The sequence below is a fragment of the Pseudomonas sp. OE 28.3 genome (assembly GCF_014268205.2).
GTDB classification, from domain to species: domain Bacteria; phylum Pseudomonadota; class Gammaproteobacteria; order Pseudomonadales; family Pseudomonadaceae; genus Aquipseudomonas; species Aquipseudomonas edaphica.
Window position 1 is genome coordinate 4,518,952 of record NZ_CP077082.1, and the last position, 230,686, is coordinate 4,749,637.

Annotated in this window: 197 protein-coding genes, 9 tRNA genes, 3 pseudogenes and 1 riboswitch (2 of these 210 running past the window's edge); of the genes and pseudogenes, 69 read left to right on the top strand and 140 right to left on the bottom strand. The window is 59.6% G+C overall.

Annotated features, from left to right (window positions below):
- The 5 genes in view from rbsK to HU759_RS20225 are tightly spaced (at most 57 nt apart) and all read right to left on the bottom strand, a layout consistent with a single transcriptional unit that may run on beyond the window.
- Positions 1–639 carry the 5' portion of a ribokinase gene (gene rbsK, locus HU759_RS20205; RefSeq protein ID WP_170040741.1) on the bottom strand. The gene continues 279 nt to the left of window position 1, outside the view, so only the first 639 of its 918 coding nucleotides appear in the window; its start codon is at positions 637–639; its stop codon lies off the left edge, out of view.
- Positions 640–662: 23 nt separating this feature from the next.
- Complete coding sequence (locus HU759_RS20210) at positions 663–1,685, bottom strand: LacI family DNA-binding transcriptional regulator (protein WP_099549915.1); 1,023 nt, start codon at positions 1,683–1,685, stop codon at positions 663–665.
- Between the two features lie 3 nt (positions 1,686–1,688).
- A complete protein-coding gene (locus tag HU759_RS20215; protein WP_099549914.1) occupies positions 1,689–2,666 on the bottom strand; it encodes an ABC transporter permease in 978 nt (325 codons plus the stop codon).
- Positions 2,663–4,216, bottom strand: a complete 1,554-nt coding sequence (locus tag HU759_RS20220) for a sugar ABC transporter ATP-binding protein (protein WP_017138768.1) — start codon at positions 4,214–4,216, stop codon at positions 2,663–2,665. Before HU759_RS20220 ends, HU759_RS20215 begins: the two co-directional genes overlap by 4 nt.
- A gap of 57 nt (positions 4,217–4,273) precedes the next feature.
- Entirely contained in the window at positions 4,274–5,233 is a 960-nt protein-coding gene (locus HU759_RS20225; protein WP_017138767.1) for a sugar ABC transporter substrate-binding protein, read from the bottom strand.
- A gap of 494 nt (positions 5,234–5,727) precedes the next feature.
- On the opposite strand from HU759_RS20225, the gene HU759_RS20230 reads away from it, so the two are divergent.
- The 3 genes from HU759_RS20230 (at position 5,728) to HU759_RS20240 (ending at position 7,946) form a co-directional block, all read left to right on the top strand.
- Positions 5,728–6,816: an asparaginase gene (locus tag HU759_RS20230; protein ID WP_017138766.1), complete on the top strand. Its 1,089-nt coding sequence runs from the start codon at positions 5,728–5,730 to the stop codon at positions 6,814–6,816.
- 187 nt (positions 6,817–7,003) lie between these two features.
- Positions 7,004–7,252, top strand: a complete 249-nt coding sequence (locus HU759_RS20235) for a DUF1654 domain-containing protein (RefSeq protein WP_017138765.1) — start codon at positions 7,004–7,006, stop codon at positions 7,250–7,252.
- A 4-nt stretch (positions 7,253–7,256) separates the two neighbouring features.
- Positions 7,257–7,946 carry an endonuclease I family protein gene (locus tag HU759_RS20240; RefSeq protein ID WP_056861270.1) on the top strand — a complete coding sequence of 230 codons (690 nt, stop codon included), beginning with the start codon at positions 7,257–7,259 and terminating at the stop codon, positions 7,944–7,946.
- Positions 7,947–7,977: 31 nt separating this feature from the next.
- On the opposite strand, the gene HU759_RS20245 is transcribed toward HU759_RS20240, so the two are convergent.
- Positions 7,978–8,358, bottom strand: a complete 381-nt coding sequence (locus HU759_RS20245; RefSeq protein ID WP_026013817.1) for a hypothetical protein — start codon at positions 8,356–8,358, stop codon at positions 7,978–7,980.
- 247 nt (positions 8,359–8,605) lie between these two features.
- Here HU759_RS20245 and csrA (HU759_RS20250) point away from each other — a divergent pair, with 247 nt between their 5' ends.
- The 3 genes from csrA (HU759_RS20250) to HU759_RS20260 all read left to right on the top strand — a co-directional run bounded on the left by csrA (HU759_RS20250) (position 8,606) and on the right by HU759_RS20260 (position 9,664).
- On the top strand, positions 8,606–8,800 hold the full coding sequence (gene csrA, locus HU759_RS20250; RefSeq protein ID WP_003192511.1) for a carbon storage regulator CsrA: 195 nt from the start codon (positions 8,606–8,608) through the stop codon (positions 8,798–8,800).
- 209 nt (positions 8,801–9,009) lie between these two features.
- The gene (locus HU759_RS20255; RefSeq protein ID WP_017138763.1) at positions 9,010–9,273 is read left to right on the top strand and encodes a hypothetical protein; all 264 of its coding nucleotides are present in this window, start codon (positions 9,010–9,012) and stop codon (positions 9,271–9,273) included.
- 94 nt (positions 9,274–9,367) lie between these two features.
- Complete coding sequence (locus HU759_RS20260) at positions 9,368–9,664, top strand: hypothetical protein (protein WP_017138762.1); 297 nt, start codon at positions 9,368–9,370, stop codon at positions 9,662–9,664.
- Positions 9,665–9,683: 19 nt separating this feature from the next.
- Here the strand turns inward: HU759_RS20260 and HU759_RS20265 are convergent, their stop codons facing one another.
- Positions 9,684–10,361, bottom strand: a complete 678-nt coding sequence (locus tag HU759_RS20265; protein WP_186617569.1) for an HAD-IA family hydrolase — start codon at positions 10,359–10,361, stop codon at positions 9,684–9,686.
- 221 nt (positions 10,362–10,582) lie between these two features.
- Here HU759_RS20265 and HU759_RS20270 point away from each other — a divergent pair, with 221 nt between their 5' ends.
- The 4 genes from HU759_RS20270 to HU759_RS20285 all read left to right on the top strand — a co-directional run bounded on the left by HU759_RS20270 (position 10,583) and on the right by HU759_RS20285 (position 13,835).
- Entirely contained in the window at positions 10,583–11,353 is a 771-nt protein-coding gene (locus HU759_RS20270) for an alpha/beta hydrolase (RefSeq protein ID WP_169988577.1), read from the top strand.
- A 110-nt stretch (positions 11,354–11,463) separates the two neighbouring features.
- Positions 11,464–11,724, top strand: a complete 261-nt coding sequence (locus tag HU759_RS20275; RefSeq protein WP_058419832.1) for a DUF2790 domain-containing protein — start codon at positions 11,464–11,466, stop codon at positions 11,722–11,724.
- Positions 11,725–11,766: 42 nt separating this feature from the next.
- Positions 11,767–12,438, top strand: a complete 672-nt coding sequence (locus tag HU759_RS20280; RefSeq protein WP_056861264.1) for a heavy metal response regulator transcription factor — start codon at positions 11,767–11,769, stop codon at positions 12,436–12,438.
- Positions 12,435–13,835, top strand: coding sequence for a heavy metal sensor histidine kinase (locus tag HU759_RS20285; protein ID WP_170037997.1), 1,401 nt, complete (start codon positions 12,435–12,437; stop codon positions 13,833–13,835). The genes HU759_RS20280 and HU759_RS20285 overlap by 4 nt, the downstream gene beginning before the upstream one ends.
- A 15-nt stretch (positions 13,836–13,850) precedes the next feature.
- Here the strand turns inward: HU759_RS20285 and pcp are convergent, their stop codons facing one another.
- The 5 genes from pcp to HU759_RS20310 form a co-directional block, all read right to left on the bottom strand.
- On the bottom strand, positions 13,851–14,492 hold the full coding sequence (gene pcp / locus HU759_RS20290; RefSeq protein ID WP_170037995.1) for a pyroglutamyl-peptidase I: 642 nt from the start codon (positions 14,490–14,492) through the stop codon (positions 13,851–13,853).
- A gap of 7 nt (positions 14,493–14,499) precedes the next feature.
- Entirely contained in the window at positions 14,500–15,450 is a 951-nt protein-coding gene (locus HU759_RS20295; RefSeq protein WP_169988581.1) for a DUF979 domain-containing protein, read from the bottom strand.
- Positions 15,447–16,163, bottom strand: a complete 717-nt coding sequence (locus HU759_RS20300; protein ID WP_169988583.1) for a DUF969 domain-containing protein — start codon at positions 16,161–16,163, stop codon at positions 15,447–15,449. The genes HU759_RS20295 and HU759_RS20300 overlap by 4 nt, the downstream gene beginning before the upstream one ends.
- A gap of 242 nt (positions 16,164–16,405) precedes the next feature.
- Entirely contained in the window at positions 16,406–16,831 is a 426-nt protein-coding gene (locus tag HU759_RS20305; protein WP_170037993.1) for a GNAT family N-acetyltransferase, read from the bottom strand.
- A 444-nt stretch (positions 16,832–17,275) separates the two neighbouring features.
- Positions 17,276–18,397 (bottom strand): NADH:flavin oxidoreductase, encoded by a 1,122-nt coding sequence (locus HU759_RS20310; RefSeq protein WP_017138751.1) that lies wholly within the window; start codon positions 18,395–18,397, stop codon positions 17,276–17,278.
- 99 nt (positions 18,398–18,496) lie between these two features.
- Here HU759_RS20310 and HU759_RS20315 point away from each other — a divergent pair, with 99 nt between their 5' ends.
- Positions 18,497–18,922, top strand: coding sequence for a helix-turn-helix domain-containing protein (locus tag HU759_RS20315; protein WP_170037991.1), 426 nt, complete (start codon positions 18,497–18,499; stop codon positions 18,920–18,922).
- A gap of 108 nt (positions 18,923–19,030) precedes the next feature.
- Here the strand turns inward: HU759_RS20315 and HU759_RS20320 are convergent.
- Positions 19,031–19,107: transfer RNA gene (locus tag HU759_RS20320), tRNA-Val, on the bottom strand.
- A 184-nt stretch (positions 19,108–19,291) separates the two neighbouring features.
- Between HU759_RS20320 and HU759_RS20325 the strand changes: the two genes are divergently transcribed.
- On the top strand, positions 19,292–20,575 hold the full coding sequence (locus HU759_RS20325) for an FAD-binding oxidoreductase (RefSeq protein WP_099549905.1): 1,284 nt from the start codon (positions 19,292–19,294) through the stop codon (positions 20,573–20,575).
- A 230-nt stretch (positions 20,576–20,805) separates the two neighbouring features.
- On the opposite strand, the gene HU759_RS20330 is transcribed toward HU759_RS20325, so the two are convergent.
- The 19 genes from HU759_RS20330 to leuC form a co-directional block, all read right to left on the bottom strand.
- A tRNA-Asp gene (locus HU759_RS20330) sits at positions 20,806–20,882 on the bottom strand.
- 105 nt (positions 20,883–20,987) lie between these two features.
- Positions 20,988–21,064, bottom strand: a tRNA-Asp gene (locus tag HU759_RS20335).
- A 55-nt stretch (positions 21,065–21,119) separates the two neighbouring features.
- Positions 21,120–21,195: transfer RNA gene (locus HU759_RS20340), tRNA-Val, on the bottom strand.
- A 107-nt stretch (positions 21,196–21,302) separates the two neighbouring features.
- A complete protein-coding gene (locus tag HU759_RS20345; RefSeq protein ID WP_020372699.1) occupies positions 21,303–22,067 on the bottom strand; it encodes an SDR family oxidoreductase in 765 nt (254 codons plus the stop codon).
- 11 nt (positions 22,068–22,078) lie between these two features.
- Positions 22,079–23,290 (bottom strand): O-succinylhomoserine sulfhydrylase, encoded by a 1,212-nt coding sequence (locus HU759_RS20350; protein WP_017138747.1) that lies wholly within the window; start codon positions 23,288–23,290, stop codon positions 22,079–22,081.
- A gap of 65 nt (positions 23,291–23,355) precedes the next feature.
- Positions 23,356–24,861, bottom strand: coding sequence for an amidophosphoribosyltransferase (gene purF, locus HU759_RS20355; RefSeq protein WP_017138746.1), 1,506 nt, complete (start codon positions 24,859–24,861; stop codon positions 23,356–23,358).
- Between the two features lie 41 nt (positions 24,862–24,902).
- Positions 24,903–25,460 (bottom strand): CvpA family protein, encoded by a 558-nt coding sequence (locus HU759_RS20360; RefSeq protein WP_003212681.1) that lies wholly within the window; start codon positions 25,458–25,460, stop codon positions 24,903–24,905.
- A gap of 234 nt (positions 25,461–25,694) precedes the next feature.
- On the bottom strand, positions 25,695–26,369 hold the full coding sequence (locus tag HU759_RS20365) for an SPOR domain-containing protein (protein WP_170037950.1): 675 nt from the start codon (positions 26,367–26,369) through the stop codon (positions 25,695–25,697).
- Complete coding sequence (folC, locus tag HU759_RS20370; RefSeq protein WP_099548305.1) at positions 26,353–27,660, bottom strand: bifunctional tetrahydrofolate synthase/dihydrofolate synthase; 1,308 nt, start codon at positions 27,658–27,660, stop codon at positions 26,353–26,355. Before folC ends, HU759_RS20365 begins: the two co-directional genes overlap by 17 nt.
- A complete protein-coding gene (gene accD / locus HU759_RS20375) occupies positions 27,657–28,577 on the bottom strand; it encodes an acetyl-CoA carboxylase, carboxyltransferase subunit beta (RefSeq protein WP_003234319.1) in 921 nt (306 codons plus the stop codon). The genes folC and accD overlap by 4 nt, the downstream gene beginning before the upstream one ends.
- Before the next feature lie 245 nt (positions 28,578–28,822).
- Positions 28,823–29,455, bottom strand: coding sequence for a phosphoribosylanthranilate isomerase (locus HU759_RS20380; protein WP_186617567.1), 633 nt, complete (start codon positions 29,453–29,455; stop codon positions 28,823–28,825).
- Between the two features lie 64 nt (positions 29,456–29,519).
- Complete coding sequence (truA, locus tag HU759_RS20385) at positions 29,520–30,344, bottom strand: tRNA pseudouridine(38-40) synthase TruA (protein WP_026013815.1); 825 nt, start codon at positions 30,342–30,344, stop codon at positions 29,520–29,522.
- A 225-nt stretch (positions 30,345–30,569) separates the two neighbouring features.
- A complete protein-coding gene (locus HU759_RS20390; protein ID WP_186617565.1) occupies positions 30,570–33,137 on the bottom strand; it encodes a FimV family protein in 2,568 nt (855 codons plus the stop codon).
- Between the two features lie 161 nt (positions 33,138–33,298).
- Complete coding sequence (locus tag HU759_RS20395; RefSeq protein WP_170037946.1) at positions 33,299–34,309, bottom strand: aspartate-semialdehyde dehydrogenase; 1,011 nt, start codon at positions 34,307–34,309, stop codon at positions 33,299–33,301.
- A 239-nt stretch (positions 34,310–34,548) separates the two neighbouring features.
- Positions 34,549–35,661 (bottom strand): aspartate-semialdehyde dehydrogenase, encoded by a 1,113-nt coding sequence (gene asd / locus HU759_RS20400; protein ID WP_017138739.1) that lies wholly within the window; start codon positions 35,659–35,661, stop codon positions 34,549–34,551.
- Between the two features lie 64 nt (positions 35,662–35,725).
- Positions 35,726–36,808: a 3-isopropylmalate dehydrogenase gene (gene leuB / locus HU759_RS20405; protein ID WP_021491199.1), complete on the bottom strand. Its 1,083-nt coding sequence runs from the start codon at positions 36,806–36,808 to the stop codon at positions 35,726–35,728.
- 53 nt (positions 36,809–36,861) lie between these two features.
- A complete protein-coding gene (locus tag HU759_RS20410) occupies positions 36,862–37,626 on the bottom strand; it encodes a class I SAM-dependent methyltransferase (protein ID WP_186617562.1) in 765 nt (254 codons plus the stop codon).
- A gap of 128 nt (positions 37,627–37,754) precedes the next feature.
- The gene (gene leuD, locus HU759_RS20415; RefSeq protein ID WP_003234333.1) at positions 37,755–38,399 is read right to left on the bottom strand and encodes a 3-isopropylmalate dehydratase small subunit; all 645 of its coding nucleotides are present in this window, start codon (positions 38,397–38,399) and stop codon (positions 37,755–37,757) included.
- Between the two features lie 10 nt (positions 38,400–38,409).
- The gene (leuC, locus tag HU759_RS20420) at positions 38,410–39,828 is read right to left on the bottom strand and encodes a 3-isopropylmalate dehydratase large subunit (RefSeq protein ID WP_169988590.1); all 1,419 of its coding nucleotides are present in this window, start codon (positions 39,826–39,828) and stop codon (positions 38,410–38,412) included.
- A 140-nt stretch (positions 39,829–39,968) separates the two neighbouring features.
- On the opposite strand from leuC, the gene HU759_RS20425 reads away from it, so the two are divergent.
- On the top strand, positions 39,969–40,859 hold the full coding sequence (locus HU759_RS20425; protein ID WP_017138736.1) for a LysR family transcriptional regulator: 891 nt from the start codon (positions 39,969–39,971) through the stop codon (positions 40,857–40,859).
- A gap of 67 nt (positions 40,860–40,926) precedes the next feature.
- Positions 40,927–44,235, top strand: coding sequence for an EAL domain-containing protein (locus HU759_RS20430; protein ID WP_017138735.1), 3,309 nt, complete (start codon positions 40,927–40,929; stop codon positions 44,233–44,235).
- On the opposite strand, the gene HU759_RS20435 is transcribed toward HU759_RS20430, so the two are convergent.
- From HU759_RS20435 to uvrB, 13 genes are all read right to left on the bottom strand, one after another.
- Complete coding sequence (locus HU759_RS20435; protein WP_225933002.1) at positions 44,221–46,134, bottom strand: hypothetical protein; 1,914 nt, start codon at positions 46,132–46,134, stop codon at positions 44,221–44,223. The genes HU759_RS20430 and HU759_RS20435 overlap by 15 nt on opposite strands.
- 177 nt (positions 46,135–46,311) lie before the next feature.
- Positions 46,312–47,346, bottom strand: coding sequence for a hypothetical protein (locus HU759_RS20440; RefSeq protein WP_346274609.1), 1,035 nt, complete (start codon positions 47,344–47,346; stop codon positions 46,312–46,314).
- A 78-nt stretch (positions 47,347–47,424) separates the two neighbouring features.
- Positions 47,425–48,402: a hypothetical protein gene (locus HU759_RS20445; RefSeq protein ID WP_170037938.1), complete on the bottom strand. Its 978-nt coding sequence runs from the start codon at positions 48,400–48,402 to the stop codon at positions 47,425–47,427.
- A gap of 572 nt (positions 48,403–48,974) precedes the next feature.
- A complete protein-coding gene (locus HU759_RS20450; RefSeq protein ID WP_186617560.1) occupies positions 48,975–49,934 on the bottom strand; it encodes a tRNA-dihydrouridine synthase in 960 nt (319 codons plus the stop codon).
- 55 nt (positions 49,935–49,989) lie between these two features.
- The gene (locus HU759_RS20455) at positions 49,990–50,424 is read right to left on the bottom strand and encodes a thioesterase family protein (RefSeq protein ID WP_186617559.1); all 435 of its coding nucleotides are present in this window, start codon (positions 50,422–50,424) and stop codon (positions 49,990–49,992) included.
- A gap of 37 nt (positions 50,425–50,461) precedes the next feature.
- On the bottom strand, positions 50,462–51,295 hold the full coding sequence (locus HU759_RS20460; protein WP_017138729.1) for an alpha/beta fold hydrolase: 834 nt from the start codon (positions 51,293–51,295) through the stop codon (positions 50,462–50,464).
- A gap of 14 nt (positions 51,296–51,309) precedes the next feature.
- A complete protein-coding gene (locus HU759_RS20465; RefSeq protein ID WP_017138728.1) occupies positions 51,310–51,849 on the bottom strand; it encodes a TetR/AcrR family transcriptional regulator in 540 nt (179 codons plus the stop codon).
- Between the two features lie 183 nt (positions 51,850–52,032).
- A tRNA-Glu gene (locus tag HU759_RS20470) sits at positions 52,033–52,108 on the bottom strand.
- A 79-nt stretch (positions 52,109–52,187) separates the two neighbouring features.
- Positions 52,188–52,263: transfer RNA gene (locus HU759_RS20475), tRNA-Ala, on the bottom strand.
- 50 nt (positions 52,264–52,313) lie between these two features.
- Positions 52,314–52,389, bottom strand: a tRNA-Glu gene (locus HU759_RS20480).
- Positions 52,390–52,467: 78 nt separating this feature from the next.
- Positions 52,468–52,543, bottom strand: a tRNA-Ala gene (locus HU759_RS20485).
- Between the two features lie 147 nt (positions 52,544–52,690).
- Positions 52,691–54,172, bottom strand: coding sequence for a glutamate--tRNA ligase (gene gltX / locus HU759_RS20490; RefSeq protein ID WP_017138727.1), 1,482 nt, complete (start codon positions 54,170–54,172; stop codon positions 52,691–52,693).
- 190 nt (positions 54,173–54,362) lie between these two features.
- Complete coding sequence (gene uvrB, locus HU759_RS20495; protein WP_099548995.1) at positions 54,363–56,378, bottom strand: excinuclease ABC subunit UvrB; 2,016 nt, start codon at positions 56,376–56,378, stop codon at positions 54,363–54,365.
- 343 nt (positions 56,379–56,721) lie between these two features.
- Here uvrB and HU759_RS20500 point away from each other — a divergent pair, with 343 nt between their 5' ends.
- Both HU759_RS20500 and HU759_RS20505 read left to right on the top strand, forming a co-directional pair.
- Positions 56,722–57,918: an amino acid aminotransferase gene (locus HU759_RS20500; RefSeq protein WP_058420170.1), complete on the top strand. Its 1,197-nt coding sequence runs from the start codon at positions 56,722–56,724 to the stop codon at positions 57,916–57,918.
- A gap of 101 nt (positions 57,919–58,019) precedes the next feature.
- Positions 58,020–58,229: a hypothetical protein gene (locus HU759_RS20505; protein WP_049712317.1), complete on the top strand. Its 210-nt coding sequence runs from the start codon at positions 58,020–58,022 to the stop codon at positions 58,227–58,229.
- A 48-nt stretch (positions 58,230–58,277) separates the two neighbouring features.
- Here HU759_RS20505 and HU759_RS20510 read toward each other — a convergent pair whose 3' ends face one another.
- Positions 58,278–59,150 carry a LysR family transcriptional regulator gene (locus HU759_RS20510; protein ID WP_176991845.1) on the bottom strand — a complete coding sequence of 291 codons (873 nt, stop codon included), beginning with the start codon at positions 59,148–59,150 and terminating at the stop codon, positions 58,278–58,280.
- Between the two features lie 190 nt (positions 59,151–59,340).
- Between HU759_RS20510 and HU759_RS20515 the strand changes: the two genes are divergently transcribed.
- From HU759_RS20515 to HU759_RS20540, 6 genes and pseudogenes are all read left to right on the top strand, one after another.
- A complete protein-coding gene (locus HU759_RS20515) occupies positions 59,341–60,732 on the top strand; it encodes an aldehyde dehydrogenase family protein (protein WP_186617558.1) in 1,392 nt (463 codons plus the stop codon).
- Between the two features lie 495 nt (positions 60,733–61,227).
- Positions 61,228–61,422, top strand: a riboswitch (cobalamin riboswitch).
- Positions 61,423–61,536: 114 nt separating this feature from the next.
- Positions 61,537–62,547: an ABC transporter substrate-binding protein gene (locus tag HU759_RS20520; RefSeq protein WP_186617557.1), complete on the top strand. Its 1,011-nt coding sequence runs from the start codon at positions 61,537–61,539 to the stop codon at positions 62,545–62,547.
- A complete protein-coding gene (locus tag HU759_RS20525; protein WP_017138720.1) occupies positions 62,544–63,548 on the top strand; it encodes an iron ABC transporter permease in 1,005 nt (334 codons plus the stop codon). The genes HU759_RS20520 and HU759_RS20525 overlap by 4 nt, the downstream gene beginning before the upstream one ends.
- Entirely contained in the window at positions 63,545–64,309 is a 765-nt protein-coding gene (locus HU759_RS20530; protein ID WP_169988604.1) for an ABC transporter ATP-binding protein, read from the top strand. Before HU759_RS20525 ends, HU759_RS20530 begins: the two co-directional genes overlap by 4 nt.
- Before the next feature lie 379 nt (positions 64,310–64,688).
- Positions 64,689–64,874, top strand: a pseudogene (locus tag HU759_RS20535) (histidinol phosphatase); the annotation flags it as partial.
- A 380-nt stretch (positions 64,875–65,254) separates the two neighbouring features.
- Positions 65,255–65,440: pseudogene (locus HU759_RS20540) on the top strand (histidinol phosphatase); the annotation flags it as partial.
- Between the two features lie 334 nt (positions 65,441–65,774).
- Here HU759_RS20540 and HU759_RS20545 read toward each other — a convergent pair.
- The 4 genes from HU759_RS20545 to HU759_RS20560 form a co-directional block, all read right to left on the bottom strand.
- Positions 65,775–66,272, bottom strand: a complete 498-nt coding sequence (locus tag HU759_RS20545) for a GNAT family N-acetyltransferase (RefSeq protein ID WP_217858126.1) — start codon at positions 66,270–66,272, stop codon at positions 65,775–65,777.
- A 20-nt stretch (positions 66,273–66,292) separates the two neighbouring features.
- A complete protein-coding gene (locus tag HU759_RS20550; RefSeq protein WP_186617554.1) occupies positions 66,293–66,832 on the bottom strand; it encodes a hypothetical protein in 540 nt (179 codons plus the stop codon).
- A 65-nt stretch (positions 66,833–66,897) separates the two neighbouring features.
- Complete coding sequence (locus HU759_RS20555) at positions 66,898–67,842, bottom strand: alpha/beta hydrolase (protein ID WP_186617552.1); 945 nt, start codon at positions 67,840–67,842, stop codon at positions 66,898–66,900.
- A complete protein-coding gene (locus tag HU759_RS20560; RefSeq protein ID WP_017136899.1) occupies positions 67,842–68,282 on the bottom strand; it encodes a TspO/MBR family protein in 441 nt (146 codons plus the stop codon). The genes HU759_RS20555 and HU759_RS20560 overlap by 1 nt, the downstream gene beginning before the upstream one ends.
- A 195-nt stretch (positions 68,283–68,477) precedes the next feature.
- On the opposite strand from HU759_RS20560, the gene chrA reads away from it, so the two are divergent.
- Positions 68,478–69,689, top strand: coding sequence for a chromate efflux transporter (gene chrA / locus HU759_RS20565; RefSeq protein WP_186617549.1), 1,212 nt, complete (start codon positions 68,478–68,480; stop codon positions 69,687–69,689).
- Here the strand turns inward: chrA and HU759_RS20570 are convergent.
- Positions 69,670–70,251: a nucleotidyltransferase family protein gene (locus tag HU759_RS20570; RefSeq protein WP_177034793.1), complete on the bottom strand. Its 582-nt coding sequence runs from the start codon at positions 70,249–70,251 to the stop codon at positions 69,670–69,672. The two genes, chrA and HU759_RS20570, sit on opposite strands and share 20 nt — an antisense overlap.
- A gap of 124 nt (positions 70,252–70,375) precedes the next feature.
- Between HU759_RS20570 and HU759_RS20575 the strand changes: the two genes are divergently transcribed.
- Positions 70,376–70,981, top strand: a complete 606-nt coding sequence (locus tag HU759_RS20575) for a hypothetical protein (protein ID WP_186617547.1) — start codon at positions 70,376–70,378, stop codon at positions 70,979–70,981.
- A 524-nt stretch (positions 70,982–71,505) separates the two neighbouring features.
- On the top strand, positions 71,506–71,745 hold the full coding sequence (locus HU759_RS20580) for a DUF6124 family protein (RefSeq protein WP_017136895.1): 240 nt from the start codon (positions 71,506–71,508) through the stop codon (positions 71,743–71,745).
- Positions 71,746–71,800: 55 nt separating this feature from the next.
- On the opposite strand, the gene HU759_RS20585 is transcribed toward HU759_RS20580, so the two are convergent.
- The 5 genes from HU759_RS20585 to HU759_RS20605 form a co-directional block, all read right to left on the bottom strand.
- Positions 71,801–72,082 (bottom strand): hypothetical protein, encoded by a 282-nt coding sequence (locus tag HU759_RS20585; protein WP_186618487.1) that lies wholly within the window; start codon positions 72,080–72,082, stop codon positions 71,801–71,803.
- 77 nt (positions 72,083–72,159) lie between these two features.
- Positions 72,160–72,393: a hypothetical protein gene (locus HU759_RS20590; protein WP_186618489.1), complete on the bottom strand. Its 234-nt coding sequence runs from the start codon at positions 72,391–72,393 to the stop codon at positions 72,160–72,162.
- Between the two features lie 210 nt (positions 72,394–72,603).
- Entirely contained in the window at positions 72,604–74,757 is a 2,154-nt protein-coding gene (locus HU759_RS20595; protein WP_186618490.1) for a hypothetical protein, read from the bottom strand.
- Positions 74,754–75,944, bottom strand: a complete 1,191-nt coding sequence (locus HU759_RS20600; protein WP_186618491.1) for a hypothetical protein — start codon at positions 75,942–75,944, stop codon at positions 74,754–74,756. The genes HU759_RS20595 and HU759_RS20600 overlap by 4 nt, the downstream gene beginning before the upstream one ends.
- Before the next feature lie 427 nt (positions 75,945–76,371).
- On the bottom strand, positions 76,372–77,112 hold the full coding sequence (locus HU759_RS20605; RefSeq protein ID WP_186618492.1) for a BPL-N domain-containing protein: 741 nt from the start codon (positions 77,110–77,112) through the stop codon (positions 76,372–76,374).
- Between the two features lie 125 nt (positions 77,113–77,237).
- Here HU759_RS20605 and HU759_RS20610 point away from each other — a divergent pair, with 125 nt between their 5' ends.
- From HU759_RS20610 to solA, 5 genes are all read left to right on the top strand, one after another.
- Positions 77,238–77,693: a VOC family protein gene (locus HU759_RS20610; RefSeq protein ID WP_099548977.1), complete on the top strand. Its 456-nt coding sequence runs from the start codon at positions 77,238–77,240 to the stop codon at positions 77,691–77,693.
- Positions 77,694–77,760: 67 nt separating this feature from the next.
- Positions 77,761–78,387, top strand: a complete 627-nt coding sequence (locus tag HU759_RS20615) for a LysE family translocator (protein ID WP_099548976.1) — start codon at positions 77,761–77,763, stop codon at positions 78,385–78,387.
- 9 nt (positions 78,388–78,396) lie between these two features.
- Complete coding sequence (locus HU759_RS20620) at positions 78,397–78,807, top strand: hypothetical protein (protein WP_169984707.1); 411 nt, start codon at positions 78,397–78,399, stop codon at positions 78,805–78,807.
- Between the two features lie 92 nt (positions 78,808–78,899).
- On the top strand, positions 78,900–79,250 hold the full coding sequence (locus HU759_RS20625) for a hypothetical protein (RefSeq protein ID WP_217858128.1): 351 nt from the start codon (positions 78,900–78,902) through the stop codon (positions 79,248–79,250).
- Between the two features lie 1,426 nt (positions 79,251–80,676).
- Complete coding sequence (solA, locus tag HU759_RS20630) at positions 80,677–81,846, top strand: N-methyl-L-tryptophan oxidase (protein ID WP_099548973.1); 1,170 nt, start codon at positions 80,677–80,679, stop codon at positions 81,844–81,846.
- A gap of 76 nt (positions 81,847–81,922) precedes the next feature.
- On the opposite strand, the gene HU759_RS20635 is transcribed toward solA, so the two are convergent.
- The 7 genes from HU759_RS20635 to HU759_RS20665 form a co-directional block, all read right to left on the bottom strand.
- Complete coding sequence (locus tag HU759_RS20635) at positions 81,923–82,549, bottom strand: glutathione S-transferase (RefSeq protein WP_017136952.1); 627 nt, start codon at positions 82,547–82,549, stop codon at positions 81,923–81,925.
- A gap of 118 nt (positions 82,550–82,667) precedes the next feature.
- A complete protein-coding gene (locus HU759_RS20640; protein ID WP_186617804.1) occupies positions 82,668–88,622 on the bottom strand; it encodes a membrane-targeted effector domain-containing toxin in 5,955 nt (1,984 codons plus the stop codon).
- A gap of 90 nt (positions 88,623–88,712) precedes the next feature.
- Positions 88,713–90,770, bottom strand: a complete 2,058-nt coding sequence (locus tag HU759_RS20645) for a methyl-accepting chemotaxis protein (RefSeq protein ID WP_017136955.1) — start codon at positions 90,768–90,770, stop codon at positions 88,713–88,715.
- A 261-nt stretch (positions 90,771–91,031) separates the two neighbouring features.
- Entirely contained in the window at positions 91,032–91,331 is a 300-nt protein-coding gene (locus HU759_RS20650; RefSeq protein ID WP_017136956.1) for a DUF3144 domain-containing protein, read from the bottom strand.
- Positions 91,332–91,424: 93 nt separating this feature from the next.
- Entirely contained in the window at positions 91,425–91,970 is a 546-nt protein-coding gene (locus tag HU759_RS20655; RefSeq protein ID WP_026013702.1) for an ATP phosphoribosyltransferase regulatory subunit, read from the bottom strand.
- Positions 91,971–92,262: 292 nt separating this feature from the next.
- Positions 92,263–92,958: a tRNA (adenine(22)-N(1))-methyltransferase TrmK gene (locus HU759_RS20660; protein WP_017136958.1), complete on the bottom strand. Its 696-nt coding sequence runs from the start codon at positions 92,956–92,958 to the stop codon at positions 92,263–92,265.
- Positions 92,959–92,971: 13 nt separating this feature from the next.
- The gene (locus tag HU759_RS20665) at positions 92,972–93,682 is read right to left on the bottom strand and encodes a FadR/GntR family transcriptional regulator (RefSeq protein WP_099548970.1); all 711 of its coding nucleotides are present in this window, start codon (positions 93,680–93,682) and stop codon (positions 92,972–92,974) included.
- A 350-nt stretch (positions 93,683–94,032) separates the two neighbouring features.
- Here HU759_RS20665 and HU759_RS20670 point away from each other — a divergent pair, with 350 nt between their 5' ends.
- Together HU759_RS20670 and gudD are read left to right on the top strand one after the other, a co-directional pair.
- The gene (locus HU759_RS20670) at positions 94,033–95,394 is read left to right on the top strand and encodes an MFS transporter (protein ID WP_138451480.1); all 1,362 of its coding nucleotides are present in this window, start codon (positions 94,033–94,035) and stop codon (positions 95,392–95,394) included.
- 18 nt (positions 95,395–95,412) lie between these two features.
- Complete coding sequence (gene gudD, locus HU759_RS20675; RefSeq protein ID WP_138451478.1) at positions 95,413–96,738, top strand: glucarate dehydratase; 1,326 nt, start codon at positions 95,413–95,415, stop codon at positions 96,736–96,738.
- Here gudD and HU759_RS20680 read toward each other — a convergent pair.
- The 4 genes from HU759_RS20680 to HU759_RS20695 form a co-directional block, all read right to left on the bottom strand.
- Entirely contained in the window at positions 96,707–97,657 is a 951-nt protein-coding gene (locus HU759_RS20680) for a DHH family phosphoesterase (RefSeq protein ID WP_186617802.1), read from the bottom strand. The two genes, gudD and HU759_RS20680, sit on opposite strands and share 32 nt — an antisense overlap.
- Before the next feature lie 134 nt (positions 97,658–97,791).
- Positions 97,792–98,166: an addiction module antidote protein gene (locus tag HU759_RS20685; RefSeq protein ID WP_099548968.1), complete on the bottom strand. Its 375-nt coding sequence runs from the start codon at positions 98,164–98,166 to the stop codon at positions 97,792–97,794.
- Position 98,167: 1 nt separating this feature from the next.
- A complete protein-coding gene (locus HU759_RS20690; RefSeq protein ID WP_099548967.1) occupies positions 98,168–98,470 on the bottom strand; it encodes a type II toxin-antitoxin system RelE/ParE family toxin in 303 nt (100 codons plus the stop codon).
- Between the two features lie 139 nt (positions 98,471–98,609).
- Positions 98,610–99,533 (bottom strand): ABC transporter substrate-binding protein, encoded by a 924-nt coding sequence (locus HU759_RS20695; protein WP_170037906.1) that lies wholly within the window; start codon positions 99,531–99,533, stop codon positions 98,610–98,612.
- 272 nt (positions 99,534–99,805) lie between these two features.
- Between HU759_RS20695 and HU759_RS20700 the strand changes: the two genes are divergently transcribed.
- Positions 99,806–101,047, top strand: coding sequence for an acyl-CoA dehydrogenase family protein (locus tag HU759_RS20700; RefSeq protein WP_170037904.1), 1,242 nt, complete (start codon positions 99,806–99,808; stop codon positions 101,045–101,047).
- 518 nt (positions 101,048–101,565) lie between these two features.
- Entirely contained in the window at positions 101,566–101,889 is a 324-nt protein-coding gene (locus HU759_RS20705; protein ID WP_138451181.1) for a DUF6124 family protein, read from the top strand.
- A gap of 134 nt (positions 101,890–102,023) precedes the next feature.
- Here the strand turns inward: HU759_RS20705 and msrA are convergent, their stop codons facing one another.
- Positions 102,024–102,530, bottom strand: coding sequence for a peptide-methionine (S)-S-oxide reductase MsrA (gene msrA / locus HU759_RS20710; protein WP_099548962.1), 507 nt, complete (start codon positions 102,528–102,530; stop codon positions 102,024–102,026).
- A gap of 208 nt (positions 102,531–102,738) precedes the next feature.
- Between msrA and HU759_RS20715 the strand changes: the two genes are divergently transcribed.
- Positions 102,739–103,779 carry an alpha/beta fold hydrolase gene (locus HU759_RS20715; protein WP_186617801.1) on the top strand — a complete coding sequence of 347 codons (1,041 nt, stop codon included), beginning with the start codon at positions 102,739–102,741 and terminating at the stop codon, positions 103,777–103,779.
- A 179-nt stretch (positions 103,780–103,958) separates the two neighbouring features.
- Here HU759_RS20715 and HU759_RS20720 read toward each other — a convergent pair whose 3' ends face one another.
- The 4 genes from HU759_RS20720 to HU759_RS20735 all read right to left on the bottom strand — a co-directional run bounded on the left by HU759_RS20720 (position 103,959) and on the right by HU759_RS20735 (position 107,917).
- A complete protein-coding gene (locus HU759_RS20720) occupies positions 103,959–105,266 on the bottom strand; it encodes a hypothetical protein (protein ID WP_186617800.1) in 1,308 nt (435 codons plus the stop codon).
- Positions 105,267–105,482: 216 nt separating this feature from the next.
- Positions 105,483–106,706: an amidohydrolase family protein gene (locus HU759_RS20725; protein ID WP_186617799.1), complete on the bottom strand. Its 1,224-nt coding sequence runs from the start codon at positions 106,704–106,706 to the stop codon at positions 105,483–105,485.
- 67 nt (positions 106,707–106,773) lie between these two features.
- Positions 106,774–107,244: a cyanase gene (cynS, locus tag HU759_RS20730; protein ID WP_138451189.1), complete on the bottom strand. Its 471-nt coding sequence runs from the start codon at positions 107,242–107,244 to the stop codon at positions 106,774–106,776.
- 31 nt (positions 107,245–107,275) lie between these two features.
- Positions 107,276–107,917 carry a carbonic anhydrase gene (locus tag HU759_RS20735; RefSeq protein WP_017136973.1) on the bottom strand — a complete coding sequence of 214 codons (642 nt, stop codon included), beginning with the start codon at positions 107,915–107,917 and terminating at the stop codon, positions 107,276–107,278.
- Positions 107,918–108,028: 111 nt separating this feature from the next.
- On the opposite strand from HU759_RS20735, the gene cynR reads away from it, so the two are divergent.
- Entirely contained in the window at positions 108,029–108,922 is an 894-nt protein-coding gene (cynR, locus tag HU759_RS20740; RefSeq protein ID WP_186617810.1) for a transcriptional regulator CynR, read from the top strand.
- A gap of 265 nt (positions 108,923–109,187) precedes the next feature.
- Here cynR and HU759_RS20745 read toward each other — a convergent pair whose 3' ends face one another.
- A complete protein-coding gene (locus tag HU759_RS20745; protein ID WP_170037896.1) occupies positions 109,188–109,376 on the bottom strand; it encodes a DUF1737 domain-containing protein in 189 nt (62 codons plus the stop codon).
- Positions 109,377–109,456: 80 nt separating this feature from the next.
- On the bottom strand, positions 109,457–110,086 hold the full coding sequence (locus HU759_RS20750) for a metalloregulator ArsR/SmtB family transcription factor (protein WP_202884318.1): 630 nt from the start codon (positions 110,084–110,086) through the stop codon (positions 109,457–109,459).
- 95 nt (positions 110,087–110,181) lie between these two features.
- Between HU759_RS20750 and HU759_RS20755 the strand changes: the two genes are divergently transcribed.
- Positions 110,182–111,609 carry an MFS transporter gene (locus HU759_RS20755; protein ID WP_170037892.1) on the top strand — a complete coding sequence of 476 codons (1,428 nt, stop codon included), beginning with the start codon at positions 110,182–110,184 and terminating at the stop codon, positions 111,607–111,609.
- Between the two features lie 7 nt (positions 111,610–111,616).
- Here HU759_RS20755 and HU759_RS20760 read toward each other — a convergent pair whose 3' ends face one another.
- Both HU759_RS20760 and HU759_RS20765 read right to left on the bottom strand, forming a co-directional pair.
- Positions 111,617–112,849, bottom strand: coding sequence for an NADH:flavin oxidoreductase/NADH oxidase family protein (locus HU759_RS20760; protein ID WP_170037890.1), 1,233 nt, complete (start codon positions 112,847–112,849; stop codon positions 111,617–111,619).
- A 72-nt stretch (positions 112,850–112,921) separates the two neighbouring features.
- Positions 112,922–113,344 carry a MerR family transcriptional regulator gene (locus HU759_RS20765; RefSeq protein WP_017136978.1) on the bottom strand — a complete coding sequence of 141 codons (423 nt, stop codon included), beginning with the start codon at positions 113,342–113,344 and terminating at the stop codon, positions 112,922–112,924.
- 159 nt (positions 113,345–113,503) lie between these two features.
- On the opposite strand from HU759_RS20765, the gene HU759_RS20770 reads away from it, so the two are divergent.
- On the top strand, positions 113,504–114,334 hold the full coding sequence (locus HU759_RS20770) for an alpha/beta hydrolase (RefSeq protein ID WP_017136979.1): 831 nt from the start codon (positions 113,504–113,506) through the stop codon (positions 114,332–114,334).
- 706 nt (positions 114,335–115,040) lie between these two features.
- Here HU759_RS20770 and HU759_RS20775 read toward each other — a convergent pair.
- From HU759_RS20775 to HU759_RS20785, 3 genes are read right to left on the bottom strand one after another with little or no spacing between them, the layout of a single operon-like run.
- Positions 115,041–115,556 carry a flavin reductase family protein gene (locus tag HU759_RS20775; RefSeq protein WP_017136981.1) on the bottom strand — a complete coding sequence of 172 codons (516 nt, stop codon included), beginning with the start codon at positions 115,554–115,556 and terminating at the stop codon, positions 115,041–115,043.
- A gap of 51 nt (positions 115,557–115,607) precedes the next feature.
- Positions 115,608–116,642 carry a methionine synthase gene (locus tag HU759_RS20780; RefSeq protein ID WP_017136982.1) on the bottom strand — a complete coding sequence of 345 codons (1,035 nt, stop codon included), beginning with the start codon at positions 116,640–116,642 and terminating at the stop codon, positions 115,608–115,610.
- Positions 116,643–116,671: 29 nt separating this feature from the next.
- A complete protein-coding gene (locus HU759_RS20785) occupies positions 116,672–117,655 on the bottom strand; it encodes a DUF1852 domain-containing protein (protein WP_186617798.1) in 984 nt (327 codons plus the stop codon).
- A gap of 299 nt (positions 117,656–117,954) precedes the next feature.
- Here HU759_RS20785 and HU759_RS20790 point away from each other — a divergent pair, with 299 nt between their 5' ends.
- Positions 117,955–119,331 (top strand): PLP-dependent aminotransferase family protein, encoded by a 1,377-nt coding sequence (locus HU759_RS20790; RefSeq protein ID WP_186617797.1) that lies wholly within the window; start codon positions 117,955–117,957, stop codon positions 119,329–119,331.
- Here the strand turns inward: HU759_RS20790 and panB are convergent.
- The gene (gene panB, locus HU759_RS20795; protein ID WP_186617796.1) at positions 119,319–120,134 is read right to left on the bottom strand and encodes a 3-methyl-2-oxobutanoate hydroxymethyltransferase; all 816 of its coding nucleotides are present in this window, start codon (positions 120,132–120,134) and stop codon (positions 119,319–119,321) included. The genes HU759_RS20790 and panB overlap by 13 nt on opposite strands.
- A 140-nt stretch (positions 120,135–120,274) precedes the next feature.
- Between panB and HU759_RS20800 the strand changes: the two genes are divergently transcribed.
- Positions 120,275–120,442 carry a DUF2986 domain-containing protein gene (locus HU759_RS20800; protein WP_017136986.1) on the top strand — a complete coding sequence of 56 codons (168 nt, stop codon included), beginning with the start codon at positions 120,275–120,277 and terminating at the stop codon, positions 120,440–120,442.
- On the opposite strand, the gene HU759_RS20805 is transcribed toward HU759_RS20800, so the two are convergent.
- From HU759_RS20805 to HU759_RS20825, 5 genes are all read right to left on the bottom strand, one after another.
- Positions 120,413–121,396, bottom strand: coding sequence for a helix-turn-helix domain-containing protein (locus tag HU759_RS20805; RefSeq protein ID WP_017136987.1), 984 nt, complete (start codon positions 121,394–121,396; stop codon positions 120,413–120,415). The two genes, HU759_RS20800 and HU759_RS20805, sit on opposite strands and share 30 nt — an antisense overlap.
- A 4-nt stretch (positions 121,397–121,400) precedes the next feature.
- Positions 121,401–121,943: an isochorismatase family protein gene (locus tag HU759_RS20810; protein WP_170037882.1), complete on the bottom strand. Its 543-nt coding sequence runs from the start codon at positions 121,941–121,943 to the stop codon at positions 121,401–121,403.
- A gap of 158 nt (positions 121,944–122,101) precedes the next feature.
- Complete coding sequence (locus HU759_RS20815) at positions 122,102–122,527, bottom strand: VOC family protein (RefSeq protein ID WP_026013706.1); 426 nt, start codon at positions 122,525–122,527, stop codon at positions 122,102–122,104.
- A gap of 111 nt (positions 122,528–122,638) precedes the next feature.
- Positions 122,639–123,514, bottom strand: a complete 876-nt coding sequence (locus HU759_RS20820) for a LysR family transcriptional regulator (protein ID WP_169984752.1) — start codon at positions 123,512–123,514, stop codon at positions 122,639–122,641.
- A gap of 26 nt (positions 123,515–123,540) precedes the next feature.
- Positions 123,541–124,752 (bottom strand): YeeE/YedE family protein, encoded by a 1,212-nt coding sequence (locus tag HU759_RS20825; RefSeq protein WP_170037877.1) that lies wholly within the window; start codon positions 124,750–124,752, stop codon positions 123,541–123,543.
- A gap of 240 nt (positions 124,753–124,992) precedes the next feature.
- On the opposite strand from HU759_RS20825, the gene HU759_RS20830 reads away from it, so the two are divergent.
- Genes HU759_RS20830 through HU759_RS20850 form a run of 5 tightly spaced genes read left to right on the top strand, consistent with a single transcriptional unit; the run spans position 124,993 to position 129,977 of the window.
- The gene (locus tag HU759_RS20830) at positions 124,993–125,541 is read left to right on the top strand and encodes a hypothetical protein (protein ID WP_017136993.1); all 549 of its coding nucleotides are present in this window, start codon (positions 124,993–124,995) and stop codon (positions 125,539–125,541) included.
- On the top strand, positions 125,528–126,733 hold the full coding sequence (locus tag HU759_RS20835) for a DUF6421 family protein (protein WP_186617795.1): 1,206 nt from the start codon (positions 125,528–125,530) through the stop codon (positions 126,731–126,733). Before HU759_RS20830 ends, HU759_RS20835 begins: the two co-directional genes overlap by 14 nt.
- On the top strand, positions 126,730–127,677 hold the full coding sequence (locus HU759_RS20840) for a DMT family transporter (protein WP_170037873.1): 948 nt from the start codon (positions 126,730–126,732) through the stop codon (positions 127,675–127,677). Before HU759_RS20835 ends, HU759_RS20840 begins: the two co-directional genes overlap by 4 nt.
- Entirely contained in the window at positions 127,674–128,924 is a 1,251-nt protein-coding gene (locus HU759_RS20845) for an ATP-grasp domain-containing protein (RefSeq protein WP_186617793.1), read from the top strand. The genes HU759_RS20840 and HU759_RS20845 overlap by 4 nt, the downstream gene beginning before the upstream one ends.
- A 33-nt stretch (positions 128,925–128,957) precedes the next feature.
- Positions 128,958–129,977: a branched-chain amino acid aminotransferase gene (locus tag HU759_RS20850; protein ID WP_017136997.1), complete on the top strand. Its 1,020-nt coding sequence runs from the start codon at positions 128,958–128,960 to the stop codon at positions 129,975–129,977.
- 85 nt (positions 129,978–130,062) lie between these two features.
- On the opposite strand, the gene HU759_RS20855 is transcribed toward HU759_RS20850, so the two are convergent.
- Complete coding sequence (locus tag HU759_RS20855) at positions 130,063–130,929, bottom strand: DNA/RNA non-specific endonuclease (protein ID WP_017136998.1); 867 nt, start codon at positions 130,927–130,929, stop codon at positions 130,063–130,065.
- A 204-nt stretch (positions 130,930–131,133) separates the two neighbouring features.
- Entirely contained in the window at positions 131,134–132,351 is a 1,218-nt protein-coding gene (locus HU759_RS20860) for an MFS transporter (protein ID WP_186617791.1), read from the bottom strand.
- 121 nt (positions 132,352–132,472) lie between these two features.
- Between HU759_RS20860 and HU759_RS20865 the strand changes: the two genes are divergently transcribed.
- From HU759_RS20865 to phnX, 5 genes are all read left to right on the top strand, one after another.
- Positions 132,473–133,117, top strand: coding sequence for a TetR/AcrR family transcriptional regulator (locus HU759_RS20865; protein ID WP_170037867.1), 645 nt, complete (start codon positions 132,473–132,475; stop codon positions 133,115–133,117).
- Between the two features lie 112 nt (positions 133,118–133,229).
- A complete protein-coding gene (gene psrA, locus HU759_RS20870; RefSeq protein WP_026013707.1) occupies positions 133,230–134,321 on the top strand; it encodes an iron-containing alcohol dehydrogenase PsrA in 1,092 nt (363 codons plus the stop codon).
- A gap of 103 nt (positions 134,322–134,424) precedes the next feature.
- Positions 134,425–135,720, top strand: coding sequence for an MFS transporter (locus tag HU759_RS20875; RefSeq protein ID WP_017137002.1), 1,296 nt, complete (start codon positions 134,425–134,427; stop codon positions 135,718–135,720).
- 20 nt (positions 135,721–135,740) lie between these two features.
- Entirely contained in the window at positions 135,741–136,613 is an 873-nt protein-coding gene (locus HU759_RS20880; protein ID WP_017137003.1) for a LysR substrate-binding domain-containing protein, read from the top strand.
- Positions 136,614–136,702: 89 nt separating this feature from the next.
- Positions 136,703–137,530 carry a phosphonoacetaldehyde hydrolase gene (phnX, locus tag HU759_RS20885; protein WP_017137004.1) on the top strand — a complete coding sequence of 276 codons (828 nt, stop codon included), beginning with the start codon at positions 136,703–136,705 and terminating at the stop codon, positions 137,528–137,530.
- Positions 137,531–137,552: 22 nt separating this feature from the next.
- On the opposite strand, the gene HU759_RS20890 is transcribed toward phnX, so the two are convergent.
- Entirely contained in the window at positions 137,553–138,476 is a 924-nt protein-coding gene (locus HU759_RS20890; protein WP_170037863.1) for a LysR family transcriptional regulator, read from the bottom strand.
- Between the two features lie 108 nt (positions 138,477–138,584).
- The gene (locus HU759_RS20895; RefSeq protein ID WP_186617789.1) at positions 138,585–139,640 is read right to left on the bottom strand and encodes an NAD(P)-dependent oxidoreductase; all 1,056 of its coding nucleotides are present in this window, start codon (positions 139,638–139,640) and stop codon (positions 138,585–138,587) included.
- Positions 139,641–139,823: 183 nt separating this feature from the next.
- On the opposite strand from HU759_RS20895, the pseudogene HU759_RS20900 reads away from it, so the two are divergent.
- A pseudogene (locus HU759_RS20900) lies at positions 139,824–139,976 on the top strand (hypothetical protein); the annotation flags it as partial.
- Between the two features lie 129 nt (positions 139,977–140,105).
- On the opposite strand, the gene HU759_RS20905 reads toward HU759_RS20900, so the two are convergent.
- From HU759_RS20905 to HU759_RS20970, 14 genes are all read right to left on the bottom strand, one after another.
- Positions 140,106–142,940, bottom strand: coding sequence for a TonB-dependent receptor (locus HU759_RS20905; protein WP_186617787.1), 2,835 nt, complete (start codon positions 142,938–142,940; stop codon positions 140,106–140,108).
- Positions 142,941–143,036: 96 nt separating this feature from the next.
- Positions 143,037–144,002: a FecR domain-containing protein gene (locus HU759_RS20910; RefSeq protein ID WP_186617786.1), complete on the bottom strand. Its 966-nt coding sequence runs from the start codon at positions 144,000–144,002 to the stop codon at positions 143,037–143,039.
- Positions 143,999–144,505, bottom strand: a complete 507-nt coding sequence (locus tag HU759_RS20915; protein ID WP_017137010.1) for a sigma-70 family RNA polymerase sigma factor — start codon at positions 144,503–144,505, stop codon at positions 143,999–144,001. Before HU759_RS20915 ends, HU759_RS20910 begins: the two co-directional genes overlap by 4 nt.
- 294 nt (positions 144,506–144,799) lie before the next feature.
- A complete protein-coding gene (locus HU759_RS20920; protein WP_017137011.1) occupies positions 144,800–145,033 on the bottom strand; it encodes a hypothetical protein in 234 nt (77 codons plus the stop codon).
- Positions 145,034–146,125: 1,092 nt separating this feature from the next.
- Positions 146,126–146,707 carry a tetratricopeptide repeat protein gene (locus tag HU759_RS20925; protein WP_186617785.1) on the bottom strand — a complete coding sequence of 194 codons (582 nt, stop codon included), beginning with the start codon at positions 146,705–146,707 and terminating at the stop codon, positions 146,126–146,128.
- A 220-nt stretch (positions 146,708–146,927) separates the two neighbouring features.
- Positions 146,928–147,917 (bottom strand): hypothetical protein, encoded by a 990-nt coding sequence (locus tag HU759_RS20930; RefSeq protein WP_225933005.1) that lies wholly within the window; start codon positions 147,915–147,917, stop codon positions 146,928–146,930.
- Entirely contained in the window at positions 147,902–148,273 is a 372-nt protein-coding gene (locus HU759_RS20935) for a hypothetical protein (protein WP_186617784.1), read from the bottom strand. Before HU759_RS20935 ends, HU759_RS20930 begins: the two co-directional genes overlap by 16 nt.
- 144 nt (positions 148,274–148,417) lie before the next feature.
- The gene (locus tag HU759_RS20940; RefSeq protein ID WP_186617806.1) at positions 148,418–149,113 is read right to left on the bottom strand and encodes a hypothetical protein; all 696 of its coding nucleotides are present in this window, start codon (positions 149,111–149,113) and stop codon (positions 148,418–148,420) included.
- 278 nt (positions 149,114–149,391) lie between these two features.
- Positions 149,392–149,781 carry a hypothetical protein gene (locus HU759_RS20945; protein WP_225933007.1) on the bottom strand — a complete coding sequence of 130 codons (390 nt, stop codon included), beginning with the start codon at positions 149,779–149,781 and terminating at the stop codon, positions 149,392–149,394.
- Between the two features lie 157 nt (positions 149,782–149,938).
- The gene (locus HU759_RS20950) at positions 149,939–150,667 is read right to left on the bottom strand and encodes a hypothetical protein (protein WP_170037838.1); all 729 of its coding nucleotides are present in this window, start codon (positions 150,665–150,667) and stop codon (positions 149,939–149,941) included.
- Between the two features lie 11 nt (positions 150,668–150,678).
- Positions 150,679–167,565, bottom strand: a complete 16,887-nt coding sequence (locus tag HU759_RS20955) for a hemagglutinin repeat-containing protein (RefSeq protein WP_186617782.1) — start codon at positions 167,563–167,565, stop codon at positions 150,679–150,681.
- Positions 167,566–167,598: 33 nt separating this feature from the next.
- Positions 167,599–169,320 (bottom strand): ShlB/FhaC/HecB family hemolysin secretion/activation protein, encoded by a 1,722-nt coding sequence (locus HU759_RS20960; protein ID WP_186617781.1) that lies wholly within the window; start codon positions 169,318–169,320, stop codon positions 167,599–167,601.
- A gap of 214 nt (positions 169,321–169,534) precedes the next feature.
- A tRNA-Asn gene (locus tag HU759_RS20965) sits at positions 169,535–169,610 on the bottom strand.
- A gap of 86 nt (positions 169,611–169,696) precedes the next feature.
- Complete coding sequence (locus tag HU759_RS20970) at positions 169,697–170,581, bottom strand: LysR family transcriptional regulator (protein WP_099548938.1); 885 nt, start codon at positions 170,579–170,581, stop codon at positions 169,697–169,699.
- Between the two features lie 101 nt (positions 170,582–170,682).
- On the opposite strand from HU759_RS20970, the gene lldD reads away from it, so the two are divergent.
- Both lldD and HU759_RS20980 read left to right on the top strand, forming a co-directional pair.
- The gene (lldD, locus tag HU759_RS20975) at positions 170,683–171,825 is read left to right on the top strand and encodes an FMN-dependent L-lactate dehydrogenase LldD (protein ID WP_017137790.1); all 1,143 of its coding nucleotides are present in this window, start codon (positions 170,683–170,685) and stop codon (positions 171,823–171,825) included.
- Between the two features lie 282 nt (positions 171,826–172,107).
- Positions 172,108–173,034: a GGDEF domain-containing protein gene (locus HU759_RS20980; RefSeq protein WP_017137791.1), complete on the top strand. Its 927-nt coding sequence runs from the start codon at positions 172,108–172,110 to the stop codon at positions 173,032–173,034.
- Between the two features lie 21 nt (positions 173,035–173,055).
- Here HU759_RS20980 and HU759_RS20985 read toward each other — a convergent pair whose 3' ends face one another.
- The 7 genes from HU759_RS20985 to HU759_RS21015 all read right to left on the bottom strand — a co-directional run bounded on the left by HU759_RS20985 (position 173,056) and on the right by HU759_RS21015 (position 180,918).
- Positions 173,056–173,862: an iron-containing redox enzyme family protein gene (locus tag HU759_RS20985; RefSeq protein WP_017137792.1), complete on the bottom strand. Its 807-nt coding sequence runs from the start codon at positions 173,860–173,862 to the stop codon at positions 173,056–173,058.
- A gap of 45 nt (positions 173,863–173,907) precedes the next feature.
- Positions 173,908–176,382, bottom strand: coding sequence for an EAL domain-containing protein (locus HU759_RS20990; protein WP_186617780.1), 2,475 nt, complete (start codon positions 176,380–176,382; stop codon positions 173,908–173,910).
- A 65-nt stretch (positions 176,383–176,447) separates the two neighbouring features.
- The gene (locus HU759_RS20995; RefSeq protein ID WP_017137794.1) at positions 176,448–178,250 is read right to left on the bottom strand and encodes an ABC transporter ATP-binding protein; all 1,803 of its coding nucleotides are present in this window, start codon (positions 178,248–178,250) and stop codon (positions 176,448–176,450) included.
- Positions 178,240–178,878 carry a DsbA family protein gene (locus HU759_RS21000; protein ID WP_017137795.1) on the bottom strand — a complete coding sequence of 213 codons (639 nt, stop codon included), beginning with the start codon at positions 178,876–178,878 and terminating at the stop codon, positions 178,240–178,242. Before HU759_RS21000 ends, HU759_RS20995 begins: the two co-directional genes overlap by 11 nt.
- Positions 178,879–178,881: 3 nt before the next feature.
- Positions 178,882–179,823: a rhodanese-related sulfurtransferase gene (locus tag HU759_RS21005; RefSeq protein WP_017137796.1), complete on the bottom strand. Its 942-nt coding sequence runs from the start codon at positions 179,821–179,823 to the stop codon at positions 178,882–178,884.
- 276 nt (positions 179,824–180,099) lie between these two features.
- Entirely contained in the window at positions 180,100–180,393 is a 294-nt protein-coding gene (locus HU759_RS21010; RefSeq protein ID WP_099548936.1) for a BolA family protein, read from the bottom strand.
- A gap of 6 nt (positions 180,394–180,399) precedes the next feature.
- Positions 180,400–180,918 (bottom strand): DUF2059 domain-containing protein, encoded by a 519-nt coding sequence (locus HU759_RS21015; protein ID WP_170037828.1) that lies wholly within the window; start codon positions 180,916–180,918, stop codon positions 180,400–180,402.
- Positions 180,919–181,238: 320 nt separating this feature from the next.
- Here HU759_RS21015 and HU759_RS21020 point away from each other — a divergent pair, with 320 nt between their 5' ends.
- Positions 181,239–182,627, top strand: coding sequence for a class II fumarate hydratase (locus tag HU759_RS21020; protein WP_017137799.1), 1,389 nt, complete (start codon positions 181,239–181,241; stop codon positions 182,625–182,627).
- 108 nt (positions 182,628–182,735) lie between these two features.
- On the opposite strand, the gene HU759_RS21025 is transcribed toward HU759_RS21020, so the two are convergent.
- From HU759_RS21025 to HU759_RS21085, 13 genes are all read right to left on the bottom strand, one after another.
- On the bottom strand, positions 182,736–183,692 hold the full coding sequence (locus tag HU759_RS21025; protein ID WP_169984776.1) for a DMT family transporter: 957 nt from the start codon (positions 183,690–183,692) through the stop codon (positions 182,736–182,738).
- Positions 183,693–183,772: 80 nt separating this feature from the next.
- On the bottom strand, positions 183,773–184,729 hold the full coding sequence (locus HU759_RS21030) for a fimbrial protein (protein WP_138450433.1): 957 nt from the start codon (positions 184,727–184,729) through the stop codon (positions 183,773–183,775).
- A gap of 66 nt (positions 184,730–184,795) precedes the next feature.
- Positions 184,796–185,332 (bottom strand): fimbrial protein, encoded by a 537-nt coding sequence (locus HU759_RS21035; RefSeq protein ID WP_138450431.1) that lies wholly within the window; start codon positions 185,330–185,332, stop codon positions 184,796–184,798.
- An 11-nt stretch (positions 185,333–185,343) separates the two neighbouring features.
- Entirely contained in the window at positions 185,344–185,823 is a 480-nt protein-coding gene (locus tag HU759_RS21040) for a fimbrial protein (RefSeq protein WP_186617778.1), read from the bottom strand.
- Between the two features lie 38 nt (positions 185,824–185,861).
- Positions 185,862–186,356, bottom strand: coding sequence for a fimbrial protein (locus tag HU759_RS21045; RefSeq protein ID WP_138450427.1), 495 nt, complete (start codon positions 186,354–186,356; stop codon positions 185,862–185,864).
- 10 nt (positions 186,357–186,366) lie between these two features.
- On the bottom strand, positions 186,367–186,951 hold the full coding sequence (locus tag HU759_RS21050) for a fimbrial protein (protein WP_026013763.1): 585 nt from the start codon (positions 186,949–186,951) through the stop codon (positions 186,367–186,369).
- Between the two features lie 21 nt (positions 186,952–186,972).
- The gene (locus HU759_RS21055; RefSeq protein ID WP_099548932.1) at positions 186,973–187,731 is read right to left on the bottom strand and encodes a fimbria/pilus periplasmic chaperone; all 759 of its coding nucleotides are present in this window, start codon (positions 187,729–187,731) and stop codon (positions 186,973–186,975) included.
- The gene (locus HU759_RS21060) at positions 187,728–190,331 is read right to left on the bottom strand and encodes an outer membrane usher protein (RefSeq protein WP_186617776.1); all 2,604 of its coding nucleotides are present in this window, start codon (positions 190,329–190,331) and stop codon (positions 187,728–187,730) included. Before HU759_RS21060 ends, HU759_RS21055 begins: the two co-directional genes overlap by 4 nt.
- A 20-nt stretch (positions 190,332–190,351) precedes the next feature.
- Positions 190,352–190,912 carry a fimbrial protein gene (locus HU759_RS21065; protein ID WP_017137809.1) on the bottom strand — a complete coding sequence of 187 codons (561 nt, stop codon included), beginning with the start codon at positions 190,910–190,912 and terminating at the stop codon, positions 190,352–190,354.
- A 52-nt stretch (positions 190,913–190,964) separates the two neighbouring features.
- A complete protein-coding gene (locus HU759_RS21070) occupies positions 190,965–191,486 on the bottom strand; it encodes a fimbrial protein (RefSeq protein WP_099548931.1) in 522 nt (173 codons plus the stop codon).
- A gap of 492 nt (positions 191,487–191,978) precedes the next feature.
- Positions 191,979–193,163 carry a thiolase family protein gene (locus HU759_RS21075; RefSeq protein ID WP_186617774.1) on the bottom strand — a complete coding sequence of 395 codons (1,185 nt, stop codon included), beginning with the start codon at positions 193,161–193,163 and terminating at the stop codon, positions 191,979–191,981.
- Between the two features lie 794 nt (positions 193,164–193,957).
- The gene (pap, locus tag HU759_RS21080) at positions 193,958–195,472 is read right to left on the bottom strand and encodes a polyphosphate:AMP phosphotransferase (RefSeq protein ID WP_017137812.1); all 1,515 of its coding nucleotides are present in this window, start codon (positions 195,470–195,472) and stop codon (positions 193,958–193,960) included.
- A 102-nt stretch (positions 195,473–195,574) separates the two neighbouring features.
- On the bottom strand, positions 195,575–200,419 hold the full coding sequence (locus HU759_RS21085) for an NEL-type E3 ubiquitin ligase domain-containing protein (RefSeq protein ID WP_186617772.1): 4,845 nt from the start codon (positions 200,417–200,419) through the stop codon (positions 195,575–195,577).
- A 210-nt stretch (positions 200,420–200,629) separates the two neighbouring features.
- On the opposite strand from HU759_RS21085, the gene mnmC reads away from it, so the two are divergent.
- The 5 genes from mnmC (at position 200,630) to HU759_RS21110 (ending at position 207,972) form a co-directional block, all read left to right on the top strand.
- A complete protein-coding gene (gene mnmC / locus HU759_RS21090; protein ID WP_099548927.1) occupies positions 200,630–202,618 on the top strand; it encodes a bifunctional tRNA (5-methylaminomethyl-2-thiouridine)(34)-methyltransferase MnmD/FAD-dependent 5-carboxymethylaminomethyl-2-thiouridine(34) oxidoreductase MnmC in 1,989 nt (662 codons plus the stop codon).
- Positions 202,619–202,782: 164 nt separating this feature from the next.
- Complete coding sequence (locus HU759_RS21095; protein ID WP_186617770.1) at positions 202,783–204,555, top strand: N-acetylglutaminylglutamine amidotransferase; 1,773 nt, start codon at positions 202,783–202,785, stop codon at positions 204,553–204,555.
- A gap of 3 nt (positions 204,556–204,558) precedes the next feature.
- Entirely contained in the window at positions 204,559–206,304 is a 1,746-nt protein-coding gene (gene ngg / locus HU759_RS21100; RefSeq protein WP_186617768.1) for an N-acetylglutaminylglutamine synthetase, read from the top strand.
- Positions 206,305–206,469: 165 nt separating this feature from the next.
- On the top strand, positions 206,470–207,654 hold the full coding sequence (locus HU759_RS21105) for an osmoprotectant NAGGN system M42 family peptidase (protein WP_017137817.1): 1,185 nt from the start codon (positions 206,470–206,472) through the stop codon (positions 207,652–207,654).
- A 90-nt stretch (positions 207,655–207,744) separates the two neighbouring features.
- Entirely contained in the window at positions 207,745–207,972 is a 228-nt protein-coding gene (locus HU759_RS21110) for a YheU family protein (RefSeq protein WP_003192759.1), read from the top strand.
- 7 nt (positions 207,973–207,979) lie between these two features.
- Here the strand turns inward: HU759_RS21110 and csrA (HU759_RS21115) are convergent, their stop codons facing one another.
- Together csrA (HU759_RS21115) and HU759_RS21120 are read right to left on the bottom strand one after the other, a co-directional pair.
- On the bottom strand, positions 207,980–208,177 hold the full coding sequence (gene csrA / locus HU759_RS21115) for a carbon storage regulator CsrA (RefSeq protein WP_017137818.1): 198 nt from the start codon (positions 208,175–208,177) through the stop codon (positions 207,980–207,982).
- Between the two features lie 249 nt (positions 208,178–208,426).
- On the bottom strand, positions 208,427–209,242 hold the full coding sequence (locus HU759_RS21120) for an SDR family oxidoreductase (RefSeq protein ID WP_017137819.1): 816 nt from the start codon (positions 209,240–209,242) through the stop codon (positions 208,427–208,429).
- A gap of 329 nt (positions 209,243–209,571) precedes the next feature.
- Between HU759_RS21120 and HU759_RS21125 the strand changes: the two genes are divergently transcribed.
- Entirely contained in the window at positions 209,572–209,724 is a 153-nt protein-coding gene (locus HU759_RS21125; RefSeq protein WP_015885095.1) for a DUF3309 family protein, read from the top strand.
- A 55-nt stretch (positions 209,725–209,779) separates the two neighbouring features.
- Here HU759_RS21125 and HU759_RS21130 read toward each other — a convergent pair whose 3' ends face one another.
- The 5 genes from HU759_RS21130 to HU759_RS21150 all read right to left on the bottom strand — a co-directional run bounded on the left by HU759_RS21130 (position 209,780) and on the right by HU759_RS21150 (position 215,552).
- Positions 209,780–211,867 carry an LTA synthase family protein gene (locus tag HU759_RS21130; RefSeq protein WP_017137820.1) on the bottom strand — a complete coding sequence of 696 codons (2,088 nt, stop codon included), beginning with the start codon at positions 211,865–211,867 and terminating at the stop codon, positions 209,780–209,782.
- Positions 211,868–212,279: 412 nt separating this feature from the next.
- The gene (locus HU759_RS21135; RefSeq protein ID WP_003172956.1) at positions 212,280–212,471 is read right to left on the bottom strand and encodes a PLDc N-terminal domain-containing protein; all 192 of its coding nucleotides are present in this window, start codon (positions 212,469–212,471) and stop codon (positions 212,280–212,282) included.
- A gap of 67 nt (positions 212,472–212,538) precedes the next feature.
- A complete protein-coding gene (locus HU759_RS21140; RefSeq protein WP_186617766.1) occupies positions 212,539–213,069 on the bottom strand; it encodes a hypothetical protein in 531 nt (176 codons plus the stop codon).
- A gap of 41 nt (positions 213,070–213,110) precedes the next feature.
- Positions 213,111–213,626 (bottom strand): ankyrin repeat domain-containing protein, encoded by a 516-nt coding sequence (locus HU759_RS21145; RefSeq protein WP_017137822.1) that lies wholly within the window; start codon positions 213,624–213,626, stop codon positions 213,111–213,113.
- Between the two features lie 99 nt (positions 213,627–213,725).
- A complete protein-coding gene (locus HU759_RS21150; protein ID WP_186617764.1) occupies positions 213,726–215,552 on the bottom strand; it encodes a long-chain-acyl-CoA synthetase in 1,827 nt (608 codons plus the stop codon).
- Between the two features lie 393 nt (positions 215,553–215,945).
- Between HU759_RS21150 and HU759_RS21155 the strand changes: the two genes are divergently transcribed.
- Positions 215,946–216,224 (top strand): DUF3509 domain-containing protein, encoded by a 279-nt coding sequence (locus tag HU759_RS21155; protein WP_016970113.1) that lies wholly within the window; start codon positions 215,946–215,948, stop codon positions 216,222–216,224.
- A 62-nt stretch (positions 216,225–216,286) separates the two neighbouring features.
- Here HU759_RS21155 and HU759_RS21160 read toward each other — a convergent pair whose 3' ends face one another.
- From HU759_RS21160 to aroC, 4 genes are all read right to left on the bottom strand, one after another.
- On the bottom strand, positions 216,287–216,556 hold the full coding sequence (locus HU759_RS21160) for a helix-turn-helix transcriptional regulator (RefSeq protein ID WP_017137824.1): 270 nt from the start codon (positions 216,554–216,556) through the stop codon (positions 216,287–216,289).
- Between the two features lie 208 nt (positions 216,557–216,764).
- Entirely contained in the window at positions 216,765–217,295 is a 531-nt protein-coding gene (locus tag HU759_RS21165) for an acireductone dioxygenase (protein ID WP_017137825.1), read from the bottom strand.
- The gene (locus HU759_RS21170; RefSeq protein WP_017137826.1) at positions 217,292–218,455 is read right to left on the bottom strand and encodes an MFS transporter; all 1,164 of its coding nucleotides are present in this window, start codon (positions 218,453–218,455) and stop codon (positions 217,292–217,294) included. The genes HU759_RS21165 and HU759_RS21170 overlap by 4 nt, the downstream gene beginning before the upstream one ends.
- 73 nt (positions 218,456–218,528) lie before the next feature.
- Positions 218,529–219,620, bottom strand: coding sequence for a chorismate synthase (gene aroC / locus HU759_RS21175; protein WP_099548922.1), 1,092 nt, complete (start codon positions 219,618–219,620; stop codon positions 218,529–218,531).
- A gap of 143 nt (positions 219,621–219,763) precedes the next feature.
- On the opposite strand from aroC, the gene HU759_RS21180 reads away from it, so the two are divergent.
- Positions 219,764–220,726, top strand: coding sequence for an alpha/beta fold hydrolase (locus HU759_RS21180; protein ID WP_099548921.1), 963 nt, complete (start codon positions 219,764–219,766; stop codon positions 220,724–220,726).
- A gap of 99 nt (positions 220,727–220,825) precedes the next feature.
- Positions 220,826–221,632: a hypothetical protein gene (locus HU759_RS21185; protein ID WP_138452752.1), complete on the top strand. Its 807-nt coding sequence runs from the start codon at positions 220,826–220,828 to the stop codon at positions 221,630–221,632.
- A gap of 77 nt (positions 221,633–221,709) precedes the next feature.
- Here the strand turns inward: HU759_RS21185 and prmB are convergent, their stop codons facing one another.
- The gene (gene prmB, locus HU759_RS21190; protein WP_017137830.1) at positions 221,710–222,618 is read right to left on the bottom strand and encodes a 50S ribosomal protein L3 N(5)-glutamine methyltransferase; all 909 of its coding nucleotides are present in this window, start codon (positions 222,616–222,618) and stop codon (positions 221,710–221,712) included.
- 239 nt (positions 222,619–222,857) lie between these two features.
- On the opposite strand from prmB, the gene HU759_RS21195 reads away from it, so the two are divergent.
- The 5 genes from HU759_RS21195 (at position 222,858) to HU759_RS21215 (ending at position 225,636) form a co-directional block, all read left to right on the top strand.
- Entirely contained in the window at positions 222,858–223,448 is a 591-nt protein-coding gene (locus tag HU759_RS21195; RefSeq protein ID WP_017137831.1) for a cysteine hydrolase family protein, read from the top strand.
- A 136-nt stretch (positions 223,449–223,584) separates the two neighbouring features.
- Positions 223,585–223,905, top strand: coding sequence for a hypothetical protein (locus HU759_RS21200; protein WP_056861118.1), 321 nt, complete (start codon positions 223,585–223,587; stop codon positions 223,903–223,905).
- A gap of 75 nt (positions 223,906–223,980) precedes the next feature.
- Positions 223,981–224,538, top strand: coding sequence for a Smr/MutS family protein (locus HU759_RS21205; protein WP_017137833.1), 558 nt, complete (start codon positions 223,981–223,983; stop codon positions 224,536–224,538).
- A 78-nt stretch (positions 224,539–224,616) separates the two neighbouring features.
- Positions 224,617–225,162: a GTP cyclohydrolase I FolE gene (gene folE / locus HU759_RS21210; protein WP_003442011.1), complete on the top strand. Its 546-nt coding sequence runs from the start codon at positions 224,617–224,619 to the stop codon at positions 225,160–225,162.
- Between the two features lie 102 nt (positions 225,163–225,264).
- Positions 225,265–225,636 (top strand): glutathione S-transferase N-terminal domain-containing protein, encoded by a 372-nt coding sequence (locus tag HU759_RS21215; protein ID WP_017137834.1) that lies wholly within the window; start codon positions 225,265–225,267, stop codon positions 225,634–225,636.
- Between the two features lie 170 nt (positions 225,637–225,806).
- Here HU759_RS21215 and HU759_RS21220 read toward each other — a convergent pair whose 3' ends face one another.
- The 3 genes from HU759_RS21220 to HU759_RS21230 are packed head-to-tail and all read right to left on the bottom strand — an operon-like array spanning position 225,807 to position 228,734.
- Entirely contained in the window at positions 225,807–226,121 is a 315-nt protein-coding gene (locus HU759_RS21220) for a hypothetical protein (protein WP_017137835.1), read from the bottom strand.
- Positions 226,118–227,440 carry an acyclic terpene utilization AtuA family protein gene (locus HU759_RS21225; protein WP_170037788.1) on the bottom strand — a complete coding sequence of 441 codons (1,323 nt, stop codon included), beginning with the start codon at positions 227,438–227,440 and terminating at the stop codon, positions 226,118–226,120. Before HU759_RS21225 ends, HU759_RS21220 begins: the two co-directional genes overlap by 4 nt.
- A 1-nt stretch (position 227,441) precedes the next feature.
- Complete coding sequence (locus HU759_RS21230; protein WP_099548917.1) at positions 227,442–228,734, bottom strand: citrate:proton symporter; 1,293 nt, start codon at positions 228,732–228,734, stop codon at positions 227,442–227,444.
- Positions 228,735–228,845: 111 nt separating this feature from the next.
- Here HU759_RS21230 and HU759_RS21235 point away from each other — a divergent pair, with 111 nt between their 5' ends.
- The gene (locus HU759_RS21235; RefSeq protein WP_099548916.1) at positions 228,846–229,742 is read left to right on the top strand and encodes a LysR family transcriptional regulator; all 897 of its coding nucleotides are present in this window, start codon (positions 228,846–228,848) and stop codon (positions 229,740–229,742) included.
- Positions 229,743–229,894: 152 nt separating this feature from the next.
- Here the strand turns inward: HU759_RS21235 and HU759_RS21240 are convergent, their stop codons facing one another.
- Positions 229,895–230,497: a glutathione S-transferase family protein gene (locus HU759_RS21240; RefSeq protein ID WP_017137839.1), complete on the bottom strand. Its 603-nt coding sequence runs from the start codon at positions 230,495–230,497 to the stop codon at positions 229,895–229,897.
- 10 nt (positions 230,498–230,507) lie between these two features.
- Positions 230,508–230,686 carry the end of a PLP-dependent aminotransferase family protein gene (locus HU759_RS21245; protein ID WP_099548915.1) on the bottom strand. 988 nt of this gene lie beyond the right edge of the window, so 179 of the gene's 1,167 nt are visible here — the last part of the coding sequence; its start codon lies off the right edge, out of view; the stop codon is at positions 230,508–230,510.

The following is a 230,686-nucleotide window of genomic DNA, read 5'->3' on the forward strand; positions in this document are numbered from 1 at the left end:
CGCCTTGAGCAGCAGCGTTGCGGCAGCCTTGGCGCCGTCGAGTGAATCGACCGTCACACCACTCAAGGCGCTGGCCTCGCTTTCGTTGGGGATCAAATAATCGATCGAGGCATACCATTCCTCTGGCAGCGGGCCACTGGCCGGTGCCGGATTGAGGATCACGGTCTTGCCCAATTCACGACCGCGCTTGAGCGCCTGGCCAACCGTGCTCATCGGCACTTCCAACTGGCAGACGATGACATCTGCTGCCTGCAGTACCGCGTCAGCCGCCTGCAACGACGCGGGCGTGAGCTCACCGTTGCTGCCAGCCACGATCACAATCGCGTTCTGGCTGCTGTCATCCACCACAATCAACGCCACGCCGCTGGAGCCATCCACCGTGCTGACGGCCTGGCAATCGATGCCCTCCACCAGCAGCGCATCACGCAATTGCGCGCCGTAGGCATCCGTGCCCACACAGCCGATCATCGCCACCTCAGCGCCAAGGCGCGCAGAGGCCACCGCCTGATTGGCGCCCTTGCCGCCCGGCACGGTGGAAAACGTCTGGCCGATCAGGGTTTCACCGGCGCGCGGCAAGCGACTGGCGCGGGTGACCAGGTCCATGTTCAAGCTGCCTATTACCACTACTTTTGCTGGCATACATCAGTACTCATCAATTCGGTTCAGCGGTATTGGGCGAACACACCGGCAAACGGCGCCGTCGACTCACGCAAAACAATGCTCGGCGTCACGATGCGCTGATCGATCGGCAGTTGGGGTGTTGCAATTCGTCGCAGTAAAAGCTCGGCCGCCGTCTCGCCCAGTTGCACGATCGACTGCCCGACCGTCGTCAGCGCCGGGTACACGTAGCGACCCATTTGAATATCGTCAAAACCAATCACCGACAGCTCGCCAGGCACACGGATATTGCGTTCGGCGGCTGCACGCAACACGCCGAAACCAATCATATCGTTACTGGCGAAAATCGCGCTGGGCGGGTTTTCCGACAGTAGCTGTACCGCTGCGGCATAACCACCGGTGCTGGTGAAATCGCTTTCCTGGGTGCGATTGGCTGGCACTTCCACGCCCGCCTCACGCAGCGCGCGGTGATAGCCGGCAAGACGCATTTGCGCCACGCGGGTATGACTGGGGCCGCCAATGCAGGCGATGTCGCGGTGACCAAGCTCCAGCAAATGCCGGGTTGCCAGGTAGGCACCCTGCTCATGATCGATGCGCACCAGGTCGACATCAATGCCGTCCAGTGCTCGGTCGACAATTACCATGGGGGTGCGCACCGCGCTCAAGCCTGCGGCAAGGCCACTGTCGTCGCCGCCCACCGAGGTCACGATCAGGCCGTCGATGCGCTTTTCCAGCAACACGCGCAGATAGCTGCGCTGCTTTTCGGCGTTATCGTCGGAGTTGCAGAGGATCACGCAATAGCCATTACGCTCGCAGTAATCCTCGATACCCCGCGCCAGCTCGGCAAAATACGGGTTAAGGCTGTTGGGCACCAGCAGGCCGATGGTCGCAGTGGTCTTGGCCTTGAGCGAGCGCGCGACGGCACTCGGCACGTAGTCCAGTTGCTTGATCGCCGCTTCCACCTTGATGCGCACAGGCTCGCTGACCGGCCGCGTCTTGTTCACCACATGGGACACAGTGGTGTAGGAAATACCTGCAAGCGCGGCCACATCCTTGATCGTTGCCATGGTTCAGCCCCGCCGACTGGCGCGCTGGCTGCGGTAGGTGTCGAGGACCACGGCAATCACGATTACGGCGCCGGTAATGATGCGTTTGGTTGGCTCTGTCGCACCGATCTGCGCAAGGCCGGCGGCCAGTACCGAAATAATCAACACGCCAAAAAAGGTGCTGATAACCGAACCACGCCCGCCCATCAGGCTGGTGCCGCCGATCACCACGGCGGCGATCACTTGCAGCTCCAGGCCGGAGCCGGCATTCGGGTCCGCCGCTTCCAGGCGGGAAATCTGGAACAATGCCGCCACCCCGGCCAGCAGGCCCATCAGGCTGAACACCAGGATCTTGTAAGGCTTGGGGTTGATGCCGGCCAGGCGCACGGCTTCTTCGTTGGTGCCGATGCCGATCAGGTAGCGACCGAATACAGTACGGGTCAACACCAACTGAGCGGCGATGATCACCAACAGGGCAATGATGAACGACGGCGAAATCCCGAAAGCCACCGGGTTCGACAGCCAGGCATAGGAGTCACCGATATAGGCGGTGCGCGAGCCGGTCATCTGGTAGGCCACGCCACGCGCCATTTCCAGCACGCCAAGGGACACGATAAACGACGGAATGCGCCATGCCACGGTAATCGAACCCGTAATGGTGCCCGCCAACGCAGCGCAGCCCATGCCCAGCAATGCGGCTGGCAACACGCTCCAGCCCCAGCCCAGAATCGCCACACTGACCGCCGAAGCGGCCAGTGCCAGCACCGAGCCCACCGACAGATCAATGCCGCCGATGATCAGGATGAACGTCATGCCCACCGCCAGCACCATCAGGTCCGGGATCTGGTTGGCCAGGGTGCTGAAGGTGTCATAGGACAGGAAGTGGTCGCTGAGCACCGAGAACAGCGCAATCATCGCGAGCAAGGCGCCGGCCAGCCCCAGGTAGGTGCCCAGGCCGTAGAAGTTGCCGCCGGTTTTGCCCGGGGAAGAAGTGATTTTCATGGTGTTTCCCTAAGCACTGCGTCGTTGAGCAGCGCGTCACGTTTTTGATAGCCGGCAAAGGCGGCGGCGAGCAATTCGTCCTGGGTCCAGCTGTCGCGCTCGAAGGTCTCGATCAAGCGCCCGGCAGACAGCACACCGATGCGATCGCAGATCAGCATCAGTTCGCGCAGGTCACTCGATACCACCACCAGCGCTTTGCCCTGGCGCGTCAATTCGCCGAGCAAGGCATAAATGTCGAACTTGGCGCCGACGTCGATACCGCGAGTCGGCTCATCGAACAGCATTACCGCGCAGTCGCGCTCCAGCCAACGGCCAATCACGACCTTCTGCTGGTTGCCGCCCGACAACTCGGACACCAACTGCGCCGGGCTGGAGCTGCGGATGCGCATGGCATCGATCTGGCGCTTGGCCAAGGCAGTTTCGTCGCGGCTGTTGACCACGCCGCCACCGGAGATTTCCGGCATGTTGCCCAAGGCAATGTTGGCGCTGATGGATTGGGTCAGCAGCAGGCCTTCGCCCTTGCGGTCTTCGGTGATCAGCGCGATGCCATGGCCCACTGCGTCCACCGGCGAGCGAATGCTCACCACCTGGGCTGGCGAACCCAGGGCCACGGTGCCGCTGTCGGCCAAGTCGGCACCGAAGATAAGACGCAGCAATTCAGTGCGGCCGGCGCCGATCAGGCCTGAAATGCCATAGATCTCACCGGCACGCACTTCAAAGGACACATCGCGAACCTTGTCCGAGCGGGTCAAGCCTTTGACCGTCAGCGCCGGGCCGCCAATGGTGCGTGGCCCCAGGTCGATCTGCTCACCCAGCTCGCGGCCGACCATCAAGGTCACCAACTGCTCACTGTTGTAATTGGCCATCGGCTCGACGCAGACCAGCTTGCCGTCACGCAGTACTGCAATGCGCTGGGCAACACGGGCGAGCTCTTCAAGCCGGTGTGAAATATAAATGATCGCCACGCCCCGAGCCTGCAGGCGGGTGATTTGTTCAAAGAGCATCTCGACTTCACGGGCCGTGAGCATGGCCGTCGGTTCGTCGAGGATCAGTACATGGCAGTCGCCGATCAGGTTGCGGGCGATCTCGACCATCTGCTGATGGCCAATGCCCAGCGTCCCCACCAGGGTGTCCGGGTCGATCGCATCCAGGCCGACCTGGGCCATGGCTTCGATCGCAGCTTTACGCAGTTGCTTGCGGTTGATCCAGCCACAGTTGCGGGGCAGGTTGTCCAGGAACAGGTTTTCGGCCACGGTCAGGGTCGGCAGCAGGTTGAGTTCCTGCATGACCATGCGCACGCCCAGCTCTTCAGCCTGGGTGCGGCTGCCGGGACGGTAATCCTGGCCATTGAACTGCATGTGCCCGGTGGTCGGCGTGACCAGCCCGCCGATGATTTTCGACAAGGTGCTTTTACCTGCGCCATTCTCACCGGTCAGCGCCAGCACTTCCCCGCGATTGAGCGTCAGGGTGATGTCGGACAGTACCGGTTGGGCATAGGTCTTGCCGATACCGCTGACCGAGAGGACAGCGTTCGGGGCGGAAGATGACATAGGAAAATCTCCAGGCGCCCGCTCAGGACGAGCGGGCGCTGTTGGGTGCTGCCAGGATTACTTCTTGAGGACGAGTTCGACCGGGGTTTCGATCACGCCGTCTTTGGCATCGACTTTTTCACCCTTGACCAGCTTGAGCGCGTTCTGGATACCGAACACCGCTTGCTGGGCCGCGGCCTGGTCGGCGGTCGCGAGTACGCGGCCGTCTTGCAACATAGGCTTGATGGCTTCGATATTGTCGTAGCCAACCACCAATACCTTGCCGGCCTTGCCTGCCGCACGTACGGCGGAGACAGCGCCCAGGGCCATGTTGTCGTTACCCGCCAACAGCGCCTTGAGGTCCGGGTATTCGCTCAGCATGGCGGACGCCACTTTCTGGCCCTGGTCGATTTCCCAGTTACCCGATTGGGTGGAAACAATCTTCATGCCTGCCGCGTCCATCGCATCCTTGTAGCCTGCGGTGCGCTGCTGGGCATTGGTGGTGGTCGGCACGCCTTCGATGATGCCGACTTTGTCACCTGCCTTGAGTTGCTTGGCCAGGTAGTCACCCACCAGCTTGGAGCCTTTGCGGTTGTCCGGACCTACGAACGGGATATCGAGGTTTTTGCTTTTGAGCACGTCCGGGTCAAGGCGGTTGTCGATGTTGACGACCTTGATGCCGGCATCGGAGGCTTTCTTCAACACGGTGACCAGTGCCTTGGAGTCAGCCGGCGCGATCACGATGGCGTTTACTTTGGCGAGGATCATCTGGTTGACGATATCGATCTGCGCGCTGGTGTCGGTTTCGTTCTTGATCCCGTTGGTGATCATGTCGAAATCGGCGGCGTGTTCTTTCTGATAAGCCTTGGCGCCGTCCTGCATGGTCACGAAAAATTCGTTGGCGAGGGACTTCATCACCAGGCCGACCTTGGGTTTGGCGGCGGCGTCATCGGCAAAAGCAGAGGAAAGGGGCAGAGCAGCGGATGCGGCAGCAAGCACAGCGACAGCAAGAAGACGTCCAGCAAATGGCAGCTTCATGGGTTCACTCCGATCTTATGATTATTGTGAGCAACGCTTGCACTGCGAAACATCTCGCAAACGTTTGCGTTGTTCAAACTATGAGAACCTTGTCGAGATTTGTCAACGGGTGAAAAGCGTCTTTCATCCAGGCGCTCGGTTACCTTCCCCTACACCCTGCGGGTCGCAGGATTGAACCTCAGCTTCTCCCGGTCGTTGTCTAAAACGACAGGCTATGGCGCCCAAGTCCCACACCCACCGTTGATATTCCATCATGGTTTTCGGACAACCGAACGCAATACCACCCTGCTGTTCGGAATGCCGGACGAGCACGCTGCCCACTCATCTTAAAATTCAATATAAGTTGTTTTAAATCAACACGTTAATTTATGACCGCGAACATCATGGGCTTGGTACAAATCCTGCTCTTTCCAAGCACCTCGCGGCATTCAGAACGGCCCGGGTGTTCTCGATGAACCTGCTACAGCACTCATCAAAAACCAGAGAGAAAAATAATGAAATCTGCACTGAAGACTTTTGTTCCGGGCGCCCTCGCCCTCCTGCTGCTGTTCCCCGTTGCCGCCCAGGCAAAGGAAGTTGAAACCAAGACCAAACTGTCCAACGTCGTGATCCTCGCCACCGGCGGCACCATTGCTGGCGCCGGCGCCAGTGCGGCCAACAGTGCCACGTACCAGGCGGCCAAAGTCGGCATCGAACAACTGATCGCCGGCGTTCCTGAGCTTAGTCAGATCGCCAACGTACGCGGCGAACAAGTGATGCAAATTGCGTCCGAAAGCATCAACAACGAAAACCTGCTGCAACTGGGCCGTCGTGTTGCCGAACTGGCCGACAGCAAGGACGTGGACGGTATCGTGATCACCCACGGCACCGACACCCTGGAAGAAACCGCTTACTTCCTCAATCTGGTGGAAAAAACCGACAAGCCAATCGTGGTGGTCGGCTCCATGCGCCCAGGCACCGCCATGTCGGCGGACGGCATGCTCAACCTGTACAACGCCGTGGCCGTTGCCGGCAGCAAAGACGCGCGCGGCAAGGGCGTACTGGTGACCATGAACGACGAGATCCAATCGGGTCGCGACGTCAGCAAAATGATCAACATCAAGACTGAAGCGTTCAAGAGCCCATGGGGCCCGCTGGGCATGGTGGTTGAAGGCAAATCCTACTGGTTCCGCTTGCCTGCCAAGCGTCACACCATGGATTCCGAATTCGACATCAAGACCATCAAGAGCCTGCCGGACGTTGAAATCGCCTACGGCTACGGCAACGTGAGCGACACGGCTGTCAAAGCCCTGGCCCAGGCCGGCGCCAAAGCCATCATCCATGCCGGTACCGGTAACGGTTCGGTGTCTTCCAAGGTGGTGCCTGCCCTGCAGGAACTGCGCAAGCAAGGTGTGCAGATCATTCGTTCTTCCCACGTGAATGCCGGTGGTTTCGTTCTGCGCAATGCCGAACAGCCTGACGACAAGTACGACTGGGTCGTCGCACATGACCTGAACCCACAAAAAGCCCGGATTCTGGCGATGGTTGCCCTGACCAAGACCCAGGACAGCAAAGAGCTGCAACGGATGTTCTGGGAATACTGATCCCCCGGTAACACGCGTAGAGGCGGGTTTGCCCGCCTCTACCTCTCCTCTTACACCTGGATACAACTCCCCGCGCTGCATAACCCCGCTCGAATCGCCGCCACATAAACCTTCTGAATTTTAAGCAGTTGCGAAAATCGTAACAGTTAAATACTGTATGCCCGTACAGCACACTAAGGAATACTCCGTGGCAACGTCCTCTTCTGCAGCGCCAACCCCTGACGCCTACGCACGCCTTGCCGTTCGCGTGCAAAAAATCATCAATTCGACCAACGCCCAGAAAGCCAAGGCGGCCTTGATCTTCCGCTTGCCGGATGAGCCTGAGGAGGAATGGGCGCGCTTGCTGGAGGAGATTGCGGAGAACGACAACGTCACCCTCGCCTACCGGGATGACGGTGGCGTGCAGATTTTCTGGGTTGTGCCGAAGGAAGATTGATTCAATGAGTGGCCGTTTTATTGCTGTTTTTTGCCTGTTTTTTGCCGTTACAGCCCACGCACAGGCGCCTCGAACCTTCAGCGAGGCCAAGAAAGTCGCCTGGAAGCTCTACGCCCCGCAATCCACGGAGTTCTACTGTGGCTGCAAATACACCGGCAACCGGGTCGATTTGAAAGCCTGCGGTTACGTACCGCGCAAAAATGCCAACCGTGCCGCACGCATCGAATGGGAACATATCGTCCCGGCCTGGCAGATCGGGCATCAGCGCCAGTGCTGGCAAGCCGGCGGGCGCAAAAACTGTACGCGTCACGATGATGTGTTCAAGCGCGCCGAGGCGGACCTGCACAACCTGGTGCCGAGCATCGGCGAGGTCAATGGCGACCGTAACAACTTCAGTTTTGGCTGGCTGCCGGCGCAACGCGGGCAGTACGGCTCATGCCTGACCCAGGTCGATTTCAAGGCCAAAAAAGTCATGCCCCGCCCGTCTATTCGCGGAATGATCGCCCGAACGTATTTTTACATGAGCAAACAATACGGCTTGCGCCTGTCAAAACAGGACCGCCAGCTGTATGAAGCCTGGAACAAGACCTATCCGGTGCAACCCTGGGAGCGCCAGCGCAACCAGACTGTGGCGTGTGTGATGGGGCGCGGTAACGAGTTCGTCGGCCCGGTAAACCTGAAGACCTGCGGTTGAGCGTGGGCGGAGTTGCCGCCCACCCTGCCGGTTATTGCGCGACCTTGTGCTCGATAACCTCTGATTCGGTATCGTTTTTCTTGGCCCGTGCGAGCTTTTCGGTCAGCAGCGCCTGCTTGGCTTCAGCCTCGGCCTTGCTCGCGAACGGGCCTAGATACACCTCGTCCTTGCCGTCTGTTTTGACGATATAGAAGTTGAAACCATGTTCGAGCAACCAGGCAGTCAGGTCGGTGATTGCTTGCAGCTTATGGTCCGGCGGGCCTACCCACACATCCCATTCCTGAGCGGCAATCGCCCCGGTTTGTGGCTGGCTCTCGGTCACGGCAGGCTTGGCCTTGGGGGCGTCAACCGGTTTACCTTCACCGCAACCGGCCAACGCCAACACCGCAATTGCCATCGCTACTTTACGCACTGCCCTGCTCCTTTAAGGATAAAGAGGCAACTTTATCATTCACTGTCTATTCTGGCCGTCATAAACGTTGGCTTAAACAATGCGAATGATGTATCGCAGACCTGTATGATGCCGCCATGGGAATTAATGTCGCCTCTATGCGTCCTAAAAGAGGCAGTCACAGGGAAGCGCTTAGCAGTAAGCTACACACATCCGACACCTGCCCTGTCTGAAACATGTGTCCTTAAAAGTAATCAAGGAGAAGTCCATGCTGATACTCACCCGCAAAGTTGGTGAAAGCATAAACATCGGTGATGACATCACGATCACCATCCTGGGCGTCAGCGGCCAGCAAGTACGAATCGGCATCAACGCACCCAAGGACGTTGCCGTGCATCGCGAGGAGATCTACCAGCGCATTCAGGCTGGCCTGACAGCTCCGGACAAAAACCAGACTCCTTGACTCCTCACTCAGTAGCCAGCCTTTTCGTTCATTGTGATGGCTGGCGAAAACCCTTCCGCCCACTCGCGCTTCCTGCATGATCGGCGTGCTTTATGCTTTCAGCTACGCTGCAAGATAAAACTGTCTTGGCGACTGGAACTTGTTGCGTAATTCGCGGCCGAATCCACTGACTATAACCCTACCATCAGTGTGCGTTCAGGAGCACGTCGATGAGACCGATTGCAAAACAACCGCTTGCCTCCAAGTCTTGGGGGATCGCCCTGCTGATAGGGCTGGCCTTCGTGGTGCTGGGATATGGCGTGAAGTTCGAGATCGAAACAGTCAGTGACCCCGGCAAGCGTTCGTCGATGGAACTTACACTCTTCTTGTGCGGCTACCTGTTCGTGTTCTGCCTGCAGCCTATCCAGAAAGCCATTTTGCGCAAATTATGCCAGCGCGCCGCGCAACGTGAGCACCCGAAAACCGCACGTTGATGGCGGCTAATCTGCTATTAGATCGCCGGTATTTACAGGTCGGCGGCAGGATCTATGCTTGGGCTTGCACGGTTTCTGAAAGGCATTGACGCAGATGGATACCCTCAGCAAATCTCAAATCGAAGCGGCCCTGGCGGCGCGTTTGCCCAGCTATGCGATCACCTGTACGTTACACGCTGACGGCACCCTTTCCGCCATCCTTAGTGGTCCGGAAACCGACCATTTCGCGATTACCGGCATCGTGCGCGCGCACTACCATGGCCCCGAGGCGATTGCCCGGCTTGCCAATGAAATCCTCAGGGAAATGGTGCTTTCGCGCCAAGGCATCAAGAGCAGCCGACTGCAGGCGCCACCCGACTCGCCTTCCTGCGCACAAAGCCGAGACCAATAACGGGCTCGGCTTTTTCGTTTCAGTCTTCCAGGCGCTGCAAGCGTAACGTGCCCTCTGCATCGCGCAGAACCTGCAGCGGCTGATAGTCGTTAATGCAGGCATGCGCCGTGACGATCGGCGTCAGGTGTGTATTGGTTACAACCAGCACATCCGCGCCAGCCGCCTCCCCGGCGCGAATCCCCACCGAAGCGTCTTCGAACACCAGGCAATCCTGCACCGGCACACCCAGACGCTGGGCGCCCAGCACGTAACAGGCGGGATCGGGCTTGCCGCTGGCAACGTCCTCGGCCGTCACCAGCACGGCCGGGGGCGTAATACCGGCCGCAGCCAGGCGTCGTAGCGCGAGCGCCTTGGGCGCAGACGTGACCAGTGCCCATTGATCGCCAGGCACGCTATTCAGAAACCCGACAGCACCGGGAATCGCCACCACGCCTTCGACGTCGTTGATTTCGGCCTCGGTAATCCACTGTGCTTCAACTTCGGGGTCCACGCCTGGCAGTGCCTGGCGAGTAATAGTGTCAATGGCGCGTGCGCCATGAATGGTGGCCAGGAACGCCGCCACCTCCAGACCGTGGCGTTCAGCCCAGATGCTCCACACGCGCTCGGCGGCGGCAATGGAGTTGAGCAGGGTGCCATCCATATCAAACAGGAAGGCGCGGTAACGTTGGGTGAATACGGCTGGACCTCGAATGGACACTGCGTGGCTTCCTCATAGGCGGTAACAAATAATCGGCCCGATGCAATCTACGGGTCACCTCCTCGCTTGTAAACGCCAGCGGTATCTGGCGGCCCCTGCGATTGAATGACAGGTTTGTAATGAGCCTGTAAGGCTTGTCAGCACCCTCGCTTCATACAGTGGCGTCGTCAGTCACCCACACCGGGTGGCACAACTTCCCACTGATGATGAAGGGCCGCACGATGAAACCTGCCAGCAAACTCTGCCTGATCGCCGCCAGCCTGTTGATGCTGGGCACCGGCACCGCCATGGCCGGCACTGTCGCGCCGGTCAAGGCCAACAATGTGGTGCTGGTGCACGGGTCCTGGGCTGACGGCTCGAGCTGGTCCGAGGTGATCACGCGCCTGCAGGCCGCCGGGCTGCATGTGACCGCCGTACAAAACCCACTGACTTCGGTGGCCGATGACGTCGCTGCCACCAACCGCGTGCTGGACCAACAGGACGGCCCTACCGTGCTGGTCGGTCACTCCTACGCCGGCACCGTGGTCAGCGACGCCGGGGCGAACCCCAAGGTCAGCTCACTGGTGTACGTGGCCGCCCGTGCACCGGACGCCAACGAAGACTTCGTCGCTCTGTCTGCCAAATACCCCAGCACGCCGGTGCGCGCCGGTGTCGTCGAGCACGACGGTTACCTGACGCTGAACCAGGACGCCTTCCTCAAGTACTTCGCCGCTGACGTGCCGCGCGCCAAAGCCCTGCAGCTGTACGCGGTACAGCAGCCTATCGCCAAGACCCTGTTCAACGGCCGCACGGTGAATGCCGCCTGGCACACCAAGCCGTCCTGGTACGCAGTGTCGAGCAATGACCAGACCATCAACCCGGACCTGGAGCGTTTTCTGGCCAAGCGCATGAACGCGACCACCATCGAACTGCCGTCGAGCCACTTGTCGCTGGTGTCCCACGCCAAGGCAATCACCGACCTGATCCTCGAAGCGTCCGGCCGCCAGCCTTAAACCACGCATTACAAACTTGTCATGATCCTGTTGGCTGGCTGTTTGGGGTGCCTGGTTACTGTGAACTCACTGCCAGCCCCGGCAGCCAACCCTTAAAGAGAGCTACTGCCATGAAACTGTTTATCCTGGGCTTTGCCGCTTTGCTTGCTACCGGCTCTGCGTTCGCTGCCGACACCGCCCCTGACGCTAACGTGATCCACGACAAAACCGGCTTCTTCGTGCACCTGGACGTGGCCAAAGTGCTGTCGAGCACCGACACCTACGGCCAATGCGGGATCGTCCCGGCACAACTCAAATACCTCGACTCCCAAGACCGTGAACACGTGCTGGACTACCAGGTGCAAGGCATCGGTTGCCCCAGTGACAATTGATCCGGCTACACTTGCGCAACGCAGCGAACCAGGGCACTTCCCATGAACATCCTCGTAGTCGAAGACGAACCCAAGGCCGGCAATTACCTGCTCAATGGCCTGCAGGAACTGGGTTACTCGGTGAGCCTTGCCCGCGACGGCGTAGACGGCTTGCACCAGGCACTGGAAACGCCCTTCGACGTCATCGTGCTGGATGTGATGATGCCGAAAATGGACGGCTGGGAAGTGCTGCGCCGCCTGCGCAAAGAGGCTGACACGCCGGTGCTGTTCCTCACTGCCCGCGATGACATCGCCGACCGCATCAAGGGCCTGGAACTGGGCGCCGACGACTACCTGATCAAGCCCTTCTCCTTCGCCGAACTGGTCGCGCGCTTGCGTACCCTGACGCGTCGCGGCCCGAGTCGCGAAGAAGAGCAACTGCACATCGCCGACCTGCAGATCGACGTGCTCAAGCGCCGCGTCACCCGCAACGGCACGCGCATAACGCTGACCAACAAGGAGTTCGCCCTGTTGCACCTGTTCGCCACCCACCAGGACCAGGTGTTATCACGCTCGATGATTGCTTCGCGGGTCTGGGACATGAACTTTGACAGCGACACCAATGTGGTCGACGTCGCCGTGCGGCGCCTGCGCCTGAAAATCGACGACCCATTCCAGCTCAAATTGATCCACAGCGTGCGGGGCATCGGCTACCGCTTCGACACCCAGCCATGAACCCTCGCCGCCATTATTCGCTGACCCTGCGCCTGGCGCTGATCTTCGCCCTGCTCGCCTTCGCCCTGCTCGCCACCTTGGGCGTTGCGTTGTACCGCGAGCTTGAGCGTGAACTGATCAAGCGTGACGACGCCGCACTGATTTATCGCGCCGACCAGTTGCGCAACCTGCTCAAGGACAGCAATACCCTGGACCTGATCAAGACCAAGCCGGAGCTGTTCCAGAACATGCTGGGCAACAGCGAGTCGGTGCTGAGCATCGCGGCGCCGGGTCAAAAGCCGTTGCTGCTGGTAAACCCGGGCAACATTGCAATGCCAGATGTGCCGCCCGTGCCCACCAACCGTGAACTGGGCTTTGCCGACGTGCACCATTTACCCGGTATCAATGGCGTGCCTTTCGCCACCGTGGCCGCGTCCATCGACTCGGGCGACCTGGGCAGCCTGCAAGTCACCACCGGGCGCCTGATGACCGAACGCACGGCGATGCTCGCCAGCTATCGCTTGAGCGTGTTTATCCTCGCCAGCATCGCCGCGGTCATTCTCGCCATCGTCAGCTACCTGCTGGTGCACCGCGGGCTGGTGCCACTGCGGCGCCTGGCCGTGCACACCCAAGGTATCGGCGTGGGCAACCTGGCCGAACGCCTCGACAGCCACGGCGCGCCCAAAGAGCTGCTGCCAATGATCGACGCCTTCAATACCATGCTTGAACGGTTGGCCAAGGGCTTTGTACAACTGAGCCAGGTATCCACCGACATGGCCCACGAGCTGCGCACGCCGATCAACAACTTGCTGGGGGAAACCCAGGTAGCCCTGCAACAGAGCCGTAACATTGAGAGCTACCAGCAACTGCTGGCGTCCAATGTCGAAGAACTCGAACGCCTGGCACGAATGCTCGACAACATGCTGTTCCTCGCCCGTACCGACCCGGCCAGCGCACTGCGCCAACGCCAGGAACTGAGTGCGGCGGATGAAGTGGAGCGTATAGCCGACTACTTCGAAGGGTTGGCGAGCGATGTGGATATTCACATTCAGGCCGAGGGCGAAGGCCTGATCTGGGCCGAACCGATGCTGTTGCGCCGCGCCTTGGCAAATTTGTGTGCAAACGCCATCAAGTACGGCGCACCCAGTTCGCAGTTGCTGATTCAGGCCATTCCAGACGCCGAGGGCATCAACTTGCGCGTCAGCAACCAGGGGCAGACCATTCCCGCCGAGCATTTGCCGCGCCTGTTCGAGCGTTTTTACCGGGTGGATGAGTCACGGGAACGCTCGGCCCAGTCCAATGGGCTGGGGCTGTCGATTGTGGCGACCATCATGCAGCTGCATAACGGCCGCTACCGGGTCACCAGTGAGGCCGGAGTGACCTGTTTTGAGTTGTTTTTCCCCAGGCGCGAAGCCTGAACACCGCGAGCCGGGTCAACTGACCTGGCCACCGGCCTGCACCACATCAACCTGTGTGTTCCATGCCACCTGCACCGCCAGGCGCAAGCCTTCTAAGGTTGTCACCAATGGCATCGATGCCAGCCCAGTCCCCACCACCTGCTCCGGCAAGTTCGGCACATGGATGAACCCACTGCGAACGTCCGTGCCGGCCAGCGCGTGCTGCAACAGATAAAACACCTGATTACACACAAACGTACCCGCCGTCTGCGAAACCGCCGCAGGCACCCCGGCCTCGCGCAACGCCTTGACCATGGCCTTGATCGGCAATGTGCTGAAGTACGCCACCGGCCCGTCGATCACCACGGGCGTATCGACAGGTTGCTCACCCAGGTTGTCCGGGATGCGCGCATCGTTAACGTTGATCGCCACCCGCTCCATGGAAATGCTGTCGCGCCCAGGCCCAAGCCCCGTGGCGATCACCATCGCCGGGCGCAATTGCGTGATCCACTCAGCCAGGCACTCCCCCACCAGGCTAAATGCACAGGGCAGTCGGCGCGCAACAATCTGCACATCCTCGTCCAATAGCATCCCATCCAACTGGCGTACAGCCTCCCAGGACGGGTTGACCGGGTCTTGATCAAAAGGCTCGAAGCCCATCAACAGTAACGTTTGCATCCTGGCCTCACATCAACAAGTAAAGCAGCACAATATTGACCACCAGCATCATCAATGCCGTGGGCAATTGCGCCTTGATGACCGCGTTCTTGTCCGGCAACTCCAGCAAGGCTGCCGGAACTATATTGAAGTTGGCCGCCATCGGCGTCATCAACGTGCCGCAATAGCCGGAGAACATGCCAATCGCCGCCATTACCGCCGGGTTGCCGCCGTAGATGCCCACCAGCACCGGCACGCCGACACCGCCGGTCATCACCGGGAACGCCGCAAAACCATTGCCCATGATCACGGTAAACAGCGCCATGCCCAATACATACACCATCACCGCCACCAGCTTGAAATCCAGGTTGATATAGGTGGTGGTGACATGGGCAACCGCGGTGCCGACCCCGGCTTCATTGAACAGCAAGCCGAGCATGGCGAGCATTTGCGGCAGCACCATGGCCCAGCCCAAGGCTTCGGTCAGGCGTCGGGATTCACGCAAGGCTTGCACCGGTGTGTCGCGGGTCAACCAACAGGCCAGGCCGAGGGCGATCAGGCAGCCGATGCCCAGGGAGACAAAAGTGGTGTTTTTCGGGTCCAGCAATGGCACGCCGCCGATTTCGGTGTGCTTGAGCAATACCGAGCCAATCACGGTGGTCAGCGGAATGGCCAACGCCGGGATAAACAGCTTGTGGCCAAGCCGACCGGCACTGGCGCGGGCAGACTTGTCATGCAACTGGGCATGCACACCGCGCCCCACGCCACCCAAACCTGCGATCAACGCCATCACCACCACGCCAACGCCGATAACCACCGGCGGCAAACGCTCCCCGACCAGGAACGGAATGGCAAACAGCAACCAGAATACCGCGCTGGACCAGCGCTTGGGATGGGTACGATCCAGCAGGATCATGCCTGCGGTAATCAACAGCAGAATGCCAGCAAGCCAGTACAGGTACTCAATCGAGATAATCATTGCGCAGCCTCCACCGGCGTGGCGACGGGCGTCATCTCGCGAGTAAGCCTTCGGTCGAACCGGTGCAGGCGAATCGCGTGGATGATAAACGCACAAATCGCCGTCGGAATGCCCCACACCGCAATGTGCAACGGCTCCACATCAATCCCCGAACCGAGCAGGAAGGTGTGCATCAGCGCAATCGCACCAAAGGCAACAAAGATGTCTTCACCGAAAAACAGCCCGACGTTATCGGTCGCCGCACACATGGCCAACACCTTGTGGCGCAGTTTGTCCGGCAGTTTGCCGTAGCGTTTTTCCGCTGCGCCTTCGGCCATCGGCGCCAACAACGGCCGCACCATCTGCGGATGCCCGCCCAGGCTGGTGAGGCCCATGGCTGCGGTGGACTCACGCACGAACAGGTAGATGATCAACAAGCGCCCGACGGTGGCGCGCTCGAAGCGAGCGATCCAGTTCTGCGCATGCAGGCGCAGGCCATGGCGCTCCAGCAGGCCAATAACGGCCAGGGGCAGCAACAGGATCAATTGCAGGGCGCGGGTCTGAAGGAAGCCTTCGCCCATGCTGGCGAGGATTTTTTCCAGCGGGAAGTGGGCGGCAAGCCCGGTGGCAATGGCTGCGGCGGTCACCACCAGCAACGGATTGAAGCGCAGGACAAAGCCAACCACGATGACAAGTACGCCGATCAACGGCCATAGGTTCACAACAGTTTGCATGACGATTAAGTCCTAGAATGCGCGCTGCGGCGCCATGACGGCAGGATGTGAACAAAGGGTTCACAGCATGAAAGTGGCGTGCAGCCCGACGTGGTTTTTTATTGTTGACCTGGGAGGTCGAGCGTCAGTGGCGGCAACTGTGCTGCTTGGGGGCGGGAGGTGTCCAACAAGAAAAATTGTTGCTGCAAACCAATAAATTTTGTCGGTGATGGGCGCCGGGTGGCCCGGCGCTTTGAGGGAGTTCAGCTCAAGCGCTTGTGGAAAAAATGGCGTTTATGGCCCGGCGGGAAATCAGCAATGTGGCCAAATTCAGTGAAGCCCTGTTTGCGATAAAACCCGGGCGCCTGGAAGCTGAAAGTGTCCAGCCAGATGCCCTCGCAACTGCGTTCACGGGCCAGGTCTTCAGCCGCACGCATCAATCGCGTCCCCGTGCCTTGGGTGCGCATCTGGTCGGGAATGCTCAACAGTTCAATGAACAACCACCCGAAGGAAATCTCCCCGTAAAGACCGCCCACTACTTCTTGAGAAGCGGGATCACGCAGCAAAATACCGACCGTTTCGGACGGCATCTGGCCGGTGTGGCTGCGGTTGAAAGCCCGCAGCGGCTTGAGAATGGCCTCGCGCTCCTGCGCCGTCACGTCGAACGATACTTCCATTGCCAATTCCATTACGGACTCCATGGGTTGAATTCAATCGCTCCTCAGTATGCCTTGGGCGCACCAAACCTGAGTGGATCTGCGCCAGTTTCATTAACCCAGCGGCGCTCAATCACCTTAAGTCGTCTCGACAGCATGGATCTCGTTCCAGGCCTATACTCAATACAGTGTTGCGCGGTCCTGCGCAGCGCTCAGCGCAGTATTGCCGATGGAGGCAGCCGCTATGTACGCCGGACAAACGAGTATGGCGACAACAAATGGTGAGATACGGTGCCAGATGTTTGCACAGATTATCTGCCTGTTATCGGTGGCTACGCTGTTCTGCTAGCAGTTCTCAGCGCAGTAACCCGCAAAGCGGTATGGGCAGGTATTGGCAAAATTCCAGCTAAAAAAAGAGCCCACCTTTCGGTGAGCCCTTCAACACTCAAGGTTTTGCACGTGTCAGAAGTGTGAGACTCAGGCCAGCTCGGCCAAATCTTTTACGTCAAAAGGCTTCAAGTCGGCCGAATTGCCCGTTCGAATTTTCCTCACCCACTGCGCGTCACTCAGCAGTGCTCGCCCAACAGCGATCAAGTCGAACTCCTCTTTCTCCAATCGCTGCACCAAATTGTCGATCGCTGCCGGTTGGGAGCTTTCGCCGCTGAAGGCGCCGAGGAAGTCGCCGGACAACCCCACAGAGCCGACACTGATAGTCGCAGCGCCTGTCAGCTTTTTGGCCCAGCCGGCAAAGTTCAGACCCTGCTCGCCGTCCAGTTCCGGGAACTCGGCTTCCCAGAAGCGCCGTTGAGAGCAATGCAAAACGTCCACGCCGGCCTCCACCAGTGGCACCAGCCAATCGGACATGCTTTCAGGCGTCGTAGCCAATCGGGCGCTGTAATCCTGCTGCTTCCACTGACTCAGACGCAGAATGACCGGGAAATCCGGCCCTACGGCTGCGCGTATGGCCTTGACCACTTCCGCCGCGAACCGTGAACGCTCCTTGATCGTTGCACCGTTGAAGTGGTCGGAGCGTTCATTCGTACCTGTCCAGAAAAACTGGTCCAGCAGGTATCCGTGGGCACCGTGTATTTCGACGGTATCAAACCCCAGCCGCTTGGCGTCAGCAGCGGCCTTGGCGAACGCCGCAATGGTGTCGGCAATCGCCTCATCATTCATGGCCTGCCCCAGTGGTTTTTGAGGACCGGCAAGCCCCGACGGGCTCTCAAACCCACCGGCGGGCGCCCAGTCTTCCTGGAAACTGGGCGCGGCCCCGACGTGCCAGATCTGCGGCCCCATTTTGCCACCGGCACGATGAACACCATCGATTACTGCTTTCCAGCCTGCGAGTGATTCATCGCCATGGAAAAACGGAATCCGCGACATATTACGAGCGCCCGGACGATCCACCACAGTCCCCTCAGACAGAATTAACCCGACCTGGTTTTCCGCACGCTTGCGGTAATAAGCGGCGATTTGTTCGTCAGGCACACCGCCCTTGGCGAAAGCGCGCGTCATAGGCGCCATTACAATTCGATTCTTCAGGGTCAAAGACTTGATCGTGAACGGCTGAAATAGAGAGTCGAGATTCGTAGAACTCATTGAGAGATGCTCCGAGCAAAAGGAAACTCCATGGTATAAGGTGTATACCTAATATCAATAAGGCACTTAAAAGTGCTCAGGTATACCCGAGGAAACTACATGCAGGAAAAAGCTATTCAGGCGTTGGGGCAAAACGAGAACCCTCCAGTCGTCTACGCCGCTGATTGCACCAGCCGGATACTGCTCGATCAGATCGCGGACAAATGGTCCGTATTGATACTGGCAACGCTCTGTAAAAGCCCGCTGCGCTTCAATGAAATCAAACGTCGACTCGACGGCATTACGCAAAAAGCGCTCACGCAAAGCCTGCGTCGCCTGGAGCGCAACGGCATTTTGTCGCGCCGCGTCATTCCCTCTTCTCAAGTCGCCGTCGAGTACAGCGTTACCGACCTGGGGCATACGCTGGAAGAGCCATTTCGTGCGTTATATAGGTGGACGCTCCAACATTCTGAAGCTGTGATGAACGCCCAGGCGGCATTCGATAATGCTTGCAGAAGAGCAGCAGCACGACGGGTAAAAGCATAACGATGGCGGCGGGAGTGTTGATAAGGAAGTTTTACAAATCGCAGGCAACAAAAAAGGGCCCACCTTTCGGTGAGCCCTTCCAGACCGCCCAGCAGAGCGGATTTTGTTTGGTAGGCGCGATTGGACTCGAACCAACGACCCCCACCATGTCAAGGTGGTGCTCTAACCAACTGAGCTACGTGCCTGCTGTGAGGCGGCATTCTACGGAATTCCGAAGGGGTGTCAACATCTTTTTTGCAGCTAACCCTATGAATATGCGAATTTTTTATTTGTGAAAGGCATGCCCGGGGTTTTCGGGTGGCTGGCAGGCAATTTTCAACTCAGGTAGGATCGGCGCACTCGTAAAAAATATAAAACAGAGGTTCCAGGATGGCGAACACCCCCTACCCCCAGTCGTATTACGCCGCGTCCGCGAATGCGGTTCCGCCACGCCCGGTGCTGCAAGGTGAAGTCGAAACCGATGTCTGCGTGATTGGCGCCGGTTATACCGGCCTGTCCAGCGCGCTGTTTCTGCTGGAGAACGGTTTTCGCGTGACGGTACTGGAAGCCGCCAAGGTCGGCTTTGGCGCCTCGGGCCGCAATGGTGGGCAGATCGTCAACAGCTATAGCCGCGACATCGACGTGATCGAACGCAGCGTTGGCCCCAAGCAGGCGCAGTTGCTGGGGCAGATGGCGTTTGAGGGCGGCAGGATCATTCGTGAGCGCGTGGCCAAGTACCAGATCCAGTGCGACTTGAAGGACGGCGGTGTGTTCGCTGCACTCAACAGCAAGCACATGGGCCACCTGGAGTCGCAGCAGCGCCTGTGGGAGCGCTACGGCCATACGCAGCTTGAGTTGCTGGATGAGCGCCGTATCCGCGAAGTGGTGGCCTGTGACAACTATGTCGGCGGCCTGCTGGACATGAGCGGCGGCCATATTCACCCGCTCAACCTGGCACTGGGCGAAGCAGCGGCGGTGGAGTCCCTGGGCGGCACGATTTACGAGCAGTCTGCGGCGGTGCGCATCGAGCGCGGCGCCAACCCTGTGGTACACACCGCCGAGGGCAAGGTCAGGGCCAAGTTCATCATCGTCGCGGGCAATGCCTACCTGGGCAACCTGGTGCCGGAGCTGGCGGCCAAGTCGATGCCGTGCGGCACCCAGGTCATCACCACCGCGCCGCTGGGCGATGAACTGGCCAAGACCTTGCTGCCGCAGGACTACTGCGTCGAGGACTGCAACTACTTGCTGGACTACTACCGCCTCACCAGTGACAAGCGCCTGATCTTCGGCGGTGGCGTGGTGTATGGCGCGCGCGACCCGGCCAACATCGAAGCGATCATCCGCCCGAAGATGCTCAAGGCCTTCCCGCAGCTCAAGGATGTGAAGATAGATTACGCCTGGACCGGCAATTTCCTGCTGACCCTGTCGCGCCTGCCACAGGTGGGTCGCCTGGGCGACAACATCTATTACTCCCAGGGCTGCAGTGGCCACGGCGTGACGTACACGCACCTGGCGGGCAAGGTGCTGGCAGAAGCGTTGAGAGGCCAGGCAGAGCGTTTTGATGCGTTTGCCGACCTGCCGCACTACCCGTTCCCGGGCGGGCAACTGTTGCGCACACCGTTTGCGGCGATGGGTGCCTGGTATTACGGGCTGCGGGATAAGCTGGGGTTCTGATTGCGATAGCTGGCTGCCGACGATGGCCATACCTTGGACCGAGGTGTAGCTATCGCAGGCAAGCCAGCTCCCACATTGACCAGTGGCAGCTTCAGAAGAAGCTCAACCCAAAATATCAAATCGCAGACACAAAAAACCCCGGTCTTTCGACCAGGGTCTTTGCTATCGGATCAAAGCAGCTTAACACTTGCTTTGTGCTCCAAGGCGTTCAGTGGGCCTTGGGGCAGATATGGCGCAGCGGACGGGACTCGAACCCGCGACCCCCGGCGTGACAGGCCGGTATTCTAACCGACTGAACTACCGCTGCGTATCGCTTGACCAGTTGAACCTAAACCCTCAACTGTCTTTAAACGTCTGACTGATCAGCCAAAGCCTTTCAATCTCAAACCCGATAAATCGGACCTGGAAAATATGGCGCAGCGGACGGGACTCGAACCCGCGACCCCCGGCGTGACAGGCCGGTATTCTAACCGACTGAACTACCGCTGCGCGTCGGTGCAACCTTTAACGTTGCGTCTTGCCCGAAGGCAAAACTCTCAAGAAGTGGTGGGTGATGACGGGATCGAACCGCCGACCCTCTGCTTGTAAGGCAGATGCTCTCCCAGCTGAGCTAATCACCCTTTGCTTCGTTGAGGCCGCGAAATTTACGCAGGTAGCAGACCTAAGTCAATAGCCTGCTTGAAGTTTTTCTGAAAAAGACAAAATTGCTTCAAGGCGGCTACCCGCCCTACTCGCTGTAAATCATCTTCTTGCTCATGCCGCCGTCGACCACAAACTCTTGGCCAGTGACAAACCCTGCCTGACGCGACAGAAGCCACGCCACCATCGCCGCCACGTCCTCAACCGTGCCCACCCTGCCCGCCGGATGCTGGGCATGATCGGCATCGGTCAAAGGCTCGGCACGCCGCGCCGCTGGATCACGCGCATCGATCCAGCCAGGGCTGACGGCATTGACCCGCACCTCTGGCCCAAGACTTATGGCCAGCGCGTGAGTCAGGGCCAACAGCCCGCCCTTGCTCGCCGCGTAGGCCTCGGTGTCGGGCTCCGATTGACGCGCGCGGGTCGAGGCCAGGTTGACGATCGCGCCGCCATGGGCACGCAGGTACGGTGCACAGTGCTTGGCCAGCAGCATCGGCCCGCTGAGGTTCACCGCCAGCACGCGGTTCCAGTACGCCAGGTCGAGGCTTTCGAGGGTGATATTGCGCGGGTCGGCCACGGCGGCGTTGCACACCAACGCGTCCAGGCGACCGAACTGACCGAGCACTTCGGCAACGCCCTGGGCGACCTGCTTCTCGTCGGCCACGTCCATGCTGATAAACCAGGCGTTGTCACCCAGCACCTTGGACACCTTGGAGCCGCGCTCGCGGTCCAGGTCGGTCAACACCACCTGCCAGCCTTCGCTGATCAGCCATGCCGCGATGCCGAGGCCAATGCCTCGGGCGGCGCCCGTCACCAGCGCAACACGGCCGTTACCGGCCGCTGCTGTTTCCATGGACCACTCGATCACAAGGCAGCCAGCCCGCGAGCCAGGTCAGCTTGCAGGTCGGCTACGTCTTCCAGGCCCACTGCAATGCGGATCAGGCTGTCACGGATGCCGGCCGCTTCACGCTCCTGTGGCGCCAGGCGCCCGTGGGAGGTGGTGCTGGGGTGGGTGATGGTGGTCTTGCTGTCACCCAGGTTGGCCGTGATGGAGATCAGGCGCGTTGCGTCGATAAAGCGCCAGGCGCCGTCTTTGCCGCCTTTTACTTCAAAGCTCACCACCGCGCCGAAACCACGCTGCTGACGCTGGGCCAGCGCGTGTTGCGGGTGGCTCTTGAGACCGGCGTAATGGACTTTCTCAATCCCGTCCTGTTGCTCCAGCCACTCGGCCAGGGCCTGGGCATTGGCGCAATGGGCCTTCATCCGCAGGCTGAGGGTCTCCAGGCCTTTGAGGAAGATCCACGCATTGAACGGGCTCAGAGTCGGCCCGGCGGTGCGCAAGAAACCCACCACTTCCTTCATCTGCTCGCTGCGGCCGGCGACTACGCCGCCCATGCAACGGCCCTGGCCGTCGATGAACTTGGTGGCAGAGTGCACAACAATGTCCGCGCCCAGCTTCAACGGCTGTTGCAGCGCCGGCGTACAGAAGCAGTTGTCGACCACCAGCATCGCGCCCTTGGCGTGGGCCACTTCGGACAACGCGGCGATATCTACCAACTCGGCCAGCGGATTGGACGGCGACTCGACGAACAGCAGCTTGGTGTTGGCCTTGATCGCCGCATCCCAGCCGGACAGATCCGCCAGGGGCACGTAATCCACTTCGATGCCGAAGCGCTTGAAGTACTTCTCGAACAGGCTGATGGTGGAGCCGAACACACTGCGCGACACCAGCACATGGTCGCCAGCACTGCACAGGCTCATCACCACTGCCAGGATCGCAGCCATACCGGTCGCCGTGGCCACCGCCTGCTCAGCGCCTTCCAGGGCCGCGATACGCTCTTCGAACGCACGCACGGTCGGGTTGGTGTAACGCGAGTAAACGTTGCCCGGCACTTCACCGGCAAAGCGCGCAGCCGCGTCGGCTGCGGTGCGGAACACATAGCTGGAGGTGAAGAACATCGGGTCACCGTGCTCACCTTCCGGGGTGCGGTGCTGACCGGCGCGCACAGCCAGGGTATCGAAAGCTACGCCATCGAGGTCGCTGTCCAACCGACCGGCATCCCATTCCTGACTCATGCTGCGACTCCTTACTCAATACTCTATTTAAGATACAAAACCGGCCCCTCAGGGCCGGTGTTTACTCAGTTGTTGTACAGATCGATGATCGCACTGACCGCCTGGGTCTTGATCTTCGACGAGTCGTTACGCGCCTGCTCGATCTTGTTCAGGTAGGCCTCGTCGACATCACCGGTCACGTACTTGCCGTCGAACACAGCGCAGTCAAACTCGGCGATCTTGATCTTGCCACCACCGACCGCCTCGATCAGGTCTGGCAGGTCCTGATAGATCAACCAGTCGGCACCGATCAGGTCGGCTACATCCTGGGTCGAACGGTTGTGGGCGATCAGCTCGTGGGCGCTCGGCATGTCGATACCGTACACGTTCGGGTAACGCACGGCAGGCGCGGCGGAGCAGAAGTACACGTTCTTCGCACCGGCTTCGCGGGCCATCTGGATGATCTGCTTGCAGGTGGTGCCGCGCACGATGGAGTCGTCGACCAGCATCACGTTCTTGCCGCGGAATTCCAGCTCAATGGCGTTGAGCTTCTGGCGCACCGACTTCTTGCGCGCCGCCTGGCCAGGCATGATGAAGGTACGGCCGATATAACGGTTCTTGACGAAACCTTCGCGGAACTTGACGCCCAAGTGGTTGGCCAGCTCCAGCGCAGCGGTACGGCTGGTGTCCGGGATCGGGATCACCACGTCGATATCGTGCTCAGGACGCTCGCGCAGGATTTTCTCGGCCAGCTTCTCGCCCATGCGCAGGCGCGCCTTGTACACCGAAACACCGTCGATGATCGAGTCCGGACGCGCCAGGTAGACGTGTTCGAAGATGCACGGAGTGAGTTTCGGCGCAATCGCGCACTGACGGGTGTGCAGCTTGCCGTCTTCGGTGATGTATACGGCTTCGCCCGGCGCGAGGTCGCGGATCAGGGTGAAGCCGAGCACGTCCAGGGACACGCTTTCGGACGCGATCATGTACTCGACGCCTTCGTCGGTGTGACGCTGGCCGAACACGATCGGGCGAATGCCGTGCGGGTCACGGAAACCGACGATGCCATAACCGGTGATCATTGCGACGACGGCATAACCACCAACACAACGGTTGTGCACGTCGGTCACGGCAGCGAATACATCTTCTTCGGTCGGCTGCAACTTGCCGCGCTGGGCCAGCTCATGTGCGAACACGTTGAGCAGCACTTCCGAGTCGGAGTTGGTGTTGACGTGGCGCAGGTCAGATTCGTAAATCTCCTTGGCCAGCTGTTCAACGTTGGTCAGGTTACCGTTGTGCGCCAGGGTGATGCCGTAAGGCGAGTTGACGTAAAACGGTTGAGCTTCGGCCGAGGTCGAGCTACCGGCAGTCGGGTAACGCACATGGCCAATGCCCATGTGCCCGACGAGGCGCTGCATGTGACGCTGATGGAACACGTCACGCACCAGGCCATTGTCCTTGCGCAGGAATAACCGGCCGTCGTGGCTGGTCACAATACCGGCAGCGTCCTGGCCGCGGTGCTGGAGGACGGTTAGCGCGTCATACAGCGCCTGATTGACGTTCGACTTACCGACGATACCGACGATGCCACACATGCGACGCAACCCCTACTTAATGAATCTTGACTGAACACTACTTACTGAGGCGTTTTGGCCGGCAAGAGGTGTTCCTTGAACGGAAGATCAGCGGGTACGCTGATTCCGCTGGCCAGCCACTGACTGCTCCACCCCAATATGAGGTTCTTGGACCAATCTGCAACCAATAGAAATTTTGGCACGAGTACCGACTCCTGCCACCACGAATCCTGCTGTACCGGCCCCAGGCTCAACAGCCCGACCGCCACAACCACCAGCAAGCCGCCACGTGCGGCGCCGAAGGCCATGCCGAGAAATCGATCGGTCCCGGAGAGGCCGGTGACACGTATCAACTCGCCAATAAGATAATTGACCATTGCCCCCACCAACAGCGTGGCGATGAACATGATGGCGCAGCCCGCAATCACGCGAGCCGAAGGTGTTTCGATATACCCGGCCAGGTAAACCGACAGTGAACCACCGAACATCCAGGCTACAACTCCTGCGATGATCCAGGTCAGCAACGACAGTGCTTCTTTTACGAAGCCGCGGCTTAGACTGATCAAAGCGGAGATGGCGACGATTGCTACGATCGCCCAATCAACCCAGGTAAATGGCACAGTGCAGCCTACGTACGGATAAGGCGGCGCATTTTAGCAGAGCGCTGGGCTATCGGTAAGCTGTGATTGTGGGTGCTTTGCAAATCAATGGGTTGAGCAATCTCAAGACCACCCAAAAACAATGTGGGAGCTGGCTTGCCTGCGATGCAGGCGCCTCGGTCTTTAAGCTGGACCGCGGTGATGCTATCGCAGGCAAGCCAGCTCCCACATTTGGCCTGCATTCCAACCCTTTACTCAGCCGCGCTCAGGCTGGAACCGCACCACAAACCCATTCAGGTTCTGCTGTCGCCCCAGCAGGTCACGCAGGCGGTCCGCTTCGGCGCGCTCGATCAGCGGCCCGATAAATACGCGATTTTTGCCGTCGGCACTGCGGATATAGGCGTTATACCCCTGGGCACGCAACTTTTTCTGCAAGGCATCGGCGCTTTCACGGTTAGCCAGGCTGGCGAGCTGGATCGACCAACTGATCGGCAGACCATTCGGGTCGATACGGCTTTGACCGACATCCGGCTTGCCCGGCGCGGCAGGTTGTGGCGCTACCGGCTTGGGCGCAGGGGCTGGCGCAGCAGGTTTGGCAGCCACCACCGGGGCCGCTGGAGCGGGCGCCGGCTTGACCACCGGCACACTCTGTTGCACCGGCACTGCTGGCGCCGCTGGAGCCGTTTGCGCAGCCACCTCATCATCGCTCGGCACCGGTTCTTCAGGCAGCGTCTGCGGCTCAGGCACCACCACCGGCTCCACCTGAACTTGCGGCATCGATGGGGCCTGTGGCGCTGCCGGTGCCTCGACCACGACCTGGCGCTGTTCGTCCTGGCGCGAAAACAGCATCGGCAGGAAAATCACCGCCAACGCCACCAATACCAGGGCTCCGACCATTCGCTGCTTGTATGCGCTATCCAGTAATGCCATGTGCAGCTTCCTCCGTGGAGCGCCGGGCCAACCACTCAAGCGCCTCGGCAACACAATAAAATGATCCGAACAACAGAATCTCGTCCTCGGCCGTCGCCACCGCACATTGCGCCTCAAGCGCTGCAGTGACGCTTGCATACGACGCCGCCGACGCACCAAGGTTCTGCAATGCCACTTGCAGTTCGGCAGCCGGGCGACTGCGCGGCGTGTCCAGCGGCGCTACCGCCCAAGCCTGGACATTGCCGAGTAACGGCGCAACCACACCGTCCAGATCCTTGTCAGCCAACAGCCCGAACACCGCCAGGCGACGACCGGCAGGTGGCGTGCGTGACAGACGTTGCGCCAGGTACTCGGCGGCGTGCGGGTTGTGCCCCACATCCAGCAGCAGGTTCAAACGCTTGCCTTCCCACTCGAATGTGCGGCGATCCAGGCGCCCCACCACACGAGTAGCCAGCAACGTGGCAGCAATCTGCTCGGGATTCCACGGCAGATCCATCAACAGGTACGCTTGCAGCGCCAGCGCGGCGTTTTCCATCGGCAGGTTCAGCAGCGGCAAATCCCGCAGCTCTACCACCTGGGCACGCGCATCACACCCGCGCCACTGCCAATGCTGGTCGCCAACTTCGAGATTGAATTCGCGGCCCCGCAGGTAAAATGGGCAATCCAGCTCGCGCACCTTGTCCAGCAAAGGCTGGGGCGGGTTCAGGTCACCACACAGCGCCGGCTTGCCTTGGCGGAAGATCCCGGCCTTTTCATAAGACACCGACTCGCGAGTGTTGCCCAGATAGTCCGCATGGTCGACACCAATGCTGGTTACCAGCGCGATATCGGCGTCCACCACGTTAACGGTATCCAGACGCCCGCCAAGCCCGACTTCCAGCACGACCACATCCAACTGCGCACGCTCGAACAGCCAGAAAGCCGCCAAGGTGCCCATTTCAAAGTAAGTCAGGGAAATTTCGCCACGGCCGGCATCCAGTGCAGCGAAGGCTTCGCAAAGCTGCGCGTCAGTCGCTTCGATGCCATTGAGCTGCACCCGCTCGTTATAACGCAGCAGGTGCGGAGAATTGTAGACGCCTACTTTAAGCCCTTGGGCTTGCAGCAGCGCCGCGACAAAGGCACAGGTAGAGCCTTTGCCGTTGGTGCCGGTCACCGTGATTACACGCGGCGCCGGGCGGCCCAACCCGAGGCGGGCCGCTACCTGTTGCGAGCGCTCCAGGCCCATGTCGATGGCTGACGGATGCAACTGCTCAAGGTAAGCGAGCCATTCGCCCAGGGTACGTTGGGTCATAGGTTTGCTGGCACCGGCGGAACAACGATAGGTTCGATTTTAGGTGCGACGTACACAGGCGTCGGCAAGCCCATCATTTGCGCCAGCAGGTTACCCAGGCGTGGGCGCAGTTCACCGCGCGGGATGATCAGGTCGATCGCACCGTGCTCCAGCAGGAACTCGCTGCGCTGGAAGCCTTCCGGCAGCTTTTCACGTACGGTCTGCTCGATCACGCGCGGGCCGGCAAAGCCGATCAGTGCTTTGGGCTCACCGACGATCACGTCACCCAGCATCGCCAGGCTGGCGGAAACACCGCCGTAAACCGGGTCAGTCAGTACCGAGATGAACGGGATGCCTTCTTCACGCAGACGCGCCAGTACCGCAGAGGTCTTGGCCATTTGCATCAAGGAGATCAGCGCTTCCTGCATGCGCGCACCACCAGAGGCAGCGAAGCAGATCATCGGGCAACGATTTTCCAGCGCGTAGTTGGCGGCACGTACAAAACGCTCGCCGACGATGGCACCCATGGAACCGCCCATGAAGGAAAATTCGAACGCGGACACTACCACCGGCATACCCAGCAGCTTGCCGCTGACCGAAATCAGCGCGTCTTTTTCGCCGGTCTGCTTCTGCGCTGCGGTCAAGCGGTCCTTGTACTTCTTGCCGTCGCGGAACTTGAGACGGTCAACCGGCTCCAGGTCTGCGCCCAGCTCGTTACGGCCGTCGGCATCAAGGAAGATGTCGATGCGCGCGCGGGCGCCGATACGCATGTGGTGGTTGCACTTGGGGCAAACGTCCAGGGTCTTTTCCAGCTCCGGGCGGTACAGCACCGCGTCGCAGGATGGGCACTTGTGCCACAGACCTTCAGGAACCGAGCTTTTCTTCACCTCGGAACGCATGATCGAAGGGATCAGTTTGTCTACTAACCAGTTGCTCATGCTTTCTTTCTCCAGTACCGGTGGCTTGAACACAGCCCCGCGTATGCCCTTGAGCTAAATTCATATATGGCGATGACACAGGCTGGACGGGGTCAGACGTTCGACCGGCCATTTCCCGCCTGTATCCTCAGCCTTCCAGACAACCTGCCAACGCAGGGTTGCCACTTCATTTCCGGGCCTCCCGCAGGCGGCGCCGGTGCTGTTCTACACAGTGGTAGTTATGGACGGCGGCAGACTGCCAGCCGTCACATCGCGCCACTGCTGTTGCGCACGGCCTGCATGAATGCGCGAATCTTGTGGTGATCCTTGATGCCCTTGCCCTGCTCCACTCCGCCGCTGACGTCCACCGCATAAGGCCGGACCTGCTCGATGGCCGCCGCGACATTCGCGGGATTGAGCCCTCCAGCGAGGATGATCGGCTTGCTCAAGTCTTCGGGAATCAGCGTCCAGTCGAACGCCTCACCCGTGCCGCCGGGCACGCCTTCGACATAGGTATCCAGCAAAATGCCGCGAGCGCCAGTATAGGCGGCGCACGCAGCAGCAATGTCATCTCCGGCCTTGACGCGCAGCGCCTTGATGTACGGGCGCTGGTAGCTTTCGCATTCATCGGGGCTTTCGTCACCGTGAAATTGCAGCATATCCAACGGCACGGCATCCAGGGTTTCGTTGAGTTCGCAACGGCTGGCGTTGACGAACAGCCCCACGGTGGTCACAAATGGCGGCAGCGCAGCGATAATCGCCCGCGCCTGCAACACATTCACCGCGCGCGGGCTCTTGGCATAAAACACGAAACCGATGGCATCCGCCCCCGCTTCGACTGCCGCCAGCGCGTCTTCTATGCGGGTAATCCCGCAAATCTTGCTGCGAACGGCTGGCATGTCGTGGAAACCTCAGGGGTTGGGCCGAGAAAGTCCCGGATGGTAACAAAAGCGCTTGCAGGCGTCAGCCGTCAAGTTCGCTGAAACCTGTGAGGAAATGTGGACCGATAAAGCGCTGCGGCAATTCAAACTCGTCGCGGTACTCCACATCCACCAGGTACAAGCCGAACGGGTGCGCCGTGACACCGCCGGTGCGGCGAACGCGGCTCTCCAGCACTTCCCGCGCCCACTCCACCGGGCGCTCGCCAGTGCCGATGGTCATCAGCACACCGGCAATATTGCGCACCATGTGGTGCAGGAAAGCACCGGCGCGGATATCCAGCACGATCATCTTGCCGTGACGGGTCACGCGCAGGTGATGGACTTCCTTGATCGGCGATTTAGCCTGGCATTGCCCCGCACGGAAGGCGCTGAAATCATGCACGCCGACCAGATGCTGGGCGGCCTCGGCCATACGTTCGGCATCCAGCGGGCGGTGGTTCCAGGTGATTTCTTGATTCAGGTGCGCCGGGCGGATCTGATCGTTGTAGATCACATAGCGGTAGCGCCGGGCAATGGCCTTGAAGCGCGCATGAAAATGCGCAGGCATGACCTTGGCCCAGGTCACGCTGACGTCATGGGGCAAATTGATATTAGCGCCCATCACCCAGGCTTTCAGCGTGCGCTCGGCCTGGGTGTCAAAGTGCACCACCTGGCCACAGGCATGCACACCGGCATCGGTACGCCCGGCACACATCAGCGAGACCGGCGAATCCGCCACCTTCGACAACGCGTTTTCGAGGGTTTCCTGCACAGTCAGCACACCTGAAGCCTGGCGCTGCCAGCCGCGATAGCGCGAACCTTTATATTCCACGCCCAAGGCGATGCGGTTAAAGCCTGCGGCCGCCATTTCGGCAGCCGCGTTATCTATATTTGCCAAGAACTGAGAGCCCGATGAGTTGCGCGAAGGCGGGCATTATAAAGGCGCTGGAGCTATGCGGGGCGCTTTTGTTGTGTGGGAGCTGGCTTGCCTGCGATACAGGCACCTCGGTCTACAGTTGAGACCCGGTTGACGCCATCGCAGGCAAGCCAGCTCCCGCACAAACCAGCTCCCACAGGGGGTTTGTATCAATTGTTAGATTTTGCCGAGCATTTCCTTGGCTTCACCGCGCTGCTCTTCACTGCCCTCGGTCAGCACTTCATTGAGGATGTCCTTTGCGCCATCCGCATCGCCCATGTCGATGTAAGCCTGGGCCAAGTCCAGCTTGGTGGCGACCTCGTCGGTGCCGGAAAGGAAGTCAAACTCCGGCTCATCAGCGCCCAACGCCGCGTCTTCAGCGGTGAAGGAAGGCTCGATCGGCGGATGCTCGAGGCTCGAAGACAGGCGATCGAGTTCTGCGTTGACGTCATCGAGCTCCGAGGCGAATGCATCAGGCTTGGCAACGGCCGGGGCTTGCGGCTCGTCCGCCAGGGACAGGTCGAAGTCCTCCGGCAGGTCAAAATCGTCCAGCGCAGCCGGCTTGAGGGTCGGCGGCTCAACAGCCGGCACGTCCTTCATTTGATCTTCCAGGCCCGACAGGAAGTCGTCATCGGCCTGCGAAGACGGAGCCTCAAGCTGCAAGTCCAGGTCGAAGTCCGACAGGTCATCAGGGCTGGCCTTGGCTTCGGTCTGCTGTTGCAGCACCGACTCGAAGCTCGGCGCGTCTTTCGGGCTGACTACGGTGGGTGACGCCGCTTCCAGGTCATCCAGACTCAGGTCGAAATCGGTGTCGAACGCCTCAGGCTCCGGGGCAGGCGCGGCGGGCTTGTCTTCGAGCAAGTCCTTGACGTATTGAGCATCCAGGGCCGCCGCTGCCACCGCAGCACTGACGCCCGCCGCCAACACGGCCATGGCCGGGAAGCGGTTTTTGAGCTGCTCGACCTGGGCATGGTTTTCACCATTGGCCACCAGTTGACGCTCCTGGGTGACGAAACCGTCCTTGTCGCCTTGCAGGCCATAGACTTCCATCAACTTCAGGCGCAGGTCGCTGCGCTTGGGTTCGCGCTTGATCGCCTGCTCCAGCACATCGGCGGCCTGGTTCAGGTGGCCACGGTCGATATGGGATTGCGCTTGCGCCAGTGCATCACTGGAGTTTTCCGGGGCGACGGCGACGGCCAATGGCGCCAGCACGGAGGCGACCGATGGCACCACCACAGGCTCAGCAACCGCCGCCGGCGCTGGAGCAGCAGCCAATTTAACGTTCGGCGCTGCCACCTCAAGGCCTTCGAAGCTGTCCGCAGGCAGATCGTGATCCACATTTGGCGTAAATGCCGGTTCTTCGGCCAGCGCGCGTGCCATGCGCAGGTGCTTTTCCTCTTCGAGGCGCGCATTGCGATGGCGCGCCCACAGCAGCAGAAGCAACAACACCAGCAAGCCAGCCGCGCCACCGATTACACCAAGGACGATCGGATTGGTCAGCAGCTCGTTGAACTTGCCTTCGTTGGTGGCAGGCGTGTCCTGCGCCTTGATTGGCTCAGGCGCGGGTGCTGCGGCAACGGGCGCCGCCTCAGCGGGTGCAGGCGTTGGCGTAGCTTCAGTTGCCAATTGAGCCGGCATCGCCGCTGTCGCCTGCGCCGCCGGCTCAGGGTTACCGGCCTGCAACCTGGCGAGTTGATCGTTTTTCAGTTGAATCAGTTTTTGCAGCTTGTCCAGTTGGCTTTGCAGGTCGGCCGCACGGCTTTTGAGCTCCTCATTGTCGCGACGGGTGGTGTCCAGTTGCTCCTGGGTCATCGCCAGTTTATCGCTCACCGCTCGGCTATCACCGGCCTTGCCCTTTGCGCCTTTTTTGGCCGACTCCGCCGAGACCAGGCTCAAGTTGTCCTTGGCCGTGGTGCTCGACGGCGCATTGCCCGCCTGGGTGCGCTTGGTCGCGTCCAGCTGTTGCTTGCCCGCCACCGGGTTACTGGCTGCGCGACGACCCGCGCGCCAGGCAGCATTTTGCGCAGTCACTTCGGCAATCGCCTCGGGCTGCGGCAAGCTGGTGGCTTGCTGGCGGTCCGGCAGGCGCAGGACCTGGCCGGTTTTCAGGCGATTGATGTTGCCGTCGACAAAGGCATCAGGATTAAGCGCCTGGATGGCCAGCATGGTTTGCTGCACCGACGCACCGTTGCGATTCTTTTCGGCAATTTCCCACAAGGTGTCGTGAGAGGTCGTGGTGTGTTGAGCGGATTTGCTGGCGGTCTTCGCCGGGCTGGCGGCCGCAGTGCTGGCCGGTGCGCTCAAGCGCGGCGCGGGCGCGTTGGCGGTCGGCGCCGGCTGCTCGAACTTGGCCGGGTCGAGCAACACACTGTAGTCGCGCATCAAGCGGCCATTGGGCCACTGCACCTGCAGCAGGAAACGTACGTAGGAATCGGGCAGCGGCTTGCTGGAGGTGACGCGCACCACACTGCGGCCGCTGGGGTTGACCACCGGGGTAAACGTCAGGTCATTGAGAAACGCCTGGCGGTCAACGCCTGCATCTACAAACGCCTGGTCGGAGGCCAGGCTCGGGGTGATCTCGGCAGCCGTGAGGCCGCCCACGTCGAGCAATTCGATTTCCACCGACAACGGCTGGTTCAGCTTCGATTTGAGGGTCATCTCCCCAAGTTGCAGCGCCTGCGCCATACCGGAGGACAGCGCCGAGGCGGCCGCTATTGCTAACACCAGTTTGCGAACTTGAACCATAGCCTCATCCTTTGTCTGAACACTCCCCGGCCTGCGAGAAGGTTGGTAACCGCTGCCATAAGGCATGGCGAGCCGATAGGTTACCGACGCGCTTCTTTACCGCTTGGGGCCAAGCATAGCGCCTGGCTAGAATCAATCTACAAATTGCCGCCAAGTATCTTTTACACAAGGCCTTTTATCAACAACTGCGCCAGCTGTACGGCGTTGAGTGCCGCGCCCTTGCGTACGTTATCTGACGTCAGCCACAGATTTAGTTCCGCCGGGTCATCCACACCTGCACGCACACGGCCGACGTAGACCACATCCTGGCCGACCGCATCGCCCACAGCCGTGGGGTAATCGCCCTCTTCAACCAGTTCGATGCCAGGCGCCGCTTCCAATGCACGGTTCACCGCTGCCAGATCGACCGGCGCGCCCAATTGCAACGACACCGTCAGGCTATCGCCAAAAAACACCGGGGCTTGAACGCAGGTTGCAGAAATCTTCAGCAATGGAGTTTCCAGCACCGCGCGCAGTTCGTGTACGAGACGTTTCTCCAGGGCTGTATGACCTTTCGCATCTGGCGTGCCGACTTGTGCCAAAAGGTTGAAGGCCATTTGCCGATCAAAGAACTTGGGCTCCAGCGGGCGCACGTTCAACAGTTCGGCGGTCTGTCGTGCCAGCTCGCTGACGGCTTCACGGCCCTGGGCGGATACCGCCAGGTTGGCGGTGACGCTGACACGCTGGATCTCCAACAATTCACGCAACGGCGCCAGCACCACGGCCAGGTTGGTCGCCGATGGGCTTGGGCTGCTCAGCTGGAAGGGCTTTTTCAAACTGTCCAGTACATGGGCATTGGCTTCTGGCACCACGTGAGGCGCCTGTTCAGCAGGCAAGGCGCCAGACAGGTCGATCACCGCGCAACCGGCAGCGGTGGCGCGCGGGGCAAAGCTCAAGGTAACGGCCGGGCCGGCCGCAAAGAAGGCAAGCTGCGCTTTTTTGAAATCGAACTCATCGACTTCCTTGACCCGCACGTTCTTGCCGCGAAACGGCACGGAGGCGCCGGCCGAATTGCTGCCGGCCAGCAGATAGAGGGTGCCCACCGGAAAATCCAGTTCTTCGAGAATCTGCACCAGGGTTTCACCGACGGTGCCAGTGGCGCCGATCACGGCGATTTCAAAGGTCTGGGTCATGGAGGCTGCCTCGGGCATTGCGGGGGGAGCGGCACTTTACCGGGTGGCTCGGGGTGAGGCAATTAAGCTGGCCTTTGTGGTGAGGCTGATGGCCTCATCGCAGGCAAGCCAGCTCCCACCCTTGAATGTGTTTACAAAACACAATGTGGGAGCTGGCTTGCCTGCGATGGCGGCCTCAAGGGCAACAAAAAACCCGCGCCTGTCACCAGTACGCGGGTTTCTCTTACGGCTTCAAGCGATCAACGCTCAAGCAAGATCCGCAGCATGCGACGCAGCGGCTCGGCAGCGCCCCACAGCAGTTGGTCGCCGACCGTGAACGCGCCGAGGAACTGGCTGCCCATGTTCAGCTTGCGCAGACGGCCCACCGGTACATTCAGGGTGCCGGTGACCTTGGTCGGGCTCAGCTCCTGCATGCTGATGTCGCGGTTGTTCGGCACCAGCTTGACCCACGGGTTGTGCTGGCTGATCAGCCCTTCGATATCGGCGATCGGCACGTCTTTGTTCAGCTTGATGGTCAGCGCCTGGCTGTGGCAGCGCATGGCGCCGATGCGCACGCAGATGCCGTCGACCGGGATCGGGCTCTTGAAGCGACCCAAAATCTTGTTGGTCTCGGCCTGGGCCTTCCACTCTTCGCGGCTCTGGCCGTTTGGCAGTTCCTTGTCGATCCACGGGATCAGGCTGCCGGCCAATGGCACACCGAAGTTCTCGGTCGGGTAAGCGTCGCTACGCATGGCTTCGGCCACGCGGCGGTCGATGTCGAGGATCGCGCTGGCAGGGTCGGCCAGTTGATCGGCAACAGCGGCGTGGGTCGCGCCCATCTGCTTGATCAGTTCACGCATGTTCTGCGCACCGGCGCCGGACGCCGCCTGATAAGTCATGGCGCTCATCCACTCAACCAGGCCGGCTTCGAACAAGCCGCCCAGGCCCATCAGCATCAGGCTGACGGTGCAATTGCCGCCGACGTAGTTCTTGGTGCCGGCATCCAGTTGCTGGTCGATGACCTTGCGGTTCACCGGGTCGAGGATGATCACCGCGTCGTCCTGCATGCGCAGGCTGGAGGCGGCGTCGATCCAATAACCCTGCCAGCCGGCTTCGCGCAGCTTGGGGAAGACTTCGCTGGTGTAGTCGCCACCCTGGCAGGTCAGGATCACATCGAGGGTTTTCAGCTCTTCAATGCTGTAGGCGTCCTTGAGCGGGGCGATATCCTTGCCCACGGACGGCCCTTGGCCACCTACGTTCGAAGTGGTGAAAAACACCGGCTCAATAAGATCGAAATCCTGCTCTTCCAGCATCCGCTGCATGAGCACGGAACCGACCATACCGCGCCAACCGATCAGACCTACACGTTTCATCGCAACTACACCTTGTTAAAAAGTGGGCCGCCTTGCAGCAACAACTGCAAGCGGGCCGGAGAGATTACAGATTCCGCAGCGCGGCGACTACTGCGTCGCCCATTTCTTGCGTGCCGACTTTGGTGCAACCCTGTGACCAAATGTCACCGGTGCGCAAACCTTGATCCAGCACCAGGCTTACGGCCTTCTCGATGGCATCCGCCGCTTCGCTCAGGTTGAAGCTGTAACGCAGCATCATCGAGACCGACAAAATCGTCGCCAGCGGGTTGGCAATGCCCTGGCCCGCGATGTCCGGCGCCGAACCGTGGCAAGGCTCGTACATGCCCTTGTTGTTGGTGTCCAGGGACGCCGACGGCAGCATGCCGATGGAGCCGGTGAGCATCGAGGCCTGGTCCGACAGGATGTCGCCAAACAGGTTATCGGTGACGATCACGTCAAACTGCTTGGGCGCACGCACCAGTTGCATGGCAGCGTTGTCGACGTACATGTGGCTCAGCTCGACGTCCGGGTAGTCCTTGGCGACTTCCTCGACGATTTCGCGCCACAGTTGGCTGGAGGCCAGTACGTTGGCTTTATCGACCGAGCAGACCTTTTTGCCGCGCACACGGGCCATGTCGAAACCGACACGGGCGATACGGCGGATTTCACTCTCGCTGTACGGCAGCGTGTCGTAGGCCTGGCGTTCGCCATTCTCCAACTCGCGCACGCCGCGTGGCGAGCCAAAATAGATACCGCCGGTCAGTTCACGCACGATCAGGATATCCAGGCCCGCGACCACTTCCGGTTTGAGGCTCGACGCGTCGGCCAACTGCGGGTAGAGGATGGCCGGGCGCAGGTTGCCGAACAGGCCCAGTTGCGCGCGGATTTTCAGCAGGCCGCGCTCAGGGCGGATGTCACGCTCGATCTTGTCCCATTTCGGGCCACCCACGGCGCCGAGCAGCACGGCATCGGCCGCACGGGCGCGGTCCAGGGTTTCGTCAGCCAGCGGCACGCCGTGCTTGTCGATGGCCGCGCCACCGATCACGTCGTGGCTCAGCTCAAAGCCCAGGCTGTACTTGCTGTTGGCGAGTTCCAGGACCTTGACCGCTTCGGCCATGATTTCCGGACCAATACCGTCGCCAGGGAGAATCAGAATCTGCTTGCTCATGCGTTCCTCATTTCATCAAGCGACCCGCCCGTGGGCAGGTCGGGAAAAATCAATCAGCGTTCAGCGAAAACCACCAGCACGTCGGTGCTGAAGGTGCCGTCGGCTTGAATCTCGTAGTAATCGCGCACTTCCTGGCCCATTGCCTGTTGCAGCGCAAGGATCGCCGCGCGCAATACCTCTGGCGTGCGCATGCGCTCGACCCACGAGGTGTATTCCAGGCGCAGGCGTTGACGGCTGCTGGTGCGCACATGCAAGCCGGATTCGCTGAGCTGTTGCATCCATTCGGCGGCGCAATAATCGCGCACGTGGCTGGTGTCACGCAGCACTTCGACGGTTTGCAGGTAAGTGTCCAACAGTGGGCTGCCCGGTGACAAGACGTCGACGAAGGCTGCCACGCCACCGGGCTTGAGCACCCGGCGCACTTCGCGCAGCGCCAGGCCCAGGTCGCTCCAGTGGTGGGCCGAGTAGCGGCTGAACACGAAGTCGAACTCGCCGTCGGCGAATGGCAGGCGCTCGGCGGCGCCGTGTACGGTGCGGATGTTGGCCAGGTTGCGGTCTATAGCAGCTGCGGCAACCACGTCGAGCATCTGTTGGGACAGGTCGTAGGCCACCACTTCTTTAACCAGTGGCGCCACCTGAAAACTCACATGCCCGGCGCCGCAACCCAGATCCAGCAGCCGTGCAGCGCCCTGCCCGGCCAGTTCGGCCTGGAGCAGCGCGAATTCGGTGCCTTGGGCGTGCACGGCACTGCTCAGGTAGGCGGAGGCTTGCTCGCCGAATTGTTTTTGCACGACTTGGGTGTGGACGGTGGTGGTCATGGTGGCTTTCCTTGGGTGTTGGGGTGGTTGTACGGGCGCTATCGCAGGCAAGCCAGCTCCCACAGTGGAATGCATTCCAGGGTGGGAGTCGGGCTTGCCCGCGATGGGGCCCGCACGGTTACCGCCAATCAGGCATCGCGAAACAGCCAGGGCTGGCTCGCCCGGTGTTTGGCTTCAAACGCGGCAATCGCATCGCCGTCCTGCAGGGTCAGGCCGATATCATCCAGGCCATTGATCAGGCAATGCTTGCGGAACGCATCCACCTCGAAGTGATACACCTTGCCGTCCGGACGGGTCACGGTTTGCGCGGCCAGGTCAACGGTCAGTTGGTAGCCCACATCAGCCTCCACCTGCTTGAACAGCTCATCCACTTCAGCGTCGCTCAAGATGATCGGCAGCAAGCCGTTCTTGAAGCTGTTGTTGAAGAAGATGTCGGCGTAGCTTGGCGCGATGATGCTGCGAAAGCCATATTCTTCCAGCGCCCACGGCGCGTGTTCACGGCTGGAGCCGCAGCCGAAGTTTTCCCGCGCCAGTAATACGCTGGCGCCCTGGTAGCGCTCGGCGTTGAGTACGAAGTCTTTGTTCAGCGGGCGCTTGGAGTTGTCCTGGTAGGCGTAGCCCACGTCCAGGTAGCGCCACTCGTCGAACAGGTTAGGGCCGAAACCGGTGCGCTTGATCGACTTCAAGAACTGCTTGGGGATGATCTGGTCGGTGTCGACGTTGGCGCGATCCAAAGGGGCGACAAGGCCGGTGTGTTGGGTAAAAGCTCTCATCGGGTATTCCTCAGATCAATTCGCGAACGTCGATGAAACGACCGTTGACGGCAGCCGCAGCGGCCATGGCCGGGCTGACCAGGTGAGTACGCCCACCGGCGCCCTGACGCCCTTCGAAGTTTCGGTTGGAAGTGGACGCGCAATGCTCGCCCGATTCCAAACGGTCCGGGTTCATCGCCAGGCACATCGAGCAGCCCGGCTCACGCCATTCAAAACCGGCTTCGAGGAAGATCTTGTCCAGGCCTTCGGCTTCAGCTTGGGCTTTGACCAGGCCGGAACCCGGCACCACGATGGCTTGCTTGATGGTCGAAGCCACTTTGCGGCCCTTGGCGATCACCGCCGCAGCGCGCAGGTCTTCGATCCGCGAGTTGGTGCAGGAACCGATAAACACGCGATCCAACTGAATGTCGGTAATCGCCTGGTTGGCTTTCAAACCCATGTATTTCAGGGCGCGCTCGATGGAACCGCGCTTGACCAAGTCGGTTTCTTTAGCCGGGTCCGGCACGTTCTGGTCAACCGCCAGGACCATTTCCGGCGAGGTACCCCAGCTCACTTGCGGCTTGATCTGGGCAGCGTCGAGCTCGACCACGGTGTCGAACACCGCGTCGGTGTCGGAGACCAGGTCTTTCCAGGCTTCAACGGCGGCATCCCAATCGGCGCCCGCCGGTGCGAATGGGCGACCTTTGACGTATTCAACGGTTTTTTCGTCCGCCGCCACCATGCCCACGCGGGCACCGGCTTCGATGGACATGTTGCAGATGGTCATGCGGCCTTCGATGGACAGGTCGCGAATCGCGCTGCCGGCGAACTCGATGGCGTGGCCGTTACCGCCGGCGGTGCCGATCTTGCCGATCACGGCCAGCACGATGTCTTTGGCGGTCACGCCGAAAGGCAAGGTGCCTTCGACTTTGACCAACATATTCTTCATCTTTTTAGCGACCAGGCACTGGGTGGCGAACACATGTTCCACCTCGGAGGTGCCGATGCCGTGCGCCAGGGCGCCGAACGCGCCGTGGGTGGACGTGTGGGAGTCGCCGCAGACCACCGTCATGCCCGGCAAGGTGGCGCCCTGCTCCGGGCCGATCACGTGGACGATGCCTTGACGCACATCATTCATCTTGAATTCGGTGATGCCATATTCGTCGCAGTAGTCGTCGAGGGTCTGCACCTGAAGGCGCGACACGGTGTCGACGATGGCGTCGATCCCGCCCTTGCGTTCCGGAGTGGTCGGCACGTTGTGGTCCGGGGTGGCGATGATCGAGTCGACGCGCCAAGGCTTGCGCCCGGCCAGTCGCAGGCCTTCGAACGCTTGGGGCGAGGTCACTTCATGGATGATGTGACGGTCGATATAGATCAGCGACGAGCCATCGTCGCGCCGTTTCACTTCATGGGAATCCCAAAGCTTGTCGTAAAGCGTTTTGCCGGCCATCAGTCGGTCCTCATCACAGGTGCATCTATACGCCGGGCTTTTCAATAACCCTTTGGCTTGTGAGGCTGATGGTATGGCGCTACATTAAATAACTCAAATTCATATTTTTTATGCTTTGGATTACCAACTGGAATACCACCATGGACCTGGCCAACCTCAACGCCTTTATCGCTATCGCCGAGACCGGCAGCTTTTCCGGCGCCGGTGATCGCCTGCACCTGACCCAGCCTGCGATCAGCAAACGCATCGCCGGGCTGGAACAACAATTAAAGGTGCGCCTGTTCGATCGCCTGGGCCGTGAAGTCGGCCTGACCGAAGCCGGGCGCGCCCTGCTGCCACGCGCTTATCAGATTTTGAATGTGCTGGACGATACACGCCGGGCGCTCACCAACCTGACCGGCGAAGTCAGCGGCCGGCTGACATTGGCCACCAGCCATCACATCGGCCTGCACCGCCTGCCGCCCATTCTGCGCACCTTTACCCGGCAATATCCCAATGTGGCACTGGATATTCAGTTCCTTGATTCGGAAGTGGCCTACGAAGAAATCCTCCATGGCCGTGCCGAAGTGGCGGTCATCACCCTGGCACCTGAACCGCACAATCTGGTGCGCGCCACGCCGGTGTGGGACGACCCGCTGGACTTCGTGGTGGCACCGGAACACAGCTTGACCGGCAATGGTATGGTCAGCCTTGCCGACATTGCCAAACACCCGGCGGTCTTTCCCGGCGGCAACACCTTTACCCACCATATCGTCAGACGGCTGTTCGAGGCCCAGGGCCTCACGCCCAACATCGCCATGAGCACCAACTACCTGGAAACCATCAAGATGATGGTCTCCATCGGCCTGGCCTGGAGCGTTTTGCCGCGCACCATGCTCGATGATCAGGTGGCAAGTATCGCTTTGCCGGGCATACAGCTCAGTCGCCAGCTAGGCTATATCGTGCACACCGAAAGGACGCTGTCGAACGCTGCGCGGGCTTTCATGAGCCTATTGGATGCACAGGTCGATCTGCCAGGGATACCGGCATGAAGCTGTGCGGCCCATAAAGCCTGAATAATCCCGCGCCGAACGCCCATTGAGCCAAGGCCCATTGATAATGCGCAACCCCGTCGATTCCGTACCGCCCCTGCCGCGCATTTACGCCTTGGACCCTCAAGAGGCGGAACAAAGCTGGGAAAGTGCTCCACAATTGCTGGCGGCCCTCAATGCTGCCCGCCTTGGCGCGTGGTGCTGGGAAATCGATACGGGCAGGATCAGTTGGTCACGCGGCACCCAGGCGTTGTTTGGCTACGACCCTCGGCAACCCTTGCCCAAAGACCTCGACTACCTGGACCTGCTGGCGCCGCAGGACCGCGCCCGGGTGGTGCGCGCGTTCCATGCGGTGCTGGCGGGCGAGCCGTTCGAGCAGGCCATGCACCACCACATCCAATGGCCGGATGGCAGCCATCACTGGCTGGAAATCAACGGCAGCCTGGCGCCGGACAAAACCGGCCGGCGCCGCATGATCGGGGTAATTCGCGAAACCACTCGCCAACGCGAGCGCGAACACGCCCTCATGCAATCGGAAAAACGCTTCGCCACGCTGTTTCACCTGTGCCCCAACATGGTGTTGCTCACCCGCCAGTCCGACGGCCGCATCAGCGAAGCCAACCAGTACTTCGAGATTCACTTTGGCTGGCCCGTGGCCGAGGCCATCGGCCGCACCACCCTGGAGCTGGGCCTGTGGCGCCACCCCGAGGAGCGCGCGCTGCTGGTCAAGGCCACCCAGCGCAAGGGCGAGCCGATCACCATGGACGTGCAGTTCTGCGCCAGCAACGGCCAGATTCACGATGGCACCCTCAGCGCGCAAAAGGTCGAGCTTGAGGGCGAGGCTTACCTGATCAGCACCTTTCTTGACACCACCGACCGCAAGAACGCCGAGCAGGCCCTCAAGGACAGCCAGGAGCGCCTCGACCTGGCCCTGGATTCGGCGCAACTGGGCACCTGGGACTGGCATATCCCCACCGGCATGCTCTACGGCTCGGCCCGCGCTGCCCAGTTGCACGGCCTGCCGCCCGAACCGTTCCACGAAGCCTTCGATGCGTTTTTTGAAGGCATGTCCGATGCCGACCGCGAGGGCATGCGCAACGCCTACCGCAGCCTGCGCGAAGGCCCGGACGGCAACTATCAGTTGACCTACCGCGTGGAAATGGAAGATGGCAGCCCGCGCTATCTGGAAAGCCGTGCACGCCTGTATCGCGATGACGCCGGCAAGCCGCTGCGCATGGCCGGCACCTTGCTCGATATCACCGACCAGGTTGAACGCGAACAACGCCTGACCGCCTCCGAGGAAAAATTCGCCAGCCTGTTCCAGGCCAGCCCCGACCCAATCTGCGTAACCTGCCTGGACAGCGGCGTGTTTATCGAGATCAACCCGGCCTTTACCCAGACCTTCGGCTGGACCGCTGCCGACGTCATCGGCAACAGCGCCGAGCAGATCGGCCTGTGGGACGATTCGAGCCAGCGCCTGCAACGCATTGAGCAGGTGATCCGCGAACAATCGTTGAGCAATGTGGCCCTGGTGGTGCATCACCAGAACGGCCACAGCCTGACCTGCGTGATTTCCAGCCGGTTGATCAAGGTCGGTGACCAACCCTGCATTGTCACGACGTTGCGCGATATCACCCAGCAACAGCGCTCGGAAGCCGCGCTCAAGGCCAGTGAAGAGAAGTTCGCCAAGGCCTTTCACTCCAGCCCTGACGCGATTTCCATTACCGAGCGCGACACCGGCCGTTATGTCGAGGTCAACGACGGCTTCTGCCGCCTGACCGGCTACCGCGCCGAAGAAGCCATCGGCCTCACGCTCTACCAGATCGGCATCTGGGCCGATGAAAACCAGCGCGCGGCATTGTTGGCCGAACTGCAGATCAAGGGCCGCATTCATCACCTGGAAATGCTCTGGCACAACAAGCGCGGTGAAGTGTTGGCGGTGGAAGTCTCGGTCGAACCCATCACCCTCAATGAAACCCCGTGCCTGCTGTTGACCGCGCGGGATGTGAGCCTGCTGAAAAACGCCCAGGCGCAGATTCGTCACCTGGCCTACCACGACCCTCTGACCAACCTGCCCAACCGCGCGCTGCTGATGGACCGTCTCAGTCAGCAGATCGCCCTGCTCAAACGCCATAACCTGCGCGGCGCGTTATTGTTCCTCGACCTTGACCACTTCAAGCACATCAATGATTCCCTCGGTCACCCGGTGGGCGACACCGTGCTGAAAATAGTCACTGCACGGCTGGAAGCCAGCGTGCGCCTGGAAGACACCGTGGCGCGCCTGGGCGGTGATGAGTTCGTGGTGTTGCTCAGTGGCCTGGAAGGCACACGTACAGCGGTCAGCGGCCAAGTACAAGTATTGGCCGACACGCTGCGCGAACTGCTGTCGGAGCCGATGTTCCTGGATGGCCACCGCTTGCAGGTCACACCGAGCATCGGCGTGGCGCTTATACCCGATCATGGCTCCACACCGGCCGACCTGCTCAAGCGCGCCGATATTGCGCTGTATCGCGCCAAGGACTCGGGGCGCAACACCACGCAAATGTTCCACAACAGCATGCAGAAAACCGCCAGTGAGCGTCTGCGCATGGAGACCGACCTGCGCCTGGCGCTGTCACGCGGTGAGTTCAGCGTGCATTACCAACCCCAGGTGGATGCACGCGGCAACAAAATTGTCGGCGCCGAGGCGCTGGTGCGCTGGCAGCACCCACAATTGGGCGCGCAGTCACCCACCGAATTTATCAAGGTACTGGAAGACAGCGGCCTGATCCTGGAGGTCGGCACCTGGATTCTCGATGAGGCCTGCGGCGCCTTTGCGCAGCTGATTGCCGAGGGCCTGGTAGACCCGCTTAATTTCAGCCTGTGCGTGAATATCAGCCCCCGGCAGTTTCGCCAGAACGACTTTGTGGAGCGGGTAGAACACAGCCTCAAACAGCATCATCTGCCCTGCAGCCTGTTAAAGCTGGAGATCACCGAAGGCATCGTCATCCAGAACCTGGACGACACCGTGGCCAAGATGCGCCGCCTGAAAAAGCTCGGCGTGAGCTTTGCCATGGATGACTTCGGCACCGGCTATTCGTCGCTGACTTATCTCAAACGCCTGCCGGTGGATGCGCTGAAGATCGACCAGTCCTTCGTGCGCGATGCCACCCATGACCCCAACGACGCGGAAATCATCCGCGCCATCGTGGCCATGGCCCGCAGCCTCAACCTTGATGTAATTGCCGAGGGCGTGGAAACGCCGGAGCAACTGGCGTTCCTGCAAAAGCTGGGGTGCCATTTGTTCCAAGGGTATTTGCACAGCCGGCCGTTGCCGATCAAGGCGTTCAGGCAGTTACTGGTCCAACCGCCCTCACCCGGTCTACACCAGTTTTAACGCGTGAGCGCCTTTCTCCCAGTCCGAACCGGCCAATTTTATTGTTGACCCATAAAAATCGATAATTCCGTCAAAAACGCCTACGGAGTGGCCATGATTGGCAAGAGTGCCCGCAACGCCACTGGCCAATTGCTCGGCAGTGCTGCTACGCGTGAAGGCATACAAGCCAAGGCGCCGAAGTGCTTCGCCAGGGGTTTCTCTATCATTGAGCGTCCCCATGGCGGCCTCAAAACTCGCTTCAGCCCGAAACTCGTGATTTTCCATTTGCGCGCGCTTTGCGCTCACCGCGAACATGAAAATCGCATCGTGCAAAAGACCTTTATCTTCACCGAAGAAGTGCGAACCTTTTTGCGCTTTTTTCAACTCATCGTGGGTCAGGTGTACCGTGCATGAGTCACGCATGGTCACGGTATAACCCTCGGGTGTCTCAATAATGCGTTTATAAATGCCCTGGGGATTTTGACCGTACTTCATCATCGCGGCCTTGATCGCAGAGACGGTGACGCAGTTGAGTTCTGAACCTTGATAGAACCCACTCCAGATATTGTCAGGCTTGACGCCCACCTGACGATTGGAGAGGTTTGAAATGTTCCCGCCCGGTTGCGCCGACGAAGTGCTCGGCGGCTGCATGGCGAGCATATAGCCATAGTCTTTGACAACAGGCTGTTGTTTTCCCGACGAGTATTTGATGCCATCCAGTACAAACTCACCAGCGTAATTATCCAAGACAGCAACGGCGCCTTTTTTCAACATTTTTTCGGGTTCGACAATGCGCAGGAAACCGATCATCCCCATCCCTTTTAATGCCCGGTACACCGTATCATTAAGCATGACCGCGGATAACGCGCGCTCGAAGTTCCTCTGTTTATCAGGGTCCGTACTGGACAGTTGCACACGTTTTACATAGGCCGCCAAGATGAAATTGGCATCCATCACAATACCGCTGTCACCGCCGGTAAACCGCGAGACCCCGGCCGTGCGACTCCATTCTTCTTTGGACAGATGTAAAGAAAAACCGTCCTTCATGGTGATGTCATAGCCCTCTGCGGCCGCCGCGACCTTGTCGAACACATCCTGCGGACTTTGACCAAACCTCATCATCATCATTTTGATCACGGACGCATGCCGACGCGTATCGCCCTCACCGAACCGTCGTTCAGCGACGTCAAAACTTCTTACTCTATCGACAGGTTTCTGCCCCACTGCTCGAGTGGGGATGTCGGAAGACGAATCGCTCATTGGCGGCACGCCGGGGTCGGAGGGGCTCTGAGGCTGAGCGCTGGCACTCAAACCAGAGGCATTACCCTGCACCTCAACGGACGTATTGTGATTAACCAGCACGTAGACATAGGGACGCTCGACAGGTCGCTGGCCCCCATATTCATGGCTCACGCCCCCATAGACCAGGGCACCGCCAAATGTATGGGTTTGCATGACGCCGACCCCGCTGCCTGCCAACTGCGCCGACGGTACTTGGCGTAAAAAACCGGCCATGCCCAGGCCCTTGAGCACATTATAAGTCGTCTCACCACGCAACGAATTTGATAATGCAGTCTTAAACCCCTGACTATTACCTGCCTGAACGCCCATTAGTTGTTTACGTTTAACAAACACAGCCAATGCAAAGTTCGCATCACTGATCGCCGCCGGGTCATGTCCAACAATTCTTGAGCCGGCGGCTGTTTGCCGTAACTCGAGATCGGACACTTGAACTTTGTTGCCATCTCTAAGCGTGACCTCATACCCCTGCTCGGCACGTTTGACCTGCGTAAACAAGTCCGAAGGGCGTTGACCAAAAGTAACCATCATCATTTTGATAACCGCTAAGTGAGCACTGGCGTCATAGTCCTCACCAAAGCGTCTTTGAGGGGCATTGAATGCGTTGACAACGTCCAGCAATTTAACGTCTGTGGAGTGTGAGATCGGCCCTGTAAAAGGCAGGGAATGTACGGGTGTTGAACGAGTAGAGAGGTTAAGCCTGGCTACGTCCACAAAAATGACTCCTGCAGTCTGTCAATCAATACACGTTGAGAAGAAGAGTTAAATCAATGAGTTGCGATAAGTAGAAAGTTACGGTCAACGCTTATCTTTTATTACCTGATCATTCGCGCCCAGCGAGGCCAGGCCTTGACAGCAAGGAGTGCGCTTGAGTGCCACAGCCTCCCCTCGCCGAGGCTCAGCCCCGGGCCGCCCCCAAATCTCTTCAAGGCCATTGATGACTGCTACCGAGTGCCCCCGCCGATTACTCACGCCCACGTGACCTTCGGCAAGCTCACGCACGCTGACGTTTTTCATATAGTGAATTAGCCCTAACCGCAGGAAGCCCTCGCCAGGCTTTTCCTCATCCTCACCATCATTCAAACTCTCCACACCCGCGTCAAAGCTCTCACCCGCCGTTGTGTCGTTGTTCTCCTCATGTGCACGCTTGGCACTGACGGCAAACAAAAAGTGCGCATCCTTGAGCATGCCTTTATCGGGGCCGATGAACTGCGAAGCGCGCGAGGCGACTGCCAACTCTCGGTCGGTCAATGTGAGCGTGTAATTGTCGCGCATCGTTACCCGATAACCACCGTCCAGCCGCCTGACTTCGCGGTAGATGTCTGTCGGGCTTTGACCGAATGTGTGCATGGCAGCCTTGATCGTCGCTACCGTGGCACAGTTACCGCCTGGCCCCTGACGGAACCCACTCCAAATATTCAATGGCTTTGCGCCATTACGCTTATCGGACAAACCCGGGATATCGCCTCCATGCGCCTGCGCAGGCACGCAAGTCAGCACGGGCGCCGAGTCAGCTGGCGCGGCACGCCTCACCGCCTGGGGATTCACTTGGGGTTGTGGGGGCACATCGGGAAAGACCTTAGCCTTTGGCTGCGAGGGACCACTGGCCACTTGCGCTAAAAATGCGGCAACCCTGTCCACCAGGCTTTGAGCCCTTTGTTGCCCAGGCCTATCACTGGGCACCGGCACCGAGTTCCACCGCGAACCGGCATGTCTTGGCGCGTAAAAGGACGCGCGCTCATTGGGTGCGCCATGCAAATCCATGCTTGGCAGCTGACGCACATCTGGGTAAGCGATGTTATCAATTCGGTAATACACCATGACTTGCTCCACGTTTTTCAAACGGTTCCCCGAACCTTGGGCCCGGGGAAACGCGGCGTTATCGGCGAAGTAAAAACACCCTGGCGGGTGTCAGTTCCTCAGCCGGGAGCGGCTGGAGAAGCCCTGGTCCCAACGATCATTCTCATTTTCAGCAGGGCCTGGGCTCGTGACGCCAACCTTGGGCTTAGTGAGTACCTCCAAGTCTTCCTGCGGGGTCTTCCTGGGCGAGCCTGGCACCTCACTATGGATGTGGCGCGGTTTGCTATGGCTGTCGTGGTCGTGGTCGTGGTCGTCAATCGGTGCCGGCGCTACAGGCGTGATAGGCGAAACCGTCTTGAGCGTCTCGCCAACAGTGGGGTGCGGCTCGGCAGGGCTGTCAGGCTTAAGGTTTATCCGCGTCCGAGGGCGGTGATCAACCGGTACACTTACACCGGTTGTTATTCCATCGCGCTCAACCAAGGTCTCGGGACAGTGGCAATGGTTGATATTGACCTCCACCTTGACCTGCGGTTTTGCCTGATTGGTTACGCTCACACCGGATTCGCGCATCGGATGTGAAACACGGCTCCCGAAGACTGGTATCGCTGCTGGATGCGAATCCTCATCCGACTTCTCTTTTAGTTGATCCGCAACGTCCGAAATAACCTTGGACAGCGAGCCTGTTTGCAGCTTGCCTTTCAATTGAGACGCGGCAGCCGCAGCGTCCTTCAGCAGAGGTTGGGTGTGCACAGCCACGTCGTTCTGAGGGTATATACCTTGCGTGGTATTGGCTGTTGTATCGGTGTGAGGCATTAGGGCAACTGTTTCGGCCTTGCCCGAAAACATCTCACGCAGGGCGCTGACAAGTTGTTCAAACATATCAAACAGTTTCGTGAGCATGTTGGCATTATTCAACCCGTCACGCTGCAGAGCCGTGGAAAACTCAGTTCGGGGGGCGGGTGGAGTGTGCACCAAACCAGCCCCGTGCAGGCCAACAGGCTTACCGACATTGGGTTCTTTCGAGACTGTCAGGTCAAGGGGCAACGTATCAGAGTTGATAGAGGGCGAATGGTTGATCGAAAAAGACATTAGCAATTTCCTAATTAAGCGCAGCCTGGGCAATTAAAACCCAGAACAGCGACAGTCATTATAAGTGCTGCAAGCAACAGCGCTGCTTCACAGACCCTACTTTTGTGAAGCGCGAGATTATTGAGTTCCAGAAATCGCGCTTCATATAAGGAAACCAAATCAACCTTTAGGACTTTTCCCCGTTGTTATTCACGAAAAACCGAGACGTCGCTCACCCCTACCCGCATAACAGCGGACACATGCACTTATAAACTGCCAAGGCTGCAATTAAGCGACATGATTAACTAACCAACAAAACGACAACGTGTGATACTCCGCACTCAATGAAACACCTGTCGCAACATTTATTACTTGATTAGAAAACGACTGACTATTTAGAACAACTCTGTATCAATTTCCAAACCCGGTTTGGCAGCGACTGTTGCTTTCCAGCACTAAAAAAGCTTCCGACAGCGAAAAAACGCCACCTCTCAAGCTTGGCGAGCCTCCGCGGCAATACCTTTAAATGCAAAAATGCTCCGTATCTTTCAATACGGAGCATTTTTGAAACAAAGGCGGCTGTGATCGCTTCACTACGCCGGGTCGGGATGCTTCATACCCAGCAAGCGGCTAACCTGCTCCAACCCGGTTTCGCGGCGCAGCGCGGTAAACAACTCGACTGCCTCGGGGTAGTTGCGCGTGAGCATCGCCAGCCACTGCTTCAAACGGCCCGGCGCCTGCTTTTCGGTCAGTTGCGCCACCGATTGGCGCCAGAACTCCTGGAGCATCGGCTGCATGCCTGCCCACGCCATCTCTACCACCTCTTCGCCTGCCTTCGCCGCCACAATCTGCCGCGCCAGGTCCGGGCGGGCCACCAGGCCACGGCCAAGCATGATGTCTTCGGCGCCGCTGACTTCGCGGCAACGCTTCCAGTCTTCGACGCTCCAGATATCGCCATTGGCAAACACCGGCACCTTGACCACGTCTTGCACCCGCGGAATCCACTCCCAATGGGCCGGCGGCTTGTAGCCATCGGTCTTGGTGCGCGCATGCACCACGATGTGCGCCGCGCCGCCTTCAGCCAGGGCCGTGGCGCACACCAACGCACCGTCGGGGCTGTCGAAGCCCAGGCGCATTTTCGCGGTGACCGGGATATGCGCCGGCACGGCGCGGCGCACGTGCTCGACGATCTGGTTGAGCAGCTCGGGCTCCTTGAGCAATACCGCACCGCCACGGGATTTGTTGACGGTCTTGGCCGGGCAGCCGAAGTTCAGGTCGATCACCTCGGAACCCAATTCGCACGCCAACGCAGCGTTTTCCGCCAGGCACACCGGGTCCGAGCCCAACAACTGCACGCGCAACGGCACGCCCGCTGCGGTGTGGGCACCGTGCAGCAGTTCGGGGGCGAGCTTGTGGAAATAGGCCGGGGTGAGCAGGCGGTCGTTGACGCGAATGAACTCGGTCACGCACCAGTCAATACCGCCCACGCGGGTCAACACGTCCCGCAGGATGTTGTCGACCAACCCCTCCATGGGCGCCAAAGCAATTTGCATGGGAAACACTCAACAAAAATCGTGGCGCAGTTTACTGGGTTTCCCACAGCAACCGTTAACCCCCTTTCAGGGCCGGGCCATAGCCATCGAGAAACTCGGCGGGCATGCGCTTGGGTTTGCCGCTGGACAGCTCGATGCAAACAAAGGTGGTTTGCGCACGCAGCAGGGTCGCACCATCGCTGGGGCGTACCAACTGGAAGCGCCGAGTCATCTTCAGCCGCTGGTCCCAGTCAACGATCCAGGTAGCCAGTTGCAACTCGTCACCTTCGTAGCCGGCCGCCAGATAGTCGATCTCATGGCGCACCACGGCCATGGCGCGGTCCAGCCGGCGATACTCGGCGAGGTCCAGCCCCAGACGCTGGGAGTGACGCCACGCACAACGCTCCAGCCAGGACACGTACACCGCATTATTGGCGTGCCCAAGGCCATCGATGTCTTCAGCGGCGACCTGCAGGTCGATGATAAACGGCGCTGCCAGATCCCAGCCCATGCCTTGCTCCAGTCGATGAATGTCGCCGGGCAGTGTATCAGGCGGTTTGCCGCTCCTGTAAACGACTGCCGGCCAACAGGGCCAACACACCCTCGATCACCCGTGGATCGGCCAGCACCCGCTGATGACCGCCCTGCTCCAGGCGCAGCAGGCGGCTGTCGAACCAAGCCTCATGAATGGCTTGCGAGGCTTTGACCGGGACGAACGTGTCGTCTTCAGCGTGCACGATCAACCCCGGCAGGTTCATCTGGTAGTGGGCCACATCCAGGTGCTTGAGCGGCATGCCGAAAGTCTGTTCGACCTCCTGGATAAACGCCGAGCGCGCACGCGGCGGCAAGCCCACCATGCGGGTAAAGCCACGCAGCACATCCAGGAAGCGCGAGGGCGCGGCAATGCTCACCAGCGCTTCAGTGCGCAACCCCAATTGCACCGCCAGCATCGCACTGGCGCCGCCCATGGAATGCCCGACCACCGCATGCAGCGGCGGCAACTCAGCGGCAGCATCGAGCATGGCGCGGGCAAACAGCAACACATGCGCTTCACGCCCCGGCGAGCGACCATGGGCCGGGCCATCCAGGGCTATTACCGAATAACCATTGTCCACCAACGCGGTGATCAAGCTGGCGAACTGCGTGGGGCGCCCTTCCCAACCGTGCATCAGCAATACTGCTGGGCCTTGGCCCCAGCACAACGCTGACAAGCCGAAACGCAAGGTGATGCGCTCCGATTGCGCCAGCAGCGGCAGCTCCCAATCTCGCGGCGGCAAGTTGCGCGGTGTCATGAAGGTGCGGCGCAATTTGCTGGCCACCGTTCGCGGCGCCAAACGGCCAACGGTGCCATGGAAACCACGAATCCAGGTTAATGCGCCCATCATGCGACTCCTCTTTAACGCACTGCCGACTTGGCGGCGCGCAACACGCGGTCGGACAATTCACCTGGGCCAAGCGCACGAGCCAGCGCCAGGCCGCCGATCATCAAGGCCATGTCGGCCAGGGCCTTGTCGGTGTCTTCGGGGCTGGCGGCCAGTTGGGCGGCCATCAATTCGGTGTGCTCGTTGAGCGCCAGGCGGAACTCGTCCGGCAGGCGGCTCATCTCGCCCACGGTGGCGGGGATCGGGCAGGCGTGGTCGGTGGAGTCGCGGTGCTTGCGCGACAGGTAGAACGCCGCCACCAGGCTTCTGCGCTCCTCACCGGTCAGTTGCGCGTCCATGTCGTCGATCGACGCACGCCGCCGAGCCAGCAACTGGGTGAAGGCCTCCAGCATCAGCGCGTCCTTGCTTTCAAAGTGCGCGTAGAAACCGCCGACCGTGAGCCCGGCTGCGCCCATGACTTCGCCGACACTCGGCTCAGCCGGGCCGCGCTGGATCAACGCCGCGCTGGCAGCCTGCAAAATGCGTTCGCGGGTTTGCGCTTTTTTATCGCTCATCAGTGCCTCCGTCTCTCATGGGTTGAATATTATTACCATAATAATATTTAGCAAGCGACAGGCGTGACCGCTGGTCAGGACAGAATAAGGGGCACTGAGGAGAGAATTGGCCAAACGCCAGACAAACAAAAGGGCCATTCAATAATTGAATGACCCTTAAAAATCCCGCAGAGCGGGTAATCGTGGCGTCCCCTAGGGGACTCGAACCCCTGTTACCGCCGTGAAAGGGCGGTGTCCTAGGCCACTAGACGAAGGGGACACAAACCTTCTATACACTGATCAGCGCTGAGAACTGATCGATTCAAGGACGGTGTGGCCAGAACCTTGAACCTGTAAATTGGTGGAGCTAAACGGGATCGAACCGTTGACCTCTTGCATGCCATGCAAGCGCTCTCCCAGCTGAGCTATAGCCCCGGATTTTTCGTCTCGCGACGCAGCAGACCTTTCGAGCTGCTTGTTGAAACTGGCGTCCCCTAGGGGACTCGAACCCCTGTTACCGCCGTGAAAGGGCGGTGTCCTAGGCCACTAGACGAAGGGGACAAAACCTTCTGTACAACCGATCAGAGCTGAGTTCTGATCAATTCAAGGACGGTGTGGCCAGACCTTGAACCTGTAAATTGGTGGAGCTAAACGGGATCGAACCGTTGACCTCTTGCATGCCATGCAAGCGCTCTCCCAGCTGAGCTATAGCCCCTCATCGGTGAGGACGGGGCGAATCTTAATGGCGGTTTGGAAGTGTGTCAAATTTATTTTCAACAATTTCCAAACTTTTTTGCCGGGATAACAATCACTTACCGGCGAAACCCCGGAAAACCGGGGTTTCGTCGTAACAACAGCCTGCTTAAGCGATAGCGCCCAGCAGCTTTTCCCACTCTTTGTTTTCTTTCTTCGACACACCCCCAAGCAAATCAAGGGCTTGGCGCAGACGGAAACGCGTAAGGTCCGGGCCGAGAATTTCCATCGCATCGAGCACCGACACCGAACTGGCCTGCCCGGTGATCGCGGCAAACATCAGCGGCATGGCATCGCGCAATTTCAATTCCAACGATTCCACCACTGCCTGGATTGTCGCGGTGATGGCATCTTTCTCCCACTGGCGCAGGCTTTCGAGCTTCCACAGGATCAACTGCATCAACTGGCGAACCTGATCACCGGAGAGCTTCTTGGACTCAAACAGCTTGGCGTCCGGGTTCACGCCACCGGCGAAGAAGAAGCTGGCCAATGGTGCGACCTGACTGAACGTCTCTACCCTGCCCTGCACCAGCGGCGCGATCTTCATCATGTACTCGGGGTTCAGCGCCCACTGCTGCACACGGCTGGCAAACTCTTCCACCGGCAAATCACGCAGCCACTGGCCGTTGAGCCACGACAGCTTCTCGATATCGAAGATCGGCCCGCCGAGGGAAACGCGCGACAGGTCGAAGTGGTCGACCATTTCCTGCAGCGAGAACTTCTCGCGCTCGTCCGGCATCGACCAGCCCATGCGGCCCAGGTAGTTGAGCATCGCCTCAGGCATAAAGCCCATGCGCTCATAGAACGTGACGGAGGTCGGGTTCTTGCGCTTGGACAACTTGCTCTTGTCCGGGTTACGCAACAGCGGCATGTAGCACAGCTGCGGTTGCTCCCAACCGAAGTACTCGTACAGCAGAATCAGTTTAGGCGCCGACGGCAGCCATTCTTCGCCGCGCAGCACGTGGGTGATGCCCATCAGGTGGTCGTCGACCACGTTGGCCAGGAAGTACGTCGGCAGGCCGTCGGTCTTCATCAGCACTTGCATGTCCATGCGGTCCCACGGGATCTCGACGTCACCGCGCAGCATGTCCGGCACCACGCACACGCCTTCGCTCGGCACTTTCATGCGGATCACGTGCGGCTCGCCGGCGGCCAGGCGCCGGGCCACTTCTTCCTTGGACAGCAGCAGCGCGCGGCCGTCGTAACGCGGGGTTTCACCACGGGCCTGTTGCTCGGCACGCATCTGGTCGAGTTCTTCGGCGGTGCAGAAGCACGGGAAGGCGTGGCCCATGTCGACCAGTTGCTGGGTGTACTGCTTGTAGATGTCGCTGCGCTCGCTCTGACGATACGGGCCGTGCGGGCCGCCGACGTCCGGGCCTTCGGCCCAGGTAATCCCCAACCAGCGCAAGGCATCGAAAATCTGCTGCTCCGACTCACGGGTGGAGCGCACCTGGTCGGTGTCTTCGATCCGCAGGATGAATTCACCGCCGTGCTGCTTGGCAAAGCAGTAGTTGAACAGGGCGATGTAGGCAGTACCGACGTGGGGATCCCCAGTAGGCGATGGCGCAATGCGCGTGCGGACGGTGGTCATGGCAGGTCTCGAATGGGCGATAAAACTGAAAATTGAAACAAGGGGCGAATGGTAACACCAGCGCGGGGGGTTCTGGCAGACCGCGGTGTCGCTATCGCAGGCAAGCCAGCTCCCACATTTTGACTGTGTTCACACATCAACTGTGGGAGCCGGGCTTGCCCGCGATGAGGCCAGACCGGCCAGCGAAAAATCAAACAGCCAACAACCGCTCCCGCAACTTGCCGATCTCATCGCGCGTCTGCGCCGCCGCCTCAAACTCAAGATCGCGCGCCAACTGGTACATCTTCTCTTCCAACTGCCGAATCCGCTTGGTGATCTCACTCGGCGAGCGCAGTTCGTTCTCGTACTTGGCGCTCTCCTCGGCCGCCTTGGCCATGCCCTTGCGCTTCTTGCTGCGCGAGCCCGGCACGGTGGCGCCTTCCATGATGTCGGCGACGTCCTTGAACACGCCCTTCGGGGTAATGCCATGCTCCAGGTTGAAAGCGATCTGCTTGTCCCGACGGCGCTCGGTTTCGCCAATCGCCCGCTCCATGGAGCCGGTGATGCGGTCGGCATACAGAATCGCGCGACCATTGAGGTTACGCGCGGCACGGCCAATGGTCTGGATCAACGAGCGCTCGGAACGCAGGAAGCCTTCCTTGTCCGCATCCAGAATCGCCACCAGCGAAACCTCCGGCATGTCCAGGCCTTCGCGCAGCAAGTTAATGCCCACCAGCACGTCAAACACACCCAGGCGCAAGTCGCGGATGATCTCCACGCGCTCCACGGTGTCGATGTCCGAGTGCAAATAACGCACACGCACGCCGTGGTCGGCCAGGTAATCGGTCAAGTCTTCGGACATGCGTTTGGTCAGCGTGGTGACCAGTACGCGCTCTTCCAGGGCCACGCGCTTGGTGATTTCCGAGAGCAAATCATCGACCTGGGTCAGCGCCGGGCGGATTTCAATCTGCGGGTCCACCAGCCCGGTCGGCCGCACCAACTGCTCAATCACACGGCCGGCATGTTCGGCTTCATAGTTGCCTGGGGTTGCAGACACGAAGATGGTCTGCGGGCTGATGGCCTCCCACTCGTCAAAACGCATCGGCCGGTTATCCAGTGCCGATGGCAGACGGAAGCCGTATTCCACCAACGTCTCTTTACGCGAACGGTCGCCCTTATACATGGCGCCGACCTGCGGCACGCTGACGTGGGATTCGTCGATCACCAGCAGCGCGTCGTCGGGCAAATAATCATAGAGCGTCGGCGGCGCGGCGCCGGCTTCGCGCCCCGACAGGTAGCGCGAGTAGTTTTCGATGCCGTTGCAGTAGCCCAGCTCCAGGATCATCTCCAAATCGAAGCGGGTGCGCTGCTCCAGGCGCTGGGCTTCCACCAGCTTGTTGTTGGCGCGCAGGTATTCCAGACGCTCTACCAGTTCGGCCTTGATGCCTTCGATCGCCCCCATCAGGGTTTCCCGCGGCGTCACGTAGTGGCTTTTCGGATAGAAGGTGAAGCGCGGCAGTTTGCGGATCACCTCGCCGGTCAACGGGTCGAAGGCCGACAGGCTCTCGACTTCATCGTCGAACAGCTCAATGCGGATCGCTTCCAGGTCGGATTCGGCCGGGTAAATGTCGATCACATCGCCACGCACACGGAAGGTGGCACGGGCAAAATCCATGTCGTTGCGGGTGTACTGAAGGCTTGTCAGGCGGCGCAGCAGTTCGCGCTGGTCGAGTTTGTCGCCGCGATCGACGTGCAGCACCATTTTCAAATAGGTTTCCGGGCTGCCCAGGCCGTAGATGCACGACACCGTGGTGACGATGATTGCGTCCTTGCGCTCCAGCAACGCCTTGGTCGCCGACAACCGCATCTGCTCGATATGGTCGTTGATCGACGCATCCTTCTCGATAAAGGTGTCGGACGACGGCACATAGGCTTCGGGCTGGTAGTAGTCGTAGTAGGAGACGAAGTACTCCACCGCGTTGTTCGGGAAGAACGCCTTGAACTCACCGTACAACTGCGCGGCCAGGGTTTTGTTCGGCGCCAGCACCAGAGTCGGGCGGTTGATCTGCGCGATCACGTTGGCGATGCTGAAGGTCTTGCCTGAACCGGTCACCCCGAGCAGCGTCTGGTGCGCCAGGCCGGCTTCGATGCCTTCGACCATCTGGCGAATGGCTTCGGGTTGGTCGCCGGCGGGTTCAAAACGGGTGACGAGCTGGAAATCCGACATAACGTACCTCGTGAAGTCACCCCAGACTCGAAACCGCCAGGGACGAAATAGCTCAGCAACCCGCGAATAGTCTTCGCAGGTTGCAGGAAAAAACCATGATAGCTGTAGAAGTGGTGGCGAATGTGACGGGTTTCAAGGCAATCGTCCTACCTGCCGTCGCTGATCAATATTGCAATAAGACTAACGGTGGGCAAATAAACCGAAAAACTTGGCTTAAAAGCCGTTTCGGTTGTCGCCCTGAGCCTGGATGGCCTCTATACTAGCTCCCCGTTTGTGCACCGCTCTAGTGCATTCGGCTGGAGCGCGACACGTCCCTCCATTCCCCCATAGAGCTGCCGCAAAAATGAGCCTGTTCTCCGCTGTCGAAATGGCACCACGCGATCCAATCCTGGGCCTCAACGAAGCATTTAACGCCGATACACGAACCACCAAGGTCAACCTTGGCGTGGGCGTTTACTGCAACGAGGAGGGGAAGATTCCACTCTTGCGTGCCGTTGCCGAAGCGGAAGCCATTCGCGTGGCGCAACACGCCGCCCGTGGCTACCTGCCGATCGACGGTATCGTGGCGTACGACCAGGCCGTGCAAAAGCTGCTGTTCGGCGCTGAGTCGCCACTGCTGAGCGCCGGCCGTGTGATCACCGCCCAAGCGGTCGGCGGCACCGGCGCGCTTAAAATCGGCGCGGACTTCCTCAAGCAACTGCTGCCCAACGCCGTCGTCGCTATCAGCGACCCGAGCTGGGAAAACCACCAGGCCCTGTTCGAAAAAGCCGGCTTCCCGGTGCAGACCTACCGCTACTACGACGCCGCCACCCATGACGTCAACCGTGCCGGCCTGCTCGAAGACCTCAACGCCCTGCCGCCACAGTCCATCGTGGTGCTGCACGCCTGCTGCCACAACCCGACCGGCGTTGACCTGAGCCCGGCCGACTGGCAAAACGTGCTGGAGGTCATCAAGGCCAAGAACCTGGTGCCGTTCCTCGACATGGCCTACCAGGGCTTTGGCGACGGCATCCACGAAGACGCCGCTGCTGTGCGCCTGTTTGCTGAATCGGGCCTGACCTTCTTTGTCTCCAGCTCGTTCTCCAAGTCGTTCTCGCTGTACGGCGAACGCGTGGGCGCGCTGTCGATCGTCAGCGAATCCAAGGAAGAAAGCGCGCGCATCCTGTCCCAGGTCAAACGCGTTATCCGCACCAACTACTCCAACCCGCCGACCCACGGCGCGGCGATCGTGGCTGCGGTGCTGAACAACCCTGAGCTGCGTGCCCAGTGGGAAGCCGAACTGGCCGAGATGCGCCTGCGCATCCGCGGCATGCGCGAGCAGATGGTCGCCGAACTGGCCAAGGCTGCACCGGGCCACGACTTCAGCTTCGTCGGCCGCCAGCGTGGGATGTTCTCCTACTCCGGCCTGACCGTTGAGCAAGTCACCCGCCTGCGCACCGAGTTTGGTATCTACGCGCTCGACACCGGCCGCATCTGCGTGGCCGCGCTGAACCAGTCGAACATTGGTGCGGTCACTAAAGCGATTGTTCAGGTTCTATAAACCTGCCAGCGTCGTACGAAGGGGGAAGCCGATGGCTTCCCCCTTTTTATTGGCGAACCCACTAGACTGAACCCTGATCGCCCCTTTGCTGTGAGAGCCCTATGAGAAACGACGACCTGGACCTGCGCGCCGACCGCGACGAACTGCATGACTACACCCCGCGCGCGCCGCAAGCCAAGCGCCAGAAAAGTCTGGTGCTGCAAGTGGCGCTGGGTGTGTTTCTGGGTGGGTTGGCCTTGTGGCTGGTGCAGCTGGGCGCCACGGCACTGATGGCCAAGCTGGCCATGGGCACCCTGCAATTTGGCGGTTAAAAACACGATCAAAATGTGGGAGCTGGCTTGCCTGCTCCCACACTGGCTCTACTTCGCCTGCAGACCGCGTTCCTCCAGCAACTTCACAAAGCTGTTCAAACTCTGCGACACCGTACCCCGGCGCCAGATCAGCCAGGTATTGAGCAGGCGAAACGCGTCGGTCAACGGCCACACACTCACCGTCGTAAACCCCGGCATGCTCTCCAGCATGCTGCGCGGCATCAGCGCCAGGCCGGCCCCGGCGCTGACGCAGGCGAGCATGCCGTGGTACGACTCCATTTCGAAAATCTTGCCCGGCACCGCGCCATCCTGTGAAAACCAGCGCTCGAAGTGATGGCGATAGGAGCAATTGGAGCGAAAGGTGTAGATGCTCTCCCCGGCCACATCCTGGCCCCGCGTGATCGGCGCATGGTGCAGCGGCGCAATCACCACCATCTCCTCTTCAAACACCGCCACGCCTTCCAGCGTGGCATGCAGCACTGGCCCATCGACAAACGCCGCCGCCAGGCGCCCCGACAGCACACCCTCGATCATCGTGCCCGACGGCCCGGTGCTCAGGTCCAGCTCGACCTTGGTGTGTTTCTGGTTATACGCCGCCAATAGCGCCGGAATGCGTACAGCCGCCGTACTCTCCAGCGAGCCAAGCGCAAACGCGCCCTGAGGCTCCTCCCCGGCCACGGTTGCGCGGGCCTCCTGCACCAAATCAAGAATGCGCCGCGCATAACCGAGGAAATTCCAGCCGGCTGGTGACAGGCGCAGGCGGCTTTTCTCACGGATAAACAACTCCACGCCCAAATCCTGCTCCAGTTGCTTGATGCGTGTGGTCAGGTTCGACGGCACGCGATGAATCAACTGCGCGGCGGCGCTGATGCTGCCTTGCTCGGCAACGGCCTTGAAGATTTCCAGCTGCACCAGATCCAAGTCATTCTCCAATCGTGAACGTATGTGAGCGTTCCCACGCTCTGCGTGGGAATGCCGCCAAGGACGCTCCGCGTCCAAAATCCAACATCCATTCTCAATTCGAGAACGTATCACTTAATATTATTCAGTTTCCAGAAAACATGCATCCCCGTAGGCTGACCCCATTCCACTCATTCAGCCGGACGGTGCCATGAACGCTATTACTCACCAGACCCACGCCTTGTCGATCAACCCCGCCAATGGCGAAATGGTCGCCAACTACCCCTACGAAACCGCGGCGCAACTGGACGCCGCCCTAGACCGCGCCACTGACGCTTTCCGCAGCTGGCGCCGCCAGCCGGTGAGCCAACGCGCTGAACTGCTGCTGGCCCTGGCCGGTGCATTGCGCGAGCAAGCCGAAGACATGGCCCAGATGATCACCCTGGAAATGGGCAAACCCATCGCCCAGGCCCGCGCCGAAATCGAAAAATGTGCACAGCTCAGCGAGTGGTACGCCGCCCAAGGCCCAGCCATGCTCGCACCGGAACCGACCCTGGTGGACAACGGCAGCGCGCAGATCGAATATCGTCCGCTGGGCCTGATCTTCGCCGTCATGCCGTGGAACTTCCCGGTGTGGCAAGTACTGCGCGGCGCCGTGCCGACCTTGCTGGCCGGTAACACCTACGTGCTCAAACACGCGCCGAATGTGATGGGCAGCGCCTACCTGATCCAGCAGGCGTTCCAGAAAGCCGGTTTTGCCGAAGGTATTTTTGAAGTGGTCAACGTGACCAACGACGGCGTATCCAAGGCCATCGCCGACCCACGCATCGCCGCCGTCACCCTCACTGGCAGCGTGCGCGCCGGTATCGCCATCGGCTCCCAAGCCGGTGCAGCGCTGAAAAAATGCGTGCTGGAATTGGGCGGCTCCGACCCGTTTATCGTGCTTAACGACGCCGACCTTGATGCCGCCGTGCAGGCCGCCGTGATCGGGCGCTTCCAGAACAGCGGCCAGGTCTGCGCCGCCGCCAAGCGCCTGATCATCGAAGCAGGTGTGGTGGAAGCTTTCACAGCCAAATTCCTTCAGGCCAGCCGCGCGCTGGTAATGGGCGACCCGACCTCGACCCACACTTACGTCGGCCCGATGGCCCGTTTCGACCTGCGCGACGAGCTGCATGGCCAAGTCCAAGCCACCCTGGAAGAAGGCGCGACCCTGCTGCTGGGCGGCAATAAAGTGCCCGGCGCCGGCAACTACTATGAGCCGACCGTACTGGCCAACGTCACCGACCAGATGACCTCGTTCAAACAGGAACTGTTCGGCCCCGTGGCCTCGATCATCACCGCCCGCGATGCTGACCACGCCGTGGCCCTGGCCAACGACAGCGAGTTCGGCTTGACCGCCAGTATCTTCACCACCGACTCGGCGAAGGCACGGGATATCACCAACCAACTGGAAACCGGCGCAGTATTCGTCAACTCGTTCAGCGTGTCAGACCCACGCGTGGCGTTTGGCGGCGTGAAAAAGAGTGGGTTTGGCCGCGAACTGTCGCACTTTGGTGTGCGTGAATTCTGCAACGCACAGACCGTGTGGCTGGATCGCAAATAAAACCGGCAACACCCTTCAACTGTGGGAGCTGGCTTGCCTGCGATAACCATAGGTAACTACACAACCGGTTAGTGGCCAGTGGGCTGTTGTGGCGAGCAGGCTTGTCCTGCGTTGGGCCGCGAAGCGGCCCCAAACCCAGACACCACAGGAGAAATAGGCTGCTTTAAAAAGTTGTTTAGATACCTATGCTGCGATAGCGGTGCATCAGTGACAACTCCTTGGCTGACCCACTGCCATCGCAGGCAAGCCAGCTCCCACCTTTGATCTGCGGTGCTTATCGATTAGTCGACCGTCACGTTCCCCACTGCTTTTGCAGCTTGCCTTTACTCGCTTCCAGCACTTGCTCGCGCGTTACTCGGTTGGTAGGCATGGTCACCTTCTCCAGGCCTTCAAAAGCGCAGGCGTCCCCAACTGAACCGGCGAGCAGTAGGCAGGCCCAAGGCATAGCTCTTATTCTTCGCAGGAATGGCGCCAATTCCCCCCGCACCCCGCAATCGACTACCATACCGCGCCGGTTCCCAAACGGGACTAATAGGGAATTCGAAGCGCGGCCCATCGCGCCAATCGAAACTGCCCCCGCAACTGTAGGTGCCGAGCCTGCTCCCCATTGCCACTGGACCACGTCCGGGAAGGCCGGAGCGAGGCGACGACGCATCAGTCAGGAGACCTGCCGGCCCAGCGTTATCACTCACCGGCGGGGTGTCCGGGAAGGACATCCGCGCCCTGCAAACCTGCAGCGTTCAAAGGTGTGTTTCCGAGCCGTACCTGCCCTGTTTCCCGTACGGTTCACTCGGAGATTGCCCCATGCTGCTACGCGTTTGCGCCCTGATCACCGGCCTGGGCTTTTGTGCCCTGGCCCACGCCACGCCGACTCACTACCCGCTCACGGTGGAAAACTGCGGCAGCAGCGTCACCTTCCAACAAGCCCCGGCACGCAGCGTGACCATCGGCCAGGCCGCCACCGAGATGCTTTACGCTCTGGGCGTAGCGGACAAAGTGGTCGGCACTTCGCTGTGGTTCAACAGCGTATTACCGCAGTTCAAAGCGCAAAACGACAAGATCGAGCGCCTGGCCGACAACGAGCCGAGCTTCGAAGCTGTGATCGCCAAACGCCCACAACTGGTGGCAGCCGAGCTGGAATGGGTGGTCGGCCCGCAAGGCGTGGTCGGTACCCGCGAGCAATTCCACGAACTGAAGATTCCCACCTACGTGCTGCCCTCCGACTGCGAAGGCAAGGACAACCTGGTGGGCGCCGATGGCACGCGGCTGGAGCCGTTTCGCATCGACACGATTTATAAAAGCATCAGCCAGTTGGCTGAGATTTTCGACGTGCAAGCGCGCGGCCAACAGTTGAATGACGAACTCAAGGCCCGCCTGGCCAAGTCCGTCGCCACCGCGCAAGGCAAAGGCCTCGAGCACGCCAGCGCACTGGTGTGGTTTTCCAGCAGCGAAATGGCCGCCGACCCGTATGTGGCCGGCCACAAGGGCATTCCCGAATTGATGCTGCAAACCCTCGGCCTGCACAACGTGGTGCAGTCCGACGAAGAATGGCCCGCCGTCGGTTGGGAGACCATCGCCAAGGCCAACCCGACCTTCCTGGTGATCGCGCGCATGGACCGCCGTCGCTACCCGGCCGACGACCATGAAAAGAAACTTGCCTTCCTGCGCAGCGACCCGGTGACCCGCAACATGGACGCGGTGAAAAACAACCGCATCCTCATTATTGATGCCCTGGCGTTGCAGGCCAGCCTGCGCATGTTCGATGGCCTGGAACAACTGGCCGGTGCCATCGACGGCTACGACCTGTCGAAATGATGCGCACCCTACTCGCCCTCGCCGTGTTGCTGATGGCCGTGCTCGCCGGCACCGCCATCGGCGAAACCGCCATCGAACCGCAAGTGGTCTTGCAGGTGCTGGCCAACAAACTCTGGGCCGCCGGTTACGTGCTCGACCCGATCGATGAAGGCGTGGTGTGGAACTACCGCCTGACACGGGCGCTGGTTGCCGCCGCGTGTGGCGCCGGGCTGGCCACCTGCGGGGTGATCCTGCAGTCGCTGTTGCGCAACCCGTTGGCCGATCCGTACCTGCTGGGCATCAGCGCGGGCGCCTCGACCGGTGCAGTGTTGGTGGCATTGATGGGTGTGGGCGGTGGGCTGATTTCGCTGTCGGCGGGCGCGTTTGTCGGCGCGATGGCGGCGTTTGCGTTGGTGATATTGCTGGCACGGGCCAGCGGCTCAGTCAGCGGCACCGGCCAGATCATCCTCGCCGGCATCGCCGGTTCGCAGCTGTTCAATGCCCTCACCGCGTTCCTAATCACCAAGTCCGCCAGTTCCGAACAGGCGCGCGGCATCATGTTCTGGCTGCTGGGCAACCTCAGCGGCGTGCGCTGGCCGTCGGTGTGGCTGGCGGTGCCGGTGGCGGTCGCAGGCCTGGCGGTGTGCTTGTGGCATCGGCGTGCGCTGGATGCGTTTACCTTTGGCACCGACTCGGCGGCTTCGTTGGGTATTCCAGTGCGCCGTGTGCAATTTGTGCTTGTCGGTTGCGCGGCGCTGGTGACGGCGGTGATGGTGTCGATTGTCGGCTCCATCGGTTTTGTCGGGCTGGTGATTCCCCACGCCGTGCGCCTGCTGCTGGGCACCGGGCATTCGCGGTTGCTGCCCGCCAGTGCGCTGGGTGGCGCGTTGTTTCTGATCGCTGCTGATGTGCTGTCGCGCACCTTGATCAAAGGCCAGGTGATTCCCGTCGGTGTGGTCACTGCCTTGGTCGGCGCGCCAGTCTTTGCATTGATCCTGATTGGCCGGAGGAATGCGCGATGACGGTACTCAGTTGCACCGGCCTGGGCTTCAAGGTGCGTGAAGCGCATTTGCTGCGCGACATTGATCTTGAAGTTCAGCCAGGTGAAACCTTGGGCATTGTCGGGCCGAACGGCTCGGGCAAATCCACCCTGCTTAAATTGCTCGCCGGTTTGCGTGTGCCTGCGTCCGGCGAGGTGTTACTGGGCGGCCAGCGCCTGACCAAACTGCCCCGTCGCCTTGTTGCGCAACACCTGGCGGTGGTGGAGCAGCAGGCTGATACCGACGATGCCATCCGCGTGTTCGATGCCGTGGCGCTGGGCCGCACGCCCTGGCTGTCGGCGCTGAGCCCGTGGTCTGCCGAAGACGATGCCATCGTGCGCCAGGCGCTGCACGACGTCGATGCCACCCACCTGAGCCAACGCGCCTGGCGCAGCCTCTCTGGCGGCGAGCGCCAACGCGTGCACATCGCCCGCGCATTGGCGCAACGACCGCAGATCTTGTTGCTGGATGAGCCGACCAATCACCTGGATATCCAACATCAACTGGCGATTTTGAAAGGTGTGCAGGCGCTGCCGGTGACCACGCTGATTGCGCTGCATGACCTGAACCAGGCGCTGACCTGTGATCGCTTGGCGGTACTGGATCGCGGCTGCCTGGTGGCATTGGGCACGCCGCTGGAGGTGCTGACGCCGCAGCGGCTACAGGAAACATTCGGGGTGCAGGCGCATTACCTCACGGACCCGTTCGACGGCGCGCAAATCCTGCGGTTACGCCCCATTTAATGGACTGCACACCGCGCAAAGGTGGGAGCTGGCTTGCCTGCGATGCCGGCGGATCAGTGCCATAGCTGGGGCTGACACACCGCTATCGCAGCATAGGTATCTACACAACTTTTAGAGGCATCCCATTTCTCCTGTGGCGAGCAGGCTTGTCCTGCGTTGGGCTGCGAAGCAGCCCCAGTAAAGGCACTGCAATTTTCCTGAAAGTACTCAGCGTCTGGGTTTGGGGCCGCTTCGCAGCCCAACGCAGGACAAGCCTGCTCGCCACAACAGCCCACTTGCGACAGACTTCTAACCGTTGTGTAGACACCTATGGCTATCGCAGGCAAGCCAGCTCCCACCTTGATCTATAGAGCCCGCTGCATATGTGTCGTCTGCCACGCATGACCTGAACCAGGCGCTGACCTGTGACCGTTTGGCGGTGCTGGATCACGGCTGCCTGGTGGCATTGGGCAAACCGCTGGAGGTGCTGACGCCGCAGCGGCTACAGGAAACATTCGGGGTGCAGGCGCATTACCTGACGGACCCGTTCGACGGCGCGCAAATCCTGCGGTTACGCCCCATTTAATGGACTGCACACCGCGCAAAGGTGGGAGCTGGCTTGTCTGCGATGCCGGCGGATCAGTGCCATAGCTGGGGCTGACACACCGCTATCGCAGCATAGCTACCTACACAACTTTTAAAGGCATCCCATTTCTCCTGTGGCGAGCAGGCTTGTCCTGCGTTGGGCTGCGAAGCAGCCCCAGTAAAGGCACTGCAATTTTCCTGAAAGTACTCAGCGTCTGGGTTTGGGGCCGCTTCGCAGCCCAACGCAGGGCAAGCCTGCTCGCCACAACAGCCCACTTGCGACAGACTTCTAACCGGTTGTGTAGACACCTATGGCTATCGCCGGCAAGCCAGCTCCCACCTTGATCTATAGAGCCCGCTGCATATGTGTCGTCTGCCACGCATGACCTGAACCAGGCGCTGACCTGTGATCGTTTGGCGATACTGGATCGCGGCTGCCTGGTGGCATTGGGCACGCCGTTGGAGGTGCTGACGCCGCAGCGGCTACAGGAAACATTCGGGGTGCAGGCGCATTACCTCACGGACCCGTTCGACGGCGCGCAAATCCTGCGGTTACGCCCCATTTAATGGACTGCACACCGCGCAAAGGTGGGAGCTGGCTTGCCTGCGATGCCGGCGGATCAGTGCCATAGCTGGGGCTGACACACCGCTATCGCAGCATAGGTATCTACACAACTTTTAGAGGCATCCCATTTCTCCTGTGGCGAGCAGGCTTGTCCTGCGTTGGGCTGCGAAGCAGCCCCAGTAAAGGCACTGCAATTTTCCTGAAAGTACTCAGCGTCTGGGTTTGGGGCCGCTTCGCAGCCCAACGCAGGGCAAGCCTGCTCGCCACAACAGCCCACTTGCGACAGACTTCTAACCGTTCTATGGCTATCGCAGGCAAGCCAGCTCCCACCTTGATCTATAAATACCGCTGCATATGCGTGGTCTGCCACACCGGGTCGGCTTCGACGTCGATCACCTCAAACCCCTGCCGCCGCCAAAAATCAATCGCACCCGGCAAAAACGGATGGGTGTGCAGGTAAACCACCTCCACCCCATCCGCCTGTGCCTTCATCTCCAATGCGCGATACAACTCCCCTGCCAAACCAAAACGGCGAAACGCCGGCAGCACGAACAGGCGCACCACTTCGACGACCTTGCGGCCCTGGTAACTCAACTGCGGGAAGCGCCCGTCATACGGCAGATAGCCGACGGCAGCCACGATTTGACCTTCAACACAGGCCAGCAGAAACTGGCCGTCACCCTTTAGGTAAACGGCCTCAAATCGCGCCAAGTCATCCGGCAGGCCCGTGGCGCTGAGCTTGGGGAAAAGCTCGGCACGGGCCTGCAGAACAAAGGCCAGCACCTGCGGAAGGTCGGCGGCCGTCACCGTCCGAATGGTCGGGCTTTGTGCCATACAATCTCGATCGCTCCGTGTCACTTGGTATGCACGTAGCACAAAGCAGAGCCCTTCACGCCCGACGCATGGACGCTGACATGCCGCGTGGAAAAGCCTGGCTTCTCGACGAACTGCTTCTCTTGCCAACTCGCGTAGATGCCGTACTGATAACCGATGGCGCCATTGGCATACCACGACACGGCCATCTTATACACGCCCTTCTCATCCGGGGCCTCCCACAGCGTCTTGTCGAGGACCGGCTTCGCCTGGTTGAACGTGCGCAGGTGGAACGTGCGCGGCCCGCCGTTGGGCTCGGTCGAACTGGACAGAAACAGCGTGTCGTCTTCGGCATCGTCTTCGGCAGCCGCCAGAATCACTGCCGGCACCCACTTCTCGCCCCGGTACTCTTTTTCGATGAACACCGTGCAGCTCAACGTGCCGTCACCTGGGGTCTTCATTTTGAATTGCCGCTCGTACTGCCCGTAGGGCACATCAAACGAGAAGTTGTATTCGGCGGCTTGAGCACCTGCCACCAGCAAAAATGCCGATAGCCCTGCAACTGCATGGGAAATGGTCACGTGTGCGTCCTTGCGAGAATCTGGAAACCAGGGTGTCAGAGGTTACGCGGGGTGCAGGTGAATGGCTAACCACTACAAGCGAGTACCGACTGGATCCTCGCCGATATCCACCGCCGACTGTAAGCAAGTACGCCATCCGCCATCGCCACCGGAAAATGAATAAACCCATGGGCAGATTCCGGCAACAGGTGCGCCTCAACCTGCGCGGCCATGCCCCAGCGCTCGGCCATCTGCAGCGTGTCGTCCAGCAACGGGTCCAGTTCGCCGACAAACATCAACGCCGGCGGCAAGCCGGTCAGGTCGCCATACAACGGTGACAACGGCGGCTGCCGACGTTGCTCATCACTCAAGCCCGGCGTGAGCATGCGCAGCGCTTCGACCATACCTGGTCCGTCCAGCAACAACGTCTGCGGCCCCGCCGTGCGCACGCTCGGTGTGCCGGTCAAGTCGTATACGCCGTAGTACAGCACCGCACCGCTCACCCGCTTGAGCAATTCAGGCCATTGCTTAAGCGCCAACAAGGTTGCCGCCGCCAGATGCCCACCGGCCGACTCACCCACAACGAACACTGGCAAGCCTGCAAACTCATCACTGCTGAGCAACCAGCGCGCGGCATTCAGGCAGTCCTCCATCAACCCCTCAACCGGCGTGTCCACCGCCAGCCGGTAATCCACCGACACCACCGCCACACCACACGCCTGCACCATGCCCAGGTTGAGGTCGTCATCCATCTGTGCATTGCCGATCACCCAACCGCCGCCGTGGATATCCAGCACCACGCCGTTGGTTTTCCCCTCGGGCCGCAGGATACGCACGGGCACACCGGCCACTCGGCGGGTTTCAGCCGCAGGCGCTTTCTTGACCTTTTGACTGACTCGCAGCAACGCCTGGATCAAACGCGGCGTGACGCGATTGCGGATTTTAAAACGCGGCAGCCAGGCCAGCTTTTTATTGAACTGGCGCATCTGGACTAATTCAGCCTCGCTCGCGGGCCAGCGTTTATGAGCCATCAGCGGTTATTACGCAAAATCGAGAAATTCAACGCCGCCGCTACGCTCAGCCACGCCAGGTAAGGGAACAGGATCAAGCCGGTGATCAAGTCCAACCGCAACGCCATCACCACCAACGCCGCCACCACCAGCCACAGCAGCACAATCACCACCATCCCGGCCACGATGTTATGCGCGCCGAAAAACACCGGCGTCCACAGCGTGTTCAGCGCAATCTGCGCCGCCCACAGGCCGAGGGCCAATTGGCTGCCGGGAATCATCGTCAGGCGATAACCCGCCCAGGCGAGCAGCAGGTAGATGACGGTCCAGGCCACCGGAAACAGCCAATTGGGTGGAGTGAAGCCGGGCTTGACCAGGGTTTCGTACCACTGGCCAGGCTTGAAAATGATGCCGGTACTGGCGGCGGCGCCGCAGGCGATGAGGAAAATAAGGAAGATCATGGGCTGTCCTGGGCTGAAATCAGCGGTGATGGGTGGGAGGCCTTGTTCCCTGCCATTTCAATGACTCAAACACACGGGCATAAATTCCATCCAGCGCGGCAATTTGCACAAACCAGCGCCTCTTCTTCGCGTCATCAAAATCGACTAGGGTGCCTCTACGCCTTAATCCGTTTGCCGTCATTGGGATGCTGCGCCTTGAACCTCTCCACTGTTGACCACCGCGCCAGCCCCTGGTCGGTATTCCTGATTTTCCTGCGCCTTGGGCTCACGTCATTCGGTGGTCCGGTGGCGCATCTGGGTTACTTTCGCGACGAGTTCGTCACCCGGCGGCGCTGGCTGAGTGAGCGCACTTATGCGGACCTTGTAGCAATGTGCCAATTCCTCCCCGGCCCGGCCAGCAGCCAGGTGGGCATTGCGCTGGGTCTGTCACGGGCGGGCTACGGCGGCGCGCTGGCGGCGTGGCTGGGGTTTACCCTGCCGTCGGCCGTGGTGCTGATCCTGTTTGCAATGGGTATTGCCCAACACAGCGCGGCCATCCCGTCCGGCGTGCTGCACGGCCTTAAAGTCGTGGCGGTCGCCGTCGTCGCGCAAGCCGTGTGGGGCATGGCGCGCAACCTGTGCACCGACGCAACGCGCATCACTGTGATGCTGATCGCCGCCTGCATAGCCCTGCTGCAAACCTCGGCCTGGGGCCAGGTGGGTGTTATAGCCGCAGCGGCACTGGCCGGCCTGCTCTGGCTCAATACCCCGCCGCCGACCACCCACGACGCGCTGCCCATCACCCTCAGCCGTCGAACCGGGGCAATGTGGCTGGCGTTGTTCCTGATATTACTGGCGGGCCTGCCGCTGCTGGCGCAGTTCACAACCCGCCAAGACGTGGCCATGATCGACGCGTTCTACCGCACCGGTGCACTCGTGTTCGGTGGCGGCCACGTGGTACTGCCGCTATTGCAAGCGGAGGTCGTGCCGACACTCTGGGTGAGCAACGACGTATTCCTGGCCGGCTACGGGGCGGCGCAAGCCATGCCCGGTCCCCTGTTCACCTTCGCCGCATTCCTTGGCGCGTCGATGCAACAGCCCCCCACCGGTTGGCCTGGCGGTTTGCTCTGCCTGCTGGCGATCTTTGCGCCCTCGTTTTTGCTGGTGATGGGCGCAATGCCCTTCTGGGAAAGCCTGCGCCGCAGCCCGCGCACCCAAGCGGCTCTCGCGGGCGTGAATGCTGCGGTGGTTGGCCTGTTGCTGGCAGCGCTGTACCAACCGGTGTGGACCAGCGCTATCTTCAGCGCCCGGGACTTCGGTCTGGCCCTGATTGCCCTGGTGGCGTTGATGGTGTGGAAATTACCCCCGTGGCTGGTGGTGCTGGGCAGCGCCGGGCTCGGATGGCTGCTCAGCCTCGGCCCGGCATAACCTCAGGCGCCACGATCGTGAGCCAAGGCCAGCGCGCCTGATAACTCCGGGCCTTGGCGGCGAACAACTCAGGCTCGCGGTGCAGCGGGTTAATGCGCAACACGCCCTGCTCCACATCCGCTAACCCATAGGGCGCATACACCTCGCCCGTGTCGATCTCCAGCCCGATGCAGGTGCCGGCCACCAGGTAACGGTCCACGCCCTGTTTAGCCGAGTGCAACTGTGGGTAGGGCCGACCAAAGCGCTCGCTGTACCAAAGGTGCACCCGCGCCTGGTTCTTGACCTCGACATTGACGCCCAAATCCTCAAATAACCTTTCGGCGGTGCGGATCACTTTGTCCTCCGCTTCGTAGGACAGATCCGTGTCGAAGTAAAAGACGTCGTAGTCCTTTACGCCCTGAGCCGCAGGCAAGTTTGACTGATGGTTCCAGACGGCCTGGAACAGGCAGCCCGCCGTGAGCATGCACTGCTCCACACCAAGGTCGGGCAGGCGCGCGGTGATTTCGGCGTTGATGGGGTTGGCCATGGCCAGTTCGAGCAGGGTGTTGACGGTCAATGTCATGTTTAATCCTTGTGTGTTCAAGGTGGCTCAAGTCACCGAACCTACACGACGGCGGGGAGGGTTTCGTGACAGCAATGTTTCTATACACTTTGCCCGCCCGCCACCAATCGTCAAGGATAAAACGATGCGAACCAGAGAAATGGCCCTCATCACCGCCGCCGCTTTGCTGCTCACCGCCTGCAGCGACAGCCCGTCGGACACCGACATTCAAGCCGCGCTGCAACCCAGGCTCGAAGGCGCGTCCTGCGTGAAGGCGGCGATGTTCAACCGCTTCCCGGTGACCTTGAGTGACAGCGTCATGAGCGGCACCTCCAGCGCCAACCAGCCGGCCTTCGATGCGCTGACCGACGCCGGCCTGCTGACCAAAAGCGCCAACACCTACAGCCTCACCGACAACGGCCGCGCCGCCTATGTGCAGCAAGAGTCCGGGTTCTGCTACGCCCAGGGCTATGAAATCGCCAAGATCCAGAACATCGCCGCCAACCCCAACCCGATGGGCGCCGCCGTGGATAAATCCTGGGTAGTGACCGTCGACATCCGCCAGAAGACCATCGCCGACTGGGCCAACACCCCGGCGATTGAAAAACTGGCCCGTAACCCGGAAAACCTCTCCGAAGTGCCCAAGACCTACACCGTGGTGGTGGGCCGCTTGAAGGGTGAGCAAACGCTGAAGCTGATCGACCCAAGGTTTTCGATCATGCGTGGGGTTGGGGTGAACCAGGCGTTCTAAGTGGTGAGCAGTACTGTTGTGGAAAGCGGGTTCGTTGTGGCGAGCAGGCTTGTTGTGGCGAGCAGGCTTGCCCTGCGCTGGAGTGCGCAGCGCTCCCAACCCAGCCACCGCGGTCCAAGAGGGAAACCCGACCGCCGCTTTTGGGGCCGCTTCGCAGCCCAACGCAGGGCAAGCCTGCTCGCCACAAGGGAGTGTGCAAACCACAGGGAATGGTGAACAAGCCCGCACCACCTTGCTCCATTGCCTACGCGTGCGTCAGAATCCGCCGGCTTGTGTGCTGAGGTGGCCGTCTCTAAGGTGGCTCGGTCGCTGAATGTTCAGTGATCGGGTTTAGTAGCCTGAGTTGGGTATTGAAAAGTGCATGAGCTTCATCAATCAGACATTGCGTCTGTGCTTGATGGTGGCTGTGCGTAGGGCGTCCTCGGGCGCGCCGGCTTTGATATCCACCGGTCTACTAACCTGCGCACAGCTGCCACCTTTTCGTTTAGTAGCGAAAAGATGGCGGCCAAAACCAGGATATCGTTATGACTCAAGCAAAAACTGACTCAACCACCCTCTTCACCGTCGTCCCCGACGCCAACACCGAAACCCTCATCACCAACAGCTACGAAACCTTCACCAGCGTCAGCACATTACTGCTCGACCTGTCCGAAGACCTGTGCGGCAAACACCGCGACGTCGCTCTGGCCATCCACCAACTGAGCGAACTGGGCGTGCTGCTCACGGCCAAATTGCTCGACCGTGAAGCACCTTGCCCTGGCTGATAAACAGCCCAAGGCAGCGCCGCAAAGGGCGCTGCCTTCAATTAACGTCAGGGTATTAATCCACGTACTGAATAGTGAAATCCGGGTAGTGATCAACAATCTGAATCTTGTAGTCGGGGTAGTGATCCACCGTTTTCCACTTGCCGGCTGAATCAGGGTAGTGATCCACCTTCTGCACCTTGAGGTCCGGGTAGTGATCGACCACCTGAACCTTGTAGTCCGGGTAGTGATCGACGAACTGAATGTTGCCGTAAATCTTCGACACATCAACGCTCGTGCCCGCTTGAGCGCCGAAGGCACAGGTCAGCAGCAGTGACGCAACAGCAACTTTAAACATGACAGCCTCATCCTGAGAAATAAAAGGCGCCCAGTCTAACGCCCTGCGCGCGCGCAACTTCCTGTAGTGCCGGGTTCTTAACCCTTCAACTCACCCGCACGGTTACTCGCCGCATCGTCATAAGCCACATACAAGGATTCGGCGATCTGGCTTTTGATGGCTTTGGTGGATTCCAGGCCCAACACAAATCCTTCGGCCTTGCCGCCAGCGCGGTTGAGTTCTTCGTGGGTCGCGGCGCCAGTGATGGCGTCCAGGAGCTTGGTGGCGTGAGGGCCGACGCCTTTTGGGAGGGAGATTTGGTCGATGGACATGGCGATACCTTGATAAAAAAATGATCGGGAGCGCATGGACCACTGCCGGGGGTGTCATGGTAGACCGGTTGGCTTGGAAAGGGGCTGGTTTCGGCCAATAGCTGTCCTTCGCTGGTGGGCAGAAATCGGCCAGAAGCGATCATTCTGTGTCTAGGAAAACTGGGGCGATTCAGTAGCAACACTACAACGTATTGCTACCGAAGCTAATTTTTAACCCTTAGATAGTTTATTGAGCAGAAAGTCTAGGTCTGCTGACCCTGATCCGGCACTAAACCTTTGGCATAGTTTTTTAGTGTCTTCCCCCGTCAGGCGCATCGCTCCGATCCACATAGCCATTAAGAACTCCAATGCTGCTTCACCCTGTTCGAACGTATGATTTTCTACTATGGAAATAATCACACCTAACATTTTGTTACTGAAATCATCGCTAACTGAGTAATCAAGCTCAGTAGGATTTGCTGAACGAAGCAAAGCAGCTTGGATCACACCGTCGTTGTAACGATCAAAACAGGCTGGACTGATAACCGTTGCATGATAAAAGTTATCGAGACCATCTTTTCCGACTCTACATCTCAAGTCGTGAATCAATGCCTGGATAGTCCAGTAGACATCAGCCTGAGTTGCTCGATCTGTATCCAGTTCTAACTCGTGCCAAAACGCAAATGATGGGCGAAGCGCTAGAGATTTCCCGCTAGTGGTAGGAAGAAATAAGTTGTCATTCGTAACACCATAGGAGTTTAATCTCTGTGCCAGAATCTCAGGTAACGACTCAGAGTCTCCAAGTGGATCGTCGCCTCCCACAACCATCAGATTATCAAGCTCAATATCCCAAGAATTCTTACTACTCTCTGTCACCCGAGGCATGGGAACTTTCTGCAGCACAACTAGTTCATGCCCACCCTGCTCTAAATCTTTTCTGACTTGCTCGAGCGATACAGAGTTAGATATTTTTGAAAAACCTACAAAATATAAGATTGACGCGGCAGGCTGCATTTTTCTAAGGCGCCTTGACATATCCAGCAACTTCCCGCCGGACGTTATCGCACCTGCGACTACAACTACTGAGCCAACATTTACTAGTTGGTTAGGCTGAAGTTCGGATACAGAGCACCAACTAATATTTCCGGCAGCGGCCCCAACCTGAGATCTTATCGCATCAGAAAATGCCTTTGAACCTGAATCATCTAATGACACAACAAGCTCAACATCAATTGCAAAGCTTTTCCTAACCTTTCGCTCAAAAATCTTACGAAACTCAGGAGACGGCTCGCTTAAAACACGCTCAATATCGATGTAATATAGTTCTCTAAAATCAGATAAGGGGCTAGACGACTGAGACCAACAAAGGATATTTTTTGTCGCAAACTCTTTGAAAAAACTTGCGCGATCCTTGTTGAAGTCCGCCCTTTTGATAATTAGCTGCTCATGTGTAGGAGTTTCCGGTAGAAACTGATCTCCCACTATTCTAATTAAGCGAGAACCTCTTTTGCAAAGTGGGCAGTCGTTAGCGCGATATGAGTCTTCGTGACCAGTTAACGCACCTGCAATATTGTAGACCCCACTTATCCCCGACGGAAGGTGACTATAAAAGATATTTCTTACGGAGTCAGCTACAAACCCGTTATTTTTAACTAGCCTCTGCGCCAGACCTCCGCTGGTGGTAGCGGAAATTAGAACAAGACTTTCAGCGTCGGTTATAAAATCATAATCTCTATTAAAAGCGGCATAGGATTCAAAGCTATCGATCAACGGAAGTGTTGCTCCAAACTTCCCCGACATACTCAGCGCCTGGCCCACCAAGTAGGATATTGAAGAAGTATCAACGTATATTCTTTTTAGTTCTATAGCAAAAAAAGGCAGCAAGCCAATAGCCAAAAATGATACTTCAACACTTGAAACCAATAGATTGGACGCGCGTATAAATGCGTTGCAGTGGTCTCCTGACGGTTTTAGAAAGTGATAATTCGACTGTGATGCAATCACTCCGCACCGACGTTGAAAAATATCAATGACACCAGATTGGATTATCTCTTTCTCAAGGTTGGCTGGTACTGGCCGAGAGTCCTCATTGAAAAAGAGTTTCCCATCAGGAGAAAAAAATACACATATCAGTTTTTCTTTTATATTACCTACAAAAGATTCTACTTCTTCTCGCAGGGTAATGTCTGCACTCAATTCAGAAAGTGATTGCCGCTGACCTTTTGATGTCAACACATAAACATCTGCGGGTACAAGATTTTTTTCGACATCTGCTTTTAAAACTTTGGCAATAGAATCGCTTGAAACCTCTCCAGAGAAAAACAAAAGAAGACTTTTTCGGGCACCACTCGATTTTTCGAACCGAAAAGAAAAGCATCCGTTCATTCACTCATCTCCAAGGGGATTAGAAAGGTAACTGCCACACCTGATACCGGAGCCATCTCAGTTCTCGCGCCCCTTTCTTGTGTTTCCCAGTCTTCAAACTCACAAAGGTCGTCGCTTTGAAATGGGTTATTAACAAAATCCCTAAATAGCGATAGTCGTCCGCTACGAACCCTCATGAACGCTTTAAGCTTAGTGAGACGTTCCATCACTACTGGCAAGCCATGGCCCTTTGAGCTTTTTCCTGAAGAGGTTTGTCGAAATGTGAAACATTTTTTGAAAATCTCGTACTCTGCATCCAAGCGCGACATCCCTGATTCAGGCTCTATTTGCGGCTGATCGGCACGCCATCTGCCTTCGTATCCCAGTCCTGAATCTACAATGCTTATCTCAATGAATTTCCTTCGCTCTAATGGGAGCTCATCAATAGAGGAAAAATAATTGCTCATTGCTAGGCTTGCAGCTGCCCTAGTATCCACGCTTGATGCAGTGAGATTGACTCCATTCGTGTAGATTATTCGCATGCCAGGCTTAAGCCATACATCCTTTTTGATACTTCGACTTCCATGTTCATGAGTATTTAGGAATAACTCATAGAACGCCCTGCCTAAGTACCCACTTTCCTCATCATTCAGGGGCTCCGCACCACCAACGAGGTTAGTCGACTTACCGACCATCGCTGACATTACTGATCGAAATTGGAGCTGATCCCTAATAGTTGGTTTTTTGTCATAACTATGAAGATAAAAGTTTCTATCAAACCCCTTGGTACTATGGTCCACTAACGCAAACCAGCACAATCCTCCGCGCTGCTGACCGAATCTTGAGTTCCCTTGCTGCTCTATCGCGTCGCGAGCGCCAAGATTAACTGACGGCCGAAGATCTTCCAGACTCCCTTCGATGTATATGTTTTTAGCAAGCATCGAAAGACAAAACTTATGCGGCCTACTCAAAAGCTCGCTAACTCTCTCCGGAATTTCTGCTTCGGTAGCTCTTATGTAGACATTCCGACTACTGCTGCGACGAGCCCAAGTATTAATCGCTTGAATGGCTGCCGCATAACTGCCAAAGGCAATATTCTTAGTGCCTTCCGGTATCAAAATATCACCGACGGAATCCGCGCTTGCGAGTTTAGCCAAAAAAGACTCACAGCTTTCTATAGATAAGTTTGTCGGAAATTCAAAATTCATTTACCCCTCCATCAGTTTAAATGCCTAACTCCTGGAACTTTCAAATTCACTCCGCCCTCAACCAAGAAACCGGGAGGCGATTCAATAGAACGCTTACCTCCTCAACGTGACGAGCAGTCCTGCGCGCGCGTTGTGGTAGTCGAAAGATAGCATTCTTGATCCATTTATCCTCTATAGGATATTAACCTAGGCCTCAAGAGATGTTCGAATGATATTTAGCCAAACGGGCAGATGCGTTTTAAGATCCACTAACCTACGATTGCCTTAATCCAAGACTGGTAGCCGTACGCCAAATCTGATTGGATTGAGTGTCTGCTATTGGCCCAGAGCGTGTAAAAACGCACTGATGCACTGTCGGCGCGCAGCGCTGACGGTTGTTAGCTGCCCGTCCCAACAACCCGCTACCAAACAAACGCAGACACATACATCATCCCCCAACCCGCCCCACCAACACCCCAAACAACTCCCCCCGCGGCATCTCACTCACCGCAATCCCCGCATTCTCAAACCACTCCTTCCCCGCCTCCGGATGCGGCCCGCTCAGCACCACCACACCTTTCTCATACCGATACCGCGCCGCCGCCACATCGCCATTGCGATAAGTCGCGATCACCGTATACGGCGCGTGCCCCTTAACCTTGGGAAAGTACGGCCCATCCTGATAGAACACACTGTCCGGCTTGCCATCCCACACCACTCGCACCGCCGCGTCTTCAATCCCGCGCACTTCAAACCCCGGTCGCCCGGCTTCGGAGTCGAGGTCCTGGGGTATCAACCCGAAGTTGCTGTTATCGGCAAGATAAGCGCCCATGCACAACCCCAGGTAGCGCCCGCCCTTGGCCACGTACTCTCGAATGGCGTCCACGCGTGCATCACCGAAGCTGTCGAGCGCGGCCGGAATATCCTGCCCGCCGCCCGGCTGAACATAGAGGTCATAGCGTGCAAGGTTTTGCGGGGTGATGTCGATGGCTTCATCCGCGCCTACAAAGTCGATCTGGTAGTTGGGGCTGAGCCGCAGCAAGGCGTTTTTGACGTTCTCGGAACAGTCATCACAGCCCGCCGGGCCTCGGTAGATGGCGACGTGGGTGATGGGCGTTGCGGCCTGTGCCCAGGGTGATTGCAGGGTGGCGAGTACAAAAAATGCGGCAGCGATGGCGGGCAATTTCATGGTTGAGGGCTCGGCGAACAGGGGTTAGGACTGTTCGAAGCCTATATCGAACGCGACTTTCAATTCGTTAACAGTTGTAAATCGGCTACTGTCGCCTGAATCCACACCCGCCAAGAGGGCCTGTAATGGAGCTGAAGTTCAGCCACGTCGACGTACTGGTCGAGAACCTTGAAGAAACCTGCGCTTATTACGCCAAAATCCTCAAGGCCAAAATCTCCAACACCCAGGTGTGGGAACGCGGCGGGCTGCATGTGCGATATGCGGTGGCGTTGATGGGCCTGGAGCGTTTTATGCTGGTGCAGCCGGTGGCGGGCAACTTGCGCGAGCTGTTGGACGCGCACGGTGAGGGCATGATTTATCGGCATTGCTACACCACGCCGGATATCGAGGTGGCCTATGCCGAGTTGATGGCCGAGGGTGTGCAGCCGCAGGATGAAAACGGCCGGCCCTTGAGCCTGGCGGATCTACAATCGCCGTCCGGCACACGGATCATTTGGTTGCCTAAGCGCTTCGGGCATTTCTCTATCGAGATTCTGGAGGAGAAAGGCTTGGAGGCGTTTATGGTCGCCGCGTTTGCTTGATCGGCGTTGCATTGGCTGCCTACATGAGGATTACTGTAGGCCGCGCCCATCTGCGAGATAACCCGCCATGTTTGAATTCACTGCCCTCGTCACCTACATCGCCGTGGTGCTCGGCCTTTTCCTGATCCCCGGCCCTTCCGTGCTGCTGGTGCTCACCCGCACAATTCAAGGCGGGCGCAAGGTCGGTGTTACGACCGGGCTGGGTGTGGCGTGCGGCGATTTGATTCACACCCTGTGCGCGGCGTTGGGGCTGTCGGCGATTTTGATGACTTCGGCGGCGGCGTTTAACGCGGTGAAGTGGGCTGGCGCGGCGTATCTGATCTACCTGGGCGTGCGCGCGTTCATGGCCAAAACCGGCACGCATGCGCGATTGGAGCTACCGGCGGTGACGCCGCGCCAGGCGTTTTTCCAGGCGATTGGGGCTGAGGTGTTGAACCCGAAAACGGCGATCTTCTTCCTGGCGTTCCTGCCGCAATTTGTACACCCGGAATCGGGTTCGTCGTTGGTGCAGTTTGCCGTGCTGGGCTTGATTTTTTCGGGGCTCAGCGCGGTTTATACGAGTTTGCTGGCACTCTCGATTCGCCCGTTAAGTCGCGGGCTCAAGGGGCTATCCAAGCTGCGTCGGTGGGAAGGCAAGATCATCGGCACGCTGTTTATGGGGCTGGGGCTGAAAGTAGCGTTTCAGCAGCGATAGGCAGGCGCGATGAAATTCCATGGTTTTGCACTCGGGCATATAGAGGTTGAGGTCGAAGGACGCGCCTGTGACCTGCACAATTTCTATGTCGCCAGCGACATCCATTACGCGCTGTCTGAGCGCACGCTGTCGCTCAGGTTTACACGGCGGACCGGGGACTGGGTGCCGCCCGAAGAGCCTCGGGAGATCACCGTCACGTTCCATGGCGTGAGTTTTTTTTCGGCCGAAGGGCGCCATGACAGCCCGATTGAAGACGACACGGTGCTTCACGCCATCGGCATTGTGGCGGCCGATGCCGAGACAGAAACGTTCTACCTCTGCGATACCTTCCCCGCCGACCATCACGTGGTGGTGTGCTTCGCATCGGGTCTGACTTTGCGGCTGCACGCTGTTGAGGCGCGGTGTGACATACAGGTCTAAGGAGTTTCACTTCGAACCGATGGGAACAACTGGCTAATCCGTGAATACGAGCCGGATGATGTGATGACTTTTATTGAATCTCAGGACCTTTGATGCCCCCAACCAAACGCGACACCGCCCGCCTCGAACGCCGCCTGGTCGCCACGTTGACCGAAGCCTGCGAAACCGCCAAGGCTGAAATCCCGGGCTTCGAGTGGCTGACTCACACGGTTGATTACGCTGCGTTCCCGCAAAGCCTGCGGGTGATTTGGGTGTTCGATACGCGGGCCAATAAGGAGCTGGCCCTGGCAAACGGCGCGGACCAACGTATGCGCGAACTGACGGCTGTTGCGCTGCACGACGCCGAAGTGGCCTCGGTGAAAATCGAGCGCTGCGTGCGCTTTGATTGCGAAGAAGCCTGCAACCTCCAGCATGGCGGCGATTGGCGGGCACGCCTGGCCTGACGCGGCGCTAATGTGGGAGCTGGCTTGCCTGCGATAGCTATGGGTATCGACACAACGTTTGAAGGCAGCCAATTTCTCCTGTGGCGAGCAGGCTTGCCCTGCGTTGGGCTGCAAAGCAGCCCCAAACCCAGACGCTGAGTTCTTTCAGGAAAATTGCAGTGCCTTTACTGGGGCTGCTTCGCAGCCCAACGCAGGGCAAGCCTGCTCGCCACAACAGCCCACCTGCCTACGCTGCGTTCCTGCAAAGCCTGCGGGTGATTTGGGTGTTCGATACGCGGGCCAATAAGGAGCTGGCCCTTGCAAACGGCGCGAACTGACGGCTGCGGCGCTACAAGACGCCGAGGTGGCCTCGGCGACTAGCGGGCACGCCTGGCCTGACGCGGCGCTAATGTGGGAGCTGGCTTGCCTGCGATAGCTATGGGTATCTACACAACGTTTGAAGGCAGCCAATTTCTCCTGTGGCGAGCAGGCTTGTCCTGCGTTGGGCTGCGAAGCGGCCCCAAATCCAGACGCTGAGTTCTTTCAGGAAAATTGCAGTGCCTTTACTGGGGCTGCTTCGCAGCCCAACGCAGGGCAAGCCTGCTCGCCACAACAGCCCACCTGCCTACGCTGCGTTCCCGCAAAGCCTGCGGGTGATTTGGGTGTTCGATACGCGGGCCAATAAGGAACTGGCCCTGGCAAACGGCGCGAACTGACGGCTGCGGCGCTACAAGACGCCGAGGTGGCCTCGGCGACCAGCGGGCACGCCTGGCCTGACGCGGCGCTAATGTAGGAGCTGGCTTGCCTGCGATAGCTATGGGTATCTACACAACGTTTGAAGGCAGCCAATTTCTCCTGTGGCGAGCAGGCTTGTCCTGCGTTGGGCTGCGAAGCGGCCCCAAACCCAGACGCTGAGTTCTTTCAGGAAAATTGCAGTGCCTTTACTGGGGCTGCTTCGCAGCCCAATGCAGGGCAAGCCTGCTCGCCACAACAGCCCACCTCCCTACGCTGCGTTCCCGCAAAGCCTGTGGGTGATTTGGGTGTTCGATACGCGGGCCAATAAGGAGCTGGCCCTGGCAAACGGCGCGAACTGACGGCTGCGGCGCTACAAGACGCCGAGGTGGCCTCGGCGACTAGCGGGCACGCCTGGCCTGACGCGGCGCTAATGTGGGAGCTTGCTTGCCTGCGATAGCTATGGGTATCTACACAACGTTTGAAGGCAGCCAATTTCTCCTGTGGCAAGCCTGCTCGCCACAACAGCCCACCTGCCACAGACTTCGTGTTAACCGGCTATCGCAGTTCAAGCCAGCTCCCACAGGGAATTGCGGGGCGACGAAGATCAACTGTGGGTTTCCTGAACGGGGTACAGGCTACCGCCTTATCCCCCATTGTTTTTTCCCACGCCTTAGCCTCAACTACGCCCTCACCTCACACACGAGTACCAACCTTGGAACGCTATGAATCGCTGGTCATCGGCCTGGGCGCCATGGGTGCCGCCACGGTGTATCAACTGGCAAAAGCCGGTGTGAAAGTCGCCGGCATCGACCGCCACCACCCGCCCCACAGTTTTGGCTCCAGCCATGGCGATACGCGTATTACGCGGCTGTCGGTGGGCGAAGGCGCGCAGTACGTGCCCATTGTGCGGCGTTCGCACGCTATCTGGCGCGAGCTTGAGGCGTTGTCGGGGCAGGCGCTGTTTGAGCAGTCGGGGTTGCTGGTGCTCACCTCTCGTGATGACTTTGACCCCAGCGATGCAACCGACTTCACCCTGCGCACCATTGGCCTGGCGCAAACCTACGGCATTGAACATGAGCGGCTGGACGCTGCGCAGATTCGCCAGCGTTTCCCGCAATTTGCCCAGGTGGCGGACAGCGCCATCGGCTACTACGAGCCTGGCGGCGGCTTTGTGCGCCCTGAGCGCTGCATTGATGTGCAACTCACCTTGGCCGAGCAACACGGCGCCACGCTGTACAAGGGCGAGACGGTGACCCACATCAGTTCGGATGTTCATGGCGTGACGGTGACCACCGACCAGCGCACGCTACAGGCCGATAAGCTGGTGGTGAGTGCGGGCAACTGGGCCGGCGAATTACTCGGCGCGCCGTTTGACCGGTTGCTGAGTGTTTATCGGCAACAGCTGTTCTGGTTCGCGCTGGAGCCTGGGGCCGACCTGGTGGGCAAATCCCCCACCTATATCCTCACGCACGAACAAGGTCAGACCCACTATGGGTTCCCGGCGTTGCCCGGCGAAGGCAGCATGAAGCTGGCTACGGCGCAGTACCACACCACGGCCACGCCTGAAACGCTGGACCGCACGGTCTCGGCGGCGCAAGCCCAGGAGATGTACGAACAGCAGGTAAAGGGCCGTATAACCGGCGTGTCGGCCAAAGTGCTCAAGGCGGCGGTGTGTGCCTACACCGTGACGCCGGACCACGATTTCATTATCGACGAACACCCCACGTTGCAGCACACCCTGGTGGTGTCGCCGTGCTCGGGGCATGGCTTCAAGCATTCGGCGGCGCTGGGTGAGGCATTTGCGCAGTGGTGCATGCGAGGGTCGAGTGACCTGGACCTGTCGGCGTTTTCGTTAAAGCGTTTCGAGGGCAATAGCGTTTAAGAATGGGGGACACAGCCCCGTGGCGAGCGGGCTGGCCCCCCTCGCCACAAGGGGCAATTGTGCCTTCTGGCCTGACCTATTTGGCGAACGCGTATTCCCCGCCCTGCTCCACCGCCTTGCGGTACGCAGGTCGCGCCTGGAAGCGTTGCACCCAGGCCGCCAGGTTTGGATAGGCCTGCAACTTGCCCTGGGCCTTGGCGATTTCACCGATAAAGCTCATCTGAATGTCCGCGCCGCTCAGTTCGTCACCGACCAGATACGGCGTATCCGCCAGCACGTCATTCAGATAGCCCAGGTAGTTGGCCACTTCCGACTCGATACGCGGGTGCAACGGCGCACCGGCTTCACCCAGACGACCGACGTAGAGGTTGAGCATCAGCGGCAGCATGGCCGAGCCTTCGGCAAAATGCAGCCATTGCACATATTTGTCGTAGGTCGCAGAGGCAGGATCAGGTTGCAGGCGGCCTTGACCATGGCGGCGGATCAGGTAGTCGATGATGGCGGCGGATTCGATCAACACCAGGCTGCCATCTTCGATAACCGGGGATTTCCCCAGTGGGTTGATGGCCTTGAGCTCCGGGGGCGCCAGGTTGGTTTTCGGGTCGCGCTGGTAGCGCTTGATCTCGTAAGGCAGGCCGAGCTCCTCAAGTAGCCAGAGGATGCGCTGTGAGCGCGAGTTGTTGAGGTGGTGGACGATGATCATGGGAAGCTCCGCAGGATAAGCGTGGGTGTCTGGCCATGAGACTACGCCAGCCCAGTGGAGTGCCCACGATTTATTGTGGCAGCCCCTTCACGAGAGGCTGCCCCTCAAGAGGCGGTGATCAGGCGACGGCGGTCAAACGCACTTCTTTTTTGAGCGCATCCACCAAGCCTTCTATCGTTGCGTACCGCTTGCCTTGCAACAGCGGCCAGCGCTCGATAGACAACTGCCCCAGCTCGTCACTTTTTATTGGGGTGGTAATAATCTCTCCAGTCCTGGAACGGTGAAGCAGACTGGCTTGTGTGGATGAAGCGTACTCGACCAGGAAGTCACCGATGTTTTTCAGGCGCACGCTCGGCAGGGTCGAAGCGGAAACGGCCGTCAACTGCACATCCGTCTTGAGTGCATGAATCAAAAAATCCAGACTTGGGTAACGCTTTGCTTGCAACTGTGGCCACCGCTCAATAAAGAACTGCCCCTTATCGTCAATTTGAACAGGCGTGGAAATGATATCTCCAGTGTTAGAACGATGGAGCACATTGGCTTGGGTCATTGAAGGCCGCTCGATCAGGAAATCGCCGACACTTCTGATCCATGTACGATCCGCTGCAACCATCGGGGGCGGCGCCGGCGTACCGGCCACACCGACATGCACCTTGAAGTCACTGCGCATGGCCGTGCCCGCGGGCGTCTTGACCCCGCGCTCGAGGATTTCCCAGCCTCCACGGTGCAGAGGCAGCGCATGGTCGGGCGCGACATCGCGTACCGTCAAGCTGACCGCATCCTGCAATTGCGCAATGCCTGGCACGCCCTGATAGATGTCGGCGTGGGAGGTGCCCATGAGTGCGACCCACTTATGCGGCCCCAGTGCCGCCTGATCAGCCTTGATCACCTCATTGGCAAAGTAACTGAACACGCTCTGGCGGGCGTTCAAGTCGTGCATGCCTTTGACGTGGTAACTGGCGGTGCAGTCGAGAGCCCGGACGCGGATGCCCGCCTTGTTCGCCGCTTTGACGACGTTGGTGTAGGTGTTTTTTCCCGTGTAACCGCTCCCCATATGGCCGAGGTCCTGCGCCCTCAGATAGCGCTTGAGATTTTCCGGCATTTTCAGCGTGTTATAAAAAACGTCCAGTTCAAGCTGGTGCAGATCGGTAAGCAGGTGTTCCAGATACAAGGTTTTTACACCCTGCTCTTTCAATAGCTTCATGTATTTAATCAGGAACTGTTTACTCGCCTTATCCGCATGCGCTTCAGCAACAATCAGTCCGCGCTTGAGTTTGTACAGTAGCTTGACGAACGCCTCTTCGCTGGCAACCGTACCCAGCTCGACGAAGGTGGACCGTGCCGGGGGCGTGTAAGTGGCAAAGGCGGCTTTGGCGGCCTTCTCCAAACGACTACGGGTGTTCTTGAACCCCTTGAACGCCGCCTCATACAGGTGCCCAATCCCAAAGCCGTAGCGAGTATCCAAGTCACGATGCGAGTGCACCATTTCATCCAGGTGCGCTTTAAACGACGCGGGCAGATCGAACTCACTGTAATGGGACGGTGCAGCGGGCGCCGGCACCGCCCTTGAAGGACCCGCGGTCGGCAGCGCTTGCGATGCCGGCGCCATGGTCATCCGGTAATCACCCCGGGACAACGCGGCGGAGGCAGTATCAGGCGAGATGCCCACCGCCTGGCCCGGGGTAACATCCTCCACACGCAGGGCGATGACATTCTGCAAATCGGCCAGCCCCGGCACTTCGTCCGTGCTCCCTATGCGGGTGTGATCAACCAGGGCGATCCAACCATCATCGGGGTCGTTTTGTGAAAGGGCTTTGTGGGAATAGAAGTTCCTGAGTTTGCTGTTGCGAGGGATAAACCGCTCTTGTTCAGACAGCGCCAGCACATGCTCCATATGATAAGAACTCGAGGCGTCCACGCCGTCGATCGCGACCTTGTGCTTGTGGGCTTCAAGCATCAGTTTACGGTAGGTAAAAGGCGCGTCCGCGTCCCAGCCCAAGCCTGAGTCTACCCGCGCCAGATGGTCCTCGACCTGTTTCAAGGCATACGCCACGTCACCCTGGGTTTCGCCGTTGATAATTTTGAGTTTGGTCCGGAAAACATCGGCCGGCAGGTTTTCAACGTACACGCGCTTGAGCCCTTGCGCTTTCAAGGCTTGCAGGTTTTCGATGAGTAATTGCTTACTGGCAACGCTGGTATTGGATGCGCCAATGATCAGCCGCTTCTTGAGTGGAAACAGGGTGGCAAGCGCAGTAGATGGGCTGGAATCCGGTGCCAGCACCGGCAAGCCGCTACGGTCCGGGCGCGCTGGAGGCGAGGCATAAAACGCGTCCGAGTCTTGAGTCAGGTGTTTCATCTGATCGAGATAGCTGTCGCGTAGAGGCTTCAACTGAAGATAGGCCCCGTCACTTATGCCCTGTGCAATGGCGTCGTCCGGAGGGCTGGTAACGATGCGCACATATTCAAGGTCGAGCGCGCGCCTGAAGTACTTCCCTTGCTCGGGTGCAATCTCGTAGGGCACCAGTAACTCGTCGACCTCTTCGCGCAGTAGCGTATGGCGCCCGCCTCCCGGAGTCGTGAAGCGCACCCAATGGCCATCGCTGTTCTGGTTGACCACACGTGTGGTTGACTGCATTTGCCCGGTGACTGGGTCACGGCGAAACAGCAGATGCCGCCCCAGGGAGTCCGGTGTGTTTTTGATCCAGAACTGCTCGGAATTGAACATCACAGGTTTCATTCCGGCAGCAATGCCTGGGTCTATATCGTTGATCAGCGTGGCCTGCTTCAGCGCCTTGGTCACCGGCCGCACGCGCAGTGCTTTAAGGGCCGGGCGAAAGTCAAACAGCACAGCGCCGCCCACATTGGCCAGGTAGCCAATGTAGTGTTTCAAGGCTTCGCCCGTGTCACCCTGTTGGTAGGCACTGATAGCGAGCATCGCGTCCTTGAACGCCAGCAAACCACCCAGGCCCAGGCTCAATACGGGAAAAGGGATAGTGGCGATGGCAGTGACCAATTCGACGCACGTCCAAAGAATCCCCGTGATCATCTCCGTGCGATTGACCGTGGTGGCAACTACATCGTCTATTTTGCGCTGCAACACCATGTTGTAAAAATCATTGCGCGGGTCGCTCACGGTGGTGTCCGGGGTTATCCGGTCATAGCGCGCCGGGCTTGGGGTCGTACGGTCAATCGTTTCGGGTAAGCCATTGCGGGCAGTCTTCAGAAACGCTCCGATCCGTACCTGAGATGGGACCGGCACCCGACCCTGCAGGTAGTCCGACACACCGTCGACCTTTTTCAGCCAGTAGTTGAATAGCTTCGCTTCACGAAAACCGATGCCATCGGGTGCGTTGGGGGTGTAGAGCAAAACCGGGTTGCTTGCATGGCTGAACAGGTAGCTGCCTATCACCCAATCGCCGTCAATGCTCAGGCGATGTACCTGATAAGTCGAGCGGGTCGCCGCCGCTGTGTCGCCAAGGCTGTCGATCGCACGCTCCAACCAGGTCAAGTCGACTCGGGCGATATGACCGCGCAGGCAGCCATCGAGTGCGGCGTACTTCATCTGCAGTTGTGTGATCGTCAAGGTGGCGTCGCGCCGTTTGGCGTAACCGGGACTGCTCGCGCTTTGCAAGTTGGCGCGCACTTCGTCGGTGTAGCGTTGCCCGATCCATACACCCGTCACCGCCCTTGATACGTTCTGCGGGGTCAAACGGCTCAGGTCCACGCCCACCGGCCCGCTGAACGTGGCCGAAGTGGAGAATTTCGGGTCGATGAACCCGACGTTATCCGTGTAACCGTCCCTGTACAGCCGGGTATAGGAAATGGGCTTCGGCGCACCGCCCAGCAACGGCCAGGGCGCCGACACAAACACGCTATCCGGGTCGATATCATTCTGACGGCGACCAAGCAGCGTGTTCAGGCTGAGTTTGGCTTTATCGTGCAGATAGGCATTGAAGGTAATGAAGTTCGCTTCTGAATCGGGCATGGCGTTATAGACGCGCAAGGCACCTGCGGCATCTTCGGCAAGGCTGGTCAACCGGGTTCGGTCCGCCGCCTGGGCTGAGCGATACCACAGCGGGGTGCTGTATTCGTAGTCGTCCTGCGCTGCGCTTTGCCCATGCATGACCATGGCGTCCAGGCATATCGTGTGGGAGCACACAGGGCCAAATGTCACTTCCTCATGTTCCTTTGCGTCGGGCCTGAAGCCCAAGCCTTTGAGGAACGTGTGCATCTTCGGCCGAAAACGCAGCGGGCATTGCTCCAACAGGTAGTCGCTCATGGTGCGACCCTTTAACCGGGTGTTGTCATCGGCCCAACCGATGATATGCGCCTGGCATTCGAGCTCGGTGGTGAACGCCAGGAACTGTCGCTCACGTGGCGAATCGGGGGTGCACAACAGCAAGCGTCGGATTTGGCCGTTGGCATCTTCCTCGCGCAATAACCACAGGTCTTTGAGTTGCGCGCCATGCAGCAGCACGGTGCGTGCGCACAGGAGCGGGTTCGTACCGGCCCGCAACGCTTCGAACAACCTGTGGTCTGCCGGGCTCAGGTCGCCTCGCAACCGGGCGACAAAGGCAAGCAACACCAGGCGATGATCAAACAGGTCGCGAGTAGCCTGCTTGTAGCCAGTTTCGGCCTGCATTTTTTTTTGCAGCGCGGCATAGTCCAGGCGCGGTTGCAGGCCAGGTTCGCGGAGGATGTGGAGCAGGCTTTGCGCACTCAGAACGGCATGGTCACCTTGCAGTGGCGCGTCGGCATAGGTCAGGGCGGTCGTGGTCAAAAAATCAGAGCCGGGCAACTCGTCGTCGGTATGCAGCCCGTCATAGCTTAATTGCACCAGATTGCGGGTCTGCTCATAGGTGCCGACATTGGCGACGTTGCGTCGGGTGGTGATGTTCAGGTGACGCGGGTCCAGGTCGTAGATTTCCAGCGCTTCGTCCAGATACTCGGTCAACTGGAAACTTGCCAGGGCTTGAGGCGACGCAACAGGCCCCAGCAGCTCGATATAGGTAGCCCGGGCCTGATTGTAATCCTGCATGCAACGACTCAGGGTTTGCTGGTCCGTCGCAGCCGCGTTGCGATACCAATCCGGCAGGCTGTTATAGACGCTGCGCTCGAGTAGCTGTTGGCGCCTGAACGCCAAGCGTGACGACAAGTCTGGCAGCGCTGCTGCCACCGCGTTGTCCAATGCTGACTTGAGCTGCGTTGCCTCGTGCAATGGGTTGTCCAGCAGGCTCAATGCCAGTTCGATGTCCTGGCTGCGCTTGTCGATCATCGCGTTGTAGGTGTGTTCGAACAGTGGCTCGCCGTCAATGGGCAGCAATTGCAAGGGCCAGATATCGACGACATCCAGCGTTTGATAACGTACAGGCAAGTGTCGGCAGAACTCCGCTCGCCCCGCCGGTAGCGCCAAAGTCGCCTTGAGGCTCTGGTCGAGCTGCACCAGAGAGTCGAAGGCCTCCAGCCCCCTGTTTGGCGTGAACAACAAGACCTGGCCGAGGTTTTCTACCGACGTCAGGTTGTCCACGACTGGGCTGGACTTTCTCGTAAGAACGAAGGCCCCGGCAAATTCCACAGTTTTGTCCTGGTAGCTGAAATGAAGCGAGTACATGCCAGGACGAAAGGTCGGGCCTCGGGAGCAGTCTTCAACCATGCGTTGTTCGGCAGGGCTTAGCAGGTAATCACGCACATCCAGTTTGGCTTGCTGCTCCAACGCGCCAAGACCGGCCGCCTGGGTGAGGTAGCTCTTGCGGCCTTGAATGCCTACCGTGCTGACTTCGTCAAGGCCCAGCAGGTGCTTGTCCAAGTCGGTTTTGAGTTGGGCAAGCAACGTCTTGCCGGCCGCTTGGGTGAGATCTGCCTCCGTCAATGCCTCGAACAAGCTGCGTGACCTCGCCAACAGGACGTTGTTGGCGCTGATCAGGGTGGTGTTCAGTTGTTCCAGCGCATGCAGTTCGGCAGGTAATACGACAGGCTCCTGGGTTTGCGTGCGCAGGCCCGGGTCGATCTCAAGCAGGTGTGTACGAATTTCCTGAAACGTCGGTGACGCGGATGTAGGGCTCGGCGTGCTCATGGGCACGGTCCTCATACTGATGGAATGAACCCTCAGCATGAGACGCAGCCCGAGCGTATCTGCGGTAGATATTGTTGACCTGCCCGCGCCTCAGCCCAATCGAAAGCGCGCCGTGTTATCACTCAGCGCCAGGCTGCCCTTGCGCAAGGTATCGGCCGCCTGATTCACCGCCCGTGCGCCGTCCAGCAAGCGCCCCGCCGCCTGGTCGACCTGCTGGATATTGCCGCTGACCTCATCGGCCGTTGCAGCCTGTTCTTCCACCGCAGCCGCGATCTGCGCCAGGGTGTCGGTGACGTGTTGCACCGCACCGGCAATTTCGCCCAGGCGGGTGCCCAGGCCGGTGACGGATTCGGCGTCGGTCAGTGCCTGGTCGCACGCCGCGCCCATCAGGCTGACCGCCTGGCTGACAGTCGCGCGCAAACTGTCCACGGTGCCGGCGATCTGTGCGGTGGACGCCTGGGTGCGTTGCGACAGGCTGCGCACTTCATCGGCCACCACGGCAAACCCACGGCCCTGCTCGCCCGCACGCGCAGCCTCGATGGCCGCGTTGAGCGCCAGCAGGTTGGTCTGTTCGGCGATGCCGCGAATGGTGTCGACCACCGACTGAATCTGCTGGCCCTGCTGGCTGACCTGTTCCAGGGCGTTGGCGGTGTCGGTCAGGCGCTGGTTGAGCTGTTGGATGCTTGCCGTGGTGCGCTGGCTGTCGCGGCTGCTGTCTTCGGCGATGCGCCTTGTGTGCTGCGCGCTGCCCGAGGCCTGTTCGCAACTCTTGGCCACGCCCATGGAGGTGGCGGCCAATTGGGTCGCGGCGGCCGCAATCTGGCTGATTTGGTGTTGCTGGTCTTCCACCTCGGTGAGGGTGCTGCCTGACTGCGCGTTAAGTGTGAGTACGGCAGAACCGAGTTGCTGGGTTTCGTGATTGACGCCCAGCAGGCTGGTGCGCAATTGCACCACGGCAACGTTGAGCGCCCGGCTGATGGCCGCCAGTTCGTCACGGCCTTCCACCGCCACCTCCACGCACAGGTTACCGTCGCGCAACGACTCGGCCAGTGTGGTGATGCCACTGGCGCTGCGGCGAATCGAGGCTTGCAGACAGGTAAACAAGTACAACGCGGCCAGGGCCAGCAGGCTGAACGTCGCCGCCACCGGAATAAAGTGCTGGAGCGAGCGCTCGCGGTAGTCACTCAGGCGCGTATCCAGTGAGTTAAGCGACTGGCTGCGCAACGCCCCCAACGCGCCCAACATGCTGTCGACGCTGCGGTCGAAGGCGGCGGTGTCCAATTTGATGGTGCCGCCAAACACGCCTTCATCCAAGGTTTTTAGTTCGTTATCCAGAAGCAGCAGGCTGCTGTCATATTGCGCCGTCCACGGCTCGATCCCAGGATATTGCTTGGCTTTGAGCGAAGCGGCGGCCTTGGCCAATTGGTCACGTGCATCGCCAATACGGCCGCGCAGGTCGCGCATCTGCAAGCGGCTTTGCAAGGTGAACTGCCCCGAAGCGATGGACGACTGGCCGACGCTGGCCGTGCGACCGATGCGCTCGATCAGGTCCGGGGTGTGCTGGGTGGAGATCTGCATCAGCAGGTAGGTTTCCAGCCACGGATCGAGGATCAGGCCAGTATCCAGAGTGATTTGCTCGCGCAAGGTTTGCAGCGCCGTCAACGCAGCAGTGAAACGGTCGTAGCCGTCCGGCCACCAGCCCACGGTGCGCAGGGACTGGGTGTCCATGCCCTTGACCGCCGCCTGCAATGCCTCAAACCGCGCAAGCGTGTCGGCGCTGGCGTTGCGGGCTTTGAGTGCTTCACCCAAGCCTTGCAGGCTTTGCATAATCATCGGGTTGCCTGCATCCACTTTGTCCATTGCAGCCTGGGCGGCAGGGGTTGGGGTGTGGAGGATATCCAATGCTTTCCAGCGCGCGGCCAGGTTGCGCTGCGCAGTCAATTGGCCATCGAGCGTGTCCAGGGCCAACAGTTGGTGCACGCCGGACTGCTCGCTGGTAATCACGTTCAATTTGCCGCGATAGTCCGAGCCAATCATCCAGAGGCTCCCGGCCAGGGGCAGCATGAACAGGAAAAACAGCACCTGGAATTTGCGCGCAAAACCGAGACGGCCGAGCAAATGGATACCGGGTGATAAAAGAGTGTGCATGGCCGACCGCTCCCAAAAACAAGCTGGAAATGACTAGAAGCAAAATGCCATGTCATTGATTAGCTTGGTTCTAGCAAGATACGGGCCGTTGCAGGAGGGGCCGGAGATAGGCGGTGCGGCAATCAAAAAGTGCGCGGGCGTGCGCAAAAATGGGGCAAAAACACTCAATGACGAGAGTGAAACGGTAACTGTGGGCGCCAGCTTGCCTGCGATGGCATCCGCTGGGGCTGCCAAGCTCACAGCCCCTCCCCCACCACCCTCTTAATCCGCCACTTTCACCCGCATGTACTGACTGAAATTATTGATGTGATCATCCAGGTTATCCTCAAGCATCATCCTGTACTGATCACAGAAATACTTCAGCATCGCCTCACGGGCCTCGGCCATCTCGGCGCCGGACTTAAAGTTGCGGGCGCTGGCCCAGGCATTGAAGCGCGTGGTGCCGAACATCATCGAGGCGCTGACCTCACCGAGGTTTTCACAGGTCTTGAGCTGCTCGTTCGACAGTTCGATATGCGCATCTGCGCGGTCGTAGAAGGCTTGGTCGGTGGTCTCGGCCATGGCAGGGTTCCTGGGTCAGCAAAAGAAGGCGGCTATTGGAGCATATTCGAGGCCAGCAAAGCAGGCGCCTCCCACTGGGAGACGCCTGGTGCTTCACGCCAACGCCAGCACCAACCGCTCAAGCCCGATACCGAAGCCCGCGCCTTCACGGTAAGCCCCGCCGCCCACGACTTGCTGTTGCGCACCCAATGTCGGGCAGCGCACCTCAAAGCCGTTGCCCTCCAGGTAGTAACTCAGCCCACGTTTCACGGCCAGGTTCAGCGCATAGTCGAGCCCCAGCGTGTCCAGAAACCCAGTACACAGGGCCTGGCTGCGCTGCAACGCCAACCCAGGGTCAGGGCTTAGAATCTCCAGCCCCAGTTGAGTGAACTCACGATAACGGCCGGCTTGCGGCCGCTCATAGCGATAACACCGCGCCACGTAAAAAAACATCGCCGCCGCGCGCCCCTCGAGCAAGTCGGCGTTGCGCTCCTGGAACAGCGCAGTGGCTTCCGGGATCAGGCAGCACTTGCGGCCCGCCTTGTCATCGAAGGCCCACATCTGCCCGATGATTTCACTGCCGCCGGTTTTTTCGATAAACGTGTCCTGGCCCCAAAGAGCCGGCACGATGACTTCTTCAGCGCCCGCTTCGATGAAGATAGCTCCGGAAACGGCCCTCTACTTCACGCATCGTTGCGGCTTCTTTGCCGGTGACCATTCGGGTTCCACGTAGCATTGTCATGGGTTGAATCTCCAGTGTTTGCAGGCAATAAAAAAGGCGCCATAGGCGCCTTGGGTGGGGTTCATTGAGTGATCAGTGGGTCTGGTCAATCAGTGAGCGCAAGCAACCACGGCACCTGAAGGAAGGTCCGTGGGGATGATGGCGGTTGCTTTGCGAAAATTGAGTCATGGGCAGATCCTTGCACATGCGTAGGAAAAGTTACAAGTCACTTCACGCCAGCAGCTCGGTAATCCACCGCGCCTGCCGGGCAATTTCTTGCAGTTTTTGCTCCGGCACCGCCTGGCGTGCCTGCTCAAAACTGGCCAGGGTCTTGTGCTTCTGGCGCAGCATCCGCTGCCACTTGGCCAGGAACTCCGGGCTGCGGGCTTGCATTTGCAACGGGCCAAAGTACAGCTGCTGATCGGTATAGGTCACGGCGCCTGTGCGCTCGGCCACGATGATCTCGTAGTAAAAGCGGTTTTCCCGCAGCAACTCTTCGCTGAGGATGCGATAGCCGTTGTCCATCAGCCATTGGCGCAAGGGTTGCTCGCCACCATTGGGTTGCAGGACCAGGCGTTCCTGGCCGCTGAGGTGCACCTTGCCGTTGTCGAGGATGTCGCGGATCGTCTCGCCGCCCATGCCACAGACGCTGATCGCGGTGATCCCATCGCCCGGTTCAATCGCTGCCAAGCCATCGGCCAGGCGCACGCTGATGTGTTGCTCCAGGCCATTGTCGCGCACGGTGCGTTGGGCTGCGTAAAAGGGTGTGGTCGCCACTTCCCCCGCCACCGCTGCCGTGATCACGCCACGGCGCATCAAGGCCACCGGCAGGTAGCCGTGGTCCGAGCCGATGTCGGCCAGGCGCGCGCCAGCGGGCACGTTGGCGGCCACGCGCTCCAGGCGCATGGACAATGTGTGTTCGTTCAACGGTGGTTCCTTGTCATTCCCCGGAAAACCGGTCCCGGCTGTTGGTCAGGTGCAGCACCATGGCGGCCCGCGCCGCGTCCGGGTCCTGGCGCTTGATGGCATTGAAGATCGCCTCATGCTCAAGGTTCGCCAACTGCCCCAGCTTGGCGAAGTCGGCCCCGCCGCGTTCGACGCCCTTGACCTGGGTGCGCGGGATCATCGCACTGCCCAGGTGCAGCATGATTTCGGTAAAAAAGGTATTGCCGGTGGCCTCGGCGATCAGTTGATGAAAGCGCTTGTCCTCCTCCACACAGCTGTCGTTGCTGGCCAGCGAGGCCTGGTAATCGTCCAGCGCCTGGCGCATGTGTGCGAGCTGTTCGTCGCTCCTGCGCAGCGCGGCCAAAGCCACGGCTTGCACCTCCAGGCCCAGGCGCAGCTCGAGCATGTTACGCACGCTGGCGACCGTGTCCACATGCAAACGCAAACCTTGCTGGGCGTGCTGCACCAACACAAAGGTGCCGATGCCGTGACGCGTCTCCACCAGCCCCGACGCCTGCAGCTTGGAGATCGCCTCGCGCACCACTGTGCGGCTCACGCCATGCTCCAGCACGATGCTGGACTCGGACGGCAATTTTTCACCGGGTTTGAGCTGGCCCAGCAGGATGCGCTGGGTCAGCGCCTCGACCACACCTTGGGCGAGGTTATTGGAACGTTTACGCACAGGGTTTGCGCTTTCAATGGGCATCACTATGGGTCCACGGGGTTGGCTGAGGGGAGCTTAACACCCTGCCCCGAGTAGGCGCTGGCTTGATTCATAAAGCTCACAACTTGTATGACAACCAACCAAAATGACGCAATGCTCGCTGGCCCTTGCGGGCCGTGCGTGAAGGTAAAGATCGCGATAACTACATCGCCGATCGATCTATACACCCAACAAACGCTAGACAAATAACCAAAACACACAACCAATCAGCAGCCTTATAAGAACAAAAACAGTTGCAGGTGCATTGCGAACTCAAGAAAACCACTTGTATGATGTCTGGCAACAAAACACGCAAACCCGCATAAAAATAAATCAGGGGGAGTTTTTTAATTGTGAACAATTCAAACCACGCATCTGCCGCTCCAGAAAGTGATTCGGTCCTCACGCGCGCCGTGAGCAAAGTGAAGGGCCACGTGCTCCCACTGTTCGTGATCATGTTTATTCTCAACTACATCGACCGGGTCAATATCGGCTTCGTGCGCACACACATGGAGCATGACCTGGGTATCGGCGCGGCCGCCTACGGCTTGGGCGCCGGGTTGTTTTTCATCGGCTACGCGCTCTTTGAAGTGCCCTCCAACATGCTGCTGCAAAAGGTCGGTGCGCGCATCTGGCTGACCCGCATCATGTTCACCTGGGGCATCGTCGCCACGCTGATGGCGTTCATCCAGAACGAAACCCAGTTCTACGTCCTGCGCTTTCTGCTGGGCGTGGCCGAGGCGGGGTTTTTCCCTGGGGTGATTTACTATTTCACGCGCTGGCTGCCCGGCGTGGAGCGCGGTAAAGCCATCGCCATTTTCCTCAGTGGCTCGGCGGTTGCGTCGCTGATCTCCGGCCCGCTGTCGGGAGCACTTCTGCAGATAGAAGGGTTCGGGTTTCACGGCTGGCAATGGATGTTTGCCATCGAAGGCCTGGCTTCAGTGGCGCTGGGCTTTTTTGTGTGGTTCTGGCTCGACTCCAAACCCCACGACGCCCAATGGCTGACCCGCGAAGAACAGGACGCGTTAGTTGGCGCCATCGACCAGGAACAGCGCGAGCGTGAGGCGCTGACCACCATCAAACCGACCATTGCCAAGCTGCTCAAGGACCGCCAGATCCTGCTGTTCTGCGCCTTGTACTTCTGCATCCAGCTGACGATCTACGCCGCGACCTTCTGGCTGCCGAGCATCATCAAGAAGATGGGCGATCTGAGCGACGTGCAGGTCGGCTTCTTCAACTCGATCCCGTGGCTGATCTCGATCATCGCCATGTACGCCTTCGCCGCGCTGTCGGGCAAGTTCAAGTTCCAGCAAGCCTGGGTCGCCGCCGCGCTGTTGATTGCCGCCGCCGGCATGTTCATGTCCACCACCGGCGGGCCGATCTTCGCCTTTGTCGCGATCTGCTTTGCGGCCATCGGGTTCAAGTCCGCGTCCTCGCTGTTCTGGCCAATCCCACAGGGTTACCTGGATGTGCGCATCGCCGCTGCCGTGATCGCGCTGATCAACTCCATCGGCAACCTGGGCGGCTTCGTGGCGCCTACGACCTTCGGCTTTCTGGAGCAGACCACCGGCTCGATCCAGGGCGGCCTGTATGGCCTGGCCGGCACCTCGGTGCTGGCGGCCATCCTGGTGTTTTTTGCCAAGACTTCGCCTTCTGCCGTGCTGGCGCCGCCGAGCGTTGCAGCAACAGGCACCGCTATCAGCAAACCTCTTTAAGCTTATTAGGATCCTGCCATGACCACGCCCGTCGTCACCCATTTCCAAGTCGTTCCCGTCGCCGGCCACGACAGCATGCTGCTGAACCTGAGCGGCGCCCATGGGCCATTTTTTACCCGCAATATCGTGATCCTCAAGGACAGTTCGGGCAACACCGGTGTCGGTGAAGTGCCCGGTGGCGAGCGCATCCGCGAAACCCTGGAGGACGCCCGCAGCCTGGTGATCGGCCAACCCATCGGCCAGTACCAGCGCATCCTCAACCAGATGCGCACCACCTTTGCCTCAAGGGACGCCGCCGGCCGTGGCCTGCAAACCTTCGACCTGCGCATCACCATCCACGCCGTCACCGCCATGGAGGCCGCCCTGCTCGACCTGCTCGGTCAATTCCTCGAAGTGCCCATAGCCGCCCTGCTGGGCGAAGGCCAACAGCGTGACGCAGTAAAAATGCTCGGCTACCTGTTCTATGTCGGTGATCGCACGGCCACCGACCTGGCCTACCGCAACGAGGCGGACGCCGATGACGAATGGTTCCGCCTGCGCCATGAAAAAGCCCTGACCAGCGAGGCCGTGGTGCGCCTGGCCGAAGCCGCCAAAGCCAAATACGGCTTCAACGACTTCAAGCTCAAAGGCGGCGTATTGAGTGGCGATGAAGAAATCGAAGCGGTGACGGCCTTGGCCGAGCGCTTCCCGGACGCACGCATCACCCTCGACCCGAACGGCGCATGGTCACTGAAAGAAGCGATCCGCCTATGCCGCGATCAACACCACGTGCTGGCCTACGCCGAAGACCCCTGTGGCGCAGAAAACGGCTACTCGGGCCGCGAAGTCATGGCCGAATTCCGCCGTGCCACCGGGCTTAAAACCGCGACCAACATGATCGCCACCGACTGGCGTGAAATGGGCCACGCGATCCAGCTGCAGTCGGTGGATATTCCCCTGGCCGACCCGCACTTCTGGACGATGCAAGGCTCGGTGCGCGTGGCGCAGATGTGCAATGAGTGGGGCCTGACCTGGGGCTCGCACTCCAATAACCACTTTGATATTTCCCTGGCGATGTTCACCCAGGTGGCCGCCGCCGCGCCGGGCGACATCACTGCGATCGACACCCACTGGATCTGGCAGGACGGCCAACGCCTGACCCGGGAACCGCTGAAAATCGAGGGTGGCTACGTCAAGGTGCCGAGCAAACCGGGCCTGGGCGTGGAGATCGATATGGATGCCGTGGCCAAGGCCCACGAACTGTACAAAGGCATGGGCCTTGGGGCGCGGGACGACAGCGTGGCGATGCAGTTTTTGATACCGGGCTGGGCCTTCAACAACAAACGGCCTTGCCTCGTACGCTGAGGTCTTCGCGTGCGGCAGCCAGGGCCAGCTTCACCAGCTCCTTGCGCTGCATCGCACGCCCAAGCACGGCCTGTGTACCTTGCCAATCGAGCGACAGCAGCAGGCTCAGCTTCGGCTGGCTGAGAGAAGGCTCGGCCAACCAATAGCTCTTGCGCTCGCGGATGCTGATAGCGTTCAACAGCCAGTCCTCACCTTGCGCCGCCAGCCATTGTTCAATGGCTGCGTGATGCCGCTGGAGCACCCACTGCGCATCCCACACCGTCATTTGCGCAATGAGCTGCGGCAGGTTGCGCGTGGCCGTCATGTGTTTCATATCAGCCGCCATGGCGGCCTCAAGGTCGGCTTCGATCGCAGCCTGGCATTCGCTGAAATAACGCTGCGGCCAATCCGCCGTCAGCCCCGCCCGCCGCGCCAGCACCTCGTAGGCCCAGATATCCAGGGATGCGGTCATTTTTCCGGTGAAGTTCAGGGTATTGTCCAGAATCGCCGTGGCCAATAACGCAGCGCTGTGCCGGCTGATCTCCGGCAGCAGGCCGGACCTTTCCCAACGCTGGAAAACCAGCGTTGCCGCGGCACCGATTGGCCGGATATCAGCATCCGCACCCAGCTTCTGCGCCCAGTGGATTTCAAAGCCTGGATGATGGTCAATCACTTCGCACACCTGATCGAGTACCACGACCGGGTCAAAATGATGGTAGTCGGAGACATCCACCAACACGAACTCATCGTCGGCGCCGGGTTGGTAATCGTCCAGCGCGGCCTTCCAACCGAGCACACTGGCGCAAACGCTGAAATTGAGCGGCGCGCTGCTGACCGCACGCGCTTGAACACCTTGGTGATTCAGCAGTTCAGCGTAGGCTATGCAACAAGCGTAAGCGTCTATATCCAGATATGCAGAGCCTGAGGTCACGACCCTCATGATTAAATCTCCTTGAAGTACAACTCAGGCGGGGTCCGGTGCCGTGTGTTTTTTGGCTAGGGAACGTTCGCATCAGCGTGTGACAAGACCATGACTTCAAGGGGAAAGATACTGTGAAAACTGACAGTTGCTGATTATTGTCCGTTGTGCCGCGGCATTTTTTTGCTCGCGCCAGCTGCAACGGGCTGCACAGTCAGCTCAACGCCTAACGCCAGCATCAGCTTCTTGATCGTTTCAAAACGTGTTTTAGAGCCGCCCTTCAGGGTTTTATACAGACTCTCGCGATTGACCCCCGCCGCCTCGGCCACCTTGTTCACACCCTGGGCCTTGGCGACTTCAGCCAGCGCCTTCATGAGGATCTGCGGGTCCTGGGACTTCATGCTTTGTGCCAGATAAGCACTGATGATTTCCGGGCTGTCGAGGAAGCGCGAAGCTTCGTAGACGCTGGTGCCGGATGTATCAAGATCGAGGATCGGCATGTCCTCGGGTTTGAATGTCGCGTTGCTCATTTCATTTACCTCTCAGGGCAACAAGAATCTCTTTTGCCCGCTGTATGCCTCTTTTTTGGTCGGTTTTATCACTGCCCCACAGCATCAGGTAGGCCGTGATGCCTGTGCGTACAAAATAAATCCTGTAGCCAGGCCCGACGAATACACGCATTTCACTCAGGCCGTCACCGGCCGGCTCGCAATCGCCAAAATTGTTTTCTTCGGCGCGGTCCAGGCGAGTCAGCACCGCCGTTTTGCCCCATAAATCCTTCATACCGTCGAGCCATGTATCAAACTCCGGCGTCCTGCCGATTGAATTGGTCAAGGTCTCACCTGTAGCCTACTGGCTACTCCATACTGATGCTAGTGAATTTATTGTTCCGGCGCCAACCGGAACCAAAAACCCTAGCTCAGCCCCCGTATCAACAGGCGCCCGAGACTATTAGCGCGTGTTTCGTCCGCGTTTAAAGGGCCTGATCAAACAAGGGCGTCACGTCATAAGGCTGTTTGAGCATCTGCGCATCGACCAGGAAATCCGCCGTGGCCTGGGCTTCGCCGACAATGGTCGGGGAGATCGGCAGCACCTTGATCGCATCACGCTTGAACCACACCTTGGCAATCTCCGGTGCAGATTGGTTGGCCTTCGACCACGCCTGGGCATACTCATCAACGTGGCTGCTGCTCCACACCCGCGCACGGGTGAGACGCGCCACAAAATCTTTGATAATCGCGCGTTTCTGCGCCAGCGCCGGCTCATACGCAACGATGTAGGTCGGCGCGCTCATCAGGCCTTTGGCATTGCGGATCAGGGTGTTGCCCTCTTTTTCCTGCAACGAGACGTAGGGCTCCCAGGTGCCGAAGGCATCGATATCGCTCTGGCTCAGTGCGAGGCTGGCTTCGGCCGGCAGCAGGTATTTGAAGGTCACGCTGGTGCGCGGCACACCGGCCTCATCCAGGGCCTTGTAGGCCAGTTGCTGACTCCACGAACCGTTCCAGATCGCCACCGTTTTGCCCTTTAGCTCGGCCACCGAATGAATCCCTTTGCGCGCCACAATGCCCACGCCATCAAGGCTGGTCTGGGTGCTGGCGACCACTTTCACCGGCGCGCCATTGGCGGCGAGGCTGATCACCGGCGTATCGCCGACAATGCCCACGTCCAGCGCGCCACTGGCGACCGCCGAGGCCACCGGGGAGCCGGTATTGAAGCGTTTGAAGTCGATTTGATACGGCAGGTCTTTCAGCTCGCCGGACAGCTCCAGGACGATGCGATTGGAGAAGAACTGGTCACCCACCGTCAGGGTCTGCGGCGCTGCCGCCCACACCGATGGGCCGTGCAGTGTCAGCGAGGCCAGGCCCAGCACGGCAAGCAAATTACGACGATTGATCATAGGAGGAATCCACACAGTTAATGGCTGACTCAACCATCTGTGGGCGTGCAGTCTGGCAATGAGAGAAGGGTTTTGGCAGTCGCCGAGCGTGGCGCCCGTAGAAGCTAACGCAATAAAAGCGCCGGGTTTAATACTGTTGTGCACTATCGATAGAACCGCCGAACAGTGGGTTAGCTATTTTTCGTATTAAAAGTTTGCTGCCCACTGAGTTAGGGTGACGCCACCAGACCACTGGACCCCGCGCCTGAAACCCTTTCTGCAAGGTCCATTGCATGTCGACTCCCGTATTGAATATCTGGGGCACTGCGCCCTCCGCCCGTTACGAACAACTGGCCGCTCCGTTTCGCCCGCTGTTTGCGCAGATCCTGGCACACGCTGCCGAGGCGGATCAGACACGCGCCAGCCTGGCGACAGTGATCCAACAGCTCAACGCTCTGGGTTTGCCACGCTGGCGATTGCCAGTCAGTTACGGCGGGCAAGGCGCGACCTTCGCTGAACTGCTTGCGCTGCTGACAGAACTGTCCGCCGCCGACTCCAACATCACCCAGGCACTGCGTGGGCATTTTGGCTTTTGCGAAGACGTGCTATGCGCCAAAGACCGCGACTGGCGCGCCCAATGGCTCGACCGCCTCGGCCAAGGCGCCCTGCTTTCCCCCGGCAGCACCGAAGTCGGCAACCAGGCCCGTGGCGATTTCGGCACCCGCCTGCACCGCCACACCGATGGCACACTGCGCATCAGCGGCAAAAAGTTCTACACCACCGGCGCGCTCTACAGTGACCTGATCAACACCGTGGCCACCGGCGAAGACGGTGTGGTGTACAGCCTGGTGGTCGACCTCAAGGCGCCCGGTGTGCAGATCATCGACGACTGGAATGGCTTCGGCCAACGCCTCACCGCCAGCGGCACCTGCCTCTTCGACAACGCACCGGTGGTGGATGACGATGTGCGCCCCACCACCCAACGCTTCGCCTATGGCCAGTCGTTCTACCAGATCTACCACCTTGCCACCCTGGCCGGCATCGCCCGCCGCGCCGCACTCAGCGGCGCCGCCGAACTCAGCCAGCGCGCCCGCACCTTCACCACCGGCAACGCCGACACCGCCGCCCAGGATGTGCAGTTGCTGCAAGTGATTGGCGAAGTCGCCAGCCAAGCCTACGCCGCCCAGGCCATCACCCAGCACGCGGCGCAGCGCCTGGATCAGACAGCGCAGTATGTGATTGCGCGAGACCGGCCGCTGCAGGATGACGACTCGCAGGTTGCGTTGGCGGAATTGGAGGTGTGCCTGGCGGTCAATCCCGTGGTGGATGCAACACTGGCGGCGACCACCGGGTTGTTCGATGCATTGGGCGCCAGCGCCACGGCCAGCAATAAGGCGCTGGATCGGCTGTGGCGCAATGCGCGCACGTTGGCGAACCATAACCCGCGGGTGTACAAGTCGCGGATCGTCGGTAATTACCTGGTGAATGGGCTGCTGCCGCCCGCGCAGTGGCGAGTGGGCGTAGCCAAAGCCTGATCAACCACCCAACACAGTACCCGCATGATCGTTCCCACGCTCCGCGTGGGAACGATCAACCCTGTGGGAGCGGGCTTGCCCGCGATGGCGGAGGATCAGTTAACTAATTTATTGACTGACACACCGTAATCGCAGGCAAGCCAGCTCCCACATTTTGTTCGGCGTAAGGCTCATGTCCTACAACGAAGCCTGAAACAGGAAAGTCCGAAGCCACAGCGCCTTGCTCCATTGCCTACGCTTGCGTCAGAATCCGCCGGCTTGTGCGCTGTGGTGGGCGTCTCTAAGGTTGCTCGGTCGCTGACAACTCAGTGATCGGGTTTAGTAGCCCTGGGGTCAATTACACTTGGTGCATGAGCTTCATCTATCAGACGTTCCTGTCTGTGCCTGATGGTGGCTGTGCGTAGGGCGTCTTCGGGCGCGCCGGCTTTGTGTAATTCCCCGGTCTACTAACCTGCGTACAGCTGCCACCCTCTTTGTGTAGTAGCGAAAGGGTGTCGGCTCCATTCAGGAATTACATGATGTTTAAAATAACGCCGAACCCTCCCAGCGAACCGGACCTGAAACTCAATCAGGCCGCGCATCGCGCAATTGATCACTACCTCAATCCAAAAGCCGACCCGGCATTGTCACCACCTTCGCTGTTCAACGTCGCGGCCGATGCCAGCAACGAAACCCTGATCACCAACAGCTACGAAACCTTTTCCTCGGTCACTGCCTTGTTGCTCGACCTGTCAGAAGATTTGACGGGAAAACAGCGCGACGTGGCGCTGGCGATTCACCAGTTGAGTGAGTTGGGGGTGTTGCTGATGGACAGGCTGCTGGAGCGCGAGGCCGCCGGCTAACGATCAAACACAAAACCCTGTGGGAGCGGGCTTGCCCGCGATGGCGGAGGATCAGTTAACTAATTTATTGACTGACACACTGTAATCGCAGGCAAGCCAGCTCCCACATTTTGCAACGATCATCTCGGCGGCCCTCAAGCCCGCTTCGGCAGCTTCCAGTTCGGCCGAATAAAGTGGCAGGTATACCCATTCGGTATCCGCTCCAGATAATCCTGATGCTCAGGCTCCGCCTCCCAGAACGGCCCTGCCGGCTCAATCTCGGTGACCACTCGACCAGGCCACAGCTTCGACGCATCCACGTCGGCCGCCGTATCTTCGGCAATATCGCGCTGTTGTTCACTCAAGTAATAAATCGCCGAGCGATAGCTTGGCCCCGTGTCATTGCCCTGGCGGTTAGGCGTGCTCGGGTCATGGATCTGGAAAAAGAACTCCAGAATCTGCCGATAACTGATCACCGCCGGGTCAAACACAATCTCGATGGCTTCGGCATGGTTGCCGTGGTTGCGGTACGTGGCATTCGGCACATCGCCGCCGGTGTAGCCGACACGCGTGCTGAGTACACCGGGGTAGCGCCGCAACAGGTCTTGCATGCCCCAAAAGCAGCCGCCGGCGAGGATGGCGGTTTCGGTTGGGTTGGTCATGGTCTGCGCCCTCAGTGGATACGAGGGTAGTTATGGGGCTGGGTTGGCCAATACCAAGGTGGCACAGGCGATTAATCTCAAACACTGACAGACGAACGGGCTAGCGAAACGATCCCCAACGGGGCGGGTATTAACTGCAAACAGGGGATGTGCAGACCACAGGGTTTCAGGTGATGATTCGCTACCTAAATCAAGGACGATAACAACAATGAAAACCGCTCTACGCGCGCTGTTCCTGCTTTGCCTCACCACTCCCGCTTTCGCCGATGAAAACCCGGTCGGTTTCAAAACCACCACCCTGCCCGATGCGCACAACAACCGCCCACTGGAGCTGGTGGTGTGGTACCCCGCTACCACCACGGCCAAACCCACGCTGATCGCCGACAACGCGGTCTTCATCGGCGCCCTCGCCGTGCCCGACGCGCCGCCGGCTGCGGGCGAGCATCCGCTGGTGGTGCTGTCCCACGGTTACGGCGGCAACTGGGGCAAACAGGTGTGGCTGGGCAGCGCATTGGCGCACAAAGGTTACATCGTTGCGGCGGTGAACCACCCCGGCACCACCACCAAGGACCGCAACCCGCAAGCCGCCGCACAGCTATGGCAACGCCCGGCCGACCTGAGCCGCGCCATCGACGCCGTACTGGCTCAACCCAAGCAATTTGGCGCGGTGGCGAACCAACAGATTGCCGCCGTCGGCCATTCCCTCGGCGGCTGGACCGTGCTGGAAATCGCCGGCGCGCGCTTCGATCCTGACCTGTTCACCCGCGACTGCGCCGCCCACCCGAAGCTGGGCGGTTGCATCGGCTACCATGAGATGAACCCCGCCGCGACACCCGACGGCAAAGCGCGTCTGGCTGCGGACTTGAGCGACAAGCGCGTCACCGCCATCGTGTCTCTGGACCTGGGCCTGTCACGCGGCATGACCGACGCCAGCCTGGCGGCATTCAAGGTGTCCACATTGGTCATCGCGGGAGGCGTGCCAACCGAGGATATGGACCCCAACCTGGAGTCCGCCAACCTGGTCAAGCGCCTGCCAAAAGCCTCGACGCAGTACGTGGAAATCAGCGACGCCACGCACTTCAGTTTTATGTCGATCTGCAAACCGGGCGCAATCGCGTTGATTGAAGAAAGCTCGCCGGGCGATGGCATGATTTGCCGTGATGGCGAGGGTGGGCGGCCACGGGCGGTGATTCAGCAACAGGTGGTGGGGTTGATTACGGGGTTTCTGGGGCAGACAGCTCGCCATTAAAGGACAGGCTATCCAATGAATTGCTCGCCAAGGTGCACAACGGCATGAACCGCGCGATGGAGGGGAGTTTTCGGATTACCGAAGCTCCCCTCCATCTTTCGGAGCAGTAGGAACTAAAATGAGGGGTAGAAAACGCATTGCACCGGGGTAACGGGCATTAACTGCCGACTGCAATATTCTTACGCACCCAATTCACGCTGATAAATATTGAGAAGTTTAGCGTGCATCTCACCCATCCTCTCAAAGGTATTAAACACAACGGCGAGATAGCTTGACTCAATAACGGCGTGCAAGGCCGAAATAAACTGAGCCAGATTCAACTCCATTTCGTACCCACTAAAGTCAATGCGACCGTCTAATAGCGCGTCACGAATGCGACCTTCAACCATACTCCCATCATTATCCGTGGCGTCCATTATCGCCTGCTGTTTGTAGTCCGGACTCTCTATAATCTTCTGCACCAAGCGTTCCTGGTGTTGATTGGCAAATGCCAAAGCGTCAGTAACGTTATGGTGCTCTATAACGCTCTTGAGTTCGTCGATAAACTCGGAAAATGCTTCACCTTCAGCCAGCGGCATTTCCTTTGAGTAGATAGACCTAAGAACAGGGAGCACCTGATCCTTTTCCGGTAAAGACGCCTCATTGACCGACTCTATAGTTCGGGATATCTCAAACACGTCATCCGTAAATTCCTCATCCAACAGAAAGTCACCTACGTCAGCATAGAGAACTTCAAACAACTCATCGACATGATCTTCCGTCACCACTTTAGCTGCATAAATGCGCTGAACCAACGAAACCAAACATCGATTTTCTACAGCTCCCGGAACAAAAACCAGGCGTTTCTCTATTAATTCAGCCTTACCGAGAAATGTCTCCAAGGCGTTAGCAAGCTCCATATTTCTCTTATGAACCTCGTAGCTGAACCCCTTAAGTAAATGCTCAACTATATCAGTGGCAATACTTTTTCTAGATAGCTTTATATGCAGGCTGGGGTCGCATAAAACTTCATTAAAAATCGCCCGCGCGCAGGTCAAATCAGCGTCTTGAAATTCAACTTGCACCTCATGGTGTCTTGAGATCGGCGACGCCTGCGCATCCAAATACGGCAATGACGTCGACGAAATATTCTGTGAGCCCAACACTGTCACGGAACCGTAACTGAGCATTTTCACGTGGCACGCAGCATGAACATACAGCTCGACATGCGCGGGCAGGTACTTTATAAACTTTGTTAGCTGGTATTCGAACTTGGCACGGTCCAAGTCAAAGCCAAGCCCCCCAATACCGACAATTACTCTGGGTGCTTTGGACTTTCCGATAAAATTAACATTCAAAAAATACCCGGCACCCTGCAACTGTTTGTAGTGGGTATAGGTAACGATATGCGTCTGGTCGAGGGACTTTGCCCCATGTGCGCTCACATAGGCGTTATCAGCGTAGTGCTTGTGGAAAATATCGGCAGAAACCGACGCTAACTTTTTCATGGAAACATCCTTGTTCGTCAGAGCGTTATCGATTTGCAGGCTCCGCATACCCAGGCTGTGCTACAGGCATGGGAGACCGCTGTGGGGAACCGAGAGAGTCGCGATACTGCCGCTATTGCTGACAGGCTTTGCGTTGACGGCATCATAGCTCTTTATACTGCGGGGGGATTCACACTATAGCCGCCATGCAGCACTTCCTCTGACGTTGAACAGCGCTCAGAAAACCACCGATCGCTGACACACCGACGTCGCCACAATCTTCCCGCGCTTAAGCACCATCAGACGCGCGGGCAGATCAAGAATCACATCCCCCACCGCTTGCGTATCCAACAACACCAGATCCGCCGCCTTGCCCGGTGCTAACCCAAAGTGCTTAAGCCCCAAGGCTTTAGCCGGGTTGCTCGTGAGCATCGGCAACACCGTGGCCTGATCATCCGCTCCGCCCAGGTGGCAGGCGGGAATGGCCAACTGCGCAATATTGAGCAAGTCGCCGGTGCCAAACGGGGTGAATGCGTTGCGGATATTGTTGGTGGCCAGGCACACATTCACGCCGCCATCACGCAGGGCTCGCACCGGCGCCAGGGTGCGGCGCACGTTGTGACCATCGTTGCGTGCGCCAAGGTGCAGGTCGGTGGCGGGCAGGCACATTACGCTGATGCCGGCCTCGCGGATCAGCGCGATGATTTCGTGCTGTTTGTGCACAGGTACGGCGCCCAGGCTGGTCAGGTGCCCGACACACACACGGCCTTGATAGCCGTGTTCAATGGTCTTGCGAGCCAGGTATTCAATGCTCATGTGCTCGGCGTTGTCGGCAAAATCCTGGTGGAAGTCGATATCCTTGCCGTAACGCTGGGCCAGGCTGAACACATAGTCGATGTGTGCGTGCGCCGAGCTGTCGTTGTACGGAATGCCACCCACCACGTCGGCGCCCTTCTCCATGGCCTCGACCATCATGGCCTGCATGCCCGGTAGCTTCAGAATGCCTTCCTGTGGAAAGGCGACCACCTGGATATCGATCACGTCGCGTAGTTTGTCGCGCAACTCCAGCACCACATCAAAGCCGGTAAACCCTTGCTCGGGGTCGAACTCGGCGTGGGCGCGCACGTGGGTAGTGCCGGCTTGCACCAGGTCGCGCAGTACTTGAGTGGAGCGATCGAGGATGTCGTCGCGGGTCAAGGTGGGTTTGAGTTCGGCCGTGACGGCAATCGCCTCTTTCAGCGTGCCCGAACGGTTGGCCTTGCGGTGCATGACATGGGCTTTTTCCAGGTGCAGGTGCCCTTCGACAAAACCCGGTATCAGCACGTTGCCGTGGCCCTGGATTTCCTGCCGGGCGTGGGCTGAAATGTTCGGCGCGGTCTCGATGATCTTGCCGTTATTGACTGCCACATCCATCAGCGGCCGTGCGTCGTCGATGCGTACATGACGAAAGATCAAATCCATAACTGCGACCCTCAATATCGCTGCCGTGGCCCGAGCGCCTTGCAGCGCCGGGCCGTTACTCAGCTGATCAGAACGGTTTGGTCGGCAGGTACTTGCCATCCAGGGTGATCACGGCGCGGGAGCCACCGTCCGGGTCTTCAACCTTTTTGACGTCCAGCTTGAAGTTGATCGCGCTGATGATGCCGTCGCCAAACTTCTCGTGGACCAGCGCCTTGAGCGTGGTGCCATAGACCTGGATCATTTCGTAGAAGCGGTAGATGGTCGGGTCGGTCGGGATGCCGTTGCCGATGCTGCCGCGCACCGGGATGGTTTGCAGCAGGAGCACGGCATCCGCATCCAGGCCCAGGGTGTCGGCAACGGCTTGAGCGGCGCTGGCGGGCAGTGGGTGCTGGCCGAGCAAGGCGGCGGTCACGAAGGCTTCGTGCAGGCCGGTGCCTTCGGCGATCTGGGCGAACGACAGGTCTTTGCGGGCTTTAGCCAAGAGGATGACGTCGGTCAGGGCAAGGCGAGTGGTCTGGCTGATTTGCGACTGGATCATGGGGTTATCTCAGTGGGTAAAAAGGAAGGTGTTAGTAGGAAACGGCGCGCGCAGTCGGGTTGTCGGCAAGGGCGACGAACTGGCCGGTACGGCCATCGAAGGCCTGGATGCAGCCACTTTCGATGTCGTAGACCCAGCCGTGCAGCGTTACGCGTTTTTCTTCGAGGGCCAGGCGCACTGAAGGGTGCGTCTGGATATTGGCCAATTGCGCGATGACGTTTTCGCGCACCATGGAGGCGACTTTGGCGTGCTGGTCGACATGCTGGCGGGCCTCGTTGACCACCCGGCCGGAGTCAGCGTAGCGCAACCAGCCGGCCACGGCGGGCATGTGGTCCAGGCATTTGCAGGTGGCGATGGCGGTCATGGCGCCGCAATCGGAATGCCCGCAAATCACGATGTCGCTGACTTGCAGGGCGGCGACGGCGTACTCCACCGAGGCCGACACACCGCCCGGCTCGGGGCCGTAGGACGGCACGATATTGCCGGCGTTGCGGATCACGAACAGGTCGCCCGGCTCGCGCTGCGTGACCAACTCTGGCACCAGGCGGCTGTCGGAGCAGGAGATGAACAGCGCCCGCGGGCTCTGCTGGTTGGCCAGGTCTTTGAACAGGCCGGCACGCTCGGGGAAGGCGTTACGTTGAAACTTCAGGAAACCGTCGATGATGTCTTGCATGGGTGACTCCTTTGGTTCGCGATGCGATGAAGCAAAGGTTACGCAGCCACTTAAATAAGGTAAAAGTCTCATATATGATCAAGATCATCAGATAATCTTATGAGTACAAGCATGCTGGCGCGCCATATCCATTACTTCCTTGCTGTCGCCGAGCATCAGGGCTTTACCAAGGCAGCGACGGCCCTGCATGTCTCGCAGCCGGCGCTGTCGCAGCAAGTGCGGCAGTTGGAAGAAAACCTCGGCGCGCAGTTGTTTGACCGCTCAGGGCGCAAGACCCGTCTGACCGATGCCGGTGAGGTGTACCTGCGCTATGCGCTACGGGCAGCGCAGGAACTGCAGGAAGGCCAGCGTGCAATCCATGACGTGGGTGATTTGAGCCGTGGAACGCTGAGGATTGCAGTCACGCCCACCTTCACCACTTACCTCGTAGGGCCGCTGGTGGAAACCTTTCACCGCCGCTATCCGAACATCACGCTGAACGTGCGCGAGGTCGCCCAGGAGCAGATGGAGAACCAGTTGCTGGCTGACGAGCTGGATGTGGGCATCGCCTTTGATCAAGTGCACGCGCCCGACATCGACAGCTATCCCCTGCTGGTGGAAACCCTGGCGTTGGTGGTCGGCAACCAACACCCGCTGGCAGGCGAGGCAGCCATCGGGTTGCAGGCGCTGAACGGCGAATCGCTGATCTTGCTCAGCAAGGCGTTCGCCACCCGCGAGCAGATCGACCGCTACTGCAACCAGCATGGCATCCGCCCGCGCGTGGTGATGGAGGCCAATGTGATCGGCGCACTGATCGAGGTGGTGCGCCGGACCACGCTGTCGACGCTATTGCCGGCCGCGATTGCACGGGCGCATCCCGAGTTGGTCGCGATTGAACTGGGGCCGCAGCGGCTGCAGCGCACAGCGGTGTTGATGCAGCGCAAAGGGGTGTACCAGAGTGCGGCGGCGCGGGCGTTTATCGAGGTGGCCAAAGAGGTAGCGGTAGCACTGGGAGAAGGGAGCTGACGTGCCGAATCGTCGCACCGCTGCGATGCTACAGGCTGAACGGGCTGTTGTGGCGAGCGGGCTTGCCCCGAGTTGGGCTGCGCAGCGGCCCCAGTAATGCCACCGCGCTCTTTCTGAAAAAAAGCAGCGCCTGATTTCAGGGCTGCTTCGCAGCCCAACGCGGGGCAAGCCCGCTCGCCACAAAGGTAGGCTCAACACTGCCCGGTGCTACGCTAACCACGCTCTGCACCATGCTGTTTGACCGGCGCTTTGTCTATCGCAAAACCTACTTCCCAGTCCCCCAAACTATCGCTTGGGCAACCACCACATACTCACCATTGAACGTGGCCGCAGGTGAACCATACAGCTGGTAACCCAGCGCAAGCGCTTCAGAGACTCGATGACAAAACGTGGCGTCATCTTTGCCGGTTAACAGCCGGTAAACCGGTAAGCCATCGGGAGGAGTGGTTTGCATGGACGTAACTTCCTGGTTCGACATGATTCATGTCGACTCTAGCACTCATCATTCCCTGCAAAAAACACCGACGACCCGATTCAAACCTGAGCAATCCGATAAGCACACCGCCGCGCGCCCAGTTGGATGTGCTCCACGCGCTCGACCTTGGCACGCAACACCTGCTCGAACACCTGCAATTCTGCGCGGCAAAACCCTTGGCACGCAGTAGCCGCCGCGCAGATCGGGCAGTGGTTCTCCACCAGGATCAGGGCACCGTCCGGCTGCTCGCTGCACTGGGCCATATAACCTTCACGCGTGCGCAGTGCCGCAAGCTTTTCGACCCGCGCTTTAAGGCCGCTGACGCCCTGCATCTCACGTTCATACAACGCCAGGGTCTGGCGCTCGCGCACGTCAATCAAACGCTCAATAGCCTCTTCACCAAAGGTCTCGCGTACGGTCTGCAACAGTTGCACGGTGAGTTCGGAATGGGTATCCGGAAAGCGCGCGTGCCCCGTCGCCGTGAGCTGCCAAACCTGGGTCGGGCGCCCTACCCCGCGTACCTCGGAGCGCGCCTCGACCAACCCACTGGCCGCCAGCTTCACCAACTGCTGGCGTGCCGCTTCACCGGTGGTGCCGAGGAACTCGCCAGCATCACTGGCCAATTGTGGCCCACGGGTCTTGAGCAGGTGCAGCAAACGCTCCGCCGGCGACACCGGCGAATATTCCAAGTCGTTTCTTGACAAAATAAACAGCCTCGTCGCAATATTCAAAGCAATTACTTGGCAAATTAACCCAAGCCTGCCAGCGGCACAAGGAATCGTCGATGCACACCCAAGACAGCAGCTGGAGCGAGTTGCTCCGGGGCAAGAATGCCACCCGTTCCATCGCCCTCTCCGGCGGCATTGCGCTGTATGCCACCAACACCTATATCGCCACGACCATTCTACCGTCGGTGGTCGCCGAAATCGGCGGTCTGGCCCTGTATGCGTGGAGCACCACCCTGTACGTGGTGGCCTCGATCATCGGCTCAGCCCTCACCTCCAAGCTGCTGCAACGCACCGGGCCGCGGCTGGCGTATACCGTCGCCACGTTGATCTTTATGGTCGGTGTGCTGATCTGCGCCTTGGCGCCAAACATGCCGGTGATGCTGGTCGGGCGTTTGATTCAGGGGTTGGGCGGCGGCATGTTGCTGGCCCTGTGTTACTCGATGATCCAACTGGTGTTCGAAGAGCGCTTATGGCCGCGGGCGATGGCGCTGGTATCGGGCATGTGGGGCGTGGCTACCTTGGTCGGCCCGGCGGTCGGTGGCGTGTTCGCCGAGATGGATGCCTGGCGTTTCGCCTTCGGCGCCATGGTGCCGATAAGCCTTGCTTATATGGTACTCACCCACCGTGCGCTGCCGCCCCGCGATCCCACGGCGAGCACGGCCAGCCGCTTGCCGGTGCCGCAACTGGTGCTGTTGGCCGCCGCCGTGCTGGCCGTGTGCGCAGGCAGCGTTTCGGCGCTGCCGAGCTGGAACCTGCTGGGCATCGCAGTGTGCGCCGTGCTGGTCTATGCACTGGTCCGCCACGAATCCACCGCGACCATACGCCTGCTGCCCAAGGACGCACTGAAGTTCGACGCCCCGCTGTGCGCGCTGTATGCAACCACTTGCCTGCTGGTGATCGGCATGAGCAGCGAGATTTTCATGCCGTATTTTCTGCAACACCTGCATGGTCAATCACCGCTGGTTGCCGGGTACATGGCGGCGCTGATGGCGGCCGGCTGGACCGTGTCGGAAATCCTCAGTTCCAGCTGGAGCGGCCGCAGCGCACAGCGCGCCATCCTCGCGGGGCCGCTGTTTATCGTGGCCGGGCTGGTGCTGCTAGCCATCACCACGCCGGTGGAAAGCCTGGGTGAATGGGCGCGGTTGGCGCCGATCTGCCTCGGGCTGTTCCTGGTCGGTTTCGGCATCGGCCTGGGCTGGCCGCACCTGCTGACGCGCATCCTGCAAGTGGCGTCGGAGCAGGACAAGGACACGGCCGCCGCGTCGATCACCACCTTGCAGCTGTTCGCCATGGCCCTGGGCGCGGCATTGGCGGGAGTGATTTCCAACGTGGCGGGTATCAACGACGCCACCGGCAATGCCGGCATCGCCAACGCGGCACAGTGGTTGTTTGCCCTGTTTACCCTGGCGCCGGTGCTGGCCTGGGTGATGGCGCGGCGCGCGACGCGGGTGAAGGTTGCGGCGGCGCAACTGACCCCGTCCTGACCACCGCCTACGCGCTACGCTTGGCGATCCAGCGGCGATACTGCCGCGTGCGCAAAGCGTTGCCCAGTTGCTGCTCGATCAATGCGCGTAACGGTGATACGCCGGGATCAGGCTGCTTGCGCTGGCTGAGTTTGCGCAGCTGGAACTTGACCAGCGCCATATTGGCCAAGGAGGCGAAGGCTTTGTTTTTCCAAGTGATCGGCGGCAGTTCGGGCGCTGTGTCTTTGCCTTCAAGCCACGCACGCGGCAGTTGCGGATCAATCGCCAACGCGGTGCCGATGCCCACCATATCCACGCCGCTGTGCACCACGCTTTCAGCCACCGGGCGTCGACGGATACCGCCGGTGACCATCACCGGCATCTTGGCGACCGTCTGGATGTCGTGGGCAAACTCAACAAAATAAGCCTCACGCGCCAGGGTTCGGCCGTCACGCGCGTCCCCCTGCATGGCGGGCGCTTCGTAACTGCCACCGGACAATTCCACCAGGTCCACGCCCAAGTCGTTGAGCCACTCAACCACCTGCTTGGCGTCATCGGCGGTAAACCCGCCGCGCTGGAAATCCGCGGAGTTGAGTTTGACCGCCACCGCGAATTCCCTGCTAACCACCGCCCGTACCGCCTTGACGATATCGAGCAACAGCCGCGCGCGGTTTTCCAGGGAGCCGCCCCACGCGTCTGTGCGTTGATTGCTCAACGGTGAGAGGAACTGACTCAACAAATAACCATGCGCCGCATGAATTTCCACGCCAGTAAAACCGGCTTGTTCGCCCAGGCGTGCGGTGCGCGCAAAACGCTGGATAACCTCGGCAATCACCTCGGCGGTCATCGCCTGGGGTCGGCTGAAGTGTTTGGATAACGTGCCCAGGTCCATGGCAACCGCCGAGGGTGCCCAGGTCTGTTGCCCCAGATTGGCCTGCATCTGGCGGCCGGGATGGTTGATCTGCAACCAGAATTGCGCGCCACCTGCGCGCCCCACTTGCGCCCAGCGCTTGAACTTGGCCAGTTGCTGATCATCCTGCAACACCACGCCACCGGGGCCGGTCATGGCGCGGCCGTCGACCATCACGTTACCGGTGATGATCAGGCCGGCACCACCATCGGCCCAGGCCTGGTAGAGACGCAGCAAATCGGCGGAAGGCGCCTGGTCGGCGTCTGCCATATTCTCTTCCATGGCGGCTTTGGCGATGCGGTTGTTGATGGTCGAACCGTTGGGTAATAACAGGGGATCGAACAGATTCATGGAGCAGTCCTCAGTTGGCGTGGGACCACCATAAGATTAAAGCCAACTTTAAGGTCAATGGCTTTTTTCAGGTCAGTGCACGGCTTTCTCGCGCTCATCCTGCAGGCGGTTGAGCAACAACTGCGCATTGTCCGCACACGCCACGCCCTCAGGCTTGCCTTCGATGCCGTCAATCACCCGCAGCAACTGGGCCTTATTCTGCGCCAGGCGTTGCTGCAACACCTCGATTTCCTCGACCTTGCGCTTGAGCCCTCCGAGCAACGCCTCATGCTGCCAGCCGCCAGCGTTCATCGGCAGCAATTGGCGGATTTCTTCCAGGGAAAACCCTGCCGCCTGTGCGCCCGTGATCAGTTGCAACATCCCCGCTGCCTCCGGCGCATAGTCCCGATAACCGTTGGCCTTGCGCGTGACCGACTTGATCAGGCCGCTCGCTTCGTAGAAACGGATGCGCGATGGCGCCAAGCCGCTGAGTTTCGCCAGTTCGCCTATTCTCATGTTCCACTCCGCGCGCACATTGACCTTGAGGCGGACTGTAAACCTCAAGTGATCAGGCAGCCAAGCGTGGCCGCCCATCGGTTGAGCCGCACTTTGTTCAACCGGTCACGATCAACACGTTGCTGTTGATGGCCGATCAATCACTTTGGAGAGATGAACATGGGGTATGTCACTACGCAGGACGGCGTTGAGATCTTTTACAAAGACTGGGGCCCACGCGATGCCCCGGTGGTCTTCTTCCACCACGGCTGGCCACTGAGCGCCGATGACTGGGATGCGCAGATGCTGTTCTTCCTGGCTAACGGTTACCGCGTCGTCGCCCACGACCGCCGCGGCCATGGCCGCTCCAGCCAGGTCTGGGACGGCCACGACATGGACCACTACGCCGACGACGTCGCCGCCGTGGTCAACCACCTTGGTGTACAGGGCGCCGCCCATGTGGGCCACTCCACCGGCGGTGGCGAAGTCATTCACTACATTGCCCGCCACGGCGAAGACCGCGTATCCAAAGCCGCCATCATCAGCGCCGTGCCACCGTTGATGCTGCAAACACCGAGCAATCCAGGCGGCTTGCCCAAGTCGGTGTTCGACGACATGCAGGCGCAGCTCAAAGCCAACCGTGCGCAGTTCTATCGCGACGTACCATCGGGGCCTTTTTATGGCTACAACCGGCCGGGTGCCAAACCGTCGGAAGGCGTGATCCAGAACTGGTGGCGACAAGGCATGATGGGTTGCGCAATCGCCCACTACGACGGGATTGTGGCGTTTTCGCAAACGGACTTTACTGAGGCTTTGCGGCGCATCACGATCCCCGTGCTGGTGATGCACGGCGATGATGACCAGATTGTGCCGTATGAAGATTCCGGGCCGTTGTCGGCAAAACTGTTGAAGAATGGCACGTTGAAGACCTATGCAGGGTTTCCCCATGGGATGCCGACGACGAATGCGGATGTCATCAACGCGGATTTGCTTGAGTTTTTACGAAGCTAAGTCACTCGTTGCTGCGGCGCCGCACAGAGAAGTAGTGGGCGTCGTCGCGCCCGGTTAGATGGTATTTTGCTTGAGTGGATTGATCGGTTGAACACACCGGTGTTCACTCAACGCTACCCAGCCGACCAACGAACCGAGCAAAAAAAACAATGAAACACCCCTCACTCGGGAGACAATTCAAAAGAATAGCGGCGTTGATATTAGTGCTTCTCGTCCTTGGGGCATGGATGTTTTACATGGGCTGGGCCTCTCGGGTTGCCAGGCAAACCATCTTGATGGCATGGATTCCTGAATGGACGACCTATGTGGTATTCGGCGTTGTGACAGGCCTCTATTGTGCGTTCAGGCCCGAACGCAATCGCCCGCCCAACAGCACTAATATGTCTTCGACTAACAAGTTTTTAGGGGGCTTCAGCCTTGGATTCGTTTTCCTCCTGAATAGTTATGCCGTGTGCGTCTACCTGCTGCCTGGCGAAGTAATCCACTATAAATCCGTCTATGAAATCAGGTTTCCGGGACCGGCTTATGGGAAATATAGTCGTTGCGAGGCGGGCTTATGGATCAAGGATCTACACACTGAGCGCGATATCGAACTGTGCACAACCCGATCAGAACTTGACGATCAAATAAAACGCGGTATGACCGTTGCCTGGGTGACAGCGCGTACGAACACGCTAGGCACTTACATTATTAACCACACCTTTACCTACCCGTGAACCACGCCCTGTGCGGCGATGTTGCAATACTGCCCCTTGAAATACAGCAAGGGCTTCGCCGCAGCCGCTGCTCGCAGACTTAACGCCTTTACTTCACCAATCACGATCAGGTGGTCACCGGCGGCGTGTTCGGCGTGAATTTCGCAATCCAGCCAGTGCAGGCTGCCGGCAATGATCGGATTACCCAAAGGCGAGTGCTGCCATTGCACGCCGTGCCATTTGTCTGTGCCGCGGCGGGCGAATTGGTTGGAAATCCCGGCCTGCTCACCCGACAGGATATTGACCACGAATCGACCGGCCTGGCGAATCTTGGGGTAGCTGGCCGAATTGGACATTACGCTGAATGACACCAGCGGTGGGCTCATCGACACGCTGTAGAACGACTGACACGTGAAGCCGACCGGCTCGTCATCCAGGTGCGAGGTAATCACCGTAATACCGGACGCGTAGTGCCCGAGCGCTTCGCGAAAGCTCAGTGGCTCGACCGTCGTAGTGGGAAATGACATGGTAAATCCTGAACAGGGAGTGCAACTTGGTACACCCCTTCCAATGGTGGCTCAACGCGCGTTATTGAGCTCTCTTCGAACGATCTCTGCGCCAGCACTCAACGCATTCAACTTGCCCCTTGCCACGCGGCGAGGCAAGGGCGCCATGCCACAGTTGGTGCACGGATAAAGCTTGTCGGCATCGACAAACTGAAGGGCTTTGCGCAGGGTATTGGCCACTTCTTCGGGCGTTTCAATGGTGTGGTTTGCCACATCAATGGCCCCAACCATGACTTTTTTGCCACGAATGAGCTCAATCAGGTCCATGGGGACATGGGAGTTGTGACATTCCAGCGAAATGATATCGATGCTGGATTTCTGTAGCTTGGGGAAGGCTTCTTCATATTGCCGCCACTCCGACCCCAGGGTCTTTTTCCAATCGGTGTTGGCCTTGATGCCATAGCCATAACAGATATGCACCGCCGTTTCGCATTTAAGGCCTTCAATGGCCCGTTCCAGGGTGGCGACGCCCCAGTCATTCACCTCGTCAAAGAACACGTTAAAGGCCGGTTCATCAAACTGAATAATGTCGACGCCCGCCGCTTCCAGTTCCCGGGCTTCTTCGTTGAGGATCTTGGCGAATTCCCACGCGAGTTTTTCGCGGCTTTTATAGTGGTTGTCATACAGCGTATCGATCATGGTCATGGGGCCTGGCAGCGCCCATTTGATCGGCTGGTTGGTTTGCTGGCGCAAGAACCTGGCGTCTTCGACAAACACCGGCTTTGGGCGCGCAACGGCGCCTACAACCGTCGGCACGCTCGCGTCATAGCGATCACGAATCCTGACGGTTTCACGCTTCTCGAAATCAACACCGCTCAGGTGTTCGATAAACGTGGTGACAAAGTGTTGGCGGGTTTGCTCGCCATCACTGACGATATCAATCCCGGCGTCTTGCTGCTCTTGCAATGCCAAGCGCAAGGCATCTTGCTTGCCTTCAATTAATTCGTCACCTTGCAACTTCCAGGGTGACCACAGCGTCTCGGGCTCAGCAAGCCAGGCCGGTTTTGGCAAGCTGCCAGCTGTAGAAGTGGGTAATAACTTTTTCATGACAGGCACAACCTTGTAAGTTTGATGAGTCAAGCGGCGTATTGCGCGGACCACTGTTCAAGCACAGCGTGATAGGGCTTGATGAAATTTTCCTCAACAAACCTGCCCTGCTCAATCGCCAGCCGACCACGTTCCTCTCGATCATAAACAATGCGTGTTAATGAATAATCCTGATGCTTCAAACTGGGTTGGTAGCGTTTTCCGGCGACAGAATTGGCATTGTAAATTTCAGGCCGGTAAATCTTTTGAAAGGTGTCCATCGTGCTAATGGTGCTGATAAGTTCAAGCGTCGTGTAATCACTCAGCACGTCACCGAAAAAATAAAATGCCAAGGGTGCAACACTGTTGGGCGGCATAAAATAGCGCACCTTCAAGCCCATCTTCTTGAAGTACTCATCGGTCAGCGAATACTCATCCTGCTGGTACTCAACGCCCAATACCGGGTGCTGGTTTTCAGTCCGGTGATAGGTCTTGGTATTCGAAACGCTCAAGCAGATGACAGGCAACTTCTTAAAGTGCTGCCTGTACGCCGCTGAATTCACAAAGCACTTGAACAGCTTGCCATGCAGGTCGCCAAAATTATCGGGCGTGCTGAATTCAGCCTGGCCTCTGTTGTGGCCCAACAACACCACGCTAAAGTCATAGTCGCGTACATATGAAGAAAAATTATTGCCGACGATGCCCTCAAGGCGCTCATTGGTTTTGCGGTCCACAATCGTGGTTTTCAACACTTCAATCAGCGGAATGGCCTGCCCATTGCCTTCAACACCGATCTGCATTTGAGCCGAAACAATCTCGAGTTCGAGCGCATACCGATCACCGCCAGCGTTATCCCAATGCGCCAAGGCATTGAAGCGGTTATTAATCATCGTCAAGGTATTGCGCAGGTTTTCCTGACGACGCTCGCCCCTGGCCAAATTAGCAAAGTTAGTGGTGGTGCGCGTGTTTTCGGAGGGGCGATAGTGCTCGTCAAAACAAACACTCTTAATCGTAAATTCAAACGCGTTATCCATGACCACCTGACACCTTAAAAGTTGAGACAGACTTGAGTTCACTGCTTGCCTTTTAGCAACACGCCGACGTTGGGCCCAAGTCTTTACAGTTTCAATAATTAAGGTGGAGTTTATGCTGGCTATAGAGCAAGAGATAATGAAACGATTTCACTAAACCTTTAGCCCTGTTCATGATGGGTTGCCTCAAATCCAATGGGCCGAGCCATGGGCTGTTCAGCCCGAGACGCGCGCAAATAAGATCGCCTTGAGTGATACTGCCAGGCTCTCTTCCCACTCTGTTTTGCGCAGCTCAAAGGACCATGGATAAACCCAAAGACGCCGGCTTTGCCTATCAGACGGTCTACCGTTACCTCGTCGAGTTGATCGACGCCAGCCCGTCGTCAGGCGAACGCAAACTGCCGTCCCTGCGCCAATTGGCCGAGCGCCTTGGCGTATCGGTGTCGACCACCAAGTACGCCTACGCCTTGCTTGAGGATGAAGGGCGGATCTACGCGCGGCCCAAACAGGGTTATTTCACGAGGGCCATGCCTGCACGGGTAACAACTGAAACCAACCTGCTCGACCAGGTGTTTGCCAATGCCCGCCAGCCGGGAATGCTTGCCTTGAGCAGCGATGCACCGGCGATGCTGTTGTCGCTGGAAAACCCGCTGCTGATGCTTGAGCGTGAACTGACCCGCCAGCACCCACGCTCGCTGGCGCCGCTTTACTTACCCTTCGGTGAGCCCGAGTTGCGCACCGCATTGGCCGAGCGCTACACCCAATCCGCCGACCGCTACTGGCAGGCCGACCAGGTGTATATCGGCGCGGACTTGCACAGCGTGCTGGATGCGGCACTTAATGCCCTGGACCTGTGCGGCACCGTGGCGCTGGTGGAGTCACCGTGTTCGTGGGCGATTTTGCGCCAGTTGCAAGCGGCGAAGATTCGCGTGATCGAAATGCCCCTCGACGCCCACGGGCGTTTCGACCTGGCGGCGCTGGAAGGCGTGCTGATGCGTGAGCCGATTCGCCTGGCGGTGCTGTCGTCGACGGTGAATATTCCCCAGGGCGGCGTGATGCCGGCACAGGACAAGCAGCAGATCTGCGGCTGGCTGGCGGCGCGGGATATCTGGCTGTTCGAAAACGACACTTACGGCGAGTTGTATTTCGAAGCGCCGCCGCCGCGTTATCGCGACTTCGCCGACCTGCAGAAGCTGCTGGTGTTTTCGACCTTCGATAAAGTCATCGGCTCGGAAGCGCCGTATGGTTATGTGGTGTGCCACGGGCACGCGCCGCAATTGCAGCGGGTGTTTCTGGAGCGTGGGTTTCGCCTGTCACCGATCCGGCAAAAGGCGATCGCCAAGCTGCTCACCTCCAAGCGTATCGACGCGCATTTAAAAGCGCTGCGGGCGCTGCTGCTGGAGCGCATGACCGGCATGAAAGCCTTGCTGGAGGAGCATTGGCAGGTGATCGCGCCCCAAGGCGGCGCCAGCTTCTGGCTGCAAGCACCGCATGCGGTGGATATGCGTCAGGTATTTGAGCGCCTGCTGGCCCAACGCATCGTCATCGCCCCTGGCGAGCTGTTCAGCCAGCATGGCGCCTGGCCGCAACACCTGCGCCTGAGCTACACCCTCGACTGGAGCAAGGATATCGCCCAGGCCGTGAAGCGATTGGCCGAGGCGATCGATCAAAGCCCGTAGCAATGCCGCGCTTCAGGGAAACGGCCATGGCGCACATCGTCGGCAAACCGCTCGCAGGCATCGCGAATCACCGCGCCTACATCTGCGTACTGTTTGACGAAGCGCGGCAGGTGTTCGCCGCCCAGGCCCAACAGGTCTTCGGTCACCAACACTTGGCCATCGCAGGCCGGTGAAGCGCCAATGCCGATGGTGGGCATCTTTGAATCCAGGGTGATCTGCCGCGCGACGCCTTCGGCCACACCTTCGAGCAACAGGCTGAAGGCGCCCGCCTCCAGATTGGCACGGGCATCCGCGGCAATCACTGCAGCAGTTTCGGCGGTAAGCCCTTGGGCCTTGAAGCCGCCCATCACGTTGACGAACTGCGGCATCAGCCCCACATGGGCCATCACCGGAATGCCGCGCGCCACCAGAAACTCGACGGTGCCCGCCAACGCCACGTTGGCCTCCAGCTTCAGCGCATCGCAACCAGTGCGCGCCAGCACTTGGGCGCAGTTGCGAAACGCTTGCTCGTTGGATTCCTGATAACTGCCAAAGGGCATGTCGGCAATAACGCAGGCCAGGCGCGTGCTGTCGACCACGGCGCGGGTGTGGCCGATGATTTCTTCCAACTGCATGCTCAAGGTCGAGGCCCGGCCGTAGCCGACCATCGCCGTGGAATCACCCACCAGAATGAAGTCGACCAGCGGGTCGATCAGCTTGGCGATGGCGCTGGAGTACGCGGTGAGGGAGACGATTTTCTGCTGGCCCTTCATGGCGACCAGTTGCGGGACGGTGAGGCGTTTGGTGCGGGTGTGGAGGCTCATCGGTGTTTTCCGTTTGTGCTGAATTCACGGCCCGATTATTGGTAAAACCCCAGGGTGTTCAATGCACAGATTGACGCTAAAAAGCGACCCAGGTTTTTAACCTGATATCATCCGGGCCTTCACCCATCAGGCACCGACACATGAACCGCCAGAAAAAACTCAAGCAGCTCTTCAAGGCTAAAGCCAAGAAGGCCAGCGCCAAACTGGCGCCGAAAAGCAAAGACAAGTACATCAGCAAGGCAGACCGCGCCAAACTCGAAGCCGAGGCCGATCAAGCCTCAACCAGCGGCGCCGACACGCCCGCTTGAAGGCGTCCCCACCTCATATTTGCTCCAGATACGCCGCAGGTGCCGGGCTGACCCAAAGCCTGCGCGCTCGGCGACGGTTTCCATGTCCAGGCTCGACGCCATGAGCAGTTCACGGGCCACGGTGATACGCAGCGTGTGCAGGTAGTCCAACGGGCTGATGCCGACGTGTTCGTGGAACAGCCGCGCCAGGTGTCGGCTGCTGGTGCACGCCAGTTCGGCCATGCGTGTGACGGTCCAGGCTTCACAGGGCGCCGCGGTGATGGCGTCCTGCACTCGGTGCACGGCCGGGTGCAGGTGGTTGCGACCGGTGATCCAGGCTGAGAGCTGCGGGTCGGCGCCGCTGCGACGCATGTACACCACCATGTCGCGCGCCACACTGCAGGCCAGGCGTGGCCCGGCCAACTCGGCGAGCAGGTGCAGCATCAGGTCGATGCCCGCCGTGACACCGGCGCTGCAACTGACCGGGCCGTCCGTGACATACAGCCGGTTTTCCAGCACGCGGGCCTTGGGCGCCAGGGCCTGCAATGCCTCGCACAGCGCGTGGTGGGTGGTGCACTGGCGGCCATCGAGCAACCCCGCGCGGGCGGCACTTAATGCGCCGGCGCACACGCAAACAAGCCGCTGGCCCGACGCTGCAAACACGCTTTGCAGCCATTGGGTCAAGGTGTCGCTGGCCGACTCGAACGCCTGTTGCTGCGCCTTGCTCACCTTTGACGTGGAGCCGACCAACACCACCAGCGTGCCGGGCGCCAGGCTTGGCGGCAGAGGCGCCAAGCCGGCCAGCGGCAAGCCAATCGAGGTTTGCAGGGACGGCACCGGGCTGACGTACTGCAAGTCGAAGTCGAGAGCCGCAGGGTCCTCGCTCTGCGCGGCCAGGCGCAGCACCTCGGCGGGGCCGGCCAAGTCCAGCATCAGCACATTGGGCAACAGCACGAACAGCACCGGCACGCTCACGGGTTCAACGCTCCAGCGCCTGGGCGACGGTGACGATGCGCGCAAAGCGCTCTTCCAGCACCAGTTCGGTACGCTCACGAATCTCGGCGGCGCTGTATTCGCGGCCACTGCGTGCGTGGGTCATCGGGAAGGTCAGGGTCGCCTCGCTGACAAAATCCACCGCAAAACCGCTGTCCGACGCCTGCCGGGTGGTGGTTTCGCAGCACTGTTCGGTGCGGATGCCACTGATGATCAGCGCGCTCACGCCCATCTCCGTAAGCCGTGCAGCCAACGGCGTGCCGGCAAAGGCGCTGTGAAAGCGCTTGTGAATGATCAGGTCGGGGTTGATCGACAACTCACTCAAGGTTTTGACATTGCCCGATGCCATCGAAAAGTGCCCTTGGTCTTCAACATGGAAGACTTGTATCACCGGGATGCCCTGTTGAACACACCCATCGATCAGCGCTTGCTGTTTTTCCAGGAACAACGGCAGGTCATTTTCGGACCAGTAAGCAGAATGACGGAACGAATGCTGCACATCGATAACAATAAGGGCTTTATGGTTCATGACAGGTCCTCGTGGCTTGCATCACAGTGGTTGATGCAAGCCATGGTAAGCACCCGCGCCGATGAGCGACAGGCAGGTGCCGGACCACTTCAGGACCGATTCAGACATACCGGCTCAGCGGCGCAAATCACCCTGGGACGTTTGCGCACGGTGAGCAATTACTTGGCGAACAGCTGGCCCATGTCCTTGAACGCCTTGAACTCCAGGGCGTTGCCGCACGGGTCGAACAGGAACATGGTGGCCTGCTCGCCTACCTCACCCTTGAAGCGGATGTAGGGTTCGATCACAAACTGGGTTTCCCGCGCGCGCAGCCGATCGGCCAAGGCTTCCCACTGGTCCCATTGCAGGATGACGCCGAAATGCGGCACCGGCACAGCGTGGCCGTCCACGGGGTTGGAGTGCACCGATTCCTGGGATTGCGTCTTGGGGTGCTCGTGAATCACCAGTTGGTGGCCGTAGAAATCGAAGTCGACCCATTGCGCACTGGAGCGACCTTCCGAAAGGCCAAACACATCGCCGTAGAAGTGACGCGCGGCGGCCAGGTCGTAGACGGGAATCGCTAGGTGAAAGGGAGAAAGGCTCACGGTGGCTACCTGCAGGTTCTGTTTGGTTAGAACCCGATTCTTCACCAGAAAGCCCCACGGATAAAGCGGATATCCTTCGCCCTGAGCCTCTATAATTTCGATGCTCGCGCCCTACTTCGGCGCATCCAGCACTTCGATGACGCACGCCCTGAATAATTCGAAGAGCGGCAATTGGCGCTGGGTGTACTTGGTCAGCAGCACGATTTCACGGTAGAACGTGAGCTTGTCCAATCGCAAAACCCGCACGTCACTGCCGTGTTCCAGCCACAGGCCGGCCAGGGGCACCAGCGACACGCCGAGGCCGCTGCGTACCATCTTGACGATGGCGTCCAGCTCGTCGAGTTCCAGCGCTTGCCGGGTCTGGATCTTGTGTTCCTTGAGAAACTGCGTGACCTGGCGCCCGCCGAACGAGCCACGGTCATACCGCACGAAGGGTTGCTCGCGCAGGATCTGCAGCGGGTCGTCGCCCTGCACGTCCTTGGCGGTAATCAGCACAAAGGGTTCGCGGGCGATCACTTCGATATTCAGGTCTTTGGGCAGGTTGAACGGCGGGTGGATCATGATCGCCAGGTCCAGCTCACCGGCATCCACCTGGCTGAGCAGGTTGAGCGAAACCCCCGGCACCAGGCTGACCTCGATAAACGGCGCGCGGCGTTTAAGCGCGACCAGCGCCTGGGGCAGGAGGCCGGTTTGCACACTGCCGATGGCGCCGATGCGCAGCGAGCCGTGAAAGTTGTTGGCGCTGTCGGGCGCGCCCATGCGCGAGAAAATATCGAGGATCTCCTCCGCCAGCGGCACCGCGCGCTGCCCGGCCGCATTGAGCGTGGCGGAGCGACCGGTGCGGTCGAACAGCTTGACGCCCAGGGCGTCCTCGAGGTGTTTGATCTGCGCACTCACCGCCGATTGCGTCAGCCCCACCTGCTGCCCGGCGGCGGCGAAAGTGCCACGGCGGGCGGCGCTTACGAAGGTTCTCAGTTCTCTGATCATGGGCCTGCCTTATAGGTCGTTGGGGTTCAGCAACCGCTCAAGGCCACCTGCGGTCGCTCGCCTGCGAAGAAGAACGGCCGCAGGCGCACACCGACGCTGTTACCGATAAACGCTGCCACCAACCACACCCAGCCATGCAGGCTGCCGGAGGCGATGCCGCTGAAGTACGCGCCGATGTTGCAGCCGTAAGCCAGGCGCGAGCCATAGCCCAGCAGCAAACCACCGATCACTGCGGCCACCAGCGAGCGTGCCGGGATTTTCAGGTTTGGGGCAAAACGCCCGGCCAGGCCCGCAGCCAACAGCGCGCCGAGGACGATGCCGATGTCCATCACGCTGGTGATGTCTTCCCACACGGGCGCTGCCAGGGCTTTGGCATTGCCCGGCATTTGCCAGAACGCCCAACTGGCCACGTCCACACCCAAGCCGCTGGCCACTTTGGCGCCCCACAGCGCGAACGCCGAGGTAATGCCCCATGGCCGCCCGGCCAGCGCCAGCGTCGCATAGTTAAGCAGCGCCAAACCGATTGCCCCCCACACCAATGGCCAAGGCCCGCGCAGGAAGCGGCGCAGGCCGATGTGCTCGCTGCTCACGCCGGGTTCAAGCTGGCCGTGACGGCCCTTCTCCAAACGCACGGTGACCAGCGCGATGACCGCGAACACGGCAAGGCTCAGAATCATGGCCGGCAACACGCCGAAGCTCTTGACGATGGACACCGCCGGGAACGCCGGCAACGCGAACCACCAATCCACATGGTGCGTGGCAATCAGCGAACCGCAGATAAAAAACAGCAGCGTCACCAGCATGCGCGCATTGCCGCCGCCGACGGTGAACAGCGTGCCGGACGCACAACCGCCGCCCAACTGCATGCCGATACCAAAGATAAACGCCCCGAACACCACCGATACGCCAGCCGGTGCCACCAGCCCGACCACCGGCTGCCCGAACAACGTGCCCGCTCCCAGCGCCGGGAAGAACAGCAACACCGCCACTGCCAGCATGACCATCTGTGCGCGCAAACCGGCGCCGCGCCGATCATTGATAAATACGCGCCAGGCCGACGTGAATCCGAAAGCGGCGTGGTACAGGGTCAAGCCCAATGCGGCGCCGACCACCAGCAACAGCACCTGGCGCGAGCCGACGCTGTTTTGCAGGAATACGGCACCGGCCACCAGGATGATAAAAGCCGCCAACGGCGCGATAGGCTTGCGCGCGGGGGTCAGGGAAAGGGAGGTGCTCATGGGCTTTCTCGGATTTGATCGGAGGGGGAAGTTTGGCGGTGAGTATAAACCCTGACAGGGTCGGCCTTTGCAGGAATTCAGACGGCCAGGCAACGCCTGCGAAGGTGGCAACGTTTAGTTTCGCCGGGTGTATTGCTTGAACAAAAAACCTACAGTAACCTCCGCCAAGGCAGCCACCAATGGGTGGCAGGAATGGATTCTGGCCCGCTGTCCGGTGGGCTCTGACAAGGAAGTTAAAGCATGCACACGGCTATCAGTCCGACCATCTATACGCTCGGCCCCGAGGGTACCAATTGCGCCACCGCCGCGCAGTGGTGGCTTGATTCTCGTGAAGCGCGCAATGGCACGCAGCGAATTGTTCTGCATGAGACGCTTGAGCAAGCCTTTGATGAGTTGTCCGGGAAACAGGACGGCTATCTTTTAAGCTGCGCCGCGTACCCCGATTTGCATACGCTGATTTTTACCCGCCTGGGCGATATGGAGCTGTGCGACAGCTTCATCATGCCGACCCACTCCATGGTGCTTGCCAGCCGTACCAGCGCCGACCAGATAAAGAGTGTGGCAACCCATCCCGCGCCCCAATCCCTGGTGGCAAGCCACTACCGCAAAGTGTTCGCCAACAGCAATGCCGATGCCGCCGTGCTGTGCAGCACTGGCCAGGCAGATGCGTGCGTGACCACCGTGGTCGCGGCAGACCTGCATGAGCTGAACATCATTGAGGATTTCGGCCAGGTGCCGATGGCCTTTCTGGTCCATTCGCTGAAGCGAGCCGACCATGCAAAAGCCTGATCCGCTGTCGACCCTGGTCAATATCGTCGACGAAGTGCGTGCCCGCCAGGAACTGGATGGCAGCATCAAGGCGCCGAACGTAGCCGACCATGCCCTCATCAACCGCTTGATCACCGAGCTCGACCGGCACGCTGCAATGATCGACGGGCTATCTGCGCCGCTGTTGACGGCGACCCTGGAAGACCTGGGCAACTGGCTGAAGAATGGCCTGGATCAACGGCCTCTATTCGATAAAACTCTCGCCAGTTTCAACACCCCTGCACCCGGCGACGCCTTGTTTCTACTGGCCCCCATGCGCGCGACCAACGGCCCTGACCCCGAAGGCTTTCGGCTGGAGCTGGTCACCGGCTACCGCAGTGAAACCCCTTACCTGGCAAAGGCCGCGCAGTACACCGAGCAGTACGTGGCACCGTTTCAATGCATCAAGCTGGGAGCGGCCTCGAAGGGGTTCCTGCAAGGCAATTGCATAGTGCTGTTTCCAGAGTCCGTGGCGACGGCAGCCAAGGTCGATAAACAGACCTTCGCGCTGTTCTTCTTCAGCAAGTTTCTGCGTATCTACAACGAACAGACACTCGTCGAGGCAGACCGTCTGTTCGGGCGCCAAAGCCCGTTCCTGTTCGGCCAATTGAGCAGCCGCCAGATGTCTGAGCCAGACATGTACGACGCGCGTTGCCTGTGGGGTTATTACCATGACTATGCGCACCACACCGGGCCACGCCCGTTGGACAAAAACCTGTACATAAAGCTGAACTGGTTTACCGGCCTGCTGGAAGAAACCAAGTGTGACTTGATTACGGTGCGCCTGGTGCTGGAACACCGTCCGGACTTTTGGCGTGAAATCGCCGAGTTCATTCTGCTCGAGCGCATGTTCCGCTACCCCAAGGACTCGGACCAGCATATGACGTTCGATGCCGGCACCGGGATTTTGCTCTTTGAGATGCTGATCAATGCCAACGCATTGGTCGAAACCGAGCACGGCCACCTCAGCTTTGACAGCGAGCGTCTTGACCAAAAGCTTGTGTCGATGATTGCCGATATCGAGGCCCTCGAAGCACTCGACGACGAGGCCTACCTGGCGGGTGCCAAAGCCTATGTTCAGCAACATCTGGGCACACCGCAAACCCCACTGGCACGTTTCAATTTCCCGGCCACGCACTACGCACGCCGCGTGCTGGCCGAGTGCCCCCAATGAATGCATTGAAGGTCCGTCTGCTGCTGTTCACCGTGGCCATTCTCGCGTTGTTCTCGATCAGTTGGCTGCTGTCGAAAAACCTGCTCGGTAGCATTTCGGTGATGCATGCCGTTGGGCTCAGGCTGTGGGCCACAACCGCCGCCTTATGGTTGATCGTGGCGTTCGGCACGCGACCGCCGCTGTCATCCAAGCCGCTGCTCGCAAGAATGCCGGGGTTTTTCATCCTGTCGATCCTGGGGTTCTCGCTCTATTTTGTCTGCAGCTTCGGCGCCTTGAAAACGCTGAAAGCCAGCGACCTGACCATGGTCCTGGCGACGATCCCGGGCATTACCTACTTGCTGGGCCTGCTGACACGCAGCCTGGGGTTTTCCTGGCTCAAACTGGCGGGTGTGGTGATCGTCAGTGTCGCGGCGCTGGCGTTCAATACCCACACCGGTGACGTTAGCGCAGTCAGCCCGTCTGGCATTGCGCTGGCCCTGGTCGCGGCGCTTTCCTACGCCGTTTATGGCCTGCTGTCCAAGCGCTACCTCAAGGATTTGCCACTGATCAACTCGCTGGCCTGGGTCACACTGATCGCCGCGGCGTGCTTTGTGCCGCTGTTCATTCTCGACCCCGCGCCCTTGTTGCGCCTGAACCTTGAGGATGCGCTCAAAGTGCTGATCCTGGGGGCTGCCTGCTCGGCGCCGGTGTATGTGTTGTACCAGAAGGTTTTGGCCGAGGGCGGCGTGCTGTATGCCAATGCGATTGGCTTGCTGGCACCGTTCGCCGTGGTCACCGGTGAGTGGTTGATCGGCTCCGGCACGACCTTGGGTGCAGTAAAAATCGTCGCGATGATTGCGGTCATGGTGGGGATCACCCTGTTATTCATGGATGCATCAGGCGCCTCGGGCTGGACGTTCAAGCGTCGTGCCCCAAACCAACCGGTTAGTGAGGAAATACAATGAAAAAGCTGGCGTTGGTTTGCCACCGCAGTGCCAAGTTGTCCTTTGTATTTGAGGCCGCAGAAGCGGCAGGTGTTGAACTGGTACTGATTTACGACACGACCGAGAGCGCCCCCGCGCACTTGCCGGCAGTCACGTCGACCTGGCAGCTGCCGGTTTTCGACGAGCCGCAGGTGGCGTTGGAAGCGTTCGCGGCCGGCGTGCAAGAGAGAGGGATTGGCGGGGTGATGACGGTTCGCGAAGAAGCGATCATCTGGACGGCACTGGCGGCGCAAAAAATCGGTACACCTGGCATCGATCCGCATGTGGCCGCGCTGGCCCGCAACAAGTACCTGATGCGCCAGGCCTTTGCCGAGGCAGGCTTGAGGTCGCCGGGCTTTTGCTACATCGATAACCCGCACGACCTGTCGCAAACCCGCGCCCTGGGGTTGCCACTGGTGATCAAGCCGCTCTCCGGCTGGTCGAGCACCGGTGTGATGCTGGCCAAAACGGCCGAAGAGCTTCCCGCCCTGGTCAACGCGGTCTGGGAGGTCCAGAGCAAGGACCTGGCTCGTTTCTATGACCAGGACAAAGCCGCAGGCCTGGTTGTTGAACAGTATTTGCCGGGTAAAGAATTCGTTGTGGAGTGCTTTGTTGATATCGAAGGGGTGCATGTCCTGGCAGTGGGCGACAAGGGCCAACCCGAAGGGCCCTGGTTTGAAGAAACGATCTACCGCCAGCGTCGAGATATCGACGACCCCTTGATCATGGCCCTGTGTGAGACCGCGCGCGCCGGGGTCAAGGCACTGGGCATTACCATGGGCGCCGCCCATGTGGAGCTGCGCCTGGATGCCAACCAGCAAGCGTATGTGATTGAAATCGGCGCACGCATAGGGGGCTCGGGGGTCTCGCACTTTGTGGTGGAACAGAGCACCGGCGTGTCGTTCGCCGCACTGTGCATGAAGGCCGCCCTGGGTTTGCCCACCCCGGCACTGCCCGATGTGCTGCCGGCCGCCAGAGTGGCAGCAAACTACATCATTCCTCTGCGCGGCGATGGCCGTTTCAACGGTTTCAGCGGGCTGGAAAAGGTCGCGGAGCACCCTGAAACCGCCCGGATCGTGACTTTTTTCGAGGCAGGGCATCTTTCACCACCCCCTCCCGCGTTTGGCGGCTACCCAGGGTTCATCTTCTCGGTACATGCCTCGGATGAGGCGGCGAGCGCTTACCACCAATGGCTTGATGCTTCCTTGAGCATCAACTGGAACCAATAAATACCACCCGTAGCCGGGTTCGGGAGTCGTGATATGGAACATCCGCAACTGGATTGGAATAACCTGGGTTTCAGCTACAGGAAAACCGACCTTCGTTACATCGCACATTGGCGTGACGGTCAGTGGCAGGAAGGTGCACTGACCGAAGATAACCAGCTGCATATCAGCGAAGGCTCAACCGCGTTGCATTATGGCCAGCAGTGTTTTGAGGGGATGAAGGCCTACCGTTGCAAGGATGGTTCGATCAACCTGTTTCGCCCCGATCAGAATGCTGCCCGTATGCAGCGCAGTTGCTCACGGCTGCTGATGCCGCCCGTCTCGACCGCGCAATTCATTGATGCCTGCAAGCAGGTGATCAAGGCCAACGAACGCTTCCTGCCGCCCTACGGAACAGGCAGCTCGCTGTATCTACGACCTTTCGTCATCGGTGTGGGCGATAACATCGGTGTGCGTACCGCGCCGGAGTTTATCTTCTGCGTGTTTTGCATCCCGGTCGGCGCGTTGTTCAAAGGCGTGTTGCAACCGAGCAACTTCATCATTTCGGACTACGACCGCGCCGCCCCCAATGGCACCGGCGCCGCCAAGGTCGGCGGAAACTACGCGGCCAGCCTGCTACCCGGTACCGAGGCACGGCAGGCGGGTTTTGCCGACTGCATTTACCTCGACCCGCTGACCCATAAAAAAATCGAAGAAGTCGGCTCGGCGAATTTCTTTGCCATCACCCATGACAACACCTTTGTGACCCCGCGTTCGCCTTCAGTATTGCCTGGCATCACCCGCGCCTCGTTGATCGAGCTTGCGCAAAGCCGTCTGGGGCTCAAGGCGGTGGAAGAGGATGTGTATATCGACAACCTGGCGGCGTACAAGGAAGCCGGCGCGTGCGGCACCGCGGCGGTTATCACACCGATTGGCGGTATCCGCTACAACGATCACCTGCATGTATTCCACAGTGAACATGAAGCCGGCCCGATGACCCAACGTTTGTTCAATGAGTTGACGGGCATCCAGAACGGCGACGTTGAAGCGCCGGCAGGCTGGATCGAAAAAGTCTAAAGCCCTGAGGCGCTCGCTGTGCCGACACCCCGTGGGTGTCAGTACAACGGGCCGATCAAGCGTCAGACAGACCGGCCGAAAGGGCTCATGTCCGCCCCACCGAACCGGTAACCGGCAAGTTGCCGAGCAACTTGAGCCCGGTGCTTTTCACAAAGGTGTCGTAGTCCATCGGCTTCTGGATACGGGTTTCGGCGTTGGGCAGCACATAGGCCCAGGCACGTTTGGACGAAGCGTCGTACACCAGCTTGAACAGGCGTGTCGGCACCCACACCTTGTTGTCGCCGATGGTGCTGTAGCCGGCATCAAACAACGGGCCGGTGAACACAAACACATTACCGCCTGCACGTACCGCGAACTTGCGCACGTCGGCCTCGACCTTGCTCCAGATCTTGCGGTTATTGGTGGGGTCTTGCGGCACCATGTTCGACAAGGCGAAGGACTGCGCCATGGCATTTGCACTTGGCGCATCGGCGGCTGGGGACTGGTGGCCGCGGTCCACCGCCGGGTGCTGGCTGCGGTAGTCGCTCAGCTCGGCGCGGGCGCCTTTGGGAATGCGCGGATCGGGATAAAACTGGTTGGTGCGCTCTTCACCCTTGGCGTCTTTCAACTGTGCGGCGTTCAAACGCTCGACCACCACCAAAGGCGTCTTGCTGGTTTGCGAGTAGAGCACCGCAAAGTGATCCGAACACAGCGCCATGGGTTTCATCGAGGCGGGTACGGTGGCCGTGTTGATCGGCGTGGCGCCAGGAAACAGGTCCGCGCAGCCGTCGAAGGAGAGCTGTTTTTCTTGACGGGAATAGAGACCAAGGGCCGCGCTTTGGCTGATGGAGCTTGAGCGCGAAGTGTGTTCATGGGCCGGTGGTTTGATCAGGTCCAGCAGGCTGCGGGCCTGCGCGCCGGGCGAGAGCAGAACACACGCCGACAGGCCGACTGCAATGATGCGTAAGTGCATGTTTTATATCTTAAAGTGAGGAGCCTAATGGACCCTCACTTTAAACTTTAGTGCGACGCCTGACGGATCGAATTCCAGGCCACCTGCGCCAGGCTCCCCACCTCGTTAAAGCACGCCAGCGCTTCACGCAGGATGCTGCGCCTGCCGGGGAAGCAACTTGCCGAACTGGCAGGCGGCACCATGACCGTGAAGCTCGCTTAGCACCTAGTGCCCTGCCACCGCAGGCCCATCGGCTGACCGCCGTCCCGGTTTGAAGCCATGGGCATGCGCCGTGCAGGCAATCACCAACGCTACCAGCAGCAACAGCGTCATTGCCCATGGAAATGAGGCGGCGCCCCACGTTTCCAGCAACACGCCACCGACCACGCCGCTGGCCGCAATGGCGCTGTTCCACGCCACCACGTTCAGCGACAGCGCCACGTCCGCGCCCTCTCCAGCGGCATCGGCCAACGCGGTTTGCAGCAGTGTCGCGGCCCCCCCAAAGCTCAGGCCCCACACGGCCACGCCAAGGTAGATCACCTGCGGCACGCTGCCCAAAAAGCCGAACACCAGGGTTACTGCCGCAAACGTCACCAGGCTTACCAGCACCGTCTTACGCAACAACGGCTCGACCAGCTTGGCCGTCAACCAGATCCCCACCAACGCGGCAATGCCGAACACCAGCAAGACTAAATCCACACGTTCAGCCAAGCCTGCACGCGCCACAAACGGGGCAATGTAGGTGTACAAAATGTTGTGCGCCAGCATCCAACTGATCACCACCGCCAGCACCGGCCGCACGCCGGGCGTGGTCAGCACTTGGCCCAGGGACAGCCGCTGGTGCGCAGGCTGCGGTGGATAGTCCGGGACTTTCACCAGCACCCACACGATCAGCAGCAGCGTCAGCGCCGACATCAGGCCGAACGTCGTACGCCAGCCCACCAGGCTGCCCAGCCAAGTGCCCAGCGGCACACCCAGCGACAACGCAATCGGCGTACCCACCATGGCCAGTGCCAGCGCCCGGCCCTGTTGATGCGGCGCAACCATGCGCCGGGCATAACCGGCCAGCAGGCTCCAGGCCAGCCCTGCCGCCACGCCGGCAAAGAACCGCGCCACCAGGGTTACGCCGTACTGGGACGACAGCGCGGTGATGGAGTTAAACAGCAGAAAGCCGACGATAGTCAGCAGCAACACGTTGCGCCGCCGCCAGCCACGGGTGGCAATGGTCATGGGAATCACCGCCAGCACCGACCCCAGCGCGTAGGCCGTGACCATCTGCCCGGCCATCGACGGCGAAATCGCCAGGCCGTCGCTGATCAACGGCAACAGCCCTGCGGGCAGGGTTTCAGTGACGATGCAGATAAAGCCGGTCATGGCCAGGGCGAGCAAGGCGCCAATGGGCAGACGGTCGGATACCGCGGATAGGCTGAGTGAGGGTGTCACGGGAGACTCCTTGAGATGACTTAGATACTGATCGATATAAATGTTGCGTGCACACACAGCTCGTTGTCAGCGACTTATGTATCGACTAGTATTTATCTCGCTTACCCAGAGGATTCCCGACATGGCACAAATGGGCCGCCCGCGTAATTTCGACCGAGACCAGGCCGTGGAACAGGCCATGCACCTGTTTTGGCAGCACGGTTACGACGCCACCTCCCTCGCCCAGCTCAAGGCCGGGTTGGGTGGCGGTATCTCCGCGCCGAGTTTTTACGCCGCATTCGGCTCCAAAGAAGCGCTGTTCGATGAATGCGTGCAGCGTTATCTGGCCACCTACGCCCAGGTCACCGAATGCCTGTGGGATGAGGCTTTGCCCCCGCGTAAGGCCATCGAAACCGCGCTGCGCCAGTCGGCGCGCATGCAGTGTGAAGACGGGCACCCCAAAGGCTGCATGGTGGCGCTGGGCGTGATGAGCGCACCCAGCCCGGAGAACGCGCGGGTCGCGGACGCACTGACGCAATCGCGGGTGCGCACCCGGGCGGGTATCGTCGCCTGCGTTGAGCGCGGGATACGTCTTGGGCAATTGCCGGGCACCACGCAGGCAGCGTCGATGGCGACGGTATTTGACAGTTTCTTGCAGGGCGTTTCGATTCTGGCGCGCGATAACGTGCCGCATGTGGCTATCGACGCGGCGATCACTCAACTCCTGCTGACATGGGATGTTGCAGCCTCAACCGTCGCACCGCGCACCCACTTCAATCACGCCTGAACCGGCCCGTTATCGGCCCAGCCGATGCACACCCGCGAATTATCGATTTGAGCCTTTGTTGAAGCGCCCCGACTATGGGGCCACTTCCAACAACAAAAACAAAGGACTCGCCATGACTGCCCGATTTCACAACCCAGTAGACACGCGTTTCGGCTGCGGCAGCCTGCTCGAGCTTGCCGACATCACCCAAGGCCAGACCGTGGCGCTGGTGACCTTTCCCGAAGCGCGTGGGCTGGGCCTGGTGGAACGCATCCAGGACCTGCTCGGCGACCGCCTGGTGTACCTCATCGAAGACGTGCAGCCCAACCCCGACGTGGCGCAACTGCGCGATACCTATGAACGTTTCTGGCAGGTAGCCGGCGACTGTGATGCGGTGATTGCCGTGGGCGGCGGCAGCGCGATCGACACGGCCAAAGCGCTGATTGTGGGCACCGAGTCCGGCCGTTTCGATGAGTTGCTGGCGTTGCTGGCCACGGGCAAACCCTTTGTGCCTGCGCGCAGCAAAATCCTGATTGCCGCGCCCACCACGGCGGGAACCGGCAGTGAAGTCACGCCTTGGGCCACCATTTGGGACTCGGCGAGCCTGAAAAAGTACTCGCTGCACCTGGCGTGTACCTGGCCGAAGGTGGCGATCATCGACCCACAATTGATGCTCACCGTGCCCGCCGGCGTCACCGTCTCCACCGGGCTGGACGCCTTGTCCCATGCGTTGGAAGCGGTATGGAACATCAATGCCAACCCCATCTCGGATACGTTCGCCATTTCGGCCATCGAAGACATCCTCGAATGCCTGCCGTTGCTGCGGCGTGACCTGGCCAATCAGGAACTGCGCTCGCGCATGGCGTTGGCGGCCCTTAAAGCCGGGTTGGCGTTCTCCAACACCAAGACCGCCCTCGCCCATTCCATCTCCTACGAAATGACCCTGCACCACGGCCTGCCGCATGGCATTGCCTGCTCGTTCACGCTGCCGCTGGTGCTGGGCCTGGCCTGGGGTCGCAACGCAGCGCGTGACCGAACCCTTCAGCGGATTTTCGGCAGCGACTTGCAGCACGCCCAACACAGGCTGCGCGACTTTCTGCACAGCCTTGAGGTGAAGACGGAGTTTGCCGACTACGGTGTAACAGCCTCCCAGGCCGAAGCCATGATCAACTTCGCCCTGCAGGGCGCACGCGGCAAAAACTTCATCGGTGCCCACGCCGCCTGAAGCCAGCCGTTTACCCCTGTAGCGACGATTTCCTGCCGCACCCTCGCAAGAGTGCGCCCACCGACACCACTCGGTGGGAACCAACAATAAAAAGGAAAAGATCATGAACCGTGCCCAAGCCTTGCCTGGCCTTACCGTGAAAACCGCCTCGTTTCGAGTCGCCCAATGGCGAATGCTGCTGGCAGCGATGTTCTGCTACCTGTTTTTCTACACTGGCCGGCAAACCTTCGGTTTTGCCATCCCCGGCATCCAGGCCGAGTTCGGCTTGACCAAGGAAACCCTCGGCTGGGCCTCTGCGGCCATGCTGTGGGCCTACGCTATCGGCCAGGCCATCAACGGGAACCTTGCCGATAAGTTTGGCGGGCGGCGCATCATGACCCTCGGCGCGGTGCTGTCGTGCGCCGCCAACTGGGTGACCAGCTTTGCCGGCGGTTTTGCCAGCCTGATCCTGCCCTGGGGCCTCAATGGCTATTTTCAGGCCCTGGGCTGGGCGCCCGGCAGCCGGCTGATCTCCAACTGGTGGAGCGCGGGCGAGCGCGGCAAGGTCTACGGCTTTTATGTCTTCGCCGCCGGTTGCGCCTCGATCCTGTCCTACGTCACATCGATTATCGTGCTTGAAGTGCTGCAACTGGAATGGCGCTGGATCTTCCGCTTGCCGGTGCTGCTGATGCTCGCCGGCGGCATCATCTTTTACCTGGTGGCCCGCGAACGCCCACAGGACATGGGTTTCGAAGCCCTTGCCGATACCGGCGTGGCCAATGCCGAAGACAAGAACCATGAGGTGGCGCACGGCGCCGTCGAAAGCTCGTTACAGCGCTACAAGGCGGTGCTGAAAAATGCCCGCCTGATCATCGCAGCCGTGTCCCTGGGGTTTCAGAACGCTGCGCGCTACGGCTTGATCGTGTGGGTGCCGGTGCACTTCCTGGGCGCCAACTGGAAAAGCGGCGACAGCCTGGTCGACCCCAAGTGGATCACCGTTGCCTTGCCCGTTGGCATGGCCATCGGCGCCTTGAGCAATGGCTGGGTGTCGGACAAGCTGTTCGGATCAAAACGCTACCTGGCGATCATGCTGTACATGGTCCTCGGTGCCGCCACCAGCCTGTGGATGTGGAGCCTGCCGCCGCATAGCGCCATCGGCCTGGTCGCGTTGTTTCTGTGTGGCTTTTTCGTCTATGGCCCGGCGTCGAGTTTCTGGGCTCTGTGCCCGGACCTGGTCGGCGCCAAGCGCGCCGGGACCGCGACCGGTGTGATGAATTTCTCGTCCTACCTGTTTGCCGGGCTGGCGGAACCGCTGATCGGCAGTATGCTCGACAGTACCGGCAATACGTCGCTGATCTTTCTGGTGGTGACGACTGCCTGCCTGAGCAGCGCGGTGGTCGCACTGTTCATCAGACGCTGAGCCAGCCACAGGACCTTTGCATGTACCAGTACCACAAGTGGCTGCGCTCCTTTCATGCGGTGGCGAAGACCGGCAGTTTCACCCTTGCCGCCGAGTTCCTGAGTGTTGGGCAGCCGACCGTCAGCGAACAGGTGAATGCCCTGGAAAGGAAGTTCTCCGTTGAGTTGTTCCACCGGCGCGGGCGTTTTGTCGAAATGAGCGCCGCGGGCCACCAGCTGTATGCGATCACCCAGGGCCTGTTCGGGCAAGAGGATGAAGCCGTGCAATTGCTGCAGAGTTTCAAGCAACGCAAGCTCGGCATGTTACGCCTGGGGGCGGTGTCGCCGCCGATTGCGATGAACCTGACGTACGAGCTGATGCAACGTCACCCGGATATCGAGCTGGAAACCTCCTTCTCACCCGAAAAGGAAACCCTGGACCGGCTGTTCAATTTTGATATCGATGTGGCGATCCTGGCGCTGTCCGAATTCGACCAGCGCTTCGACACGCAGCTTTACCACCGTTACCCGATCATTGCCGTGGTGCGCAACGACCATCCTTGGGCCAGCCAGAAGGAGGTGCATGTGGAGCAGATCAGTCAGGAGAAATGGGTGATGCGTGAAAAAAGCTCGCGCACCCGCCAACTGGTGGAGGAAAGCTGCACACGCCTGGGTGTCTCGCTTAATTGTGTGATGCAACTCAACAGCCGCGAAGCCATCGTGCATGCGATCGCCAAGGGTATCGGTATCGGTTTTGTATCGGCGGTCGAATACGCCGAAACGCCCGGTACGACCCCGATTACCTTTGTAAATCACCCGTTTTCCATCGACTACCACCTGTGTTGCCTGGGCATCCGACGCAATCGACCCATGATCGCCGAACTGTTCGACTCAAGCCCCACACCGACCACCTGAATACCCCACACGCTTGACCCTTGAACTGGCCGCCTACCTCTCGCACGCGAAAGGGACGGCCTCCCTGTACCCGCAACTGGAGATTGACCATGCATTACCAACAACCCAAGCAACTGCAAGCTGTCGTCCTGGACTGGGCAGGCACCGTGGTGGATTTCGGCTCGTTTGCCCCCACCCAGATTTTCGTCGAAGCCTTTGCCGAGTTTGGCGTGGCGGTGTCACTGGAGGAGGCGCGCGGCCCCATGGGCATGGGCAAGTGGGACCACATCCGTACGCTGTGCAACCAGCCGCAAATTGCCGAACGCTACCGCGCCGTGTTTGATCGCCTGCCGACCGATGAGGACGTCACCGCGCTGTATGAACGCTTCATGCCCCTGCAAATCGAAAAGATTGCACTGCATTCGGCGGTGATCCCCGGCGCCCTGGAAGCCATTGCAGCCCTGCGCAGCAAAGGCCTCAAAATCGGCTCGTGCTCGGGCTACCCGGCAGTGGTCATGGCCAAAGTCGTGGAGCTGGCCCGCCAGAACGGCTACGTCGCCGACCACGTGGTGGCCACCGATGAAGTGCCCAACGGCCGCCCGTACCCGGCGCAGGCGTTGGCCAATGTGATCGCGCTGGGCATCAGCGACGTCGCGGCGTGCGTCAAGGTCGATGACACCTGGCCGGGTATTCTCGAAGGGCGCAGCGCCGGCATGTGGACGGTGGCACTCACATGCTCCGGCAATGCCCTGGGCCTGACCTACGAGCAGTTCAAGGCGCTGCCGGCGCAGAAACTTGCCGAAGAACGTACACGCATCGGCCAGCTGTTCGAAGGCGCCCGCCCGCATTACCTGATCGACACCATCGTCGATCTGGCGGCGGTGGTTGAAGACATCAACGCCCGCCTGGCACGCGGGGAAACACCCCAAGGCGTCTGACCGGTTCGGGGCACGCCTGCTGTTAAAGCGTGCCCCATTCGTCCCGACATGCCAGCAAAAAATCCACAAACGCCCGCACCCGATGCGGCACATAGCGCCCATGGGGATACAGCAAGGTGAAGGGCCGTGAACGCCCGCCAAACGGCTTCAGCACTTCAACCAGGCTGCCGTCGGCCAATTCACGCTCAACGATAAACTTGTAGGTCTGAAACAACCCCGCGCCGTGTTTGGCCAGGGTTACGCCGCCCAGCACATCATGGGCAATGCTGTAACCGGCCTCTCCGGCAAACTCCTGCTCCTGGCCTTGCAGCTGGAACAGCCAGGGGATGCGCCGGCCATTGCTGGGCAGTTCAAACTGAATGCACTCATGCAATGGCAGATCGTCCAGCGTCTGCGGTGTGCCGACGCGCTGCAAGTACGCAGGCGCAGCGATAACCACCAACTCAGCATCTTCCAGCAGCCGCGCGATCAGCGACGAATCCGGCTGGGCGCGCACGCGAATGGCCAGGTCATAACCTTCGGCAACGAAGTCGATATTGCGGTTGCTGATGTGGATATCCACAGTGACTTGCGGGTACTGCGCACGGAACCTGGGCAGCAGCGGCAGCAAGCGGTGATGCGCGTAGGTGGTCGGCACACTGATGCGCAAGCGCCCGGACGGCACCGCCTGCGCGCCCATCACCTGTTGCTGGGCCTCCACCAGTTGCGTCAGCGCCTGGCGGCACTGCTCGTAAAATGTGCGGCCGCTGTCGGTGAGGCGAATGCTGCGCGTGGTGCGCACAAACAAGCGCGAGCCCAGGCGTTCTTCCAGGCGCGAAATACTGCGGCTGACGGCGGCCGGGGTAACGCCCGCAGCCTGCGCAGCAGCGGTAAAACTGCCGGCTTCGGCAGCGAGGCAGAACAGCTCGATGCTGCCCAGCTGTAAATCTTCGAAATGGCGTTTCATGATTGATTACATCGGCTCACTATCCGACGTCATTCTTACCAGCCTCTTGGCCTTTAATACAGCGCGCCGGACGAGAATGAGTCATCGGCCTTCTTTGTGTCCGGCAGGTTAACGCACGATGGCGGCGGCACTGAATGCGTGGATCTTGTCGACGATCTGGCGTGATGCCGTCCGGATTGCCGTGGTGGTATTGCCGGCAATGTGCGGCGTCAATTGCGCATTGGCAATAGCGGTCAATGGCGAGTCGAAGCGGTCTTTCTCCAGGGCAAAGGTATCGATGGCCACCGCTTTGATATGCCTGGGAAACTCGCCCATGAAGGCGGCCAACTGGTGTTCGTCGACGATCCCGCCGCGCGCGGTATTGATGAGGATTGAGCCCTGGCGCATCTGCCGGAACTCGGCAGTGCCGAACAAGCCTCGGGTTTGCGGGGTGAGCGGTACGTGGATCGAGACGATGTCCGCCTCGGCCAGTAACGGTTCAAGACCCGCCCGTCGTTCAAGCCCAAGGCTGCGCGCCACCGCTTCGGTAAAGCGTTCGGACCCGGTGGCGATCACCTTGAGGCCAAGCGCCGCAGCCTTGCGCGCCACCTGCCGGGCAATGCTGCCGGTGCCCACCAGCCCAAGCGTCAGTTCGGCGTATTCGCAGGCAGGTGCCAGGGTGCCTTTTGCCCAATGGCCGTTGTGCGTTTCGGCGTTGTAGTCATCCAGGTCGCGCGACAGATACAGCGCCTGGGCCACGACGTATTCGGCAACAGCGGCCGCGTTTGAGCCCGGCGTGTTAAGGATCGCCACGCCACACTGCTCGCACGCCAGCCGGTCAATATGATTGACCCCTGTGCCAGCCTGGGCAACGGCGCGCAGTGGCGTGGCCAACGCCGTCGAGGTGGCAGCGCGGATCAGGCCGGCGCCCAAGGGGATGTTCAGGCGCGTCTTGAACACGCTGTAGCCGCCGGCCTGACTCACGGCGGCAATAAAGCCAGGCTCGTCATGGCAGTTGATCTCGGCATAGTGAATGCGCGCGCCGTAGTGCTGCCGAATGCGCTCTTTGTCCGCGAAATAATACAGGTTGAGGGTGACACCCAGACCCAGCTCAAGAAAGCGATCGACTTCCTCAAACAGTAACGGCGGCCCGGGGGCATCCAGTATCAGGGTGGTGAATGCCATACAGTTGATTCTCCTGGAGGGTAGCGCCTGCCGATACCCAGGTTGCCCTGGGGATAGGGGTTAATTGATCGTTCCCACGCTCCGCGTGGGAATGCCGCCCCGGACGCTCTGCGTCCAGCGCTTGAAGGCGTGACGCGGAGCGTCACCGGATGCATTCCCACGCAGAGCGTGGGAACGATCACTGTGAAAAAAGCCAACACGGTGCTGATCACGCGCCACTATACCTTCACCAAGCCGGACGCCCTGTGCACCCCGCAAGATTTCGCGGCGATGAAGCCGGCGATTGAAGGCATGGTCAATGACTTGAAAAGCCAGATCATTGTGCAGGCGATGTAAGCTACTGAGAGCTAGGAACGGGCGCTGCCTGCCAGTGGGCGAGCGTGAACGACGAACACCGTCACTTGTGGCGAGCAGGCTTGCCACGGTGAAGGTGTCCAGCCTTAACCGATGGGCGTTGCCTGGCCCCTAGAACTTCGCCTGCACGCCCACCCGTAATGTACGCCCTGGCGCCGGCATGAAGCTTTGCGCCAGCGGGTCCAGGTAGTAGCGATCGGTGACGTTCTGCAGCGATACATTCAGGCTCGCGTCCTCCTGCAACTTATAGTTGAGGAACAGATCCACCAGTGCCACTTCGCGGTAGTTCAGTTGCGGCGTGGTGGCGCCGGTCTGCCAGGGTTTGTCGGCGGTGACGGTGGGGCCGCTGGTGTAGGTAATACGTGTGCCGAGCGTAAGGCTTTGGTCAAAGAAGCGCAGGCCAGTGGTCAGGTTGCCAGCAAGCCGGGGTGGGTTCTGGGTGTTGGTGTAGGAACCCATGAAGCTGCCCGGCGTGCAGTTCGGGGTGTCGGCGGTTTTCTGGTAGCTGTTGCTGGTAGCACGCAGTGTGGCGGCGAAGGCCGCGTCGCAGGTTTCGGTTTTCAAGTAGTAGGTGGACGACAGGTCGGCGAACACGCGCCCGGCATCGTAGCGGGCTTGCAGTTCCAGCCCGCTGGTCTTGTAGCTGTCGGTGTTGCTGAAACGCATCTGGCCCCAGGTGCCTGGGCTTGGGTCGTAGTAGCGGGTGATGTAGTTCTTGATGGTGTTGTTGAAGTAGGCGAGCTTGATCGCCGCCGCGTCATCCTCGACCAACAGCCCTTTGCGCAACGTGCTGGCGCCGACCTCCCAGTTGCTTGAGCGCTCGGGTTTCAAGCCCTTGCCGGGCAGGGTTTGCAGCACGCCCTGGCTGGTTTCAAACAACGAGGGCATGCGAAACCCCTGGGTGTAGGAGGCATACACAAAGGTGTCCGGCAGCACTTCGATATTGATGCCCAGCGCTGGCGAAAATGCCCCGCCGCTGTTGCTGGCCTTGCCGGAATAGTCATAGCCGCTCACCACGTCACCGACCTGGGACGGGTAAACCGTCGAATCGATCACGCCAAAGTCGTTGTAGCGCACGCCTTCGAAGGGGAAGTTGGTGTTCTGGAACACGATGCCGTTGTTCAGGCGCGGATCGGTGGCGTTGGTGTACTCGCCGTTCTGGTCCGGGAACCACATCATGTTGCCGGAATTGTTGCCGTTGTAGACGCGCAGGTAGCGCAGGTCACGCTCCTCGCGCCGTGCGGTGGACCTGGCAATGTGGTCTTTGCTGCGGTAGTGGGTATAACGGCCGCCGCCCCATAAGGTCAGACGGTCCACCGGTTTGTATTCGAGTTTGCCATTGAAGCTGTACTCCTGCCGCGAGCCTTCGCGCAGCATGCGGTTGGCGTTGATATCGTGCTGGGTGGTGGCGACGCCTTTTTGCGGGCGCAGTTCTTCGAGCTGGAACGAGCTGCCGAGGTCGAGCTTCAGATCGCCGTAGTCGGTCGCCCAGCGTGAGGTGTTGGCCAGGCCGCCGCCGATGCGCTGGTTGGCCTGGCGGCTCCAGGCGCGGTCCGAGCGATATGCCTGGGACGCAGGTGCGGCCACCGAGGTGAGTTGGCTGGTTTGGGCGTCGGTCATCCACAGGTCGGCGGTCAGGTCTACCAGCGGGTTGCCCGAGGGCAGGTAGTTGTAGCGAGCGGTGTAGGTGTCGATCCTGGTATGGCCCAGCGGGTACTGATAGATGCCGCCGGTGCCGAAACGGAAGATATCCGACGGCATGATCTCGCCAATGCGCCCGTCATAACGACGATAGCCCAGGTCGAAGGTATGGCCGTCCGCCGGGCGCAGGGTGGTCTTGAGCAGGAACGATTCGGTCTTCGCCGAGGAGTTGAGCACTTCTTCGCCGGCGTTGTAGGTAGTGGCGACGCTGGTGTCTTCATCTCCCCAACGGTTGTAGGTGCGGTAGCGGTCCTGGCCTTTTTTACCGGCAAAATAATTGCCCTGATTGCGCTTGGCGTAGGCCGCCACCACGTCGAAAAACTCATGGGTGTAGGCAAACGCGGCGCTGCCGGCTTCGGCCTGCGAGCCGAACAGCCCGCCGCGGCTCTGGTGCGGCTCAGCATACAGGTCCTGGGTTTTTGAGTGCGGGTCGCGGGAAGCCGGGGCGACGCCGTTGTTCCAAACATCGCCCTTGAGGCGCAGGCCGATGTTCTGGCCGTCCTTGAGGATGTCGCCAACGCCCAGCGTGCGCATTTTTACCGTGCCGCCAATGGCGCTGGAGGTCAGGCTGGGGCCTTTGTCGATGGTGATGTCGCTGATCAAGTCCGGGTCGATATAACTGCGCTGCTGAGTACCGGCATAGCCGCGATACACATCCAGCGCCTGCTGCGAGCCGTCCACCGTGACCGCCACCCGGCTCTGGCCCTGGATGCCACGAATGTTCACATCCAGCCCGCCGCCATTGCGGCTGTCGCCCACCTGCACGCCGGGCTGGCCCTTGAGCACATCACCCACCGACACCACGCCAAAACGCTGCATGTCTTCGCCGGAGATATACACCGACGAACGCGGCGCGCGGTAGACCTCCTCTTCGTCGAGATTTTCGCCCGTCACTTTTTGCGTCGGCAACTGCACGGCCTCCTGGCGCAGGCGCAACACATAGCCGCCATCGGCCTGGCGCTGATAGTCGAGGCCGGTGCCCGAGAGCACCTGGGCCAGGCCGTTCTCAGTGTTGAATTCGCCCTGCAGCCCCTGGCTTTTCCTGCCCGCCGTGAGCAGCGAACTGCCCGCCATGCTGATCCCGGCTTCGGCACCAAAGCGCGACAGCACCTGGTCCAGCGGCCCGGCGCTGATGCTATACGGGCGTTCACCGGCGGCCAACACCAGCTCACCGCACAACGGTTGCAGGCCGAGAAACAACAAGCTGAACGTATGACGACGCAAGACACTAACGGGGGAAATCATGCAAGGCTCCTAGGGATCGAAACCCACCTGTGCCGGTGGGTAATACCTAAAGGCCAAGCCAGATCGAAAAAACTATCGCGTCGGCGAAAAAAAACTTTACGCGGGCACCACCGTCACCCAATAACGGTTTCTTCGCTCGATGCGCACCGGCAAGGTTTTGGCCACCAGGGCCAGCGCGGCATCGGTGTCGTCCAACTGGAAACTGCCGGTGATGCGCAGCGCCGCCACCGCTTCACTGCAACGCAGCAAGCCTGGACGATAGCGCGAGAGTTCGGCGATCAATTGATCCAGGCGCATGCGTTCGGCAGGCAGGATGCCGTGCATCCAGGCCTGGGCCAGCAACAAGTCAACCGGGCTTGGGCGCCCGATTGCGTAGTCGTCAACGTTTATCTGCCAGCCAGCCTGCAACGGCACGGGCGTCGGCTGATGCCGCGCACTCACTTGCACCCGCCCGCGCAAAACAGTCACCTGCGTGCTCTGATGATCATGGCGCACCAACAGGTTGGCACCCTGGCTATAAAGCAGCGCGTTCGGGGTTTGCAGTTGTAACGAGGCAGACCCCGCTGGCGTATCGAGTGCCAGCTCGCCCTCGACCAACTGCACACTGCGTTGGCCTACGCTCACGTCCAGGTTGACCGCACTGGCGGTGTTCAGCCACAGCGAACTGCCGTCCGCCAGGGTCCAGTGTCGGCGCTCGCCGGTGCGGGTGCGATAACTCGCCAGCGCCGCGCGTACCCGCGTGGAGTCCGCACCTTGCCAGGCAACGCCGCCGAGCAGCCCCAGCGCCAACAGGCACTTGAGCACCCGACGACGGCGCTGAGGATCGGTCCCGGCCGCCTGCAATGCCTGGCGTGCCGTGACGTCGGCCAACACATTGGCGCCTGGTTGCAACAACAGCGGCAAGCTGCTGACCCGCTGCCAGGCGTACTCATGCGCGGGGTTGGCCTGGCGCCATTGCTGCAAAGCCTGATGGTCGGCGGCATTCATCAAGCCGGACTGTAAGCGCACCAGCCACTCGATGGCACTGTCGCGCACTTGCGGGTCAACCGCCACACTGCTCATTCAAACCGGCTCGCATAGCAGACACTGAATGCCTTACCCATGGCGCGCTGCACCTGGGCCACCGTCAGGCTTAATTGTTTGGCGATCTGCGGATAGGTCAGGCCATCGAGCTGCGACAAGAAGAAAATCTGCCGCACCCGCCCCGACAAACCGACCAGCAGCGAATCCAGCTGCAACAGCGTTTCGATCATCAGATGCCGCTCTTCCGGCGAAGGCTCCTCGGCCACCGACCGCGCCGCCAGCGCTTCCAGATAAGCCCGCTCGATGGCTTGGCGACGCCAACGGTTGATCAGCAAGCCGTTGGCGATGGTGGCCAGAAATGCCATGGGCTGGCGTAATTCACGCACGTCCTCTTGGGAGCGCAGCACGCGGATAAAGGTGTCATGTGCGAGGTCTTCGGCATCGGCCGTATGCCCCAGCCGTCGATGCAACCAGCCTCGGAGCCAGCTGTGGTGATTGGCGTACAGCTGGGCGACGGGCGAGGGGGTGCTGTCGTGCTGCATTTCAGATCCACACTAATGATAATGGTTCTCATTTTATGGTCTAAGGAGAGGGATTGTATAGAGGAAAAGTTGCGACGATCAGCCAAATCCAATGGCAAAAAAGCCTGCATTTCTGCAGGCTTTTCTCTATCTGGCTCCACGACCTGCAACGGAGCCACGAAAAACGTGCTGCAGACACTGAATCAATGCACCGCGTGACTATCAGCTATCGAGCAACCTTTATGCCTCACTTAACTTCCTGACCAACGTAGCCGCCATTAGCTTCAACGTTCTCTTGCTCACAGGCGCATCTCACTAACGCCTAAAGATGATTGATTTTGCGAAATCTGCATACTTATAAAACCAACTCAACGCAAACAAAATCGAGAATGGCATTCCAAACCATACAAATACCACATCAAATTCCACCTCAAACCCTGCGGAAATAAACAGGACTGGCAACAATGCCAGCAGGCAGCCTATGGAAAGCATTACGACTAAAATACCCGCCGCCATTATCGCCGAAGACATCAACTTACTTACCGTCACCCTTAGCCTCCTCGTAAAAGCCGTAGCCCTTATAACCCACTCCGCCGACATACACACCCAGCGCAGTACCAAATGGCGTTTTCGTACCTAACAGCGGAATGATAAAATTATTATCCATCTTTGGAACCAAAACCCCGAAGATCGAACCCTTCCTCAACCCATCCGAAGCCCCCATCACGAGAGGGACTTTCCCAAAGCCAGCACCGGCGGAAAGTAACGTATCCGCCCCTTGGTAGACCAATGGACCATAGCCACCTGGAATCAAGTCAAACGCCGACTTAACAGGGTTGCCCGCGAAAGATGAAGGCCGCTCTGCGCGCTCTCAGATCAACGAGGGAGAAACTTTTAGAAAGGTCAGGGTCTTTTGCCACTTACCGCTTTGAACCGTCGCCGTCCAAATAGCCTTGCCTTCTGCGTTCACCTGAATGATCGCGTTGTCCTGCAGAACGTTGAACAACGTTGAGTTCGAAGTGGGGATCGATTCTGTCAGCTACCGAGCAACCTTCATGCCTCACTCAACTTCCTGACCAACGTAGCCGCCATTAGCTTCAACGTTCTACTGTCTGCCTCAAACCCCTCATCTAGAGCGCGTATGACCTGTGCCCTGTCAAGAATGTAGCCAGCCAAAAAAACTGACTCAATTGATTCAATTGCATGAATGACAACCGACTCCTCTCCAGCTTTTAGAAGCGTTAGCAAAACACGCAACGCCCGCTCATCATTCGAGTCACCGAGAGACTCCGCGCACCGACCTCGCCAGACTTCAGACTTCGCCAGAAGAGCAAACTCAAGTTCCTCCCAGTTTGAATTATCAAACTGAGAGATCTTGGAGGCCGCGATATTAATTCCTACATCCGACCAATAATCTTCTGACCCTATCGAATCCAGAAAACAATCATACTTCCCGAACATGAATCACCTATAAAATCCAGGAAAAAATGAAAACAAGGCTTCTTCAAGCTAAATAAATCCGTACCCTTTTACCCTTGGAAATATTGGAGCGAGCTCTGCGTGATGAGTGGCGCGATCAATCCCAGGGCTTAGGGTAAATGTGGGGGATCCCTCAGGGTCCGTCTGCTTTTTTGGATTTATTTACCATGCGGCGTGACGATTCGACGGTGTCGACTTTCCGGAACGCCTCATCTTTTCAACTGTCGCTTTGGACGCTGAGTACTTATCAGCATATTTTTCCGGAGTGCGCCTGCGAAGCTCAGCCAAAATCGACGCCAGACTTTCATGACTCGCCAAGTCTGCAGGTTCTATTTCAATAGCATCTTCATAGCACTGCAAGGCGCCTTCAAGATCCCCCACCTTCACCAACATTGCACCGAGCTCAAGATACGTATCGACAAATGACGGTTCAGCTTCAATGGCGGCCTGATAATACTTAAATGCGTCGACATAATTAGACGCCCGCTCATTGGATACACCCGCCAGGAAAAGATAGCACGCGATGACCTGGCCGGGGGCCAATTGGGTAGCCACTTCATAATGTTTTATGGCTTGGGCGAAGTCACGCTGATAGAAACAAATATCGCCCAAACACTCAGCGAATGTTGACTCCGACAGTGAGTGCGAACACTCCTTGAAATAGTCAACAGCCTTTTCGTCAAGTCCGCTTGAAAGGTATCGAATCAGCTGTCTCTTTATGTCTCTAAAATCAGATTCGCTCACACCTACTCTCCGACCACTTTAACGTGCTTAACAATCAAATTGAATGAATCCAACAGCGTAGGTGGCACCCCGATGTTTCGAAAATTAGAAACCGGATCAATGCCTTCCACGGCAAAAATTGGACAGATTTTTAATTAACAAAAGACTCGGAAAATTAAATAAATCTGTCTCCTTTACCGCTTATAACCTGCCCCGGCCCTTTTGCACCTATTCAACTCTTCTATGCTGGCAAAGATAGCACTTCATCGTACTGTGGCCAGTCTTCCCTTGCGCGTTTGAGCACACCTTGCATCAATTCGTCCAACTCAGGCACTGGCTGCTCGGGCGGCAATTGGTCAAAAGGCGCGGCCAGCAGCGGATGATCAATCTTCTGCGGATTGGCTAAACCTTCCCACTGGCGCAGGCGCAGGAGATAGAGAATTTCCACCGGCACGCGCTCCAAGTGCCAGTCCTGATTGAAGTCGTAAGAATTCTTCTGGCTCTCTTTACCGGTTTGCCAAGTGTGGCGGTCACACGCGGCCAACAGACAGGGCATCAGGTCGTCGGGGCTGGGAGTGCGCCACTTGGCCACCAAGGCTTCGTAGATGGGTTCGTCGTAAGCATAAGCAGGCCATTGATGCGAGACATCGCCCACCCAATCGGCAAACACACGCAGCATAAAGGCTTGGGCGCGGCGGTGTTGCTCTTCGTACTCAATCACTAATTGATGCCCACGGTTGAGAGCCGCATGGGTGAGATAGCCCTGATGGATGACGGCATCCTTCCAGCCTAGGATCGCCATGGCGGCCATCATATTGGTGGCGGTTTGGATGCTGTAGTTTTGGCGGCGTCGATCATTGCCTGCCGCTTTGGCAATAATGTCGAACTGGCCCGCCCAGAAGAACAACTGCCAAATTCCTACTTGGTAATAGCGCAGCCAATGGGCCAATTCCAGAAGCCATTGCGGATTATCTGGTGCGGTTGCCAATACCTTGTGGGCTCGTGTGACGGCCATCCATTCGGAGCTACTACGCGTAACGTTGTCACTATTCGGTACAGGCATTGACGGCTTCGCAAATGCATCGCCGCGCTCAACATATTCACGGATGCCATTCAACTCGTATTCATCTGAGACGTGTGGCCCCTTGGCTATGCGCCCCAGCACACTTTTGTAGGAGGGCCATTTCGGATTTACGCCCGAGCGCTCGCACTGAATTACTTCTTGGTCCATGGTTCCACCTTAAATTCTGCTACACCTGTTTTACCGGGGGCAGGAACACCGACTTTGACGGTCACGCCTTGGACTTTGACGTTTTCAGAACGCAGCGCTGCTTGCAAAGCATCACGTAACGCTGGGTCCGAATCGGCAATTGAGCTATTACCCAACCACCCTCTCAACCTCGTCGCCGGATCTCCGTGCGGCGTACCGGCCTTATTCACGCCATTCACCGAAGACTTCGCATCCCTCACCACCACGGTAATCGTATCGCCATTGATCGCAACCGCGCAGCCATCACAGCCGTGGTTGCTACTGTTTTGCAGAGGTTTGAAATTGAGGCCGGTTTTGCTCGCCCAACACCCCATCATTTACAAGCGAACCGGTCTTCCAATTGGGAAGGTGCGACAGCGGGATACATTTCAAATGTCTGCCCAAACAGGTCTTCAACCCGGCTGATCTTGGGTGGACTGATTGCATCAGGGATAACCTGCCCTGGTCCTTTTGCACCCTATTCAACCTTTCAGCGCTGGCAAAGACAGCACGTCATCGTAATTTGGCCAGTCTTCTCTGGCACGGTTGAGTACACCTTGCATCAATTCGTCCAACTCAGGCACTGGCTGCTCGGGCGGCAATTGGTCAAAGGGCGCGACCATCAGCGGATGATCAATCTGCTGCGGATTGGGCAAGCCTTCCCATTGGCGTAGACGCAGTATGTAGAGGATTTCTACCGGCACGCGCTCCATGCGGCAATCCTGATTGAAATCGTAAGAAGTCTTCTGGCTGTCTTTGCCGGTTTGCCAGGTGTGGCGGTCACATGCGGCCAGCAAACAGGGCAACAAGTCGTCGGGGTTGGCGGTGCGCCAGTTTGCCAGTAGCGCTTCGTAGATAGGTTCATCATATGCATAGGCCGGCCACAGGTGCGATACATCCCCCACCCAATCGGCAAACACGCGCAGCATAAAGGCCTGGGCGCGGCGGTGCTGCTCTTCGTACTCGATCACCAACTGATGTCCGCGATTAAGCGCCGCATGAGTGAGATAGCCCTGATGGATGACGGCATCCTTCCAACCCAAGATCGCCATCGCAGCCATCATGTTGGTACCGGTTTGGATGCTGTAGTTTTCCTGGCGAATGTGGTTGCCGTGGAATTGATCATACTGGTGCGCCCAAAAGAATAATTGCCAAACACCTACTTGGTAGTAGCGCATCCAATGAGCCAATTCTTGCAACCATTGCGGGTTGTCTTGGGCAGTGGCAAGAATTTTATAAAGTCTGCTCCGAACCATTCGTTCTGGGATGATACTTGTCGCATTATTTTTATTTGGAACCATCATTGGATCAGTGGGCCTTGCATCCTCCCTGGTGACGTATCTGCGTATCTCATTGACATAAAACGCGTCCTCAACATGCGGCCCTCTGGCGATGCGAGCGAGTACTGATTTGTAGGATGGCCACCTTGGATTCACACCCAAACGTTCAAACTGATTTACTTCTTGGGCCATGATTCCACCTTAATTTCTGCTTGACCTGTTTTACCGGCTGCTGGCAAACCGACTTTAACGGTAACGCCTTGGACTTTGACTCTACCGCTTTGCAACGCGGACTCCAATGCTGTAGCCAACGCAGGATCGGATTGGGTTATAGAACCATTATCCAACCACCCTCTCAATCTTGTCGCCGGATCTCCATGCGGCGTGCGTGCCTTATTCACGCCATTCACCGAAGACTTCGCATCCATCACCAACACGGTAATCGTATCGCCATTGATCGCAACCGCGCAGCCATCACAGCCGTGGTTACTACTGTTTTGCAGAGGTTTGAAATTGAGGCCGGTTTTCTCGTTAAGGGTTTGCAGGGCCAGTTGCTCGCCCAACACCCCATCATTTACAAGCGAACCGGTCTTCCAATTGGGAAGGTGCGACAGCGGGATACTTTCAAATGTCTGCCCAAACAGGTCTTCAACCCGGCTGATCTTGGGTGGATTGATTGCATCAGGGATAACCTGCCCTGGTCCTTTTGCACCATCTAAACCGTCAATTTAATCCAAATAAAATCTGTCTGAGAGCACGTTGTTTTTCTAGGGTTGAATCATCAGAAAAAACCTTATCAGACGTTACAACTTTCAATAACCTACCACACTCATAAACTTTAAATTCCTGGCTTTCCAACAACGAAATGCTTGCGAATCTATCCACGCCAACTCTCTCCCAGAAGAGATTGCCTAGCCACATAGTACTTCCAATCGCCTCAATATATCCTTGTCTGAGTACGTTACGGCCAGGATTCCCTGATGTATCAATTTCCATTTGATCCAAGGGGGGAGGCAAGCCATTAGACTTCATTGGAAGACCTGAAAGAGGACGACCCACGCATTCATACTCTAGAGGGTCTGTAGCGTTCTGCCAAAAATCATATTCGACATCAGAAACCCATGCCTGAATAAAACCTTCCACACCAAGAATAGGTCCTATTTCCTCTTCCAACTCAGTATTATTATGACCCTCTGATTCTTCTAGCACCAAAAAGCAATAACCCAGTGCTGGAAGCAACCCGAATCGGAGCTCAAACCCACCAGATACCAAACCACTAGGCCATGATCTTTTTTTCAATATTTTCTTTTCAAGCGTTTTGATATCAATCTTAACCCCATGCAGAAAAAATACCGAGGGGGAGGAAAACTTATTTAAAACCTCTCCAACCAAGGCAAGCATCTGCAAACCACTGATCAATTCAACATCAAAAACAAACTTGAATCGTTTCATATTTTCAGATCTCACTTGAATTCTTTAACAACCACTTTGACATTATATTCACGGCCGAATTCGACAAGCGACTTAGCAGCAGCCGAACCACCAGGCTGAACTCGCAGGTCAAGCACCATATTTGCTGGTAGACCATTGACTTTCGCGCCGTTTGTACCTAAATCTATAATATGATCTTGCATTCGGCCTAACCACGTACTTCCTACCGTATCTACAGATTTCAGACTGACGAGCGTATTACCATTCTGAAAATCAACAAGCGGGAAATATCCATTTCTTTCGGCCCCTACGTTATACCAGCCGCTCTGCGGTGAATACTCAGTTTTAGCAAGGTATGACTCAATGTCTACCCCTCTTTGAGTCGGTCTAAGAGTCCAAACCTCTGAAAGATTCGTTGTGAGATCTTTTGCACCTGTAAAACTCGCATCGTTAGCCGCTGGTGCACCATCACCTACTACTTTTGTTTCACCAGACAGTAAATCGGTCGCAGGTCCTTTTGCCCCATCCGTCAGCAGCAACGGCGGCGTATTCACCTTCGAATATGAAGCAAGCTCACTACGCCCATCAGCGTACACAACCTTCATCGTATCGTCACTGACAGTGACAATGCTGCCCTTGGGAATCACTTTCCCACTCTGCAGCGTTACGCTCTCACTGAGTTCGACTGTCGTATTGGCCTGAATCGTGGCGCTTTTAACGTATTGGGGGCCGCCCACCGGCACGTGATTGGGCACATCGATCGGATGTGGCCCTACACGTTCAAACTTGGCCAGCTTACCTTCAACACCACCCGCAGCCTTGGTGGCTGCAGCAATCTCTTTGAACCCATTGATAGAGACCTCGACGCCAGCTTTAGAAAGTGTTGACGCGCCCTGAGCAGCTCCCCCTGTTCCGCCGGTAGCAATGACTTGGGCGTACAACGCCACCGCCTCACCCATTTGCTTACCAAGCTTCTCGGCGTTTTCATCACCACCAACAACCAGCGCATCGCGAAGCTGACTAATTTGCGACTTGAAGCCAGCGGCAGCCGCACCGAAGAGCTTCTCCCCCTCCACTGACAATATGAACGCGTTCATAGCGTCAATGCTTGCAACTGGATCGCGCAGAACACCCACTGCACCGTTCAGAGTATCTATGCCAGCGCCTGCCATACTGTCTTTGAAACTATTAAAGAGCGCGCTGGCTGAAGCCATATCTTGGCTACCAGAAATAGATAACCACTTGCCCGTCACCTTCATTTTTTCGGTGAGCGTTTTGGCTTCTGCTACTTCCTTGACCATCTGGACTATTTGTTGGGTCGCCAACCAATTGTTGTCGACGTTCGCAATCGCAGCGTTAGTAGCCGTCGCCGCGCCGTTCGGGTTGCTCATTGCAGCAATGCCGGTCACCATCGACGCGATAATGTTGCGCTTGGCCTCTCGCTCCTCGCTGGTTTCGTTAGGGCTGGTTTCGTTGAAAAGGCCTGCGAGTAAACTACTGGCCGAACCACCCAGCGCGCCCGCTGAGCAGCTCTGGCTGCTGGCGGCAGCACCGGCACAGCCGAGAATGGCATGCAAGCTGGCGTGCTCGGGGCTGCCTTCTTTCAGCCCCTTGATGACCAGTTTGCCGATGTAGTCCGAGCCTTGTTGCTGGACGTAGTTAACGACCATGTTCTGTGCAAACTGCGCACCACCACCGGTTACGTTGCCGCTCGCACCCGCGACCAATGCGGTCGCGATTTGTCGATAGGTACCGCCCGCGCCCCAATCAGCGGCGACGGCATTGGCTTGTTTATTCAGGTCCAGGTATTTCTGTCGATGAACCGCTTGTACGTTAGGGTCGACTTCAGGGTCGCGGGACTTGGCAAATTCCTTTTCAGCGTCGCTACGCAGCGTATCCGCCTCACGGCCGCGAGTCTCCAGATACGCCGCGACGTTCTGAACAAACTTGCCGGTAATCTCGAAACCGACCTGAATTTCCTTCGCGTCGAAAATTGGCTTTAGCTTGTTACTGCCATCTCGATCACTGGACACGTCAGTATTGATTGCAGCCACAGCTTGCTCGGCCGTCTGGCCGGTCAACGCCTGCTGCTTGGCGCTGTCAGTAACCGTCACTGCTGCGCCGCTGATACCGCTCAAGGTTTTACTGCTGGAGCTGTCACCGGCGTACAGCGCAACAGGGGCGTTGACGCCGAACCCGCCTTTATCAGCCACTGGTGTACCGGTCTTGGTGGCATCAACGTTGCCGTTCGCATCCCTGCCAACCTTCCCGCCAGCGCTGTAGCCACCGCTCAGATTGATACTGGTGGCGTCGTAATCGGCTTTGTTCTTGATGTCCGAACTGGTTAACGTGCCTGTTGTGAGCGTGTTCTTACCATCAGCGACTGCTTTATCAGTGCTGGCGATGATTGCGCCCTTGAGGTCGGTATTACCCTTAACCTCAATCTGGAATCCACCGTCGCGCGCCTTGATGCCTGATTGATCACTGACACTGGCATAGTCGCTGTGCATTTTTTGCTGACCAATGCCACCACTGACACTGCTCATGCCCACACAGAACGGTGGTACGCAAATGCTGACCCCGACGTTTGCACTCAGTTGTTCCGAGCGATAGGTGCTGGTGTCTTGCAGGCTCTCGATATTGAGATCGCCGCCCACGTTGGCCCGAACCTGCTGACCGGTAACGACCGCCCCCTTGAGATTAGTATCCCCAGCGCTATCAAGGCGCACCGTCTGCCCAGCCTTTACGGACGTGTTGGTCTGAGTGACGTCATCACCATCGGACATACCCCGGCCTTTGTTGGCCGCCAGGTCCAATGTGAACCCGTTTTGCTGCCCACCAAAACTGAAACCAACACCCGCGCTCCAGCCGCTGTTGTTATTGGTGCTTTCCTGATGTGCCGTATTTTGTGCAGCGAGCAGATTGATTTTGCCGTCAGCCTTAAGGTTGGCGTCACCTCCTGCGTCAATCCGACTGCCCACCACATTTAAATTGCTATCAGCGCCCGCCCCCTTGGCAGTGATGTTGACGTCCCCCCCTGCAACCACACTGCTGCCGACCACGTTGCGACCACTTTGCTCACTCTCGCTGTGGCTGCGGCTGTCGCTCAAGTTGACGCTGATCTTTACCCCAGTGAGGTTTTTGCCCATCAACGCCTGGCCACCCTCGATGGCCGCATTGGCACTCATGGCGGCATTGACGGCAGACAGCGCAAGCATGCGGCCGTCGCTGGTTTGTTGAGCCGACTCAGCCGTTCCCTGGAGGCTTCGCAACGCGTCAACCATTGGAACGCTGACCGTCCCGCCAATTGCCGTGCGGCTGGTACTCGCCGTATTGCTGGCTTTGAGGGTGTCGAAGCCAGCCACGATGTCCACATGCTTGGCTTTGATATCGATGTCGCCTTTAGGCGCAACAACCTGGCTGGCAATTTGGGTGTATTGCTCGCCTGCTGAAAGGCCGACGTCCCCCCCCAGCGAGGCGATCTGGCTACCCGTTTGACGCGTGGTTTCGCTCTGCTCGGTTTTCTTGGTCTTAACGACACCCGTCGCACTTTGCCACCAGGAACCTACCTCTCCGACCTTTTTGCTATTGGCCTTGGAGCTGGCGCTTTCACTGTTCTCAGCACTGACCACTTCAAGATTGCGTCCCGTGTTGATCCGCAGATCGTGGTCAGTGACCAACGTACTTCCGCGCACGGAGGTATCGCGACCGCTGGTGATCTGCAAGCTATCAGCGCTGATGTCACTGCCGATGCTTTGCGAGGCACTTTGCTGGGCCTGCTGGCCTTTCTGCGTCGCAGACATACCAACAGTTAGGGACAGACCGACTTTGCTGGACTGCTTTGATTGGCTTGAGGTTTGTTGCACCTGTGCCGTGCCGATTTCAACGTCATTGCCAGCGTTGAGCTTTACGGCGCCCTCTGCCCGCAAAGCCGCAGCCTCTAGAGAAATGTCGTTATCCGCTCGCAAGTTGATTGACTGGGCAACCAGCTCGGTACTATTGAGCGTTGTTTGACTGCTCGACTGGCTGCGAGACTTACTCGAAAACATCCCTTTTTTGGAGGAAGCGCTGGCCTGACTGGAATAGTTTTGCGCAGCCTCCAGATTGATGTCGTGCCCAGCGGTAGCCAGCAGCTCACCGCCACTGTTGATTTTCGCCCCTTCAAGATTGATATCCTGAGATGCAGAAATAACAACCTTCTTGCCCGCATCAATGGATGAGCTGATAGCAATATCGCTTTCACTCTCACTCATTTTTTTACTCTTTTTACCCCATGATCCTTTTTTGGTTTTGGAGTAATAGGAGTAATCGCTGTCCTCGGCAGTGTTGAGATTCAAATCCTTACCGGCAAACAGATACGCTTCATCCCCAGCGGAAACCCGACTAGCCGTAACGGCTAAGTCCTGCCCTGCACTCAAAGACACATCCCGTCCGGCTTTTACCGTAGTCGACACCTGACTTACATGGTCTTCTTGAGCCTTAACTTTCTTCGAGTTGTACGCTGAGTGTTGCTCATCCGCCGCAGAGATCAGGCTCAGATCCCCAGTAGCCGACATAGCGACATCACGTTTGGCCTCAATCTGGCTAGCAATAGCCGTCAAATCCCGACCAGACACGGCCGAAAGGTCACGACCCACGCTGACAGAAGAACCGTGCTGGGTCACCGTACTGCTGCTGTTGCGACCTCCGGCGTAGCTGATGACCTGCTCTGCCGATCCAAAGCTCAGGTCGCGCCCGGCCTGAATAGTGGTGTCGCGCCCGCTCTGCAACACTGCGCCCTGGTTTGAGAAGTCCTGCCCCGCCTTGATACTCAGATCATTCGCCGCCTCAACCCGCGCAGCGCTATCCACATAATCGCGATGCTGCGAGTACCCTGCCCCTTTGTCATCCCAACCGGTCACGCTGCGTTCGTTGATCACATCGCCATTAATGGCGGTCAACGTCACATCACGCCCTTTGATGATGCCTCCGGCTTTGTTGACGATATTGTTGCCCGCCAGCAGGTCCAGGCGGTTGCCCGCTTCGATCAACCCGCTGTTGGTCAAGTCGTTGGCGGCCTTGGCCGACAGGTTGTTGGTGGCCCGCAGGGTGCCGGCGTTAACCAGGTTTTCGCCGGCAATCAGGTTCAGGTCGTTACCCGCGATCAAGGCTCCGGTGGGTGCAAGACGGTTGTTGGCCTGGGCCAGATACAGCACCGGCACCAGGACTTTTTCACCGTTCACTTCGTGCTCTTCCAGCCACACGATGTCATGCGTCAACGCCGCGACCTGTTGCGAGGTGAGGCTGACGCCCATCGACAGGTTCAGTTGCTGCTTGCTGCTGATGGCATTGTCCATCAGGTACTTGAACAGTTTTTCGTCGGTGGTCTGGCCGTCGATAAAGCGTTGGCCGGTGCGTGCTTGCACGGCCTGCTGAATCAAACGCTGTTCGTAGAGGCCATCGCCCAGGCGCTTCCAGCTTTCGTCCGGGTTGTAGCCCACGCCTTGCAGCAGGTAGTCCGAGCTCATGAATTGCTTGAGGTCGGTGAGTACCGGGTTGGTTTCGATCAGGTATTTGTGCGGTTGCGATACGGCACGACTTTCCGGCAGGCCCTGGACGCGGCTGATGGTTTGGCTGGCCAATGCCGTGGGTTGGCTGACCTGCGGTGGCTGTACGTTACCGACAACGGGTACGTCGTGGGCCGCCGGGGTAAGGCCCGGCAGTTGGGTATCCGGCGGTGCGATCGCAGCAACGTCGTTACTGCGCGCAACGGTCGACAAGCCCGGCACACGCAGATCAGGGAGAGCCCCGTCAGATGACGTATGCACAACCCTATCGCCTGGCGTTACGGCAGGCAGGTCGATGCCCGGCCGCGAACCATCGACCGCAGGCTCGGGGACACCCGTAGGATTGCGGGCGTCAATGCCATCGACGCGGGTGATGTCTACGCCACTGGTGCGACCCGGTGGCAGGGGCTGCACATCGGCGCTGCCCACGGCGCCGGTATCAATGGCACTGGCAACCGCGTTGACGACACCGGCTTCACGAGCAGCCACGGCAACTTGGCGCGTGTTGGTGGTCACTTGCGCCGCGCCACCCACCTGAATCACACGTTCGTGGGCGCCAGGCAGGGCTTGTTGGCGTTGGCTTGGGTCCAGGCTGGCGCTGCCCAGCGTCCAATCCTGATTACCAGCACCTGCCTGCCCCGTAGTGCCACTTTGGCCACTTAAACGAAACAATCCGTTCTGCCCGCTGGGCAAACCGAAGCCCGGCAGGGTCAAGGGGTTGACCTGCTGTTGGGCAAGGTCGGGCGGCAATTGTGCATTGAGCACTACCACCCGGGTTTTGTTGGCGCCTACGCCGGTGTCCAGCGAACGGCCATCAACCGCCAGCGCGGTCTTGATCACGTTGATGTTGTTGATGCTTTTACTGGCGGTGAGCGCAGCGTTGCCACCGGCCTGAATAATCGCCGGGGCCACCACCTGGGTGCCGCCTTGTACCGCGATGGGCTGGTTGATGCCGGGAAACAGCGACGGGCTGAACCGCGTCATCAAGGCCGCAAACGCCGCCTCATCCACCGGCGAACCCTGCGGGTGCGCACGGTTATAGGCCTGCACCGCGGCGACCATCTGGTTGTATTGGCCTTTGGAGATTTTGGTAATGCCGCCGTACTCCTGGCTCTGGGAGCCGGAACCACCGGTGGCCGCCAGGTTCAGAATGTTCTCGCCGCTGATCGACAGATCGTTAGCAGCCGACACCACGCTATGGCGGTTGGTGAAGTTCTGACCGGTAATCACCATGTTGCGCCCCGAACTGATCGTGGCGGAAGGCGAGTTCGCTTCGATCACACTCTCAACCGTGCGGCTCAGGGACACCGCCGGGCGCCGGTCGCTCCAACCGCCGCTGCAATGCTGGGTGCAACGGATGCTCACGCCCACCGAGGTCAGCTGCTGGTTGAGGGTGAATTTCTCGCGCTCGTTGACCACGTCATTGGCCGACAGTCTGAGGTCGCCCACACTCTCGATGCTGGCAGAAACGTTACGCACACTCTGCGCCAGAGTGCCAGCGGCTACACCGGCCACCGTAAGGTTGCCCAGGCTGTAGATATCCGAATAGTTGTTGGTCAGGCTGCCGAGGTTGAAGGTCGAATCCTGGCCACTGAACAGGAAACCACGTGCGCCGATGCCGCTGGCGGCGTGGTCGTTGAGCAGGCTTTGTGCCGTCAGCACCAGGTTCTGTGAAGCCCCCAACGTGCCGGTGTTAACGATGCTGCCGGCGTTGATGCGCAGGTCGCTGCTGGAGGTCAAACGCCCCCGGTTGAGCAGTTGGCCCCCGGTGGTCAGTTGGGAAGCGCCGCCGCCTGCCACACTGGCGGCTTCATTCACGGTTATCTGCGCGGCACTCAAGCCCAGGTTGCCCAGGCTGCTGTAGCGCCCATTGCCGCCATAACTGCCGGCCAGCGTCAGATTGGCCGTGCCGTCACTGGCGATCAGGCCATCGTTATTCCAGTTGCCGCCGTTGCCCGTCAGGCTGTCGGAGGCGAGTAACTGGCCACTGGCGGTCTGGTTCAAGGTATTGACGTTGACCGTCAGGCGCCCGGCCTGGATCACGCTGCTGTTGGTCCAGCTGTCTGCGGCCAGGGTCAGGCCACCACGGGTCACCAGATTGCCGCCGGCATTGATCAGGTTGGCGGTGGCGATATCAAAAGTGCCGGTGCCGCCGTGCAGCAGACTGCCGCCCTGGTTCAGGAAGCTGCCGGCATTCAGGGTCAGGTCAGCGTTGGAGGTTTCCAGTCGTCCATTGCGGTTATCGAACGCACCGCCGAGCTGGAAATTGGTTTTGCCGCTACGGCCCAGCGCGCGCAGTTGCCCGCCTTGGTTGTCGACACTGGCGCCTGTCACGCTCAGGGAGCTATCGCTTTCAATCACACCGCTGCGGTTGATCAACGCGCCACCAGCGCTCAGCTCAACCGCGCGACCTGCAATTTGCCCGGCGCTGTTGTCCAGCTGTGCACCATTGACTCGCATCAAGCCGGTGGCATACACCCCGCCGTTGGCATTGGCGAAGTAGTTGGCATTGACCACTGCATCGCCGGTCTGCGCAGCGATGAAGCCGTTCTGGTTGTCGAGGCGGTTGGCAGTCAGGTTCAGGCTATGGGCCTGGAGTGTGCCACCCTGGTTATTGAGGTCACCGCTGACGCCCAGGCTCAGGCCGGTCTGGCCCTGAACCTTGCCCTTGGCGTTATTCAATCCCACTGCGTTCAATTGCACGTCGGCGTCCTGGCTATAGATCAGGCCGTCGTTAGTATTTTGCACGATGCCGGTGCTGGTGATCGCGACACGATCCTTACTGGCAAGGGTGCCGCCGCCACTGTTGTTCAGGCCACCGGCGAACAGCGTCAGCAGGCTTTGGCTGATGATTCTGCCCTTGGCGTCGTTGTTGACCTGCATCACCCGTTGCAGCAGCAGTGGGCCGGAACTGGCAATGCTGCCGCCGCTGTTGTTGAGGGTGCCGAGCAGGTTGAGGGTCAGGCGACCGTTGGTGGCCAACGTGCCGGCGTTGTTGTTCAGGTCGGTGCCGGTGACGGTCATCGCTTGTTGGGCGTTGATCGTGCTTTGGTTGGTCAGTGTTACCGCTTGCAGATCCAGCGTGGTGCCGCTTTCGATCAAACCGCCATCGGCGTTGGTCAGCGCACCGGTCACGATAAGCGTTTGCCCATCGCCACTGGAAAGTACGCCTTTGCCACTGTTATCCAGGCTGGCGGCACTGACGCCCAAGCGGCCCTGGCTAACCAGCGCGCCTTCGTTGTTGTTTTGCAACGCGCCGCTCAGGCGCACATCGATTGCACCGCTGCGGCTGGAGAGCGTGCCGTTGTTACGGTTATCGAGGTTGCCACCACTGACGTTCAGACCTTGCCAGCCGGACAGCAGGCCTCTGGCGGTGTTGTTCATGGTGTCCGCGTTGACAGTCAGCACTTGGCTGCTGATCAGCTTGCCGGCGCGGTTGTCCAGGTTGCGCGCCGTCAAAGCGAAGCTTTGCAGGCTGGAGATTTCACCGCCCTGGTTATTAAGGTCGCCCAGGTTTTTCAGGGTCAGCGGGCCGTTAGTCAGCAGCAGACCGTTGCGGTTGTCCAAATCACTGTTGTTGAGGTCCAGGGTCATTCCCTGCTCACCCACAACGCGACCGCCCGCCAGGGCCAGAGCGTTGAGGTTCGCGGTCAACACACCTTTGGCCGAGACCTCACCGCCGTTGCCGGTGTCGAGGCCGGCGGCGTTGAGATTCAGGGTTTGCTTGGCACTGATCAAGCCTTGGTCCTGGTTGTTCAGCAGGCCATCACTGGTCAGTTGCAAGTCGCTGCGGCTATTCAAAGTGCCGCCTCGGTTGTCGACGGAGCCTGCGTGAGCGTCGAGGCTGGCGGCGCCGATCAGGCCTTTGAGGTTGGCCAGGGCTTGATTGACGCGCAGGGTCAGGCCCTGATTACTCAGCAGCTTGCCGTTGCTGTTATCCAGACTTTGCGCGGCCAAGGTAAAGGCTTGGGCGCTGGAGATTTCACCGTTCTGATTATTGATGCTGTTGAGGTTGTTAAGCGTCAGCGGGCCAATAGCGTTGATCAATCCGCCTTGGTTCTTCAGTTGGCCGTTGTTCAGGTCGAGACTCAAGCCAGCGTTGCTGAACAGCTTACCGCCCTGCTGATCCAGCCCGGTGACGCTGGCGGTCAGCGTCTTGGCGCTGCCGATGCTGCCGCCGTTGGTCAACTGTGCGGTGGTCAGGGCCAGGGTGTCGCCGCTGTTGAGGCGGCCGGTTTGGTTGTTCAGCTCGCCCGTGCTGACCGTGACCGGGCCTTTGCCGCTGATGATGCCTTGCTGGTTGCCAAGATTGGCGCTTTGCAGTGTCAGGCCGCCGTCGGTGACCAGTTTGCCTTCGCTGTTATTGAGGCTGTCGGTGACGGCGACGCTCAAACCATTGGCGCTGGACAGGCTGCCTTTGCTGTTATTCAGGCTGCGGGCTTTGACGGCCAATGCGTCTTCGCTGCTAAGTACACCCTGGCTGTTATCGAAATCACCGGCGAGATCCAGCTTCAGCGATTGCTGGCTGAGCAGCTTGCCGCCGTTGTTGTCCAGCATGGAGCCGGTCAGCGTCAGGCGCTCGCCGTTGAGTTCGCCGAGGGTGCGGTTGATGACCTGATCGACTGCAAGGCTTAACGTACCGCCTGCGAACACCACACCTTTGTCGCTGTTGTTGAGCTGCTGACCGGTGACGCTGACGTCGGCGTTGCCGGTCAATTCGCCGGTGCGGTTGTCGAGCGTCTGCACGTCGAGTTTCAGCGCTTTTGTGGCACCTACCAGACCGTTGCGGTTATCAAGGTTTGCGCCGCGCAGGTTGAGCTCGTCGGTGCTGATCAGTTTGCCGTTTTGGTTATCGAGGTTGCTGGCGCTGATCGTCGCAAGCGCCTTGCCCGCGATCTCGCCATTGCGGTTGTCCAGCGTTGCGCTGGTCAGCAACAAGGCACCGTCGGCGATCACGCTGCCGCGTTGGTTATCGAACAATTGGCTGGCGCTGAGGGTGACATCGCCACGCCCGCTGAGCACGCCTTCGGTATTGTCCAGGCGAGTGCTGCGCACATCCAGGCTGGCGGCGTTGAGATGGCCTTTGAGGTTGGCCAGCAGTTGGTCGACACGCAGGGTCAGTGCCTGGTTGCTGATCAGTTTACCGTTGCTGTTATCCAGGTTTTTTGCGACCAAGGTAAAAGCGTTCTGGCTGGAGATTTCGCCGTCGCGGTTGTTGATATTGGCGAGGTTGTTCAGTGTCAGCAGCGGTGCGTTGATCACACCCGCGTTGACCAGTGCGCCGTGGTGCAGGTCAAGGTTGAGTTGTGTGGTGCTGACCAGTTCGGCGCCGTCCAATTGCGTCAGGCCGGTGACGCTGGCATTCATTGCGCCGACGCTGGCGATATGCCCGCTGTTGGTGAGCTGGGTGGCGCTGAGGTCGAGCTTGTCGGCGCTGATCACACGGCCGTCGATGCCGTTGGTGAACTGTCCGGTGTTAACGGTTGCCAGGCCTTGGCTTTTGAGCAGGCCGTTGGTGTTATCCAGGCTGGCACTGGTCAGTGTGAGGTTTTGGGCGCTTTCGACGGTGCCGCCTTGGTTGATTAGCGCCGCTGCACTCACAAGGGTCAACGGTCCTGCGCTGGAAATTTTGCCGCTGGTGTTGTCAATACGCTGGCCTGCCAGCGCCATCGAGCCTTCGCTGGTGAGCTTGCCGCCTGTGTTGTCCAGGCCTGCCTTCAGTTGAAGCGCCAAAGCACGCTGAGCGCCAACAGTGCCATCGGTGTTATCTACTGCAGTGCCGGTAAGCCGAGCGTCCTGGGCAAAGATCAAACCTTTGGCCTGATTGATCACCTCGGCCATCGCCAATTCAAGCGCAGTGCCGGCCAACAACTTGCCTGCACTGTTATCCAGGCGTTGCCCGCTGAAATCGACACTCTGCTGGCTGGAGATTTCCCCGCTGCGATTGTCGGTGCTGCCTGCCTTGAGTTTCAGCACTTTTGTCGCGGCGAGCAAACCGCCGTTCTGGTTATCCACGGTGGCAGCGTTGAGACTCAGATTACCCTTCGCGACCAACTGACCGCCCTGCTGATTCAGCACGCCAATCGTGGCGTCCAGATCATCCTGGCTGGCGATGCGCCCTTTGGCGTTTTCAACGGTATCGAGGGCCAGGCGTACCGGGCCAATCGCGCTGGTCAGGCCGTTCTGGTTGTTCAAGGACTGGCCGTCGAGTGCCAGCGCCTGCTTGCTGTTAAGCACACCTTCACGGTTGTCGAGCTGGCCGACGTGCAGGTTCAGCCCCTGATTGGCGCGCACCGCGCCGCCACGGTTATCCAGGCTATTGCTGCGCAGGGTCAGCAGGTTCTGTCCGGACAGGCGACCGGTGCGGTTGTCCACGCTCCCAGCCTGGATGTCCATCACGCCTTTGGCGAGCACGGCACCTTTGGCTTGGTTATCGAGCAGGCCGTCGACTTTCACCGTCAGGCTGCCATCGGTCGCCAGACTGCCGGACTGGCTGTTATCCAGGCTGGCCGCGGTCACGTTCAAACGCTGGCCGGCGCCCAAGGTGCCGGCCTGGTTGAACAGTGCACCGCGGGTGGTCAAGTCAAGGCTGATGTCGCCCATCACATGACCGTCGTTGCGGTTATTCAGGGTCATCGCGTTGACCACTGTGGCGCCGCCGCTGGAGACTTCGCCGTCGTCGTTATGCAGGTCAGCCGCCAACGTTAACGCGAGGTCGTTGGAACTGCTGAATACGCCGTGGGTGTTATCCAGTCGCCCAGCTTGAGCAGCCAGGCCTGCCGCAGAAATGACGCCCTTGAGGTTGATCAGCGCTTGGTCGACTTTGAGGGTCAGCGCCTGATCACTGAGCACATGGCCGTTGCTGTTATCCAGACTTTGTGCGGCCAGGGTGAAGGCACGCTCGCTGGAAATTTCGCCGTACTGGTTGGCGACCGTGGAGAGGTTTTTCAACAGCAACTGACCCGGCGCATGGATCAAGCCACCGGTGTTATCAAGAGCGCCGTGATTCATGTCCAGGCTCACGTCGCTGGTGCTGTAGAGCTGCCCACCGTTGCGTTGGTCCAGGCCCGCGAGGCTGGCGGTAAGTGCCTTGTTACTGGCGATGTGGCCGTCAAAACGGTTGTCCACGTTCCCTGCCGTCAGCGCCAGGCGATCAGCACTGGTCAGGCGCCCGCCACTCTGGTTATTCAACGCGCCGGTCGTGATGCGCACAGCGCCGTCACCGATCATTTTGCCGCCGCGGTTGTCGATGCTGGCGCTGCTCACGGTCAACGCCATCGCGCTGAGCAGCTCGCCGCTGCGGTTGGTCAGTACGCCGCTGGCGGTCAGATCCAAAGCCGCACCGCCGCTGAGGCGGCCGCTGTCGTTGTTCAGTGTGGCGGTTTGCAGGGTCAGGCTCTTGTCACTGCGTACGGTGCCTTGCTGATTGTTCAGTTGGTCCAGTTTCAGGCTCAGTGCGCCGTTCGCTAAAAGTCGACCTTTGTTGCTGTTGTCGAACTGCCTGCCGTTGAACGACAGGTCGGTGAGGCTGGAGACTTCGCCGCCCTGGTTATTCAGGCTATCAACTTTCACCACCAGCGACTGGCGTGCATTGAGCAAGCCACCCTCGCGGTTGTCCAGTTGCGTGGCGCTTACCTGCATCGGCCCGGTTGCCGTTACGCTACCGCCACGGTTATCGAATTGCTCAATCGCCAAGGCCGCCTGCTGACCGCTGACAAACCGACCGCCACGGTTGATCGCGATGCCGCGGGTAGTGACGTTAAGCAAGCGGTCACCCTGCAACAGTCCCTGGCTGTTATCCAGGCTCATGCTGCTCAAGGTGGTGGTAGCACCGATGACTTCACCGTGGTGATTGTCCAGGGCAGTGTCGACGGACAGTGCCAGATCATCGCGGACGTTCAGCTTGCCTTCAGCGTTAACCAGGCTGTTTGCGTGCAGGTCCAACCCCGTGGCAGCGACCAAGCCTTTGGTATTGTCCAGCGCGCCGGCAACGCGCACCAAAAGCCCTTGCTCGCTGAGCAACTTGCCGCCTCGGTTGTCGAGGCTGCCTGCGGTAAACGCCAGGGCCTGGGCGCTGGAAATTTCCCCGGACTGGTTATCGACACTGCTTAAGTTGCTCAGTAGCAGCGTGCCCGGCGCGTGAATCAAGCCGCCTTGGTTATTCAGGTGGCCGTGGTTCAGGTCAAGGTTTACACCCGCCTGGCTGTGGATATTGCCTTTGGCACTATTGTCCAGGCTTGCCGCACTCACCAGCAACGGGCCGGTTGCGCTGAACAGCCCGGCCTGGTTCAACAGGTGCGCGCTGATCAACGCAGTAAGGCGACCGTCGCTGGTCAGCTTACCGCCACAGTTGTCCAAGCGCGTAGCGGTGATGTCCAGCGCCTGCCCGGCGAACAGCGTGCCCTGGCGATTGTCGATCAAGCCTGAGCTGTTGAGCGAGAGCATCGCGTCGCCTTGCAGCAGGCCCTCGCGGTTATCCAGCGACGCACTGTTGACCGACGCCGTGCGCGCCAATAGCTTGCCACTGCGGTTATCCAATGCTCCGTCGATCTGTGCGATCAGGCCATCACCCGCGCTGAGCGTGCCGCCTTGGTTAGTCAGGCTGGCGGCGCGTACATCCAGCGTTTTAGCCGAGATCAAGCCTTGCGTGTTATCCAGTGCGTGGGCGATACGCAGGGCCAAACCCTGCTCGCTGAGGAGCTTGGCGTGCTGGTTATTCAGGGTATCGGCGGCCAGGGTAAACGCCTGGGCGCTGGAAATTTCGCCGCCTTGGTTATCGACGCTGGCGAGGTTGCTCAGCAGTAATTGGCCAGGGGCGTTGATCGTGCCGCCCTGGTTATTCAAATGCCCATTATTGAGGTTGAGGCTTACGTCACCCTGGCCGAAGAATCGACCATCGTTGTGCTGATCAAGACCACTGATACCAGCATTCAGCATTTGGCCCGCGCTGATGCGGCCGCCCTCACTGTTATCCACTTGGCCGGCGTTCAAATTAAATGCGACGTCACCGCGCAAGGTGCCACGCTGGTTGTTCAGCGGGCCGCTTGATTGCACGGTGAGGTTACGGGCGACGAGACTGCCCTGTTGGTTATCAAGGCTACCCAGGCTGAGGCGTACATCACCTTTGGCGGCAAACAGACCGGTCTGGTTGAGCAATTGTCCGGCAATCACCGCGACCAACACGCCGTCGCTGGTGAGCGTGCCTGCGCTGTTGTCCAGGCGGGATGCATTGAGGGTAAACGTTGCACCTGCCGCCAATGTACCGCGCTGATTGGACACCACGCCGCTGCTGAGCACCAGGGAACGATCACCTTGCAGGCGGCCACTGTTGTTGTTTAATTCACCCGTGGTGGACGCCAGGTCGGTGGCCAGCAACTCGCCGCCGCGGTTGTCCAGCAGGCCTGCGGTGTTCGCCGTCAGTTGATTAAATGCGCGGAGCTTGCCGCCCTGGTTGTTCAGGCTGGCGGCGTTGACGTCGAGGTTCGACGCCGAAACCAGGCCCAACGCATTGTTCATTGCACCGGCGATACGCAGGGTCAGGTCTTGGTCACTGAGCACTTTACCGGCGCCGCTGTCGAGGCTGTTGGCGGCCAGGAGGAATGACTGCGCGCTGGAGATTTCCCCTTGGCGGTTATCGACCGTGTTGAGGTTGTTAAGGGTCAATTGACCGCCGGCGTTGATCAGGCCGTTGCGGTTATCCCAGTGACCTTGGTTGAGGCTCAACGTCAGTGAGCCTTGGCTGGTGAGCGAGCCCTTTTGGCTGTTGTCGAGGGCGCCAGTATTAACCTGTGCCGTCTGACGCGATGCAATTCGCCCGCCCTGGTTATTGATCAGCCCCGTCGCATTCAGGCTCAGCGATTGGCCGGCCGAGACCAGGCCGGCGACGTTATCCAGTTCATTCAGTTGCAGCGTGACCTGCGCCTGGCTCGACAGCTCGCCGTTGCGGTTGATCAGTTGCCCGATACCCGCCGTGAGGTTGCCGGTGCTGGTGACCAAACCACCTTGGCTGTTGAGCAGTTGCCCGGCGGTGATCCCAAGGCTGCCTGCGCTGAGGAGGCGGCCCTGGTTCTGGTTGTCGATCTGCGTGGCCGTCAACTGTGCGTCGCGCCGGGCGCTCAAGGTACCGCCCTGGTTGGCCAGTTCGCCGCTGTTGACGCTGAGGTCGCGGCTGGCGATCACGGTTTTGCCGGTGTTGTCGATGGCCTGCGCGGTCAAGCGCACATCGCCCTGGGCATTGCGGCTGTTATCGGCGTTGACGCCAGCTTCGATGATCCCGTTGTTGGTCAAGCGGCCACCGGCGTCCAGCGCGATGCTGTCCTTGGCGGCCAGGGTTTGTTGCGTGGTGAGCGCACCTTGGGTGTTTACCGACAGATCAGTACCGGCGTAGACCGCCGCCTTGGCTTGCAAGCTGGCCGCTTTGACGGCGACAGAGGTGCCTGCCGTGGTTGTGCCCATGACCACATTGCCCGCAGCATCAATCTGGATATCACCACCGGCGACCATATCGCCCGACAGCTTCACGCCCACACCGGCCTCGGTGCCGATCAGCTTGACCGCGCCCACATACATGCCGCCCAACGCCGACGAGTCAATCGCCAGGTCTGGCGCCTGGCTGCCGTCGGCCGCCCGTGCGGTGGCATTTAAAGTGCGTGCGTCCACATCGTTGCGCCCGGCGACGATGGTGAGTTTTTTCGCCTGGATCTGCGCATTGATGGTGGTAGCGCGGGTGATGATTTCAAACTGGTCGACATTGGTCGCGTTGAGGCCCGCGCCTTCGATGGCGACGTTGCCTTGATCGACTTGATAGCGGCTGATCTGGCCGTTTTCGATCACCGCTTTACCGGTGGTCAGCGTGACTTGCGGCGTGTTGATAAAGCCGCAACCGTTGCAACTGATGCCATACGGGTTGGCGACAATCACATGGGCCGACTGCCCCGCCACTTCGGTGTAGCCGCGCAGTTGGCTGGGGCTGCCACCGTTGACTTCGTTGAGGATGATATTGGCAGCGGTGCCGCGCAGGTTCGGGTTGCCGACAATGATGCCGCCCAGTTGTGTGGCCTGGGTGCGGTCGGTGGCGTTGTTGAGGATGACGCCGTTGGCACCGACGTTATAGTCATGAAATTGGTTGTGCGAGAGGCCATTGGCATTCGGTGCGGCGATATTGACGATGGGCACGCCATTGCCCGCCTGCGCGAGGCCTGTGCCCGGCGCACTGACCACAATGCCGTCGGCCTGGGCCAGCAACGGGTGCCAGAACATCGCGTTGGCCAGGATCAACGCCAACCCGCGTTTAGGCAGCCCCAAAAAGTGGGAACGGCTTTTTACGGCAGCAGAAGGCTGGCGCACGAGGAAGGCGAACTGGCGAACGTCCATGTTGTGTCTCGATACCCGAAGGCGGTAAAAAAATTAAAGGAAAAAATCCATACGGAAATAGATCGGCGCTTCACGCTCTGTGATAGCGGCCGGTCGTTCCAAAGAGTGGGCAAAGGTCACGCTGGCGGCGACGTTTTTGCCACGGGCAAACAGCTCCACCGAGTTGCTGCTCATGCGCCCATGCTGCTCGGCGTTGTAACGGTCGCGGCTGATCACGCCCTGGTCATAACCGAGGCTGGCGCCGTATTCGCTGAGCACCGGTTGCAGCCAGGCCCAGGTCACCGGGCGGCTCCAGCGCAGGTCGTTGCGCCAGTAGCCGCCGCTGTCGCCGGACAGCATCTGGTCCTTGTAGCCACGGATCGACGACTGCCCACCCAGGCTCATGCGCTGCGGGCTGAACAGCACATCTTCGCTGTGCTGGCCGGTCATCAAACTGCTGAAGCTCAAGGACTCGCCCCACAGCTTGAACGGGTACAGGTAGCTGACGGTGGCCGTGTATTTGCGGTAGCGCGCATCGGCCTGGCCGTGGCGCGGGTTGTGATTGGCCTGGGCGTCAAAGGCACCGATGCCGTCTTGCATGCCGAGGTCGATGTTGAGAAATGAACTGCCGATACGTCGGCCGTGGTTGATGCCGAACTGGGCTTCGCTGAGGCGGTTGCTGCTCAGCGCCAGCTTGCTGTCTTCAATGAAGTTGTTGGTGCGCAGGTAGGCGACGCCGGTGCTCAGGGAGGTTTTGCTCAAGGCGTCGCGGTGAACGACACGCTCCAGGCGCAACTGGTGGCTCTGGCTGTCGCCGGTCTGCTTGAACTTGAAGTTGTTGGCCTCGGCCCGAGAGCGGTATTCGCTTTCGGTGTAGCTGTAGGTGAGGTTCCACCAGCCGAAGGGCAAGCTGTAGTTGAGCATCGAATTGCGCGAGGTTTTCTGGTGATCGCTAACCGCATCGTGGCCGCCACGCAACGAAAGTTGGTCGGCCAGGCCCAGCGGGTTGTCCCAGTCGAGGCTGGCGCCCCACTGTTGTTCGCCGGTGCTGCGCTGGCCGCCGTTGTGCCGCGACAGGCCGACACGCCAGGGCTTTTGCGGGGTGTTTTTGACCAGTACATCACTGCCGCCCACGGCCTTGCCCGGCGCCAGTTCCATCTGCGCCTGGTTCGAGGGCAAACGGTTTAGCTGATCGACCATCTGCTCGATTTCACGCAGGTTGAGCAACTCGCCTTGTTTGCCGGGAAAGCTCATCGCCAGTTGACGGTCGGTGATGCCGCTGCTTTCGGCGCCTTTCAGGCTTTCGAGTTTGCCCTCGACTACCTGGATTTTGAGGTTGCCGCTGGAAAGGTCTTGCTGTGGCAGATAAGCGCGGCTAGTGACCAGGCCCTTGGCCAGGTAGCGGTCGGTGATGACCTTGAGCACTTCGTTGAGCTGCGGCACGCCGAGGCATTGGCCGATGTAAGGTTTGATCAGCGCGTTGCGCTCGTCTACGGACAGGGCGTCGGCGCCTGCGAGCTCGATGGTTTTGATCGGGAAGCAACGGGTGTCGGCAGGCGTCGCCGGAGCTGCAGGGGCGGCGGATTTACCGGGCAGATCCTTGAGTTCTTCGAGGCGCCGCTGCTGCTCTTCGAGCAGGCGGTCCTGACGGTCGCGGATCAGGTCGGTGATGCCGGGGGTGCTCTGCGGGGGCGCGGCGTGCGCTAATCCGGCGGTGCCCAGGCAGAAAAAAACGGACAGCAGGCAAAACCTGGTCCGGCGTTCCAAACGCCACATGTCTAGATCCCTCTACATAGCGTTGTGCTATCAATGGGCGGCGATTCTAGGATGGCACTTTGATGGCGTCAATAAAATGTACAAATTTGTTTCAAAAGTGAAACAAATCAGGTTCAGCTTGAAAGTTATGTTTTTTTAAAATCATGCACTTAACAAAAATTTCAAAAAATCCAAGGCAAAAAAAAGCCTGCATCTCTGCAGGCTTTTCTCTATCTGGCTCCACGACCTGGACTCGAACCAGGGACCCAATGATTAACAGTCATTTGCTCTACCAACTGAGCTATCGCGGAATGCGCCGTATGTTACTGATTAAAAAGAAGAAGTCAAGCATTGAGGAGCATTTTGACGAATTCCTGCAAATTACGGCCGCAGCCCGCTACACCGGGCTGGCCATTTCCTTGGCCAGATCCAGCCACGCACGCGCCGCCGGCGGCAGGTGTGCGCTGGCCCGCCAGGCCAGGGCGATATGCCAGTCGGTGTGTGGTTCGTCCAACGCAATCAAGGCGATACCCGCGTGTTGATGTTTGAGCGCGAGCATGCGCGGCAGAAACGCAACGCCCAGCCCGGCTGAGACCAGGTCAACGATAAAGTCGATTTGCCCGCTGCGCGCGGTCACTCGGGGCGTGACGCCTTTGCGCTCACACGCGGCGAGAATCTTGGCGTTCAGGGCAAAGCCGGCTTCGAACAAGATGAACGGTGAATCGGCCAGGTCGGTGAAGTCGATGTGTTTGCGCTGGGCCAGTGGGTGGCTGATGGGCAATACCGCCATCAGTGGTTCATTGCGCACTGGCTGGTAGTCGAAGGCTTCGTCCACCGGCAACAGCAACGCGGCAAGGTCGACCTCCCCGGCTTCCAGGCATTCGCGCAGTTTTTTGCTGCCGTATTCGGTGAGTTCGATCTCGATCTCCGGGTAGCGGCTGCGGTATGCCGCGAACATAGCGGCAAACAGCACGCCGCAGCCCACCGGCGGCAGGCCGATGCGCAGCACGCCGCGCTTGAGGCCGCGCAGGTCGTTGATCTCGGCCACCAGGTCGTTGTGCTCGGCGAGGAGTACCAGGGCGCGGCGGTAGGCAATTTCGCCGGCGGCCGTCAGCTCGTTACGGTGGCCCAGGCGATTGAGCAGCGGCGTGCCGAGCTCGTCTTCGAGGGTCTTGACCGCCTTGCTCACGGTGGATTGAGTCAGGGCCACCACCTCAGCCGCCTGGGAGAAACCGCCCTGGCGCACCACTTCGACAAAGGCCCGCACGGTTCTCAGGTTCATCGATATTCCTATAGCGACTGGGTATTAGTAATAAAAGTTGTTTTTATCATGCCAGCTTTTTGCTTATGGTGGTGCGACCCAGCTCTGTGGAGAACCCGTTCATGATCATCTCGTCCGCCGCCGACTACCGTGCAGCCGCCAAACGCAAGCTGCCGCGCTTTCTGTTCGATTACATCGACGGCGGCGCCTACGCCGAGCACACCCTGCGCGCCAACAGTTCGGACCTGGCCGAGATCAGCCTGCGCCAGCGCATCCTGCGCAATGTCGACAACCTGAGCCTCAAGACCACGCTGTTCGGCCAGGAGCTGGCCATGCCAGTGATTCTCAGCCCCGTGGGCCTGACCGGCATGTACGCGCGACGTGGTGAGGTGCAGGCGGCCAAGGCGGCGGCCAACAAGGGCATCCCGTTCTGCCTGTCGACGGTGTCGGTGTGCCCGATTGAAGAGGTGGCGTCGCAAAGCCCGCAGTCGATCTGGTTCCAGCTCTATGTGCTCAAGGACCGCGGCTTTATGCGCAATGCGCTGGAGCGCGCCCAGGCCGCAGGGGTGACCACGCTGGTGTTTACCGTCGATATGCCCACACCCGGCGCGCGTTACCGTGATGCGCATTCGGGCATGTCCGGGCCGTATGCGGCGCAGCGCCGGATGCTGCAGGCGGTGTGCAAGCCGCAATGGGCCTTCGATGTGGGCCTGATGGGCCGCCCTCATGATCTGGGCAATATCTCCAAATACCTCGGCAAGCCCACCCACCTGGAAGACTACATCGGCTGGCTGGCGAATAATTTCGACCCATCGATCAGTTGGAAAGACCTGGAGTGGATCCGTGAGTTCTGGAAAGGCCCGATGATCATCAAGGGCATCCTTGACCCCCAGGATGCCAAGGACGCGGTGAGTTTCGGTGCCGACGGCATCGTGGTCTCCAACCACGGTGGGCGCCAGCTCGATGGTGTGTTGTCGACCGCCAAAGCCTTGCCGCCGATTGCCGAGGCCGTGGGCGATGATCTCACGGTGCTGGTGGACTCCGGCATTCGCTCCGGGCTCGACGTAGTACGCATGCTCGCCCTGGGCGCCAAGGGTTGCCTGCTGGGGCGTTCGACCGTGTATGCGCTGGCCGCCGCCGGCCAGTCCGGGGTGGAAAACCTGCTGGATATCTTTGCCAAGGAGATGCGCGTGGCCATGACCTTGACCGGCGTCACCTCGATTGACCAGATTGACCACTCCACCTTGGTTCAAACAGCCAAATAACTGACGTCACTGCACAACGACTGTGTTGAGTTTTTTAAAACAGTCGTTGATTTATAAGGCGTTTTTGTAAGTTAAACAAAGTGGCATGAATCTCGCTCTAACCCCTTTCAAGCAGGTTAAGCGATGACAAGACGTGTGGCAGGGCCCAGGGGTTATAACCCATGGCAAAGCGGTTTAAACTGTTTCCAATGTTTTACGGAACTGAAGGAACAGTAAGACGCTTGGCATTTGCCGCTCTCGTGCAGCCTGTAAGACAGTTAAGTGCTTAGAGGCCGTCAGCTTATGAAATCACCGACCCAGACCAACGCAATTGACTTCGACAGTGCCAAATTGCAACGCCTGGGGTTTGGTCAGCCGTCCCTGCTTCCACGTCGCCCCACCACACTTGCGCAACTTCGTCAGCAACTGAACCAGCAGTTGCAAACCAGCCTTGAGCCGGAGCGCATTCTCGCGCTGTTCTTTCGCGAAGTTCAGCGGCTGGTGCCGTTGGACGCGCTGCAATATCGCCATGAGGCCAGCGACTTGCGCCTGGAGTTTGGCCATCGCGGGCATCACTCGGTGAGCTACACCTTGAGCCATGAAGGCGAGCATCTGGGCGAGTTGATATTCCGGCGCAACCAGCGTTTGCTGGACGACGAGTTGGCGCAACTTGAGTCACTGCTGTCGACGTTGCTGTACCCGATGCGTAACGCCCTGCTCTACCGCGCCGCCACCCGCAGCGCCCTGCGTGACCCGCTGACCGAAACCGGCAACCGCATTGCGATGGACCAGACGCTGCAACGGGAAATCGACATGGCCCGGCGGCACCTGAGCCCGCTGTCTTTGTTGATGCTGGACATTGACCATTTCAAGAAAATCAACGACACCCACGGCCATGCAGCGGGCGACATCGTATTGCGCGCTGTCGCCGACTCGATCAAAAGCCAGTTGCGCAATGTGGACATGGTGTTTCGCTTTGGCGGGGAAGAGTTTCTGATCCTGCTGTCGAACACCGGCCGGGACGCGGCAGGTATGGTCGGCGAACGCCTGCGTCGGGCGGCAGAGGCTCAGGACTATTGGGCCGATGGCAAGCGAATTGAACTGACGGTGAGCCTGGGTTGCTCGACCCTGTTGGCCGCCGAGTCGGCAGAAAGCCTGTTGCGGCGGGCCGATAACGCCCTGTACGTGGCCAAGCGCGAAGGCCGCAACCGCTTGGCAATGGCGGGGTAAAACCCCGCCATCACGCTTACATCACGCCTCGCTGGCGGCGCGAACCTGACGTTCACGAACAACTGCTGGGGCCTTTGCTTTTTCGTTCTCCAACCGCATGCAACTTTCCAAAAACAGGTACATGTAGTCGTAGCTCTTGCACACCGCCTGACGCAGTTCTACCTGCAAGGCTTTGCTCGGGTTCATCCCGGCCAGGGTGCAGATGATTTCCAGGGCTTCCCAAGGATGGGCATCGTCGTATTGCGCGTGCATCTTCAACCACTTCATGGCGCGTTTACGGTCTTCTTCAGGGAAGGCGGCCGCATACACGCCGGTCGAACACACCACGGCAGACCACTCCCCAGTCGCCCCCTCAATCGCGTAGTTGGTCGCGGCAATCGCCACGATCAACGAATCGGCCGAGCTGGTGTGCCAGCACCAGTGACTCAGTGCGTGCAACTCCGGTGGTACGTTCTGCGCTTGCAACTCTTCCAGGCTTACACCGTGGGCGCGCGCCCAGTGCACCCAATAGTCGGCGTGGTTGAGTTCCACGCGAATATTGCGCATCAGCCACCGGCGCGCCATATCCTCCCCAGGATGACGGGCAAACTTGGTCTTGGTGAGGTTCTGTGCCATGTACAAGGCAAACTGTTCAACCACTGGCCAGCCACCGATCAGGTAGTGGCGCATGGTCTTGGCGCTGAGCGTGTTATCACGCATGCGCTGGTACAGTTCGTGTTCGACAACCCGGCGCTTGCTCTCGCTACAGTCCTGGATCAGTTGTTGCGCCCAGGCTGGGTAACTCGAGGCTTCCATAAGCGGGCCGGTTCGGTTGAAGGTGTCGATCACTGTAGGGCTCCTTTTCTAGTGTGATTGTACAGACCGTCGAATGCTTCAGCGGAATGTGCCGGGCGCCTTTAGCAACAGTGGCTGCGGCCGCACGGGTCGGCACTGCAGACTATCAAAGGTAAACAATTGCGGACGTTCGATCAGGTAGCCCTGAGCATAATCCACACCGATCTCAAGTAAAGCTTGCTCGATCAGCGGTGTTTCAACAAATTCGGCAATTGTGCGCTTACCCATGACGTGGCCGATGTGGTTGATCACTTCGACCATGGCACGGTTAATCGGGTCGTCCAGCATATCCTTTACGAAACTCCCGTCGATCTTCAGGAAGTCTACAGGTAAATGTTTAAGATAAGCGAACGAGGACATTCCGGCACAAAAGTCATCAAGTGAAAAATGGCAACCTAAGGCCTTGAGTTCATTAATAAAGCGGATTGCACTGCCCAAATTGGCAATAGCGCTGGTCTCTGTTATTTCAAAACAAATCATTTCCGGCGGAATGCTGTAAGCCTCGAATTTCTCACGTAAAAACCCGAGAAAATCATCATCGCCAATAGTTATGCCTGACAGATTAATCGCACACATAGCCATAGGACGGCCTGCACGCTCTTGCATACAACGGGCGATAATCTTAAAGACGTTTTCCACCACCCAACGATCCAGCGAAGTCATCAAACCGTAACGTTCGGCAGCCGGAATAAAACTGTCCGGCAAGATGATCCGACCCGCCTCGTCGTGCAGGCGCAGGAGGATCTCAATATGACCATTACCACCATCGGTATGGCCCAACGGCGAGATTTCCTGGGCGTAGAGGCAAAAACGATCTTCCTCCAGGGCCATGTGCAGGCGTTGTACCCAGGCCATTTCGCCAAAACGCATGGACAATTCCGAATCATCGGCATGGTAGACCTGCACCCGGTTACGGCCCTTTTCCTTGGCCATATAACAGGCCATATCAGCGGCGCGCAGCGAAGTTTCCAGGGTGGTCGGCGATTGCGAGATATGCACCAGACCAATGCTCACGGTGGTCATGAACGGCCGGCCCTTCCACACAAAATGCAGGCTTTGCACGGTATGGCGCAGGCTTTCAGCGATCTTTTCCGCCACCGCTGCCGGGCAGTTCTCCAACAGGATGCCGAATTCATCGCCGCCCAGGCGCGCCAGGGTGTCGCCTTCGCGCAGGTCCGATTGCAGCAACGCACAGATATGCCGCAGCAGCTCATCGCCCGCCGCATGCCCGCAGGTGTCGTTGACCAGCTTGAACTGGTCGAGGTCGAGGAACATCAAGGCATGCCGCCCGCTCTGCTGGCGCGCTACCTGTTGCAGCACCTGCTCCAGCCGGAACTCGAATTCGCGGCGGTTGGCCAGGCCAGTCAAGGCATCGTGGGTCGCCTGCCACGACAGGTTGGCGATGTACTGGCGCTCCTGGGTCATGTCGTGCAACACCAGCACCGCGCCGCTGACCTTGCCGGCGTTGCGGATCGGGGCACCTACCAGGGTGACTGACACCGTGCTGCCGTCCACGCGCTGGATCAGCTTGGAATGCTCGCTGCCACCGCTGAGTTCACCCTTGATAATGTGTTCAATCAGGGCGAAGCCATCGGGCTCGGCGTTCTCATCAAGCAGGTTGAACAACGCCGCCAGCGGCAACCCTTGGGCCTGCGCGTTCTTCCAATGGGTCAGCGCCTCGGCCGCCGGGTTCATGTAGGCAATGGCGCCGTCGACATCCGTGGTGATCACGCCGTCGCCAATCGACTCCAGGGTGATCTGCGCCCGCTCCTTCTCGGCTTGCAACGCGGTGGCGAAGGCGTGGCGCTGGGTCAGCAGTTTGTGGGTACGCAGCAGTGCCAGCACGATCAACCCCAGGGCGGTGGCCAGGTTGGTGATCAGCAACAGGCGCAGGATCATCCGCGAACCTTCGCCCAAGGCATCGCTGAAGGCCTTGGCGGCTGGCGTCACGCCGTCGTTGATGGCGATGATGCGCGTCTTCCAGTCAGCAATGTCGCCAGGGCTGACCTGATCACTGCGGATCGCCCGGTGCATCGCTTGGGCCAGGTCATCCAGTTGCACCAGGTAACCATCGCCCACGGTCCACAGCTCGATGGCTTTTTCCAGGTAGCTGAAATGGCGAAAATTGAGGTACAGCCAGATCAGACTGGACACGTCATCAGGGTGGTTGCCGCCCTTGAGGATGCCCAGGCGCGCGGCCGCAAGGTCGGGCGTGGGACGGTCCAGCGCGACGCGCAGCTCATGGCCGCCCTGGGGCACCGCGATGGCTTGCCGGTATTTGAGGAACGTCGCTTCGTCGCGGTTATCGGCGTAAAGGCTCAGATAGTAGATGGCGTCTTTCTGGCCCTTGGACCACAAGCTCTCGCCTGCTACATAGCCGCGCACCGCTGACAGCATGTAGAGGCTGACGCAGCCCAGCAATGCCTGGAACAGCACGACGGCGATAAAGGGCCAGACAATGCCCAACAACCGAGGCTTGCTTAACGTCGCTGCGAGAGTACGCTTTTGCTTCATGAGATCCCTTGCACATGCACTGCTTGATACGCACGCGAGAATCCGCTCTCGATAGCTCAGCCAAATCAACGCACTTGTTGCAGATGCCCGTAGAGCTTGGCGTATAACCCTCCATCGGCAATCAACTGCTGATGGTCGCCATCTTCGGCGATATGCCCGCCATCAAACACCAGTACCCGGTCGGCCTGTTTCACCGCAGAAAGCCTGTGGGCGATGATCAGTGTAGTACGCCCACTGAGAAACCGCGCCAGCGCCTGGTGCAGGTTGTACTCGGTGGCTGCGTCCAGGGCCGAGGTGGCCTCGTCCAGTATTACCACTTTGGGCTCGGCCAGCACCATGCGTGCAATCGCCAGGCGTTGGCGTTGCCCACCGGAAAAGCGCACCCCCGAGCGCCCCACCACACTGTCCAGGCCCAAGGGCAGTGCCTTGACGGTAGCATCCAACTGGGCGATTTCCAGTGCCTGCCAACAGGCTTGGTCACTGCGGGCGCGGCCCATGGTCAAGTTGGCGCGCACGGTGTCGTTGAACAGCGCCGGGTGTTGCAGCACCACTGCGACGTTTTCGCGGATGGTCGCCAGGCCGATTTCCTGTTGGGTAGCACCGCCGAAACGGATACTGCCCGCTTGTGGGGTATAGAGCCCCAACAGCAGTTGCACCAGGGTACTTTTGCCGCCGCCGCTGGCGCCGACAATCGCGACCTTCTCGCCGGGTGCGATAGCCAGGTTCAACTGGTTGAGTACCAACTCTTCGCCATAGCCGAAGTTGAGGCCGCGCACCTCGATGCCGACGGTCTCACGCCCGGTGAACGGGTCTTCGCCGCCGGCATATTGCGGCTCGTCGGCCCGCGCCAGCAGCTCGTTGATCCGCGTCAGCGCACCACCCGCCGCGTAGTAGGCATATTGCAGGTTCAGCAGCTGCTCCACCGGGCCGATCATGAACCACAGGTAGCTGAACACAGCGAGCATCTGGCCGATGGACAGGTCGGAAAACAACACCGTGAGCATCGCCGCCGCGCGGAAGATGTCGATGCCGAACTGGAACAACAAGCCACTGGCGCGGCTGGAGGCATCGGTTTTCCATTGCGAATGGATCGCGTAGTCGCGCACTTCCTTGGCGCGCTGGCCCAGGCGCCCGAGGAAAAAGCCTTGGCGATTGCCGGCGCGCACTTCCTGGATGGCGTCGAGGGTTTCGGTCAGCGCCTGGGTGAAGCGCGAAGTGCTGTCGTTCTCGAGCTTCTTCAGGTGTTTGACGCGTTTGCCCAACTGCACCGTAGCGTAGATCACCAAGGGGTTGAACAGCAGGATCAACAGTGCCAGTTGCCAATGCATCCACACCAGAATCGCCGAGGTACCGACCAGCGTGAGCATGGCCACCAGGAAGCGGCTGAGAGTCTCGCCGACAAACTTGTCCAGGGTGTCCAGGTCGGTGACCAGATGCGTGGTCACCGTGCCACTGCCCAGGCTTTCGTATTCGCCCAGGGAAATCCGCTTGAGCCGTTCGATCAGGCGCACGCGGATGCGGTACACAATGTCCTTGGCCAGCCGCGCAAACAGCCGCGCCTGCACCACGTTAAACACCAGCGCACCGCAGCGCAGGCATAAGGTCACCAACAGCATCAGGCCGATATAACCGGCTGCCTTCTGCCAACCCAGTGGCAACGCGTGGTTCATCACCTTGAGCGCAGCATCGCCGTGGCCCAGCAGCACTTCGTCCACCAGCAACGGCAACAGCAAAGGGATGGGCACGCTGCACAGGGTCGCCAGCACGGCAACGCCATTGGCGATCCACAGGGATTTCTTGTGACGCAGGGCCAGGCGGCGAACTTCCGCCCAAGTCAGTCGGTCGGTGCGTTTGGGCTCATCCTGCACAGGTGGCACGCTCCAGCCATCGGGCGAGCAAGGGCGACAGCTCGGACAACGGCTGATAACCGTTGGTCAGCAACGCCAGCTGGCCATTACGCTCGGCCAGCAGCGTCGGGAAACCGGCGATGCCCAAGTCCTGCACCCAGGTAAAGTCAGCCGCCGTCGCCGCATGTTGCTCGGCGCGGTCGAAAGCGCCGGCAAACTCGATGCGCGGAATGCCCGCCTGCTCGGCCAGTTCCACCAGCACGCTGGCAAGGGTCACATCGCGGCCCTCGACATAAAACGCACGCTGGATCAGCCCCAGCAGTGTCCAGGCGCAATCGGGCGCCAGGCTGCGCGCGGTGACGATGGCGCGGCACGCAGGCTCGGTGTCATAGACAAACCCGTCGGGCAACGCGCCTTCGCGCTTGAACGGCTGGCCGGTGGCGTCGGTAACGGCCTGCCAGTGCTCAAGGATATAGCGCCGCGTAGTCGGCTCGAGTGCCGCGCCGCTGCCGGTGCGCAAACCGCCCACCACCAGGTGCACATCCACGCCGGCCACCTGGGCCTGCTCAACCAGCGCCTGCGCCACCGGGGCAAAGCCCCAGCACCAGGAACACATCGGGTCCATCACATAGAGCAGGCGCGCGGGCATGGGTCAGGCCTCGGAAGGGGTTTGCTTGTAGTTGAAGCCAATCGGGTGCGGCATGTTGCGGGCCTTGGCCAGTTCGATCTGCTTTTGCCGGTCGATGGCGCTGCGACGGGTCTTCTCCGGCAGCTTATCCCAGCAATGCGGGCAACTGATGCCAGCCACATAATGCTCGGACGCGCGGTCTTCTACGCTGACCGGTGTGCGACAGGCATGACATTGATCGTAGTCGCCTTCGCTCAGGTCGTGACGCACGGTCACGCGATTGTCGAACACAAAGCAGTCGCCCTGCCATTTGGTTTCTGCCTGCGGCACCTCTTCGAGGTACTTCAGAATCCCGCCTTTAAGGTGGTAAACCTCGTCGAAACCTTCGCTGAGCATGTAGCTGGAAGCCTTCTCGCAACGAATGCCGCCGGTGCAGAACATCGCGACTTTCTTGTGCCTGGCCGGGTCGAAGTTGGCTTTGATATAGTCAGGAAATTCGCGAAAACTGGTGGTTTTCGGGTCGATTGCGCCTTCAAAGGTGCCGATCGACACTTCGTAGTCGTTGCGCGTGTCGATCAACAGCACTTCAGGGTCGCTGATCAACGCGTTCCAGTCCTGCGGGTCGACGTAGGTGCCGACCTTTTTGTTCGGGTCAACGCCTTCGACGCCCAGGGTCACGATCTCTTTCTTGAGCTTGACCTTGGTGCGGTAGAACGGCTGATCGTCGCAGTACGACTCTTTGTGGTCGATGTCGTCCATGCGTGGGTCGTTCTTGAGCCAGGCCATAAGACCATCAATGCCTTCACGGCTGCCGGAAACGGTGCCGTTGATGCCTTCTTCGGCGATCAGCAAGGTGCCTTTGATGCCGTTATCGACCATTGCCTGCAGCAGTGGCTCGCGCAGGGCGACGTAATCTTCGAGGGTGACGAACTTATACAGTGCCGCCACGACAATCGGTTGAGTCATGGGTGTTCTCTCCAGGTGGCTACCCTCGTAAGGGGTGAACCGGATGCAAAAAAAAACGCGCCGGCTAAGCGGCGCGTTGCGGATTCTAACAAAATTGGCGACGTTTATGGGCCGCCTCTTTACTGTGGCGAGGGAGCTTGCTCCCGCTGGGCTGCGAAGCGGCCCCGATAAGGCGATTGTGACCTTTCACAAAGATCGCAGTGATGGGCATCAGGGCTGCTGCGCAGCCCAACGGGAGCAAGCTCCCTCGCCACATAACGCCCATGCGCCACAGTGTCAGTGCCCGCCGGCGCAGGTCGGCGAGGCCGGGGCTGCGTCGATTTTCGCCCATTCGTCAGGCGTGTAGGTATGCAGCGCCAACGCATGGAATTCGCTCATCAGGTCAGCCAGGGTGGCATAGACCTTCTGATGGCGCTTGACGCGGTTGAGCCCCTCGAACTGCTGGCTGACCAGCACGGCCTTGAAGTGGGTCTGCAACCCACGGCTGTGCATATGGCTTTCATCCAGCACGCTCAAGTATTCCGGGCTCAGGGCGACGAGTGCCGATTCGATACGCTGTTGCATAGTCATTCCTGTTTACTTCTTCTTGACCGGCGCCGGGGCTTTTGGCGTCAGCTCGTTGGTCATGTCTTCGAGCAGCTTGTTCACCACAGGTACCGCGCTTTCCAGCTTGGCCTGGGTCATCTGGGCCGATTGCTGGGTCAGTTGCGGCATTTTTTCCAGGACTTTCTTGCCCAGCGGCGACTGGTAGAAGGCTACCAGGTCCTTGAGCTCGGATTCGCTGAAGTTGGTGGTGTAGAGCTTGACCATGTCCGGCTTCAGCTTCGGCCAGCCGATGGCCTGGTCCAGCGCAGCATTGGCCTTGGCCTGGTAGCTGTCGAGTACGGACTGCTTGGCGGCAGGTGCCTTGGTCTGGGCGAAACGCTGGGCAAACATTTGCTGCACTTGCATGTACACCGGGGTACCCAGCTTGTCAGCGTGGGCCAGGGTCAGGAAGGCTTCGGCACTGGCGTTATGGCTGGCGGTATCGGCAAAAACCTGGCCGCTGGCGCAAACCAGAGCAACCGCGGTACAGATGGCACGAAGACGAGTCATCGAGTTTCCTTTCTAGCAGGCGAGGTAAGACCCCAAGGGCGACCATTCTGCGCCTAAAAAACCTTGCGGCTCAACCCCAGGCCTTGTTCAGCCTGGTTTTGCGGGGGCACGGGGCTGGGATCTGCCTTTCTATGCGAGCCGGCTTGTCGAATCGTCGCACCGCTGCGATGCAAGCACCGCGGTTTATCAGTGACAACCCGTTGACGCCATCACAGGCGGCCTGAACCGCATGGGAATACCCTCGATGAAAAGTCTTTTATGGAACCCCACCAACGGATCACAGCCTAAACTGCGCAAACGAACCTGAAGGAGTGTGCCCGATGAGCCGTATCGAAACCGACAGCCTGGGAGACGTCCAAGTCCCGGATGACGCTTACTGGGGCGCCCAGACCCAACGCTCGCTGGTGAACTTCGCCATCGGCGAGCAACGCATGCCGCTGGCGGTGTTGCACGCGCTGGCCCTGATCAAGAAAGCCGCAGCACGGGTCAACGACCGCAACGGCGACTTGCCCGCCGACATCGCCCGCCTGATCGAACAGGCCGCCGATGAAGTGCTCGATGGCCAGCACGACGACCAGTTCCCGCTGGTGGTATGGCAGACCGGCAGCGGCACCCAAAGCAATATGAACGCCAATGAAGTGATCGCCGGCCGCGCCAACGAGCTGTCGGGCAAGGCCCGTGGCGGCAAAAGCCCGGTGCATCCCAATGACCATGTGAACCGCTCGCAAAGCTCCAACGACTGCTTTCCCACGGCCATGAGCATTGCGGCGGTGCAGGCGGTTCATCAACGCCTGTTCCCGGCGATCGCCACGCTTTCTGGCGGTTTGGCCGAGCTGGCTGCACGCCATATGAAACTGGTGAAAACCGGCCGCACCCATATGATGGATGCCACGCCGATCACCTTCGGCCAGGAAGTCTCGGCCTTTATCGCCCAACTCGACTACGCCGAGCGCGCCATCCGTAGCGCCCTGCCCGCTGTGTGCGAGCTGGCCCAGGGCGGCACCGCCGTGGGCACCGGGCTCAATTCGCCGCATGGCTTTGGTGAGGCGATCGCCTCCGAGCTGGCGGCCTTGTCCGGCTTGCCGTTCGTTACCGCCCCCAACAAGTTCGCCGCCCTCTCCGGCCATGAACCGCTGGTCACCCTGCACGGCGCACTGAAGACCCTGGCGGTGGCGCTGATGAAGCTCGCCAACGACCTGCGCCTGCTGGGTTCCGGCCCACGCGCAGGCCTGGCTGAGGTCAAGCTGCCGGCCAATGAGCCGGGCAGCTCGATCATGCCCGGCAAGGTCAACCCCACCCAGTGCGAAGCGCTGTCGATGCTGGCCTGCCAAGTGCTGGGCAATGACGTGACCATCGGCATCGCCGCCAGTCAAGGGCACTTGCAGCTGAACGTGTACAAGCCGGTGATCATCCACAACCTGCTCGAATCGATCCGCCTGCTGGCCGACGGCTGCAACAACTTCCAGGAGCACTGCATCGCAGGCCTTGAGCCGGATGCCGAGCAAATGGCCGAGCACCTGGAGCGCGGCTTGATGCTGGTCACGGCGCTCAACCCGCATATCGGCTACGACAAGTCGGCGCAGATTGCCAAGAAGGCGTACGCCGAAGGCTTGACGCTACGCCAGGCGGCGCTGGACCTGGGTTATCTGACTGATGAAGAGTTCGATCAGTGGGTGCGCCCGGAGAACATGCTGGAAGCCGGCCACTGAGAGAACTGGCGACTCGGTGAGTCAGTTAAAGCTGGCTGGGGCTGCTGTGCAGCCCAACGCAGGGCAAGCCTGCTCGCCACAGTGAGAGTGTTCGTCCTTAATAAGGTATTAAGACGCCATACGCACCCGCCGGGCCTTGAGCCCGGCGAGCAGCGACGGCGCCAGTGCTACCGTCGCTGAACCCAGCATCACTACCAATGCCCCTATATAGCCCACGGCATTGATCTCTTCTGCCTGCACATAGTCCGGCCACAGCCACGCCGCCACCGCCACCGCCACAAAGGTCACCAACGGCGTCAGCGCCAGGGTCGCACTGACGCGCGAGGCCTCCCAATGCGCCAGTGCTTCGGCAAACGCACCATAGGCCACCAGCGTGTTCATGCAGCACGCGAGCAGCAACCAGCCTTGCAGCGGACTCAATTGCAACGCCTCCAGCGGATGTGCCCATGGCGTGAGCAACAGGGCGCACGACAAGTAGATCACCATCATCACCTGCAGCGAATTCCACACCGTCAGCAATTGCTTCTGGCCCAGGGCATAGAACACCCAGATGGTGGTAGCCAGCAGGATCGTCAACACGCCCGCCGTGTAGGTGCCCATGGAGGTCAGCAGCTCAGCCAGGCGCTGGTTGAAGAACAGACCAAAGCCCAAGATCAGCACCACCAGCCCCATGCCCTGCCCCAGGCTGAAACGCTCCTTGAACACGAACACACTGGCGATCATCAAAAAAATCGGCCCCATCTGCACCACCAATTGCGCGGTGCCGGGGCTGAGCATTTTCAGGCCCACCAGGTACAACACGTAGTTGCCCACCAAACCACACACGGCCATCGCCACCAGCCAGCCGCCCCTGGGACCAAGCACCTTGCGACTGGGCAAGCGTTTGCTCAGCGCCAGGTAGATAAACAGGCAACTGCCGGCCACCACCAGGCGAAACCAGGTGACGGTGATCGGGTCCATCACCTGCAATACTTGCTTGAGTTTGATCGGCAGAATGCCCCAGAGAAACGCAGTCAGCAGGGTCAGGCCAAAACCATAGACCCAGCGACCGGAAGAGATGTGCATGAGCGCCCCAAAATGCCAGAGGTGGAGGAGCTGGCATTCTAGGGCGAGGCGTTGTGCTTTGGGTATCGATCATTTGGGGGTCAGGGCACCCCCATCACCAACACACCACTGCCGCTGATGGCGCCAGGCGTCGGCAGTGAACCATTGCGCCGCACCAGCGAAAACGTCACATCATCGCCGCCCACACTGTTGGTGATACGGGTGAGGAATGAGCCGTTGACAGACACTGCAGCACCGCCGCGCAACAACGCCGTGCCCACATCGGGATTGCTCATGATCAGCAGGCGCGGGTCGAACGCGGAACGGGTGCCTTTGTAGGTAATGGTGATCGGTGTGTTGATCCCACCGTCGGGGCATGAGTAGGTCAGCCTGCGGTTACTGACGACGGAGGATGTCAACGGGTCGGAGCCTATGGCGCGTTGGTGGACGTCGCCGAAGTTGATCTCGATCGGGTTGTTATTGTTGATGGTGCAGGTGGAGGGCGAGACGGTGAAGTTGTTGGCCGCCGTGTAGGTCACCGTGAGCTGTGGCCGGGTGCCGTCGTAATTGTTCGAGCTGGTCAGGCGCAACAGGCCGAGGTTGTCGCCGATGCGAACATCGAACGGGTTGGACGGATAATTACGCAGCAGAATGTAGGGGGTGACATTGATCGGGTAAAACACCCCGTTGTTGGGAATCGTGGCTATTGCTATGCCACTGGGCACGGGCGTGTTGTAGAACGAGCCGTTGATGCGCAAACCGGTGCCTTCGCCGGCAAACTTTGGCCCGGGCGTCCACGCGGTACCCGCAGCACTCCCACTTGCCCAGAAGTCCGAATGCCAGGCGGGGCCGCCGCTGTAAGTGAAGCGACATTCCAACCTTGCCCCTTCCAACATGACCCGGGTGCGGTCTGCACTCAGGGTCACCGTGACCGGAACCTGCAGGTTGGGGTTGCCATTTTGCCAAGGCCCACCATTTACGCGACAGTCGACGGCATACGCGGTCGTCGTCATACCCGCCAGCACGATAAGCACTGCTGCTGCATAGAGTCGTTTCATGTTTATCTCTCGTTGCTCCTGTCTACCCGGATGCCACCAATTCATGTCTGGACTGACGGCTCGCCGCTAGGGGTAGTCCAACGTAAAAGTAGAGGTCACCGTATACGCACCGTGCCCTATGGTTTGATCCCTGATCGCGGTCGGCTCGCCCTGCACATAGGCTTTGAGCTCAATGACATTGTTGCCATCGCTCAACAGCTGTTTGTCGCTGACGGCATTCAAGGGCAAGGGCTTGTCGCTCAGGGTTTCTATGCCCACGCCAATCCCCGTGGCGCCACTGCCACCATCCAGCGCCAGCAAACCCGGAAGTTCGCGGTTTTCCGTACCGCCGAACATGATGGTCACCGAGTCGCCAATGGTGGTGTCACAGTCCTCCAGGTGCAGCTGGAAGCGCTTACCCACTGAACGCGTGTTGAGGTAGAGGTACTTGCTGGTCAGGTCCCAGAGTTCCAGGGTTATGGCCTCATCACCAGGACGGATGGTGCAGGCCTCTTCCACCAGGTTGCCCTTGAAGCTCAGGTTGTCCGCCGCATGCCCCATGGGGATCAGGCCTAAACCGAGCAGCACTGCCAGCCAGGCCTTATGCACAATTTCATATCGCATCAACTCAGCTCCTACTGGTATTCGGCCAACAATGTGGCCACTGCCGTAAACCGCGCCGGGGTCAGAACCGCGCCAGGCTGTTGCACCGGCACCACCTCCAAGGTCGGCGGGGACGACAGGTTGATGTCCATTGGCGTATTGAGTGGAAATGGCAGGCTGTTCTGGAAAACCCGAATGCCCAGCGCCGGCACGCTGGTCTGCACAGCAGCGCCGTCAAACGTGGTGGCGGTGCCGTTGACGCTTAGCTTCAACTCCCACGGCAGCGTATCGGTGCCACAGTTAATGGCGTAGCCGACGCCTTTGCGGTATTTCACCCCATCGACGCGCTTGACCCCGACGTCGCCAAAATCGACTTCAATGGTGTTGCCGCCGTCAATGGTGCAGGGCGGAGGTTCATTCAGCGTGCCGCTGAACGTCAGGTTGGCCGACACACCACTGCACAGGCCGATGGAGCACAGGGCGAGCAAGGCCAGCTGTGGCCAAACCTTCATTGATCGTTCCTCATAGAGATAGCCGTTATCGGTCGCCGTCATTGGTAATCGACCACCAGGGTCGCGGTGGCATCGAACGCCCCGCCGGTCAGCTGGCTGCCCGCACGCTTGACTGGCACCGCCTGCACCACAGGGAAATTGGGATAGGTAAAATTCACCCGGGTATTGAGCGGCCAGTCAGCGCCATTCACGAACAGCTTGACCCCAAGGTCGGGCTTGCGAGTGGAGAGCACGCGGCTGTCAAACGCTGCACCGGTGCCGTTGAGTGCCAGGGTCAACGCATTGCTGTAGGGGGAATCGCAGGTGACGGTATACGGCACATCGCGACGATAATTGACCCCGTCCACCCGTGACGTCTGCAGGTCGTTGCCAAACGGTACATCCAACGTATTGCCGCTGTTAATCACACATGGCGGCGGTGCAATGATGACCGCGCGAATCGTCAAACTGGTCTGTGCCTGCACGCCTTGGCTGACAGCCAACAGCAGGCTGCCAGCGATCAGAATGGCCCACGGGCCGATTGAGTTAGCCATCGCTCTGCCCTTACTCATAGTTGAGCCTGAATTCCACCACGGCCCTGAAAGCCCCACTGCTCAACGGCGCCGAGGTGCGCGTAGGCCGAACATTCCAGGTCTGGGTATTGCGGCCCACGGGCAGAATCAACGGTTCGCCCTTTGAGCCCAGCTGTACATCCCGGCCAAGGGGATCGGTCAATTGCAGGCCCATCCCGGTGATGCCCTGGACTTTGACCAACCGTGGATCATCGGCGTCGGCCGGCGCGACAAACGCCACCGACAACACAGGTTGGTAAGCACTCCATGTCAGGTTGCCCGTGCGTTCGTTGCGCACGCGACCGGCGGTGCGCATACAGTCGGTAAAACGCAGTTGAAAAGCCTTGGCGGGCGCCTGATCACCAGGCCGTTGCAAATGGCTGGTCGACACCGCGTCCAGGTCCACCGTCTGGTGCAATGAGGTCATATCCAGACTGCAAGGCGACTCATTCATGGCCCCGAGGACATTCAACATTCCGCTCATCCCTTCGATATCTTCGTCATCGTCGGCGGCGTGCGCGCCCATCGCCAAGACCCATAACAGGCAGCCCAAGACCTTCACACTTTGCGACTTCATGATGTTCTCCAGCAGCATTACTCATTTCGGCGCTGAGGCCTGCGCGTTGACCTGGCACGTATTGCCATTGCAGGTGAACGCCAGGAGTGGACGGCCGCCGTAATCATTCACATAGGCCAGATAAGGTGACGTACCCAGTGCCTTGGCACTGGGGCCCAGGGTCAGCGCGTCCTTGGGGGGAACCATCACCGGTGCAAAGCCCGGCACGGTTTTACCGTCTTTGCTGGCACGTGCATCCACCAGGGTCACGTAGTACGGCGTCGGGTTATGGACCCGGTAGTGGTCGCCTTCGCGGGTCAGGGTCAGTTTCTGCTGCCAGGGGTTGGACAGGTCTTGCTGGCTCGGCGCAATCGCATCCGGGCGGTAGAACAACTTGATGCGGGTTTGCAGGGCAATTTGCAGGGTGTTGGATTTATCACTGCGCGGCGGGATTTCTCGCAAGTTGAAGTAATAGACCGTCTCGCGGTCCTGCGGCAACGACTTGGCGGCCGGCAGCGCCTGGACTTTCACCTGGCTTTGTTTGCCGGGTTCCAGGCGCTGCACCGGCGGCAGCACGATCAAGGGTGAGTTGATTTTTTTACCGGTTTCATCCTCGATCCAACCCTGGGCCAGGTACGGCAGCTGAGTATTGTTGTTGGTGATGTTCACGCTGGTGGCATCTTTGCCGCCATCGAAAATCACCCGGGTACGATCCAGGCCAACCGCGGCGCTGGCGCCCTGGCTCAAGCCTAGGGCCAGCAGCGCGAACGCTGGGAAGGTGAGGCGCATATCAAGCTTCATGAGGCTGTGTTCTCCGTGTCGGTAAGCTCCCCGGTCAGCGTGGCTGGCTCGGGCAGGGATGGGGCAGCGGCAACTCTCTGGCAGCGCAGCTGCAGGGCGTGCGTCAAGCCATCGACGGGCAGAACGGTGGGGAGCGTGAGGATGCATTGCTCGTTGCCGCCCCAACTGACGACCATCTGCTCGCCGGCCTGCAGGCCGCTGAGGTAGACATTGCCGCCGTCATTCACAATGCCGGTGTCCTGTTGCTTGAGGTTCTTCACCGTGGCGCCAAAGGGCGGCGAACTGCCATCCGGCAGGCGCAGAATCGCCATGGCTTTTTCACCGGCAATCACGCTCAGCGAGCGATAACCAATCGCCCCTTCGGTGAGCGTCAACTGCGTGACCGATTGAGTGGCTTCGACCGTGCTCGGCAAGCGCTCCAGGTCCACGCTGGCTGCCGTACGCTGATAGCTGCTGATATCGGAAATAACCGCTTTGCCAAAGGCATTGCTACGGGTCGGCGAGCCGTAACCGCGCACCGGCACGTCGGGTACACCGCCGGTGTCGAGCATCAGGCGCGTGCCGCCGGTACTGGTGGTACGGTGCAAGGCCGCGCCATATTGCGTGACCGTGCCACCGCCACGCGCCGACACACCCAGGCTGCTGTAGCCGCCCTCTTGCGTGCTGGCGCTGACGTCGATATCGGCCTGGTCGCCCATATGGCTCAAGTAACCGCTGGCGGACGAATCGCTGGCACTGAGCTGATAGCTGTTGCGCTCATCGAGACGATCGCTGTAGCGCGTCGCAAAGTTGTTCCTGCCGGCGGTGCGGCTGGCGTCCATCGACAATGTGCCGGTGCGCCCCAGCGGCAGGCTGACCGTGACGGCCATGCCGTTGTCTTTGTAGTTGTATTCCTGGGTGCGGTACATGTTCAGGGACAGGCTCATGTTCTTGACCGTGCCCACGTTGAAGTAGCGCGACAGCGACAGGTTCCAGCGCTGGGTGTCGGGCCTATCCCAGTAGGTTTGCTTGTTGTAGCTGGCGTATACGGTGGCGCCCAGGTCACGAAACTGCTTGTTGACCGTGACCGTATACAGCGCCTTGCTGCCACCAATCGGCTTCCAGCCCTCATTCGGGTCACGGTAATCACCACGCCCGCCGAGTTCACCGTTCAGCCCGTAATACCGGGCATCCAGGTATTCACTCATGCTCAAGAAGTTTTTCTCGGAGAACCGGTAACCGGCGAAGGTCACCTGGCTGTCGTACTGCTCAAAGTTCTTGGAGTATTGAAGGCGGTAGGATTTACCCGAGAGCGTCTCGTTCCACACCTCGGCGTGAGACTGCGTCACATCCAGCGAGACCGCGCCGAACGCCAGCAAGTCGCGCCCGGCCCCCACGGACAACGCCCGATAGTTGTTATCGGTCATGCCGCCGCCAAATAACGACCAGCCATTGCTGATGCCCCAGGAAAACTCCCCGGTGCCGAAAAAGTCGCCGTCACCGCCATGCTGAAGGTTGGACGGGCGCCCGGATGCCAGCTTGTAACGCACTTGCCCCGGGCGGGTAAGGTAAGGAACCCCGGCCGTATCCATCTGGAAGCTGTGGACCGAGCCGTCCTGTTCTTCCACCCGCACATCGAGCTTGCCCGTCACTGCATCCTGCAAGTCTTGAATACAAAAAGGCCCCGCCGCTACCAGGGTTTCGTAAAGCACGCGGCCCTGTTGGCTGATGATGACTTTGGCATTGGTCTTGGCCACCCCGACCACTTCCGGCGCATACCCACGCAGGTTGGGCGGTAACTGGCTTTCATCCGAGTTGAGCGCGGCACCGGTAAAGCGGAAGCTGTCGAACAGGTCCGAATACAGGTAGTTCTCGCCCACCACCAAACGTGCCTTCAGCGCAGGAATGGCGCGGTACGCGTAGTAGCGACTCCACTCCAGCTTTTGCGGCCCGGCCGCTTCCTGCCGGCCACGCTCGACGCGCCCCTGCCAATCGGCCCGCAACCGCCAGGCGCCGGCATTGGCGCCAACGGTGCCGTTGCCACTGAGGTTATTGCGGTTACCATCGCCGCGCTGGTAGTTGGACTGCGCCGTCAGACTGTAGTCAACCAACAACCCCGGCACCCCTTCGTCCCACCGCGAGGGCGGGTCCCAGTTGATGGCACTGTATTCGAGGTAGGCCTGGGGCAGATTGATGCTCAGCGTGGACGTGGCCAGGTCGCCACTGACCTCGGTGCCCGGCAAGCTTTGAACATCAAGGCATTCGCCGCCCTTCCACCAGGCAAGTTTGTCGGCATCCGCCGCTTTTAGACCCAACTGTTCCACCAGGCTGCGAGATAAACACGCCTGACTGCCTTTGGGATCATTATCGGGGTGATAGAACGCCACCGATTGTTCGGCAATTGGCTGGCCGTTGATGTGCACGACCATCGAGTACGTGCCGGGCAAAATAAACCCGCTGCGCGCAAATTGAGACAAGTCAATGTTGGTGCGATCAATCAAGTCAAGAACGTCGGTATTAAACTCGATATCCCCGGCACCCAATGCAGTTCCCGCCAGAGACATCAGCCCGCCAAACAGACTCGGGCGCAGCGTGTTTTTGATCTTCGCTGTATTCAACATGAAAGCCTGTCCATCAATGTTCAAAAGTATTCCAACTTGAACCGCACTGCGGCACTGTGGGCGCCCACTACCAGTGGCAGTCCATTGCCAACCAGATAAAACCTGTAGTTAAGTGTCATATCGCCCTCCGACAGTGGCGTAGGCGACATTCGCTGCCCGGGAATACTCTCTTCGCCGGCCGCGTCCACAATGTGCAGGGCAACCCCCTGGGAGCCACCGAACACAGCGAAGGAAAGCCCAGCCCGGTCGGTCGGCCCATCAAACGTCACCCGCATGTGCTCCCAGTCAGGCAGGGTTGCCCCTGGGCGCGACGGGTCCGGACGTGTCAGTGAGCAGTTGACCAGACGCAACTGAAACGGGTGATCTTCTCCCCGCGTGTTGCGCAACAGCCGGCCAACTGGCTCCGACGGCATTTCGATGGTTTGATCGATACTGCTCAGCTCCAGCCCGCAGGCTGAGTCCACGACTTCTCCGCCCAACAGGACGACGCCTTCACCCTGCGAAGCGTCCTGGGCCAGAGCGTAAGGGCAGATCAACGTCGTCAATGAAGAGGCGATAGCCAAACGTAGGAATGTTTTCACCTGGATCTCCCGTCAGCGTCCCCCCGCCACACGTGGTGGCGGGGGGAAAAACTTACTGATAAGCCAAGGTAAAGTTGGTTACTGCGCTGAAATCGCCAGGAATGATCGGGTCCGTGGCGGCACCTTGCACATAAGCGCCGAACTCCAGGGTGTTGTTGCCGGTGGAGATGACTTGCGGGGTGGTAGGAACACCCAGCTCAACAGGTGCGCCACCGTGGGTCATCATGATGCCCACGCCGCCAGCGCCGCCGACCGTACCGATCGCACCTGGAACCACGCTCGACGGTGCGCCGGTGAAGGTCGTGGTCACGGTGTTATCGGTCAGGCCGGACAGGTCGCAGCCTTCCAGTTCAATCAGCACGCGGCGCGCTTCAGACTTGCCGCCCGATTCCAGTTGGTGTTTGGCAATCGCCCCCAGGCGAACGGTCTGATCCACAGAGTCAGGCTTGATGGAGCAAGCACCCGAATGCACCGACCCCAGAAACGTGACGGTCCCATCCGCTGCCTGCGCAACAGAGATCGAGCCGGCCAACAGACCGATAGACAACAGCGCAGCTTTCATTTTGGTATTCATCTACAGATTCCCACTTATTAACAAGTGTCATTAAAGAAGCCCGGCCACAGGTCGGTGCAGGGCTGATTAAACGAGCGGTTATAACCCGTGCTGTTAAGCCGATGATTCCTGAGTTTTTCCAACTTGTTGTATTGCAATCCAGGAATCAGCTCAACGCCGGGCAATTCTCCACTTCACACTTGAGCAAGTAAGCCGTCTGTTTCCGCAAACCAAGTAGCCGCAGTACGCCAAAGCGCGCAGGAAAAACATGGCTATTTGCCAAAACTTTAAAACTGGCTGAAGGAAAAGGACTACATGCAGATTAATGAGAACAATTCAAATCAGACCGTCTCTGTAAGATGGGGATTACGCGCATTAAAAAATAACCGTGTTTACGGACTTTGAGCAACTAATCAAACAAGCAGAGAAGTACCTGATTATTACCAAACAGCGAATGCGCAAAGGGGGAGCACGCTCCCCCTTTTGTATGGATAGGTGTGAGCTGTCGATTGACTAACGCACCGCCTCAAACAATCCGGTAGCGCCCATGCCACCGCCCACGCACATGGTGACGATGCCGTAGCGCAGGTTACGTCGCTGCAACTCACGCACCAGGTGCCCGACCTGCCGCGACCCGGTCATGCCGAACGGGTGGCCAATGGAGATCGAGCCACCGTTGACGTTGTATTTGCCATTGTCGATTTCCAGGCGATTGCGAGCATAGAGGCACTGCGAGGCAAACGCTTCGTTAAGCTCCCACAGGTCGATATCCGCCACCTGCAAACCCTTGGCCTTGAGCAATTTGGGTACCGAGAACACCGGGCCGATGCCCATCTCGTCCGGCTCGCAACCGGCCACGGTAAAGCCACGGAAAAACGCCTTGGGCTTGAGTCCCAATTGCAGGGCTTTTTCCAGGCTCATCACCAAGGTCATCGAAGCGCCATCGGACAACTGCGAAGAGTTGCCCGCCGTCACCGAACCGTCTTCGGCAAACACCGGCTTGAGGCCATTGAGGCTGGCCAGTGTGGTGTCCGGGCGGTTGCAGTCGTCACGGTCGACCACGCCATCGAGCACCTGCACCTCGCCGGTGTTTTTGTCTTCGACCTTGTACTTGACGGCCATCGGCACGATTTCATCGTTGAACAAGCCGTCGGCCTGGGCCTGGGCGGTACGTTGCTGGCTTTGCAGGGCGTACAGGTCCTGTTCTTCGCGGCTGACGTTATAGCGGCGCGCGACGATCTCGGCAGTCTGGCCCATGGGGAAGTAGATGCCCGGCACCTGCTCTTTGAGCAGCGGGTTGATCAGGTTATCGGTGTTGACACTTTTCATGGTCAGGCTGATGGACTCGACACCACCGGCAACGATGATATCGCTGCAACCCGAGGCGATCTGGTTGGCCGCAATCGCAATCGCCTGCAAGCCCGAGGAACAGAACCGGTTGAGGGTCATGCCCGCCGTCCCGGTGCCCAGTTGCGAGAGCACCGCCACGTTGCGCCCGATGTTGTAGCCCTGGGCACCTTCGTTGGAGCCGGCGCCGACGATGCTATCCTCGACCGTCGCCGGGTCGACGCCATTACGCGCCAGCAGCGCGTTGACGCAATGGGTCGCCATGTCATCCGGGCGTGTCTGGTTGAACTTGCCACGAAAGGACTTGGCCAGGCCGGTTCGCACGCTGTCGACGATCACTACTTCACGCATGGGCTACCTCGATCTTGTGGTTGTGAGATGGACCGAGCATAGAGGCCGGCCTGCCCAACCGCGACGATCATTCACCTGGCATATACAAAAGCATGACCGCCTGAACGAGGCTTCTGTGGCGAGCAGGCTTGCCCTGCGCTGGGCTGGGCTGCGAAGTGGCCCCAAAACCTGTCAATGAGGTCTGCCTGAGAGAACGCGCTGCCTGGGTCGGGGGCTGCTGCGCAGCCCAACGCAGGGCAAGCCTGCTCGCCACAGGACTTGAAGGCGACACAGACTGTGTGCTCGGGCTGGGCTGCGAAGCGGCCCCAAAACCTGCCAATGAGGTCTGCCAGAAAGAACGCGCTGCCTGGGTCGGGGGCTGCTGCGCAGCCCAACGCAGGGCAAGCCTGCTCGCCACAGAAGCCTCTGTTCACCACAAGATTTGAAGGCGACGCAAACTGTGGCGAGCGAGCTTGCTCGCGCTGGGCTGCGAAGCGGCCCCAAAACCTGCCAATGAGGTCTACCAGAAAGAACGCGCTGCCTGGGTCGGGGGCTGCTGCGCAGCCCAACGCAGGGCAAGCCTGCTCGCCACAGAAGCCTCTGTTCACCACAGGTCTTGGAGGCGACGCAGACTGTGGCGAGCGAGCTTGCTCGCGCTGGGCTGCGAAGCGGCCCAAAAACCTGCCAATGAGGTCTGCCTGAGAGAACGCGCTGCCTGGGTCGGGGGCTGCTGCGCAGCCCAACACAGGGCAAGCCTGCTCGCCACAGAAGCGTCGCTCACCACGGGAGCCTCACCACAGGAGGTGCCGCCAGCTTTATTTCTTTTTCTTCTTATCGTGCTTGTCGGTCTTGTCGAACGCTTCTTCCAGCGCGCGGTTGATGGTGCGCAGCACCTTGACCCGCGCCCAGCGTTTGTCGTTGGCTTCCACCAGGGTCCAGGGCGACACTTCGGTGCTGGTGCGGTCGACCATGTCACCCACCGCCGCCCGGTAGTCATCCCACTTGTCGCGGTTGCGCCAGTCGTCTTCGGTGATTTTGAAGCGTTTGAAGGGAATTTCCTCACGGGCCTGGAAGCGCTCCAACTGTGTATCTTTGTCGATCGCCAGCCAGAACTTGACCACGATCACCCCCGCATCGCGCAGTTGCTCCTCGAAGTCATTGATCTCGCCATAGGCACGCATCCAGTCCGTCGGGGTGCAGAAGCCTTCGATGCGTTCCACCAATACGCGGCCATACCACGAGCGGTCGAACACGGTGAACATGCCGCGAGCCGGAATCTTCTGCCAAAAGCGCCATAGATACGGCTGGGCGCGCTCGTCTTCACTCGGCGCGGCAATCGGCACGATATGGTACTGGCGCGGGTCCAGCGCTGCCGCCACGCGGCGGATCGCGCCGCCCTTGCCCGCCGCATCGTTGCCTTCAAACACGGTGATCAATGCGTGCTTGCGCATGCGCTTGTCGCGCATCAAGCCAGAGAAGCGCGCCTGCTCGGTAATCAGTTGCTCTTCGTAATCATCTTTTTCCAGGCGCTGGGTCAAATCGAGGCTGTCGAGCAGGCCCTTCTTGTCCACGGAGGCAATCAAAGGCGCCGGGTTCATGCCGCTGGCCTTGCCCTTGGGCAGCTTCAAGGCGTTTTGCAGGCTTTCGAGCAGGATCTTGCCCACCGTGAGGCTGCGGTAATTCGCATCCACGCCTTCGATCACATGCCACGGCGCGTAGTCACGGCTGGTACGGCGCAGGATGCGCTCGCCGAAATGCACAAACTTGTCGTAGGTTTCGGATTGCTGCCAGTCCAGCGGGCTGATGCGCCAGCTGTGCAGCGGGTCGTCGGCCAGCGCCTTGAGGCGTGCCTTCATCTGTTTCTTGGACAGGTGGAACCAGAACTTGAAGATCAGCGCGCCTTCATCACAGAGCATCTTTTCCAGGCGCTCGGCACCGGCGATGGCCTGGTCCAGGCGCGCGTCCTTGATCTGGCCATGCACGCGGCTTTGCAGCATCTGGCTGTACCAGTTGCCGAAAAAGATGCCCATGCGCCCCTTGGCCGGCAGCTGACGCCAATAGCGCCACGCCGGTGGGCGCGCCAGTTCTTCGTCAGTCTGCTGGTCAAAGGTGCGCACTTCGATCAACCGTGGGTCCATCCATTCATTGAGCAGCTTGACGGTTTCGCCCTTGCCCGCGCCCTCGATGCCATTGATCAGGATGATCACCGGGAAGCGCTTCTGCTGTTGCAGTTCGTACTGTACTTCCAGCAAGGCTTCACGCAGGGCCGGCACTTCGGCGTCATACGTGTCTTTATCGATGGCGTGACCGATTTCGGCGGATTCGAACATGGGCAGCTCCATTTCAAGATGGCTCAAGACTAGCGGATTGGGCACCACGCCACTCAAAGAATTCCAAAACAGTTGCCATGGATCAATCGCCGTCCCCTATGGCTAGTTCCCTGGCAGATGGCAAATGCCAAGGTCATGCTGCCTCAACATCTGCTGTGTGAGCCGCTCTACCACTTCGGTAATGGCCTGCCGGCGAGGCGAACGCAGGGCCTCCATTTGCTCAAGGTACTGCGCGTCGGTGAGATTCTGGCTGTTCTCAAAAAGTGCTTGCTGCTGCGTATCAAAGGGCTCTGTCGCCGACTCGAACGCACCGGAAAACTGCTGTTTGAGGTGGGTTTTCCAGAACGCCAGCTGTGAAATAAAACGCAAGAACGTGGGGGACAGCTCTGCCGTGCGCACTTGGGAGTGCGCCACCTCCAGACTGTCGCTGGTCACATTGGCAAATTCTCCATATTGAATGTGCTTGGGCTGCCCCGGTAGCTGCAGGGTTTTGGCCAACCCTACCCGGAATGCCAGGCTGACTTCCAGCGGGTCCACGGACGCGTTTTCGACAGCGTAGGTGGCCGCAATTTTCTCCAGCTCGCTGAGGCGAAACAACCCTCGGCCCAAGTTCAACAGCGCCCCGGAATTGCCTTTTACACGACCGGCCTGCTGCGTTGCCTTCTCGACCTCCTTGAGCACCTCCATCTGACTGAAAATCTGCGCGGCGTCGTCTGCGCAGTTCGCCGGATGAGCCGCCAGTTGAAAGACCTGCTCGCGCAGATCGGTACTGTCGTGGGTCGACTGCAACACGTCCCAGACCCGCCGGGTCAAGTCCTCGTGCACATGACGATTGTCGGCAGTACCGGACAGCTCAGCCAGCAAGTGGAACAACGGCGTCGAGTCCGGGTCATCCCGCAGGTTGGCCCACACGGTAGATTTGTGGGCCTCTCGGGCGGCCACCTCGTCCGGCAACCACAATGCCCTGGCCTTCAGTTCGGTCATGCGTGGCTGATCGTCCTCTACAAACCCCATGCCAATTCCCACTTCGTCACGGTAACGCGTAAGCGCGGTTATCGTGGTACTGGAGAGCGGGTTGCCGCCCAGGTCAATCGACTGGCTGAAACTGCGTGACACCGTAAACAACCACTCAGGCAACACGGTGATCACGTTATCGCGCAGGTCCACTTGCTCCAGGTGAGCCAGGCGCCCAAGCCCTGCGGGTAAGTCGACGATTTTGGTGTCCTGCAACAACAGGGTGTGCAGGTCACGCATCCGGCTGACATCCACCAACTTGTCCAGCGGGTTGTGGCTCAGATCCAGCAGGCGCAACGTATTCAGGTCTGCCAGTTTCAGTCGGGTGTATTCGGTGAGCACAAGACGGTTGCGGGGCATCGACAAACTTTCCAGGTCGAGCATTCGCGAAAATACCTCCGGCAAGCGGGTCAGTCGGTTACGCCCCAGTTTCAAATGCTGCACGCCTTTAAAGCACTTCAGGAAATAGGCGACGTCATCGCCCAGTCGCATGTTCCTGAGTGACAACTGCCGAACATGGTCGAAACGTATGTCGGCTGGCAGCGTCGGCAGTGAGCCAACGCGCATCCCATCCAGGTTCAAACTGGCAACGGACGTCTGATGCTCATCCAGAGCAAAGCTTTGACGCCGCCAACACGCTTCAATGCGCTCAGCCACCTGCTGGCGGCTAGTACGAACGTCACTCAGGCCCGGCTGTGTCTCCATGCCCTGGATATCGGTTTTCCAATGCTTGAGCAGCGCGCGCAAATGGCCGAGTTCTGCCTTCAAACGTTTGACCGCCTTGGCCCGGGCCAGATGGTCAGCGCCCAACGTCATCAATAGCGAAGACACTTGAGCCTCACTGAACAATGGGTACAAACGCTTTACCTTACGCACCAGTGCGGCTGGATGAACCAACGGCCCCGTCGGCAAATCGGCCATTTCACAGCTCACCCCCTGCGACGCCGGTTCGCTGACCTGGCTGGAAAAAGCCTCGACAGCCAGTTCCCGATCGCCTTTCGCTTGCGAGGCGCTCATGTATCGCAAACGCCAAATGTTACTGGCGTCCTTCAGCGGCAATCCCAATGCCACTCGCTGGCCATCCATCAGCGTTGCATCGATCGCCTCGAACAGGCCGTCCGGCCCGGCATAAGGTCCGCCGAGACTGCGGCCGTTGTCGTTGAACGCTTCAAACCCTGCGTTCGACCTGACTACTACTCGCCGCACACCAGCGTCTTTGAACGCGCCCAAGGCCAACAAGTCGCCTTGAGGCGAGTCCTGGCGCAACTCAAGCCGCAGCTCTGCCCCCCACCCCGCCAAGCGCGGCATTGTCCGAACGGCGATGAGCGCAGTATCCAGGCTGGCCAACTCTGGCTGCTCAAACCCCATCAAGGCGCGGTCCAGGCGTTGTGCCTCAAGAGCACGTTGCACTGACTCGGCCAACGCCATGGGAACCCGTTGATTATCGCGCAGGGACTCACGCTGCACGGTGGTCGTTTCGGCCATCAATTCGCGCATCAGCGTGCAGGGCAATTGCGGGTAGGTGCGCCTGAGCAACGCCCATTCCGGCGGTACGGGCCCATCATAGGTCTGATACAACTGCTCAAACAGCGGCTTGCGATCAGCCTTCAGATGCGCGAGCAACTGACGCGCCAGCACGGTGTGCGCCTGATCGGCGTCTACGCCCTCTCCCAACAAGCCGGTCTTTTGTGCGTCATCCAGCCCGGACAACAGCACTTCAAACACTTTCCCCTCACTGAGCATCGGCTCGGTGATCGTCAAACGCAGGCCTGCATCGTAAGGTTCGCTGGCAGGGTAACGCGCCTTGACACTGCGCTTTGCATCCAGCAGCTCAAAATAGCGCCCGGCGGGCCACCCCGGTAACAGGGGCAAGGCATGCATCTGCAAGGTCGAGTTTTCAATGTTGGGGGAAGCACCGCTTTCCAACTGCCAGTTCAAATCGCGAATGGACTGATCGAGCCTGAAACGTTCGTACAGATCGCGAAAGCGTGCGGGAAACGGCAGACACTCCTGGGCCTGATAGACGCCCCAATCATCGGGCAAATCCATAATGGCCTTGATCTGTAGAAGTTTGCGAGGAGGGAGCGAAGAGCCGGGACCTGTCGGTTTCAACCGCGAAAAAAGATACTCCGGGTTCTCCCACTCGTCGGGCTTCTCGAACGCAAAACGCCAGCTACCTTCACCGTTATGCAGCAATTTCGGGCGATAAGCCGTCTGCCGCACCGGGTGGCTGGCCCGCCATTGATCCAGTTTCGCGTCGAACGCGATCCGGTGGATACAGTCATTGACCTTGACGTACGAATGCCCCTCCACCTTGTAGATTCCCGACGCGTCGGCAACCTGCTCGTCGCCAAGGCGCTGATCATGGACGTATTGCGTGGTATCCGGACGCCACAGCCGCTGGTTTCCCACAGCGGGATTTATCACCTCGAATTTACGGAAAAAACCATTCAGATTAAGGCCGGTACGCTGCATGGCCGAACCGACAACCTTGCTCCCTGCCGCGAACAACACCATCGACGTGATGTTTTGCGCGATCACTGCCAACTGCTGGAACGCCTCATTCTTATCACCACGGCGCCAGTCTTCAATGCCCTCATAGAGTTCGCCGAGCATCTGGCCTACCGCCACGGCTGTCATCAATAACCCCAGCTCCGGGACGACAAACCCTGCGAGGTTGAGCACCGTCAAACCGGCGTCCAGATACGTCTGCAAGCGCTGCTCACGGACGTCCTCATCGACCTCGGCCACCGGCACCGCCAGGGCCCGTGCATCGGCTTGCAGCTTTGCGGCGTAAGTGTCGAAAAAGTGCCGCGCCAGGCTGGCCGTAATGGGGTTGGCGTCCAGCGCCCCCAGGCTCTGGGCTTGATCGAAACGGGTGAAGAACCCAACCCGGTCCCCCTGGCTCAGGTAACGCGTAAAGAAGGCACGGTACGCGGCCAGTGCAAGCTTGCGCTTGAGGTAGACCTGAAAGTCGTCAAGCGAGGCATACTCAAAGAATGGCCGTTCCGGTTCATTGGGCATGTACACCACACAAGGCGCTTGCGGGTATTGCGCAATCGAGCGAGCGGAAAACACCAGAATGCTCCACAGGCATCCGCCCTGGGTATTGAGCCCTTGCCAAATGACCGGGCGCCCGTCGTACAGCACCCCTTCGGCCTGGGCCTGGGACGGCGTCAATTGGCGGTCCAGCAATGTGCACAACATCGCGTAGGTGCCTTGGGTAATGTCCCCTCGCATCAAGGCAATATGGGCGTCGACTTTTACGTCCAGGATTTTCATCCGGCCGATATCGGTCGCTACATTATTGAGGTAAGGCTTATCACCTGCCGGGTCGCTGTCAAGTTCAAGCACGTCACTGATGTGCTGCTGATACAAGCGGCCAAGATCCAGGGCGCGACACCCCTGCGCAAACTCGAGGGGTGTAATGCCAATGACTTCACGATCAGCAGACCCCGACTGCAACAGCGACCCGACGGGAAAGTGCTGCGCCCGGGCTTCATCCTCTGAGAAATTCTGCATCGCCACATGCAGCAGGCTGTCCTGCACCAACCTCACCGTCTTCACATACTTCAATGGCAAGACCTCTTTCTCGTATTCGTTTACCGCACGAATAAAAAGATCTTTTTTGGGATCCACAACCCGTTGCCATCGCGTAGAGCAGTATTGCTTGAGCCGCTCACTGCAAAACTCATCCAGCGCCTGCAATGGCTTCAATCGCTCGGCGACGGCTGCCTGGGCATCTGCAACCTGCAGGGCATCTTTAGTCAATGCATCCAGCACGCCAGGCGGCGCGTTGACCATCCAGCCAGGCAGTTGCTTTTGCAGCACCTGAGCTTTGTCCAGATCGCCCGTCATTTCCAGCAAGGCCGCTTGCAGCTGGCTCTGGGTCAATTGGCTCAGTTTATTGTTCAAATCATCCTGGGTGCGCATCAGCAATATCCTTTATTGCCTATCAATCAAGGAATGACGATACCGCAGCAATCTGCCCAGGATTAGCGCTGATTGTTGATGGCTTGGAGGCTGCGCACAGCAGTTTTTTCCATGCAAAATCTATTGGGTTACCACCCGCAATCAGCCCTCTGCCCCGTGATCGGCTAGAATGGCCGCCTTGCCTTTGTCTGCTTTTTTTATGAGTCGCCCATGAACCCCATCACCCACGCCCAGCTCGATTGGGATGACCAAGGTCGACCGCACTCGCGGGTCTTCGATGATGTGTATTTCTCCGACAAGTCGGGCCTTGAAGAAACCCGCTATGTGTTCCTTGAGCAGAACCGCTTGCAGGCGCGCTTTGCGGCCCTGCCGGTGGGTGGGCGACTGGTCATTGGCGAGACCGGCTTCGGCACGGGTTTGAATTTTCTCTGCGCATGGCAACTGTTTGAACAGCACGCCGTGGCCGGTGCGCGACTGCACTTCGTCAGTGTGGAAAAGTACCCTCTGAGCCACACCGACCTGCAACGCGCCCTGGCCCTCTGGCCGGAACTCAGTGCCTTCGCCGAGCAACTGTTGGCTCAGTACATTGCGATCCATCAAGGCTTCCAGCGCCTGGTGCTGGATAACGGCCGGGTGACCCTGACGCTGTTGATCGGCGACGCCCTGGAGCAATTGCCGCAACTGGACGCGCAAATCGACGCGTGGTTTCTCGACGGTTTTGCCCCGGCCAAGAACCCCGACATGTGGACCGCTGAGTTGTTCGCCGAACTGGCGCGCCTGGCGGCACCGGGTTCGACCATCAGCACCTTCACCAGCACCGGCTGGGTACGCCGGTTGATCAATGCCGCCGGGTTCAAGATGAAACGCACACCGGGCATCGGCCATAAATGGGAAATACTGCGCGGTGAGTTCCTCGGCTGGCCCGAAGATACGCCACCGCCGGCCACACCCAAACCCTGGTTTGCGCGCCCGGCAGGCATCGAAGGCGAACGCCACGCCATGGTCATCGGCGGCGGCCTGGCCGGTTGCGCCACCGCCGCCAGCCTGGCCGCTCGCGGTTGGCGCGTGAGCTTGCTGGAACGTCACGCCGCCCTGGCCCAGGAAGCATCGGGCAACCCGCAGGGCGTGCTGTACCTCAAGCTGTCGGCCCATGGCACAGCATTGTCGCAGCTGATACTCAGCGGTTTCGGCCACACCCGGCGCCTGCTGGAGCACTTGCAGCGCGGCGTTGACTGGGACGGTTGCGGTGTCCTGCAACTGGCGTTTGACGCCAAGGAAGCCCAACGCCAGGCGCAACTGGCCGAGGCCTTCGCACCGGATCTGTTGCACCTGCTCGGCCGCGATCAGGCTCAACAACAGGCCGGCATACAATTGGCCCAGGGCGGGCTGTTTTTCCCCGAAGGTGGCTGGGTGCATCCACCGGCGCTGTGCCAATGGCAAGCCACGCATCCGCTTATCAAGGTGCTTACCCATCACGAGGCGCTGGAGCTGCACCGCGTCGACGAGCAGTGGCAAGCCCGTGACGGCGATGACGTACTGGCAAGCGCCAACGTGGTAGTGCTGGCCGGTGCAGCCGAAATCAAGCGATTCCCGCATAGTGCGGGCTTGCCGCTCAAGCGCATTCGCGGGCAGATCACACGTTTGGCGCAAACTCCCGCGAGTGCGGCATTGGCCACCGTGGTGTGCGCCGAAGGTTATGTGGCACCGGCGCGCCTTGGCGAACACACATTGGGCGCCAGTTTTGATTTCAACAATGAAGACCTCACCCCCACCCTCGCCGAGCACACGGGCAACCTTGCGATGCTGCGGGAGATTTCCGAAGACCTGCTGCTGCGTCTTGGCGCTGACTCACTAAACGCCGAACACTTGCAAGGCCGCGCCGCCTTTCGTTGCACCAGCCCTGACTACCTGCCAATCGTCGGCCCCTTGGCCGAAAGCGCTGCGTTCCAACAGGCTTATGCCGTACTGGGCAAAGACGCCCGGCAAGTCCCGGATACGCCCTGCCCGTGGTTGCCGGGCCTGTATATCAACAGCGGCCACGGCTCACGCGGGCTGATCACCGCGCCCCTGTGCGGCGAACTGCTGGCCGCCTGGTTGAGCGACGAACCGCTGCCGGTGCCGGCCAGCGTGGCCGAAGCCTGCCACCCGAACCGGTTTGCCTTGCGCGCGCTGGTTCGAGGAAAACCGGCGACACGCTGATCGCCGTGAGGGAAGAAACGACGCCGTCGCGAGCATCGCGGCTATTTGCCTTATAACTTATCGGTCTAAAACTCCACGCATAGCACTGGGTCAGTTTCTGGGTACGCGCCCTGTCGGGCGTATCGAGTATTGCCCTCCCCAACGGAAAAACCGGTAAGGAATTTATGTGTGGACTAGCTGGCGAGTTACGCTTTGATCATCAACCTGCCGACCTGGCAGCCGTAGAGAGAATCACCCATCACCTTGCCCCGCGAGGCCCGGACGCCTGGGGCTTCCATGCCCAAGGGCCGATTGCCCTGGGCCACCGCCGCCTGAAGATCATGGACCTGTCGGACGGCTCCGCCCAACCGATGGTCGACGCCCAACTGGGGCTGTCCCTGGCGTTCAATGGTGCAATCTATAATTTCCCGGAATTGCGTGAAGAGCTGGAAGCCCTGGGCTACGCCTTCTATTCCGGCGGTGACACCGAAGTGCTGCTCAAGGGCTATCACGCCTGGGGCGAAGCCTTGCTGCCCAAGCTCAATGGCATGTTTGCCTTTGCCATCTGGGAGCGTGACGCGCAGCGCCTGTTTATCGCCCGTGACCGTCTGGGTGTGAAGCCGTTGTACCTGTCGCGCACCGGCCAGCGCCTGCGTTTTGCCTCAGCGCTGCCGGCCCTGCTCAAGGGCGGCGATATCAACCCGATCCTGGATCCGGTCGCACTCAATCACTACCTCAACTTCCACGCTGTGGTGCCTGCACCGCGCACCTTGCTGGCAGGCATCGAAAAGCTGCCGCCGGCAAGCTGGATGCGCATCGATGCCAACGGCACCACCGAACAGAAAACCTGGTGGACCCTGCCTTACGGCCCGCACGAGGATGAAAAAAACCTCAGCCTCGAAGAATGGACCGACCGCGTGCTCGACAGCACCCGCGAAGCCGTGGCGATCCGCCAACGTGCGGCCGTGGATGTCGGCGTGCTGCTCTCGGGCGGTGTCGATTCGAGCATGCTGGTGGGCCTGCTGCGGGAAGTCGGCGTGCAGGATTTGTCGACCTTCTCCATCGGTTTTGAAGACGCCGGTGGCGAACGTGGCGACGAGTTCCAGTATTCGGATTTGATCGCTAAACACTACGGCACCCGTCACCACCAGTTGCGCATCGCCGAAAGCGAAATCATCGAGCAACTGCCGGCAGCGTTCCGTGCCATGAGCGAGCCGATGGTCAGCCATGACTGCATCGCCTTCTACCTGTTGTCGCGGGAAGTGGCCAAACATTGCAAAGTGGTGCAAAGCGGCCAGGGCGCGGATGAACTGTTCGCCGGTTACCACTGGTACCCGCAGGTGGACGGCGCCAACGACCCGTATGCCGCCTACCGAGACGCATTTTTCGACCGCAGCTACGACGACTATGCCGCCACCGTCGCGCCAAAATGGCTGACCGCCAACGACGCCGCCGGTGACTTCGTGCGCGAACATTTCGCCATGCCCGGCGCGGACGCCGCCGTGGACAAGGCCTTGCGCCTGGACAGCACGGTGATGCTGGTGGACGACCCGGTCAAACGCGTCGACAACATGACCATGGCCTGGGGCCTGGAGGCGCGCACGCCGTTCCTGGACTACCGCCTGGTAGAACTGTCAGCCCGCGTGCCGGGCAAATTCAAATTGCCCGATGGCGGCAAGCAGGTGCTGAAAGAAGCCGCGCGCCGAGTCATCCCCAGCGAAGTCATCGACCGCAAGAAAGGCTACTTCCCGGTGCCGGGCCTCAAGCATTTGCAGGGCGATACCTTGAACTGGGTGCGCGACCTGCTGATGGACCCGAGCCAGGATCGCGGCCTGTTCAACCCGGCCATGCTTGACCGCCTGCTGACCGACCCGCAAGGCCAACTGACGCCGCTGCGCGGCTCCAAATTATGGCAACTGGCGGCGCTGAACCTGTGGCTCAGCGAACAAGGAATCTGATCGATGAAACCTCTTGCAGCGGCTTACAGCCAACGCTTGCTCAAGGGCCAGGCGCCGACCTACGAGCGCCTGCAGGCGCGCCTGGCTGAAGACGGCAGCCCACTGGGCGCCGAGCCGATTGCCGTGCATTGCGGCTGGGGCCGATTGTTGATCGGGCACACCTTCCCGGACCCGGCCAGCCTGGCGCAGGAACTGCTCAATGAGCAGGCGGGCGAGCGCGACATTGCGCTGTACGTGGCGGCGCCCCAGCAAATCCTCGGGATTGACCCGCAGCAATTGTTCCTCGACCCCTCCGACACCCTGCGCCTGTGGTTCAGCGATTACCGCCCCGCTACGCGGGTATTTCGCGGCTTTCGCATTCGCCGGGTGCAGACCGAGGCCGATTGGCAGGCGGTCAACCAGCTGTATCAAGGCCGTGGCATGTTGCCCGTCGACGCCGAGCGCCTGACACCGCGCCACCAGGGCGGCCCGGTGTATTGGCTGGCCGAGGATGAAGACAGCGGCGCGGTGATCGGCAGCGTGATGGGCCTGAACCATCAAAAGGCCTTCCACGACCCGGAAAACGGTTGCAGCCTGTGGTGCCTGGCGGTCGATCCGCAATGCACGCGCCCAGGCGTGGGCGAGGTGCTGGTGCGCCACTTGGTGGAGCACTTTATGAGCCGTGGCCTGAGCTACCTCGACCTGTCGGTGCTGCACGATAACCGTCAGGCCAAGAGCCTTTACGCCAAGCTCGGTTTTCGCGCGCTGACCACCTTTGCGATCAAGCGCAAGAACGGCATCAACCAGCCGCTGTTTCTCGGCCCCGGCCCGCAGGCAGGCTTTAACCCGTATGCGCGCATCATTGTCGAAGAAGCCCATCGACGTGGCATTGATGTGCAAGTGGATGACGCCGACGCCGGCCTGTTCACCCTCAGCCACGGCGGGCGCCGTGTGCGTTGCCGCGAGTCGTTGAGCGACCTGACCAGCGCCATCAGCATGACCCTGTGCCAGGACAAGAGCCTGACCCACAAGACGCTCAGCGCAGCGGGGTTGAAACTGCCGTCGCAACAATTGGCCGGCAGTGCCGACGACAACCTGGAGTTTCTCGACGAGCATCAGCGCATCGTGGTCAAGCCGCTCGATGGCGAACAAGGCCAAGGCGTGGCAGTGGATCTGCAGACCATCGAGGAGGTGCAAAAAGCCATCGAGACGGCGCGTCAATTCGACAGCCGTGTGCTGCTCGAAAGTTTCCACGAAGGCCTCGACCTGCGCATCCTGGTGATCGGCTTTGAGGTAGTTGCCGCTGCAATTCGGCGCCCGGCCGAGGTTACCGGTGATGGTCAGCACTCTATCGGTGCTTTGATCGAAGCCCAGAGCCGTCGCCGCCAGGCGGCCACCGATGGTGAAAGCAAAATCCCGCTGGACGCCGAAACCCAACGCACGTTGCACGCCGCCGGTTACGACTACAGCAGCATCTTGCCCCGTGGCCAAACCCTGGCGGTGCGCCGTACCGCCAACCTGCATACCGGCGGTTGCCTGGAAGACGTCACCGCGATCCTGCACCCGACATTGGTAGACGCCGCCGTGCGCGCCGCCCGTGCATTGGACATTCCCATGGTCGGCCTGGACCTGATGGTGCCCGCCGCCGACCAGCCCGAGTATGTGTTTATCGAAGCCAACGAACGCGCCGGGCTGGCTAATCACGAACCGCAACCGACAGCGGAGAAGTTTGTGGATTTGTTGTTTCCGCACAGTCAGCCGACGGCTTGAGTGATGTGTTGCCTGGACTGGCGCCATCGCGGGCAAGCCCGCTCCCACAGTTTGATCGCGTTCCAATGTGGGAGCCGGGCTTGCCCGCGATGAGGCCGGCACAGCCTATGAACCTCTCAGCACCTCATCGAAACCATCGATGCCCTCAACTCATCAGGAGTTTCCATGACCCGAACCATCCCCGAACCGGATCTCAACTACCTGCAGAAAGTGCTGCTGGAAATGCTTGCCATCCCCAGCCCCACGGGGTTCACCGACACCATCGTGCGCTACGTCGCCGAGCGCCTGGAAGAGCTGGGCATTCCCTTTGAAATGACCCGGCGCGGCACCATCCGCGCCACGCTAAAGGGCCAGAAAAACAGCCCCGACCGCGCTGTTTCCGCGCACTTGGACACCATCGGCGCCGCCGTGCGTGCGATCAAAGACAACGGCCGCTTGACGCTCGCACCGGTGGGCTGCTGGTCGAGCCGTTTTGCCGAAGGCAGCCGTGTCAGCCTGTTTACCGACAACGGCGTGATCCGTGGCAGCGTGCTGCCGTTGATGGCCTCCGGGCACGCGTTCAACACCGCCGTAGATGAAATGCCGGTGAGCTGGGACCACGTGGAATTGCGCCTGGACGCCTACTGCGCCACCCGCGCCGATTGCGACTCGTTAGGCATCAGCATCGGTGACTACGTGGCGTTCGACCCACTGCCGGAATTCACCGAGAGCGGGCATATCAGCGCCCGCCACCTGGACGATAAAGCCGGTGTGGCCGCCCTGCTTGCCGCACTCAAGGCGATTGTCGACAGCGGCGAACCGTTGCTGATCGACTGCCACCCGCTGTTCACCATCACCGAAGAAACCGGCAGTGGCGCCGCCGCCGCCCTGCCCTGGGACGTCAGTGAATTTGTCGGTATCGACATCGCCCCGGTCGCGCCCGGCCAGCACTCCAGCGAACACGCGGTGAGTGTGGCGATGCAGGATTCCGGCGGGCCGTATGACTATCACCTGTCCCGTCACTTGCTGCGCCTGGCATCGGAGAATGAACTGCCGGTGCGCCGCGACCTGTTTCGCTATTACTTCAGCGACGCCCACTCGGCAGTCACCGCCGGCCACGATATTCGCACCGCGCTGCTGGCGTTTGGTTGCGATGCGACCCATGGCTATGAGCGCACACACATCGACAGCCTGGCTGCACTCAGCCGCCTGTTGGGCGCGTACATCCTCAGCCCGCCGGTATTTGCCAGCGACGCACAGCCGGCGCAGGGTTCGCTGGACCGGTTCAGTCATCAGATCGAGCACGAAACGCAAATGGAGAGCGACACCCGCGTGCCGTCGGTGGACAGCCTGGTCGGACAGAAGTCCTGACACTGGCAACTACTGGTAACTGATGGTAACTGCTGGTAACAAGGGCCCCCGGCGCAGTAGCATCGCCGGGTTCCTACCTCCGAGGCTTGTATGCTGATTCCCTACGACGCACTTGAAGTCGACACCCTGACCCGCCTCATCGAAGACTTCGTCACCCGCGACGGTACCGACAATGGCGACGACACGCCCCTGGAAACCCGCGTACTGCGCGTGCGCCAAGCGCTGACCAAGGGCCAGGCCCTGATCGTGTTCGACCCGGAGAGCGAGCAATGCCAGTTGATGCTCAAGCACGACGTGCCCAAGCATCTGTTTGACTGAGCAGGGTTCAGCGGTTGGGTTCGGCATGGGTTTCTGTGGCCTGGCGTTCGAGGATCTTGCGATACACCTCGGCCCGATGGACATTCACACCCACCGGGGCGTCGATGCCGAATTTCACTTGGGTACCGTTGAGTTCGAGGATGTGCAGGGCGATGTCATCGCCGATGGAGATGACTTCGCCCACAGCGCGGCTTAAGACCAGCATGGCGGTTGTCCTTTTGGAGTGACAGGACCTTGACCATGCGCGATTGGATTTGGCGCAGCAATGGCTTGCAGTAAAATCAGGAAAGGCCTACGTAGCCCGGTAATTTTTCTGACAGACAAGCCCCAGTTTCTGATCGTTCCCACGCTCCGCGTGGTAACGCATCCGGTGACGCTCCGCGTCACGCCTTCAAAAGCGGGACGCGGAGCGTCCGGGGCGGCATTCCCACGCGGAGCGTGGGAACGATCATCATCAGCCCTTGGTTGCCTGGGCCTTGGCGCGCATCTTGTCGGCCATCAGCGTCATCTCGTCATACAGCAACTGCGGGTTCTTTTGCTTCAACGCCCACGCCATGCGCCCCTGCTCGTGGGGCAAAATCATGAACTCCCCTTCTGCCACCCGCTGATAAATGTAATCGGCAATATCCGCCGCCGAAATCGGTGAACTCTCCAGCAACTTGCCGACCTGCGCCTTCATCGCAGGCGTTGGCCCACGGAATGAATCCAGCAGGTTGGTCTGGAAAAACGACGGGCATACCACATGCACACCGACTTCCTGCTGCTTGAGTTCCACCAGCAAACTCTCCGACAACGCCACCACACCGGCCTTGGCCACGTTGTAGTTGCTCATTGCCGGCCCCTGCATCAGCGCAGCCATGGACGCGATGTTGATAATCCGCCCTTTGCTCTTTTCCAGCAGCGGCAGGAACGCCTTGCAGCCCTTGACCACGCCCATCAAGTTGATCGCAATCTGCCAGTCCCAATCTTCCAGGGACAATTCGGCAAAAAAACCACCCGAGGCCACGCCAGCGTTATTGACGATCACATCAATGCCGCCCAGCTTCACTTCGCAAGCCTGGGCAAAGGCGGTGAGCTGGCTGTAGTCACGCACGTCGCAGCGCTGGATAAAGCCATCGCCACCGGCCTCGCGCACCAGCTTCAGGGTTTCCTGCAAGCCTGGCTCGCTGACGTCCGACAAGGCCAACTGCCAACCCTCGCGTGCCCAGCGCAGCGCGATTTCGCGACCCAGGCCGGATCCGGCGCCAGTGATCATCATGCGATTTTGCATAGGTAAGTAGCCTTGTAGTTCACGGAAGAAGTGATCGGCAGTGTAGCGAAGGTTTTTCCTGCACCCACGCACCATCCAATTGATGAATGCCTCAGGCAAACCGCCAGCCAGGTAGCAGCCCGGCTTATAGCGTAAGTTCAATCTTTTTCAACTAAGTGCCCATTATTGCGAACGCATTAAAAGAAATAAGCCAGTGTGCGAAATGCTTTAAGAAACTATGGAATTTTCTCCACAACGGCACAGTCGGAGTTGTTAAGGCGTCCGTAAATAAACCCACGGGCCTGTCGTTAAACAACCGGTCTTTTCAGAAGGCCTACAAGGAAAAAAACATGAGCCTGATTCTGATCATAATTCTGATCCTGCTGCTGGTCGGCGGCCTGCCGGTGTTCCCGCACTCTCGTAACTGGGGCTATGGGCCGTCGGGTATTCTGGGTGTGGTACTGGTGGTACTGTTGGTGCTGTTGCTACTCGGCCGGATATAAAATCCGGACAAAAAAAGAGGCCTTCTAGAAGGCCTCTTTTTTTATGCCCGGATTATTAGTCCGGCTTGCCGTCGATCACACCGGCGGTGTTATCCAACAGGCTCTTGGTGGCCGTCTGCAGGAACGACTCAAGTTTCTGTTTCAGCGCGGCTTCGTCCGGCGATTCAGGAATCACCTTACCGGTCGGGTTAGCGCCCAGTTCGTATTCCCACAGTTTCGGTGGCATCTCTTTAGGCAGTACCAGGATGCGGTCAGCAGTGACCAGGGCGACGGTCTGGTCGCTGCCCGACGGTTTGATCACGCCAAAGCCCTTGTCGCCTTCCGGCAGGTTCAACAAGTCGCGGCCCCAGCACTGATGCAAGGTGTCGCCACCCAGGCGGCCCATGATGGTCGGCACGATGTCGATCTGGGTACCCACGGTGTGGTCACGCTCGCCGAACTTCTCCTGCATGCCCGGTGCAATCATCAGCATCGGTACGTTGAAGCGGCCCAGGTCCATCTCGGTGATCTGCTGTTCATTACCAAAACCGTGGTCACCCACGATCACGAACAGGGTTTCCTTGAAGTACGGCTCTTTACGCGCCTTTTCAAAGAACTGGCCCAAGGCCCAGTCGGAGTAACGCATGGCCGTCAAATGCTCGTTGAGGCTGCCACGGTCGGTGACTTTCTCGACCGGCAAGGGCGTCGGCAACGCATACGGCGTGTGGTTGGACAGGGTTTGCAGCAGGGCGTAGAACGGCTTGCCGCCTTCGCGGGCCTTCAGCTCTTCCAGGCCACGGTTGAACATGTCCTGGTCGGACACGCCCCACGTCGGGTCGGAGAACACCGGGTTAACGAAGTCGTTGCGCCCGATGAAGTTGGTCATGCCCTGGTTGCTGAAGAAACCCGACTGGTTGTCCCAGGCGAAATCGCCGTTGTAGACATACACGTCGTCAAACTTGCGCGCGCTGAGCAACTGCGGCAGGCCCGACAGCTTGTGGCTGCCTTCCGGGGTCTGCATCAGGTATTCGAAACCCGGCAGGTTCGGGAAGCACGCCATGGTGGCGAACATACCCTGATGGGTGTGGGTGCCGTTGGAGAAGAAACGGTCGAACAACAGGCCTTCCTTGGACAGTTTGTCGAAGTACGGCGTGATGTTGCCTGGGCGGCCCAGTGCGCCGACCGAGTGACCGGCGAAGCTTTCCATCAGGATCACCACGACGTTCTTGATCGGCAGGGTTTTCTCGGCCGGTGGCGTGTAGTCACGGCGCACGGCGGCGGTGTCGGTATCCACCAGTTTCTCTTGCGGCAACACCAGCATGTCACGCACGGTCTGGGTAGCCTGCGGCTGGTCCAGCGTGGCTTTCCAGATATTCGAGCGCTCTTCGGAGAAGCGCGACTTGGCTGCGGCGATCAACGACAGGGTGCCGTTCAAGCCCAACTGGTTGGCGAAGTTCGAGTCGGTGGTGTAGACATCACCCCAGCGCAGCGGCGGGCCTTGGCGCAGGGTGCCACGAATGGCGACCACGGCGATCAGCAGGCACACCACGAACACCGCAATGCGGCTGTACCACGGAGCAACCTGGCGAGTGCCGACGGTGCCGCCGCTGAACGGACCACGTGGGCGTGTCGCACGGTCGGCGCCCTTGAAGGCGATGCTCAGGATCAGCGTGCCTACGGCCCAGGCCAGCAGGTAGCGCACCACCGGGAAACCGTACCAGAGCATGCTCATCACGGTTTTCGGGTCTTCCTTCACGTATTGGAAGACCAGACCGTTGAGGCGCTGGTGAAACTCGCGGTAGAAGTCCATCTCCATCAGGCCCAGGAACAGGGCAATGCTGGACGCGATGGTCAGCCAAAAACGGAAGAACCCACGCGCCGCCATGGCCCGTACGCTGAACAGCGCCAGCAGCAGCGGGACCAGCGCGTACATCACAAAGCGGATGTCGAAGCGCGTGCCGTTGACGAAGGCTTCGAGGAAGGTCGAGGCCGGCGTGTCGAGGATCATCTCGCGGTTGTAGACCAGCAGCGCCAGGCGCAGCAGGGAGAACATCACCATCATGACCAGCGCGCAAAGCAGCGTGTATGCCAGATGGGATTTGACGGTCGGTTGCAGCAAGCGATTAGAAGCTCGCTGCTGACTCAGGGCGTCCGGGTTTGCCATGTCGTTCTAGGACCCATTGGAAGTTTAAGTTTCGAAATTATGCAGTGGCGTCCGTCCCTCGCCCAGGCTGGCTGGGGTAGGCGGTTAACGCGGTGGCGCAAATGGTGCCCGATCAATGGCATCAACGCTATTAATTACTGAACGTGCGCCGTGGCCCGGCCTTTAATGGCACGTGAGTTAGAGCCTTGGGAGAGCCGTAAAACCGCCGAATTGTCTTGGAAAAGATGTGAAAATTGTGTGCAGCGAATAGTTTCGACACACAAAATCCTGAGTACGCTGGAAACCACTGTGGGAGCGGGTTTGCCCGCGATTGCAGTGTGTCAGTCAAAACATCTGATACTGATACACCGCTATCGCGGGCAAGCCCGCTCCCACATTGACTGTGCCCACTCTAGATGGAGTGGGCGAACGATCAGATCCGCACGTTACCGCGCGGCCCGGCAATCGCCCAGATAATCAGACCCAGTACCGGCAGCAACAGGATCAGCAGGATCCACAGCACTTTGGCGCCGGTGCTGGCGCCACTTTTGAACACGTTGATGATCGCCCAGATATCCAGCGCCAGGATGATCAGGCCGATAAGACCGTTGAAAGTGGAACCCATGGTGTCGCTCCTAAGTGAGGGCATGCACTTGTAGGATAGTCAGCGTTTGCCTGGGTTCCGTTTTATTTCAGACGTGCACAGCGACTTTCAAGGCTTCCAGTGACGGCTCGGCCTTGATCCCCACTTCGGCGCACAGTTGCAACACGCGCGGCAGGTCATTGCCGTACACCAGCACCGCCTGGATCTCGTCATCGAGCAATTGGCTGAAGTTAAGCAACACATAGCCGCCATCTTCGGGGCTCAACGCGCTCATCTGGATCTGGATGCGGTTCAGCGCGGTGAGGTCTTCGGTCTTGGCCAACTGCTTGGGCTTGAGGTTGAACGCCACGCCCGGGCCGAACGAGGCGACGATCTGCGCGAACAGATCGCCATAGGTGTCGGCCTGGAACAGCACCGTGTCCGGCAGGCTGCCAACCACTACCCACTCACCCAGAGGGATAGGGAACGTGTCGTCGTAGTTGATATCCGGGTTCGCCGCCAGAAACGCCACCGGTTCCGCGTAGGCTTGGGCGGCTTCTGTGGCGATGCGCGCCACCTCGTCCTCGCCCATGACGCCGGCGCTGATTTTGCTGATAAGTTCGACGAGGGCGGTTTGCATGGGAAGGTCCTGTGGCGGGCTGGTTTTTGAGGGCGCGTAGCCTACACCAGTTTCTGCAACCGTGCCGCCGTATCCGCCGCGCCCATGGTTTGCGCGGCAGCCAGCGCGGTCGCGCCCTGGGCATCGACGGCCTTGGGGTTGGCGCCCTGGCCGAGCAGGTAGTCGACCATTTCAACGCGGTTGAACATAGCGGCCAGCATCAGCGCTGTGCGCCCGTCCGGGGAGGTTGCATCCACCGGCGCGCCGCCGTCGATCAACGCCTTCACCACCGGCAGGTTGCCTTTGAACGCTGCACCGGCGATCGGCAGCTGATTTTTGTCGTTGGCAATCAGTGGGTCGGCTTTGAACTCGAGCAACACTTTTACCGCTTCGACATGGCCGTGGTAGGCAGCGAGCATCAATAAGGTGTCGCCGTTGTGATTACGAAAATTGGCCGGCAAGCCTTTGGCCAGCAGCGCAGCCAGCATCGCTGCATCGCCTTTGCGGGCCACATCAAAAACCTGCTCGGCGAATTCGGCGGCTTCATCGTCGGTCATTTGTTTGGGCTGGTCTGACATGCGGGGGCTCCTTGTCTGCGAATGTGTATAAGGCGCTCAGTGTCGCGAGGGAGTTCCCCGCTGTCATGGCTTTTTTGTCAAAAGCATTCATAGCCAGAATCAATAACGGAACTGCCCGCCCTGGATCTGCGCCAGTAATAGCCCGGTGACCGGCACATAACTGTCGGAGCCGGGCAGCCACGCGTACACCGGGTCGTTACCGGCCTTGTCCGGGTCGAAGGCCTCCTCCTTGAGCTTGACCTTCTGGTATTTGAAGGTGCCAGTGGTTTCCATCTTGACCTTGATGCGCAAAAACAACGGCACCGCATAGTGCGGCAACTGGCCGTGGGCAAACTGCAACAGCTCACGCATGTCCAGGGCCGCCAAGGACTCGCTTGGCGTGATGGCGACCATGCCTGCGCGGCCATTGGTGTTCTCGATCTCGACGCCATAGGCCACCACTTCGGCGATCTGCGGGTGCTGCAGCAACACGTTTTCCACTTCGGTGGTGGAGACGTTTTCGCCCTTCCAACGGTACGTATCGCCCAGTCGGTCGACAAATTGCGCATGGCCAAAGCCAATACTGCGTAGCAAGTCGCCAGTATTGAAGTAGCGGTCACCCTTCTCGAACACGTCCGTGAGCACCACCTTGCGGTTCTTTTCCGGGTCGGTGTAGCCGTCGAACGGCGACTTTTCATCGATCCTGGCCAGCAGCAAGCCCTGCCCGCCAGTTTGCACCTTACGCAGGAAACCATCGCTGCCACGCAGCGGCTCACCGGTTTCGTGGGAGTACTCCACCAGCGCCCAATGCTGCAGGCAAAAGCCGATGGTGTTATCGAAATTCAGCACATTGGTAAAACCGATGTTGCCGTCGCTGGCGGCATACAGCTCGCAGATGTGCTCGACGCCATAACGCTGCTTGAACTGCGCCCAGACACCGGGACGCAAGCCATTGCCGACCATCTTGGTGACTTTATTGTCGCGATCCTGCGCACTGGGCGGCTGGTCCAGCAGGTAGCGGCACAGTTCACCGACATACCCCAGGGTGGTTGCGTTGAATTTGCGCGCATCGTCCCAGAACTGGCTGGCGCTGAATTTACGCCGGATGGCGAAACCCGATGCGCCGATAATCGCCGAACCCCAGCACACGCACAGGCCCGTGGCGTGGTACAGCGGCAAAGTGCAATACAGAACGTCGTGCGGCCCCATGTCGAGGGCGATGCTGCCGAAACTCACCGCCGTCTTGGTCCAGCGCCCGTGCTTCATGATGCCGGCCTTGGGCAAACCGGTAGTGCCGGAGGTGTAGATATAGAAGCAGGGGTCGTTGAAGAAGATTTGTCCGCTGCTGGCAGGGTTGTCCACCGGGCTGTCAGCGCTGGCGGCCATCAGGTCGGTGTAGCCCTGCGGCACCGCGTGTGAGGACTGATCCGCCACAAACCAGCTGCGTTCGGCCGCAATCGACACTTGCTCGCGCACCGCCGCATAGGCGTCTACCAATTCTGCACCTGCCACGATCGCCGCCGGGTTCACCAGGTTCAGGCTGTGCACCAGCGCCGCCTGGGTTTGCGCGGTGTTGAGCATGGCGCAGATACCGCCCAGCTTGGCCACGGCCAGTACGCTGAGGAGCAGTTCCGGGCGATTTTCAATAAACAGCGCGACCACATCACCCTTGCCGATGCCCTGCGCTTGAAGGTAATGAGCCATGCGATTGGCGCGCTGGTTGGCTTCGCGGTAGCTGAGCACGCTGTCGCCGTACAACAACGCCGCGCCGTCGGGGTTGCGCAACGCAGCCTGTTCAAAGTGCCAACCGAGGCCGCAAGGCTGCGCGGGGTCGGTGACATTCGCGGCGCGCATGCCACGCACTACGCGTGGCAAAGCTCGAACAATCGCAGGCACCTTACGTAAGAGCTTGCCCCACGTGATCATGTCGTCTTGCTGATGGCTCATGGCGGAACGTCCTTTTTCTTATTCTTCGTATGATCCAGACATAGCGGCAGCCCTGTAGGCAGATGCCGAATGCCATGCGGGAAAATACGCCTGCCATTCTTTGACTGTACATGCGGGATTTGAAAAGTTTTGTATCCCGAGTCGGCTTCCACCGAAAAGGAATTTTGCCCAACCGAGGCGGTCTTTATCTTCGAGGCTGACCTGAAACAGCTGGCGCGAATAACGCAAAATGCAGGATGCACGATGGCCATTCATGCAAATTGCACGAAACCGAAAATCTGTAAAATTTTTAACTAATTGATTTATAACGACTTTTTCAGATATCCAATACTGGCACAATCACTGCACCTATCTCTCCATGCTTGCCAACTTGAGCCAACGGAGCTGATAGACATGAGCCTGATCCAAGATAAATTCGCTTCTGTATTCTCCCAATACGACGTCACCACTCAGCCACGTCCAGACGGCGGTATCCTGCTGACCCTGCGCAACAGCGAAGGCAAACAGGTCAAGCGTTCGATCTCGTATCAACAGCTGCACACCGCTGACCAACTGACCTGGGTGATCAGCGCGATCCGCCGCGACCTGGCCGAACAAGCCAGTGAGCTGCCACAGATTTCGATGCTGCAAAGCCAGAACCGCTTTGCCCTGCCGACCTACCACTCGGCATAAACCACCGATAACCAAAAAGGGCCGCGACGCTTACAGGCGTCGCGGCCCTTTTTTGTGTGGCTTCAGCACAAGCCTTGTCGGCTGGCCTCATTCATCGCCTGTACGCGGTTGGTGACTTCCAGCTTGCCGTAGATATTGCGCAGATGGAATTTCACCGTGGCTTCAGAGGTTGCCCGGATCTGACTGATTTCCCAGACGGTCTTGCCTTCCGAGGCCCAGCGCAAAATTTCCAGCTCTGTCGGGGTGAGGGGCTTGCCGCCCAGGCTCAGACGTCTTCTAACGGTCATCGGCGCGTCCACCGGCGTGCGACACGACTGTTCTGGGCCACTCATTGTGCTCTCTCCTTTTGTAGTGGATGCCCTATCACCTTTCGGATTCCTGCTATTGACAGGTGATATAAACATCGAGTCTGCAGAGAGTTACATAACGAATGGATTGAAAGCACAGGGCGCAGCAGAAACAGCTACGCCTTACAGATAATCAGGCTTATTCCCACAACAACTTCCAACTTGCCTGGGTTGAACATTTAAATATCTGTGCTTAGTCGTCCAAGCCCGGGAAACCATCGGCAATAGCATCGCCGGTGAGTTGAGGCTCGCAGCCTTTAGCTGTGTTGAACAAACGCAAGGTGACAAAGTGCGGGTTCTCGCCCATGTCGAACCAATGCGGCACGCCGGCCGGAATCACCAGCAGGTCATTTTTCTCACAACGTACGGCATACACATAGTCGCCCACGTGCACGTTGAACAGGCCCTGGCCTGCGACGAAGAAACGCACTTCGTCTTCGCTGTAGCGGCGTTCACTGAGGAATTGCGCACGCAGTTCAATGTTCTGTGCCAGATCGCCCGCCGCCCTAAGCACCTCCACGGCGGCGTAGCCAAGGGCGTCGATCTGCGGCTGGTACGCGGCGATCATGTCTGCGTCGCTGGCGCCCTTCTCAATCGGCGCCGGCTGCCAGCGCGCAAAACGCACACCGTGGTCGGCCAGCGTCGAGACGATATCGTCGAAATGGGTCAGGACCTTGTTCGGGGTATCCGGTGTGGTGGCAGCGTAAACAGCGACATAACTCATTGCTCGGTTCCTGTAGTCGGTTCTTGCAATCGAAGGCCAATGATAATGGCGGCGGCCAGGGCGGCGACGCTGGCGATGCTGAAGGTCAGGGTCGGGCCCAACAGGTTCCAGCTGTAACCGGCGTAGAGGGCGCCCAACGCGCCCCCGGTGCCGGCCAGCGCGGCATACAGCGCCTGGCCCTGGCCTTGTTGTCTGGCGCCGAAACTGCGTTGTACAAAGGCGATGGCGGCCGCATGAAAGCTGGCGAACGTGGCGGCGTGCAGCACTTGCGCCAGCAGCAATACCCAGAAGATTTCAGCGAATGACCCCAGCAGCAACCAGCGGATAGCCGCCAACACGAAACTGGCCAGCAGCACCCGCCGCACCGAAAAACGCGTCAGGATCCGGCTCATGGCCAGGAACATCAGCACCTCCGCGACCACACCCAGCGCCCACAGCATGCCGATCACGCCACGGCTATAACCCAAATGTTCAAGGTGCAGGGTCAGGAACGTGTAATACGGGCCATGGCTCATTTGCATCAAGGCCACGCAGGCATAAAACGCCAGTACGCCGGGGCTGCGCAATTGCTTGAGGAAACCGTCACCGGCCAGGCGATTGCCCTGGACGGCGGGCTGCGCGTTCGGCACCCACAGGCTGGCGCCAATAATGCCAGCCATGATCACCACGACCACCACCGGGTAAATGTCCAGGCTCAGCCCGTCGAACAGGCGGCCCATGATCACCACGGTGAGGATAAAACCGATGGAGCCCCACAGGCGGATCTGGCTGTAGCGCGCGGTTTGCTTTTGCAGGTGCGCAAGCGTGATCACTTCAAACTGCGGCAACACCGCGTGCCAGAAGAACGCATGCAGTGCCATCACCAGGGCCAGCCAGGCGTAGGTTTTGCTGAAGAAGATCAGCGAGAAACTCGCCAGGGTACACACCGCGCCAAAACGCACGATGGCCAGGCGCCGGCCGGTGTAGTCGCCGAGCCAGCCCCACAGGTTGGGCGCCACGCAGCGCATCAGCATGGGGATGGCCACCAGCTCGCCGATACGCGCGCTGGAGAACCCCAGGTGGTCGAAGTACAGCGCCAGGAACGGCGCCGTCGCCCCGAGCAGGGCGAAGTAGAAGAGGTAGAAGCTGGAGAGGCGCCAGTATGGGAGGCTTTGCGTCATATTGTGGGGGGCTGCTGCGCAGCCCAGCGGGAGCAAGCTCCCTCGCCACAGCAAGCTCGCTCGCCACACGCCGTCACAGCTGGCCCAACACCGGCGTACTCACCTGCACATCGGCGTTTTGCCCACGGTTGCGCAGCAGGTGGTCCATCAACACGATGGCCATCATCGCCTCGGCAATCGGCGTGGCGCGGATGCCCACGCACGGGTCGTGGCGGCCCTTGGTGATCACGTCCACCGGGTTGCCGTGCACATCGATCGAACGGCCCGGCGTGGTGATGCTCGACGTGGCCTTGAGCGCCAGGTGCGCAACAATCGGCTGGCCGGAGGAAATACCGCCGAGGATGCCGCCCGCGTTATTGCTGAGGAAACCTTGCGGCGTCATTTCATCGCGATGCTCAGTGCCGCGCTGGGCGACACAGGCAAAACCGGCGCCGATCTCCACGCCCTTGACCGCATTGATGCTCATCAGCGCGTGGGCCAGCTCGGCGTCGAGGCGGTCGAAGATCGGCTCACCCAGGCCCGGTTTGACGCCTTCGGCGACCACGGTAATCCTGGCACCCACCGAATCCTGATCGCGGCGCAACTGGTCCATATAGGCTTCCAGTTCCGGCACCTTGTCCGGGTCGGGGCTGAAGAAGGCGTTGTCGTCGACGCTGTCCCAGGTCTTGAACGGGATCTCAATCGGGCCCAATTGGCTCATGTAGCCACGGATCACGATGCCCTGGGTGGCCAGGTATTTCTTGGCGATGGCACCGGCGGCCACGCGCATGGCGGTTTCACGCGCCGAGCTGCGGCCACCGCCACGGTAGTCGCGCTCACCGTATTTGTGGTGGTAGGTGTAGTCGGCGTGGGCCGGGCGGAACAGGTCCTTGATCGCCGAGTAGTCCTTGGACTTCTGGTCGGTGTTGCGGATCAACAGGCCAATGGCGCAGCCGGTGGTGCGACCTTCGAACACGCCGGAAAGAATCTCGACTTCGTCGGGCTCCTGGCGCTGGGTAGTATGGCGGCTGGTGCCGGGCTTGCGGCGGTCGAGGTCACGCTGCAGGTCTTCCAGAGACAACTCGAGGCCTGGCGGGCAGCCGTCGACAATGGCGACCAACGCCGGGCCATGGCTTTCGCCCGCGGTGGTGACAGTGAACAGCTTGCCGAAGGTATTGCCGGACATGCAGGGCGCTCCGTGAAATCAGTTGAATCAACTCAACCGTAATAACTTAAGGCAGCCAGTATACGCAGGCTAACCGAGTAGTTCATCCTCGAAACCTTACCGGTAGACGTTGGTCCAACCGGCACCTTCCTGATGATGGCGTGATGATGCTGCGAGTTTTGCTTTTGACCCTTACCCTGTTTTCCAGCCTTGGCTTCGCCGCCTCCCCCGTCGTGCTGCAACGGCCGATCAGCCTGGACACCGGCAGCGGCGAGCTGTTTGGTTCGCTGCTGCTGCCAAAATCCGACAAGCCGGTGCCCGTGGTGCTGATCATCGCCGGCTCCGGCCCCACCGACCGCAACGGCAACAGCGCCGATGGTGCGCGCAACGACAGCCTCAAGCGCCTGGCCTGGGTGCTGGCGCGCAATAACATCGCCAGCGTGCGCTACGACAAACGCGGCGTGGCCGCGAGCCTGGCCGCCACCCCCGACGAACGCAACCTCACCCTGGACGCCTATGTGGCCGATGCGGTGGCCTGGGGCAAGCTGCTCAAGGCCGACAGCCGCATGGGCCAGTTGATCGTGCTGGGCCATAGCGAAGGTGCGCTGGTCGCCACCCTCGCCGCGCCGCAACTCGACCCGGCCGGGGTTATTTCGCTGTCCGGCAGCGCCCGGCCGGTGGACCAGGTGATCCGCCAGCAACTGGCCGATCATCTGCCCCCTGCCCTGTTGCTGCGCAGCAATGAAATTCTCGACCACCTTAAGGCCGGCCAGGTGGATGCCGATGTACCGCGCCCGCTGGAAGGCATTTTCCGCCCCAGTGTGCAGCCGTACCTGATCAGCCTGTTTCGTGCCGACCCATCGGCCGCCTTCGCCAAACTGAACATGCCGGCTCTGATCATCCAGGGCACCAACGATATCCAGGTTGGCGTGGCGGATGCCCAGCAGTTGCAAGCGGCCAAGCCCGACGCACAACTGAGCGTGATTCAAGGCATGAACCACGTGATGCGCATCGTGCCCAAGGATGTAAAGGAACAGCTTGAGTCATACAACGACCCCAAACTGCCCCTCGCCGCCGAGCTGGGCCAACGCATCGTGCGCTTTATCGACGGACTTCAACCCCGTTAAGCGATTATTTGCCTCCAGTCCTGAATAAAACGGCCGATAAGCCCAGAGTCGACAGTAAAAAGACTGTCGGCTCGCCGGGCTTGGACAGGATCGCGCCGCATGACTACCACCGAAGCAACACCCGAATCTACCGCCGACACCCCGGCCGAAAAACCCGAGGCTGTCGAGGCCGCGGCCCTGCCGTGGGCGGACGTTCAGGCCGAACACTTCAAGATGCTGCGCCTGGCGCCCCTGGCCACTGATCGTGCCACCGGCGCACGGCCGCTGCGGTTCGTACAGTTTGGCTATACCGAACGCCATGACAAGAAACACAGCCTGTTACGCATGGTGATCCAGTTGCCCGGCCAACGTGTGCGCCGCGAGCAGAACCACCTGGATATCTGGGTCGATCACGAGACGCACCGTGTGCACTTCGGCCCGGGTAACAGCCTGGAAATTGAACCGGCCAACCGTGGCCTGGGACGCTTTCTGGTGGCACAGGCCGCCGCGTGGGCGAAAAAGAAGTGGTCACATTACCGCGTAGACGGCGTGGACCTCGCCAACAAGGATGCACTCAACGAAGCCACGCGCCTGCGTCGCGATCATTTCCTGCGCATCCAGGGTTTTGATGTGGCCTACGCCGATGTGCAGCACCTCAAAGGGAACGTGCAACCCGGCAAAGTCAGCGAAGTGCTGGACAGCTGGAACACCGAGAAGGTGCAGTACGTGGAGATCCTCGAAGCTGCGCAAATGCTGCAGCAGGCCGAGCAGAACCTGGCCGAGCAGGAAGTGAAGCTGCGCAAGGAAGAAGAAAAGGTCACCAAGTTCAAGCGCGAGGACAGTGGGCTGCGCTTTACCATTACGTGCCTGGTGGCGTTTACGGTGTTTCAGGCGGGGCTGTTGATCTGGATTGCCACACACCGCTGAAAGGTTGGAATGCATTCCAAATGTGGGAGCTGGCTTGTCGGCTCCCACACTGACCGCGTTCCTATTGTGGAATGAAGTTAAACCCGCGCCGCGAACACCGCCTGATGCTCCCGGCACTGTTCAGCCGTCAGCATGAACACACCATGCCCGCCGCGCTGGAAGTCCAGCCAGGCAAAGTCGACTTCCGGGTACAGCGCTTCGACGTGCACTTGGCTGTTGCCGACTTCAACAATCAGCAAGCCCTTCTCGGTCAGGTGGTCGGCGGCCTCGGCCAGCATGCGTCGCACCAGGTTCAGACCATCGTCGCCGCAGGCCAGGCCCAGTTCCGGCTCGTGCTGGTACTCATCCGGCATGTCGGCGAAGTCTTCGGCATCCACGTACGGCGGGTTAGACACGATCAAGTCAAAACGCTGGCCCGGCAGGCCATCGAAGCCGTCGCCCTGCACGGTGTAGACGCGTTCATCGACACCATGACGCTCAATGTTCTGGTTAGCCACTTCCAAGGCTTCGAAGGACAAGTCGCCCAGCACCACTTCGGCGTCCTGGAACTCGTAGGCACAGGCGATGCCGATGCAACCGGAGCCGGTGCACAGGTCGAGAATGCGCGCCGGCGGCTGGGCCAGCCATGGCTCGAAGCGGTTTTCGATCAACTCGCCAATCGGTGAACGCGGGATCAACACGCGCTCATCGACAATAAACGACATGCCGCAGAACCAGGCTTCCTTCAACAGGTAGGCGGTAGGGACACGCTCGTGGATACGCTTGTGCAGCAAGCGCTGCACATGGGCGACTTCCTCTTCTTCGAGGTTGCAGTCCAGGTAGCTGTCGGCAATTTCCCAAGGCAGGTGCAAGGCGCCGAGCACCAATTGCCGGGCTTCGTCCCAGGCATTGTCGGTGCCATGCCCGAAAAACAGGTCTTCCCCATGGAAACGGCTGACAGCCCAACGGATGTGGTCGCGCAACGTGCGCAGGCGGGAGGTAATCACGGGGGCAAGCTCCTGGAAAAAACGACTGGCGATTCTAACAGCCTTCGCCTGTACCGACGATGTACGAAAACCCTTCACCATCTGTCGGAAATCATTCAAATTGCCATCATTGCGCTGATCAAGCCCACCTCTTGACATGGCTGCACGTCAACAACGGCGTACCTTACGATGGTAGCGATTCACAGAACCGCTCAGCCAGTGGACAATGTGACAAAAGCCCCCCTCACAGGAGCCCCAGAATGTCCGTTCCAAAGACGATGTTTCAACTCAGCGGTCGCGGTTACGCAGCAGCCAACCTGAACCATGCGACCCTCGTGATCATCGACGCCCAGAAGGAATACCTCAGCGGCCCACTCGCCCTGTCCGGCATGGACGCGGCGGTCGACAACATCAAGCAGCTTGTGACAGCCGCGCGTAATGCCGGGCGCCCGATCGTGCATGTACGTCACCTTGGCACCGTCGGTGGCCTGTTCGACCCGCAGGGCGAGCGCGGCGAGTTCATTCCTGGCCTGGAACCCCAAGGCGATGAAACCATCATCGGCAAACTGCTGCCCAGCGCGTTCCATGGCACCGGCCTGGAGAAACACCTGCAAGACCTCGGCTCCCTGGACTTGATCGTCTGCGGTTTCATGAGCCACTCCAGTGTCAGCACCAGCGTGCGCGCCGCCAAGAACCTGGGCTTTCGCTGCACCCTGGTGGAAGACGCCTGCGCCACCCGTGACCTGCCTTACAAAGGTGGCATCCTGAGCGCCGAGCACGTACAGCAAACTGAAATGGCCATCATGGCCGACAACTTCGCCACCCTCGCGTTGACCAAAGATCTGATCTGATCGCCCTTGAGATGAGCGGCGTATTTATTGCCCCGCTCATCCGCAAAGCCCTCTCATTTGGCGCATTTACCGCTGCTGTCGGAACAACCTGTGTATCTTCCGGTCGAAGGGCCGATACCCTGGAGGAAAGGTCGGAATGAAGATATCCGATGGTTTTGACGCTCGTCGCTTGCGCCCCAAAGGCCCGAGCAATTGGCGTCTGCGCCTGGTAGCCGGCTTTGCCGCGTTGCTGGCCATTGTAGGTTTGCTGTTGGCCGGCGCTGGTGGCGCCGGCCTGTTTGGTCATTCGCCGGCCCTTGGCGAGTTGAATGCCAGCCCCGGCGGTTCGGCTATCCTGTTGGTAATCGGACTGCTGGTGCTGTGGTTGGGTGTGTGGTTATGGCGTCGTAGCCGTCGGAAAATGCGTCAGCCGCTGTCACTGAACATCGCTTCGCACTTGATGAAAAAGCACGACTGATGGCGCTTGGATAGCGTTTCCTGCGCCCTGGCCGCCGCGATTTAGGTAAACTGCCCGCCCTTCGCGGAGGCTGACATGCAAGACGACGATTTTTCCCTGTTCAAAAACGAGCTGCGCGGCGTCAAGCCGATCAAGCATGATCGTGCCGACACCGGTAAACCCAAGGCCGACCGGGCACAGATCGCCAAGTTGCGCCAGGCCGCGACCGTGCGCACCGACGCCACCACGGTGGATGGCCTGTCGGACCAGTTCGTGATCGATGTAGGCCCCGAAGACGAGCTGATGTGGGCTCGCGACGGCGTGCAGGAAAGCCAGATGCGCAAGCTCAAGATCGGCCAGATCCCGTTCGAAGGCAGCCTCGACCTGCACGGCATGAACGTGGAAAAAGCCCGCGAAACCCTTTGGGCCTTCCTGGCCGAAGCGACCAAATTCGAAATCCGCTGCGTGCGCGTCACCCACGGCAAGGCCGTGCGCCTGGACGGCAAGCGTCCCATGATCAAGAGCCACGTCAATACCTGGCTGCGCCAGCATGCCCAGGTACTCGGTTTTACCTCCTGCCAGGCCCGCCACGGCGGCGCCGGTGCGGTGTATGTGATGCTCAAGCGCACCATGATGGAAGGGCGCGACGAGTAACAAGTGCCATCGTCAGGCTTGCAGCGATGTGCCCGCCACCGTAACCTTGCGCTTTGCGAAAATCCCACAGGTAGTTTCATGTCCCTGGAACAGAATTACACCGCGATCCTCGGCCAGCTCGGCGAGGACGTTTCCCGCGAGGGCCTGCTCGACACGCCAAAGCGTGCCGCCAAGGCGATGCAGTACCTTTGCCGCGGCTATGAACAGACGCTGGAAGAAGTCACCAACGGTGCCTTGTTCAGCTCCGACAACAGCGAAATGGTGCTGGTCAAGGACATCGAGTTGTACTCGCTGTGCGAACACCACCTGCTGCCGTTTATCGGCAAGGCGCATGTGGCGTATATCCCAAGCGGCAAAGTGCTGGGCCTGTCGAAGGTTGCGCGGATTGTCGACATGTATGCGCGCCGCCTGCAGATCCAGGAAAACCTCAGCCGCCAGATCGCCGATGCCGTGATGCAAGTGACTGGCGCCCTGGGCGTGGCGGTGGTGATCGAAGCCAAGCACATGTGCATGATGATGCGCGGTGTGGAGAAACAGAATTCGTCGATGATCACTTCGGTGATGCTGGGTGAGTTCCGCGAAAACGCGGCCACCCGCAGCGAATTCCTCAGCCTGATCAAGTAACAGGCTGCGTAAGGAAAAGCCGGCGTTCATCGCCGGTTTTTTTTCGCCCGCGAAATTCAGGTAAGCTGCGGCCCCTTCTTCATGGGCAAGAGGTTTTCAGCCATGTTCGTCAAAGCACTTCGAGTGGGTCTCGGCCAAATCATCATCGCGGGCGACTTCCTGACCCGCCCGCGCAAAAAGCAGCGTTCTGCCGAGCAGCAGGCACAGGTCAACGCGGCGGCCAAGGAACTGACGCTGTATCAGTTTCACGCCTGCCCGTTTTGCGTGAAGACTCGCCGCACCCTGCACCGCCTGAATGTGCCGGTGGCGCTCAAGGACGCGAAAAACAACGAACAGGACCGCCAGACCCTGCTGGAGCAAGGCGGCAAGATCAAAGTGCCGTGCCTGCGTATCGAAGAGAATGGCCAGACCACCTGGATGTATGACTCCAAGGTGATCATTGATTACCTCGACAAGCGGTTTGCCGCCGTCTGACAGCCGCTGAAGAACCCAAGTGGGAGCTGGCTTGTGTGGGAGCTGGCTTGTGTGGGAGCTGGCTTGTGTGGGAGCTGGCTTGCCTGCGATGCAGGCACCTCGGTGATTCAGGTAGACTGAGTTGATGCTATCGCAGGCAAGCCAGCTCCCACATTTGTTTGGCTGTGTAATTAAGTCAGTATTACCAGATCCAATAAGGCCGAGCCCAGGCACTTGCCATGGGCGTCCAGCGCCAGCGAGCGGGTCACGCCGCCGCGCAGGATCCCCGGCAGCACGAAGTTCAGCGCCTGCACGTTGGGCAATTCATAACGCCGCACCGGCGCTGCGCCCGGCTCACGCAAGCCGGCAAAAAACGTGGCGACGCGCTCGGGCGTGAGCTGTTCGCACAGCAACGGATAATCCTCGGCGCGGTAGGCGATGATCGATATGTTCGAAGTGTCGCCCTTATCGCCGGTACGGGAATGGGCCAGTGTGTGCAGTTTCATGCTTCGATCCTCGGGTTGACCGCGCTGCGGGGCAGCAATAACGACGCTACTGCCACCACCTGGCGCACACTTTTACTCGCGCCGCCGCCGCCCGACGGACCATTGGTGTAGAGGGTCTCCACTTCATTGCCAACCCGCACCGCTTCGCTGCGATCTTCACAACGGGCGGCCACGCGCAGACGCACTTCCCAGGGCTCGACGCTGCTGCGTGGGCCGTGCAATGAATCCATGCCAATCAGCTCGGCGCGTAGCTCTTGCATCTTTACGCCCATCAGTTCCAGGCGCTTGAGTACGATATCCCGCGCCAACTCAGCCCGTGCGACCGCGCCTGGGCCGCCGTAGGACATCTGCCCTTCACCGATCCATCCGTCCAGGTAACCCACGCTGACCTTTAACTGTTCAGGCCGAGCGCGACCACTGGCGTTTTGGACACGGACGCGATCCACGCCCTCCTCCACAAAGCTCACTTGAGAAAAGTCTGCCGTCACGTCCGGCGTGAGATAAGCCGCCGGGTCGTGTACTTCGTAGATCATCTGCTCGGTGCACGTCGCACGGCTGACCTGCCCGCCTGAGCCCGCCACCTTGGTGATCACAGCTTCGCCATCGGCATCGATTTCAGCCAACGGGAAACCCAGGCGTGCCAGCTCATCCACATCCTTGAAACCGGGATCGGCAAAATAACCGCCGCTGACCTGGCCCGCGCATTCCAGCAAATGCCCGACCAACGTGCCGCGCCCCAGCCGCTGCCAGTCGTCCGCAGCCCAGCCGAACTCAAACATCTGCGGTGCCAAAAACAGCGACGGGTCGGCCACGCGCCCGGTGATCACCACATCGGCATCGGCGCGCAAGGCTTCGAGGATGCCGTCGACGCCCAGGTAGGCGTTAGCGGATATCAGCCGCTCGCCCAAAGAGCCAACGGTCTGGCCGTTATCCAGCCAAAAACCGGGCTGTAAAACCTCCAACACGTCATCGCCCACCACCGCCACGACCTTGAGGTTCAGGCGCAGTTCGTTGGCAACCCGCCGCACTTCAACGGCCGCCGCCACGGGGTTGGCCGCGCCCATATTGGTAATTACCCGCAGGCGACGGTGGCCCTTCAAGCCAACAAATGGCAACACCCGGCGCATACGCTCGCTCAGCAGTGGGTCGTAACCGCCCTGCGGGTCGCTGATACGCGCCTGTTGCGCCAGGGCAATGGTGCGTTCGGCCAGGCATTCGAACACCAGGTAATCCAGGTCGCCCTGTTCGGCCAGTTCCACGGCAGGCTCGATACGGTCGCCGGAGTAGCCGGCGCCGGAACCGATGCGCAAGGTTTTCATCTCAAATCACTCCCAGGAGCAATGCGGTCAGGGTCATCAACACCGACGCAGCAAACAGAAACGGAATAGTGAAGCGCTGGTGATCGGCCAGTTCGATCTTGCACAGGCCCACCAGCAGGAAGGTCGCAGGCGTCAGCGGGCTGACCGGGAAACCGGTGGTGTGTACGCCCAGCAACGAGGCCTGGGCCACTTGCAGCGGGTCGACGCCCAGGGCTTTGCCGACCTCGGCGATCACCGGCATCACGCCGAAATAGTAGGAATCGGGGTCAAACAACATGCTCAACGGCATGGAAATAAAGCCCACCACCGCCGGGATCAACTTGCCGTGGCCGGCGGGAATCTGTGCGACCGCCACCTCGGCAATCGCCTTGAGCATGCCAGTGCCTTGCATGATGCCGGTGAACACGCCAGCGGCGAGCAGGATACTGGCCATGGTCAGGGCGGTTTTCGCATGGGCATCAATGCGCGCCCGTTGGGCATCCACATTCGGGTAGTTGATGCACAGCGCCACCACGGTGCCGAGCATAAACATCACCACCGGGTCGACCCAGCCGGCAATCATCACCACCATTACCAGCACGGTCAGCAACAGGTTGACCCAGAACAGCCGTGGGCGCCGTAGCTTGATGTCCTCGTCGCTGAGCACCCGTTGCGGTACCGCCTCCACCGAGGAACCGGCGCCCAGGCCCAGACGTTTTTCTTCACGACGGCCCAGCCACCAGGCGCAGGCAAACACGAAGACCAGGCCGACGATCTGCACCGGGATCAGCGGCTGGAACAGGTCGGCCACCGGCACATGCAAGGCCGCCGACGAGCGCAGCACCGGGCCGGTCCACGGCAGGAAATTGACCCCGGCGGCCATGGCACAGACACACGCAAGGATGCGCTTGTCGATGCCCAACCGCGTATACAGCGGCAGCATCGCCGGCACCGTCACCAGAAACGTCACCGCCCCGGAGCCGTCCAGGTGCACCAGCAGCGCGAGGGTCGCGGTGCCGACCACAATCCGTGTAGGACGCGTGCCGACCGTGCGCAGGATGCGATCAATGATCGGGTCGAGCATACCGGCGTCGGTCATGATCCCGAAAAACAGAATCGCGAACACAAACATGCCCACCACTGGGGCGACGTTCTTGATTCCGGTAATGATAAAGGCGCTGGTTTGCAGGCCGAAACCGCCGAGCAGTGCGGCGATGATCGGCAAGGCGATCAGCGCCACCAGTGGCGACAGGCGTTTGCTCATGACGGCAGCGAGCAGGCACAGGATGGTGATGACACCCAGGGTTGCGAGCATGGGTTACTCCAGAGCGGCCTTGGTGGCCGGTTATTGTTTTCCCTGGAGTATTGGAAGCGGGTTAGTCTTTGTAAATTGGAATATTCGGCCTGGCACGTTCGGAAAAACAAAATGAAGAACAGCATCCAACATATACAAGCCTTTCTCGCCGTAGCCCGCACCGGCAGTTTCACCAAGGCCGCCAATGAGTTGCACTTGTCGCCCTCAGCCCTGACGGTACAGGTGCAACAACTCGAAGACTGGCTCGGCGTCGCGCTGCTCGATCGCAGCCCGCGCCACGTAAGCATCACCGCCGCAGGCGAAGACGCGCGCGGCCCCATGGAAAAACTGTTGCTGGACCTGGACAACATCGTCACTGGCTCGCGCGACCTCGCCGCCCTGCGCCGCGGCGTGGTCACCATCGCCGCACTGCCCTCGGTGTGCGCCGGCGCCCTGCCGCCGGCCTTGCGCCTGTTTCGCGAACGCTTTGCCGGCATCGAAGTACGTTTGCATGACCTGGTAGCTCATCGCATTCATGCACAGGTGCGCGAAGGCGTGGTGGACTTTGGCATCGGCGTGCGTGCCCGGCTGAGCCACGGCCTGGAATTTTTGCCGGTGCTCAATGATCGGTTGTGTGCGTTTGTGCCACTGGGCCATCCCCTCGCCCACCATCGCCAACTGACCTTGGAGCAATTGGCGGACCAGCCGATCATCCTCACCGGGCGCGACAGCAGTGTGCGTGAGCAGGTGGACGCGTTGTTTGATCAGACACGGCTGACAATGAATGCCGGCATGGAAGCCAACTACATGTCGACGGTACTGGCGTTGGTGCGCCAGGGGCTGGGCATCAGCGTGTTGCCGGAGTCGGCGGCGGACAGCCTGGAGGGGTTGAAGCGCATCAATATTGACCATCCCGGCGTGAACCGCGAGATCGGGTTGATCAGTCGCAGCGGGATGGGCCTCAGCCCGGCGGCGCAGCGTTGCTTTGAGCTGCTGAGTGATGAGCTGTCTGGCACAACATCGAACTGAAACTGGACACTATCAATGTGGGATATGGCTTGTGTGGGAGCTGGCTTGCCTGCGATGCAGACACCTGGGTTTATCTATTACCCCGAGTTGATGCTATCGCAGGCAAGCCAGCTCCCACACAAGCCAGCTCCCACATTTTTGACCGCGTGAACTCAATCAAGCATCGCTACATGTTTTGGATGGCTCGCCACCCGCGCCAGCCACGCCTGCACACCCGGATAAGCGTCCAGCTCAAACCCACCCTCCTCGGCCACATGGGTATAGGCATACAACGCCACATCGGCGATGGAGAATTGATCGCCCACCAGATACGGGGTCAGTTGCAGTTGGCGCTCCATGACCTTGAGGGCCTTGTAGCCACCTTTGTGCAGCTTCTTGTATTCCTCAAGACGGTCTGCGGGCAAGCCCAGGTAAAACTGGATAAACCGCGCCACCGCAATATACGGTTCATGGCTGTACTGCTCGAAAAACTGCCACTGCAACACTTGCGTGCGCAGGCGTGGCTCGGACGGCAAAAATTCGCTGCCATCGGCCAGGAAGTTGAGAATCGCGTTGGACTCCCACAGGCAAGTGCCGTCTTCAAGTTCCAGCACCGGGATCTTGCCATTGGGGTTCTTGGCCAGGAACTCGGCAGTCTGGGTGTCGCCCTTGAGGATGTCGACATCGATCCATTGGTACGGGATGCCCAGCAGGTTGAGCATCAATTTGACCTTGTAGCAGTTGCCCGACTTGTAATCGCCATAAACCTTGTACATGGGGCTCCCCTTATGCCGCTTGCGCGTGCTGTGCTTGACGGACCACCGCGGCCAGGCGCTTGAGACCTTCGTCCAGACGGGCCGGGTCGATATGGCTGAAATTGAGGCGCAACGAACCCAAGTGTTGATCGGGCTCGGAAAAGAACGGTTCACCGGGCATGAACGCCACGTCCTGATCCAATGCTTGCG

What these genes read in the sequence shown, in the direction of transcription:
- HU759_RS20210 (WP_099549915.1), bottom strand. Translation starts at nt 1,685, where the DNA reads ATGGCAACGATCAAGGATGTGGCCGCGCTTGCAGGTATTTCCTACACC.
- HU759_RS20215 (WP_099549914.1), bottom strand. Translation starts at nt 2,666, where the DNA reads ATGAAAATCACTTCTTCCCCGGGCAAAACCGGCGGCAACTTCTACGGC.
- HU759_RS20220 (WP_017138768.1), bottom strand. Translation starts at nt 4,216, where the DNA reads ATGTCATCTTCCGCCCCGAACGCTGTCCTCTCGGTCAGCGGTATCGGC.
- HU759_RS20225 (WP_017138767.1), bottom strand. Translation starts at nt 5,233, where the DNA reads ATGAAGCTGCCATTTGCTGGACGTCTTCTTGCTGTCGCTGTGCTTGCT.
- HU759_RS20230 (WP_017138766.1), top strand. Translation starts at nt 5,728, where the DNA reads ATGAAATCTGCACTGAAGACTTTTGTTCCGGGCGCCCTCGCCCTCCTG.
- HU759_RS20240 (WP_056861270.1), top strand. Translation starts at nt 7,257, where the DNA reads ATGAGTGGCCGTTTTATTGCTGTTTTTTGCCTGTTTTTTGCCGTTACA.
- csrA (WP_003192511.1), top strand. Translation starts at nt 8,606, where the DNA reads ATGCTGATACTCACCCGCAAAGTTGGTGAAAGCATAAACATCGGTGAT.
- HU759_RS20255 (WP_017138763.1), top strand. Translation starts at nt 9,010, where the DNA reads ATGAGACCGATTGCAAAACAACCGCTTGCCTCCAAGTCTTGGGGGATC.
- HU759_RS20260 (WP_017138762.1), top strand. Translation starts at nt 9,368, where the DNA reads ATGGATACCCTCAGCAAATCTCAAATCGAAGCGGCCCTGGCGGCGCGT.
- HU759_RS20270 (WP_169988577.1), top strand. Translation starts at nt 10,583, where the DNA reads ATGAAACCTGCCAGCAAACTCTGCCTGATCGCCGCCAGCCTGTTGATG.
- HU759_RS20275 (WP_058419832.1), top strand. Translation starts at nt 11,464, where the DNA reads ATGAAACTGTTTATCCTGGGCTTTGCCGCTTTGCTTGCTACCGGCTCT.
- HU759_RS20280 (WP_056861264.1), top strand. Translation starts at nt 11,767, where the DNA reads ATGAACATCCTCGTAGTCGAAGACGAACCCAAGGCCGGCAATTACCTG.
- HU759_RS20285 (WP_170037997.1), top strand. Translation starts at nt 12,435, where the DNA reads ATGAACCCTCGCCGCCATTATTCGCTGACCCTGCGCCTGGCGCTGATC.
- pcp (WP_170037995.1), bottom strand. Translation starts at nt 14,492, where the DNA reads ATGCAAACGTTACTGTTGATGGGCTTCGAGCCTTTTGATCAAGACCCG.
- HU759_RS20295 (WP_169988581.1), bottom strand. Translation starts at nt 15,450, where the DNA reads ATGATTATCTCGATTGAGTACCTGTACTGGCTTGCTGGCATTCTGCTG.
- HU759_RS20300 (WP_169988583.1), bottom strand. Translation starts at nt 16,163, where the DNA reads ATGCAAACTGTTGTGAACCTATGGCCGTTGATCGGCGTACTTGTCATC.
- HU759_RS20305 (WP_170037993.1), bottom strand. Translation starts at nt 16,831, where the DNA reads ATGGAATTGGCAATGGAAGTATCGTTCGACGTGACGGCGCAGGAGCGC.
- HU759_RS20310 (WP_017138751.1), bottom strand. Translation starts at nt 18,397, where the DNA reads ATGAGTTCTACGAATCTCGACTCTCTATTTCAGCCGTTCACGATCAAG.
- HU759_RS20315 (WP_170037991.1), top strand. Translation starts at nt 18,497, where the DNA reads ATGCAGGAAAAAGCTATTCAGGCGTTGGGGCAAAACGAGAACCCTCCA.
- HU759_RS20325 (WP_099549905.1), top strand. Translation starts at nt 19,292, where the DNA reads ATGGCGAACACCCCCTACCCCCAGTCGTATTACGCCGCGTCCGCGAAT.
- HU759_RS20345 (WP_020372699.1), bottom strand. Translation starts at nt 22,067, where the DNA reads ATGGAAACAGCAGCGGCCGGTAACGGCCGTGTTGCGCTGGTGACGGGC.
- HU759_RS20350 (WP_017138747.1), bottom strand. Translation starts at nt 23,290, where the DNA reads ATGAGTCAGGAATGGGATGCCGGTCGGTTGGACAGCGACCTCGATGGC.
- purF (WP_017138746.1), bottom strand. Translation starts at nt 24,861, where the DNA reads ATGTGTGGCATCGTCGGTATCGTCGGTAAGTCGAACGTCAATCAGGCG.
- HU759_RS20365 (WP_170037950.1), bottom strand. Translation starts at nt 26,369, where the DNA reads ATGGCATTACTGGATAGCGCATACAAGCAGCGAATGGTCGGAGCCCTG.
- folC (WP_099548305.1), bottom strand. Translation starts at nt 27,660, where the DNA reads ATGACCCAACGTACCCTGGGCGAATGGCTCGCTTACCTTGAGCAGTTG.
- accD (WP_003234319.1), bottom strand. Translation starts at nt 28,577, where the DNA reads ATGAGCAACTGGTTAGTAGACAAACTGATCCCTTCGATCATGCGTTCC.
- HU759_RS20380 (WP_186617567.1), bottom strand. Translation starts at nt 29,455, where the DNA reads ATGCCAGCCGTTCGCAGCAAGATTTGCGGGATTACCCGCATAGAAGAC.
- truA (WP_026013815.1), bottom strand. Translation starts at nt 30,344, where the DNA reads ATGGCGGCCGCAGGCTTTAACCGCATCGCCTTGGGCGTGGAATATAAA.
- HU759_RS20390 (WP_186617565.1), bottom strand. Translation starts at nt 33,137, where the DNA reads ATGGTTCAAGTTCGCAAACTGGTGTTAGCAATAGCGGCCGCCTCGGCG.
- HU759_RS20395 (WP_170037946.1), bottom strand. Translation starts at nt 34,309, where the DNA reads ATGACCCAGACCTTTGAAATCGCCGTGATCGGCGCCACTGGCACCGTC.
- asd (WP_017138739.1), bottom strand. Translation starts at nt 35,661, where the DNA reads ATGAAACGTGTAGGTCTGATCGGTTGGCGCGGTATGGTCGGTTCCGTG.
- leuB (WP_021491199.1), bottom strand. Translation starts at nt 36,808, where the DNA reads ATGAGCAAGCAGATTCTGATTCTCCCTGGCGACGGTATTGGTCCGGAA.
- HU759_RS20410 (WP_186617562.1), bottom strand. Translation starts at nt 37,626, where the DNA reads ATGACCACCACCGTCCACACCCAAGTCGTGCAAAAACAATTCGGCGAG.
- leuD (WP_003234333.1), bottom strand. Translation starts at nt 38,399, where the DNA reads ATGAGAGCTTTTACCCAACACACCGGCCTTGTCGCCCCTTTGGATCGC.
- leuC (WP_169988590.1), bottom strand. Translation starts at nt 39,828, where the DNA reads ATGGCCGGCAAAACGCTTTACGACAAGCTTTGGGATTCCCATGAAGTG.
- HU759_RS20425 (WP_017138736.1), top strand. Translation starts at nt 39,969, where the DNA reads ATGGACCTGGCCAACCTCAACGCCTTTATCGCTATCGCCGAGACCGGC.
- HU759_RS20430 (WP_017138735.1), top strand. Translation starts at nt 40,927, where the DNA reads ATGCGCAACCCCGTCGATTCCGTACCGCCCCTGCCGCGCATTTACGCC.
- HU759_RS20445 (WP_170037938.1), bottom strand. Translation starts at nt 48,402, where the DNA reads ATGTCTTTTTCGATCAACCATTCGCCCTCTATCAACTCTGATACGTTG.
- HU759_RS20450 (WP_186617560.1), bottom strand. Translation starts at nt 49,934, where the DNA reads ATGCAAATTGCTTTGGCGCCCATGGAGGGGTTGGTCGACAACATCCTG.
- HU759_RS20455 (WP_186617559.1), bottom strand. Translation starts at nt 50,424, where the DNA reads ATGGGCTGGGATCTGGCAGCGCCGTTTATCATCGACCTGCAGGTCGCC.
- HU759_RS20460 (WP_017138729.1), bottom strand. Translation starts at nt 51,295, where the DNA reads ATGGGCGCATTAACCTGGATTCGTGGTTTCCATGGCACCGTTGGCCGT.
- HU759_RS20465 (WP_017138728.1), bottom strand. Translation starts at nt 51,849, where the DNA reads ATGAGCGATAAAAAAGCGCAAACCCGCGAACGCATTTTGCAGGCTGCC.
- gltX (WP_017138727.1), bottom strand. Translation starts at nt 54,172, where the DNA reads ATGACCACCGTCCGCACGCGCATTGCGCCATCGCCTACTGGGGATCCC.
- uvrB (WP_099548995.1), bottom strand. Translation starts at nt 56,378, where the DNA reads ATGTCGGATTTCCAGCTCGTCACCCGTTTTGAACCCGCCGGCGACCAA.
- HU759_RS20500 (WP_058420170.1), top strand. Translation starts at nt 56,722, where the DNA reads ATGAGCCTGTTCTCCGCTGTCGAAATGGCACCACGCGATCCAATCCTG.
- HU759_RS20505 (WP_049712317.1), top strand. Translation starts at nt 58,020, where the DNA reads ATGAGAAACGACGACCTGGACCTGCGCGCCGACCGCGACGAACTGCAT.
- HU759_RS20515 (WP_186617558.1), top strand. Translation starts at nt 59,341, where the DNA reads ATGAACGCTATTACTCACCAGACCCACGCCTTGTCGATCAACCCCGCC.
- HU759_RS20520 (WP_186617557.1), top strand. Translation starts at nt 61,537, where the DNA reads ATGCTGCTACGCGTTTGCGCCCTGATCACCGGCCTGGGCTTTTGTGCC.
- HU759_RS20525 (WP_017138720.1), top strand. Translation starts at nt 62,544, where the DNA reads ATGATGCGCACCCTACTCGCCCTCGCCGTGTTGCTGATGGCCGTGCTC.
- HU759_RS20530 (WP_169988604.1), top strand. Translation starts at nt 63,545, where the DNA reads ATGACGGTACTCAGTTGCACCGGCCTGGGCTTCAAGGTGCGTGAAGCG.
- HU759_RS20545 (WP_217858126.1), bottom strand. Translation starts at nt 66,272, where the DNA reads ATGGCACAAAGCCCGACCATTCGGACGGTGACGGCCGCCGACCTTCCG.
- HU759_RS20555 (WP_186617552.1), bottom strand. Translation starts at nt 67,842, where the DNA reads ATGGCTCATAAACGCTGGCCCGCGAGCGAGGCTGAATTAGTCCAGATG.
- HU759_RS20560 (WP_017136899.1), bottom strand. Translation starts at nt 68,282, where the DNA reads ATGATCTTCCTTATTTTCCTCATCGCCTGCGGCGCCGCCGCCAGTACC.
- HU759_RS20570 (WP_177034793.1), bottom strand. Translation starts at nt 70,251, where the DNA reads ATGACATTGACCGTCAACACCCTGCTCGAACTGGCCATGGCCAACCCC.
- HU759_RS20575 (WP_186617547.1), top strand. Translation starts at nt 70,376, where the DNA reads ATGCGAACCAGAGAAATGGCCCTCATCACCGCCGCCGCTTTGCTGCTC.
- HU759_RS20580 (WP_017136895.1), top strand. Translation starts at nt 71,506, where the DNA reads ATGACTCAAGCAAAAACTGACTCAACCACCCTCTTCACCGTCGTCCCC.
- HU759_RS20585 (WP_186618487.1), bottom strand. Translation starts at nt 72,082, where the DNA reads ATGTTTAAAGTTGCTGTTGCGTCACTGCTGCTGACCTGTGCCTTCGGC.
- HU759_RS20590 (WP_186618489.1), bottom strand. Translation starts at nt 72,393, where the DNA reads ATGTCCATCGACCAAATCTCCCTCCCAAAAGGCGTCGGCCCTCACGCC.
- HU759_RS20595 (WP_186618490.1), bottom strand. Translation starts at nt 74,757, where the DNA reads ATGAACGGATGCTTTTCTTTTCGGTTCGAAAAATCGAGTGGTGCCCGA.
- HU759_RS20600 (WP_186618491.1), bottom strand. Translation starts at nt 75,944, where the DNA reads ATGAATTTTGAATTTCCGACAAACTTATCTATAGAAAGCTGTGAGTCT.
- HU759_RS20605 (WP_186618492.1), bottom strand. Translation starts at nt 77,112, where the DNA reads ATGAAATTGCCCGCCATCGCTGCCGCATTTTTTGTACTCGCCACCCTG.
- HU759_RS20610 (WP_099548977.1), top strand. Translation starts at nt 77,238, where the DNA reads ATGGAGCTGAAGTTCAGCCACGTCGACGTACTGGTCGAGAACCTTGAA.
- HU759_RS20615 (WP_099548976.1), top strand. Translation starts at nt 77,761, where the DNA reads ATGTTTGAATTCACTGCCCTCGTCACCTACATCGCCGTGGTGCTCGGC.
- HU759_RS20620 (WP_169984707.1), top strand. Translation starts at nt 78,397, where the DNA reads ATGAAATTCCATGGTTTTGCACTCGGGCATATAGAGGTTGAGGTCGAA.
- HU759_RS20625 (WP_217858128.1), top strand. Translation starts at nt 78,900, where the DNA reads ATGCCCCCAACCAAACGCGACACCGCCCGCCTCGAACGCCGCCTGGTC.
- HU759_RS20635 (WP_017136952.1), bottom strand. Translation starts at nt 82,549, where the DNA reads ATGATCATCGTCCACCACCTCAACAACTCGCGCTCACAGCGCATCCTC.
- HU759_RS20640 (WP_186617804.1), bottom strand. Translation starts at nt 88,622, where the DNA reads ATGAGCACGCCGAGCCCTACATCCGCGTCACCGACGTTTCAGGAAATT.
- HU759_RS20645 (WP_017136955.1), bottom strand. Translation starts at nt 90,770, where the DNA reads ATGCACACTCTTTTATCACCCGGTATCCATTTGCTCGGCCGTCTCGGT.
- HU759_RS20650 (WP_017136956.1), bottom strand. Translation starts at nt 91,331, where the DNA reads ATGGCCGAGACCACCGACCAAGCCTTCTACGACCGCGCAGATGCGCAT.
- HU759_RS20665 (WP_099548970.1), bottom strand. Translation starts at nt 93,682, where the DNA reads ATGCCCATTGAAAGCGCAAACCCTGTGCGTAAACGTTCCAATAACCTC.
- gudD (WP_138451478.1), top strand. Translation starts at nt 95,413, where the DNA reads ATGACCACGCCCGTCGTCACCCATTTCCAAGTCGTTCCCGTCGCCGGC.
- HU759_RS20680 (WP_186617802.1), bottom strand. Translation starts at nt 97,657, where the DNA reads ATGAGGGTCGTGACCTCAGGCTCTGCATATCTGGATATAGACGCTTAC.
- HU759_RS20685 (WP_099548968.1), bottom strand. Translation starts at nt 98,166, where the DNA reads ATGAGCAACGCGACATTCAAACCCGAGGACATGCCGATCCTCGATCTT.
- HU759_RS20695 (WP_170037906.1), bottom strand. Translation starts at nt 99,533, where the DNA reads ATGATCAATCGTCGTAATTTGCTTGCCGTGCTGGGCCTGGCCTCGCTG.
- HU759_RS20700 (WP_170037904.1), top strand. Translation starts at nt 99,806, where the DNA reads ATGTCGACTCCCGTATTGAATATCTGGGGCACTGCGCCCTCCGCCCGT.
- HU759_RS20705 (WP_138451181.1), top strand. Translation starts at nt 101,566, where the DNA reads ATGTTTAAAATAACGCCGAACCCTCCCAGCGAACCGGACCTGAAACTC.
- msrA (WP_099548962.1), bottom strand. Translation starts at nt 102,530, where the DNA reads ATGACCAACCCAACCGAAACCGCCATCCTCGCCGGCGGCTGCTTTTGG.
- HU759_RS20715 (WP_186617801.1), top strand. Translation starts at nt 102,739, where the DNA reads ATGAAAACCGCTCTACGCGCGCTGTTCCTGCTTTGCCTCACCACTCCC.
- HU759_RS20720 (WP_186617800.1), bottom strand. Translation starts at nt 105,266, where the DNA reads ATGAAAAAGTTAGCGTCGGTTTCTGCCGATATTTTCCACAAGCACTAC.
- HU759_RS20725 (WP_186617799.1), bottom strand. Translation starts at nt 106,706, where the DNA reads ATGGATTTGATCTTTCGTCATGTACGCATCGACGACGCACGGCCGCTG.
- cynS (WP_138451189.1), bottom strand. Translation starts at nt 107,244, where the DNA reads ATGATCCAGTCGCAAATCAGCCAGACCACTCGCCTTGCCCTGACCGAC.
- HU759_RS20735 (WP_017136973.1), bottom strand. Translation starts at nt 107,917, where the DNA reads ATGCAAGACATCATCGACGGTTTCCTGAAGTTTCAACGTAACGCCTTC.
- cynR (WP_186617810.1), top strand. Translation starts at nt 108,029, where the DNA reads ATGCTGGCGCGCCATATCCATTACTTCCTTGCTGTCGCCGAGCATCAG.
- HU759_RS20745 (WP_170037896.1), bottom strand. Translation starts at nt 109,376, where the DNA reads ATGCAAACCACTCCTCCCGATGGCTTACCGGTTTACCGGCTGTTAACC.
- HU759_RS20755 (WP_170037892.1), top strand. Translation starts at nt 110,182, where the DNA reads ATGCACACCCAAGACAGCAGCTGGAGCGAGTTGCTCCGGGGCAAGAAT.
- HU759_RS20760 (WP_170037890.1), bottom strand. Translation starts at nt 112,849, where the DNA reads ATGAATCTGTTCGATCCCCTGTTATTACCCAACGGTTCGACCATCAAC.
- HU759_RS20765 (WP_017136978.1), bottom strand. Translation starts at nt 113,344, where the DNA reads ATGAGAATAGGCGAACTGGCGAAACTCAGCGGCTTGGCGCCATCGCGC.
- HU759_RS20770 (WP_017136979.1), top strand. Translation starts at nt 113,504, where the DNA reads ATGGGGTATGTCACTACGCAGGACGGCGTTGAGATCTTTTACAAAGAC.
- HU759_RS20775 (WP_017136981.1), bottom strand. Translation starts at nt 115,556, where the DNA reads ATGTCATTTCCCACTACGACGGTCGAGCCACTGAGCTTTCGCGAAGCG.
- HU759_RS20780 (WP_017136982.1), bottom strand. Translation starts at nt 116,642, where the DNA reads ATGAAAAAGTTATTACCCACTTCTACAGCTGGCAGCTTGCCAAAACCG.
- HU759_RS20785 (WP_186617798.1), bottom strand. Translation starts at nt 117,655, where the DNA reads ATGGATAACGCGTTTGAATTTACGATTAAGAGTGTTTGTTTTGACGAG.
- HU759_RS20790 (WP_186617797.1), top strand. Translation starts at nt 117,955, where the DNA reads ATGGATAAACCCAAAGACGCCGGCTTTGCCTATCAGACGGTCTACCGT.
- panB (WP_186617796.1), bottom strand. Translation starts at nt 120,134, where the DNA reads ATGAGCCTCCACACCCGCACCAAACGCCTCACCGTCCCGCAACTGGTC.
- HU759_RS20800 (WP_017136986.1), top strand. Translation starts at nt 120,275, where the DNA reads ATGAACCGCCAGAAAAAACTCAAGCAGCTCTTCAAGGCTAAAGCCAAG.
- HU759_RS20810 (WP_170037882.1), bottom strand. Translation starts at nt 121,943, where the DNA reads ATGAACCATAAAGCCCTTATTGTTATCGATGTGCAGCATTCGTTCCGT.
- HU759_RS20820 (WP_169984752.1), bottom strand. Translation starts at nt 123,514, where the DNA reads ATGATCAGAGAACTGAGAACCTTCGTAAGCGCCGCCCGCCGTGGCACT.
- HU759_RS20825 (WP_170037877.1), bottom strand. Translation starts at nt 124,752, where the DNA reads ATGAGCACCTCCCTTTCCCTGACCCCCGCGCGCAAGCCTATCGCGCCG.
- HU759_RS20830 (WP_017136993.1), top strand. Translation starts at nt 124,993, where the DNA reads ATGCACACGGCTATCAGTCCGACCATCTATACGCTCGGCCCCGAGGGT.
- HU759_RS20835 (WP_186617795.1), top strand. Translation starts at nt 125,528, where the DNA reads ATGCAAAAGCCTGATCCGCTGTCGACCCTGGTCAATATCGTCGACGAA.
- HU759_RS20840 (WP_170037873.1), top strand. Translation starts at nt 126,730, where the DNA reads ATGAATGCATTGAAGGTCCGTCTGCTGCTGTTCACCGTGGCCATTCTC.
- HU759_RS20845 (WP_186617793.1), top strand. Translation starts at nt 127,674, where the DNA reads ATGAAAAAGCTGGCGTTGGTTTGCCACCGCAGTGCCAAGTTGTCCTTT.
- HU759_RS20850 (WP_017136997.1), top strand. Translation starts at nt 128,958, where the DNA reads ATGGAACATCCGCAACTGGATTGGAATAACCTGGGTTTCAGCTACAGG.
- HU759_RS20855 (WP_017136998.1), bottom strand. Translation starts at nt 130,929, where the DNA reads ATGCACTTACGCATCATTGCAGTCGGCCTGTCGGCGTGTGTTCTGCTC.
- HU759_RS20865 (WP_170037867.1), top strand. Translation starts at nt 132,473, where the DNA reads ATGGCACAAATGGGCCGCCCGCGTAATTTCGACCGAGACCAGGCCGTG.
- psrA (WP_026013707.1), top strand. Translation starts at nt 133,230, where the DNA reads ATGACTGCCCGATTTCACAACCCAGTAGACACGCGTTTCGGCTGCGGC.
- HU759_RS20875 (WP_017137002.1), top strand. Translation starts at nt 134,425, where the DNA reads ATGAACCGTGCCCAAGCCTTGCCTGGCCTTACCGTGAAAACCGCCTCG.
- HU759_RS20880 (WP_017137003.1), top strand. Translation starts at nt 135,741, where the DNA reads ATGTACCAGTACCACAAGTGGCTGCGCTCCTTTCATGCGGTGGCGAAG.
- phnX (WP_017137004.1), top strand. Translation starts at nt 136,703, where the DNA reads ATGCATTACCAACAACCCAAGCAACTGCAAGCTGTCGTCCTGGACTGG.
- HU759_RS20890 (WP_170037863.1), bottom strand. Translation starts at nt 138,476, where the DNA reads ATGAAACGCCATTTCGAAGATTTACAGCTGGGCAGCATCGAGCTGTTC.
- HU759_RS20895 (WP_186617789.1), bottom strand. Translation starts at nt 139,640, where the DNA reads ATGGCATTCACCACCCTGATACTGGATGCCCCCGGGCCGCCGTTACTG.
- HU759_RS20905 (WP_186617787.1), bottom strand. Translation starts at nt 142,940, where the DNA reads ATGATTTCCCCCGTTAGTGTCTTGCGTCGTCATACGTTCAGCTTGTTG.
- HU759_RS20910 (WP_186617786.1), bottom strand. Translation starts at nt 144,002, where the DNA reads ATGAGCAGTGTGGCGGTTGACCCGCAAGTGCGCGACAGTGCCATCGAG.
- HU759_RS20915 (WP_017137010.1), bottom strand. Translation starts at nt 144,505, where the DNA reads ATGCAGCACGACAGCACCCCCTCGCCCGTCGCCCAGCTGTACGCCAAT.
- HU759_RS20930 (WP_225933005.1), bottom strand. Translation starts at nt 147,917, where the DNA reads ATGGACCAAGAAGTAATTCAGTGCGAGCGCTCGGGCGTAAATCCGAAA.
- HU759_RS20935 (WP_186617784.1), bottom strand. Translation starts at nt 148,273, where the DNA reads ATGATGGGGTGTTGGGCGAGCAAAACCGGCCTCAATTTCAAACCTCTG.
- HU759_RS20940 (WP_186617806.1), bottom strand. Translation starts at nt 149,113, where the DNA reads ATGCGCTACTACCAAGTAGGTGTTTGGCAATTATTCTTTTGGGCGCAC.
- HU759_RS20950 (WP_170037838.1), bottom strand. Translation starts at nt 150,667, where the DNA reads ATGAAACGATTCAAGTTTGTTTTTGATGTTGAATTGATCAGTGGTTTG.
- HU759_RS20955 (WP_186617782.1), bottom strand. Translation starts at nt 167,565, where the DNA reads ATGGACGTTCGCCAGTTCGCCTTCCTCGTGCGCCAGCCTTCTGCTGCC.
- HU759_RS20960 (WP_186617781.1), bottom strand. Translation starts at nt 169,320, where the DNA reads ATGTGGCGTTTGGAACGCCGGACCAGGTTTTGCCTGCTGTCCGTTTTT.
- HU759_RS20970 (WP_099548938.1), bottom strand. Translation starts at nt 170,581, where the DNA reads ATGAACCTGAGAACCGTGCGGGCCTTTGTCGAAGTGGTGCGCCAGGGC.
- lldD (WP_017137790.1), top strand. Translation starts at nt 170,683, where the DNA reads ATGATCATCTCGTCCGCCGCCGACTACCGTGCAGCCGCCAAACGCAAG.
- HU759_RS20980 (WP_017137791.1), top strand. Translation starts at nt 172,108, where the DNA reads ATGAAATCACCGACCCAGACCAACGCAATTGACTTCGACAGTGCCAAA.
- HU759_RS20990 (WP_186617780.1), bottom strand. Translation starts at nt 176,382, where the DNA reads ATGAAGCAAAAGCGTACTCTCGCAGCGACGTTAAGCAAGCCTCGGTTG.
- HU759_RS21000 (WP_017137795.1), bottom strand. Translation starts at nt 178,878, where the DNA reads ATGCCCGCGCGCCTGCTCTATGTGATGGACCCGATGTGTTCCTGGTGC.
- HU759_RS21005 (WP_017137796.1), bottom strand. Translation starts at nt 179,823, where the DNA reads ATGACTCAACCGATTGTCGTGGCGGCACTGTATAAGTTCGTCACCCTC.
- HU759_RS21010 (WP_099548936.1), bottom strand. Translation starts at nt 180,393, where the DNA reads ATGACTATGCAACAGCGTATCGAATCGGCACTCGTCGCCCTGAGCCCG.
- HU759_RS21015 (WP_170037828.1), bottom strand. Translation starts at nt 180,918, where the DNA reads ATGACTCGTCTTCGTGCCATCTGTACCGCGGTTGCTCTGGTTTGCGCC.
- HU759_RS21020 (WP_017137799.1), top strand. Translation starts at nt 181,239, where the DNA reads ATGAGCCGTATCGAAACCGACAGCCTGGGAGACGTCCAAGTCCCGGAT.
- HU759_RS21025 (WP_169984776.1), bottom strand. Translation starts at nt 183,692, where the DNA reads ATGCACATCTCTTCCGGTCGCTGGGTCTATGGTTTTGGCCTGACCCTG.
- HU759_RS21030 (WP_138450433.1), bottom strand. Translation starts at nt 184,729, where the DNA reads ATGAAACGACTCTATGCAGCAGCAGTGCTTATCGTGCTGGCGGGTATG.
- HU759_RS21035 (WP_138450431.1), bottom strand. Translation starts at nt 185,332, where the DNA reads ATGCGATATGAAATTGTGCATAAGGCCTGGCTGGCAGTGCTGCTCGGT.
- HU759_RS21040 (WP_186617778.1), bottom strand. Translation starts at nt 185,823, where the DNA reads ATGAAGGTTTGGCCACAGCTGGCCTTGCTCGCCCTGTGCTCCATCGGC.
- HU759_RS21045 (WP_138450427.1), bottom strand. Translation starts at nt 186,356, where the DNA reads ATGGCTAACTCAATCGGCCCGTGGGCCATTCTGATCGCTGGCAGCCTG.
- HU759_RS21050 (WP_026013763.1), bottom strand. Translation starts at nt 186,951, where the DNA reads ATGAAGTCGCAAAGTGTGAAGGTCTTGGGCTGCCTGTTATGGGTCTTG.
- HU759_RS21055 (WP_099548932.1), bottom strand. Translation starts at nt 187,731, where the DNA reads ATGAAGCTTGATATGCGCCTCACCTTCCCAGCGTTCGCGCTGCTGGCC.
- HU759_RS21060 (WP_186617776.1), bottom strand. Translation starts at nt 190,331, where the DNA reads ATGTTGAATACAGCGAAGATCAAAAACACGCTGCGCCCGAGTCTGTTT.
- HU759_RS21070 (WP_099548931.1), bottom strand. Translation starts at nt 191,486, where the DNA reads ATGAATACCAAAATGAAAGCTGCGCTGTTGTCTATCGGTCTGTTGGCC.
- HU759_RS21075 (WP_186617774.1), bottom strand. Translation starts at nt 193,163, where the DNA reads ATGCGTGAAGTAGTGATCGTCGACAGCGTGCGAACCGGCCTGGCCAAG.
- pap (WP_017137812.1), bottom strand. Translation starts at nt 195,472, where the DNA reads ATGTTCGAATCCGCCGAAATCGGTCACGCCATCGATAAAGACACGTAT.
- HU759_RS21085 (WP_186617772.1), bottom strand. Translation starts at nt 200,419, where the DNA reads ATGCGCACCCAGGATGATTTGAACAATAAACTGAGCCAATTGACCCAG.
- mnmC (WP_099548927.1), top strand. Translation starts at nt 200,630, where the DNA reads ATGAACCCCATCACCCACGCCCAGCTCGATTGGGATGACCAAGGTCGA.
- HU759_RS21095 (WP_186617770.1), top strand. Translation starts at nt 202,783, where the DNA reads ATGTGTGGACTAGCTGGCGAGTTACGCTTTGATCATCAACCTGCCGAC.
- ngg (WP_186617768.1), top strand. Translation starts at nt 204,559, where the DNA reads ATGAAACCTCTTGCAGCGGCTTACAGCCAACGCTTGCTCAAGGGCCAG.
- HU759_RS21105 (WP_017137817.1), top strand. Translation starts at nt 206,470, where the DNA reads ATGACCCGAACCATCCCCGAACCGGATCTCAACTACCTGCAGAAAGTG.
- HU759_RS21110 (WP_003192759.1), top strand. Translation starts at nt 207,745, where the DNA reads ATGCTGATTCCCTACGACGCACTTGAAGTCGACACCCTGACCCGCCTC.
- csrA (WP_017137818.1), bottom strand. Translation starts at nt 208,177, where the DNA reads ATGCTGGTCTTAAGCCGCGCTGTGGGCGAAGTCATCTCCATCGGCGAT.
- HU759_RS21120 (WP_017137819.1), bottom strand. Translation starts at nt 209,242, where the DNA reads ATGCAAAATCGCATGATGATCACTGGCGCCGGATCCGGCCTGGGTCGC.
- HU759_RS21125 (WP_015885095.1), top strand. Translation starts at nt 209,572, where the DNA reads ATGAGCCTGATTCTGATCATAATTCTGATCCTGCTGCTGGTCGGCGGC.
- HU759_RS21130 (WP_017137820.1), bottom strand. Translation starts at nt 211,867, where the DNA reads ATGGCAAACCCGGACGCCCTGAGTCAGCAGCGAGCTTCTAATCGCTTG.
- HU759_RS21135 (WP_003172956.1), bottom strand. Translation starts at nt 212,471, where the DNA reads ATGGGTTCCACTTTCAACGGTCTTATCGGCCTGATCATCCTGGCGCTG.
- HU759_RS21140 (WP_186617766.1), bottom strand. Translation starts at nt 213,069, where the DNA reads ATGCAAACCGCCCTCGTCGAACTTATCAGCAAAATCAGCGCCGGCGTC.
- HU759_RS21145 (WP_017137822.1), bottom strand. Translation starts at nt 213,626, where the DNA reads ATGTCAGACCAGCCCAAACAAATGACCGACGATGAAGCCGCCGAATTC.
- HU759_RS21150 (WP_186617764.1), bottom strand. Translation starts at nt 215,552, where the DNA reads ATGAGCCATCAGCAAGACGACATGATCACGTGGGGCAAGCTCTTACGT.
- HU759_RS21155 (WP_016970113.1), top strand. Translation starts at nt 215,946, where the DNA reads ATGAGCCTGATCCAAGATAAATTCGCTTCTGTATTCTCCCAATACGAC.
- HU759_RS21160 (WP_017137824.1), bottom strand. Translation starts at nt 216,556, where the DNA reads ATGAGTGGCCCAGAACAGTCGTGTCGCACGCCGGTGGACGCGCCGATG.
- HU759_RS21165 (WP_017137825.1), bottom strand. Translation starts at nt 217,295, where the DNA reads ATGAGTTATGTCGCTGTTTACGCTGCCACCACACCGGATACCCCGAAC.
- HU759_RS21170 (WP_017137826.1), bottom strand. Translation starts at nt 218,455, where the DNA reads ATGACGCAAAGCCTCCCATACTGGCGCCTCTCCAGCTTCTACCTCTTC.
- aroC (WP_099548922.1), bottom strand. Translation starts at nt 219,620, where the DNA reads ATGTCCGGCAATACCTTCGGCAAGCTGTTCACTGTCACCACCGCGGGC.
- HU759_RS21180 (WP_099548921.1), top strand. Translation starts at nt 219,764, where the DNA reads ATGATGCTGCGAGTTTTGCTTTTGACCCTTACCCTGTTTTCCAGCCTT.
- HU759_RS21185 (WP_138452752.1), top strand. Translation starts at nt 220,826, where the DNA reads ATGACTACCACCGAAGCAACACCCGAATCTACCGCCGACACCCCGGCC.
- HU759_RS21195 (WP_017137831.1), top strand. Translation starts at nt 222,858, where the DNA reads ATGTCCGTTCCAAAGACGATGTTTCAACTCAGCGGTCGCGGTTACGCA.
- HU759_RS21200 (WP_056861118.1), top strand. Translation starts at nt 223,585, where the DNA reads ATGAAGATATCCGATGGTTTTGACGCTCGTCGCTTGCGCCCCAAAGGC.
- HU759_RS21205 (WP_017137833.1), top strand. Translation starts at nt 223,981, where the DNA reads ATGCAAGACGACGATTTTTCCCTGTTCAAAAACGAGCTGCGCGGCGTC.
- folE (WP_003442011.1), top strand. Translation starts at nt 224,617, where the DNA reads ATGTCCCTGGAACAGAATTACACCGCGATCCTCGGCCAGCTCGGCGAG.
- HU759_RS21215 (WP_017137834.1), top strand. Translation starts at nt 225,265, where the DNA reads ATGTTCGTCAAAGCACTTCGAGTGGGTCTCGGCCAAATCATCATCGCG.
- HU759_RS21220 (WP_017137835.1), bottom strand. Translation starts at nt 226,121, where the DNA reads ATGAAACTGCACACACTGGCCCATTCCCGTACCGGCGATAAGGGCGAC.
- HU759_RS21225 (WP_170037788.1), bottom strand. Translation starts at nt 227,440, where the DNA reads ATGAAAACCTTGCGCATCGGTTCCGGCGCCGGCTACTCCGGCGACCGT.
- HU759_RS21230 (WP_099548917.1), bottom strand. Translation starts at nt 228,734, where the DNA reads ATGCTCGCAACCCTGGGTGTCATCACCATCCTGTGCCTGCTCGCTGCC.
- HU759_RS21235 (WP_099548916.1), top strand. Translation starts at nt 228,846, where the DNA reads ATGAAGAACAGCATCCAACATATACAAGCCTTTCTCGCCGTAGCCCGC.
- HU759_RS21240 (WP_017137839.1), bottom strand. Translation starts at nt 230,497, where the DNA reads ATGTACAAGGTTTATGGCGATTACAAGTCGGGCAACTGCTACAAGGTC.